The organism is Amycolatopsis sp. cmx-4-83, from assembly GCF_046548815.1.
GTDB lineage: Bacteria > Actinomycetota > Actinomycetes > Mycobacteriales > Pseudonocardiaceae > Amycolatopsis > Amycolatopsis pretoriensis_A.
This window is the reverse complement of record NZ_JAEBEF010000014.1, coordinates 1-230,686: the sequence shown is the minus strand read 5'-3', so window position 1 is coordinate 230,686 and position 230,686 is coordinate 1. Positions and strand designations below refer to the sequence as shown.

The following is a 230,686-nucleotide window of genomic DNA, read 5'->3' as shown; positions in this document are numbered from 1 at the left end:
GGCGGCCTTGTCGAGCACCGACATCGCGATGCCCTCGAACAGCCCGGTCAGGTTCGGCGGCGTGCCGAGCCGGGCCAGCGAAGGCGGCATCGCGGGCGCGGTGAGCTGCCCGGCGTAGGTGCTCATCGCGTCGGTGTCGCCGTTGATCTGCTGTGCTGCAGCCATTTCCCCTCCTCAGTGACCGGCGCGGGATCGCGGTGCGCCGTCGGTCTTGTCCACTTGCCACAGCTCTTCGTCGAGCAGCTGGACGGTGTCGTTCCCGGTGTCCCAGCGCCGTCTCGACGCGGGTGGTGGAGCCGCTTTCGCGCCACGCCGCCCGGCCCGCCCGAGCAGCGGAACGCCCGGAGTGGCAGCGGGTTTGCGGGACCGCCCGGTGGCCGGGTGTTCGGCGTCCCCGGGCTTGATCTCGCTCGGCGGCTTCCCGCCACCGCCGCGCTGCTGCATCGGCGGTGTCATCCCGGGACTGCTCGCGGCGGCCGCCGCACTGGTCGCGGCCGCGGTGCCCAACGCGGGGATCGCCGCCGCCGTCGTCGTCGAGCCGGGATCCACCACCGGCGCCGGCATCGGCGCGGGCGCGGGGAAGCCGGCCGCGCCGAAGCCACCACCGCCCGGAACGCCGCCGCCCCCGGCGAGGCTCGGCAGCCCGGAGTCGCCCGGACCGCCGTCACCGAGCGCGCTGAGCCGGTCCGCGACCTCGGCGGGGGTCGGCGAGCCGATCTCCGCCGGACTCGGCGAGTCCCCGGCGCCGCCCGCGAGCTGCTGAAGTCCCTGGAGCGCTTGGCTGGCCGCGTCCAGCGCGTTCGGCGCCTCTTCGAGCGCGGCCTTGACCGGGTCTTCGGCGGTCGGTGTGTCCGGAGTGGACGGTGGCGCGGCCGCCGGCGCCGGGCTCGGGGACGTCGGGGACGCCGGAGACGCGGTTCCGGGCGCGGCCGCCGCCGACCGGGGGGTCGCGGACGGCCCGGGCGGATCTTGGGCCGCGCTCCGCGGGCCTCGCCAGCCCAGGCCCGTGGCTTTGGTCAGTGCGGCGGTCGCGGCCTCGTACCGGGGCTTCAGGCCGTCGATCTCCTTCATGACCTCGCGGTAGACGTCGTCGAAGTCTTCGGACTGCTCCTTGATCGACTTCCGGGCGAAGTCGTTGCGCAGCTGTTCGACCTTGACGTGCGCTTCGCAGATCCCGCGCGACAGGTCGGTGAGGCACCGGATCACCGTCGAGGGCAAGTCACCTCCGGTGGGCGGCAGTCCCGCGGTCAGCACCAGGTTGGCGAGCCCGCTCGGATCGACCCAGCTGCGCATGATCGAGGTGTCCCGGTCGGCCCGCGCCCGGAACTCCCGGCCCGCCGAGTCCGGCCAGCGGTCGGCAGCGGCGAGGGCCGACGCCTGGGCGTACAAGAGGTCGGCGTGCCGCGAAATCCACTCGCGGCCCTTGGTCCACATGAGCACGGCGGAGTCGAGCCTGCCGACGTGCCGGAGGCGCTCGGCGGTGATTTCCCGGTACCGCGCCTCGATGGCGGACGTGTCGACGCACTGTTCGATCGGACCTCCCACGGGAACCCCTCACCGCCCCGGCTCGGGTGCCGGGTCGAGGGCCGTGAACTCGGCGCGGGCCTGTTCGTCGGCGTCCACGTACGCCCTCGCCGTCCGGTGCACGAACGAGCTGTAGATCTTGAACCCCTGCTCCACCTGGGCGATGAACTCCTGGAGGGCGTGCATGCTCTGGTCGTCCGCGCCCGTGAGGTTGTCGCACCAGGGGCTCCCGAGGCCTCCCTCGCACGGGAGCGCCGGCTCGCGATGGCTGACCTCCACGGGGACCGGGTCCCGTTCGAGGCTGCCCAGCAGCACCCGGGAGAACTCCCGCATGGCGTCGGTGTCGCCGTCGATGTCACCACTCATGGTCCACTCCTGTTCTCACGTCGTCGGGGGGTGCCAGGCGAGCTGGACGAGGCCCTTGCCGCCGCGGCGGTCGACCAGCCAGCCGCGCCCGGGCGGGAGGACCTGGGCACGCATGTTGCCCAGCAACGGGCCTTCGTCGCGGTCGCCGGACATCATCAGACCGGGGGTGCCGACTTCGCGGAGCCTGCCGAGGAACGGCTCGAACAGCCCGCGCCCGGCCCCGCCGGTCCGGCGCGCCAGCACCACGTGCAGGCCGATGTCGCCGGCCTGCGCGACCAGGGGCAGCAACGGCATCAGCGGGTGCGCCTTGTGCGTGGCCACCATGTCGTAGTCGTCGACCAGCACGAAGATTTCCGGGCCCTGCCACCAGCTCCGGGCCCGCAGCTGCTCGGGTGTGACGTCGGCGCCGGGCAGCCGCTTGGTCAGCGCCTCGGCCGTTTCGGTGAGCAGGCCGCCGCTGTGCTCGTCGTTGACGCCGAAGCCGAGCAGGTACTCGTCGGCGATCTCGCCGAGCAGGCCGCGGCGGTGGTCGACGACGATGATCCGGGCCTCGCCGGGCCGGTACGCGCCCTGGATCCGCTTGGCCAGCGCGCGCAGGAACGACGTCTTGCCGCTCTGGGTGTCGGCCAGCAGGAAGAAGTGCGGGTCGGCGGCGAAGTCCAGGCGCATCGGGGAGAGGTCGCGCTCGTGGATGCCGACCGCGAGCCCGGCGTCCGCCCCGGTCAGCTCGTCCGCGGCGGGCAGTTCGTCGTAGGCGAGGACCGCGGGCAGCAGCCGGACCGACGGGGCCGGCTCGCCCGGCCACGACGTCCGGACCGCGTCGACGAGGGCCCCGGTGCCGTCGGCCAGGTCGGCGGCCGAGGACACGCCGTCGACGCGGGGCAGCGCCAGCAGCATCTGGTGCCCGGTCGGGGAAATCCCGCTGCCGGGCGCGTCGGCGGGCACGCTCATCGCGGCCCGCCGGTCGATGATCGAGTCGATCGGGTCGCCGATCTTCAGCTCCAGCCGGCTGGCGAACAGGTCCCGCATGTTCATCCGCAGGTCGAACGCGCGGGCACAGCCGGCCACGACGTGGACGCCGTAGGACAGGCCGCGGGCGGTGATGTCGCCGACCGCCTCTTCGAGCTCGGCGAAGTCGGTGCGCAGAGACTGCCAGCCGTCGATCACCAGGAAGACGTCGCCGTGCGGGAGCTCGGGGAACCGGCCTTCCGCGCGGAGCCTGCGGTAGGTGGCGATGCCGTCGATCCGGTGCTCGGCGAAGAGGCGTTCCCGCCGGGCCAGCAGGTCCGCGACCTCGGCGACCGTGCGCCGCACGGCCCCGGTGTCCAGCCGGCCCGACACGCCCGAGACGTGCGGCAGCCCGGCGATCGACGCGAGCGTGCCGCCGCCGAAGTCCAGGCAGTAGAACTGCGCTTCGCGCGGGGTGTGGGTGAGCGCGAGGCTCGTGATCAGCGTGCGCAGCGCCGTGCTCTTGCCCGCCTGCGGGGCCCCGAGCACCAGCACGTGCCCGGCGGCGCCGGAGAGGTCGAGGACCAGCGGGTCGCGCCGCTGCTCGAACGGCCGGTCCACGATCCCCAGCACCGGCCGCAACGCGCCGGGCGCGCCGGTGGTGAGCCCGCGCCGGGGGTCGACGGCGAGCGCGGGGAGCAGCCGGTCCAGCGTCGGCGAGTCCGACAGCGGGGGCAGCCACACCTGGTGCGCGGGCGTGCCCTGGCCGGTCAGCCGGTCGACCAGGATGTCCAGCAGGGTCTCGCCGGTCAGGGGCTCGTCCACGGGTTCGGGCTCGGCCTCGCCGGTGTCGAGCTCGTCGGCGACGTAAGTGGTCGTGTACTCCCGCAGCGTCAGCTGGTCCGCCGGCGTCACCGGCCGCACGCCTCCGGTGGCGGCCCGCTGGTGGACGCCGGAGACGTAGGCGGAGCGGAACCGGTCGAGCTGGTCGGTGCCGACCTTCAGGAACCCGTGCCCGGGCGCGCGCGGCAGCCGGAACGCCTCCGGGTGGCCGAGCACCGCGCGGCTTTCCATCTCGGAGAACGTGCGCAGCCCGACCCGGTAGGACAGGTGGCTTTCCAGCCCGCGCAGCCGGCCCTCGTCGAGCCGCTGCGAGGCGAGCAGCAGGTGCACGCCGAGCGAGCGCCCGACGCGTCCGATTTGGACGAACATGTCGATGAAGTCGGGCTTGGCGGAGAGCAGCTCGGAGAACTCGTCGCAGATCACCAGCAGCGTCGGCACTTCGGGCAGCGGGGCACCGGCGACGCGGGCCTTCTCGTAGTCCCGCAGGGAAGCGAAGTTCCCCGCCGCGCGCAGCAGCTCCTGGCGGCGGATGAGCTCGCCGTTGATCGCGTCGGTCATCCGGTCGACCAGGTGCAGCTCGTCGGCCAGGTTCGTGATCACGGCACTGGTGTGCGGCAGCGCGTCCAGCCGGGCGAAGGTGGCGCCGCCCTTGAAGTCGACCAGCGCGAAGTTCAGCGAGTTCGGCGGGTGGGTGACCGCGAGCGCCAGCACGAGGGTGCGCAGCAGCTCGGACTTGCCGGACCCGGTGGCGCCGATCAGCAGGCCGTGCGGGCCCATGCCGTCCTGGGCGGACTCCTTGAGGTCGAGCTCGATCGGCGTCCCGTCGGCCTGGATGCCGAACTGGACGCGCAGCCGGTCACGGTTCGGCCGGGGCACCCAGGTGTCGGCCGGGTCGAACGCGTACGGGTCGCCGAGCCCCAGCAGTTCGGCCAGGCCCAGCTCCGCCGACATCGGCGCGTCCCCGCCCCGGCCCACGGTCAGCCGCAGCGGGGCGAGCTGCCGGGCGAGCCCTTCGGCCGCGAGCGGCCCCAGCGCGTCGGCGGTGCCGAGCGGGGCCTCGCCGTCGATCGTCTCGCTGACGAGGTCGCCGCCGTCGTCCACCGCCAGTACGACGGTGGTCCGGTCCAGCGCCCGCGGCGGCATGGTCGTCAGGTCCACCACGGTGACGCCTTCGACGCCGCCGCCGGTCATCAGGTGGTCGGAGCCGGCGACCGAACCGCCGTCCAGGACGACCACCAGGTGCGGGCCGGGCACCCGGCCGTCCGACTCCGGGTCGAAGCGGGGCCGCTTGGCCAGCTCCTCCTCGAGCACCGACTCCAGCGCGGGGATCGTGGGCGCCACCAGGCGAAGCGGGCCGAGGGCGTCGGTGCGCTCGGCGTGCAGCGCGTGCGGCAGCCACTTGACCCAGTCCCAGTCGGCGCGGCGGTCGTCGGCCAGGCAGACGGCGATCCGCAGGTCGTCCGGCGACTGCAGGGTGGCCAGCTGGGCCAGCAGCGCACGCAGCAGCCCGAGCGCGGCCTCGCGGTCGCCGCGCAGGTGGATGCGGCTGAACCCGGTGACCGCGATCGCGAGCGGCAGCCGGTCGACCGTGCTGTAGGTGGTGATGAACCGGCGCAACGCGAGCGCGGACAGCGGTTCGAGCTCCTCGAGCGGCTTGGTGTCCGGCGCGACCAGCGTGGTGGCCGGCCCCTGCGGGCCGCGGCCGATCCGGGCGACGCCGAAGTCCTGGTCGTCCTTGCGCCGTTCCCACAGCCGGTAGCTCGCGGCCAGCGACCACAGCGCCGCCGGGTCCGGGTGCAGGTACTCCATCGCTTCGCGCTGGCGACTCACCGAACGGCGCAGCCGCAGCCGGTGCTGGGCCAGGTGCCTCAGGTACTTGCGGCGCGCGTGCCCCATTTCCCGCCGGCTCGGGCCGCCGCCCTGCAGCAGCCCCATCGCGACCATGCCGAGCATGCCGACGCCCATCAGCCCGTAGACGGCGTAGCGGACGGACCCGCCGGCCGAACCGGAGAACATCAGCATCATCGCGCCGGTCGTGCCCACCATGGGCAGGACCATGAGCAGCTGCGCCCACTGCCGCGCGGGCGGCGCCGGGATTTCCGGCGGCGCCTGGAGGATGAGTTCGCCGGAGGGCAGCTCCGGCGCGGGCCGCCGGGCCGGCCGCTTGACCACGATTGTCGCCACTCCATGAGCGTCCCTTCCCAGCGGCGTCCGGTGGGGGCGATGACCGGAACAAGACGCGCGCCCGTGGCTGCGCCGTTCCCGCCATAACCTGGCCGGGACAGGAAAGCGTTGTGTCGCAATCCAATCGGAGGGAACCCGCGATGTACGGTTCGTCAGGGGGAATCGACGGCGACGTCGACGCCATGCTGCGGCAGGCGAAGACGTCGTCGGAAACCGCCACCAATCTGCAGAACAGTTCTCGGCACGTGACGAGCGCCGGGGCCGACCTGCGCTCGGCGAGCAGCGGCCGGTGGGCCGACGGGTTCGCCGACGCCGACCAGAGCCGCCAGACGGTCGTCGACCACCACCTCGCCCCGAAGTACGTGGCGGCCTCCGACGCGATGCACCGCGGCGCCGGCGGCTACCAGGACGCCGACGAGGCGGCCAACCAGGAGGCCAACCGCGTGAGCTACCAGGCCGGCGGCTTCGGCATCTCGGCCCAGATCTGACGGAGGGGAAACGGCAATGAACCGGATCACCGGCAACAGCGAGTCGATCCAGGGCACGGCGCAGACCGTGGGCCAGGGCGCGCACCAGAGCCGCGAACACACCGACGACCACCACCACGGCGCGGGGTTCCTCTACGAGAACGAACTCACCGACGGGTTCGGCTCGAGCTACTACGAGGTCGTGGGCAACGTCCAGGCGAAGGCCAACGAAGCCTGGGAACAGCAGAACGCGCAGAGCCAGGGCCTCATCCGGGCCGACGACCACCTGATGAGCGCGGTGCGCGCCGCCGAGCAGGCGATCCGCGGCATCTGAGCACGGGAACGCGAGCGGCCCCGGGAGCGATCGGCTCCCGGGGCCGCTTTCGGCGTGCCGCACCCCCCTCTTCGACCACCCGCTGGACCACGCGCGCGGCGCGTCGGCCAGCTGCGGCCTGCTCGACTCGGCCCGCCTGGCGAGCGGCTGCTGCTCGACCTCCGCTTCCCGGCGATGGGCACGTTGCCCGGGGCCGCTTTCGGCGTGCCGCACCCCCCTCTTCGACCACCCGCTGGACCACGCGCGCGGCTCGCCGGCCAGCTGCGGCCTGCTCGACTCGGCCCGCCCGGCGAGCGGCTGCTGCTCGACCTCCGCTTCCCGGCGATGGGCACGTTGCCCGGCCCGCTTTCGGCGTGCCCGGTCCTTCAGACGAGGAAGACCTGTTCCGGCGGTTCGGCGGACGCGGGTTCGGCGGGTACCGGTGCGGCCCAACCCGCTCGCCAGCGCCGTCGCCGTCCGCGGGGAAGGATCGCCGCGAGCAGCCCGGCCAGCACGAGGGCACCGGCGACGGCGATCGCCAGCCCCTTCGCGGTGGCGGCCGTGTCCTGCTCCCGCGCCGCCTGGTCGAGCCGCGCCCGATCGGGTGGCTGGGGCACGAAAGCGGGCAGCAGCGCGGGTTTCGCCGGGTCCAGCCCGTCGGTCACGGCGCGGTACGGGTCGACCAGCCCGGCGCCGAAGGCGTGGCTGCCGCGGCCACCGCGGGCCGGGCTCGCGGTCGCCACCAGCCGCTGCGCCACCTCGGCCGCACTGAGCTGTGGCCACGCCGAGCGCACCAGCGCCGCGGTCCCGGAGACGAACGGCGCGGCGAAACTCGTGCCGTCCACGTAGGCGTGCCCGCCCGCGCGGGTCGTGGTCAGCACCTTGGCGCCGGGCGCGACGATGTCTACGTACGGGCCGATCTGCGAGCCGGACAGCCGGGCACCGTCGATGTCGACGGCCCCGACCCCGAGCACCCCGGCGTAGGCGGCCGGGTAGGACGGCAGCTCGCCGCTCGGGTCCTTCTGCGCGTTGCCCGCCGCGGCCACGACCAGCACGTCCCGCGCCACGGCGTAGGCGACCGCGTCGCGGATCACCGGGAAGTCGTCGTGGCCGGCCAGCGACAGGTTGAGCACCTTCGCGCCCTGGTCCGCGGCGTAGCGGATGCCGTTCGCGACCACCTGCGGGTCGATCCGCAGCGACTCGCCCTGGTCGCCGACGTCCCGGTCGCTGATCCGCACCGGCAGGATCGCCGCGTCCGGCGCCACGCCGTGGAACCCGATGCCGGGCACCGGGTCCGCGCCGATGATGCCGGCCACCCCGGTGCCGTGGGAGACGCAGTCGAACGCGCCCGGCAGCGCGCCGGCGAGGTAGAAGTCGCGTCCTGGCAGCACTTTTCCCGGCCGGCTCAGCTGCGGGTGATCGGCGTCGACGCCCGAGTCGACGACGGCGACGAGCACGCCCGCGCCGCGGCTGTGCGGCCAGGCCCGTTCCGGGGAAAGCGCTTGCTGGGCCCACGGCTGCGCCGGCACGGCGGGGTGCGCGGGTTCCGTGTCGTGGCAGGCACCGGCCGGTGGCGCCGCGTGCGCGGGCGGTGCGACGAACAGGGGCAGCGCGACCGCGGCCAGCACAGCGGCGAGGTGACTTCGTCGGTTCACGTGCGCCATCGTCCGCCGGGAGCTTCGGCGCCGGGCCGTCGTGGCGACAACCGGACACCCGTTCAGCGGCCACCGAAGTGGTGCAGGACCTCGGCGAACTGCTCGAACGGCGGGGCCGGGTCGCCGTCGAACCGGTACCAGGCGGCGGTGTGCTCGCCGGAACCGAGGAGCTTCACGCGCGCGGCCGGTGCGCGGTGGGCGTGGGCGACCCCGCGGCCGGCCACCAGCTCGGGTCCGAAGAGGACACCGTAGGGCAGGGCGGTCGCCACGCCGGGGGAGCGCAGCCCTTCCCGCCGTCCGGGGTGCGCGCCGACGACCACCATCCGGGCCGTCCGGGCGGATTCCGCGGCCAGCGCCTCGATCGCGGCTCTCGCCACCGTGCCGGCTGCCGGGCCGCTCAGCTCGACGTCTTCGACGACCAAACCGTCCACTTGCGACACCCGGAGCCGCCCGGTGGTGCCGTGCCCGACGACGACCACGGACACCGGCCGGGGAAAGTGCTTTCGGACGTGCTCGGTGAGGTCGCCGGTGGACCACGGCTCGGTGACCGGCTCGGCCACGCCCCAGCCGAGGGGCGGGCCGCCGGAGAGCACCCGCATCGCGGTCTCGGTGCTCGCACCGATCCGGGGCGGCCGGCAAGTGAGGATGCGTACCTCCAGGTCACCGGACCCGGGGACGGGCGCCTCCGCGACGACGTCGCCGTCCCGGACGAACCGGACTCCGTTCCAGGCCAAAGGGAATCCCCGGAAGCCGTCGCGGTCACCCGCCATCCAGTCGCCGCGGGCGTCCCGGAGCAGCAGTTCCAGCGGGAAGGTGAGGCGGCTGTGGGCCGGGGTGCGCAGCTGCAGCGCCCGCCCGTCGCGCGTGGCCGTCTTGGCCGCGTCGATCAGCGACGCCGTGGCGGGCACGACGTCGCGGTGCTGCTCGACGACGAGGGCCTCCGCGGTGGTCACCGGCTCGACCACGGGCGGCCCCCGGTCGCGACGGCCAGTGCTTCGGCGAAGGTCCGGGCGACGGCTTCGGCCTCGACGTCGTCGTCCGGCGCGCGGCCTTCCACCCACCACACCGGGGAGGGCACGTCGAGGCCGAGCAGCCGGTCCACCTCGCCCGGCACCCGGACCAGGCGGGCGCTCTCGACCGTCAGCAGGCGCCGGCCGCCGGGGTGCCGGACGCCGATCAGCTGCCGGTCCGCGTCGAAGTCCACAAAGGATCCCTCGCCCGCGGTCAGCAACGCCGCGACGACGGCTTCGGGACCGGGTTCCCGCCGGCACAGCGCGATGACGTCGAAGGTCATGCCCGTCATCGTCGGGTGCGCCGGGGCGTGGAACACCGCCGTGGCAAGAACAAGTCACGCGGCCATCCGGCGTCGTCGGCGGCGTGAGACTGGGCCGGAGACGTCCCCCGGAGGTGGCCGTGGATTCCCCGTTCCCGTTCGACCTGCGCGCCGATCACGCGCGCCTGGCCGGCGACATCAGGTCGACGCAGCAGCGCATGGCCGAGATCCGGGCCACGGCCGAGTCCGACGACGGGCTGATCGGCGTGACCGTCGGCGGTGCGGGCGAGCTCCTCGAACTCACGCTGGACCCGCGCATCTACCGCACCACGGACGCGGCGGCGCTGGCGCGGGACATCGCCGGCACCGTCCATCGGGCCGTCGAACGCGCCGAGGAGGAGGGCCTCGCGATCGTCGCGAGCCTGCTGCCCCCGGACGCCACCTCCGCGACGACCGACCTGCGGTTCGACCCGCTGCTGCACGAGCTCGACCGCCGGAGCGCGCGATGACGGGCATCGACCACGACCATGACGGCCGCATCGACATGGACCCCGGTGAGACGACCGCCCGGCTGGCCCGGCTGCGCGGCGCGGGCACGGCGCTGGACGCGGCGTGGCCGGGGTGCCGCGACCGGATCGAGAACCCCGGCCGGCTGGGCGGCGGCCCGCTCGGTCAGGCGTTCACGACCGTCTACAACGGACCGAAGCAGACGATTTCCGATGCGATGGCCCAGCTGACCGGCGCGTACCAGACCCTCGCCGGCAACGGGGACCAGGCGGTACAGGTCTACGAAGCCGCGGACCGCGCGGCCGCCGCCGAATTCCTCTGGTGACCCGCGCCCGGCGATGACGGACCTCCTCGAACCGGACGGCGAGCTGTGGCGCTGGGCCGTCGCGCACGGCGGCCTGGCGAAGGACTTGCTGTGGCCGCCGGACAGCGAAACCGACGCCCACAACCTCGCCCAGGCGTGGACGGACGCGGCGAAGGCGCTGCGCGACGCCGTCCAGGACTCCGACCAGGCCGCGGCCGACGTGCGGCAGGTCTGGACCGACGCGGCCGGGTTCGAGCTGTACTACTCCGTCCATTCGCTGAACCACGGCGGCGGTGGCGGCGAGTCGGGCATCGCCGACCTCGCCACCGCGATGGACGCACTGGCAGCGCTGAGCCAGGACTTCTCGAACAAGGTCAGCAGCGCGAAGTTCCTGATCAGGGCGTACATCGCGCTGAACGAAGACCTGTTCGCGCGGTGCACCAGCACGGCGGCGCGGCTGGTGTTCGCGATCAACGTGGCCGGCCAGGTGGCGAAGATCCAGAAGGACCTGGCCGACAAGTTCGGCAAACCCCCGGAACCGAAGAAACCGAAGAAGCCCCACGGCTTCTGGGGAAACGTCGGCGAGTTCTTCGTCGGCATCGGCGAGGGCGCCAAGGAGATGGTCCTGGGCTTCGGCGCCCTGGCCGGCTACGCGGACGGCCACTGGTCGTGGTCGACCGCCGGCCAGGCCTGGGGTGGCTTGGGCAAGTTCGCCTTGGCCGCGGCGACGTATGCCGTTCCCGGACTGTCCTCTTTGGACCAGACGTACGGCCTCCCGGGCTTCGAGCGCGGCGAGATGGGCCGCACCATGGTCGACGCGGGCAAGTCCCTGGTCGCGTGGGACGACTGGAGCGACGACCCGGCTCGCGCCGGCGGCAAGGCGACGTTCAACATCGTGAGTTCGGTGCTGGGCACCAAGGGCGCGGGCGCGGCGATGCGGGGCGCGGGCGCAGCGGCGGCGGGCAGCCGGGTGGGCGCGGTCGCGGCGGCGGGGCGCGTGCTGGAGACGACGGGCTCGGCGATCACGAAGATCCCGACGGCGACGGAGGTAGCGGGGAAGGTCGTCCGCAAGATCCCGGGGGTGGAGGGGGCGCTCTCGCGGGTGGGGCTGGGACGTCCCGCGCCCGATGTCGGCGAACCGGCCGTGCGGCGAGAGGGCGGGACGACGGAGCGGCCGCCGGAGGATCCACCGGGTGGGGGACCGCCGCCCGAGAACGTACCGAGCAGGCCACAGAACCGGACGCCGGCCGAGCACCCGCCGGAGCGGCCTGCGGAACGGGAGCGTGCGCCGGAGGAGGACGCACCTTCGGAGCGGCCTGCTGACCACACGCTTTCGGAGCGGCCGGTCGAGCACGGGCCGTCGGAGCGCGCCATTGAGGGTGCGTCGGCGGGGCGGCCTGTCGAGCACGGGCCCTCGGAGCGGGCCACTGAGGGTGCGTCGGCGGAGCGGCCGATCGAGCACGGGCCTTCGGAGCGGGCGGTGGAGCGGCCCGCCGAACACGTGTCTCCCGAGCGGCCGGCGGAGGGGGCGCCACCGGAGCGGGCGGCCGAGCAGGCGTCGTCCGGGGGCAGGGCAGAGCCCGCCGCACAGCCGGGGTCCGTCGGGGAGGCGCTGGGCCGGGAAGCGGCACGACACGAGCCGACGCCGTGGCGCGACGCGAAGGCCGAGCTGGACCCGCGTACCCAACAGGCCCACGTGACGGGTTCGCTGGCCCCGGAGCGGGAAGCACACGCAACCGCCGGAGTGGACCGCGACCACTTCCTGGAACAGGAACGCTGGGCGGGCGCCAGTTCCCCCGAGCCGAAGACGCCGACGCAGAAGGTGGCGTTCGCCTTCCTCCGGGGGATCGGTGTCCTGCACACGGGCATCGACATGATCGCGGGCCACGACTTGCTCCCGACCAGCAAGCTGACCCCGTTGCACCCACCCAAGGACCACAAGCCGAAGACGCACGAGGAGAAGCCACCCGAGCCGGCACCGGAACCGAAGCCCGACGACCCGGGCCTGCCACCGAAGCCGGGCGAAAACGCCATCGCGCACGTCGACCCCGAGACGCTGAAGGTCGACCGCATCGACCCACCAGCCGAGGCAAAACCCACCCCGGAACCCACCCCGGCCGGCGCGCCACACCCACCCGCCGACATCGACAGCGCAATCAACCCGACCGCCGGCCGCACCCCGCACCCGGACACCGGCCACGGCCCCCACCACGAGCCACCGGATCCGGACGCGAGTCACGGTCCGCACCACGACGGCCCACCAGACCCGGACGCCGGCCACGGCCCCCACCCCGACGACCCACCAACCCCCGACGAGGTCAACGCCCGCCACGCGGAGAGCACGCCGTCGGGCAGCTCCTACCACGCCGGCGACCCCGACCTGGGCGACCTGCCCCACCGCGTCCCACCCGACCCGCACGGCCGCCACACCGTCGACGTCCACATCACCCCGGACGGCCGCGCCCGCATCGGCGACCACCACTACACCCCCAGGGAATTCGCGGAAGTCCTCCGCCGCAACGCCGACTACGACGGCGGCCCGATCCGCCTGATCGGCTGCGACGCGGGTTCCAACGCCTTCGCCCACGGCCTCGCGCGCGAACTCGACACCGAAGTACTGGCCCCGACGAAACCCGCCTGGACCGACTCCCACGGCCGCGTCTTCTCCTCCGACTTCGAGATCGGCCCGGACGGCCGGATGCGCCCCCGCATCCCACCCGACGGCGAATGGAACACCCACCACCCCGACGGCACCACCCGCCCCGCAAGCGACGGCTTCGCCCCGGACACCCACCACGACGTCGACGCGGACAGCGCGCGCCACCGCGGCGACGGTGACGACCTCAACCCGCAGCACCAGGTCGACGGGCGCTGGGAGGAGCCCGAGAACTTCACGCCGCCAGGTGAGGACGTCCGCCTCGGATGGGACGAGAACTTCTTCGAGCGCACCACGGAACTGAAGCCGAACACGCGCTACAACGTCCTCGACCCCGACGGCACCGTCCGCACCCGCGTGTACACCGACCACAGCGGCAATGTGTCCCATGTGGACGCACACGCCCCGAACACACTGCACGGCCGGAACCCGGAAGTCGCTCACCCGGTGCCGGACGCCGACTACCGGGTTCAGGTCGGGCGCCGGTACGACATCTACCCGACCGGTCCCGACGGGGCCGTCCGGACGGTGACGCACAACGACGTCAAGACCGTGCACGGGACCCGGGACGTCACGCGGGTGGACCACGTCGAAACCCCGCCGGAACCGGCCCGCCACACCGATGTCGGTGCGCGCGACCCGCGGGCTCCGCGGGCGGACCAGCCGTTCGGCCGGCAGGGGAACCTCGAGCCGAACACCCGCTACCACGTCACGGATACCGAAGGGAACCCGCGCGGCAGCTTCCAGACCGACGGTGCCGGCCAGGTCAGGTGGGTCGACACCCACGACGGCACGCCCGGCCGGCCCAACCCGGACCTCGAGCACCGGGTGCCGAACGGCAACTACCGGGTCGACCGCGGGCCGAACCACCAGGAGTTCCGCGTCGGGACGGACGGCAGGCCCGAGTCCGCGGCCACCTGGCGGCAGCCGCCCGCCTCGGGGGAGGCCGTCGTGCACACCGGGAACCTCCGGCAGAACGACGCTTTCAACCGGCAGAACCACGTCGACGCGGAGGGCAACTCGACACTGGCCGGCGAGCGCGAGCACCGGGTGACCGACGACCACGGCCAGTTCCGCGGCTCCTTCCACACCGACGCCGACGGCAAGATCACCCACGTCGACACGACGACCGGGCAGCGGGCGCGGACCAACCCGGAGATCACCCACGCCCCGGAAGGCGCGAAGGTCACCCAGGACGGGTTCTACGGCACGGGCAAGGCCAAGACGGTCCAGGACACGTGGCCCCAGCCCGATCGGGAAGTCGTTTTCTCCCACCAAAAGAAGGGTGGTGGGTTCCTCGAGGGGACCCCGGACGGCTGGAGCGAGCGGCAGGTGAAGGCCGTCACCGAGCCGATCACCCAGGGCACGCCGCTGGCCGGCCGCACGGACCTGCCGCCCGCTACCCGGATCCACCTCGTCGACCAGAAGGGGTACCCGTACTCGACCGTCCAGACCGGACCGGACGGCGCGGTCACCCACGTCCACACCTTCCAGCCGACCAACGCCGACCTGAACTACCCACCGCCCAGCGCCACCGTGCGAGTCGACCACGGCCTCGAGGTGCGCAACCCCGACGGCAGCACCCGGATCACCGAAGGCGACGTGCACCGCACCGACTCGCGCGGCAACACGGTGGCGACCTCGGGGCCGCCCGACGCCGCCGGAGCCAGCCAGATCCGGCGCGACACCACGGCGCAATCGGAAATGGGCGCTCTGGGCGGCAAGGCGCCCGACAACCGGAACATCGACGACGGCGGTCACCACGGCAGCACTTCGGCCGGCAAGGGTGGCGAGTCGATCAACATGTCCACCGAGGGGCGCATCGACAACAGCAACGCGGGCGCGAAGGACGTCGAAGCCACCTACGACGTCGACGACAGCTGGTACCAGATGGAACGCGACCGGGACGAGCACCTCGACCGGGTGGCGCACGAAGACGTCATGCCGGCGCGGGACCCGGGCGTCGACGACCCCCACACCCGCCACTACCGTTCCTACGGCGTGGACGAGCAAGGCCGAATCACCGTCAATGTCAGGAGTTTCCCCGGTGACCACAACACCCCACTCTGGCCCCGTGACTTCCGGCGGTGAGAGCCACGAGGACCTCGTCCAGCAACTCGGGATCGCGCTGCTGGACCTGGTACCCGAGACGGGCTGGCGGCGCATCGACCTCGTCAGCTCGATGACCGTGCCGGTGCAGGACCTCGGCCTGACCGTGATCATGACCGACGGGTCGCGCCCGGAGATCCGGCCGCCGCGCGAGCTGAACGTCGTCCTCGCGAAGCTGCGCACGCTGACCTACCGGCCCGGCCGCGGTGCGTGGTTCTCCGCGCGGGTCTCGCTGAACCCGCCGGCTGCGATCTTCTACAACTACAACTACGACCACGAGCCCCGGCTGACCCCGCCGATGTCGGCCGCGGACTACGCGGAGGACCTCAAGATGTTCCCGCGTGAGCCGGAGCACATTCCGGGCTGGCTGCGGGAAAAGCTCGCGTCGGCGCACGGTGAGGAGCGGAACTGATGCCCATGCCCCGGATGCCGCTGACCACGGCGCAGGCCCACGAACTGCTCACGGACTTCACCACGTGGATGATCCACTCGGTGCCCGCCGACTGGGACCAGCTCTTCCTCACCTTCCGGTCGGTCGGCGGGTACGTCGAGCTGCGCGCGTCGATCATCACCGTGCTCGGTGGCGGTCTCGAGTGGACGCCACCGCCGGGGGCCGCCGAGTTCTTCGCCGGGCTCAGGGACGACATGGCGCGGCCGGGCGAGGGTGCCTGGACGTCGCTGCGCTACCACCTGGTGCACCCTGGCCGCTACGAAGCGGAGTACGACTGGGACGGCGAGCCGGACTGGGACCACGTCCCGCCTCGCGAGCACTTCGCCGAAGAGGCCGAAAGGTACCCGCGCGAGAACGTTCCGGGCTGGCTCCAGCACCGGCTGGCCGGCTAGACCGCGATCACCGGGAAGCGCAGCTCGAAGATCGCTCCACCCTCATCGGCGTTGTAAACCGACAACGTCCCCCCGTGCGCCTCAGCCACCCACCGGACGATCGACAACCCCAGGCCCGACGAGCCGCCCGTGCTCGCGAACCGGTCGAACGCGTCCTCGGTCACCGTCGTGTCGATCCCCGGACCGTGGTCCGCGACCGTCACCGTGCCGCCCGCGACCATCACGTGGACGATCGCCGGGGCGCCCGGCTGGCGGCCGTACCTCAATGCGTTGTTGAGCAGGTTTCCCACCGCTCGCTGGACCAGGGCCGGGTCGGCGTTGACCTTCGTCGGGGCCGTCGTCACCGTGACCTGGGCGCCGTCGGGCTCCGTGTCCTCGACCACGCCCGCCACGAGCTGGTCGAGCCACACCGGCTGGATGCTCAGCTGCTCGACGCCGGCCGCGAGGCGGGCGCGGACCAGGAGGTCGTCGATGATGCCGCCCATCCGCGCCGCCAGGCGGACCGTGCGGGGGAGCAGGTCCGTGCGCTGGGCCGGGTCGAGCATCGCCGTCTCGGCCAGTGCGCGCAGCGCCGCCACCGGGGTGCGCAGGTCGTGCGCGGTTTCGGCGAGGAGGACCTCCTGTTGCTGCAACGCCGACGCCGCCGGGCGGATCGAGCGGCCGGACAGCACGTGGCCCGCGAAGCCGAGCGCCGTGACCAGCAGCGCGCAGCCGCCGACCACCAGCAGGACGAACCGGGTGTGCTCGGCCGAGGCCGCCGCCGTGTCCTCGACCGCGACCACCGCCGCGAAGGGCTTGCCCGTGCGGCTCAGCAGCGGCTCCGCCCGGACCTGGACCAGCTCGCCGCCGGTGCCGCGCTGGTAGCCCGTCACGACGGTGCCGCCGCGGACCGCCTCGGTGGCCAGCCCGTCGAGCACGCCGGCGTCGACCGGCACGCACGTGCGCCGGGACAGGTGCGCCTGGAACCCGGCCGCGCCGCCCGGCAGGATCGCGAACTGCGGGCACTGCTCGTTCAGCACGTCGGTGTTGACCAGCGAGAGGTCGATCGCGGCGTCGTAGCCGACGAGCCTGCTGACCGACGACGTGACGCGCAGGAGTTCGGCGTCGATCCGCTCGGTGCCTTTGTCGGCGTCCTCGCTGATCATGAACCACGCGAACGCGACCAGCCCGATGGCGTTGACCGCGGTGAACAACGCCGTCAACGCCCAGCGCAGCCGGCGCAAGCGGTCGGCCGACGAGCGGTTCACCGGTCGCCCAATCGATAGCCGAGGCCGCGCACGGCGTGGATCAGCTCCGGTTCCCGCAGCTTGCGGCGCAGCCGCCGGACCGTAACGTCGACCACGTTCGACATCGGGTCGGTCGTGCTGTCCCAGCAGTGCTCCAGCAGCTCGGCCCGCTCCACCGGGTCCCCGCCGCGCACCATCAGGTACTCCAGCACCGCGTACTCCTTGTTCGACAACGTCAGCAGCACGCCCGCCCGGCGCACTTCGCGGCGCGCGCAGTCCATCACCAGGTCGTCGTGCCGCAGCACCGACGGCCGGTCCAGCGAGGCGCGACGGCAGAGGTTCAGCACGCGCTCGGTCAGCTCCGCCACAGCGAACGGCTTGACGAGGTAGTCGTCACCGCCGTGCTCGAAGCCTGCGACCCGGTCGGCGAGGGCGTCGCGCGCGGTCAGGAACAGGACCGGCGTGCGCCAGCCTTCGACGCGCCTCGCGTGGACGTACCCGATCGCGTCGCCGTCGGGCAGCATCCGGTCGAACACGACGCAGCCGTGCCGGCCCGCGCGCAGGGCCTGGTCGGCGCCCGCCAGATCGCCCGCGACCTCGACGTCGAGGCCCGCCGCGCCGAGCCGCGCGGCCACCGCGACCCGCAGGTTTTCGTCGTCTTCGACGACCAGGACGGTTGTCATCGAAACCTCAGGTGCCCGGGGGAGAGTGGCCACATGCTCGAGCACGTTAACGCGTCGGCGAGCGGAGACCAGCGGATCCGCGGGATCTGGCATGAACCGGCCGCGGCGAAACGAGGGGATGGCGCGATGAACCAGGGGAGCGGGCTCAGTCTCGTCGAGGGGACCGGACCGGACGCGCTGCCGGACACGGCGGTCAGCGAGGTCCTGATCATGAGTGCCGACACTAGTGCGGCGTCCGTCGGCGAGTTCCGCCGGATCGCCCACGCGAACCTGCGCGCGGGGGTGCCCTGCCGGGCGCTGTTCCCCGACTCGGCACGGCTTTCGGGCACCGCGCGGGCGCTCGCGCTCGCCGGCGCGCAGGTGCGCACCGACACGGAAGTGCCGATGGACGCGCTGGTGCTGGACCGCAAGTCCGTCGTGCTGCCCGCTGAGCGGCCGGGCCCCGCGATAGCCGCGTTTCGCTTGCCGGGGATGGTCACCGCGACGGCCGGGCTGTTCGAGCGGGCCTGGCGGACCGCGGTGCCGCTCGGGCCGTCGGACCTGCCCGAGCCGGGCGACGACGAAATGCTGACCGCGCGCGAGCAGGACCTGCTGGTGCTGCTCTGCTCCGGCAGCACCGACGAGTCGGCCGCGGTCCAGCTGGGCATCTCGGTCCGCACGGTCGGGCGGATGGTCGCCGACATCATGAACCGCCTCGGCGCGCGCAGCCGCTTCCAGGCCGGCGCCAAGGCCGTCGACCGCGGCTGGCTGCTGGCCGAGGCGGGCTGATGACCGGCCGCACCCTGGCGGTCGCGGCGCGGCCCGGCGCGTACGCGACGATCGGCGACGCGCTGGCCGACGCCGGCGACGACGCCGTGATCACCGTCGCCGCGGGCACCTACCACGAGGTCTTCGAACTGGCCGGCCGGCGCGTGACGATCGAAGCCGCGGCCGGCGCGGCGGTGGTCGTCGACGGCGGTGGCGCCGACCAGCCGGTCTTCGCCGTCCACGGCGGATTCCTTGCGCTGCGCGGGATCGAGGTCCGCGCCGGGGACGCGGGCGCGATCTCCGCCGACGACGTCGCGCTCACCGTCCGGCAGTGCGTCTTCGCCGGCGGCCGCGGCCCGGCCATCCGGATCCGGGGGACCGCGGGGTTCGAGGTGACCGGGTGCGCCGTCGCGGGCGGGGAGCAGGGGATCGTCGTCGAAGGCGGGTCCGGCACGCTCGCCGACACCACGGTTCAGGACGTAACCGGCGATGGTGTCATCGTCGCGATGGGGGCCGACCCGGTGATCCGCAACTGCGCGGTGACCGGGTGCGGGCTGCGTGGGCTGTACGTGTACCAGTACGCGCGGCCGGTCGTCGAACGCTGCGAGATCACCCGCACCGGCCAGGAGGGCATCGCGGTGGCGCACCACGGCGCACCCGAGCTGGCCGGCTGCACGGTCCGCGACACGCGGTGCGCCGGGATCGCGTTCGCCACCGGCTGCGGGGGCCGCGTGGCCGGCTGCCGGGTGGAGAACACCGCCGAACCGGGCATCGTGGTGGCACCGGGGGCGACGACCACCGTGGTCGCGGCAAGCGACCCGGCGGCGCCCGGCGGCCTCGGCAGCCAGGAGCTGGACGACCTGCTGGCCGAGCTGGACGCGATGGTCGGCCTGCCGGGCGTGAAGGCCGAAGTGCGGGCGCTCGTCGACGAGCTGCAGGTCAACGAGTGGCGCCGCCGGGCCGGGCTGCCGGTCGGCGCGACCGGCCACCACCTGGTGTTCGCCGGCGCGCCCGGTACCGGCAAGACGACGGTCGCGCGGATCTACGGGAAGCTGTTGAAGGCACTGGGTGTGCTGCCGCGCGGCCAGTTCCGCGAGGTGTCGCGCCGGGACCTCGTCGGCCAGTACATCGGGCACACCGCGGAGAAGACCGCGGTCGTGGTCGAGGAGTCGCTCGGTGGCGTGCTGTTCATCGACGAGGCCTACATGCTGTCGCGGGCGGCGTCGGCGGGCGGCGACTTCGGCCAGGAAGCCATCGACATGCTCGTCAAGCTGATGGAGGACCGCCGCGACGACGTGGCGGTGATCGTCGCCGGCTACACCGCCGAAATGGCGGAGTTCATGTCGGCCAACCCCGGGCTCGCGTCCCGCTTCGGCAAGACGATCGAGTTCGCCGACTACACCCCCGGCGAGCTGCTGGGCATCGTCGGCCGGATGGTGTCGGCGGGGGACTACGCGCTGGACCCGGCCGCGCGCCCGGTGCTGACGGAGTTCTTCACGCGCGCCGCCGCCGAGCCGAACTTCGGCAACGCGCGGGACGCACGGCGGCTGTTCGAAGGCATGCGCAAGGCGCAGTCGCAGCGGTTGCGGCAGCTGGGCCGGATCCCGGACGTGGGCGAACTGCGCGAGCTGCTCGCCGACGACGTCGTGGCAGCCGCCGCACGCTGCTGAGTCGTTGGTTAACAATCCGACGGCAGCCACGGCGGAAACGGTGCTGGTGAGCAGGCCCGCCGCGGGCCGTATCCGCCTGCTTTCGGCCGGATTGTTAACGTGCTGGGGTGCGGGTGCTGGTGACCGAGGACGACGAAAATCTGCGGGTGGCGCTCGACGCCGCCCTCCGCGCCGCCGGGTTCGCGGTCGACACCGTGGCCGACCTGCCGGCCGCCGACGAGGCGCTGTTCGTGAACCCGTACGACTGCGCGGTGTTCGACCGGATGCTGCCCTCGGGCGACGCGCTGCGGTACGTGAGCGGGCGGCGCCGCGAGGACTGGCCGATGCCGGTGCTGTTCCTGACCGCCCGCGACAGCGTGGCCGACCGGATCGACGGCCTGCGCTTCGGCGACGACTACCTCGTCAAGCCGTTCGCGATGCCGGAACTGGTGGCGCGGGTGCGCCGGCTGTGCCGCCGCGACCTGACCACGCGGCCGGACGTGCTGCGCTGCGCGGACGTCGAGCTGGACAACGGCAAGCACCAGGTGACCCGCGCCGGCGTGCTGCTCACGGTGACCCGCAAGGAATACCTCGTTCTCGAACGGCTGATGACCGCCGCCGGCCGCCCGGTTTCGCGCACCGCGTTGCTGGCGTACGCCTGGGACGAGGCGGCCGACCCGGGGTCGAACGTGCTGGAGGTGGTGATCGGCCGCCTGCGGCGCAAGCTGCGCGACCCGGTGCTGATCCACACCGTGCGCGGCGTCGGTTATCGCATGACCGGGTGAACGAGTGCGCGGTTTCATCGGAATTTCATGATCGCTTGGCAGCATTCCCCGCGTCGAGGTCAACCGGGCCGCGACAGTTCAAGGGGGTTGCTGTGAAAAAGATTTCGATCCTGCTGACGGGCATTCTCGCGTCGGCCGGGCTGGGCCTGCTTTCCCCACCCGCGGCGCAGGCCGCGTCGTGCGACGGCACTTACACGATCGTGGTCGGCGGAACGGGGGACAACGATTCCAACGCCCCCTATTGGCAGGGCAACATCAGCCAGCGCGTCGGGTACCCGGCCCAGCCGATCGGCTACAACGCCCGCCAGGGCGTCAACGAGCTGAACCGGCTGATCCGCGACCAGCGCAACGCGTGCGGGGGCCAGCACGTCAAGGCGGTCGGGTTCTCGCTCGGCGCCGCGGTGGTGCACACGTGGGTGACCGAAAACTGGCAGACCTTCGACAACGTGAACGCCGTGCTCATCGCGGACCCGAAGCGGGCGCCGGGACCGGGCAACGCCGGGGCGGCGGGCCACCCGCTGATCGCGCCCATCGCCGGTTTCCCGCTCGCCGGGGTGGACGACTTCTTCGGGAACATCCCCACGTTGACGTTGTGCACCGATGACGTCATCTGCGACATCGACGCGGCTTCGGGCCTGCCCGGTTACCTCTGGGAAGGCAAGCACGGCAACTACAACTTCAACGTCGACGTCTATTCCGACGACGCCGGCGGCCAGTGGTACAACGGCGTTTACTACCCCTGATCGCGAGACGGGCCCTAGGGTGAGGCTGTGAAGATGCGCGATCGGCTGGAAGCGAGCCTCGCCCAGTCCCGGATCGCGTTGCCGTGGTGGGTGGCGGTCTGCACCAACGCTTTCACGGCGTTGCTGGCCGGCACCGCCATCGCGCAGCGGGCGGGGGTGCTGCCGCCGCTCGTGCTCGTCGTGGTCGCGCTGCTCGTCGTGGCGACCAGCCTGGTCTGGCTGGCCACCGGCCGCATCCTCCCGGTGTGGACCAAGTGCGTCACGGTGGCCGGCGCGGTGACGATCCTGCTGACCGAACCCCGCCTGCCGGACTTCGCCCCGATCGTGCTCGTGGTGCTCGCAGCCGAGGTGGCCTCGATCGCGCGGCCCGCGGTCGCGTTCCTGTTCCTGGGCCTCGACCTCGCGGTGCTCGTCCTGGCCGCGGCCGGGCCCGGCCTGACCGGGGCCGCGGTCTACCTGGCCGCGGTGCTGCTCGGGCACTCCGGCGGGTTCATGCTCCGCTGGTACGTCCGCGCGCTGGCCGCCGAGCGCGCCGGCCGGGACGCCGAACGCGAGCACACGATCCTCACCGAACGCCAGCGCATCGCGCGCGAGGTGCACGACGTCGTGGCGCACTCGCTCAGCATCACGCTGCTGCACCTGACCGGTGCCCGCCGCGCGCTGCAGCAAGACCGGGACGTCGACGAAGCGATCGAAGGGCTCACCGAGGCCGAGCGGGTGGGCCGGGCAGCGATGTCCGACATCCGCCGCACGGTCCGGCTGCTCTCGCACGCGCCGGCCGAACGGCACACACTGCCGGGCGCCGGTGACATCGCCGGGCTGGTCGCCCACACCCGCGGGGCCGGCCTGGACATCCACTTCGAGCAGGAAGGCGACGCCGCCGACGTGACCGACCTGGCCGGGCTCACGCTCTACCGCATCACCCAGGAATCGCTCGCGAACATCGCCAAGCACGCGCCGCGCAGCACCGCCCGGATCCGGCTGCACGTCGGCCGGAACGAGGTCCGCCTGAGCGTCCGCAACACCCTGCCCGACCGGCCGGCCGAGTTCTCGACCGACGGCTCCGGGCTGACCGGGATGGCGGCGCGGGCCGAGCAGATCGGCGCCCGCCTGCGCGCCGGGCCCGACGGCGGCGACTGGCTCGTCGACCTCGCCGTCCCCCCGACGGCGACCGGAGCGGCGTCGTGATCCGGGTCCTCCTGGTCGACGACCAGGAGCTGGTCCGGTCCGGGCTGCGCCGGATCCTGCGCCAGCGCGACGGCTTCACCATCGCCGGCGAGTGCGGCGACGGTGCCGAGGTGCCCGCGGCGCTCGCCGCGGCCGAAGCCGACGTCGTCGTGATGGACCTGCGGATGAAGCACGTCGACGGGATCGAAGCGACCCGGCGGCTGCGCGAGACCGGCCCGCGGCCGCCGGTGCTGGCCCTGACGACGTTCGACGACGACGAACTGCTCGCGGGCGTGCTGCGTGCGGGCGCGGTCGGGTACGTCCTGAAGGACTCGCCCGCCGAGGACCTGATCCGGGCGGTCCGCGCGGTGGCCGCGGGTGACGCGTGGCTCGACGTCGCCGTCACCGCCCGCGTGCTGACCACTTTCCGGCACTCGGCCGGGCAGCCGGAGCCGCGGCCGGGCGCGCTGACCCCGGAGCAGCTCGAGGTGCTGCGCGCGGTCGGCCGCGGCGGCACCGACGCCGAGATCGCCACCTCGCTCGGCATCCCGGAAGCGGTGGTGAAGACCCGGTTCGCCCGCCTGCTGAAGGAACTCGGCCTGCGCGACCGGGCCGCGGCCGTCGTGTACGCGTTCGACCACGGCATCGTGACGGCCGCCCGGACCCCCGCCGTCGTCCCGGCACCGGCGCCGCGGCCTTCGGTGGCGCAGCTGCGGTTCTCGGTGCTGGGCCCGCTGCGGGCGTGGCGCGGCACGGCCGCCCTCGACCTCGGCCCGGTCCGGCAGCAGGCGCTGCTGGCCGCCCTGCTGCTGCGCCCGGACGTCGTGGTCACCGACACCGGCCTCCTCGACGACGTCTGGGGCCTCGAACCCCCGGGCACCGGCACCGGCGTGCTCCCGACGTACGTGCTGCGCCTGCGCGCGTGTCTGCGCGCGGCGAAGGAGACGAGCAAGGAGTCGGTGATCCGCCGCGGCCGCGCGGGGTACTTGTTCGCGAGCAACGGCGTCTGGACCGACCTCACGCGACTGCGCGAACTCGACCGCGAAGCGAAGGCGGCGGCGGACACCGGAGACCTGACCACGGCGGCCGAGCGGTGCGCCGACGCCATCGGCCTCTTCCAGGGCGAGCCCCTGGCGGGTTTGCCGGGCCCCTTCGCCGAAGGCGAGCGGCTGCGCCTGCGCGAGTACCGCCTTTCGCTGGCCCAGCGCAAGGCGGACTCCCAGCTGCGGCTGGGCCGCTACACGTCGGCCGCGGAGGAGCTGTCCACGGAGCTCGCGGCGCACCCGCACCGCGAGCCGATCGCGGCTCTGCTGATGCGCGCGCTTTATGCCCGCGGACTGCGGACGGACGCGCTCGCGGTGTACCAGCGGATCCACGACCGGCTGCGGCATGATTTCGCGGTGGAGCCGGGCGCGGAGCTGAACCGGACCCGGACGGCGGTGCTGGAGGGCGACGATCGGTCTCTCGGGTTCGCATGAGCGTCGTCGGAGCTTTCAGCCGGCGGGTGCCGAGCCCGATCGCGGCTTTGTTGATGGGCACGCTTTCCGACCGCCCGGCGCGGAGCTGAACCGACCCGGACCGCCTGAGCACCGCCGGAACGCTCAACCCGCCGGTGCCGAAACCCGCAGGCGGCCGTCGTGCACTTCGGTGATCCGGTCCGCCGCCGTGAGGTGGGCGCGGTCGTGGGTGACCAGGACGGTCGCGGTGGCTCGCTGGTGGGTGAGGCGGGTGACCAGATCGATGACGGCGGCGCCGCGGTCGTGGTCGAGGGCGCTGGTGGGCTCGTCGATCAACAGGACGGTCGGCTCGTTCATCAGGGCCCGGGCGATGTTCACGCGCTGGCGCTGACCGCCCGAGAGCTGGTGCGGCCGGCGTGCCGCCTGGGCGGCGAGGCCGACGGCGTCGAGCAGGTCCAGTGCGCGGGTGCGGGCCTTGGCCGCCGAACGCCCGTCGATGCGGGCCATCACCTGGAGCTGTTCGGCGGCGGTCAGGGCGGGCAGCAGGTTGGGCTGCTGGAAGACGATGCCGATCTTGTGGCGGCGCAGGTCCGTGCACTCGCCGCGGCTCAGTCCGGCGGTCGTGGTGCCGTCGACGGTGACCGTGCCCGAGTCGGGCGTGATGAGCGTGGCCGCGACGGCCAGCAGGCTCGACTTGCCGGAGCCGGACGGCCCGACCACCGCGATCAGGCTGCCGCGCGGGACGGCCAGGCTGACGTCGTCGAGTGCGGTCAGGCGGGTGTCGCCGTCGGGGTAGGTGAGGGTGACTCCGGTCAGGGTGAGGCTCATCGGGCACTTCCCAGGGCGGTCAGCGGGTCGACGGCGGTGACCCGGCGGATGGCGAGCGCGGCACCCAGCCCGCCGAGCAGGACCAGCACGGCGGCCGGGACGAGCACGGTGGCGGGGGTCAGGACGAAGGGGATCGCGGAACCGGCCAGCGCGGCACCGGCGGCGACGGCGAGACCGGTGCCGGCGAGGGTGCCGCCGGCGAGCAGGACGGCGGCTTGGCCGAGTGCGTCCGTGAGCAGCCCGGCCGTGGTGGCGCCCAGGGCTTTGAGGATGGCGACGTCGCCGCTGCGCTGGATGGTCCAGACGGTGAAGAAGGCACCGATGACCAAGGCGGAGATGACGAACAGGAAGCCGCGCATCAGTTGCAGGGAACCGTTTTCGGACCGGTAGGAGCCGATCGCCGACAGCGAGTCGTCCCGGGGGACCGTCCGGGTGCCGGCGGCGTGGTCGGTGGCCGCGAGGTCGGCGCCGGACGTGGTGGTCAGGGCGATCACCGTGGCGTCGCCGCCGGTCGGCGGGGCGATCGCCCGCCAGACGTCGAGGGTGGTCCAGACGACGGGGGTGTGGCTGAACGAGGCGTCGCCGGCCACCGCGGCCACGGTCAGCTGCCGTCCGGCCAGCGTGATCCGGGCACCGGGCCGGCTGTCCAGGTCGGCGGCGGCCGCGACGGACAGGACCACGGTGTGCCCGGTGAGCGCGCCGCCGTCCGGGGCGAGCCCGGATCCGGGCCGGACGCCGAAGGCGGAGACCCCGCTGCTCCGGGCACCGGCGGTGGCCTTGGTGGTGGTGATGCCCAGCGGTTCGGCGCCGGTGATCCCCGATGCGGCGGCCCACTGACGCCACTGCGCCTCGGTGACGGTGGAGTCGGCGTACGACGGGTCCTGGCCGCCGCCGAAGGCGATCCGGTCGGCGGGCAGGCCGGTGATGGCGGAGACGTTCTGCCTGCCGAGCCCGGCGGTCAGTCCGGACAGCAGGCCGACCAGCAGGGTGATCAGCACGATGACGGTGCCCATCAGGGCGAAGCGCCCCTTGGCGAACTTCAGGTCTCTCCAGGCGACGAACACGGCGTCGGTCTGTCCTTTCGGGAGGGGAGCGGGTACGTCCCCACAGTCGTCGCCGGTGCCCCGGTGGGGCATCCGGCCGGGGACGGCACTTCCCGGGCCGGACGGTGGCGCGCCGGTTCCCCCTTTCGATAGAGGTGGTTCCCGCCGCGGCTCCGTAACCTGGACGCACTGTGAACGCCGCCGCTCCTGCCTTGACGCCGACCACCCGGGTGCTGACCTGGTGCCTGCACCTGCTGCTCGTCGCCCTGCTGGTCCTGGCGGCCGCGCGGGCCGTGGCCGGGGGTCAGCCGCGGGCCGGGGCGGTCGTCGCGGTGGCGGTGGCCTGCGCCGTGGTGTACGCGGCCGGGCCGCTCCTCCCGCCCGTCCGCACGTCCCGGCGGGCCGCCGCGGCGTGGCTGGGCGCGGTCGGCGCCGGGTGGCTGGCCCTGGTGGTGCTGACCGCCGACGGCGTGTGGGTCGCCTTCCCGCTGTACTTCCTCCAGCTCCACCTGCTGTCCCGCCGGGCGGGCCTGCTCGCGGTGCTCGCCACGGCCCTGACCGCGATCATCGCTTTCGCCGCGCACCAGGGCACCTTCGGCCCGGCCGCCGCGATCGGCCCGGCGCTCGGCGCGGCGGTCGCGGTCGCCGTGGTGTGGGGGTACCAGGCGCTCTACCAGGAGAGCGAACGCCGCCGTCGCCTGATCGAGGAGCTCACCGCGGCCCGGGCCGACCTGGCCGAGGCCCAGCACACCGCCGGGGTGCTGGCCGAGCGGGAACGCCTGGCCCGCGAGATCCACGACACCCTCGCCCAGGGGCTGTCCAGCATCCAGCTGCTGCTGCGCGCCGCCGGGCGGTCCCTGCCCGGAGAACCGCAGGGGAACGCGGCCCGTTACGTGGAGCAGGCCCGGCAGGCCGCCGCGGACAACCTCGCCGAAGCACGCCGCTTCGTCGCCGCCCTCACCCCGCCGGCGCTGGACGGCACCACGCTCGCCGGCGCGCTGGAACGCCTGTGCGCCACCACCAGCGCCCGCCACCGGATCACCGCGCGCTTCCACCGCACCGGCGACCCGGCACCGCTGCCGGCGGCGCACGAGGTCGCGTTGCTGCGCATCGCCCAGGCGGCGCTCGCCAACACGGTCCGCCACGCCGGCGCCACCACCGCCGAGGTCACCTTGAGCTACCTCGGCGACGAGATCGCCCTCGACGTCGTCGACAACGGCACCGGCTTCGAACCCGGCGAGCTCCCGGCCCCCGACCCCGGCGAGGGCGGCTTCGGGCTGGTGGCCATGCGCGCCCGCACCCACGCACTGGGCGGCTCGTTCACCATCGAGTCGGCCCCTGGCCAGGGCACGGCGCTGGCGGCCCGCCTGCCGCTGCCCCGGCCCGCCGAGGCCCAACCGGAGGTGCACCGATGACCGGCAGCCTGATCGGGTCGGCGACCGAGCCCGGGGCGCGGTTCGCCGAGATGCAGCGGGAGGCCTGCCGATGACGGAGATGCCGATTCGGGTGTTGCTGGCCGGCGACCTCCTGGTGCGGGTGGGGTGGGTGGCCGAGCCCGGTTTCGAGGCCGCGGTGGTTCGGTTCGCTGAGATGGAGCGGGAGGGCCGCCGATGACCGAGATGCCGATTCGGGTGTTGCTGGCCGGCGACCTCCTGGTGGTACGGGCGGGGCGGGCGGCCCAGCCCGGTCTCGAGGCCGCCGTTGCCCGGGCCGCCGAGATCCAGCCGGAGGCCCGCCCATGACCGAGACCCCGATCCGCCTGTTGCTGGCCGACGATCACCCCGTCGTCCGGGCCGGGTTGCGGGCCGTGCTCGAGACCGAGCCCGGTCTCGTCGTGGTCGCCGAGGCCGCCACCGCCGAAGCCGCGGTGGCGCGGGCCGCCGGTGGGGACGTCGATGTCGTGCTGATGGATCTGCAGTTCGGTGCCGGGATGACCGGAGCCGAAGCCACCGCGGCGATCACCGCGCGGGCCGGGGCGCCCCGCGTCCTGATCGTCACCACCTACGACACCGACGCCGACACGCTGCCCGCCATCCAGGCCGGTGCCACCGGGTACCTGCTCAAGGACGCGCTGCCCGAGGACCTGGCCGCCGCGGTGCGCACCGCGGCGGCCGGGCGCACCACCCTGGCGCCCACCGTCGCCGACCGGCTGGTGGACCGGATGCGCCGGCCCGGTGCCGCGGTGACCCGGCGGGAGATCGAGGTGCTCGCCCTGGTCGCCGACGGCCTGTCCAACCGGGCCGTCGCCGAGCGCCTCCACCTCACCGAAGGCACGGTGAAATCGCACTTGGCCCGCTGCTACACCAAACTCGGCGTCGACTCGCGCACCGCCGCCGTCGCGGCCGCGACGGACCTCGGCCTCATCCGCCGTTGACCTTGCGCGCCATCCACTGCCACAGGTGGGTTCCGCGCGTGCTCGGGTCGTTGCGGGCCGCGTAGATCCACGACCAGTGCCCCGGGAACTGGTGCCCGTTCCGGATCACGTGGTCGTACAGCGTCAGTTCGGCACGCGGGATGAGGTCGTGCGCGTGGACGGAGTTGGCCGACGGGTCCACCGTGTCGTCGTCGCGGGAGGCGATCAGCCAGGTGGGCGTGGTGATCGCGGTCAGCTCGGGGTCGGGGATCAGCGGTGGGTCGCCCGCTTTTCGCCCGGCGACGACGCCGCAGACCGGCACCGACGAAGCGAACGTGCCGGGGTAGACCGTGGTCATCTTCAGGCTCATGTAGCCGCCGTTGCTGCAGCCGGCGACGTGCACGCGGGCGGGGTCGACGGGGTGCGCGCGGACGACGTCCCGGACGATCTCGCGGATGAGCGGGGCGAAGCGGGGGCCGTCGTCCATCCAGGCCGCGGTGCATTGCGGTGCCACGACGTAAGCGCTTTCAAAGATCGCCTGCGCTTCCCGGGTCGCGAAGCCGAGGGCACCGCGGTTGGCGCGCAGCGTGGTCTCGTTGTCGTAGTAGCCGTCGGGCAGGGAAGCGCCTTCCCCGCCGCCGTGGAGCCAGACGACCAGCGGTCTCCGGCCGTGCCGCTCCGAGGGCGAATACAGCCGGTACTTCATCCCCGAACCCGAGACGTGGTGGGTGAAGGCGTCGACTTCGGGATTGACCAGCCGGCCCTGGGTGAAGCCGCCGAAGGTGACCGGACGGCCGTGCCGCCGGACGGAGGCGTTCTGCGTGATGGTGTAGACCAGGTCGAGCCGGACGTTGCGGCCCTTGCCGTTGATGTAGCCGAGGGTGCCACCGCCCGTCTGGCCTTCGCCGTGGCTCAGTTCGAGCACGATGTTCCCCCGGTGGTCGAGCCGCGCGGCCGTGACGGGCCGGTCGAGGTCGTAGCCGATGTCCTGGCCGCCGGTGTCGATGGGGCTGGTGGCCTTGACGTGCACGCCGAACGTCGTGGTGGTGAGGCTCGCCGGATCGAGCGGGCCGAGCCGGGCGGTGCCGAGGGTGAGCGAGGTGACCTGCTCGCCGCCGTCGAGGGTTTCGGCGTCGAGGGTGAACCCGACGCGGCCGGTCGAAGAGGCTCGGGCGACGCCGGGGAGCGCGAGCCCGGCGGTGATCCCGGTGCCGGTGAGCAGAACGGTGCGCCGGCTGAACGCTTTGACCATGCGGAACTCCTTTGTCCGATGCAAGCGCTTCCATCGTCACGCAGATCCGGGGTGATCGCCACCACTTGAAACCCATACCCCGTAGGGGTACCTTCGGGTTCATGGAGAGCACCTACACCGTGACCGGCATGACCTGTGCGCACTGCGTGGCTTCCGTCAGCGAGGAGGTCGGCGCGGTCGAGGGCGTCAGCACCGTCGCCGTCGACCTGCCCACCGGAACCGTCACCGTCACCAGCGAGCGGACGCCCGAAGCCGAGCGGATCCGCGCCGCTGTCGAGGAAGCCGGCTACACCTTCGCCGGCTGAGCCGGGCGAACGGATCGAGGGGAGTTGCCATGAACACCGCAGCACGGCTCGCCGCGTTCGGGGGAGCGCTCGCGCTGCTCGCCGCCGGGGGGTTCGCCGTCGGGACCGCGGCCGGGCCGGTCGCCGCCGCGCCGGGGGAAGGCATCGGACACGCGGGCATGGCCGGGGAAAGCGCCGGTCACGCCGAGCTGGCCGCGGCGGGTGAGCTGCCGGGCGGGCTCGCCGCGAGCCAGGACGGCTACACCTTCACCCTTGCCGGCCCGACGCCCGAACCCGGCCGGTTCTCGTTCACGATCACCGGCCCGGACGGTCGGCCCGTCACCGCGTTCGACGTCGAGCACGAGAAGAAGCTGCACTTGATCGTGGTCCGCCGCGACACTTCGGGCTACCGGCACGTCCACCCCGAACTGGCCCCGGACGGCACGTGGAGCGTCCCGTTGACGTTGCCCGCCGCGGGTTCCTACCGCGCGTTCGCCGACTTCGCGCCCACCGGCGGCAAGCCGATGACCCTCGGCGCCGACTTTTCGGTCGCGGGGGACTACCAGCCGGTGCCCTTCGCGCCCAGCCGCGTCGCGAACGTCGACGGCTACCGCGTGGAGCTCACCGGGGACCTGGTCGCGGGGAAGACGTCGCCCCTGACGCTGACCGTCGGCCGCGACGGCGTCCCGGTCACCGATCTGCAGCCGTACCTCGGTGCTTACGGGCACCTGGTCGCGTTGCGCGAAGGCGATCTCGCCTACCTGCACGTCCACCCCGAGGGCAACCCCGGTGCCGGGCCCGAGGTGAAGTTCGCCGCCGAGGTACCCAGCGCGGGGACCTACCGGCTGTTCCTCGACTTCCGCCACGGCGGTGTCGTGCGGACCGCCGAATTCACCCTCACGACCGGCCACTGACGGAGGCGACCATGACCGAGATCGAACTCGCGATCGGCGGCATGACCTGCGCGTCCTGCGCCAACCGCGTCGAGCGCAAGCTCAACAAGCTCGACGGCGTAACCGCCTCGGTCAACTACGCGACGGAGAAGGCCCGCGTGCGGGCGCCCGGGGGCGTCGATCCGGCCACCCTCGTGGCCACGGTCGAAGCCGCCGGCTACCGCGCGACCCTGCCGCGACCGGAGCCGGCCGAGCAGCCGGCAGGAGACGCGAACGATCCGCTGCGGCAGCGGCTGATCACCAGTGCCGTGCTCGCGGTGCCGGTGATCCTCCTGGCCATGGTGCCTGCGCTGCAGTTCACGTACTGGCAGTGGATTTCGCTGACGCTGGCCGCGCCGGTCGTCACCTGGGGCGCGTGGCCGTTCCACCGGGCGGCGTGGACGAACCTGCGCCACGGCGCCGCGACCATGGACACGCTGGTGTCGATGGGCGTGCTGGCCGCGTTCGCCTGGTCGCTGTGGGCCTTGCTGTTCGGCACGGCCGGGACACCGGGGATGACCCACCCGTTCGAGCTGACGATCGCACCGTCCGACGGCGCCGGCGCGATCTACCTCGAGGTCGCCGCGGGCGTCACCACGTTCATCCTGGCCGGCCGGTACTTCGAGGCGCGGTCCAAGCGCCGCGCGGGCGCCGCGCTCCGGGCGCTGCTGGAACTCGGCGCGAAGGAGGTCGCGGTGCTGCGGGGCGGCGCCGAAGTCCGGATCCCGACGGCCGAGCTGGCGGCGGGGGACCGGTTCGTCGTGCGGCCGGGCGAGAAGATCGCGACCGACGGCGTCGTCGAGACCGGCAAGTCCGCCGTCGACGCCTCGATGCTCACCGGCGAATCGGTGCCCGTCGAGGTCGGCGAGGGTGACGCCGTCACCGGCGCGACGGTGAACGCCGGCGGCCGGCTGGTCGTGCTGGCCACCCGCGTCGGCGCGGACACGCAGCTCGCGCGGATGGCCAAGCTGGTCGAGGACGCCCAGAGCGGCAAGGCCGGCGTCCAGCGGCTGGCCGACCGGATCTCCGGGGTGTTCGTCCCGATCGTGATCGGGCTGGCCGTGGCCACGCTCGGCTTCTGGCTCGGCAGCGGCGCCGGGACCGCGGCGGCGTTCACCGCGGCGGTCGCGGTGCTGATCATCGCCTGCCCGTGCGCGCTCGGCCTGGCCACGCCGACGGCGCTGCTCGTCGGCACCGGCCGCGGCGCCCAGCTCGGTGTGCTGATCAAGGGCCCGGAGGTGCTGGAGTCGACCCGCCGCGTCGACACGGTCGTGCTGGACAAGACCGGCACGGTGACCGCGGGCCGCATGACGCTCACCGGCGTGCACGCGGCCGGGGGCGTCGACGAGGGCGAGCTGCTGCGGCTGGCCGGTGCGCTGGAGGACGCGTCGGAGCACCCGATCGCGGCGGCCATCGCCCGCGGTGCCCGTGAGCGCGGCGAGCTGCCCGCCGTCGAGGACTTCACGAACGTGGAAGGCCTTGGCGTGCAGGGGATCGTCGACGGGCACGCGGTCCTCGTCGGCCGCCCGGCGCTGCTCGAAGACTGGAGCCGGCCGTTGCCGGCGGACCTCACGGCGGCGAAGGCGGCGGCCGAGGCGCGCGGGCACACCGCGGTCGCGGTGGCCTGGGACGGCGCGGCCCGCGGCGTCCTGGTGGTCGCCGACTCTGTCAAGCCGACATCGGCCGAAGCGATCGCCCGGCTGCGGGCGCTCGGGCTGACCCCCGTATTGCTGACCGGGGACAACGCCGCGGTCGCGCGCACGGTGGCCGCGGAGGTCGGGATCGACGAGGTGATCGCCGAGGTGCTGCCGGCGGACAAGCTGGACGTCGTCAAGCGGCTGCAGGACGAGGGCAAGGTCGTGGCCATGGTCGGCGACGGCGTGAACGACGCGCCGGCGCTGGCGCAGGCCGATCTCGGGCTCGCCATGGGAACGGGCACGGACGTCGCGATCGAGGCGAGCGACATCACCCTGGTCCGCGGCGACCTGCGCGCGGTCGCCGACGCGATCCGGCTGTCCCGCCGGACGCTGCGGACGATCAAGGGCAACCTGTTCTGGGCGTTCGCCTACAACCTGGCGGCGCTGCCGCTGGCCGCGGCGGGGCTGCTGAACCCGATGATCGCGGGCGCGGCGATGGCGTTCAGCTCGGTGTTCGTGGTCGGCAACAGCCTGCGGCTACGCGGTTTCACCGGCTTGGGCGCCGCGAAGCCGTGATCGCGTCCGGCAGCCGGGCGGCCAGGTGGGTGACCAGCTCGGCCGTCCGGCGCGGGACGTGGGCGTCGTCGGCCAGCAGGGCGTAGATGTCCGCGGGCGGTGTGGGTACGCCGGGCAGCACCCGCACCAGGGCGCCGCTGTCCAGGTGGGGCCGGACCTGCCATTCCGAGCGCATCACGATCCCGCGGCCTTGAAGCGCCCAGTCCGTGACGATGTCGCCGTCGTTGCTCGCCAGGCTCCCGCGCACCCGCACCTGCCGGGGCTGGGCGGCACCGCCGAAGCGCCACACGGCGAAGTCGCCCTCGTTCTCGCGCAGCACGATGCAGTCGTGCGAGGCGAGGTCCTCGATCCGTTCGGGGGTCCCGCGATGGTCCACATAGGACGGTGCGGCGCACGGCACCCGGCGGTTGCGCGCCAGCCGGCGCATCCGCAGCGTCGAGTCCGGCGGCGTCCCGACGTGCACGGCGAGGTCGAACTCGCGCCGGTGCGGCCGCAGCGGCAGCGCCGAGGTGTGGAGCCGGACGCGCACCCGCGGGTGCCGCGCGGTGAACTCGCCGATGAGCGGCGCGACGTGCGCGCGGCCCAGCCCGAGGGTCGCCTGGACGACGATCGGGCCGCGCAGGTCGCCGGCGCGGTGGCCGACCAGGTCGTCGAGCTCGCGCACCTGGTCGAGGATCGCCTCGACGCGGGCCGCGTACAGCTCGCCCTCGGCGGTCAGCGCGAGCCGCCGGGCGCCGCGGTGCACCAGCCGGACGTCGAGCCGTTCTTCCAGCGCCTTCAGGCGCTTGCTGACCACCGGCAGCGAGACGTCCAGCTCGCGCGCGGCGGCGGTGAGCGTCTCGCTGACGGCGACCACGTGGAAGAAACCGAGGTCGTCGAGCCTTTCCATGGGGGAAAGGATAGGTTGCCGCGAGCGATCTTGCCGGGGTGCCGGGCGGCCGTCCACAGTGGCGGGACCCCTACTTCGAGGAGCGGCTCGTGCACCACCGCATCGCGGTCATCCCCGGCGACGGCATCGGGCGGGAGGTCGTCCCGGAAGGTTTGCGCTGCCTGCGTGCCGCGGCCGACGTCCACGGCTTCGGGCTCGAGACGACCGAGTTCGATTTCGCCTCCGCGGACTATTGGCTGGAGCACGGCGAAATGCTGCCGCCGGACTGGCAGGAGATCCTTTCCGGCTTCGACGCGATCTTCTTCGGCGCGGTCGGGTGGCCGTCGGTCGTGCCCGACCACGTGTCGCTGTGGGGCAGCCTGCTGAAGTTCCGGCGCGGGTTCGACCAGTACGTCAACCTGCGGCCGGTCCGGCTGCTGCGCGGGGTGCGGGGCCCGCTGCGCGGCCACGGGCCGGGGGACATCGACTTCCTCGTCGTCCGGGAGAACACCGAGGGGGAGTACTCCAGCATCGGCGGCCGGATCTTCGAGGGCACCGACCGCGAGACGGTGCTGCAGGAGACGGTGATGACCCGGACGGGCGTGGACCGCGTGCTGCGCTACGCCTTCGACCTCGCCGCCGCCCGGCCGCGCAAGCACCTGACGTGGGCGACCAAGAGCAACGGGATCTCGATCTCGATGCCGTACTGGGACGAGCGCGCGGCGGCGATGGCCGCGCGGTACCCGGAGGTCACCGCGGACAAGGACCACATCGACATCCTCGCGGCCAAGTTCGTGCTGAACCCGCGGGCCTACGACGTGGTCGTGGCGAGCAACCTCTTCGGCGACATCCTGTCCGACCTCGGCCCGGCGTGCACCGGCACGATCGGGATCGCCCCGAGCGCCAACATCAACCCCGACCGCACACGGCCGAGCCTGTTCGAGCCGGTCCACGGCTCGGCCCCGGACATCGCGGGGCAGGGCACAGCGAACCCGGTGGCCCAGATCTGGAGCGGCGCGATGATGCTGGACCACCTCGGCGAGCCGCAGGCCGCCGCACACGTCGTCGCGGCGATCGAAGGGGTGCTGGAGGAGCGGCCGGAGGTGCTCACTCCCGACCTGGGTGGTTCGGGAACGACGGAGGGTTTGGGTGCGGCGATCGCGGAGCGGATCGGTCCCGGGTCGCGGCGGGCGTCCTCCGATACCGGTGCCTCCGGCTGAACCACCGGCGCGTAGTGCGCGGACCAGTGCTGGAGGAGCGGCCTGAGGTGCTCAGTCCGGACCTGGGTGGTTCGGGAACGATCGCGGGCCTGGGTGCGGCCATCGCCGAGCGGATCGGTCTCGGGTCGGCGCGGGCGTCTTCCGATACCGGTGCCTCCCCTGAATTGCCGGTCCGCAGTGCGCGGACCGGCGTGGGAGCTGGAGGTGCTCACTCCCGACCTGGGTGGCGAGTGAACGACCGAGGTCCGGAGTGAGCGATCGCGGAGCGGCTCGTCACCGCGTCATGAGCTCGCGAGCAGGTCCCCGAGGCCGCCCCTGGCGTCTTCCAGTACCAGCGCCTCCGCCTGAACCGAATCGCCCGCCCGCAGCGCGCGGACCAGTGCGCGGTGGGTCTCGTAGCGGTCGAGACCGAACGTCTCGTCCACGCTGACGCGCTCGAGCACCCGCGAGCGCCGCTCCGGGTAGGAGAACACCCGGGTCTGGTCGAGGAGGCGGACGAGCACCGGGTTGCCCGCGCACGACTCGACCAGGCCGTTGAAGCGCTGCAGGGCGTCGAAGAGCCGGCCCACGTGCTTCTCGACGTCCTGGCCGGATTCGTGGCGCTGCTTGATGAGGATGAGCAGGTCGTCGGCCTCGTCGAGGACCGCGTCGAGGCCGTCCAGCTGCTCCGGCGTCGCGTGGCGGGCGGCGAAGCGGGCCACCATGCCGCGCAGGCCGACCTCGACCTCGGCGAGGTCCTGGACGGCGACGCCGCCGAACACCGCCACCTTCACCGTGCGCGGGCCGGCGCGTTCGATCAGGCCGTCCTGCTCGAGGCGCCGGATGGCCTCGCGCACCGGCGTCGGGCTGACCGACAGCCGCTCGGCGAAGCCGCGCTCGGTGACCTTCTGGCCCGGGCGCAGCTCGCCGGTGGTGATCGCGTCGCGCAGCGCCCGGTACACGCGGTCGGCGAGCGTGTCGGTCTGCAGTGCCTCACCCATCATGCGCCCAGCCTACTGACCATGGCAAAACTTGTTTGCAACTATTGACCATCTTGCTATAGCAAAAGTACGGTGGCGGCCATGCCCAAGGGAAGGTGCCGACGATGACGTTGACCACCCCGCGCGTCCGGCCGGGACGCATCACGTTCTTCGTGGCTCTGGCGGTCTTCGCGCAGGAGTCGACGTGGAACCTCTACGACTCCCAGGTCCCGCCCCTGCTGCGCGAGCACGTCGGCAGCGCCGCGCTGATCGGCGCCCTGATGGGCATGGACAACCTGCTCGGCATCTTCATCCAGCCGTGGATGGGCAACCGCTCGGACGGCACCCGGACGGCGTGGGGCCGCCGCATCCCGTACCTCGTCGCCGGCATGCCGGTCGCGGCCGTGCTGTTCGTGCTCATCCCGCACGCCGCGGTCTCGCTGCCGCTGCTCGTCCTGGTGATGTTCGGCTACGCCCTCGTCGCGAACTCGTTCAAGCCGATCGCCGAGTCGCTGCTCCCGGACTTCATCGCCCCCGAACGCCGCGGCCGGGCCAACGCGGCGGTCAAGATCGCCTCCAGCATCACCGTGATCGTCGCCGCGCTGATCAGCCTCTTCCTCATCGACGACTTCCCGAAGCTGTCCTTCGCGATCCCGGCGGTCCTGATGCTGGTGTCGATCGGCGTGCTCGCCTGGCGGGTGCGCGACAGCGACTCCCCGGCCTACCGGGCCGCGCTCGAAGAAGACCGCGCCGGCCACGCGGAAAACTCCCCGCGGGTGCGGATGCGGGACGTCCTGCTCGACATCCTGCGGGACACCGACCGCAGCCGGCTGCTGGTCATCCTGGCCGTCTTCGCGTTCGGCGGCGCGTGGTTCGCGTCGCGCTCCCTCGTCACCAACTACGGCATCGAGACGCTCGGCGTGTCCCGCGGTGACGCCGGCGGCCTCACCCTGCCCAGCGGCCTGGCGTTCCTCGCGGCCGCCTACCCGGTGGCGCTGTTCGCCGAACGCTTCGGGCGGCTGCGGGTGATCCTGATCGGGATGGTCGTGTTCGCCGCGGCCATGGTGCTCGGCACCGTCGTGCGGACACCCACCGGCACGATCGTCGCGATGTGCGTGGCGGCCGCGGGCGCGGCGGCGTTCATGGTCAACGCGGCGGTCGTCCTGTGGAACCTCGCGCCCTCGGCCCGCGTGCTCGGGACCTACACCGGGCTCTACACCGTCGGCTGGTCGAGCGGCGGGTTCCTCGGGCCGGCGCTGGTCGGCGGCATGGTCGACGTGACCGGCTGGCCGTTCCTGCTGCTCGACATCGCGCTCGTCACGGCGATCGCGGTGCTCCTTATCGCCCGCGTCGCCGTGCTGCAGCGGCGCCGCACCGACGGGCGCGTCCTGTGAACCGGGTCCTGGTCACCACCGACTACCTGCGCCCCGGCGACGAGGTCGACGAATACCTGCGCGGCGCCGGGCTGGAAACCGTGCACGCTCCGATGAACGGCAAGCGCGATCCCGAGCAGCTGGTCGAGGCGCTCGACGGGATCGACGCGGCGCTGGTCGCCAACGAGCCGCTCTCAGCCGGCGTGCTGGCCCGCGCGCCGAAGCTGCGCGTCATCGTCCGGACCGGCGTCGGCTACGACTCCATCGACGTCGAAGCCGCCGCCCGCCGGGGGATCAGCGTCAGCACCCTGCCCGGCGTCAACGCGAACGCCGTCGCCGAATACACCATGGGGCTGCTGCTCGCCGGTGCGCGGCGGCTCGTGCAGTCGGCGTCCGGGGTGGCGGCGGGGAAGTGGCCGCGCGAGGACGGGCGCGAACTGCGCGGGTCGACGCTCGGGCTCATCGGGTACGGCGCTTCCGCACGGGCGGTCGTGCCGCTGGCGCGCGCGTTCGGGATGACCGTCGTCTGCACGTCCGGCCTGCGCGGCCCGGACGTCCGGTTCACCGGGCTGCCCGAGCTGCTGTCCACTTCGGACTACGTCTCGGTGCACACGTCGCTGACCGACCGGACGCGGGGACTGCTGGACGCCTCGGCGTTCAAGCTGATGAAGCCGACGGCTGTGCTCGTCAACACCGCCCGCGGCGCGATCGTCGACGAGGCGGCGCTGGTTTCGGCCGTGGTGTCCGGCGAGATCGCCGGCGCGGTGCTCGACGTCGTGTGCGAAGAGCCGTTGCCGCTCGACAGCCCGTTGCGCGGGGTGGCCGGGATCGTCGTCTGTTCGCACCTGGCCGGGCAGACCGCCGAAGCACGCCGGGCCGCCGGTTTGCGCGGTGCCGAAGAACTGGTCGCGGCCCTGGACGGCCGGGCCCGGTACGTGGTGAACGGAGAGGGATGAGGGACATGCACAAGGTGCGCGTACTGGCGCCGAGCGGGATGCTCGGTGCGGGCTGGGACCACGCCACGGTCGAACGCGGCATCGCCCTGGGGGCCGACGTCATCAGCATCGACGGCGGGTCGACGGACTCCGGCCCGTACTACCTGGGTGCCGCGACGGCCAAGACGACCGCCAAGGCCGTGGCGCGCGACCTGCGCAGCCTGTTCACGGCCGCCGCGGGCGCCGGGATCCCGGTGATCGTCGGGTCGTGCGGGACGAGCGGGACCGACGCCGGCGTCGACTGGGTCGCCGGGATCGCCGCCGAGGTGCTCGCGGAGGAGGACCTGGACCTGAAGGTCGCGAAGATCTACAGCGAGCAGGACGCGGCCGAGCTGAAGGAGCACCTGGACGCGGGCCGCGTGCACCCGTTGCCCCCGTTGGGGGAACTGGCCGCCGAGACCCTGGAAAGCTGCACGCACATCGTCGGCGCGATGGGGCACGAGCCGATCGCCGAGGCGCTGCGCGCGGGCGCGCAGGTCGTCTTGGCGGGCCGGGCGAGCGACACGGCGGTGGCGGCGGCGTTCCCGCTCATGAAGGGCATGCCGGCCGGCCCGACGTGGCACGCGGCCAAGATCGTCGAGTGCGGCGGCCAGTGCACGGACAACCCGCGCGCGGGCGGCGTCCTGGCGACCATCGACGCCGGCGGCTTCACGATCGAGCCGCTCGACCCGGGCGCGGCGTGCACGCCGATCCTGGTGGCGGCGCACATGCTGTACGAGACGGCGAACCCGTTCGAGATGCGCGAACCCGACGGCACGCTCGACGTCCGCGAGGCGGTGTACACCGCCGTCGACGACCGGACCGTCCGCGTCACCGGGTCGCGGTTCCACGTCGCGGACCAGCACACGATCAAGCTGGAGGGCGCGCGGATCACCGGGTACGAGACGATATTGTTTTCGGCGATCCGCGATCCCCTGGTGCTGGCCGACATCGACGAGTGGGCCGCCCTGATGCGTGCGCTGATCACGCAGCGGGTGGGTCAGACGCTGGGCCTCGCCGCCGACGAATACGCGTTCGACCTGCGGCTGTACGGCCACAACGCGGTGCTGGGCTCGTTGGAGCCGGAGGCCGGTCCGCCCCGCGAGGTGGGGGTGATGCTGCTGGTCAACGCGCCGGACCAGGCCACGGCGACCGCGGTGGCGAAGGTGGCCAACCCGCTGATGCTGCACCTGCCGACGCCGTCGATGGACTACCTGCCGAGCTTCGCGTTCCCCTCGTCCCCGGCGGAGGTCGAACGCGGGGCGGCGTACGAATTCGTGCTCAACCACGTCGTCGACTGCGCGCCATCGGACCTGTTCCGGATCGAGTTCGAGGGGAAGACCCATGCCTGAAACCACTCTGGCGGACCTGGCCCACGAGGTCCGCTCCAAGAACGCGGGCCCGTTCTGGGTGACGATGGAGTTGTTCATGCGCGACGCCGACGGCTATCGCGTGGCGGCGGACGAGGAATTCCTGAACGAGCGGGTGGTGGCTTCGCTCTACCACGTCGACGAGGCAACGGTGCAGATCTTCCGCATTCCGTCGTTGAACGTCGTGAAGATTTCGTTCCCCCGGCCGGTGAGCCAGGGTTCGCTGCGGGACCGGGACATGCACGCGGGCCAGCACCACGTACCACTGGCGGGAATGGTCGTGCGTCACGCGTCGGATCCCCACCGCGCTTCAGTTCGATGAGGTCGAACGCCTCGAGCCCGGTCGGCCGCGGCCCCGGCGCCGCAGAAAGCGCTTGATCCACCGGCTTTCCGCGGTGGTTCGTGCTCTCGGGTCGAGGATCTGTGGAGGGCCGGGCGCGCCGGGACGCGGTCGCCGCCCGGGGACCGCGGCTGAACGGGGTACCCGCTCAGCGGTTGCGCCCGAACCAGCGCCGGGAGCCCGGCCGCGCCTGGGCGGACAGCCACCCGGCGATGTCGGCGACCACCGCCGGGTCGACGTGCTGCGGTACCTCGTACCCCGCGGGCGTCGACGGCCCCTCGCCGCGGAAGAACAGGTGGTCGTCGGCGTCGTGGACGCGGATCGTGACGTCCGGCCGGTGTGCCAGGCCCGCCCGCCAGCGGGCCAGGTCGCCGGCCGCCGTCACCTGGTAGTCGCGGCCGCCCTGCAGGATGAGCATCGGCTTGGCGAGTTCGGCCGCGGTCGCCACCGGGTCGTAGGTGCGGAGGTCCAGCCAGTACGACGCCGGCCAGCCGAAGAGCAGGTCCGCCGCCGGGGTCGAAAGCGTCAAACCGGGGCTTTCGACGAGCGCGGCCTGCCGGATGACCGCCTCGACGGCCGCCGTCATGGCCGGGCCGGGGTCCAGCTCGGCCAGGTAGCGGACGACCCGGACCGCGGCCCGGGGCAGCGGCAGCGTGTCCCCGGCGAGGCTTATCAGGCCGGCGATCGACGCGTCGGCGGCCGCGACCCGCGGGGCCGCCTTGCCGCCGCCGCTGTGGCCGAGGACGAAAACCCGCTCGGCGGCCACCGTCCGCTGCTCCCGCAGCAGGCGGACGGCGGCGAGCGCGTGCGGCACGTACTCCTCGGCCATCGTGAACCCGGGTTCGGCGCCGACGTGGGGGTGCGTGCCGGTCACCTTGTCGAACCGGGCCACCGCGACGCCCCGGCTCGCCAGCCCCCACGCCAGGTCCTTGAACGGCTTGTTCGGACCGGTCGTCAGGTCGCGGTCGAACGGTCCCGAGCTGAGCAGCACCAGCCCCGGCCACGGGCCGCGCCCGGCCGGGACGGTCAGCGTGCCGGGCACCGCCGGCGGGCCGGAACCGACGGTGACTTCCCGCTCGGTGAACCGTTTCGGGGTGGCGTAGTCCGGTGGCTCCCAGGCGGCGCCGGCGGGCGGCGCCAGCCGCAGGCCGTGCAGCAGGCCGGCGTCGTCGACCGACATGACCACCGTGAGCCCGCCGCGCTCGCAGGTCACCGGGACGCGTACCCGGACCAGCCCCGCTTCGCTCGGCTCGCTCACCGCGCCCCCGACCGCCGAGACCGGCCCGATCTTGGCGATTTCGCCCTCCCAGCCGACGCGCAGCGTCTCGGCCGAGGCCACCGCCCGCAGCCTCGGCGCGAACAACGCCTCGACGTCGGCGAACCGCCGTTCGGTGGTCAGCCCGACCACTGCCGCGGCGACCGCCGCCGGTCCCTCGTCCACGTTCTCCCCCCACCATTCTCGCTTTTTGCGAACGGTAGCACCGTGTGAGATCGTTCGGTAGTGGACACCTTGGAACTGCTGGCGCACCCGGTCCGGCTGCGGATCGTGCACGCCATGCGCGGCGGCCGGACGCACACCACCGCCCAGCTCTGCGCGGTGCTGCCGGACGTCTCGAAGGCCATGGTCTACCGGCACGTCGAGCTGCTCGCCACGGGCGGGATCCTGCGCGTGGCCGACGAACGGCGCGTGCGCGGCGCGGTCGAGCGCCACTACGAGCTGCGCCCGGAACGCGCGTCGATCGATCCCGAGACGGCCGCGGCACTGTCCACCGAGGACCACCGGCGCGGGTTCGCCGTCGCGGTCGCCGCCCTCGTCGCCGAGTTCAACGCCTACCTCGACCGCGAGAACACCGACCCCGCCACGGATCCGGTCGGTTACCGGCAGCACGCGGTCTGGCTCAGCCGCGACGAACTGATCGCGATGAACGACGAACTGCGCGCCGCCATCCTGCCCCGGCTGGCCCACCCGCCCGCCCCCGGCCGCACCCGGTACCTGCTCAGCCCCATCCTCTTCCCCAGCGAGGAGCCCGCTGCCGACTGACGTGCCGCTGTACTATCCCGGCACTGATCCGAACGGCAGGGGGAACGATGAGCGGTATCAGGGTTTTGGTGTCCGGCGCCAGCATCGCGGGGCCCGCGCTGGCCCACTGGCTGCGCCGCCGCGGGGCCGAGGTGACCGTGGTGGAGCGGGCGCCCGGGCTGCGTCCCGGCGGGCAGGCGGTCGACGCGCGCGGCGTGACCAAGGAAGTAATCCGGCTGATGGGGCTGGACGAGGCGGTGCGCGCGGCCCGCACGCAGACCGCCGGCGCGCACACCGTGGACGCGGACGGGAACGTGCTGGAGACCTTCAGCGCGGAGGACGACGGCGGCGACGGCTACATCACCGAGATCGAGATCCTGCGCGGTGACCTGTCCCAGGTCCTCTACGACGACACGCGCGACGGCGTCGAGTACGTCTTCGGTGACCGGATCGCCGAGCTCACCCAGGACGGCAGCGGCGTCGACGTGACGTTCGCGAGCGGTGACTCGCGGCGCTTTGACCTGGTGATCGGGGCCGACGGGCTGCACTCGTCGGTGCGGGGAATGGTCTTCGGGCCGCGCGAGCGGTTCGTCCGCCACCTCGGGCACGTGCTGGCGTTCTACAGCGTGCCCAACGAATTCGGGCTGGACCGCTGGCTGCTGGACTACCAGGAGCCCGGCCGGTCGGCCTGCCTGCGGCCGATCGGGGACGCCACCCGCGCGATGGCCATGTTCTCCTTCACCGCGGCCGACTTCGACGTCGACTACCGAGACATCGAGGCCCAGAAGCGGTTGCTGCGCGAGCGGATGGCGGACTTCGCCTGGCTGACCCCGCGCATCCTCGCGCACGTCGACGACACCCCGGACTTCTACCTGGACCAGGTCGCCCAGGTGGTGATGGACCGCTGGTCGAGCGGGCGGGTCGGGCTGCTCGGGGACGCGGCGTTCAGCTCGTCGCCGCTGTCCGGGCAGGGCACCGGGCTGGCCCTGATCGGCGCCTACCTGCTGGCCGGGGAGCTGGCCGCCGCCGGCTGGGACCCGGCGGCCGGGTTCGCCCGGTACGAGGAGCTGATGCGGCCGTTCGTCGAGGCCAACCAGGAGATCGGCCGGTTGCACGCGAAGATGCGCGGCATCCCCGACCCGGACGCCGAGCCGGCCGCGGAGCCGGACACCGAGTGGCTCACCGACCTGGTCCAGCGCGCGGTCAACGGCGTCGAGCTGCCCGATTACGCGGGGGTGCCGGACTCCGGGCCGTCGGTCACCTCGGTGTCGCGGTAGGGCTCCGCCGCGGTCGTCCGATGTGGACTGTCAGCGGTCCACATCGGACTTCCGCGGCGGGCCGAGTTCCTCGACGAGCACGGCGTCGACCTTCGCGGCGGCCCGGCGCAAGGCGAGCACGGCCCAGACGACCACCGCGACCGCGATGATCGCGATGGCGGTCGTCCAGGCGTAGCCCTCGTCGGCGGGCACCACCGCGATCGTGGCCGCGGCCAGGAACGGCCAGCGGCCCGCCGGGGTCGTGCGGAGGTGCCATCGGGGGGAGGCGGAATCGTGGGCGGTCAGGAAGACGGGGCCATGAGCGCTCACCAGGCGTCGACCTTTCCTTCGGGGGTGTGGCAACGCACGGATAGTCGACCGGGAGAGCCTTCGGGTTACTGACTGCGACCGCATTGGCCGCGAACGGGTGGAAAATACACTCGAACGAGTGATCCTCGGTTCCAAATTAGCGGAGGCAGCCTCCGTAACCCGAAGAGGTTACTTCCCGCGCTCGGCCGGCCCGGCCGCTCTACGGTGATTTCAAGATCGACCAGGGGAGCCACCGTGCGTCTTCGTTCCATCACCGCAGTCGTCCTGCTGGCCTGCGCCTCCGCCGTCATGCCGGCCGTGACGGGCGTGGGTGCGCAGGCCCTCGCGCTGTACCCGTGCCCCGAGGTACGGGACCCGCCCGACTACACGTTCTCCAACCCGTCGCGGTCGTGGCTGCCGACGAACCTGCGCAGCGACTACCTCCGCGGCCCGGGCACGATCACCTACAACAAGACTGCGACGTCGACGGTGAACGCGTCGATCACGGGCACGACCAGCGCGGAAGCGGGCGTGATCTTCGCGAAGGCCAGCGTCTCCCTCGCGGTGAGCGTCGGCGCGAGCTACGCGAAGTCCGACTCGTGGTCGTACGCCGCGACGGTGCCCGCCGGGAAGCTCCTGCGGCTGCAGCAGTACAAGGAGGCGCGGACGTTCACCGTGCGCAAGTACCACATCGTCCCGCCGTGCACGACGAAGTACCTGTGGACGAAGAAGGTCTCGGCGCCGGTCAAGAACGCGAGCTACCTCTGGCAGCTCGTCGGCTGAGCCGGCCCGCCGTCGTCGGCTGACGGCGCCTGCCCGGCGAGGTGGCCTCGCCGGGCAGGCCGGTCAGTGCGCGGCAGCCGGGCCGAGCTGCAGGACCACGGCCGTCCACGTCATGCCGACGCCGATGCCCAGCAGCAGCACGTGGTCGCCCGGGCCGGCTTCGCCCGTGCGGAGCAGGTGGTCGAGCGCCACGATCTGGTCGCTGGCGCCCAGGTGGCCGACCCGCAGTCCCAGCTCGGTCATCGTGCGGTGCTCCGGGATGCCGAGCGGGCGCAGGATCTGCGTGTGCACCAGGCGGCGGCCGTAGTGCGGGGCACAGATCCGGGCGATGTCGGGCAGGTCGACACCCGCGTCGGACAGTGCGGTCTTCACGACGTTCGTGACGCCGTCGGCGTTGCGGCTGTCGACGTGCGCCGGACCGCCGTGGCGGCCGAGCCACTGGCGCTTGCGGGCGCGGATGTCGAGCGACTGGTGCGCGGTGATGCTGGCCGGGCGGAACGGTTCGTTGCCGCGCTGCAGGCCTTCCAGCGACGGATCGGTGTAGGAGGCGATCGCGCGGATCCGCGCCAGGCCGGGCCGCCGCGACAGCACGACCGCGCTGCCCGCGTCGCCGTAGACGATGCCCGTGTCGGTGGACCAGTGCGGGAAGCCGGGTGCGCCGAACCGGTCGCCCGCGGTGATGAGCGCGGCGTCGTGGTCCGGGCGGCCGCGCAGCACGCTCGCCGCGACGTCCAGGCCGGCCACCAGGCTGTTGCTCATCGCGCCGAGCTCGAGCGTCAGGCCGGGACCGGCACCGACACCGAGCTGGTCGCGCACGTAGGACGCGGCGTGCCAGAAGTCGATGCCGGAGTGGTAGATCCCGGCGTGCAGGCACAACGTCGGGAACACCGGCCCGCCGCCGGTGCTTTCCGCCTGGCGCAAGGCCTCCCGCCCCGCGCGCACCGCGAGTTCGGGGCCGGGCAGCCCGGCGACGGCGGTGGAGAGCTGGCCGGTCCGGCCGGCGTCGGCGACGGTGAACTCACCGGCCGCCAGCGGGGCGGCGACGGGGGTCAGCGCCCCGACGTCGGTGCCGATCCCGTTGAGGTGCAGGTCATCCACGCGCATCCGTGGCCACCTCCGGCAGTACGGCTTCGATCTCCGACAGGGTGTCGTCGAGGTGGAGCGGGGGAGCGGACACGCAGCCGGCGACGGCGAGCTCGGCGGCGACGGCTGCGGCGCTTCCTCCGGCGAACCGGTGGAAACCCGCGAAGCAGGCCGGTCCGGTGCCCGGAACGGCGATGGCCAGGTGCGCCCAGCCGGTTTCGCGGTCCCAGCGCACGATCAGCCGGGTGGGCCCGGTGACGGTGTGGGTCTCGCGCAGCACCTGTGTCAACGTCGTGGCGGTCAAGCAACTTCCTTTCGGCACGGCGAACAGCACGCACCGAGGGGCGCGCGCTGGCGAAGGATGGACGGGGACGCGTCGTCGGGCCCCTGGGAACACCGGGAAACCTACCGCGATGATCATGCGCGGTCTGCCACCCCCCGATACACAGAGTGATCGAGCGAACTGCTACTGGAGCGGATTTTCCCCAAACAGCCAGGAATCCCGTGGGGACGATCATGAGATTCCTTCGGGTGTTGATTACACTCGGTAGTGTTCGAGTGGTCGGCCGACGAAGTCGATGCGCAGCCCGGTGCAGAGGGCGAACATCCTCGACCGCCGGCTGACCGAACTCGGCGTCGGCCGGCGCGGAAGGCGTGTGGACGCAGGACTTCGGCACCCCACACGGGCGCAGCCGTCCCAGCGCTGTCCCACCGCGCCGGCGTTGTCGCTGGTCCGGTGGGGTGGGACTGTCCCGGCGTCCCGAGCCGGGCGCGGAACCGCCACCGGCGGGCCGGGTGCTGCCAGCCTGCTCGCCATGCAAAGACTCGCTCTGGCCGTCGCGGTGGTGCTGGTGCTGCCCGCCGCGGCCGCCACCACCGCCGCGGCCGCACCCGTCGCGGTGTGCGGGCACACCAGCGCCCAGCCCACCCTCAAGCAAGGGGCGACCGGTACCGAGGTCGCCGAAGCCCAGTGCCAGCTGAACCTCGCCACCAAGGCGAGCCGGTACACGCCCATCGGCGCGGACGGCTCCTTCGGCCCGGCGACCGACGCCCGGGTGCGCGTGTTCCAGGCGTGCGCCGCGCTGAGCGTGGACGGCCAGCTCGGGCCCAACACGTGGGCCGCGCTGAACACCTGGTCCGCGCACCCCCGCAAGTGCGCCACCCAGGGCACTTCGAGCACCGCGCAGAGCGTCGTGTGCGGTCACTCCACCGCCCGGCCGACCCTGCAGAGCGGCTCCACCGGCGTGGCGGTCAAGGAGCTCCAGTGCCGGCTGAACCTCGCCATGGAGCCGGGCCACTACCCGCCGCTGACGATCGACGGCAACTTCGGGGACGGCACCCGCAACCGGGTGATCCAGTTCCAGCACTGCGTCAACGCCAGTGCCGACGGCGTCGCCGGGCCCACCACCTGGGCGAAGGTCGCCGACTGGTCGAGCCGCAACGCCTACTGCGTGCCGCCGAAGCCCGCCGGGCACCCGATCGACGGCGTCGACACGGCGAAGTACCAGCACCCCGGCGGCGCGCCGATCAACTGGGGCGCGGTGAAGGCGTCCGGCGTGGAGTTCGCGACGGTCAAGGCGACCCGCGGCCTCAACGTCACCGACGAGTACCTGGCCACGGACCTGCCCGCGGCCCGCAACGCCGGCCTGGCCGCGGGGCCGTACCACTTCTACACGGGCACCGCGGCCAATACCGGTGGGGCGCAGGCGGACCGGTTCATCGCCGCGGTGAAGGCCACCGGGTACACCGGCAAGCGCGCCGGTGACCTGCCGCCGGTGTTCGACCTGGAGTGGAAGGACGACGGCTCGGGCGGCTGCCCGCCGTACGTGACCGTCGCCGACGCCAAGGCGTGGCTGGACAAGGTGCAGGCGGCGTTCGGCCGGACCCCGATCATCTACACCCAGAAGTCGTTCCTGGACGCGTGCCTCGGCGGCACCACGGCGTTGTCGGGCTACCCGATGCAGCTCGCCGACTACCGCCAGTCCGTCACGCAGCCGGCGCTGCCCGCCGGGTCGAAGACGTGGCTGATGTGGCAGTACACCGACGCGGCCATCCCCGACGGCATCCCCGCGCCGGCGACCGGCGACGTCTTCAACGGCACCCAGGCCGACCTCGACCAGCTCGCCAACCGCTGAACCCCGCCCGAAATCCCCGCTAGGAAAGGACGAGAATGAGTCTCCCCATGAGCCGCCGCACGGCGCTGCGCGGCGCGGCGGTCATCGGCACCGCCGCCGTGGTCAGCCCGCTGCTGCTGGCGGGCACGGCCCAGGCGTACCCGTGGTCCCGCACCCTGGTGCAGGGCACCACGGGCGCCGACGTCACCGAGCTCCAGATCCGCGTCGCGGGCTGGGCGGCCGACTCGCCCAGCCACAGCCGCGTCTCGATCGACGGCGAGTTCGGCCCCGGCACGGCAGCGGCGGTCCGCCGCTTCCAGGCGGCGTACGGCCTGGGCGCGGACGGCCAGGCCGGCCCGGCCACGCAGGCGGCGCTCAACGCGCTGGAGCAGAGCGACGGGTCGACGGTGCACTTCAACTTCAGCGAGTTCACCGACCGGATCAGCGGAACGTTCAACGGCGGCAAGGTCAGCGCGGCCACCGCCAAGGAGAACGCCCGCCGCTGCATGTACAAACTGGAGGCGGTGCGCAAGAAGCTGGGGAACAAGCCGATCACGGTGAACTCCGGGTTCCGCAGCATCGCGCACAACGCGGACATCGGCGGCGCGACCGACAGCATGCACCTGTACGGCACGGCGGCCGACCTGAACGTGCCGGGCGTGGCGAACAAGACGGTGTACCAGAAGGCGGAGACCAGCGGGTTTTCCGGGCTTGAGACGTACAACACCGACCACCAGCACGTGGACAGCCGAGCCGACCTCGGCCGCGCGTGGTGGTGGGAGAACGGCACGGTCTGACCGGCCGGCCGGGGGTTCCGGCGGCAGCGAGCGCCGGCCGCGGGCTGGGCTTTGGGGGAGCGGGTCTCGGCGTGGGGCTTGTGCCGCCGGAAGCCGGTTCTGGCCGGTGCCGCGGGCCTGAGCTAGCCGGAAGCCGGTTCTGACCGGTGCCGCGGGCCTGAGCTAGCCGGAAGCCGGCGCCGTCGGGGCCGCGGGGCCGTGCTTTCGCAAGCGATTCCCGGTGCGGGCTTGTGTTCACCGGAAGGCAGTTCCGGTCCATGCCTCGCGGCCTGAGCGAGCCGGAAGCCAGAGCCGCCGGGGCCGCGCGGCGACCTGCGGCGTCGGGAAAAGCGGGCGGCGGAGCCCGCGCGTTCCGGCGCGTGCCGCGGTGGCTTGTGATCGCCGGAAGGTGTGGGCCCGGTCCGTGCCACGGGGCCCGCGCCCTCCGGAATCAAGTCCCGGCGCGGGGCTTGTGCTCGCCGGAAGCCGGCCCGGTCCGTGCCGCGGAGTCCGTGCCCTCCGGGTCCGTTCGCGGGCCGCCCCTCGGGGAGGGCTCGGGCTCCGCCCCGCTCGCTCAGTGCGGCGGGGTGTTCTGGAGCGCCGCCGAGCAGGCGGGCCAGTCGTGGAAGTCGTGGTGGGCGGCCCACAGGCGGTGGGCCGCGTCGATGTTCCACGCCGGGTCGAACGCCTGGCGTGGGGTGCCGCCCAGTTCGAGGAGGCGGGCGTCGGAGATCTGGAAGACGCCCCAGTTGCGGCTGCCGTTCGTGTTCGGCAGCACCCACAGCGGGTCGAGGAACGAGGCGCAGCGGGCGATCGCCACCGCCGTGTCCGGCGCCTCGGTGAACACGGCACGGACCCGCTGCTCCACCATCGCCGCCGACCAGCCCGCCATGCTGGTCCGGTGGTCGTACAGCGCGTTCTTGGTGGCTTCGTCGACGACGCCGCGTGCGGGCAGGCCGGCCAGTACCTGGAACGCCGTGACCCGGCGCAGTGTCTCCGGGCCGAACGAGCCGTCCACCGAAAGCCGGGCCTGGGCCGCGGTCAGCAGGTTCTGCACCTCGGTGACGCACTCGTCGTGCTGACCCATGCTCACCGGCGGCTGGCAGCCGGGGGAGAACAGCACCCGGTCGGCGTACCGGCCCGGTGCGGGCCCGCCCGCCGTCCCGCCGACGGCGGCCCAGGCCAGGCCGCCCGCCAGCAGGGCCGCGATCGCGATGGCCACCGCGACGTACCCGCGTCTGCGCGGCGGCCGGAACGATGACCGCGCCGGCAGCGACCCGGCTTGCCCGGCCGGCACCACGCCTGCCCCCGCGGCCGCTGCCTCGCCGGCCTGCGCGGCCGGCACCACATCTGCCTGCTCGGCTGGCGCCCCGGCGACCTGCTCCGACGGCGCCTCCTCGACCCGTCCCGCGTCGGCCAGCGCCCACAGCTGGTGCAGCTCGCGCAGCTCCTCCGTGGACGCGCCGCAGACCTTGGCGAACGAGTGGACCACCCGGTAATCGGCGGGCACGCTCTTGCCCGAGCAGTACCGGTGCAAACTGGAACCGCTGACCCCGGCGCGCCGGCCGAGGCGTTCGTAGCCCTGCCCGCTGCGGTCCTTCAACATGCGCAGGTAGGCGGCGAACTTGTCCATGTGCGGAGTCACGGTGACAGAACCACCTCGCTCGGGCCGCGGATGACCGACGGAAGTTAACACCGTCCCACCGGTTGCCGGGCGAAAACCGACGGATTGGTCCACACGGCCGGTTACGCGCCGCCCAAGTGGTGGCACACCAACGGTTCCGCGTCAGATCTTGCGGTAGCGGCTCTCGAACAGGGCGAACACCCCGAAGACCGCGATGCCGGCGGCCAGCGCCAGCAGCATCGCCTGCCCGTAGGGCTGGACCGCCAACGTCTTCAGCGCCGGGTCCAGGCCGCCGGCTTTGGCGGGGTCGTACTCGACGGCGGCGATGACGAACATCGCGCCGACCGTGCCGTACGCCAGTGCCATCGCGCACCAGCCGACCTGGCCGAGGCGGACCGTCGAACGCTTCACGGCCGGGGATGCCCCGCCGAAATCGAGGTCGTGGACGAACTTCTTGCGGATGCCGCGGTAGGCCAGGAACGCGGCGACCGCGAGCACCGCGCCGCCCGCCGTGATCACCGCCGCGGCTCCCCAGGGCTCGGCCAGGGCCGTGGCCACGATCGAGCCCGCTTTGCCCGAGCCGCCGGTCGCGATCTTGCCCGCGCTGTAGGCGACCAAGGCGTACAGCACGACCTCGACGCCGCTGGTCACGCGCCGCACCCGGCGTCGGCGTGCGGGTGCGTTGCGGTGGCCCGTGATCGCCTCGGTGAGCTGCCACAGCGCCAGCAGCCCGGTGCCGCCGGCGATCAGCCAGAGCAGCCACGCGCCGCCGCCCGCCGCCACGATCTGCAGCGCGCCGGCCTTGTCGGCCTTTTCGTTGTCGCCGAGCGCCACCTGCGCCGCCAGCCACGCCACGACCAGGTGCACGATGGCGTAGCAGACGAGGCCGATTCGGGCGAACAGGCTGAATCCTCGGATGTCGGGCACCCGCGCATCCTGGTCCATCACGGCTCGCTTGACCAGTGTTCCGCCGGACAGATGCCGCGAAGCACGTGAGACGTCAGTCCAGCGCGGCCGCCTTCCGCAGCAGCACCGAGCGTTCGCGCTGGTTGCTGCACAGCCGGGCGGCCAGCTCCAGCTCGGCGCGGGCCTCGGGGCGCCGCCCGAGCCGGGCCAGCAGCTCGCCGCGGACGGTCGGGACCAGATGCGATCCGGGCAACCGGTCCGTGGCGACCAGTTCGTCGACGATGGCCAGTGCGGGCTCCGGCCCGGTGGCCATGGCCACCGCGACGGCCCGGTTGAGCTCGACCACCGGCGAGGGAGCGACCCGGCCGAGTGCCTCGTACAGCACCACGATCCGCTCCCAGTCCGTCTCGTCGACCGAGGGCGCCGTCGCGTGGGTCGCGGCGATCGCGGCCTGCAGGCCGTACGGGCCGAGGCCGTGGGGCGCCGCCTTGGCCAGCGCGGCCAGCCCGCGGTGGATCCCCGCGTGGTCCCACGTGCGCCGGTCCTGGTCCTCGAGCAGGACCGGCTCGCCGTCCGGGCCGGTCCGGGCCGGGAAGCGCGCGGCCGTCAGCTCGCACAACGCGAGCAGGCCGTGCACCTCGGGCTCGGCCGGCAGCAACGCGGCGAGCGTGCGGGCCAGCCGGATCGCCTCGTACGCGACGTCGGGGCGCACCAGCCGGTCTCCCGACGTGGCCGTCGACCCCTCGGTGAAGATCACGTAGAGGACGCTGAGCACGCCGCCCAGCCGCGCTTTGCGCTCGTCGGCCGGCGGCACCTCGAACGGCACCCCGGCCGCGGCGATCGTCTTCTTGCCCCGGGTGATGCGGGCCTGCACGGTCGGCACCGGCACGAGGAACGCGCGGGCGATCTCCTCGCTGGTCAGGCCGCCGACCACACGCAGGGTCAGCGCCACCCGGGCTTCGGGGGACAGCACCGGGTGGCAGCTGGTGAACACCAGCGCGAGGACGTCGTCGTCGATCCGGTCCGGGTCGGCGTCTTCGACGGCGGGTTCGTCGTCGGCCGCCAGCAGGGCGTAGCGGTCCTGGAGGGCGGCGCGGCGGCGGATCGTGTCGATGGCCCGCCGCCGGGCCGTGGCCCGCAGCCAGCCGGCCGGGTTGGCCGGCGGGCTGAGCGGCCACGACACCAGCGCCTCGGCCACCGCTTCCTGCGCGGCGTCTTCGGCGAGCCCGAAGTCGCCGGTGAACCGGGTCAGCGCGGCGACGATCCGCGCCGACTCGATCCGCCAGACGGCTTCGACGGCGGCGGCGTCCATCAGGACTCGCCGCCGGTCTCGGGGGTCTCGTCGCTGCCGGCCACGCGGCGGACCTCGATCTTGGACCCGCGGGCCGCCGGTACCCGCGTGGCCCACTCGACCGCCTCCTGCTTCGTGGCGACTTCGAGCAGGAAGTAGCCGCCGAACAGTTCCTTCGTCTCGCCGTACGGCCCGTCGGTGACCACCGGGGTCTCGCCGCCGAAATCGACCACGACACCGTTGCCCGGCAGGTCGAGACCTTCGGCCGCGAGCAGGACACCGGCCTTGAGCAGCTCCTCGATGAACTTCCGGCTCGCGGCCATCATCTCGTCGATGTCGGCCATCATGGCCGCGTTCGACTCGTCGGTGCCCCGCATGATCAGCATGTACTTCGGCATCGTGCGCTCCTCGTCCGGCGCGGGCCGCCGCTCGGCCCTCGCCCCCCTTTGTCGAACGGGCGGCGCGCGGATCAACACGACCCCGGAAAAACTTTTTGCCCGGCCGAGGATGGCACACCGGGCGTCATCTGCCGGCTTGCGGTCCGATCATCGAGTTCACGTCGATCGGGGACGGGATGGCGCCGAGCTGCAGCAACAGGTCCGGCACCCGCTGCAGCCGCCGCGAGTCCAGCACCGAGCCGTAACCCGGCAGGGTGAGCAGCTTGGCCGTGTCCTCGTCGATCTTGGCGAACCGCACCAGCAGCGGCTCGACCTTGCCGCGGTCGATCAGGGTCTCGTGGGTGGCCTTCTGCAGCGCGCGCTGGAACGCGGCCAGCGACTTCGGGTTCTCCCGCACCCACTTGCGCGTCGCGCCGTAGCCGGTCAGCGGGAAGTCCTGGGTCGCGCCGGTGTTGATGTCGATCACGGGGATCGCGCCGACCGTCTTGGCAGCCTGCGTGATGTAGGGCTCCGGCAGGTAAGCGGCGTCGGCCTGGCCCTGCTGGAGCGCGGCGGCGATGTTCGGCAGGGCGACCAGCGTCCATTTCACCTTGCCGAAATCGACGTTGTGGTCCTGCATCACCGACCGGGTGAGCAGATCGGACGCGGTGTTCTTGGCCGTGATCGCGATCTTCTTGCCCGCCAGGTCGAAGATTGTCTTCACCGGGGAATTCGGGACCGTGACGATCGCATTGGACTTGGGGTTGACCGACGTCGCGTCGGCGACCAGCTGCATGTCGGCGGAGCCGGAGCTGCGCGCGATGAAGAACGGCGGGTAGGTGGAGAACGCTATGTCGGCTTCGCCGGAGATCGCTTTCGACAGCGACGCCTGACCGCTGGAGGCGATCACGGACTCGACCGTGAGGCCCTCGGCCTGGAAGTAGCCGCCCTCCTGGGCCAGCCAGAACGGCCCGAGGTCCGTGGTGGGCAGGATGGAGACCTTCAGCGTGTGCTTTTCCAGGCCGCCGCCGCTCGAGGCGGAGTTCGAGACCTCCGCACCGAGTGCGCCGCAGCCGCCGGCGGCGGCCATGACGGCCGCGACGGCGAGCGCGACGTGACGAGTGCGAACCCGGCTTCTGCTCCTGGCTATTCCGAACAAGGCCTTGCTCCTCGACAGGAGATCATGGGTGAGGTACCGAGTCCAAGGGGTGTGTGTGAATCATTCCCCGGAGTCAGGCAGGTCACTGTAGGCACCCGTTCGGCACTTGACAACGCGGCCGTACATCGAAAACGGGAATTCACCACAATGGCCGCACGAATGCTTGACCGAAGATCTTGTTTATGGCCGCGAAGTGTCGTTGTCGGCTACGAATTGTTTCGCCGGAAAGGGGGTGGGCCCGCTGATTCCGGAGAGGTGCGCCCCGCGTTCGGTGATTCGGGACGGTCCGGTTCGGCCGTCCGGCATTTGCCGGGTGAACACGTTCCGTGAACACCTCGGCAGGCGCTCGGCGGTGTCCGGTGGGCCGGCGACCCCGCGGCGGGCGGCCGGGGAGCGGGTGCGGAAAACGTGGTCCGATGCCGTCCGGCGAGGCGGAAAACAACGAATGGCCGCCGCCCGGCAACGTCGAGTTCAAACGCTCGCCGGGTGCCGCGGGTACGGATCTTTGGGGGCACCGCGGCCTCGTCGAAATCTTCGAACTGCCGGGCGGGCGGACGCGGGACGACCGGCGGCGCGTCGCGGTCCCTCGGTCGAAGTCCTTGTCGGTGACCGGATCCGTCGGCGGTAACGCCGTTTTCCCGCGTTCCGTCCGGGTGGCCGTCTCGGCGATCTCCGTCGCCGCGCACGGCGGGACAAGCCATTCTTCCGCGCAGCGGAATCACGCTCGGATCACGAAACGGGATTATTATCGAAATGGATGTTTGCCCGGAAGGGAAGCCTTGGTTAACGGCCGGGCGATCCGGGTTCGCCCCACCATACCTCTTGTTGGGCAACAAGTTTTCCTCTTATTATCTCCGTGTGCGACCGCTCACCGACGGTACCGAGCTGCTGGTCGGTCGGGACAGTGAGCTGTCCTGGCTGGTCGCCTGGATCCGTGACGTGGGCACCGGCCGCGGCCACGCCGTGCTGGTGGACGGCGAGCCCGGCATCGGCAAGTCCGCGTTGGTGCGCACGGCTTGCGCGACCGCGACCGACGCGGGCTGCCAGGTGTACTGGGGCGCGGGCGACGAGCTCGGGCAGGCACTGCCGCTGCTGCCGCTGCTGGACGCGTTGCGGATCACCCCGGCCGCGCGGGATCCCCGCCGGGTCGCCATTTCCAAGCTGCTGCGGGGCGGCGCCGTCGCGGGCAAGGGCGCCGACCTCGCCGCCCGTGCCGCCGAGCAGCTGATCGCGCTGGTGGACGAGCTGTGCCAGGACGGCCCGGCAGTGCTGGTCGTCGACGAGCTGCAGTGGGCCGACCGCACGACGGTGGCGGTGTGGAGCAGGCTGGCCCGGTCGGTCCGGCAGCTCCCGCTGCTCCTGGTCGGCGTGCTGCGCCCGATCCCGCGCCGCGACGACCTGCGCTCGCTCTTCCGGATCGTCGGGCCGGGCGAGCGGTTGCGGCTGGGCCGGTTGCCGGAACCGGCGGTGCTGGAACTGGTGGCCGAGCTGGCCGGCGGCAAACCGGGCGAAGACCTGGCGCGGCTGGCCGCCGGCGCCGCCGGGAACCCGTTGTACCTTACCGAACTCCTCGACGCGCTGACCAGGAGCTCGTGCCTGGAGGTCGACACCGCGGGCATCGCGGAGCTGACCGGCGCGGCGACACCGGACTCGCTGCCGGAGGCGATCGCGGACCGGCTGGGCTTCCTCCCGGAGCCCGCGCGGGGCGTGCTGCGCGCGGCGGCGCTGCTCGGCGTCGGCTTCTCGGTCGCGGACCTGGTGACGGTGACGAACACCCCGCTCGCCGACCTGCTGCCCGCCCTCGACGACGCCCGTGCCGCCGGAGTGCTGGTGGCCGCGGGAGACGACCTGGAGTTCCGGCACCCGCTGATCCGCACGGCGTTGTACGACGACATGCCGACGGCAGTCCGGGTCGCCTGGCACCAGGGTGCCGCGTGGGCGCTGGCGGAGGCGAACGCGCCGGTCGAGCGGGTCGCGCGGCAGCTGCTGCCGATGGTGTCCACAACGGACAGCCGGGTGCCGGTGCCCGCGTGGGCCGTGCGGTGGCTGCTCGACGTCGCCACGCCGCTGATCGGCCAGGCGCCGGTGGTCGCCGTCGCGCTGCTGCGCCGCGCGGTGCGGGACGCGCCGCTCGACGACGCCGTGACCGGCGCGCTGGCCTGCCGGCTGGCCGACGCGTACTTCGGGGTCGGCAACGTCGCGCAGGCCGAGCGGATCGCCGGCCGCGCACTGGATCGCGTGCGCGACCCCGACGTGCGCGTCGACCTGTACACCACGGTCGTCCAGTGCCGCGCGATGACCGGCCGGTCCGCCGAGTTCCTCGTCGAGCTGAACGAAGCCCTGACCCAGCCCGGCTTGCTGGCCCGGCACCGCGCCCGCTTGCTGGTGCTCATCGCGCGCACGCACCGCTACATCGGCGAGGTCGACACCGCGGGCCGGGTCGCGACCGAGGCACTGTCCGAGCTCGGCCCGGTCGAAGACCGCTGGGCGACCGGGTGGGCGCTGCACGTGCTGAGCCTGGTCGCGATGGTGCGCGGCGAATGGACCGAGGCGCTGCCGCTGTTCGAGCGCGCGATGGCCATCGTGCGGGGCGATCCGGCGCTGATCGACCTGACCCTGCAGCTGCGCATCAACCAGTCGGTCACCTTCGGCGCGCTCGACCGCTACACCGAGGCGCACGCCGCCGCCGCGCAGGCGCGGGAACTGGCTGACCGCACCGGCAGCGTCGTGCGGCTGAGCGAGGCCCAGAGCGCGCTCGGGCAGCTGCTGCTCGGGGCCGGCCGGTGGGACGACGCGCTCGCCGAGGTCGACGTCGTCCCGGACGATCGCAAGGACCCGAGCGTGGTGTGCTGCGACCACGGCGTCGCGGCGATCATCCACTTCCACCGCGGCGAGGCGGCCGCCGCCCGCCAGCACCTCGACGTCGCCGCGGCGTACTGGGAACGCATCGGCGACCGGGTGGTGGAATCCCTGGTGCGGGCCCGCAGTCTCGCCTTCGAGTACGCCGGCGCGCCGGAGCGGGCGCTCGCCGTGCTGACGGCCGTGCTGGCCGGCGTGGACGCGGGGGAGGACCTGCTGGGCGACGCCGCCCGGCTGGCCACGACGATCGGCGACGTCCGGACCGCGACGGAGATCGAGGCCAAGGTGAGCGCGCTCGCCGCCGGATCCGCCGTGCCGCACCTCGGCGCGCTCGCGTTGTACTGCCGCGGGTTGCTCGACGGAGACGCGACGACGTTGCTGCGCGCGGCCGACGGCTACCGCGACGCGGGCCGGCCGCTGTCCCGGGCGAAGGCGCTGGAGGCCGCCGCCATCGCGTTCGCCAGGGCCCGCGAGGAAGACCGCGGTTCGGCGCGGGCCGCGTTCACCCACGCGGTCGACCTGTACGCGGAGCTGGACGCGCAGTGGGACGTGGCCCGCCTGCGCGCCCTGTTCCGGGCGTTCGGCATCCGCCGCGGCCCGACGGTGAAGCACCGCCAGACCACCCACGGCTGGGACAGCCTCACCCCGACCGAGGGGAGAATCGCCGCGCTGGTGGTCGAAGGCCTGTCGAACCCGCAGATCGCGGCCCGGTTGTACCTGTCCCCGCGGACGGTGGGCACGCACGTGTCGCACATCCTGAACAAGCTGGGGGTGCATTCGCGCATCGACATCGCGAGGGAAGCGGCCCGGCACCAGTCCGCCTCGGGCTGAGGCGAATCCGGTCAACCCCCGACCTCCGGCGCGCCGCCCTGGTGGCAGGCGCGCCGGAGGTGCCGGAAGTGGCTTCGCGAACGTCCGAACCACCCTCCTCGATCGTTCAGACCCCGACCTCCGGCGCGTCCCCCTGACGGCGCGCGAAGAGCGGACGCGGAACCAGCGAAGCCAAAGTCCGCCGCGTGACGGCGGCGTGCCCGCTCGCGACCTGGCCGGCCAGCACGGCCAGCACCAGCAGCAGCGGGGTCCGCCACGTGCCGGTGAAGGTGTGCAGCCAGCCGCAGGCCAGGACGCCGAAGCCGGCGATGACGTACCCCACGCCCTGGACCACCGCGGACAGCGAGAGCGAACGGTCCTTGCTGCGCAACGAGATGGTCGTCAGCGCGAACGCGAGCGACCCCATGCCCGCGCCGGTCGCGGCGGCCCACAGCCAGGGTGCGGCCGCGGGGGCGAGGAGCAGCCCGGTCACCCCGATGACGTTGGGCGTGGCCAGTGCGACGACGAGCAGCGTCTGGTTGCGCCACCGGCGGGTCCAGCCCGGGACCAGCAGCATCATGGGCAGCCCCATGGCCATCGACAGCGCCAGGCAGCCGCCCGCGGTCGTCGCCGGGACCCCGGCGTCGCGCAGGATGCCGGGTAGCCAGCCCATGACCAGGAACGTCACCGTCGAAATCAGTCCGAAGTGGATGGTGAGGGCGAACGCGGGCATCGTCCCGGAGGCCGGTTGCGGTGCCGCGAACTCGCCGGGGACGCGCTGCCACACGTACAGGGCCACCAGCGCCACGCCCGCCCACAGGCCGAGGGCGACCTGCCACGACGACGAGAGCACCACCGCGGGCGTGACCAGCGCGCCGGCCGTGCTGCCGAGCCCGAGCCCGAAGGTGAAGGCGGCGGAACCCCGGGCCAGCAGGGGCAGGATGGTCCCGAGGACGGCGATCGACAGGCAGGTCAGCGCCGTCCCGATCAGCAGCTGCGCCGAGCCCCCGAGTACCCGCCCGCCGAGCGAAAGCACCAGCGCGCCGAGCGCCGCGGCGACCGTCCGGTACGTCCCGACCCGGTTGGCCAGCCACGGCGTCGCCCAGCCGCCGAGACCGATGGCCCACAACGGCAACGCGACGAGCACCGCGGCGACGATGTTCCCGGCGGCCGAGATGTCCGGCAGGGCCGCACCCAGGCTCGTCACGGCCGGCCGCAGGTTGATGGCCAGCAGGAAGATCACCACGGTGGAGACGGTGGTAGTGGTAGCACGCAACATCGCTCCTCCTCGGGTCTCGAGGTCGGAGCGTCGGGGCCCCGTAAAGCAATGCTTCGCGGTACCGGTGGATCAGACATCCGTCACCTGACGGATGTACGAGTTTTCCTGTCCCTCAACGGTTTCGGTGTGCGAATGGCCGTGCATCGGCACGGCCGGACGGCTCACCCGTCGGCTCTTGCACCGACGCCGTCAGCCCGTCGTGGCCGCCTTCGGCCACCGGGCGGACCGCTCACCCGGCCGGGCGAGCGCGGCGGCGTCCCAGTCACGGGCGTCGAGGCGTCGTGGCTGCTCACCGGGCCGCCGGAGCGGGTGGTGACCCCGGTGGGGGTGCGTGGCGCGGTGGCACGGCGGGCACGCGGGGACGAACGTGCCCGGGCTTCCCGGCAGCGGAACCGAGTGCCCGGGTTCGGCGGTGCCGGTGCAGATGTGGTGCTCGTGGCCGGCCGGGGCGCACAGGCAGCAGCACTCGCTCATGGCCGCTCGTAGGTGTAGAAGCCGCGACCGGTCTTGCGGCCGAGCAGGCCCGCGTCGACCATCCGGGCGAGCAGCGGCGGGGGTGCGTAGAGCGGTTCCTTGAACTCCTCGTAGAGGGATTCGGCGACGGCCTTGGTGGTGTCGAGGCCGATCAGGTCGGCCAGCGCCAGCGGTCCCTGCGGGTGCGCGGCCCCGCGGACGAGGCCTTCGTCGATGGCCTCGCGGGTCGCGAAGCCGGACTCGAACATGCGGATCGCGGCGAGGATGAACGGGATCAGCAGCGCGTTGACCACGAACCCCGCGCGGTCCTGGCAGAGGATCGCCTGCTTGCCGAGCACGTCCTGGGCGAAGGTCCGGGCCCGCTCGACCGTGGCTTCGGCGGTGAGCAGGCTGGGCACGAGCTCGACCAGCGCGAGCACCGGCACGGGGTTGAAGAAGTGCACGCCCACGACCTGGGCGGGCCGCTCGGTGGCGGTGCCCAGCTTCATGATCGGGATGGAGGAGGTGTTGGACGCCAGGACCGCGTCCGGCGCGGTCACGATCTTGTCGAGCCGGCCGAACAGCTCCGTCTTGACGGCTTCGTCTTCGACGATCGCTTCCACGACGAAGGTGCGATCGGCGAGGTCGTCCAGGGATTCGGTGACCCGGATCCGCTGCAGCACCGCGGCGGCGTCGGGGATCTTGCCCTTCTTCTCCGCCCGCGCGAGCGACGTTTCGAGCCGGTGCCGCCCGGCCGCCGCCGCGTCCGGACTCGGTTCGACGACCACGACGTCGAGACCGGCCCGGGCGCACACCTCGGCGATCCCGGCACCCATCTGCCCGCACCCGACCACGCCCGCGCGTTCCATCGCCGCCACCTCTCTGGGACTCGGTACCATGTGAACGGTACTGAGTACCGACGAGTAGCTGAAGGCCCTCGGCTATGACGACCGCCACGCCCTAGGCTGGGCCGCGAGCGGGAGGAGAAGCCGATGCCGGCGAAGGAACGCCTGGTCGAGGCGGCGTTCGCGCTGTTCGCCGAGCGCGGCTACGACCACACGACGATCGACGACATCACCGAGCGCGCCGGCGTCGGCCGCACGACGTTCTTCCGCACCTTCCGGGCGAAGGAAGACGTCATCTTCCCCGACCACGAGGTGCTGCTCCAGGCCATCGAGGCCCGCTTGGCCGGTTCGACCGGGCCGACCGCGCTGCTCGCGGTCACCGAAGGCACCCGGCTGGTCCTGCGGCACTACCTCGCCGAGGGGGAGCTGGCGCGCACGCGCTACCGGCTGACGCGCAGCGTGCCGGCGCTGCGGGACCGCGAAATCTCGGGACTGCAGCAGTACCAGCGGCTCTTCCGGGGGTTCCTGCACCGCTGGATGGGTGGCGGCGAGGACACGGCGTTGCGCGCGGAGCTGATGGCCGGCGCGGTGGTGACCACGCACAACCACGTGCTGCGCCGGTGGCTGCGCGGGCAGTCGGACGACGCGGAAGCGGAGTTCGACGCGGCGATGGCGGAGACCGTCGACCTGTTCACCCGGCCGGAGGACGACGGCGAAGCGTCCATTGTGGTCTTCCGGACGACGAAGGACCTGGCCGCCGTGCTGCCCGAGCTCGACCGGGTGCTGGGCCCACGCCGCTCCTGAGTCAGGCCTCGTCGTACCGCGGGACGACGGCGAACACCTCGAGGTCGCTGGGCGCGCCCTTCGCGCGGAACCGGCGCCGGCGGCGGACGGTGAACCGCTCGGTGTCGAGGCGCGCCAGCACGTCCCCGGTGATGAGGACCTCGCCGCCGGCGGCCGCGTCGGCGATCCGGGCCGCGATGTTGACGTCGACCCCGAAGTAGTCGCGGCCGACCTTGCGCGGCCGTCCGGTGTGCAGGCCGGCCCGCAGCTGCGGGCGGTAGCCGCCGAGGTCGATGGCGCTGACCGCGCCGCACGTCTCGTACGCCGCCTCGACCGCGGCCGCCGGCTCGCCGAAGACGGCCATCAAGCCGTCGCCGAGGCCCTTGACGACCCGGCCGCGGTGGCGCGAGATCGTCGCCTCGCTCGCGGTCGAAACGGCGCGCAGCAGCTCGAGCGCCCGCGCGTCGCCGACGTCGAGGGCCCAGCTGGAGAAGCCGACCAGATCGGTGAACACGATCGTCGCCTCGCCGGTCTCGCCGTGCCGTCCCTGGGCGACGGCCTGCCAGAGCTGGACGGCCGCGAGCCCGAGTTCGCGCACCGCACTGGGTTGCTCGGCCTTCGCCTCGGCGAGCAGCCGGGCGACCCGGTCGGAGGGGTGACCCGCCGTCGTCGACAGCGCGTCACCGAGTTCGCGGTCGCCGGGGACCAGGCGGCGCACCGCGCGGGCGGACCGGATCAGGCCCGGGCGCCGGTCCGCCTCCCGCAGCAGGTCGGCGAAGCGGGACACCTTCCGGGGCCGGTCCGGCCGGTCGCCGTCGCTGTCGATCACCCGCCGAATGCTACCGGGGGCGGCGGCTCAGAGCGTGCCGGTGAGGGACTGCAGGCCGAGGCTCGTCGCGGCGACGGCGATCCAGAGCAGCCCGCCGAGCAGCAGCGGCCGGGCGCCCGCCCGCCGCATGTCCGCCAGGCGCAGGGAAAGCCCGATCCCGGCCAGCGCCGTCGTGATGAGGAACGTGCCCAGCGCCGAGAGGGCGGGGTGCCACGAGCCGGGGATGACGCCGAGGCTGTTCAGCGCGGCCGCGGCGAGGAAACCGAGCAGGAACAGGGGCACGATCCGGCGCCAGGGCAACGCGGCGACGGTGTCGCCCGGGCCGGCCTGCCGGGCTTCGCGGCGCGCCTTGAGGACGGCCAGCACGATGACGATCGGGATCAGGGTGAGCGTGCGGGTGAGCTTGACGACCAGGCCGTAGGAACCGGCGTCGTCGCCGTAGGCGAAGGAGGCCGCGACGACCGAAGACGTGTCGTTGATCGCGGTGCCCGCCCAGAGGCCGAAGGCGTGCGGGCTCAGGCCGAGCAGGTGCCCGAGCGGCGGGAACAGCAGGACGGCGGCGATGTTGAAGGTGAAGATCGTGCCGAGGGCGTAGGCGACGTCGGCCTGCTTCGGCTTGAGGACGGCGGTGGTCGCGGCGATCGCGGACGCGCCGCAGATCCCGGTGCCGACGCCGATCAGCGTCTGCGTGTCGCCGCGGACGCCGAGCCACCGGCCGAGCAGCCACGCGCCGCCGAGGGCGACCGCCAGCGTGCCGAGCATGACCGGCAGCGAGCCGCCGCCGACCGCCAGCACCTGCCGCAGCGACAAGCCGGTGCCCAGCACCACGATCGAAGCCTGCAGCACGGTCTTGGACGCGACTCCGTAGCCCGGCGTCCAGCGCTCGCCGCGCAGCCGCGGCACGACGGCGGCGGCGAGCGCACCGAGCAGGATGCCGAAGACCGGACCGCCGACGACCGGGACCAGCGTGCCCAGCGCCGTCGCGACCGCGGCGACCGCGACGGCCACCAGCAGGCCGGGTGCCACGCCCGGCCGGGGGCGGACGGGCGCCGGCGGTGCGGCGGGGGCGTTCCGGATCGTGGTCACCGTTTTCCTCCGTGCTGAAATGTCCGTACATTCAACTTAGATGATGTACGGACATTTGGCCACGGGTAGGGTCGGCCGCGACCAGCCGGGAGGAAGTCATGCCACCGCGGACGCTCAGCCGCTCCGGCTCCGAGCCGCTCTGGCGCCAGCTCCAGCGCGAGCTGCTGACCAGGCTGGATGCCGGCGAATTCACCGATCAGTTCCCGGGCGAGCTGGCGCTCGTCGAGGAGTACGAAGTGAGCCGCAGCACGGTGCGGCAGGCGCTGCGGCAGCTGCGCGCGGACGGGGTCATCGTCGCCGAGCGGGGCCGCCAGCCCCGGGTGGCGCCGCCGGCCGAGATCGCCCAGCCGCTGGGGGCGCTCTACAGCCTGTTCGCCTCGGTGGAGGCGGCCGGGCTTTCGCAGCACAGCGTCGTGCGGACCTTCGACGTCCGGGCGGACGCGCTCGTGGCCGAGCGGCTGGAGCTCGAAGCCTCGACGCCGCTGGTGTACCTCGAGCGGCTGCGCCTGGCCGGGGACGAGCCGCTGGCCCTCGACCGCGTCTGGCTGCCGGCCGCGCTCGCGAAACCGTTGCTGCCCGCGGATTTCACGCACACCGGCCTGTACGCCGAACTCGCGCGGCGCACCGGGGTGCGGCTCGACCACGGCCGTGAAGAGGTGCGCGCGGTGATCCCGACCGCGGCCGAGCGCGCCCAGCTCGCGTGCGCGCACGACGTGGCGGCGTTCGCGATCAACCGGCTCAGCCACGCCCGCGGCCGCCCGGTGGAGTGGCGCCACACGCTGGTGCGCGGCGACCGCTATGCGCTGACCGCGGAGTTCTCGGCCGCGGGCTACCGGCTGGTGTAGTCGAGTCCTGCGCGTTCCCACACGTCGGCGCAGTTCGTGCCTTCCGCGGAGAGCTGCCGCTTGACGACCTTGAACGTCGACGTCCGCGGCAGTTCCCGGACCGTGCGCACGTAGTCGGGTACCTGCTTGGGCCCGAGATCGGGCTGGCCGGCGAGGAAGCGCCCGAACCCGGCGGGGTCGAGCGGCGTGCCGTCGGTGACGATGGCGGCCATCACCCGGTCGCCGGTCACCGGATCGGGCACCGCGTAGACGGCGGCGTCGGTGATCGCGGGGTGCCGCAGGAGGATCCGCTCGATCGGTGCGGTGCCGAGGTTCTCGCCGTCGACGCGGAGCCAGTCCCCGAGCCGCCCGGCGAAGTAGCAGAACCCGCCGGCGTCGGCGTAGGCGAGGTCACCGGTGTGGAACATGCCGTCGCGCAGCCGTTCCGCGTCGGCCCCGGGATCGCGGTAGTACCCGGCGAACCAGCCCGCACCGGTGGTGTTGACCAGCTCCCCGACGGCCTCGCCGGCGTTGACCAGCCGGCCTCGGCCGTCGAACTCGGCCGGCGGACACGGGCGGCCGGTGTCCGGGTGCAGGATGGCGACGTCACCGGCCGGCCTGCCGAGCGAACCGGCGGGGGTGTCCTCGGTGCGGGCGAACCCCACACCGCCTTCGGTGGACCCGAACGCGTCGACGACCTTGCAGCCGAACCGTTTCTCGAACGCGGCGAGGTCGGCGCTCGCCCCTTCGTTCCCGTAGACGAGGCGCAGGGGGTTGTCCGCGTCGTCCGGGCGCGGGGGAGTGGCGACCACATAGGACAGTGGTTTGCCGACGTAGTTGGCGTAGGTGGCGCCGAACTTCCGGACGTCGGGGAGGAATCCGGAGGCGGAGAACCGGCGGCGCAGGGCGATCCGGGCGCCTGCCGCGAGGCCGACCGCCCAGCCCGCCATGATCGCGTTGGAGTGGAACATGGGCATCGTGACGTAGACGGTGTCCGATGTGGACAGCCGGAAGCGGTCGGCGAGCATGGCGCCGGGGAACGCGATCTTGCCGTGCGTGCAGCGGACGGCTTTCGGGTCACCGCTGGTGCCGGAGGTGAAGATCAGCATGAGCAGGTCGTCGGCGGTGGCGGCGACGGGCTCGGCCGGGGTGTTCGCCGTGGGCAGCCCCGATTCCAGGTCCAGCACGCGGATGTCGCCGAGGTCCAGTCCGTCGAGGAGGGTCCGGTACTTCGGTTCGGCGAGCACGAACTGGCAGTCGGCGAGCTTGACGTCCCGGGCGAGTGCGTCTCCCCGGCGGGTGGGGTTGAGGCCGACGAGCACCGCCCCGGCGAAGGCGCAGGCGCCGAGGAGGATCGAGAACGCGGGCACGTTGTCGGCGAGAATCCCCACGTGGGGCGGCTTCTCCCGGTCCAGTGCCGTCCGGAGGTCACTCGCGCGGCGTGCGGAGGCTTGGACGTGCTCGGCCCAGGACCAGGTCCGGTCTTCGAAGAGCAGGCCCGGGCGTTCGTCGCCGGCGCGGGCCAGGAGAAGCTCGGTCACCGTCGGGACGCTCATCCACGGACCTCCCGGCGCCGGTGCAAAACTGGAACAGGTTCTATTTCTAGCATGGAGCCTGCCGGGGGTCCAGCGCGTTCACCGGCCGAGGCGGTGGGCGCTTTCCTCCGCCCGGCGCAGCGCCGTCAGCAAGGCGGCTCGGTCCGTCTGGTCGATGTCCTCCGTCAAGGCGTCCGTCGCGGCCTCGCCGCCGAGGCTGAGCTTGACCACCAGGCGGCGGTGGATCGCCGCCATCGTCGCCGCGTCGAAGTCGGGGCGGACGAAGGCCAGGAGGAGGCGGACCTCGTCTTCGCAGCGGTGGTAGCTGTCGAGCACGTGGTCGTTGCCCGCCGCCGTGACGATCGCGCGGTGGATCGCGCCGTGGACCTCCGTCAGCTTGCGCCACGACGGCCGTGGGGTCCGCTCGGCCAGTGCTTCGAGCCGCTCCACCTCGGTGACGACGGGGGCCAGGTCCGCGCCCCGGTCCAGGGCCATGCGCAGCGCGCCGAGCTCGAGGACCTTGCGGTAGTCGAAGATCTCGTCGATGCGCGCCCGGCTCAGCGGCGCGACGACCGCCCCGCGGTGGCGTTCGTGGCGCAGCAGGCCGCGGTCGGCCAGCAGCCGCAGCGCCGAGCGGACGGTGTGGCGGCCCACGTCGAAGCGGGCCGCCAGGTCTTCCTCGCGGAAACGGGTGCCGACGGGGTGCGCGCCGTCCAGCAGTTCACCGCGCACCACCGCGGCGATCCGCTCGGGTGCGGCGACCACGGCCAACCTCCTTGTCGCCGCCGGTGCTGGTGCTCCCCGGCGGCGCCGAGGGCTGTGACGACTTCTTCCCCGGCCTGCCCGAGGGGCTGGTGGCCGATCCCGGCGCCCGCGTGATCCTGCACGACCGGCCGGGCACCGGGACGTCCACTGTGGACGGCTCACTGGCCGGAGCCGCGGCGTACCTCGGCTCGCTCGTCGAACGGCTCGGCCTCGGTCCGGTCGTGGTGGTCGGCCAGAGCCTCGGTGGCGCAGTCGGCGTCCTGCTCGCCCGCGAGCGCCCCGAGCTGGTCGCGGGCCTGGTCCTGCTCGACCCGACCCCGATCAACGACGCCAAGGTCTGCGCGGGCCTGGAACGCACGATGAGGGTCTTCGGTCGGCTGTCGGCGGTGCCGGGGTTGCGTCAGGTGCTCGCCAAAGCCCTCCGCACGACGGCCCTGCGCACCGGCCGCGACCTGCGCCCGGACTGCCAGGCCGCCCTCGAGCGCACGGCGGACCTCGACATCCCGACGCTGGCCCGCGCGGTCCGCGGCGTCACCAACCTGGCCCGCGACCTGCGCGAGTCCGACCTCCCGCGCCTCCCGTCGGTGGTGGTGACGGCGGAGGCGCAAACCGGACCACGCGGTCCACCGCGCCCACGAACGCCTGGCGACGGCGTTCGGCGCGCAGCTGGTGAGCTGGCCGGGCGCGAGGCACAGCGTCCACCTCGACCACCCGGACGAAGTCTTGGCGACGGTCCGCGAAGTCGTCGCCGGTTGAACCCCGCCGTCAGACGCAGGGCATCACCGTCGACACGCTGATCGCCGGGCTCCAGCCGGCGCTGTCGTACTGGATCTTGAGCCACTCGCGGGTCCTGGATCCGCACGGGGTCTGGTAGGTGAGACGGGCGAAGATCGTCCGCTGCTCGCCCGCCGCCAGGGTGATGCTGCCGCTGTCGTCGTAGATGGGCTCTGTGCCGTCGAAGTAGAGGGAGGTCTCCAGCTCCCAGTGGACCGTGCGAGCGCTGGTGGCCCGGTTCACCAGGCCGAGGTAGCCGCGGTCCAGGCAGCTGTCGTGGTCGCAGTTGTACCGGACGCAAACCTGGTACGCGATCTTGCCCCACCCCTCGGTGCCGGAGCACACTGGTGAGACGGCGGCCGACGCCGGTGCGACGCCACTGACCGGGGCAGCGGAAGCCGGCGTGGCCACGGACAGCGCCACGGTGAGCGCGAGCCCTGCGGCCGCCACGATTCTGCGGAACGACATCGGTGTGCTCCTCTTGCCGAGCCCCGGCTGGTCCGGGGTGTCGGTGTCGCACACGCCTTCCGCCGCCCCGCGGTTTAGTACGGCCGGGCGGGGACGTTCAGCCGGACGCTGTACAGCCCGAAATCACCGCTTTCCCCGCCGCGCTAAGGGGCTCCCGGCGTGATGTACAACGTCTTCCCGTCCGGCCCGCCGAACGCCGCGTTCGTGGCGTTGCGCCCCGCCGAGATCGTCCCCGGCTCCGCGCCCGATGGTGACAGGACGTGGACGATCCCGTCGCCACAGGTCACCTGGTACACGCTATCCGCGCAGTCGATCGTGCCGCCGTCCGTTCCGCCCGGTGACGCGAAATCGCTGCGCGCACCCGTGCTCCCATCGGCGTTCACCGGGTAGCGGTAGATCTTTCGGTCGCGTCTTCGTCAGCAGGAGGGCCTGGCTCGCCTTGTCCCACATCGGACCCTCGAGGAAGGTGAAGCCGCCGCGGATCTTGGTGGCGCTCAAGTGGTTCGCGGGCAGCGGGGAGCCGAACGGGCCTGGTGGGCAAGGACCGTCGGCAGCGGGCAGGGTCCACGTCTGGGCCGGGCCGGTGCACGACCACAGCTGCACGCGGGGTGCTGCCGGGGCCTCGAGGCACTGGCCGCCGATGCCGGTGATCCGGCCGGGGACGGCGGCCTCGGCCGGGGTGGCGACGAGCACCCCGGCCAGGCGAAGAACCGCCACCGCGAGGCGGCGTCCGAAGTGGACGGTCATGCCGGGACCGCCCGGCGCCGGTTCGGGCCGCGTAGCCGCGGTTACCGGTTCCTGCTGCCGGTCACCGGGAAAGGGCTGAACCACGGCGGTGCCGGTAGAGGAGCCACACGAAGTACGGCGCGCCGATGATCGCGGTCATCAATCCGGCCGGGAGCTGGCCGGGAGCGATGACCGTGCGGCCTACGGTGTCCGCCACGCAGACCAGGATCGCCCCCAGCAGCGCCGCGGCCGGCAGCAGCCGGGAATGCCGGCTGCCCACGATCGCGCGCGCCGCGTGCGGGGCGATCAGCCCGACGAACGTGAGCACCCCGATCCCGGCGACGGCCGCGCCGGTCAGCAGCACGGCGCACGTGAGCAGCAGCAAGCGTGACCGGGCGACCGGCACGCCCAGCACCCGCGGTGTCTCGTCGTCCAGCGCCAGCAGATCGAGCTCGCGCCGCATGCGGACCAGCACGGGCGCCGCGAGCACCAGCACCAGCGCCATCGGCACGAGGTGGGTCAGGGTCCGGCCGTAGGTCGAGCCGCCCAGCCAGGTCAGCGCCTTGGTCTCGTTCCACGGGTCGGACAGCGTGATCAGCAGCGTCACCACTGCCTGCGTCGCCGCGTGCACGCCGAAGCCGATCAGCACCAGGCGTTCGCTCGTGAAACCGCCCCGGGCCGCCACCGCGAAGACCACGGCCATCGCGAGGGCGGCACCCAGGCCCGCGGCACCGGTCAGGGTCCAGAACCCGACCCCGGACACGAGCGTGATCACGGTGACCGCGCCGAGGCCCGCGCCGCCGACGACCCCGATCATCCCCGGTTCGGCCAGCGGGTTGCGGGCGACGGCCTGGGTGAGCGCGCCGCCCAGCGCCAGCGCCGCGCCCGCGAGGAGCGCGGCGACCACACGCGGTACGCGGGTGTCCAGCACGCCGGTGACGAGCGGGCCCGCCTGGCCGCTCAGCCAGTTGACGACGTCGCCCAGCAGCAGTTTCGCGTCCCCGAGCAGGACCGCGCCCACGGCGACGCCGACCGTCGCGAGCGCCAGCACGACCAGCACCACCCGGTACCGGATCGCGCTGACGCCGCTTCGCGCGCCGGCCGCCGGGGGCTCGGCGGTCGCCGAGGTGATCCGGGCGGTGCGGGCCAGCACGATGAGGAAGATCGCGCCGAGGATCGTCGTCACGACGCCGGTCGGCACTTCCAGGGCGCGCTGCGGGCTGATGATCGCGCGCAGCAGCACGTCGGCACCGAGCAGGAGCACCGCGCCCAGCGCCGCGGAGAACGGGATCAGCGCCGCGTGCCGGTGCAGGCCCGGCACGACCGGCGCGAGCAGCCGGGCCAGCGCGGGTGCGGCCAGGCCGACGAAACCGATGGGACCGGCCAGGGTCACCGCCGCCGCGGCCAGCAGCACGGCCAGCCCGATCGCGGCGAAGCGGACCCGTCCGACGTGGACACCCAGCGTCCGGGCGTGGTCGTCGCCGACGTGGACCAGGTCGAGCCGCCGGGCCAGGCCGAGCAGCGCGGCCAGCGCCAGGCCGACGAGCGGGCCGAGCGTGCGCACCCCGGCGAGCCCGTTCTGCTCCAGCGAGCCCTCGCCCCAGGCGAACAGGCCGCGGGTTTCCTGGGCGTACAGCAACAGGAGGACCTGGGTCACCGAGATCAGCGCCAGCGCGATCGCGGTGCCCGCGAGCACCAGCCGCACGATCCCGGTCCCGCCGGTGCCGGACAGCGCGAGCACGAACACCGCCGCGGCCAGCCCGCCCGCGAACGCGACGCCGGCCGCACCCAGCAGGGGCAGCGAGACGCCGAACGCCGCGACGGCGACGACCGAGAGGTGCGCCCCGGCGTTGACGGCCAGGGTGTCCGGCGACGCCAAGATGTTGCGCGACACCGACTGCAGCACCGTGCCGGCCACGCCGAGCGCGGCGCCGACCAGCAGCGCCGAGAGCAGCCGCGGCAGCCGCGACTCGACGACGACCGCCGTGGTGTCGCCGGACGCGCCGCCGAACACCAGCCGCAGCACGTCGAGCGCGTCGACGCTCGCGGTGCCCTGCGTCAGGTGCACCGCCGAACCGAGCAGGAGCAGGGCGGCGAGCCCGGTGCCGAGCAGCGCCGCCCGCCCGCGGCGGCGGACCGCGGGCGGGCCGGGCTTGGTCAGGGTGAGCACCGCTAGTTCTTCAGCGCGCCGACGGCCGCGTCGACGAACTGCTCCATGGACTTCGGGCCGCCGAACATCCAGAGGGAGTCCGGGAAACGGCGCACCTTGCCGCTCTTGACGAACGGGAGGTTCTTCCAGATCGCGTTGTTCGCCAGCTCCTGCTGGTACGGGTCGCCGTCGGCGTTGTTGGCGATGTACCAGAACCGGACGTCGGGCAGCTGGGTCAGGCCCTCGACGTCGGCCTGCGCGAGGCCGTAGGCGGGATCGCCCGCCACCGGCCACGCGGTTTCGAGGCCGAGCTTGCCGAACACCGCGGACACCAGCGCGCCCTTGGTGTAGGGCCGGATGCTGACCGAGCCGGACGTGACGTAGGCGTCGGAGAACGCGACCTTCTGGCCGAGCGCGCCCAGCTTCTCGACCTCGGCGCGGCCGGTCGTGAGCTTCTGCTCGAACTCGGACTTCAGCTGCGCGGCCTTGGTTTCGGTGCCGGTGGCCTTCGCGATCACGTCCAAGCCGGCGTACATCCCGGCGATCGGGTCCTGGGCGTTGCCGCCCTTGATGACGATCACGGGCACCTTCGCCTCGACCTGCTCCAGCGCGCCCTCGGTCACGCTGTCGGTGACGATCACGGGGTCCAGCCCCAGCGAGCCGAGCGTGTCGAGGCTCGGTTCGCCGCGGGTGCCGATGTCCTTCGGGGTGCCGTCGAGCTTCCCGGCGCTCACCCACTGGCCGTAGCCCTTGATGTCGGACACGCCGACCGGCATGACCCCGAGCGAGACGAGGTGTTCGACGCCGTTCCACTCGGTCGCCGCGACGCGTTTGGCCGGGTGGGGCAGCTTGACCTCCTTGCCGCGCGAGTCGACGACCGTGACGGGGCCGGCTTCGCTCGTGGCGGCCGCGTTGCTCGTGGGCTCCTCGGTGGTGCCGCAGGCGGCCACGAAGAACGTGGCGGCCGCGGTCAGGCCGAGGATCATCCGGGTGATGCGCATGGTTCTCCTGTTTCGATGGGTCAGACCGACGCGGTCCGCGCAGCGGTGTCGTTGAAGCGGCCCACGGCGCGGGCGTGGATCCGCCCGTCGGCGGGGTCGAGCGCGACGTCCACGCGGATGCCGTAGGCACGGCTGAGGTGCGCCGGGGTCAGCACGTCGGCGGGGGAGCCTTCGGCGGTGACCCGGCCGCCCTCGAGCAGCAGCACCCGGTCGGCGACCGCCGCGGCCTGGTCGAGGTCGTGCAGCACCACGCCGACCCCGACCCCCTGCCGGTCGGCGAGGTCGCGGACGACGTCGAGGATTTCGACCTGGTAGCGCAGGTCGAGGAAGGTCGTGGGTTCGTCGAGCAGCAGCAGCGCGGTGTCCTGGGCCAGGCAGCTCGCGAGCCACACCCGCTGCGCCTGCCCGCCGGAGAGGGCCTGCACCGGCCGCTCGGCGAGGCCGGCCAGCCCGGTCAGCTCCAGCGCCCGCTCGACGGCGGCGGGTCCCTCGGGGTCGCGCCCGCCCCAGCGCGACCGGTGCGGGTGCCTGCCGAACTCGACGAGCTCCCGCACGCACACGCCACCCGGCGCGGTCCGCTGCTGCGACAGCAGGGTGATCCGCTTGGCGATGTCCTTTCCGGACAGTGCACGCAGGTCCGCGCCATCGGCGAAGGTGACGGACCCGGCGACCGGCGGGTGCAGCCGCGCCAGCGCGCGCAGCAGCGTCGACTTCCCGCTGCCGTTCGGGCCGATCAGCGCGGTGACGGTACCGGCGCGCAGGGAGAGGGAGGCGGCACGGACGACGACGTCGCTGCCGTAGGCGACATCGATCTCGCGGGCGTCGACACCGGTGTCGGCGGGGTGGGGGACGTGGGGCACGCGAGAACAATAAGGTCAGGCTTACCTAACTGCAAAGGTGTCGATCGGCACATAACGGGCGGTGATCGGGGAGATACGGGTCCCGGTCCGGGAGCCGGGCTGCCCGGCCTCGCATCGCAGGCGGTGATCGGTGGAACACCCGGGCCGGTCCGGGAGTTGAGCTGGGCATGGATCAACTCGTGGATCGCACGATCGCCGCTCTCCGGGCCGAGCACGACGTGCTGGCCGAACTCACTCGTACCCTCACCGACGGGCAGCTGGCCGGTACCAGCGGTGCCGCGGAATGGACCGTCGCGCAGGCGCTTTCGCACCTCGGCAGTGGGGCGGAGATCGGCCTCGCGCCGATTCGCCGGGCCGCCGGGGAGAGCGTCGACGCCGAAGACAACCAGACGATCTGGGCCCGCTGGGACTCGTCCACGCCGCGCGCGCAGGCCGAGGGTTTCCTGGAGCACAACGGGCGCTGGGTCGAAACGGTCGAGGCGCTCACGCCCGAGCAGCGTTCGTCGCTGACCGTCGACCTCGGGTTCCTGCCGGAGCCGGTGCCGCTGGTGACCGCGCTCGGGATGCGGCTCAGCGAGGTGGCCAACCACTCCTGGGACGTGCGCGTGGGCGTGGACCCGGACGCGCGGGTGGAAGCCGGCTCGGCCGAGGTGCTCCTCGACCTCCTCGCCGGGCCCGTCGGCTTCATGCTGAGCTTCCTCGCGAAGCCGGCCGAGCTGGCGAACCCGGTCTCCGTCGGCGTGCCGGGCGGCGGTCTCGTGATCGATGACGCCGTCACCGTCGTACCGCACCTCGAGGCGCCGTCCGCGACGTTCGACGGGCCGGCGGAAGCCTTCGTCCGGCTGCTGAGCGGCCGGCTCAAGGCGCCGTACGACCAGGGTGTCACCGTCGAAGGCGCCGTCACGCTCGACGACCTGCGCCGCGTGTTTCCCGGCTTCTGACGGGGTGACCCGGGGGACGCCAGGCCGGGGAGCCTGGCGTCCCGCCGGCTCACTTCAGGTGCCGGGCGAAGAAGCGGCTCCCGTCGTCGCCCTCGAAGGCCGGGACGCCGGTGTGGCCGCCCGTGTTGGCGTGCAACGTCTTCTCCTTGGCGCCGAAGGCGTCGAAGAGGTCGAGCGCCAGCTGCCGGTCGTTGCCTTCGTCGTCCCACTGCAGCAGGACCAGCAACGGGGTGGTGAGCTGCCGGGCCTCCTCGATCATGCGGCGCGGCACGAAACTCCCGGCGAACAGGACGGCGGCCGCGATGCGCGGCTCGACCAGCGCCAGCCGGACGGCGATGGCGAGCACGCCGCCGGCGAACCCGACCGGGCCGTCGATCCCGGGCTGTGCGAGGAGGGCGTCGAGCGTGGCCCGCCATTCCGGCACGGCCTGGTCGACCAGCGGGAAGATGAGCCGCTCGACGATCTCGTCGCCGACCGGCTCGCCGGCCGCCAGCGCCTGACGCAGCTCGACGCGGGCTTCGTCGACGGCGGGGAGCCGGGGCCGGTCGCCGCTGCCGGGCAGCTCGATGGTGGCCGCGGCGTACCCGTCGGCGACGGAGTGCCGGGCCCGGGCCGTCAGCCGCGGGTACATCTTCCCCAGGCCGCCGGGGTGGCCGAGCAGGATCAGCGGAACCGGTCCGGCCGGGGACTCGGGCGTCCACAGGATGCCGGGGACGTCGCCGAGGGTGAATCCGCGCTCGAGGACGCCGTCCCCGAGGTGTTTTTCCGAGGTGAAGTGCATGGTCGTGCCTTCCGGGAGAGCTGCTGAACGGCGCTCCCGGGCGACCTATCGCCCGACCGTGACCCCGGAGGAGAGCACCCACGTCGTCTGGTTCACGGGTACCACCTCCTCGGTCTCTCGCACGGTCCCCGGGAAGGTAGCAGCGCCCATCGCGCGCCGCCACCGGTTTACGAACGCGCCGTCGACCACGGTTCGCCGGTCAGGGGTGGCGGCGCAGCCCGTCGAACGCCACCGCGACGACCGCGTCCGCGATCGCCGGTGCCGACGTGCCGCCGCGCGGGCGGTACCACTCCGCGATCGAGTTGACCATGCCGAACAGCAGCCGCGCCGAGACGTCCGGGTCGATGTCGGGGCGCAGGTCACCGTCCGCGGCCGCCCGGGTCACCAGGTCCGCGACGATCCCGTCGAACTCCTTGCGGCGGGCCAGCGCCGCGCGTTCCACCTTGGTGTTGCCGCGGATGCGCAGGAGCAGCGTCACGAACGGGAGCTGGTCGATCAGGACGCCGACGCTCGCGCGCACGAGGTGTTCGAGCTGGTCGACGGCACGGCCCTCGAACCCGGCCAGCGCGGCCGCTTCGGCGAAGAGGCCGTCGAGGGCGCGGTTCACCGCCAGGCGCAGCAGCTCGTCCTTGCTCGGCACGTGGTGGTAGATCGCCGACTTCGAAATGCCGAGCTTGCGGGAGAGGTCTTCCATGCTGGTGCCGTCGAAGCCGCGTTCGGTGAACGCCGAAACCGCCACGCGCAGCAGGGATTCCAGGTCGTACCCGGGCCTGCCGCGCCGGGCGGTCCGGTTCGTCGCGGTGTCGGCCATGCCGCCATTCTCGCAAGGGCCACCGCCGGACCGGACGTCCGGACGGCGATCGCGGAGTACTCGCACGAGACGCCTGGCGAGCGGTTCGCGCCGCCGCGGCTGCTGCGGGACGAGGTGGCCGCGGGCGAGCCGGGCCGCAAGACGGGACAGGACTTCCACAGCCGGCAGCAGCCGCGGCGCCTCGTCGTGGACCGGCCGCCGTCGCCGTCTCGTAAAGTACGGGGAGAGCGAGGGGGTGGCGGTGGCCGGATCGGGGGGTGCGCGGCTGCGGTCGGCCGTGCTCGCCGCCGCGTGGGCCGGCATTCCCGGGGTCGAAGTCCTGTCGGCCGCCGACGGCGGACCGCTGACGCGCACGGTCAAGAAGATCATCGATCCGCTGGTCGTGCGCACCGCCGCGCGGCCGCGGCTGGGGCGGCCGCTGCTCGAACCGGCCGAGGCGGCGGAGCTGACCGCGCTGGTGGCCGCCGACGCCCCGCGGTTGCGGGCGACCGCCGCGTGGTTCACGCACCTCAAGCGGCAGCGGCGGGCGCTGCGCATCACCGCCGGCGACGTCCAGGACGTCTGCTTCCCCCTGGCCTACGAACTGGCGACCGGGTCCGGCGCACCCGGCCCGGACGCGCCGGAGACCGCCGCGGCCGCCCTGCGCGAGCTGCACGGCGACGGCGAGGAAGCCGGCGTCGCGCGGCTGGCCGCGTACCTGGCCGATCCCCGGGTGGCGGCCGACCTCACGACCCGGCTTCAGCGGCACTGGCAGGACGGGACCGATCCCGTTCTCGCGCCCGAAGCCGCCGTGGCGCTGCTCGACGCCTTCGCGGACGACCTCGGCGACGACGCCTGGCGCGCGCTCGAAGGCTCCGCCGCCGGGCACGCCCTGGGACTCGCCTTGCGGCGTCCCGGCGGCGTCGAAGCGGTTCCCGGATCGCCGGAACTCGGGCTGCAGCGCGGCGACCGCACCGCCGTGCCCCCGCTGCGGCGCCGCGACGAAACCGGGCCCGAGCTGCTCGAACGCAGTGTCGAACGCCGGGTGCGCGCCACCTTGCGGCGGCTTCCCGCGGACGAACGCGGTGGCGTGGACACCCTCGTCGACGACGAACTCGCCCGCGCCGCCGCCGGGTTCGGGCTCGGCCTGCCCGCGCTGGCCACCTGCTTCGCGCTCGGCGTCGTCCTCGCGCCCGCGCTGCGGCCGCTCGACGGTGGTGCGCCCGGTGCGTCCGCGTTCGCCCGGCAGCTCACCGCCCAGGTCGCGCGCGAGGGGTACGTGCTGCACGCCCGCCGGGCGCTGGCCGGCACCACGCCGCTCACCCCGCGGCCGGACCCCGAGCTCGTGCGCGACCTGCGGGAGTTCGCCAAGCAGTTCCTCGGCCGGCTGTGGATCCGGCTGCATGGCTTCGACGTCCGCGGCGAGCTCCCGGCCGACGCCGGCGACGTCCGGGACCTCGTCACCGGCGTCGTCCGCTCCACCTCGCTGGACCTGCGGACGAAGGTGCGCCGCGCGCTCGTGGCCCGGCTGCCGGACCTGGAGGTCGTGTCGTGACGCACCCGGTGCACACCCCCGTCGTCGCGGCGGACGGCGGCCTCATCCGGTTCGCGCTGGCCGGCCTGCTCGCCGGGGCGCCCGCGACGATGCGCGTCGAGCTGAGCGACGCCGCCGCCGCGGAACCGTGGCTGACGCGGCTCGTCGGCGAAGAGCACGCGCTCGCGGCCCTCACCGCCGGGCACGTCGAGGTGCCGGCGCGGCCGGAACCGGCCGCGCTCGCGCTGCTCCTGTGGGCCCGCCGGTGGTGGCCCGCGAGCCCGGTCCTCGGCGTGCCGTCCCTGGACCCCGCGCTGCTGGACCTGGAAGCCGCGGTCGCGACGACGGCCGTGGCCGAGGGCGTGCTCGACGGCTTCGAGGCCACGCCGGGGGAGCTGTTCGACGCCGCCGCGGAAGGACTCGCGGCAACCGCGGTCCCCGGCGAAGTCCGGGACCTGTGCCGTCGGCTGTCCGCCTGGTTCGACGACCGGGACGACGTCGTGCGCGCCGAAGCCGCGGCCGAACTGGCGGCCGCCGTCTCGCCGGGACAGCGGGCGTACGCCTTGGCCGCGGGTTCCGCGGGAAGCCTGTCCGCGGAAGGGATCGTGGCCGAAGGCCGGACGAGCGTCGACTGGGCCCGGGTGCCGCCGGGGATCCTCGATGCCGCGGAGGACACCGTGACCTGGCGGATCGTCGCCGCGCCGACCGCCACCCGGCTGGAAGTCGAGGTCGCCGGAGCCTTCGCCGACGCGGCCCTCACGGCGTTCGCCACCCGCGAGGGCGAGGTCGTCGCGGAAGTCCCCTTGCGGCTGGGTGCCGGGTACTTCGCCGGTGCGGCGGACCTGACCGGAGATGTCCACATCGGACTCGTCGTCGGCGTGACGGCCGAGAACATCATCGGGACGACGCGGGAGGACCGGGCCGACGTGGTCGCGCTCGTCCGGGCCCGCGAGGGGTTGCCGCCGGAAGCCCGGACGCTGGCCGAGCGGGCCGTGTCCGCCGCCGACAGCGAGGAGTTCTGACGTGCTCGTCGGCCTGCCGCCACCGTTCAACCCGCCGGACCGGCCGCTGCCCGCCGAACTGGCGGGGGCCAGTGCGCACGGCTACAACTGCCGGTGCGTGGCGCGGCACTTCGGCCTCGATCCGGCGCCGTACGGCGAATTTCCGGCGTGCTCGCTCACCGAAGCCGAGTACCGGCAGCTGCTCGTCAGCGCCCCCGAGGCCCAGCAGCGGGCGAAGGGGCTCGCCGCGGCGCGGGACTTCGCGGGCGCGCACCAGGAATACGCCCGGCTGCGGCAGTTCGCGCAGCGGCTCGACCGGACCGACCTCGAACTGGCCGCCTTGAGCGATCTGGCCGCCCTCCGGTACGCCGCGGGTGACCTGCGCACCGCGCGGCAGTGCGCCGAGGCCGTGCTGGCCGACTTCCCGGTGAGCGCCGCCGCGGCCGTCCACTTCGGACAGTACGCCGAGCTGCGGATGATCGAAGGGTCCCGTGAGGTCGCCGACCGCGTGCTGATCTCACTGTCCACAGAGGAGGGTGACGTCGACCGCGCCCGCGAATTGATCGCGGGCCAGCGGCACCGGGCGGCGCTGCGCAAGGCGGCCGGGCCGGGGCAGTACCCGCCCGAGCTGCTCGACCCGCACGGTACCGACGAGCTGGAGCTGCGCATCCTCGACGTGCGCGTCCAGGTGGCGGCGGGTGACCCGGCCGGCGCGCTGGCCGCGCTCGAAGAAATCCTCGCCGCGCTCGAAACCCTCCCCGGTGGAGCCCGCGACCAGGTCGCGTCGCTGCAGGTGATGGCGCGCGCCGAACGCGCCCGCCTCCGCCAAGCCGGCGGCGAGAACGCGGACGCGCGGGCCGACCTGGTCCGGCTCGACGCCCGGCACGAAGGCGCGAAGTTCGCCATCGACCTCGCCGCGGACCGCGCGCTGGGCGGCGACTTCCCGGGCGCGGTCGCGGCGATCGTCGCCGCCCGCGACGCACTCGCGGCCACCGGCGCGACCGGTGACGTGGCGGAGGCGAGCCACGCGCTGGGCACGCTCCTGCTGCTCGCGGGCGATCCCCGGCAGGCTCGCGACCAGTTCGAGCACGCCGGGCAGCTCTGGAGGGCCAACGGCGACACGCCGGGCCTGCGCCGGCTCGACGTCGCGCTGGCCCGGTGCGCGGCGGCCGAGGGGGACTGGGCGACGGCGGAGGAGCACGTGACGCGCGCGCGGGCGTCCGGGGAGTGGCTGCAGCGCCTGCACACCGACTTCGTGGCGGCGACGATCGGCTTCGCCCGCGGTGAGGACCTGCCTGCGGTGCTGGATCTGCTGCTCCCGGTGGCGCTGGCGGCGGCGGACTACCGCTTCGAGTTCGCGTCGCCGCGGGCGCGCACGGCGTGGGCCCGCGACGTCGCGGGCCCGGCGACCGAACTGCTGATGACACTGCTGGCCCGGCTGAAGGAGCCGAGGCTGGCCGCGGAGCTGATCGAGCGCACCTGCGCGGTCGGCGCGTACACCGGCACCGGGGCACCCGCGCTCGACCTGACCGGCACGCTGCCCGTCCCCGAACCGGCCCCGCCCGCCGCCGGGCTTCCGCTGGCCGCGCTGGGTTCGGTCACGGCGTCGCTGCCGCTGCGGCTCGCCCCGCCGCCCGCGCTGCGCTGGTCGCCGGACTCGCCGATGGAGCTGGACCGCTGGCTCGACGTCGCCGCCGAGCGGTACGGCTCGCCCCGCCCGGCCGCCGGGCCCGTCACGACGTGGCCCGCCGCGGAGCCCGGGCGCGAGACGTTCCTCCTGCGCTACGCCGACGCGGGCCACACCCACCTCAGCTGGCGGACCACCGGGGACCTCGGCACCGTCCACGTCCACCCGATCGGCGCCGCACTGGTCGCGACGGCCCGCGAGGTCCTGGCCGCCGCCTCGCCGACGCCGCGCGCGGGGGAGAGCGTCGCCGACGCCGTCCGGCGCTCCCTGGGTGCGGACGCCTTCGGTGGCTTCGCGGGCGAACAGCGCCTGGCCCGGGTGCTCGCGCTCAACCTGCTGCCCGCCGACCTCGTCGCGCGGCTGCGGGCGGCTGCCGCCGGTGGCCGCCGACCGCTCCTGCGCGTGCAGCCCTCGCCCAGCCTCGCCGCGGTGCCGTGGGGCCTGCTCGCCCTGCCCGACCGCCGTCCGGACCACGTGCTGGAGCCGGGCGAGGAAGGCACGTGCTTCGACGGCGACGAGCGCGTCCTCGACATCGCCGACGTCTCCCTGCTCGCGCCCCCCGGGATCCCGCGCCGCCCGCCGCGCGCCGCCGAGGGGCCGCCGGTGTACGTGCTCGACCCGCGGATCCCCGGCCAGAGCGCGTTCGGGGAGCTGGGTTCGGTGCTCGGAAAGCAGGAGCCGGCGTCGCCGCTGATCCGCCACCTGGACGCGCGGCTCGCTGCCGGTCCGGTCCGGCCGGCGGCCGAGCGCGGGCTCGACCTGGTCCGCCGCACCGACACCGACCGGCGGCTGCTCGCCCGGCTGCTGGCCGAGCCGTGTTCGCGGCTGGTGTTCGCCGGGCACGTCAGCCTGGTCCGCGACGAGCACGGCGCGCAGACGGCGCTGCACCTGTCCTGCCCGGCCGAACTGCCCGGCACGGCGGACCCGATCGGGGCGCACCGGCCGTTCACCGCCGCCGACCTCGCCCTGTCCGGAGTGGCCGCGATGCCGGCACGGGTAGCGCTGATCGGCTGCGCCAGCGCAAGCGACTTCGGCCTGCCCGAGCCGTTCGGCGTGCTGCTCGCGGCGGTCGCGGCCGGAGCAAGCCTGGTGGCGGCGACGGTGTGGGCGCTCCCGACGTCGGCGGCTGTCCCCGGCGCGGACCCGATGACCGAGCTGGTGATCGCGGTCGACACCGCGCTGGGTGGCGATGATCCGGTGGCCGAGCTGTGCGCGTGGCAGCGCTCCCGGCTCGCGCGGTGGCGTGAGCGGCCGGAGGCGGCTTGTTCGCCGGTCTTTTGGGCGGGGTTGACCTGTCTCGACGCTTCCGATGACGGGCAGGCCTGGTGATCGTGGTCGGTAGGGGGTGGCCCGGTCGCCGAGCTGCGCAGCTGGCTTGCGTGGTGGTGTTGAGCGGCCTGGACATCGCCGGCGACCGGAGTCCTGGTGAGCGTGCTGGGTGGCGTCGACCCGGTCGCCGAGCTGCGCACCCGGGTCGCGCGGTGGCGTGAGCAGCCGGAGTCGGCGTGTTCGCCGGTCTTTTGGGCGGTGCTGATCTGCCTCGACGCTTCCGATGGCGGGCGGACCAGGTGAGCGCGCTGGGTGGCGCCGACCCGGTTGCCGGGCTGGCGCGGTGGCGTGAGCAGCCGCAGCCAGCCCGCTCACCCGTCCTCCGAGCGGCGCTGACCTGCCCAAACACCTCCGACGACGGGCAAACCTGGGTTCGGTAGCACCACGGCCCGCCGAAGCTGTGCACATCGCACAGAGAGGCAGGAGCCCATGTTCAAGAAGATCCGCCAGAAGGTCGACGAGGCCACCCAGCAGGGCGCGGCCCGCGGTGCGCAAGCTTTCCAGCAGCACGCGGAGCAGTTCCGGCGGGCGGCCGCGGCCCAGGGGCACGACATCACTCCGCAGCTGCCGACGCCGCAGCTCGCCGCGCAGGCTTTCCGGTCGATGACCGCCGATCCCGCGATGGCCGCGTTCCTGGCGCTGCCCGCCGAAGAGCAGCTGCGACAGCAGCAGGAACTGCAGGCCTACGGCACCGAGCTGCGGCGGCTGTACGACACCGGTGAGCCGGCCACGCTCGTCGTCCGGGCGCTGGAGCCCACCGACCGGACGGTCGCCGGGCAGGCCCGGTACACCGCGACGCTGGAGGTCACCCGCGCCGACGGCAGCACCTACCGGACCGTCGCTCCGCTGATCACGCCGCTGGCGACGATCCAGCAGTACGCGCCCGGCACCCGGCACGAGGCCCGCGTCGACCCGGCCGACCCGGCGAAGGTCGCCGTGTTCGGCCCGATCGACTAGGGGGACGCGGTGTTCGCCTTCGGACTGCCGGGGGACCCGCGGCCGGGCCGGCGCGGGCGGCGGCTGTGGCTGCTCGGGGTGCCCACGACGCTCGCCTGGGCGGCCGCGGGCTGGTCCGGCTCGCTCGGGCTGCTGGACGGCTTCCGGCTGATGTCGCTGAACCGCGTCGACGCGTGGGGGGCCGACGCGGGCCCGACGGCTTCGCTGGTGCTGTTCTTCAGCCTCGCGATCACGGTCGCGTCCTCGCTCGGCTTCGCGATGCTGTGGGCGGCGGGCCCGTCCCTGGACCGGCTGGCCACCGGCTTCCGGGCGGGCTCGCTCACCACGGCGCTCGGCGTGGCGCTGGGTAGCGGGCTGGCCATCCCGTCGTGGACGCCGCCGGAGTCGGTGGGGCGGCGGCTGCCGTTCCTCGACGGCGACGCCGAGCCGTGGTCCGATGTGGACTGGGTCGTCTACTACGAGCCCTACCTGGTGCCGGCGGTGGCCGCGCTGGTGGCGCTGGTGCTGATCGCGGTGCAGCTGCGGACGTCCCTCACCGAGGCGGAGGCCGACGACCGGGCCGAAGCCCTGCGCCGCACCGGCCGGGAGGTGACCGGCCACGTCACGCACGTCGAGTTCACCAACGTCTGGGTGCTGGGGAACCCGCGGTTCGTCGTCCACGTCCGGTTCCCGGCGGAGACGGGGGAGTGCACGGTGGTGACGACGATGATCACGCCGTTCCTCCAGGCCCCGACCCGTGGTTCCCGGGTGCGGGTCCGGTACGACCCCCAGAACCCGGAAGCCGTGCTGGTGGAACCGGATCCGGCCGAATCACCCTTCTGAGGAGCTTTCGTGTCCCTTGCCGCCCTGCTGCGCGGCTTCCTCGGCGGCGGTGTCGCCGGGGGCGCGCTGAGTGCCTTCGTCACCGGCATCATCCTCGAAGACGTCCCGCTCATCCTGACCGGCGTGGGCCTGCCCGTCGCCTACGGTGCGCTGCTGTTCGTGGCCGGCGTGCCACGCCGTGCCCGTGAGGCGGCCGTCGTTCCCCGCGTCGCGCTCGCGAAGATCGAAAGCCGGCGCGCCGGGGGTACGGAAACGGGCTACGTGCCGGTCACCCTCGTGCTCACCGTCGCTCCCGACGGGCAGCCGTCGTTCCGCGTCGAGATCGTCCACCACGTAAACCTGGCTGACCTGCCCGACGTCCGGGCGGGGGACGTCCACGTGGTCCAGTACCCGCCGGACCGGCCGTGGCTGGCGAAGGTCGTGCCGGTCCCGGGGGCGCAGTGGCGGAGCCGGGCGGCGGACGCGGTCGTCGAGTCCGCGCCCGAGTCCGCCGTGGTCGCGCCGCCGCCGGAGGGGTGCGCGGTCACCGTGGCCGCCTTGCTGGGCCTGCTGCTCGGCGCCGCGATCGTCGTGGGGCCCCACCGGGTGGAGCTGTTCAGCAGCCACGAGGAGGAGCCGGGTTCGTCGTCCACCACGGTGGTGACGTCGTCCTCCTCGTCGGTGTCCATGACGATCGTCGTGGACTCGCCGGAAGGATTGCGCGGTGCCCTCGAGTCTTCGGGACTGCCGGCGGAGCTGATCCCCGACCTGGAACGGCAGGCGGCGAAGGCCCTCGACGCCGGAGGGCAGCGGAGGTGGCAGTTCACGGTCGGCGACGTCACCGTCCAGGTCATCCTGCCGCGCTGAGGCTCAGCTGACGGCGGACCGCCGGCTCGTCGATGCCGCGCAGAGCGCCAGCCGCTCGCGGGCGAGCGCCAGCGTCGGGTAGACCGGCAGCAGGTGCTCGAGGCGCAGCGCCGCGATCGGCCGCACGACGGCGTGCTGGTCGCTGGCGATCACGCACGGGATGCCGGCGGCGTGCGCTTCGCCGGTGGTCAGCAGCAGGATCCGCAGGGCTTCGGCCGAGCAGAAGCCGACCCGGGTGAGGTCCACGAGCAGCGCTTTCGGGCGCTTGCGCAGCTCCGCGGTGAGGCGGGCGAACAGGCGCTCGGCGATGTGCTGGTCGAGGTCGCCGACGGCGGCCAGCACAGTGGCTTCGCCGGTCGCGGTGATCGTGACGGTCGTGGTGCGCCGGTGGAACCGGGCTACCGGGTCGTCAGTGCGCATGGTTGCTGCCACCTCCGGTGTGGACGGCGGCTCCACGGAGCCAGGCCGACGCCAAGTGCGTCACGGCTGCTGGGTTGAACCGCGGATACCTGTGCTCTTACCCAGAACTCGCGCGGCTGAAGCACCGCGTTCTCACCCGGCCGGGTACTGCTCCTTTTCGAGCAGCCGGGCCAGGTGGACGGCGTTGCGCACCAGCGTGGCGTTGGTCGACGCGACGGCCTCGGGAGTCTCGTCGAGGTCGTTGTAGTCGCCGCCTTGCATGGCTTCGCCGTTCCAGTAGGTGCCGCCCTGCGCCGGGATCGAGAACCCGGTGTCGTTGAGCGCCTGGAACAGGTCAGCGATGATCTTGTGCGCGCCGTCCTCGTTGCCGACCGCGGCGGCCACGGCGACCTTGCCGAACATCGCCGGGCGGCCGTCCTCGTCCGTTTCGGACAATTCGGCGTCGAGCCGTTCCAGCACGCGCTGCGCGACGCTGGACATGTGCCCGACCCACGTCGGCGTGGCCACGAGCAGGATGTCGGCCTCGTGGATCTTGGCGCGGATCGACGGCCACGCGTCGCCGTGGCCCATGTCGGCTTCCACGCCGGGCCGGACGTCGTGGTCGACGACGCGCACGGTCTCGCCGGTCACGCCCTGCCGCGCGAAGAGCTCGAGCAGCTGCGAAGTGATCAGGTCGCTGCTCGACTTCGCCGGCGAAGGCTTGAGGGTGCAGACGAGGGCCAGGACGCGCATCGGTACCTCCGTGATCGGCGTGGGCGCCGGGGTTTCCCCGCTCACCGGGTGGTAAACCGCGGTCGATCTTGCTCGGCGGGCCACCGACGGCGTCACCGACGACGCCGGCTGATCAGTGGGGCCTTCGCCGAGGAGACCGGAGCGGTCCGGGATGCCGGCGGCGACGCGCAGCCGCGCGAACTCGATCGCCAGTGCCTCCGGCGGGAAGTGGGCGTTGAGGCCGCTGGGGTTGGGCACGATCCACACGCGGGCGCCGCCGATCGTCGTGGGTTGCGGGCCGAGCTGGGCGGCCGGGGCGCCGAACGCCGCCCGGTAACCCGTCACGCCCAGCACCGCCGGCCACTCCGGTCCGATCTCGCGGATCCGCTCGGCCAGGTCGCGGCCGCCGTCGGCGAGTTCGGCGCGGGACAGCTGGGCGGCGCGGGCCGTCGGGCGGCGGACGATGCTGGTGATGCCCAGGCCCCAGCCGAGCAGGAGGCGCTCTTCCTCCGCGCGCAGGCGGCGGGGCGTGAACCCCGATCGGTGCAGGGCGGGCCAGAACCGGTTGCCCGGGGTGTGGAAGCTGTGCCCGGCCGCCGCCGAGGTGAGGCCGGGGTTGATGCCGGCGAACACCACCCGCAGTCCCCCGGCCAGCACGTCCGGCAACACCGCGTCCGCACCACTTCCCGGTTCCCGCACGCCTCCGACGTTACCGCCGGGCGGACCCGCCGGTGAGCACGTCCCGGCGCCGGTCGTGCGCACCTCGGATCAGCCCGGCATGTCGTGCGTCGAGCAGTGGATCCCGCCGCCGCCGGCGGCGATGGCGTCGATCGGGACCAGGACCACCTCGCGGCCCGGGAAGTGCTCCGCCAGGATGCCGCGGGCGCGGTCGTCAGCGGCGGAGTCGTCGAACTTCGGGAGGAACACCGCGCCGTTGGCCACGGAGAAGTTCGCGTACGACGACACGAACGCGTCGCCGCGGCCGGTGATCCGGTCCGGGTCGGGCTGGGGGAGGTCGACGACCTCGAGGCGCCGCCCGGCGGCGTCGGTGGCCTCGGTGAGCACTCCGCGGGCCTGGTCGCCGGCGCGGGACCAGACGTCCGGGGCCCGCCCGGGAAAGCCTTGTCCAGCACCACGACCCCCGGCGCGACGTAGCGGACGAGGCAGTCGACGTGCGCGTCGGTGATGTCCTCGCCGCGCACGCCCGCGAGCCAGATCACCGTGCTGACCCCGAGGGTGCTTTTGAGCTCGGCTTCCACCCGTTGCCGGTCCTTGCCGGGGTTGCGGTTGTCGTTGACCAGCGAGCTTTCCGTGACCAGCAACGTGCCCCCGCCGTCGGTCTCCAGCGCGCCGCCCTCCGCGACCAGCGGGGCCACGACGCGGGGGAGCCGGTACTCCGCCAGCACCGCGCGCGCGACGCCGGCGTCGTTCGGGTGCTGCTGCTTGCCGCCCCAGCCGTTGAAGCCGAAGTCGATGCCGGCCGGCTTTCCGCCCTTCTGGACGAAAACCGGTGCCGTGTCGCGGGCCCACAGGTCGTCGGTCGGGATGGGGACGACCTCGACGTCGGTGCCCACGGCGGCCTGCGCCTGGTCCCGGTCCGCGGGTTTCGCGAGCAGGACGACGTTCTCGAACCCGGCCACGGCACGGGCCAGCCGCGCGATGTCCGCCTGGACGTCGGGCAGGTCGGCGCCCCAGATCCCCGCCGACGACGGCCAGGACATGAGCGTGCGGGCGTGGTGCTCCCATTCGGCACCGAAGGTCCGCGCGGCCGGGGCAGGGCTCACGGCCGGCGAACCCGGCGAGCCCGGCGGGGTCCGCGTGGTGCACGCATGACCCCAGCCTGACACTGACTGAAAATTCAGTCAAATCGAAACCGGTGGATCATCGGTGACGTCCGTGACAAGGGGGTCAGGAGCCGAGTTCGGCCGTGATCGCGCCGAGCAGCAGGTCGCGTGCCCTGACCAGGGGGAGCGTCCCGGACAGCCACCGCTCCGACAGGCCTTCGACCAGCGCGGTCAGCCGCTCGGCGACGTCGTCCGCCGGGGCGGCCGGGGCCGCGGCCGCGACCAGCTCGGCGATCTCGGCCACCCACGTCCCGGTGGCGCCGGTCAGCCGGTCGCGCAGCTCGGGTTCGAACACCGCGCTGGCGCGCAGCTCGCCCCACGCGAGGCTGTTCTCCCGGACCTCGTCGACGTCCTGCAGCTCCAGCAGCAGGCTCTGCTCCAGCAGGACCCGCGCGTCCCCGGTGTCCGGCAGCGCCCGGGTCGTGTACCGCTCGGCGCGGTCGTTGACGTGGTCGAGCGTGGCGCTCAGCAGCCCGGCGCGGTCCTTGAAGTGGTAGTAGATGAGGCCCGTCGACGCCCCGGCTTCGGCCGCGACCTCTTCGACCCGCAGGCCGCGGACCCCGCTCCGCGCGATCACGGCGACCGCCGCCCGCAGGATGAGGTCGCGTTTGCCCGCCACGCCGCCGCCTTCCGTTGACTGAAGCTCCAGTCGACACCGTAGCGGGGTCCTCCGGGCCGGGAAGACCCCGCCGCGGGGTCAGCCGGCCGCCGGGAGCGGGGACAGGGCCGGGATCCGGGTGGGCAGGGTCCGCCAGATCTCCGGGGTGTAGAAGTGCCCACCGGGGAGTTCGACGTGCCGGTAGCCGTTCCCGGCCAGCGCCCGCCACTGCTCGGCCGCGTCCGGGACGATCACGTCGTCGTCGGCGCCGGTCAGCACCTCCAGCGGGACGCTCGCCGTCGCGCCTTCGGGGGCCCGGAACGTGTCGCGGACCCGGATGTCGGCCCGCATGAGCTCCAGGGCCATCTCGCTCAGCTCCGGGTCGTCGAGCACGTAGCCGGGCAGCAGGCCGTTGGTGCGCATCCACGCCACCAGCTGCTCGTCGGTGTCCTGCTGGGCCGGGAACATGTCCCGCGGGGTGAGCCCGCGGCTCGGCGCGTTCGCCGACGACACGATCAGCGTCTCCGGCAGCGGGCCGCCCCGCAGCCGCAGGCGGTGCGCCACCTCGAACGCCATCCAGCCGCCCATGCTGTGCCCGAACAACAGGTACGGGCGCGGGCGCGCGGCCGCGGTCACGGCGTCGGTCGCGTCTTCGGCGAGCGCGTCCCAGTCCGGGGCGAAGTCGTCGAGGAAACGGCCGTCGCGCCCCGGGTAGCAGATCGTCACCAGTTCGACGTCCGGCGGCAGCACGTCGGCCCACGGCAGGTACGGGCCGGAGCCGCCGCCGCAGAACCCGAGGCACACCAGCGTCTTCGCCGCGCCCGGGTTGGGTTTGGCGCGCACCACGGTGTTGCGGAGGTTGTCCATCGCCGTGCTCCTTTCAGCTCGTGGCGAGCGCCGAGACGTGCTTGGCGAGGTCGGCCAGCCGGGGGTGCCGGTAAACGTCCTTCGTGGACACCGGAACGCCGAAGTTCTTCTTCAGCCGGGCGACCACGCGCAGGGCGACCAGCGAATGCCCGCCGAGGGCGAAGAAGTCGTCGTCGGCGCCGACGCCGTCGCGGCCCAGCACCTCCGCCCAGACGTCCGCGATCAGTTCCTCCACGGGTCCGCTCGGGGCCGGGCCGCCGTCGGCCTCCGGCTCGGGCAGCGCGGCGGTGTCGAGCTTGCCGTTCGGCGTGCGCGGGAGTGTCTCGAGCCGGACGAACGCGGCCGGGACCATGTGCTCCGGCAGCTTCCCGGCCGCCGTCGCACGCGGGTCGTCGCCGCCGACGTGGTAGGCGATCAGCCGGTCGTCGCGCAGCACGACCGCCGCGGCGGTGACGCCGGGGGCCTCGCGCAGCACCGCCTCGATCTCGCCGAGCTCGATCCGGTAGCCGCGCAGCTTCACCTGGCGGTCGAGCCGGCCGGTGAACTCCAAGGTGCCGCCGTCGGTCCAGCGGACCTCGTCGCCGGTCCGGTACAACCGCGTGCCCGGCGGGCCGAAGGGGTCGGGCAGGAATCGCTCGGCGGTCAGGCCCGGCCGCCCGAGGTACCCGGCCGAGAGCCGCGGCCCGGACAGGTACAGCTCACCCGAGGGCGCCGGCCGCAGGGCGGCGTCGAGGACGTGGGCCCGGATCCCGGCCAGCGGCACGCCGATGTGCGGGGCCGGGCCGGTGATCCACGCCGCCGTGGCGTCCACAGTGGACTCGGTCGGGCCGTAGAGGTTCAGCGCCTCCAGCGGGCTTGCGGCCAGTTCCCGCCACATCGGCTCCGGGATCGGCTCCCCGCCGACGAACAGCCGCAGCGGGCGGTCGAGCAGGTGCTCCCGCAACGCCGTCCAGTGCGACGGCGTCAGGTCGAGATCGGTGACGCCGCAGTCGTCCAGCCACGCGGCGAGCGCGGCCGGGTCGGTGCGGTGGGCGTCGTCGAGGACCACGACGGTGTCGCCGCGGCAGACGCGTGCCCACTGCTGCACGGAGGCGTCGAAGGACACGCTGGCGTTCCAGGCGGCGACCCGGGGCCCGGCCGCGTACATGCCCGCCTGCTCCAGCGCGGCGACGAGCGCGGCCACCGCGCCGTGGTGCGCCGGGACGCCCTTGGGGCGCCCGGTCGAGCCGGAGGTGTAGATCACGTAGGCGGGATCGAAGTCCGACACGGCGGTGTCGGCCGCGGCCGGTCCCTCCGCACCGGGTGCGACGACGACCGCGTCCGCCGGGAGCCAGCCCGGCGTCGTCGCCGAGACCAGGGCCCGGATCGCCGCGTCACCGGCCATGAAAGCCAGCCGGTCGGCCGGGTACGCCGGGTCGAGGGGGACGTAGGCGGCGCCGGTCCGCCAGACGGCGAGCAGGGCGACCACGAGGTCGGTGCCCCGGCCGAGAGCGACCCCGACGCGGTCGCCGCGCCCGACGCCGTGGGCGCGCAGGGCGCCGGCCAGTGCGGCGCTCCGGCGGTCGAGTTCGGCGAAGGTCAGCGCGGAATCGGTGTCCCGCACGGCGATCCGCTCGGGCGCGCGGCGGACCGCGTCGCGGAAGCGGGGGAGCAGGCCGGCCATCAGCGTGCCCCGGCCGGCGGGACGGTCGGCGCGCAGTCGGCGACGTCGACGGGCTCGCCCATCGCTACGACGATCTTGCGGTCGCCGCGGAACGGGTCGCGCCCGTGGGTGTTCAGGATGTTGTCGACGAGCAGCAGGTCGCCCGGCTGCCACTGCTTGCGCACGGTCGCGGCGTCGTAGGCGGCGTCCAGTGCGGCCATCTCCTCGCGGGTCAGCGGGCTGCCGTCGCCGATGGCGGTGTTGAACGGGAGGTCGTCGCGGCCGAACTCGTCGATCAGCGTCTCGCGCAGTTCCTCGTCGAGCGACCACTCGTTCCAGAAGGCCAGGTGGTTGAACCAGACCTCCTCGCCGGTGACCGGGTGGCTGATGACGCCGGGCCGCACCTGACTGGTCCGCAGGTGCCCGTCGGCCTGCCAGCGGGCCGCGATGAGGTTCTCGGCGCAGTAGCGTTCGACGTCCTCGCGGGTGGTCGCGGCGAACGCGGTCCGCCAGTCGGTCGAGATGTGCTCGGAGTAGCTGCGGTCGAGCAGCCAGCCGTGCGCGCGGACCTTCGCCACGAGCTCCGCCGGCAGCGCGCGCAGCACCTTGCGGACGTCGGCGACCGGCGTCGCCCCGCCCTCGGCCGGCGCGATCAGGCAGGAGAACATCAGCAGCCCGGGGAAGGTGAGCGTGTAGCTGTTCTCGTTGTGCATCCGGATCCGCTGGGCGGCCGGCAGGTCGGTCGAGGAGAAGACGCCGTTGCCGAAGTCGCTGCGCGGGGTCGCCTTCTCGCGGTACGGCGTGCGGGCCGGCATCAGCGTGTCGCGGACGCGCCCGAAGTCCTCGACGCTCGCGATCGGCAGGCCGCGCAGGTGCACCGCGCCGTGGCGGTGCAACGCCGCCCGCAGTGACGGCGCCGCTTCGGCGAGCCACGCCACGGCGGCGTCGAGATCGGTCAGCTCGCGCACTTCGGCGCTCGCCGGCTCGCCGGGCTCGACCACCCAGTCGAGCGGCAGGAACTCTTTGACGCCCAGTGAACCCATCGTTTGTCCTTTCGCCGCACCCGCCGCGGGCGTCCACAGTGGAGCCACCCGGGTTCGCTCGTGAGCCGACGCTAGGCCGCGTCCCGGCCGCGCGGCGGCAGCCGGTGCGGCAGTGCGGCGGCAGTTTCGGTGCCCGCCGGGTTGCCGCCGCCCTCCTGCCGCCGCAACTGCCGGTCGGGCTCCGGTGCCCCGCTTAGGTTCGGGAACGTGACTTCGGAACTTCGCCCGGTCGCGGTGGTCAGCAGCACGGCCTCCGACGCGCACACCTGGAACCTCGTCTACCTGCAGCTGCTGCTCGAAGAGCTCGGCTTCGCGGTGACGAACCTCGGCGCGTGCGTGCCGGACGAGCTGGTGGTGCGCGAGTGCCGACGGCTGGACCCGGACGTGGTGGTGCTCAGCACGGTCAACGGCCACGGGCACACCGACGGCCTCCGCCTGGCCCCGCGCCTGCGGGCCGCGCTGGCCGGCGCGGCCCTGGTCATCGGCGGCAAGCTCGGCGTCGACGGCACCCGGGGCGTGGCAGCGGAAGCCGAGCTGCGCGCGGCGGGCTTCGACCGCGTCTTCGGCGACGGCGACATCGCCGCCTTCCGGCGCTACCTGGCCGCGCTGCCGGTGCGGGTGGCGTCGTGAGCGTGCCGTTCGGGGCGTTCGTCGCGCGGGAGCACGCGGCCGGCCGGCTGGTCGTCCAGCCGCGGATGGGTTTCCCGGCGCCCGACGTCATGCGGGACGGCCTGCGCCGCACCCGCGACGCGGCGGCCACCACGGTCGGCACGCTGACCCTCGACAGCTACACCCGCGTCGGGGACCTCGTCACGGCGGCCCGTGCGCTCGCCGACGGCGCGCCGCTCAACGGCTTCCCGCTCGTCACGCACGGCCCGGAGGTGACCCGCGAGGTGCTGGCCGGTGTGCTCGGCCCGGACTTCCCGGTCCAGGTACGGCACGGTTCGGCCGCTCCGCGCGACATCGTCGCCACGCTCGTCGCCGCCGGCCTGGACGCGACCGAGGGCGGGCCGGTCTCGTACTGCCTGCCCTACAGCCGCACCCCGCTGCGGACGGCGGTGCGGCACTGGGCCGACGCCTGCGCCCGGCTGGCGGCGGCGAGCGGCACGGCCCACCTGGAGACGTTCGGCGGCTGCATGCTCGGCCAGCTCTGCCCACCGGGCCTGCTGGTCGCGATCAGCGTCCTCGAAGCGATCTTCTTCGCCCAGCACGGACTCCGCAGCGTCTCGCTCAGCTACGCGCAGCAGACCGACCCGGCGCAGGACGAGGAAGCCGTCCGGGCCCTGCGCCTGCTGGCCGCCCGGTACCTGCCCGGCGTCGAGTGGCACGTCGTGGTCTACGCCTACATGGGCGTCTACCCGCGGACGCCGGCCGGCGCGGCCCGGCTGCTGACGTCCGCCGCGCGGCTCGCGGTGCGGTCCGGCGCGGCCCGGCTGATCGTCAAGACGGCCGCGGAAGCCCACCGGATCCCGACCGTCGCGGAGAACGTCGACGCGCTCGAGCTCGCCGCGCGCGTCGCCGCCGGGACGCCGGCCGGGACCGGCACCGAGGACACCGGCATCCACGCCGAGGCCACCGCGCTCGTCGAAGCCGTGCTGGACCTGGACGACGACCTGGCCGGCGCGCTGCCGACCGCGTTCGCCCGCGGCCTGCTCGACGTCCCGTACTGCCTGCACCCGGACAACGCCGGCCGGGCCCGCAGCTACCTCGACGCCGGCGGCCGCCTGCAGTGGGCGGACACCGGCGGGCTGCCGATCGGCCCGCCGTCGCGCGCCGCCCGGCCGCACCGGACCGGCTCGGCCGGGTTGCTGGCCGCGCTGTCACACGTGGAACGGAAGTTCGACACGCCCCCGCCCGGCCGGGCCGGGGCCTGACCCGACAGGAGCGCCATGACCGACACCCCCGACGGGCAGCTGCCACCGCCGCTGCCCGTGCACCTCGCCTCGCCCGTCACCCAGGCCGCGCTGCGCGTCCAGCACCAGGTGCTGAACGCCGTGCGGGAGTTCCTCGGCGGGGAGGGGTTCACCGAGCTGCTGCCGCCGGTGATCGGCCCGGTCACCGACCCCGGTGTCCGCGGCTCGAAGCAGCTCGACGTCGACTACTACGGCCACCGCTACAAGCTGATGACCAGCGGGATCCTGTACAAACAGGCGTCGCTGCTCGGCTTCGAGAAGATCTTCTACATCGCGCCGAACGTCCGCGCGGAACCGGTCGAGACGTGCTCGACGCGGCGGCACCTCGCCGAGTTCCACCAGATCGACGTCGAGGTCGCGGGCGCGAGCCGGGCGCAGGCCCAGGACGTCGCCGAACGGCTGCTCACGCACGTCGTGAAGCACGTGCTCGCGACGGTCCCCGGCGAGCTGACCGGGCTGGGCCGGGACCCTGCGGAGCTGACCGGCGTGCTGTCCGGGGCGTTCGGCCGCACCACGCACGCCGCCGCCGTCGCCCGGCTGCACGAGCTGGGCCACCCGCAGAGCCCGGACGCGGAGCTCGACTGGGCCGGCGAGGAACTGCTGTCCCGGGCCACCGACCGGCCGTTCTTCGTCGACGACTACCCCAAGGGCTCGCGCGGCTTCTACGACCGCGAAGCCACCACCGAACCCGGTGTCCTGCGCAACTTCGACCTCCTCGCGCCCGGCGGCTTCGGCGAACTGGCCAGCGGCAGCGAACGCGAGTCCGACTACGCGCGGATCGTCACGCGGATGCGCGAGACCGGCGAGAACCCGGCCAAGTACGGCTGGTACCTCGACATGGTCCGCGACGGCATCCCCGCGAGCGCGGGCTTCGGGCTGGGCCTGGAGCGGCTCGTCCGGTTCCTCACCGGCCTCGACGCGGTGTGGCGGGTCAACGCCTACCCGAAGGTTCCCGGGCTGGTGGCGCCGTGAAGGCCCCCGGCTTTCCCGAGGCGGCGGTCCGGGACCGGGCCGCGCGGGGCGCCGCCGCGGTGTTCCCGGCCGAATCCGCCTACGGCAGCGAGGTGTTCGGTGCGGCCGGACCGGAGGGCGACGAGCTGGACCGCGCGCGGCTGGTGCCACCGGTGTTCGTGCCTCTGCGGCTGGGAAAGCTGATCGAGCTGGGCCGCGAACCGCTGTTCTCCGACGTCGAGCTGGCGACCGGGATCGGCGGGTTCGCCTCGCCGCTGCCGGTGTACCTCTCGGCGTTCGGCTCGACGCAGCTCGGCGGCGGTGACCTCGCGATGGCGGCGTCGCGCCAAGCCGGGCGGCTGGGCATCCCGATGGTGCTCGGCGAGAACGTCGTGCCGGTCAACGGGTACGCGAACGCCCTGCTCACGCGCGTGCGGGCGTACGCCGGGGAGGTGCCCGACGGGCTCGGCGGGGTCGTGGTGCAGCAGAGCACCGAGGACGCCGACGCCGAGGTCTGGAACCTCGTCTACAGCGACCCCGCGGCGTCGGCGCTGCTCGAGGGCGGCCGGCTCGGGTTCGAGCTGAAGGTGGGGCAGGGCGCCAAGCCCGGTCTCGGCGGGATGACCTTGCTGGACGCGGCCGCCGCGGCGCGGGTCGACGGGCAGTACGCGCTCACCGGATTCGGCCCGCGGAAGTTGCGTTCGAGCAGTCCCGGGACGTTCACCGCCGAGATCCTGCGGCAGCAGGTCCGCTTGATGCGCAACAACTTCCCGCGCGCCCGTGTCTGGGTGAAGCTGCCGCCGGGCCGGGACGTCGCCGAAGCCGCCCGGGTCGCGTGGGCGGCCGGCGCGGACGCGGTCACCGTCGACGGCGCCGAAGGCGGCACGGGCTGGGCGCCCACGGCGTTCCTCGGCCACGTCGGGCTGCCGCTGGCCGAGTGCCTGCGCCGGATCGGGCCCCCCGCGGGCTGCCTGCTGGCGGGCGGGCGCATGTGGGAAGGCACCCGGGTGGTCAAGGCACTGGCCCACGGCGTCCGCGCGGCGGCGCTGGGCCGGGCGGCACTGGTCGCCGTCGACGAAGACCGCGCCGAGGGGCTGGTGCGGCTGGTCGAGGCGCTGGCGCTGGAGGCGCGGCTGCTGATCAGCGCACTGGGCAAGTACCGCCCGGACGCGCTGACCGCCGACGACGTCTGGCCTGCCGCTCCTGCCGCCGCGGAACTGCCGCTCGACCTGCCGGTCGCGGCGGTTCCCACCGCTTAGTTTTTCCCTCAGTGGCGCGGTCCCCGCGCCCAGCAGGTTCCGTGTCCGTCCTTTGTGGTCAGTTCGGGGTGAGCCCAGCATGTCGGTGCAGGACGAGAAACCGGCCGTGACGATCGATTCCACCCGCCCGGCCTTGCGGTGCGGGGCCCGGACGCGCACCTACGGCGAGCTCGAGGAGCTGGTCACGGCGACGGCCGAGCGCCTGACGGCGGCGGGCGCCCGGCCGGGTGACGTGGTCGCGGTGCGCAGCGAAGACCGGTTCGACCAGGTCACCGGCTTGCTCGCGGTCTGGCGGGCGGGCGGGGTGCACCTGCCCCTCGACCCGGCGGCGCCGGCCGGACGCACCGAGCGCTTGCTGGCGGGAGCCGGCGCAAGACTGCTCCTGGACGGCGGGGCAGTGCGGCCCGGCGGCCGTGAGTCCGCGGCACCGGTTGGCGGCGTGGTGCGGGTCGTGCGGCCTGGCGGCCGTGAGTCCGCGGCACCGGTCGGCGGCGTGGTCCGGCCCGGTGGCAGCCGTCCCGAGCCGGCGGGCGGCGAGGCCCTCGCCTACCTCATCCACACCTCGGGCACCACGGGCGAGCCGAAGGCCGTCGCCGTCGGGCACCGCGCCCTGGCCGCGCACGTCGAAGCCATCTCCGCCCGCTTCGACCTCCGCGCCGACGACGTCGTCCTCCACTTCGCGCGGTCCACTGTGGACGTCGCCGTCGAGCAGATCACCAGTGCGCTGAGCGTCGGCGCCTGCCTGGTCGTCCCCGAAGCGAAGCTCCGCTCCGTCGAGGAGTTCTGGCAGCTGCTCGAAGCCGAGCACGTCACCGTCGCGAACGTCGCCGCCGGGTACTTCCACGACCTCGTCGCGTCGGTGCGGGCCGGCCGGGCCGTGCCGCCCACGCTGCGGACCATGGTCTCCGGCAGCGACCGGCTGTCCCCGGCCGCGGCCGCCACCTGGCTCGACCGGACCGGCGTCCGCCTGCTCAACGCCTACGGCCCCACCGAGACCGTCATCACCGCCACCGTGCACGAGGTCCGGCCCGGTCACCCGGTCACCGTCGGCACGCCGGTCGGCGACCGCGTGGCGCACCTGCTCGACGAGCACCTCCGGCCGGTCGACGAAGGCGAGCTCTACCTGGGCGGCTCCCTCCTCGCCGCCGGTTACCTCGGCGACGGCGGGCGCACCGCGGCGCGGTTCGTCGCCGACCCGTTCTCGGCCGAGCCCGGCGCCCGGATGTACCGCACCGGCGACCGCGCCCGCCGCACCGCCGGTGGCGAGCTGGAGTTCCTCGGCCGCGCCGACGACCAGGTGAAGATCCGCGGCTTCCGCGTCGAGCCCGGCGAGGTGGAGAACGCGCTGGCGGCGCACCCCGCCGTCACCGCCTGCGCGGTCGTGCCGCACGAAGCCGCGAGCGGCACCCAGCTCGCCGCGTACGTCGTCGCCGAGCACCCGCTCGAATACCCGGAGTTACGCGAGTTCCTCGCCCAGTCGTTGCCGGAGCACCTGATCCCGGCGAGCGTGACGCCCCTGCCGCAGCTGCCACTCACCGCCGCCGGCAAGGTCGACCGCGCCGCACTGCCGGAGCCGGCCCGTGCCGAAGCCGGCTACCGCGCCCCGCGCACCCCGGCCGAGCAGCTGCTCGCCGCGATCTGGGCGGACGTCCTCGGCGTCGGGCGCGTCGGCCTCGACGACAACTTCTTCCACCTCGGCGGCGACTCGCTGACCGCCGTGCGGGTGGCCGGTCGCGTGCTCGAAGTGTTCGGGCCCGTGTCGCCGTACCGGATCTTCGACGCGCCGACCCTGGAGCGCTTCGCCGCCGAGATGCACGACGGCGACGAGCGCCCCGGCCCGGTCCGCGCCCCGGCGTCCGACGCGCCGCTGTCCCGGTTCCAGCGCGGGCTGTGGCTGCTGGACGCCTGGCAGCCGGGCACGCCGACCTACAACGTGCCGTGGGTGTTCGACTTCGACGGCCCCCTCGACGCCGGCGTCCTGCGCGCCGCGCTGCAGCGGGTCGTGGATCGCCACGAGGCGCTGCGCACGACGTTCGAGGTCGTCGGGAGCCTGCCGCGCCAGGTGATCCACCCGCGCCTCGACGTCCCCTTCGAGATCACCGAGGCGGCCGACCCGGCCGAGCTGATCGCGGCCGACGCGCGGACGCCGTTCGACCTCGCGGCCGGGCCGCTGCTGCGCGCCCGGCTGGTCCGGACGTCGGCGACGACCGCGACCCTCGTCCTCGTCTTCCACCACATCGTCTGGGATGAAGGCTCGCTCGCCGTGCTCGACCGCGAGCTGCGCGAGTGCTACACCGCTCTGCTCGAGGGCCGCGAACCGCGGCTGCCGGAACTGGCCGTCCAGTACGCCGACTACGCGAACTGGTTGCGGGACAACGGGATCGCCGAAGAGCAGCTCGCCTTCTGGGCCGGGCACCTGCGCGGCCTGCCGGACCGCCCGGCCCTCGCGCCCGACCACCCGCGGCCCGCCGAACCGGCGCACCGCTGCGGCTACCACCGCTTCGCGTTCGACGCCGGCCTCGCCACGGCGGTCCGACAGTTCGCACAGGAGGCCGACGCGACCCCGTTCATGGTGCTGCTGGCCGGCCTCGTACTCGCGGTGCACCGGACCGGCGGCGCCGCCGACCTCGTCGTCGGCACCCCGGTCAGCGTCCGCGAACGGCCGGAGCTCGACGCACTGATCGGCTACTTCATCACGCTCCTCCCGCTGCGGTTCCGCGTCGAGGCCGAGGCGACCCGGCGGGACGTGCTCGACCACGTCCGCGGCGTCGCCCTCGACGGCTACCGCCACCAGGACGTGCCGCTGGAGGAGATCACCGGCCGGGTGCTGGGGGAGCGCTCCGGCGACCGGAACCCGTTGTTCCAGCTGGTCTTCGAGATGCACACCGCCGACCCGGACCCGCTGCCCTACGGCGAAGCGAAGCTCTCGCGGCGGCTGCACGTCAACGAGCTGTCCCGGTTCGACCTGTCGTGGTCGGTCGAGGACGACGGCACCGGCTTCGGCGGCCGGATCGAGTACGACACCGACCTGTTCGACGCCGCGACCCTGACCGCGCTCGGCGAAGCCTGGCTGACGGCGGTGACCGAGCTGGTCACCGAGCCGGACGAGTTCGTGCGGCCCGAAGAGACCGAGACCGCCGTCCTCCCCGTGCACGAGCTGTTCGAGCGGCAGGCCGCACTGAGCCCGGACGCCGTCGCCCTCGTTTCCGGCGACGACGAACTGAGCTACGCGGAGCTGAACGCGCGTGCCAACCGCGTCGCCCGGCGCCTGCGCGCCCACGGGGTGACCGAAGGCGCGGTCGCCGCCGTGCTGATCGAGCGGGACACCGACCTGGTCGTGGCCCTGCTCGGCGTCCTCAAAGCGGGCGCGGGCTACACGCTGCTGGACCCGGAGCTGCCGGAAGCCCGCCGGGCGGACGCGATCGCGGCCTCGGGAGCCCGGTTGGTCGTGGACCGCGCGTTCGTCGCGGCCGCCGACGGCCCCGAGGACGACCTCGGCATCGCCGTCAGCGTCGACGCGGTCGCGTGCGTGATGTTCACGTCCGGCTCCACCGGCCGGCCGAAGGGCGTGGCGGCCTCGCACCGCGCCCTCGCCGGGACCTACCTGGACCAGGACTACGCGCTCTTCGCGCCCGGCGAGGTGTGGCTGCAGTGCTCGCCGGTGTCCTGGGACGCCTTCGGCCTGGAGGTCTACGGCCCGCTGCTGTTCGGCGGCACCTGCGTGCTGCACCCCGGCCAGCGGCCGGACCCGGAGACGATGACCGCGCTCGTCGCCCGGCACGGCGTCACGCAGCTGCAGCTGTCGGCCACGCTGTTCAACTTCCTCGTCAACGAGTTCCCGGCGATCTTCGCCGGCCTGCGGGTGGTGTTCACCGGCGGCGAGCGCGCCTCGGTCGCGCACGTGGCCCGGCTGCGCGAGCGGTACCCGCACGTGCGGATCGTCAACGGCTACGGCCCGGTCGAGAGCATGGGCTTCACCACGTGTCACGTCGTCGGCGCCGCGGACGTGACCGCGGCCGCGATCCCGATCGGCGTCCCGGTCGCGCACAAGGACGTCCGGGTGCTCGACGAGCACTTCCGGCCGTCGGCCCAAGGTGAGCTCTACGCGACTGGGGCCGGGCTGGCCCTCGGGTACGTCGGGCAGCCGGGCCTGACCGCGGACCGGTTCCTGCCCGACCCGCTCGGGCCGCCGGGCTCGCGGATGTACCGCACCGGCGACATCGGCGGCCGCACCACCGGCGGCCTGCTCACCATCACCGGGCGCGCCGACGACCAGGTGAAGATCCGCGGCTTCCGGGTCGAGCCCGGCGAGGTCACCGCGGCGCTGGCGCGCCACCCCGGCGTCAAGGACTGCGCGGTCGTGGCGCACGGTGGCGGGCTCGCGGCGTACATCGTGGCGCGGGACGCCGCGCCCGGCTACCAGGACGTCTGCGACCACCTCGCCACGCTGGTGCCGGACTACATGATCCCGGCGAGCGTCACCGTGCTCGACGCGCTTCCCTCGACCCCGAACGGAAAGCTCGACCGGGCCGCGCTGCCCGACCCGGACGGCGTCGTCGAGGCGGTGCCGGCGGAGCCCGCCGTCACCGAGGCCGAACGGCTGGTCTCGGCGGTGTGGGCCGAGGTCCTCGGGGTCGACGCGGTGGGTGTCGACGACAGCTTCTTCCGGCTCGGCGGCAACTCCCTCGCCGCGGTCCGCGTGGCGCTGCGGCTGTCCACCGAGACCGGCACCCGGGTCGCGCCGCGGCTGGTGTTCGCCTCCCGGACTGTCCGCGCGCTGGCCCGCCGGCTGGAGGTGCGGGCATGACCGGCCGCACCGCCCCGGTGTCCGGGCTCCAGCGCGGGCTGTGGTTCCTCGACCGCTGGAACCCCGGCTCCGCCGCCTACACCGTGCCGTGGGTGTTCACCTTCGACGCACCCGTCGACCCGGCCGTCCTGGAAAGCGCCCTCGACGGGATCGTCCGGCGGCACGAGGTCCTGCGCACGACGTTCTCGGCCGGTCCGGACGGTCCACAGCAGACGGTCCACGACGACGTCCGGATCCCGGTGCACCGCGGTGAACCCGACCTGACCGCCGGGTTCGACCTCGAAACCGGTCCCTTGCTGCGGGCGACCCTGGCGGACCCGGTGACGCTGGTCCTCGTCGTGCACCACATCGTCTGGGACGGCTGGTCGTCCGGGGTGTTCGAGCGGGAGCTGGCGGAGCTCTACACCGCGGCCGTCGAAGGCCGGGCTCCCGTGCTGCCCGAGCTGACCACCCAGTACGCCGACTACGCCGCCGAACCCGAGCCGTACGACGAACCGCTGGCGTACTGGCGCGAGCAGCTGGCCGGCGCGCCCGAGCGCCTCGCGGTGCCGGCCGACCGGGAAGCGCCCGCCCGGCAGGACTTCGGCGGCGACACCCGCGAGTTCGCGCTCCCGGCCGGGCTGGCCGCCCGGATCGGTGAGCTCGCCGCCGAGCTGGACGCGACTCCGTTCGTCGTTCAGCTGGCCGCGTTCGCCGCGCTCCTCAACCGCTACACCGGCGCGGCCGACCTGGTCGTCGGCACCCCGGTGACCACCCGCGACCGGCCGGAGCTGGCCGACCTGATCGGCTACTTCGTCAACATCCTGCCGCTGCGGCTGCGCGTCGACCGCGCCGCGGGCTTCCGCGACCTCGTGGAGCACGTGCGCGACACCGCGTTCGACGCCTACGCCTGCCTGGACGTGCCGTTCGACGTCGTGGTCGACGCGCTGGCCCTCGAGCGCTCGGCCCGGCACGCGCCGCTGGTGCAGGTCGTGTTCGGGGCGCACGCGGAGGAGTCCGAGCCGCTGCGGTTCGGGCCGGTCACCGCGACCCGGCGGGTGCACCACAACGGCACGAGCAAGTTCGACCTCACCTGGTCGACGTTCGACGACGGCGAGCTGCGCGGCGAGGTCGAATACCGCACCAGCCTGTTCGACGCGGCGACGATCGACCGGATGACCGGGCACTGGCGCACCCTGCTGGCCGCCGTGCTGTACGAACCGGACAGTCCACTGTGGAAGGTCGAGCTGGCGCCTTCGCTGCCCGCTGCCGTCACCGCCGGCGAGTCCCGGTGCCTGCACGAGTCCTTCGAGGACACCGTGGACCGGTTCCCGGACCGGCCCGCGGTGACCTTCGGCGGCGTGAGCGTGACCTACGCCGAGCTGGACCGGCGGGCCAACCGGCTCGCGCACGCCCTGATCGCGGCCGGCGTCCGCCCCGGCGACCGGGTCGGCCTGCTGCTGGAGCGCACCGACGCGATCGTCGTCGCGATCCTGGCCGTCCTGAAGGCGGGCGCGGCCTACGTGCCGGTCGACCCGGCCGCGCCGGACGACCGCGCGGCGTTCGTCTTCGGCGACACCGGCGTGCGGCTGGTCGTCACCGACCAGGACACCGAGGGGCCGGTGTTCGACGTCGGGCAGGACGTTTCGGCCTACCCCGCGGACCGGCCGCGGGTGCCGGTCCGCCCCGGCGACCTGGCCTACGTGATCTTCACCTCCGGCTCGACCGGCCGGCCCAAGGGTGTCGCCGTGGCCCACGAGCACGCCGGGCGGCTGATGGCGTCCGGGCGCGCGCACTTCGCGTTCACCGAGACCGACGTCTGGACGCTGTTCCACAGCTACGCCTTCGACTGGACGGTCTGGGAGCTGTGGGGACCGCTGCACCACGGCGGCCGCCTGGTCGTCGTGCCCTACCTGACCAGCCGGTCCCCGGAGGCGTTCGCCGAGCTGCTCGCGGCGGAGGGTGTGACCCAGCTGTGCCAGACGCCGTCGGCGTTGCGGCAGCTCGAAGCCACCCTCCGCACCGGGCCCGCGTTGCCCGCCCTGCGGCAGGTCATGCTCGGCGGCGAGGCGCTGGACCCCGCGGTGGTGCGCCGCTGGTTCGCGCTCGGGCTGTCCGCGCCGCTGTGCAACCTGTACGGCATCACCGAAACCACCGTGCACGTCACCACCCACGACGTCACCGGACCGGACGGGTTCGCGCGCAGCCTGATCGGCGCGCCGCTGCCGCACCTGAGCGCCCACGTGCTCGACGAGTGGCTGCGGCCGTGCCCGGTCGGCGTGCCGGGCGAGCTGTACATCGGCGGCGGCGCGCTCGCCCACGGCTACTGGGGCCGGGCCGGGCTCACCGCGCAGCGGTTCCTGCCCGACCCGTTCTCGCCTTCGCCGGGCGCGCGGCTCTACCGCACCGGGGACGTCGCCCGTCGGCTTTCCGGCGGTGGTCTCGAGTACGTCGGCCGGTGCGACAGCCAGGTCAAGGTCCGCGGCTTCCGCATCGAGCTCGGCGAGATCGAGCACGCGCTGGGGACGCACCCTTCGGTCGGCGCCTGCGCGGTCACCGTGCACGACGACCGGCTGGCCGCCTACGTCACCGTGCCGCTGGACTACGCCGAGGTGCGGTCGTTCCTGGCGAAGTCGCTGCCGGAGCACATGATCCCGGCGACGGTGACCGTGCTCGACCGGCTGCCCGTCACGGTCAACGGCAAGCTCGACCGGGCGGCGCTGCCGGCGCCGTCCGCGCCCCGGCCGACGCGGGAGTACGCCGCGCCGAGCACACCGGGGGAGCGGCTGCTCGCCGAGCTGTACGCCGACGTCCTCGGCGTGGACGACGCCGGGGCGCACGACAACTTCTTCCACCTCGGCGGCGACTCCATCCGCGCGGTGCACCTGGCGGGCAAGCTGCGGGACCGCGGCTGGACGCTCACGCTGCCCGACCTTTTCGCCGCGCCCACCCCGGCGGCCCTCGCGCCGCTGCTGAAGCCGTGTGCCGCGGTGGCTCCGGCCGCGCGGCCGTTCGCCGGACTGTCCGAAAAGGACCTGGCGAAGCTGCCCGCGGACGTCGTCGACGCCTACCCGATGGCGGCGATGCAGCTCGGGATGATCTACCACATGGAGCTGTCGGGGGACGCCGGCGGCTACCACAACGTCAACAGCTACCGCGTCGCCGGCCGACTCGACGAGGACGCCCTGCGCGGGGCGGTCGCCGACGTCATCAAGCGGCACCCGGTGCTGCGGACGACGTTCGACGTGATCGGCTACCGCGAGCCGATGCAGCTGGTGCACGCTTCGGCGCCTGCGCCGGTCTCCACTGCGGACCTTCGCGGCCTTTCTCCTGCGGCGCAGAGATCCGCGGTGGGGGAGGTGTTCGACGCGTTCTGCGCGATGCGCTTCGACCTGCGTTCCGCACCGCTGTTCCGGGTGTCCGCCCAGCGGCTGGCCGACGACGTCTTCCAGCTGACCATCGCCGAGCACCACTCCATTTTGGACGGCTGGAGCTTCACCTCGCTGCTCACGGAAATCCTGGAGCGGCACGCCGCGCCGGACTCGCCGCTGGCGCCACCGCCCGCATCGACGTTCCGCGACTTCGTCGCCGCCGAACAGGCCGCCGCGGCTTCTGCCGAGAGCGAGCAGTTCTGGCGCTCTCGCCTGGCGGGCGCGGACGGTGCTCTCTGGTCGGCCGACTCCGGGTCCGCGGCGGCGACGGCGGAGATCCCGCGCACGGTCGAGCGGGTCCTGCCGGACGCCCCGGCCCAGCTCGCGGCGCTCGCGTCGGCGGCCGGCGTCCCGATCAAGGCGGCCGCGCTGGCCGCGCACGTCCGGGCGCTGTCGCGGATCACCGGCCGCGACCGGGTCACGACGGGCCTGTCGGTGAACGGCCGGCTGGAGGAACGCAGCGGCACCGAGGCGTACGGGCTGTTCCTGAACACGGTCCCGCTGGTCGTGGACGCTTTGCAGGCCGACCTCGTGCGCGCGGTGCACGAAGCCGAGGTCGAGCTGCTGCCGCACCGCCGGGTCCCGTTCGCCCGGCTGGCCCGGCTCATGGACTCGCCGCGGCTCGAAGCGTGTTTCGCGTTCCTGCGGTTCCACGCACTCGGCCGGCTGGCGGGCTCGGCGACGAGCATCGTCGACGACCGGATCGGCTGCGAACCGGACATGCGGTACGAGCCGACCAACTTCGCGCTGGGTGTGGCACTGGTGCAGGACCCGGCTTCGGACCGGATCCTGCTGGCCGTGGACCACCTGCGGTCCTTGGTGCCGGACTCCCTCGCGGACGCGTACGTGACCGCGTACGCCGAAGAACTCGCCGCGCTGGTCGCGGAAAACCGTCAGCTGATCTGAGAGAGGAATCCACTGTGGACGCGTTCAAGGACTTCACGGTCGTCGTCAACGACGAGGAGCAGTATTCGATCTGGCCGGCTTCGCTGGACGTTCCGGCGGGCTGGCAGCCGGCGGGCAAGAGCGGCAGCCGCGAGGAGTGCGTGGCGTGGGTCGACGAGACGTGGACCGACATCCGCCCGAAGAGCCTGCGCGTCGCGCTCGGGGTTTGACGTGCTGGCGACGATCGCGGCGATGTGGGCCGAGGAGCTGGGCGTCCCCGAGGTGCGCCCCGAGGACGGTTTTTTCGAGCTGGGCGGCCATTCGCTGACCGCGTTGCGGGTGGTGTACCGGGTCCGCGACGAGTTCTCGGTCGACCTGTCCCTGCGCGACCTGATGGCGGCGGCGACGTTGACGGACTTCGTGTCCACGGTGGCCGCGGCCCGCGAGACCCCGGCCCGCCCGAAGGTGGCGCTGGTGGGCCGCCGGGGCACGCGATGACCCTCGCGGCCCCGCGCCCGGCCCTCGCGGGCGACTGGTGCTACCGGCCGTATCCGTTGACGGGCGGGGTGCCGCAGCTGGTGTGCTTCCCGCACGCGGGCGGCGACGTGACGGCGTTCAGCGGCCTGGCGGCGGAGCTGGTCCCGGACCTGGAGGTCTGGGCCATCCGCCTCCCGGCCCGCGGCGGCCGCTTCACGGACCGGATGCCGTCCGGTTTCCGTGAGCTGGTGACCGCGGTCGTGGCGGGGCTCGTCCCGCACCTGCGGCCGGGATCGGTGTTCTACGGCCAGAGCTTCGGGGCGCTGCTGGCTTACGAGGTCGCCCGTGCGTTGCCCGCGGAACGATGTCCCCGGCTGGTGGTCCCGGCGTGCGCGCCCCCACCGTCGGCGTGGCCGGGTTCGATCCCGCCGACCGACGAGGGTGCCGCGGAACTCCTCGCGCGATGCGGGCTGGCCGGGGCATTGCCGGACGACGAGACGATCCGCGAACTGGCGGTGGCGACGATCCGGGCGGACCTGACGGTCTGCCGCACCTACCGCCCTCCCGGCGTTCCGGCGACGTTCGCGATCCACGCGGTGGCCGGCGCCGGGGACGAAGCCCTGCCGCCGGGGACGCTCGCGGGGTGGTCGGCCGCGACGACGGGCCGCTTCACGACCTCGGTCGAGCCGGGTGGGCACCTGCTGGCGACGCCGCTGACCCGCGGCCCGGCGGACTTGCTGCGCAAGCTCCACGCGGCCGCACCCGCCTGACCCGGCCGCCCAGCCGGCACTGCGGACTTGCTGCGCAAGCTCCACACGGCCGCACCGCTTGACCCGCGGCCCGGCGGACTTGCTGCGCAAGCTCCACCCGGCCGCACCCGCATGACCCGACCACCCAGCCGGCACTGCGGACTTGCTGCGCAAGCTCCACACGGCCGCACCGCTTGACCCGGCCGCCCAGCCGGCACTCCGGCAGCCGGCACTCCGGCAGCCGAGCCGGCTACGGCGGCAGCCGCCCCGGCCGGCACCCGGCCGCCCCGGGGCGCCCGGCCGGCACCCGGCCGCTCCGGCTCGCAGATCCCGTCCACCAACGAGCCACCACCCCAGCCACATCGCCGAAGCCGCTCATCCCGCCCGAGGAGGCGCCCGTGTCCACCGTTACCGTCGATCTCACCGACCCAGGGCTCTGGGCCCGGCCCGACGTCGGCGAAATCGTCGCCGACCTGCGCAGCCGGGCTCCTGTCCACCGCACCGAAACCGCGCTCGACGGGCCCGTCTGGTCCGTGCTCGGCTACCACCTCGGCTCCCGCGTCCTCACCGACGCCGCCACGTTCAGCTCCACCGGCGGCTCGCTCCTCGGCACCGGTGGCACCCCCGCCGGCGCCGGCAAGATGATGGCCCTCTCCGACGGTCCCCGGCACCGCGAACTCCGCGCCCCCGTCCTCCCGTACTTCTCACCCAAGGGCGTGCGCACCACCGCCGACCGCATCACCGAACTCGCCGCGGAAGTCGTCGAATCCGCCGTAGAGCAGGAAACCGTCGACCTCGTGGACGTCCTGGCCACCGTCCCGCTCGTCGTCATGTGCGACCTGTTCGGCATCCCGGGCGACGACCGCGACCTCGTCGTCGCCGTCTGCGACGAAGCCTTCCTCGCCCAGACACCGGACGCGCGCCGGGCCGGCCACCAGAAACTGCTGCCCTACCTCTTCGAGAAAGTCGTGCAGCGGCGCAAGAACCCTGGTGACGACCTCATCAGCACCCTCGCCACCCACCGGATCAAGAACCGGCTGCTGCCCATCGAAGACGTCGTCTTCAACCTCGACAACATCGTCGTCGGCGGGGTGCAGACCGTGCGGCACACCGCCGCCATGAGCATCTGGGCGTTGATGAGCCACCCCGACGCCTGGCACCAGCTGAAGGACGCCGACCTAGACCTCGCCACCGACGAGCTGCTCCGCTACACCTCCGTCGGCCTGCACGTCCTGCGCACCGCCACGACCCAGGTCGAACTGGGCGGGCACGTCATCGACGCCGGGGACAAGGTCGCCGTCTGGACGTGGTCGGCCGATCACGACACCGCCGTCTTCGACCGGCCGCACGAACTCGTGCTCGACCGGTCGCCGAACCGGCACCTGGCCCTCGGGGTCGGGGCGCACTACTGCGTCGGCGCGCCGCTGGCGAAGGCCGAACTCAAGGCCATCTACGCCGCGCTGCTCGACCAGGTCGCCGGGCTCGAGCTCGACGGCGAGCCGGTGCACAACCGGTCGATCATCAACTTCGGCTTCGACCACCTCCCGGTGCGCCTGCGGGCCCGCTGAGCGCGAACGGATACCAGCCATGACACAAGCTCCGGTGCACGAAGCCCGGCCCACCGCGCCCTGGGGCCGGGTGGGGCTGCTGCTCACCGGTCAGGGCGTCTCCCTGATCGGCGACCAGGTGTTCTTCATCGCCGCCGTCTGGGCCGCCGCCCAGCTCGGCGGGACGGCCGCCGTCACCTGGGTGACGTTGGCCGAATCGGTTCCCCGGGCCCTCGCGATGATCTTCGGCGGGGTGATCTGCGACGCCTTCGGGCCCCGCTCGGTCCTGCTGCGGACGACGTCGGTGCGGATCGCCGTGCTGGCCGTCTCGGTCGTCGTCGCGCTGTCCGCGCAGTCGGTGACGCTGCTGGTCGTCGTGGCCGCGCTGGAAGGCGCGATGCTGGGCCTCGGCTCGCCGTCGTTCGGCACGCTCATGCCGCGCATGGTCCCGAAGGAACGGCTGAGCACGGCGAACTCGGTCCGCACCATGGTGGCGCGGTTCGCCCCGATCCTCGGGTCGCCGTTCGGGGCCTGGCTGGTCGCGACCGGGCACCTCGGGGTCGCGCTCGCGGTCGTCTGCGGCGGCTGCGTGGTCTCCCTCGCCTGCCTCGCCCCGGCGACGAAGGCGATCGACGCGCCGCGGACGGTGTCGAACGTCCCGCTGTGGAAGCGCTCGGGCGACGGCCTCAAGCTCCTGCGCGCCGACCGCCGGCTGCGGCTGCTGTTCCTTTCCGGGCTGTGCCTGGACTTCGCGTTCGCCTGGCCGATGAACCCCGGCCTCCCCGAAGTGGTCATCGAACGCGGCTGGGCGGTCTCCGCCGTCGGTCTGCTCATCGCCTGCTGGGCCGCCGGCGCGCTCGTGTCCGCCGGGCTCGGCGCGCTGCTCGGCGAGCGGGTGCCGATCTCCGTGCGGCTCGTCGGCAGCGGGATCGGCATCGGCGTCCTGCTCTTGGGCATGGTCCTGGTGACGTCGCTGCCCGCGATGGCCGCGATGGCCGTCGCGCTGGGCGTGTGCTCCGGGCAGAACGGCCCGGCCGCCGTGACGCTCTACCAGCAGGCCGCGCCCAGCGACCGGCTCGGCGTCGCCATGTCCATGGTCTCGCTGTCCGGCATCGGCTGCGCGCCGCTGGCCTACGCGGTCTCCGGCGCCATAGCCAGTTTCACCACCCCCGTCGTCGCCTGGATCTGCAGCGCCCTGCTCGCCTTCGGCGGGCCGGTGGCCGCGGCCCGGGCCCTGCGCCTGCCCGAGTGAAGGGATCCCTCCCGTGCGTCCGTTGTCGTTCGGCCAGCAGCGCCTGTGGTTCCTCGACCAGCTGGAAGGTCCCGGCGCGACCTACAACGTCCCCTTCCCGCTGCGGCTGCGCGGCCCGCTCGACCGCCGCGCGCTGCGGCACGCCGTCGCCGACGTCCTCGGCCGGCACGAGGTGCTGCGGACGGTCGTCCCGGTCGACGGCGGCGTCCCCGGCCAGCGGGTGCTCCCGCTCGAGGAGGCGACCCGCCGGCTGGTCTTCGACGTCCGGCCGGGTGCCGGCCTCGCCGCGGCCATCGCCCGGCCGTTCGACCTCGCCGAGGACCTGCCCCTGCGGGTCACGCTATTCGAACTCGGCCCGGACGACCACATCCTGCTCCTCGTGCTGCACCACATCGCCTGCGACGGGTGGTCGCTCGGCCCGCTGGGCCGCGACCTCGCGGCCGCCTACACCGCCCGGCTCGACGGCCAAGCGCCGGACTGGGCGCCGCTTCCGGTGCAGTACCTGGACTTCAGCGAGTGGCAGCGGGAGGTGCTCGGCACCGAGGACGACCCGGACAGCGTGCTGAGCGCCCAGCTCGCGTACTGGACCGAGCGGCTCGCGGACCTGCCGGCGCGGATGGCCCTTCCCGCGCACCGCACCGGCGGCACGACCGGCGCCGCGGGCCTCGTCGAGGTCGAGGTGCCCCAGGAGCTGCACAACCGGCTCGTCGCGGTCACGCGGGCCGCGCGCTGCACGCCGTTCATGGGCCTGCAGGCGGCACTCGCGGCGCTGCTGCACCGCTGGGGCGCGGGCGACGACGTCGTCCTCGGCACCCCGGTGTCCGGCCGGAGCGAGGCGGCGCTGGCCGACCTCGTCGGGTTCTTCGTCAACACCCTCGTCCTGCGCACCGACCTGAGCGGCGACCCGAGCTTCACCGAACTGCTGGCGCGGGTCCGCGACACCGGCCTCGACGCCTACGCCCACCAGGACGTCCCCTTCGACCGGCTGGTCGAGCGCCTCGGCGCCGGCCGGTCCGCCGCCGCGCACCCGCTGTTCCAGGTGATGGTCGTCCTCCAGCACGACGACGGAACGGACCTCACCCTGCCCGGCCTCGACGTCCGGCCGGTGCCACTGGACCTCGCGACGGCCAAGCTGGACCTCAGCGTCGTCTTCGCCGAGCACGCGAACGGCGTCACGTGCCAGTTCGAGTACGCCGTCGACCTGTTCGAGAAGTCCACGGTGGACGAGATGGCCGCGATGCTGGTGCGGCTGCTCGAACTGGCGCTCGCGGACCCGGATCGTCCACTCGGGACACTCGAACTGGCGCAGGTCACGGCCGTCGCCGTCGAAGCCGAGCCCGAGGACGAGCCGGTCGTGTTCCGGGCGGCCCGCACCGCGCGCGAAGAGATCCTCTGTGGACTTTTCGCCGACGTGCTCGGGCTCGACACCGTCGGCCTCGACGACGGCTTCTTCGCACTCGGCGGCCATTCCCTGCTCGCCACCCAGCTGATCAGCCGCGTCCGCACCGCGCTGCACGCCGAACTCGGCGTCCGCGCGCTGTTCCGGGCCCCGACCGTCGCCGGGATCCTGGCCACCCTCGACGCCCAGGCGCCCGGTCCCGTCCGCCCGGCCCTCACCCGGCGGCCGCGCCCGGACCGCGTCCCGCTGTCTTCGGCCCAGCGGCGGCTGTGGTTCCTCGCCGGGATCGACGGCCAGGACCGCGCCTACAACATCCCGCTGACCCTCGGCCTCGCCGGCCCGGTGGACGTCCCGGCCCTGGCGGCCGCCTGCCGGGACGTCGTCGCCCGGCACGAGACCCTGCGCACGGTGTTCCCGGTCGAGCACGGCGAGCCGGGGCAGCACGTCCTCCCGGTGCCCGCCGACGTGCTGGAAGTCGCCGAGTTCACGCCGGAGGTGGTCGAGGCGGCCGGGAGCGCGCCGTTCGACCTGGCCCGCGAGATCCCGCTGCGCGCCCGCCTGTTCCGGGACGGCGACGAGGCCGTTCTCGTGCTCTGCCTGCACCACATCGCCGCGGACGGCTGGTCGACCGGGCCGCTGCTGGCCGACCTCGCCACCGCCTACCGGGCCCGGCTCGACGGCGAGGCGCCGGCGTGGCCGCCGCTGCCCGTCCAGTACGCGGACTACGCGCTCTGGCAAGCCGAGCTGCTCGGCGACGAAGGCGATCCGGAGAGCCTGGCGGCTCGCCAGCTGACCTACTGGACCGAGGCGCTGGCCGGCCTGCCCGACGAACTCGCGCTGCCCGCCGACCGCCCCCGGCCCGCGGTGCCGACCCACCGCAAGGACGTCGTCTCGGCCGAGGTCGACGCCGCCACCCGCACCGCGCTGGTGGCACTGGCCCGCGACAACCAGGCGACGCTGTTCATGGTCGTCCAGGCGGCGTTCGCGTTGCTGCTGACCCGGCTCGGCGCGGGGGAGGACGTGCCGATCGGCACCCCGGTCGCCGGTCGCGCCGACGAAGCGCTCGACGACCTCGTCGGGTTCTTCGTCAACACGCTCGTCCTGCGCACCGACACCTCGGGCGCACCGGCGTTCCGCGAGCTGCTCACCCGGGTCCGCGACGCCGACCTCGGCGCCTTCGCCCACCAGGACCTGCCGTTCGAGCGGATCGTGGAGGAGCTGAACCCGCCCCGCGTGCTGGCCCGGCACCCGCTGTTCCAGGTGCTGCTGTCCTTCCTCGACGCGGACACCGCCGGGGGCGGCTGGACGCTGCCCGGGCTGACCGTGACCGCCGGTGACACCGTGTCGGGCACCGCCAAGTTCGACCTGAGCCTCACGGTCGAGGACCGCGGCACCGGGCTCGGCTGCAGCCTCGAATACGCCACCGACCGGTTCGACCGGGCCACCGCGCAGGACGTCGCCGACCGCCTGGTCCGGCTCTTCGCGATCGTGGCCGCCGACCCCGAATCCCGGGTGGACAGTGCCGAGCTGCTGTCCGAAGTGGACCACCGAAGACTGGTGGGCTGGAACGACACCGCGGCCCCGGTCCCGGCGGCGACGCTGCCGGAGCTGTTCGCCCGGCAAGTCGCGCTGACCCCGGACGCGACCGCGGTCGTCTTCGAGGGCGAGTCGCTGACGTACGCGGAGTTCGACGTCCGGGTGGACCGGCTCGCCCGGGTCCTGCGTGAGCGGGGTGTGCGGCCGGGCGACGTCGTCGCGGTGCAGCTGCCGCGCTCGATCGACCTGGTCACCGCCGTGTACGCGGTGCACCGCGCCGGCGCGGCCTACCTGCCGGTGGACCCCGGCTACCCGGCCGACCGGGTGGCGTTCATGCTCGCCGACGCCCGGCCCGCCCTCGTCCTCACGCCCGGATCGGACCTCGGGGAGCCCGTTTCCGATGCCCCACTGCCCGCGGTCACCCCGGACCACCCGGCCTACGTGATCTACACGTCCGGGTCGACCGGGCGCCCCAAGGGCGTGCTCATGTCGCACGCCGGGATCGTCAACCACCTGGCGTGGATGCAGGCCGAGCACCCGCTTGCCGCCGGCGACCGGGTGCTGCAGAAGACACCGTCCAGCTTCGACGTCTCGGTGCTCGAGTTCTTCCGCCCGCTGATCGCCGGGGCGGCCCTGGTCGTCGCGAAACCGGACGGCCACCGCGATCCCGCCTACCTGCTGGACACCATCCGGCGCGCGCGGATCACCGTGCTGTACGTGGTGCCCGGCATCCTCGACGGGATCCTGAGTCTGTCCGAAGGGGACGCGCCGGCGCTGCGGCAGGTGTTCTGCGGCGGGGAAGTGCTGACCGCCGCGCTGGCCGAGCGCTGCGCGAAGACGTTGAGCGCCGAGCTGATCAACCTCTACGGCCCGACCGAGGTCGCGGTCGACGCCACCGCCCACGTCGTCACCGGCACCCCGATTCCCATCGGCGCGCCGGTGTGGAACACCCGCGCGCACGTGCTGGACGCGCGGCTGAGCCCGGTGCCGCCGGGCGTGCCGGGCGAGCTGTACCTCGCCGGGGCCCAGCTCGCGGACGGTTACCTGCACCGCGGCGGCCTGACCGCCGACCGGTTCCTCGCCGACCCGTTCGGCGGGCCCGGCGCGCGGATGTACCGCACCGGCGACCTCGTCCGCTGGACCGACGGCGGCGAGCTGGACTACCTCGGCCGGACCGACGAGCAGGTCAAGCTGCGCGGCCTGCGCGTCGAGCCGGGGGAGATCGCGGCCGTCGCCGCGGAGCACCCGGGCGTGCGGGAGGCCGCCGTCGTCCTGCGTGAGGAGCGGCTCGTGGCCTACGTCGTGGGCGACGTGGGCCCGGCCGAGCTGGCGGAACACGTCGGCGCGTTCGTGCCGCGGCACCTCGTGCCCTCGGCGTTCGTCGTGCTCCCCGCCCTGCCGCGGACCCCGAACGGCAAGCTGGACCGTGGCGCGCTCCCGGCGCCGGACTACACCGCCGGGGTCTCGCGAGCGCCCCGGGACGCCCGCGAGGAGATCCTGTGCGGGCTGTTCGCCGACGTCCTCGGGGCCGAACGGGTCGGGATCGACGACGGGTTCTTCGACCTCGGCGGCCACTCCCTGCTCGCCACCAAGCTGGTCAGCCGGATCCGGGCCGCGTTCGACGCCGAGATCGGCATCGGCGACCTCTTCGACGCCCCGACCGTCGCCGAGCTGGCCCCGCGGCTCTCCGGCGCCGGTGCGGCCCGCCCGGCGCTGCGGCCGGTGCCGCGGCCCGAGCCGATGCCGCTTTCCCCGGCCCAGCAACGGCTCTGGTTCATCCTGCAGTTCGGCGACGACACCGGCGCGTACGACATGCCGCTGGCCTTGCGGCTGCGCGGCGAGCTGGACCGGGACGCGCTGAGCGCCGCCCTCGCCGACGTCGCCGAGCGGCACGAGGTCCTGCGCACGATCTTCCCGGCCGTCGACGGCGAGCCCCGCCAGGTGATCCTGGACGGCTGGCGACCCGAGCTGACGGAGCCCGGGACACGGCCGTTCGACCTGTCCTGTGAGCCGCCGTTCCGCGCCTCGCTGGTCGCCGACGCCCCGGACGAGCACCTGCTCCTGCTGACGCTGCACCACATCGCGGCCGACGGCTGGTCGCTGGGCCCGCTGGTCGCCGACCTCGCCGAGGCGTACACCGCCCGCCGCGCGGGCCGGGCGCCGGAGTGGGCGCCGCTACCGGTGCAGTACGCCGATTACACGCTCTGGCAACGGGATCTGCTCGGCGACGCGGCCGATCCGGAGTCGCTGCTGGCCGCCCAGCTGGCCTACTGGCGCACCCAGCTCGCCGGGATCCCCGACGAACTGCCGCTGCCGCTCGACCGGCCCCGCCCCGCGGTGGCGTCGCACCGGGGCGACTCGGTGCCCGTCGAGATCGATGCCGGGCTCGACACCCGGCTCCGCGCGCTGGCCGGGTCCGCGCAGGTGACCCTGTTCATGGTGCTGCAGGCCGCGCTCGCCGCGGTGCTGACCCGCTCGGGCGCGGGGGAGGACGTCCCGATCGGCACGGCGATCGCCGGGCGCACCGACGAGGCCCTCGACGGGCTCATCGGCTTCTTCGTCAACACCCTCGTCCTGCGGACCGACACCAGCGGCGCGCCGAGCTTCCGCGAACTGCTCGCCCGCGTCCGCGAAACCGACCTCGCCGCCTACGCCCGCCAGGACGTCCCGTTCGAACGGCTGGTGCACGAGCTCAACCCGGCCCGTTCCCTCGCGCGGCACCCGCTGTTCCAGGTGTTCCTGGTGCTGCAGAACACCGGCGACGCCGGTCTGGCGCTGCCGGGCCTCGACGTCACGCCGGAGGTCCTGGACTCCGACGCGGTGAAGTTCGACCTCGGCCTGAACCTGGCCGAGCACGACGGCGGGATCAGCGGGTCGCTGTCCTACGCCGCCGACCTGTTCGACCGCGCCACCGCCGAGGCGCTGGCCGGCCGGCTGGTCCGCCTCCTCGACGCGGTCGCGGCCGACCCGGACACCCCGCTGGACCGGATCGGCCTGCTGTCCGAAATGGACCTTCGCTCGCTCGCCGGGTGGACGGCGACCGGGGAGCCGATCTCGGCGGAGACGTTGCCCGCGTTGTTCTCCCGCCAGGTGGCCCGCACGCCGGACGCGACGGCGGTGGTGTTCGAAGGCGAGTCGCTGAGCTACGCCGAGCTGGACGGCCGCGTCGAGCGGCTGGCGCGTGCCTTGAGCGCGCACGGGGTCCGGCCCGGCGACGTCGTCGCGGTGCAGCTGCCGCGTTCGTTCGACCTGGTGGTGGCGGTGCACGCCGTCCACCGCGCCGGCGCGGCCTACCTGCCGGTCGATCCCGGCTACCCGGCCGAGCGCATCGCCTTCCTCCTCGACGACGCCCGGCCGTCGCTGGTCCTCACCGCGGAGACGCGGCTGAGTGGCGACGGGCCGCTGCCCGAGATCACCGCGGCCCACCCCGCCTACGTGATCTACACGTCCGGGTCGACCGGGCGCCCCAAGGGCGTGCTGATGCCGCACGCCGGGATCGTCAACCACCTGGCGTGGATGCAGGCCGGCTACGCGCTCGGCGCGGACGACCGGGTGCTGCAGAAGACGCCGACCGGGTTCGACGTCTCGGTGTGGGAGCTGTTCTGGCCGCTGCTGACCGGGGCGGCCCTGGTGCTCGCGCGGCCCGGGGGGCACCGCGATCCCGCCTACCTGCGCGAACTCATCCGCACCGAGGGCATCACCGTGGCGCACTTCGTCCCGGCGATGCTCGAAGCCTTCCTCGCCGAACCCGGTGCCGTGCCGTCGCTGCGGCAGGTGTTCTGCGGCGGCGAGGCGCTCACCCCGGCGCTGGCCGAGCGGTGCACGGCGGCCCTGGACGCCCGGCTCTCCAACTTCTACGGCCCGACCGAGTTCGCCGTCGAGGCGAGCCACCACCCGTTCACCCCCGGCGAGCCCACTGTCCCCATCGGACGTCCGGTGTGGAACACCCGCGCGTACGTCCTCGATGGACGGTTAGCCCCCGTGCCGCCCGGTGTGCCCGGCGAACTCTGGCTCGCCGGGATCCAGCTGGCCGACGGCTACCTGCACCGGCCCGGCCTCACCGCCGAGCGGTTCGTGCCCGACCCCGGCGCGCCGGGCGAGCGGATGTACCGCACCGGCGACCTCGTGCGCTGGACCCACGCCGGTGAGCTGGAGTACCTCGGCCGCACCGACGACCAGGTCAAGCTGCGCGGACAGCGCCTGGAACTCGGCGAAGTCTCCGGAGCCGCCACCCGGCACCCGGGCGTCACGCAAGCCGTCGCCGTCGTGCGCGAGGACTTCCCGGGTGACCGGCGGCTCGTCCTGTACTGCACCGGCACCGCCGGACCGGCCGACGTGCGGGGTCACCTCGCCGCTGTGCTGCCCGAGTACATGGTGCCGGCCGCGGTCGTCGTCCTGCCGGAACTTCCGCTGACCCCCAACGGGAAGGTCGACCGCCGGGCCCTGCCCGCACCGGTCACCGAGCCCGGCTCGCTGCGGGCGCCGCGGAACCCGGCCGAAGAGATCCTTTGTGGACTGTACGCCGAGCTGCTCGGCGTCGGCCGGGTCGGGATCGACGACGGGTTCTTCGACCTCGGCGGCCACTCGCTGCTGGCGACGCGGTTGATCAGCCGGGCCCGCTCCGCGCTCGGCGTCGAACTGGGGATCCGGGACCTGTTCCAGGCCCCGACCGTCGCCGGGCTCGCCGCCCGGATCGACCACGGCCGGGCCGTCCGGCCCGCGCTGCGTCCGCGGCCGCTCCCGGACCGGATCCCGCTTTCCCACGCCCAGCAACGGCTCTGGTTCCTCAACCAGCTGCACGGCCGCGACGCCGGGTACGCCGTGGTCTGCGCGCTGCGGCTCACCGGCCACCTCGACCGGGCCGCGCTGACCGCCGCGCTGGCCGACGTCACCGGCCGCCACGAAGCCCTGCGCACGATCTTTCCGGAGCTGGACGGCAGCCCGTGCCAGCAGGTCCTGGCCGCCGACGGTGCCCTCGACGTCCGGCCGGTCGACGAGTCCGGGCTGGCCGAGGCCCTCGACGCGGCCTCGGCGGCGACGTTCGACCTCACCACCGACCGGCCGTTCCGGCCCGGGCTGCTCGTGCTCGGCGCGGACGAGCACGTCCTGGTGCTGGTGCAGCACCACATCGTCAGCGACGGCTGGTCGATGGGCCCGCTCGTCCGCGACCTCTCCGCGGCCTACACCGCCCGGTGCGCCGGAGCCAGTCCGAAGTGGACCCCGTTGCCGGTCCAGTACCGCGACTACGCCCTGTGGCAGCACGAAGTCCTGGGCGACCCGGACGACGACGGCTCGATCCTGGGCGCCGAACTGGCGTACTGGCGCGAGCGGCTGGCCGGGCTCCCGGAGGAACTGGCGCTGCCGGCCGACCGGCCGCGGCCCGCGGTGGCCGGGCACGGCGGCGCGTCGGTCCCGGTCGAGATCGACGCCGCCCTGCACGCCGGGCTCCGCGACCTGGCCCGCGAGGGCGGGGTCACGCTCTTCATGGTGCTGCAGGCCGCGTTCGCCGTCCTGCTGAACCGGCTGGGCGCCGGGGACGACCTCCCGATCGGCACCCCGGTCGCCGGCCGCACCGACGAAGCCCTCGACGACCTCGTCGGGTTCTTCGTGAACACGCTGGTCCTGCGCGTCGACACCGCGGGCGCGCCGACGTTCCGGGAGCTGCTCGCCCGCGTCCGCGAGACCGACCTGGGCGCCTTCGCCCACCAGGACGTGCCGTTCGAGCGGCTGGTGCACGAGCTCAACCCGGCGCGGTCGCTGGCCCGGCACCCGCTGTTCCAGGTGCTGTTCGTGCTGCAGAACGCCGACGACGCCGAGCTCGAGCTGCCCGGCCTGCGGGTGAGCGGCGAGCCGGTCGCCGTCCGGACCGCGGCCTTCGACCTGGCGCTGTCGCTGCACGAACTCGACCCGGGCCGCGCGAGCGGGATCGGCGGCGGGCTCGCTTACCGCACCGACCTGTTCGACCGCGAGACCGTCACCGGTTTCGTGACGCGGCTGCTCCGGGTCCTCGCCGCGGCGATCGCGGCGCCGGACACCCCGATCGACCGGCTCGACGTGCTGGCCCCGGACGAGCGGCGCCGGTTGCTGACCGCGCCGGACCCGGTGGACTTCGGCCCGTGGCGCCCGGTTCCGGCGCAGATCGCCGACCGCACCGACGGTGTCGCCGTCGTCAGCGACGCCGGGGAACTCGGTTACGCGGAGCTGAACCGGCGGGCCAACCGGCTGGCGCACCACCTCGGGATCACCCGCGGCACCCTGGTCGGCGTCTGCCTGCCGCGCGGGCCGGAACTGCTCGTCGCCCAGCTCGCCGTGCTGCGGGCCGGCGGTGCGTACGTGCCGCTCGACCCGGGTTACCCGGCGGACCGGCTGGCGTTCATGCTCGCCGACGCCGCCGCCCCGGTCGTCATCACCACGACGGACCTCGTCCCGCGGGTCGAGGGGACCGCGCGGGTGCTGTGCCTCGACGCCGAAGCCGCCGCGATCGCCGCGCGGCCGGCGGAAGCGCCCTCGGTCACGCTGAGCCCGCGTGACGCCGCCTACGTCATCTACACGTCGGGGTCGACCGGGCGGCCGAAGGGCGTGGTGCTCGACCACACCGGGCTCGCCCACCTCTGCGCCTGGTACCACCGCGAATTCGGCGTCACGGCCGCGGACCGGGGCGGGCACGTCGCCGCGCTCGGGTTCGACGCCGCCGTGTTCGAGACGTGGCCGCTGCTCACCGCGGGCGCGTCGGTGCACCTGCCCGCCCAGCGCGTGCTGGACGACACCGGCGCGCTCGCCGACTGGCTCGCCGGGATCACGGTGGCGTTCCTGCCGACGCCCCGGCTGGAGCTGATGCTCGACGAACCCGGGTTTCCCAGCCCGGACCTGCGGGTCGTCGTCGCCGGCGGGGACCGGCTGCGCCGCCGTCCGCCCGCCGGGGCCGAGTTCCGGCTGGTCAACGGCTACGGGCCGACCGAGTGCAGCGTGATGGCCACCGGCGGGGACGTCACGCCGGACGGCGACGGGCCGCCCGACATCGGCGGGCCGGTGCCGAACACCCGGGTGTACGTCCTCGACCGGCGGCTGAACCCGGTGCCCGCCGGGGTGCCGGGGGAGCTGTACCTCGCCGGGAGCGGGCTGGCCCGCGGCTACCTCGGGCGGCCGGGCCTGACCGCCGCCGCCTTCGTCGCGGACCCGTTCGGCGAGCCGGGGGAGCGGATGTACCGCACCGGTGACGTCGTGCGGTGGCGGCGCGACGGCAGGCTCGACTTCCTCGGCCGGGCCGACCACCAGGTGAAGGTCCGCGGGGTGCGGATCGAGCTGGGCGAGATCGACGCCGTGCTCGGCCGCTGCCCCGGCGTCCGGCAGGCGGTGACCGTGCTGCGCGAGGACCGGCTCGTCGCCTACCTCGCGGCGGCCCCCGGCGTCTCGGCGAAGGCGCACTGCGAGGCGTTCCTGCCCGGGCACATGGTGCCGTCGGCGTTCGTGGTGCTCGACGACCTCCCGCTCACCCCGAACGGGAAGCTGGACCGCACCGCGCTCCCCGCCCCGGTCACCGCCCCGGTCACCGCCGTGGTGGCGGGCCGGGCCCCGCGGACCGCTCTCGAACGCGCGTTGTGCGGCCTGTTCGGCGAGGTCCTCGACGTGCCCGACGTGTCGATCGACGACGGCTTCTTCGACCTCGGCGGGCACTCGCTCATCGCCGCGCGGCTGATCAGCCTGATCCGCCGGGAACTCGGCGCCGAACTGGGCATCCGGGTGCTGTTCGAGACCCCGACCGTGGCCGGGCTGGCTCGCGCGCTGGGCACGGGCACCGCGACCGGTACCGACCGCGACGAACTGGCGGTCCTGCTGCCGTTGCGTTCGGCGGGTTCCGGCGCGCCGCTGTTCTGCGTCCACCCGGCCGCCGGTCTCGGCTGGGTGTACTCGGGGCTGCTGGCGCACGTCGACCGGCCCGTCTACGCCCTGCAGTCGCGGGGCCTCACCGAGCCCGACCGGCGGCCGGCGACGGTCGACGAGCTCGTCAAGGACTACCTGGAGCAGCTTCGCCAAGTGCGGCCGCGCGGGCCGTACCACCTGCTGGGCTGGTCGTTCGGCGCGCAGGTCGCGCACGCGATGGCCGCGCAGCTGCAGGAGCAGGGCGAGGAGGTCGGGCTGCTGGCGATGCTGGACGGCTACCCGCCGTCGGGCCCCGAGTCGGCCCCGCCCGACCCGCTGGCCGCGCTGCTGGCCTCGCTCGGGCACGACGTCCCCGACGCTGTGGACCTGGCCTCGTTCCGGTCGATCCTGCTTTCGGAGGGCAGTCCCTTGGCCGCCCTCGCGCCGTCGGTGGTGGACGCGCTGCCCGCGGTGTTCGCCCACAACAGCGCGCTCGCCCGCGCGCACCGGCCGGACGGGTTCGCCGGCGACGTCCTGTTCTTCCGCGCCACGGAAGGGAAGCACGTCGATTCGCCGAGGCCGTCTTCGTGGGAGCCGTACGTCGAGGGCCGGCTGGAGGTGCACGAAGTCGCGGTCCGGCACGGCGAGCTGACCACCCCGGCGGCGGTGTCCGCGGTCGGTCCGGTGGTGGCGCGCCGGCTCGAAGGTCGCGAATGACTCATTCGGGACCGCCGAGGTCGCGAATGGGTCATTCGCGACCTCGGCGGGGAGCCGCAGCGCTCAGACCGCGATCCGCTCGCCGAGGCCGAGAGCGTTGACCAGGTCGAGGGTGCGGAATCGGGTGCGGTCCTGGCCCGCCGGGCGGACCAGGCCGTGCAGGACCAGGCGGCGGACGAACCGGGCGCCGGCCGCCGCCGGGATGCCGGTGAGGCCGGCCACGTCGCCGATCGACCAGCCCGCGTCGAGCCCGGTCAGGCGCGCCAGCAGGGAGACTTCGGCGTCGTCCAGGCCGCGGACCGCCGAGTCGAGGGTGTCGCGCAGCCCCGGGCGGTGGTCCGCGGTGAGCGCGAACGGGTCGGTGCGCACGTGCTCCAGGACGTCGGCCGGCTCGTAGACCAGGAACCAGCAGGCGGCGGCCTCGAGCGCGGCCGGGATGCCGTCGAGGCGGCGGCAGAGCGCGGCGACGTCGGCCGCCGTGGTCCGGTCGACGGTGAACCCGGGCCGGACCTGGCGCACCTCGCGGACCAGCAGCCGGACCGACGGCACGGCCGCGAGCGCGCCGGGGTCGTCGACGCCGGCGTCGGGCACGGCGAGCGGCGACAGCGGGAAGACGCGCTCGCCGGGCAGGCCGAACGGCGCCGGTGCGGTGGCGAGGACCCGCAGCCCGCGGCACTCGCGCAGCAGGACGGCCAGGTCGTCGAGCCGGACGCGGTCGGCCGGGTGCCCGTCGAGGACCAGCAGCGCCGGGCGGTCGCCGACGAGGACGGCGAGTTCCCCGAGGCCGGTGGTTCTCAGCAGGTCTTGGTGGCTCGTCGCGGACGACCACAGCACGAGCACGCCGCCCGATTCGTGCGCCCCGACGGCCACCTCCTGGGCGAGCCGGCTCTTGCCGACGCCGCCGAGCCCGGTGATGGTCACCAGCCGGTGACTGCCCGCGGCCAGCAGCTCGTGGACGGCCGCGACCTCTTCGTCGCGGCCGAGCAGCGCGTCCAGCGGCGCCGGTGGTGGCGCCGGGTCGGCGCACCGGAGCCGGAAGTCGCCGTCCGCCGGGTGGGCACCGGCCGCCTCGAAGGCCGCGCGTTCGCGGCCGCGCAGGCCCAGTCCGTCGGCGATCAGCCGCACGGTGTCCCGGCGCGGCCGGTGCGCCCGGCCCGACTCGAGGTCGCGGATGGCGCGAATGCTCACCGTGGACAGGTCCGCCAATTGCCGCTGGGTGGCGCCGCGTTTTGCGCGGTGCGCCTTCAGCAGTTCACCGAAATTCCGCTGCACGAATAGTCCGTTCTCGTCAGCGCCGTTCCCGATCGCGGGGCCCGGCTTGGTCCGGATGCGGTTTCCACCACGGACCGAGCATCGTGAGCGCGGCTATCCCGGCGGTATCACGCAGCCGCACGGTGGGGGATAACCCGCGTGATAGCGCGCCGATATCGGGATTTCCTAACGTCGGAGGCACAAATCCAGCGCCCACTCCGGACGAAAAGAGACCAACGGTGCGTATTCTCCCGGCCCTGACCGCGATCGCCGCGGCGCTCCTCCTCCCGCTCCTCGGCACCACGACGGCCCAGGCGGACCCGGCGGACACCCCGTGGTCGACGACGGCGGACACCCCGTGGAGCGCGAGCCCGGTCGACACCCCGTGGGCGGCCCCGCTGGACACGCCGTGGAACGGGACGTCGGCCGACACCCCGTGGTGAACCGGCCCGGCGCTCGGCCCGGCCGCGCCGGCAGCGCCCGGCTCCGCTCAGCCGGGCAGTGCCTCCAACGCCGCGAGGTCGGCGCGGACGCCTTCATCGGGATCCCCGCCCGTGATGCGGTTCTGCAGGTCCAGCGCCTCCCGCAACAACTTCCCGGCCTCATCGCGGCGGCCGAGGTGGGCGTGGGCCAGGCCGAGCCGGTGCAGGATGCGGGCTTCGCCGGCCAAATCACGAGCCGCCCGGGCCCGCGTCAGCAGACCCGTCAGCAACTCCACCGCTTCCTCGTGCCGCCCCTGGCGCATCAGCAGCCCGCCGAGCCGGTAGCGCAGCTGCACCTCGACGCGGGGTGTTCCCGTCCGGTCGCAGATCCGCAGCGCCTCCGCCAGGTAGGCCCCGGCGCGCTCCTCGTGGCCCGCGTCGAGTTCCGTCTGCGCCAGCCTGCCGAGCACGTACGCCTCGCCGACCGGGTCGCCGGCCAGCCGGAACTCGATGAGCGCGCACTCGAACCGGGCCTGGGCCTGTGACTCCGCGCCGCGGGCCTCGTCCAGCAGGGCCAGGTTGCGGTGCGCCATCGCCTTGCCGTGGGCGTCGCCCAGGTCTTCGAACGTCGCCAGCGCGAGGGCGAGCGGCTCGGCCGCGGCGTCCGGGCGCGCGCGACTGAGGTGCAGCGAACCCAGCGAGCACAGCAGCGCCGCCTCGCCCCGGCGGTTGGCCGACGCGCGGACGGCCGTCAGCGCCAGCCGGTGCGTGCGCTCCCAGTCGTCGAAGTAGCAGCGGTTTTCGAACAGCGCGACCAGCGTGACCGCCAGGTCCCACGCCCACTCGTCCAGCCCCGCCTCGGCGGCCAGCGCGACGATCGAGCACAGGTTGTCCTGCTCGTCCTCGAACCACACCAGCGGATCGGTGAGGATCCGGTCGACGGCGCCGGCCGGCGGGCTCAGCCGGGGCGCCGAGCCGTGCAGCACGGTGAAGTCGCCGCCGTAGATGCGGTGGTGCGCTTCGCGGGCCAGGCCCAGCCAGCCGCTCGCGACCCGGGCGAGCGCCGCGTGCCGGCCGGCCGCCTGCTCGTGCTCGTCGAGCTGCTCGCGGGCGAACAGCCGGATCAGGTCGTGGAAGCGGTAGCGCGGGCTGCCGTCCCGCTCGACGGCCGAGATCTCCAGCATCTGCGCGTCGACGAGCCGTTCGAGCAGGTCGGCGGCCCGCATCGGGTCGGTCTCCAGCAGGGTCGCCGCCACCCAGACCGGGAAGCTGAGCCGGTCCAGGCAGCTCAGCAGCCGCAGCAGGCGCCGGGCGTCGTCGGCCAGGCCGTCGTAGGTCAGGGCGAGGCTGGCCCGCACCATCAGCTCGCCGTGCGCGAGCTCGTCGAGCCGGCGCCGTTCGTCCGAAAGGCGCTCCAGCATCCACGCGAGCGACCAGCTCGGGCGCGCGGCGAGCCGGGCCGCGACGATCCGCAGCGCGAGCGGCAAACCGCCGACGAGCCGGACCAGCGCGGTGGCCGCGGCCGGCTCGGCGGCCACCCGCTCCGCCCCGATCATCGTGGCGAGCAGCCCGGTCGCCTGCTCCGGGTCGAGCACGTCGACGTCCAGTACGCCCGCCCCGGCCAGCCCGGTCAGCCGGACGCGGCTGGTCACCAGCACGACGCAGCTGGACCGGCCCGGCAGCAGCTCGCGGACCTGGCGCTCCGACTCGGCGTCGTCCAGCACCACCAGCATCCGCTTGCCCGCCAGCCGCTGCCGGTACAGCTCCGCGCGTTCGTCGACCGACGCGGGCACCGCCGGGCCGGGGACGCCGAGGGCGCGCAGGAACCGGCCGAGCACGTCGAGCGGCTCGGCCGGGTGCGCGCGGGTCCCGCCGAGGTCGCAGTAGAGCTGGCCGTCAGGCCAGTGGTCGTCGGCGATCCGGTGGGCCACGTGCACCGCGAGCACGGTCTTGCCGACGCCGGGCTTGCCCGCCAGCACCACCACCGGCGTCGCGCGCCGGCCCGGGTCGCCCAGCAGCAGCCGTTCGGTGTGCTCGACGAGCGCGTCGCGGGCGCTGAAGTCGGCGATGTCGGCCGGCAGCTGGAACGGCACGACCGGCGGCTGCGCCGGCGCCGCGGGTGGTTCGGGAACCGGGCTTCGCCGGAGCGCGACGTCGTCGAGGAGGATCGCGGACTCCAGCCGGCGCAGCTCGTCGCCCGGTTCGAGCCCGAGCTGCTCGACGAGCAGTTCCCGGCCCGCGCGGTAGGTTTCCAGCGCCTCGGCCTGCCGCCCGGACCGGAAGAGCGCGAGCATCAGCTGGCCGCGCAGGCGTTCCCGCAGCGGGTTCTCGCTCACCCGGCTCGCCAGCTCACCGATCAGCTGGTGGTGCCGGCCGAGCCGCAGCCCGAGGTCGAAATGGGCTTCGACGGCGCTGAGCCGCTGTTCGTCGAGGTGGTTGGCCTTCGCCTCCAGCAGCCGGCTCCCGGTGCCACTCAGCGCGGGGCCGCGCCAGAGGGCGAGCGCGGTGTCGAGCGTGCGGGACGCGTCTTCGAGCGCACCCGTGCGCGTGAGCCCGGCGGCCTCGGCGACGAGGTCGGTGAACGTCCGGGCGTCGAGCTGCCCGTCGGCGACCTGCAGTTCGTAACCCGGGCCGCGCGTCACGAGCGTGTCGGGACCGACCGCGGCCGCCAGCGCGCGCCGCAGCCGGGAGACGCAGATCTGGACCTGCGTCCGCGCCGTCGCCGGGGGACTGGCGTACCAGATCGCTTCGATCAGCTGGTCCAGGCTCACCACCCGGTTCGCCTCGACCAGCAGCGCGGCGAGGACGATCTGCTGCCGCCCGGGCGGGATGCGCAGTTCGCCGCCGGTGGTGTCCCGGATCTCGAGGGGGCCGAGGATGCGGTAGACGGGCTGCTCGCCGGACGGCCCGCTCGTCGAACTCACGCTGTTCCTCAATGCCGATCCGTGGCCGGGCACCGCGCTGCCCCGCGCTCACCCGGCCGTTCGTGGATTCCCCCTGGAACCGAAGTCTGTCTTCTGGGTGCGGATAAGCCCATAGTCCGAAAGCGTGAAGCTGTCGACGAAGGCGGTATTTGTACTTCCGCCGTTCGGCCCAGCCGCGGCAATGTGCCCTGCCGCCACGACCTCACCGTGCGTCACCGTCACGGTGTGCAGGGTGTACCGCCGGACCGGACCGGTCGCGCGGAATTGTTCAATGGCGCCCCGCCCGCGGATCGGCGCCATTCCCGGGTAATGCAGAACGGCGTCGGCCGTGAAAAGCGAACCGTATCCGTCGATGTCCCCGATATCGAGGTAGTGGTAACTGAGCCGCACGTGGTCGATTCCGACGGCGACGGTGTGTTCCCCTGCCTCCGCAGGCGCCATTTCGGCGTCCCTCCGCTGGGTCGTCCCGGGCCGGGGCCCCGGGGTCGGCCGCCGCCAGGACCGGCGGGTCCGCCCAGCTTGACCGGGCCCGCTTCCGAACCGCTATCAGCGGGCTATCGTCGCGACAGGAGACCGTGGAAGCGTGCCCGACGCGGATTCCGGGCCGGCCGCGCTCGGCGAGGCCGGCTACCCGAGGTGACGATCTCCGCCGCCGGGTCCAGCCCGGCCCCGGCAGGTCAGGTCTCTGGCCGGGACGACACCGAAGCCGGGCCGTCGCCGAGTGCGGTGTTGCTCGCGGCCGGGGTGCCACCGCGGCCGGGGACGCAGGTGGTGGCGGTCAGCTGAGCTCAGGCGGCCTTCAACGCGAGCAGGCTCTCCGCGGTGTCGGCGATGGTGTCTTCGATCGGCCGCGGTGACCAGCCCAGCACCCGCTGCGCCTTCGCCGAAGTGGCGTCGTAGTTCCGGCCGAGCTGCGGGCCCAGGATGCGCAGGCCGGGATTGATCCGGGCGAGGGCCCGCGCGGTCCACACCGGCAGTTCGCGCGTGGGCACCTTCGCCGCCCGGTCGCCGAGGCGCTCGCGCAGTACCGCCGCGATCTCGCGCACCCAGAGGCTGTTCCCGGAGATCGCGAGGAACCGCTCGCCCGCCGCGGCCGGGTCGGTCATCGCCCGCAGGTGCAGGTCCGCGACGTCGCGCACGTCCACATAACCCATGGCGAACTTGGGCAGCGCGGGCAGGTCCCCGGCCAGCATCCGCTGCACCAGCCCCAGCGACGGCGAGTAGTCCGAGCCGAGCACCGGCCCGAACACGCCCACCGGGTTCACGACGGCGAGTTCGATGCCGCCGTGCTCGTCGACGAACCGCCAGGCCGCCTTTTCCGCGAGCGTCTTGGACTTCTGGTACGCCGGGATCCCGGCGTCCACATCGGACCAGTCCGCTTCGGTGAACACCCGTGACTTCTCCGGGTGCCCCATCCCGACCGCGCCGAACGCCGAGGTCAGCACCACCCGCTTCACCCCGGCCCCGCGCGCGGCCCGCAGCACGCGCAGCACGCCGTCCCGCGCGGGCACGACCATCTCGTCGTCCTTGGGCACACTGGTGAGGGTCGGCGAAGCGACGTGGAGCACGTAGTCGCAGCCCTCGACCGCTTCGCGCCAGCCGGCGTCCTGCTCGAGGTCGGCCCGCAACACGGTCAGCTTCGCGTCCGAGGGCGCCCCACCCGCCGTGAGCATCGCCCGTACCGCGGGCTCCTTCTTCAGGTCCCGCACGGTGGTGCGGACCGTGTGGCCGTCGGCCAGCAGCGCGAGCACGCACCAGCTGCCGATGTACCCGGAGCCGCCGGTGACCAGTACTTCGGCCATGAGAAACCTCGCAAGTCGGTAGGAGTGCCTGGCGGGACGAGCGGCGCTCGCCTATGGTTCCGGAGAGGTCTCCACCTAAGGTGGTGGAGACCTCTCCGGATGGCAAGGACGGCACATGGTTCGCTCGGACGCCCGGGAAAACCGGGCACGCATCCTGCAGGTCGCCCGCGAGGCGTTCACCGAAGGGGGCGACGTCTCGATGAACCGGGTCGCGCAGCTCGCGGGCGTGGGGCCCGGCACCCTGTACCGGAACTTCCCGACCCGGGAGGCGCTCGTGCTCGCCATCTACCAGGACGAGGTCGACCGGCTGCTCGCGTCCGTCGAGACGCTGCTCGCGGAGCTGCCGCCGCTGGAGGCCCTGCGGAGCTGGACGGTCGAGCTGGTGGCCGCGATGCGCAAGAAGCACGGCCTCGGTGACGCGCTCAGCCCCGGCGGCCACCAGGCGATCACGGAGCAGACCTACGGCCCGGTCATCGCCGCGATCACGCGGCTGCTCGACGCGGGCAAGACCGGCGGAACCATCCGCGCCGACGCCGACCCCCGCGACTTCCTGCAGCTCACGGGTGCCCTCTGGCGGGCGGCGTCGGGACCGGAGGACCGGTCGGGGTCGATGCTGGCGTTGATCCTCGACGGCTTGAGTGCCCGCCGCTGAAGGGGCGTGGGGTACCGCTGGGCATGGCTGACTCCTGGTGAGCCGGCCCCTGTGCGGGTGGCGGTGCCACGCAGGAGGATCGGGGTGGAACCGGTTCCGAGGATCGCTCCGCGGGGCCGAACTGTCAAGCCTTGACAGGCCGGTGCCGGTGGTATGAACCTTTCTACCGATCGTCCCCGCCGGCCCCCGTGGGCATCCGCCCGGCGCTCAGGGGCGAGCCGGACGACGCCGTCCCCTGACCGGCGGCGGGTCCGCCCACTTCCCCGGCCAGGGAGGAACCATGCCCACGAACGCCCCGCCGCGGCTGCGTCGCCGCGGACCCAGCACCCGACTGGCGACCTTGGCGGCGGCCCTCGCGGTCGCCGTGCTGGGGCTCGCCGCCCCCGCCGCGAACGCGGCCGACCCCCTGATCTCCCAAGGCAAAGCCGTCACCGCGTCCTCGGTCGAGAACGCCGGGACCCCCGCGACCGCCGCCGTGGACGGGAACACCGCCACCCGGTGGTCGTCGCAGTTCAGCGATCCACAGTGGATCCGGATCGACCTCGGCGGCGCCGCGACGGTGAGCCAGGTCGTGCTGCGCTGGGAGGCCGCCTACGCCACGGCGTACCAGATCCAGGTGTCCGACAACGGATCCACCTGGTCCACTGTGTACCAGACGACGACCGCCACCGGCGGCACCCAGACGCTGAACGTCACCGGCTCCGGGCGGTACGTGCGCCTGAACACCACCGCGCGGGCGACACCGTACGGCGTCTCGCTCTGGGAGTTCCAGGTCTACGGCACCGGCGGCGGCACCGTCCCGACGCAGCCCGGCACCCCGCCGGACTCGTTCTGGGGTGACACGAGCACCATTCCCGCCGCCCGCAACGTGCTCACCGTCAAGGTGCTCAACCGCACCAACGGCAAGTACCCGGACAGCCAGGTGTTCTGGAACTTCGGCGGCCAGACCCACTCGATCGCCGAGCAGCCCTACATCGACATGCCCGCCAACTCCGCCGGGCGGATGTACTTCTACCTCGGCACCCCGAACGGCCAGTACGCCGACTTCATCGAGTTCACCGTCGGGCCGGACGTCTTCAACGGCAACACCACCCGCGTCGACGCGTTCGCGCTGAAGCTGGCCATGCGGCTGCACGCCCACGACGGCTACGACGTCCAGGTGGGCGACGACTACCCGACCTTCCAGGAGGACCGGTCGGCCACCTTCGCGAAGTTCCAAGCCGAGGTGCCGGCGGAGTTCAAGGGCCTGGCGACGGTGAACGCGCCGTACCGGATCCCCGCGCCGGGCAGCGCGCCGGACTTCCGCGCCGGCGGCAAGTACGCGAACTACTTCACCGCCTACGCGCAGTCGGTGGGCGTCAACGAGCCCACGTCGAACATCACCGGGTGCGCCGGCTCGCTGGCCGGCAACCCCGACATGTGCGCGGCGCTCAACCGGCACACCGCGCACCTCCCGCAGTCGCAGTGGCAGGACCCGGCGCGGTACTACCAGGCGGCGCCGGCGAACTACTACGCGAAGTTCTGGCACGACCACGGCATCAACGGTCTCGCGTACGGCTTCCCGTACGACGACGTGGCGGCGCAGTCCTCGTTCGTGTCCCACGGTGACCCGCAGTGGCTGGTGGTCGCCGTCGGCTGGTGATCCCGGGTGACGACGGCGTGGCGGCCCCGGTCGCCACGCCGTCGTCCGCTGTCCGGGCTCAGCTCGTGGTCGCGGCGGCGCGGCGGGCGCGGTAGGCGCGCATCTTGTGGCGGGCGCCGCAGACCGACGTCTCGCACCAGCGGCTCACCGCGTTGGGGGAGCGGTCGTAGTAGGCCCACAGGCAGTCTTCGGCACCGCAGATCTTCAAGCGCGCCAACGAGCCGTCGAGGCGCGCGGTGACCAGCGTGGCCAGCACCCGGGTGATCGCCGTGTCCAGCGCCGTGGCGCCGTCGCCGACGAACTCCGCGCCGGGCGGGCCGGCCTGCAGGAGCGGGCGGGTGCCGGTGCGGGCCAGTTCGCCGTTGAGCACGGCCGCCGCGGCTGGTGCGCCCTCGCCGCCGTGCAGCAGTTGCCGCAGCGCCTCGCGAACCCGGCTCATCCGGGTCAGGTCCGCCTCCGATGGCCGGGCCGGGCAGGGCAGTCCCTGCGCTTCCGACCACGCCAGCAGGCCGGTCGGCGCGGTGAAGTCGTCGCGGTTTTCCAGCAGCTCGCGGGTGTTCACCAGGCTCTGGAGCACGGTGAGCGGGGGTGGTGCCGCCGGTCTCGGGGTCATGACCAGCAGGTTACCAGTAACTCCCACTGCTGGTTACCACGAACGGCGCAACCCTGGTGTTTCAGGTGTTTACCGAGAAATTTGCCGGGTAGTGCCACTCGGCCGGGTTACCAACACTCGGGTTGGTTGGTAACGTTGATCGTGTCGAGCCCGAGGAGGTGAACATCGTGACCGAAACCACCGCTGAACGCCGTTCACCGGCCCGGGTCGTGCGCCCGGTGCTGCCGGTGGCCGCGGCCGACCTGGCGGACGGCATGGCCTTCGGTGCCCTCGCGGCCTCGGTCGGGATGGGTGTGCTGGCCCCGGTGGCCATGTCGCTGCTGGTGTTCTCCGGCAGTGCCCAGTACGGCGCCGTCGCTGTCATCGGGCAGCACGGCTCGGTCTGGGCCGTGGTCGGCGCCGCGGCCGCGCTCAACGCGCGGTACCTGTTGATGGGCACCACGATCGCCCCGGCGCTGACCGGGTCGGCGTGGTCGCGGGCGGGAACGGCGCTGCTGATCACCGACGGGTCCTGGGCGATCGCCCACCGCGGTGACGGGCGCTACGACCTGCGGACCCTGCGCGTGGCCGGAGCGCTGTGCCTGTGCGGCTGGACGGCGGGGACGGCGCTGGGCGCCCTGCTCGGCGACGCCATCGGCGACCCGGGCCGGCTCGGCCTGGACGCCGCCTACCCGGTGTTCTTCCTCGGCCTGCTGCGCGCGCACCTGAAAACCGCGCGCGCGTGGATCCTGGCGGTCCTCGGCGTCGTGGCGGCGGGTGCGCTGGTTTCGTGGGCGCCCCCGGGTGTCCCGGTGCTGGTCGCCGGCGCCGCGGGTGCCGTGGCCGGCGCGGCTTTGGGGGTGCGGCGATGACGTACCAATGGGTGATCGTGCTGGCTCTCGGCGCCACCGCGCTCACGTTGCGGGTGGTCGTGCCGCTCGCGGCGGGCGGGCGGGAACTGCCTCCCTGGCTGCGCAACGCGCTGACGTGCGCGACCCCGGCCCTCATCGCCGGGCTCGTGGTCACCTTGCTGTGGCCGACCTCGGGGGACGTGTCTTCGACGCGGACGCTCACCGCGCTGGCGGGCGTCGGCGCCGGGGTCGCGTTGCTGGCCGGCAAGCGGTCCATCCTGACCGCGATGATCGGCGCCGCCGTCGTGAGTGCCGTGCTGCGTCTGGTGTTCGGCTGATTCGAAGTCGGGGCAAGCGGCTCGGCCGTGAATCGCAGGAAAGCTCGCAGGTTCGAAAAGTGTGCTCATCCCGCGGAGAGGATGAAGGGGATGACGGGGCGATGCTGGTCTTTTGGAGTGAAGGACGTTGCCGTACCGGCCACGGCGGGTGAAAGCGCCGAGCGCCGCCGCCCGCCCGATGGGAGCAGTTTCCCGGTCCGGGCCGGGTGGTATCCGCAAATCGGAAAACAAAAGGTCTTCCACCGGCGGGAAAACGCCGCGGATGCCGATCGGGGGAACGTCGTCGTGAAGGGTGCCGTGCCGGTGGTTTGCCACCGGCCGCTGGGAGGTTTCGTGTCCGGGTCCGGGTTGCTCCACCGCCGCGAGGACGCGGCCGATCGGAGAACTGCTCAACGCGACCACGGCGTGCGTGCGGCGGTGCCGCGAAAATCCACCCCGTTCAGCGAAAGGAACACTCGCCCTGGTACGGGGTTCGAACCCCGTACCGCTCGCGCGGACCGGTGGTGAACCGAGCTGTGGACACCGCATCGTTGACGACCTTCCTGAGCGTCGCCGAGAAGTCCAGCTTCACCAAGGCGGCCGGTGACCTGAGCGTCGCCCAGCCGACGGTCACCGCCCGGATCAAGAAACTGGAACGCGACCTCGCCTGCGACCTGTTCCACCGCACCGGCGCGCTCGTCCGGCTCACCACGGCGGGCCAGCGCTTCCGGCGCTACGCCCACAAGATCGTGAAGCTGAGCCGGCTGGCGGAGGAGACCGTGCTGGAAGGCACCGCGGTCGGCGACGTGCTGACCGTCGGCGCCGACAGCGGCCTCACGTCCTACCGGCTGGTGCCGATCGTCGAGTACCTGTACCGGCGGCACCCCGAGCTGGCGCTGGAGATCCGGCCGCTCGAAGAAGACCCGTGGAGCCGGATCGGCGATTCCGATGTGGACTGTGCCTTTTTCATCGACGTCTGCGAATCGTCGTCGAAGGCCGACTCGACGTTGCTGTGCCCGGAGCCGCTCGTGGTGGTCGCCGGCCAGGACGGCCCGGTCGGCTCGGAGCCGGTCCCGACGGCGCGCCTGGCGCGGCTACCCCTGCTGTGCGCCCATCGGGGAAGCGGTTACCAGCGGCTGTTCGAGCGCACACTGGGCGACGCCGCCGACACCCGGGTGCGTGCCCTGACGTTCGGCTCGATCGACGCGGTGAAGCACGCGCTGACGGCGGGCCTGGGTATTTCCCTGCTGCCTCGCCTCAGCGTGGCGAAGGAGCTGGCGGAGGGCCGTCTGGTGGAGGTGCCGTGGACGGCGCCGTTCCAGGTCTTCACCCAGGTCGCCTGGCACCGTGAAATCCGCACGGACCCGAGGTTTTCGGTGTTGCTGGACGCGGCCGCCCGCGCGACGGCGGAGCAGGTCGCGGACGCGGGCATGCGCCCGGCTCGCCGTTCTGCTCTCTGAACCGAGTTCGCCCGGCAAGAAGCCCGGCCCGCCGATCCGGCGGACCGGGCTTTTCGGGCTTCGAGCGTCTGGGATCGCCAAGGGGCCTGCCGCCGACGATTGCGGTGCGGGGTTGCGGCACGCAGACCTCGCGGGCCGGTGCCGATCCGGCTGGGGACGCGGCCGACCGAGGGCCGGCTTGCCGGAAGCGGGCGAGGGCGCCGGAAGCAGCCGAGCGCCGGGCCCGCCGGAAGCAGGCCGAGCGCCGGGCCTTCCGGGAAGCCGGTGCCGGGCGTTCCTGATCGCTCATCCTCGAGAGGGTTTCGCCGCCGCCCGTGAGGCACTGTGGGCCAGCAGCGCACAGCAAAAAGCCCGGCCCGCCGATCCGGCGGGCCGGGCTCTCCGGCTCCTCAAGCCCCCAACGGGTACTGCTCCCTCCCGTAAAGCACCGTCGGGGCCGCGTTCGTGTCCCGCAGCCAGACCACCTTGCCCACCACCACCGTGTGGTCCAGCAGCGTCGCGGTGTCTCCCACCTCGCAGACCAGGGCCATCCCCGCCGCCGAGAGCACCGGGATGCTGTGCTCCGGTTGCCACGGGACGCCGTCGAAGCGCTCGGCCGGGCTGCCCGTCGCGAATTTGCGGGTCAGCGCCCGCTGGGACCAGGACAGCGTGTTGACGGCGAACGATCCCGTGTCGAGGATCGCCGCGAGGGTGCGGCTGTGGGTGCCCAATGACACCAGGACGCTCGGGGTGTCCGCCGAAAGGGACATCACCGCGTTGGCCGTGCAGCCGACGGGGGTGTCCTCGGTGACCGTCGTCAGGACCGTGACGCCGGTCGGCAGTTTCGCGATCGCGCGGCAGAACCCTTCCGTCGGCACCAGGTCCGGCACGGTGGCGAGCGGGGACTGGGTGGCTTGTGCGGTTCCCATGGTCTTCCCTTCCGGTGCGCCGGCGGTCATCCGCGCTGCCCGATCGCGTGCGCGGTGAGTGCCGAACGGTCGATCTTGCCGTTGACGTTGAGCGGCAGCGCGTCCAGCACGGTGAGCCGCCGGGGCACCATGTACCCGGGCAGCCGGGCGGCCGCCGCGGTGAGCAGCCGGTCGGGGTCGAGGCCCGAACCCGTGCACACCGCTTCGAGCTCGGTCGTGCCGCCGCTGCCGGGCAGGGCCAGCACGATCGCGTCGCGAACCGCCTCCTGGTCCCGCAGCACGGCCTCGATCTCGCCGAGCTCGACGCGGTAGCCCTGCACCTTCACCTGCTGGTCCGACCGTCCCAAGTGGACGAGGGCACCGTCCTGCCAGGACACCCGGTCGCCGGTGCGGTACCAGGCGGTGTCGTCGAGCTCGTCGTCCGCGCCGTGCAGCCGCGCGGTCTCCTCGCCCGGGCCGAAGTGGTAGAACCGGCCTTCGTTGGCGGCCGGGTCGAGGTAGCCGGGGAAGCGCTGGGGGCCGCGCGCGCAGAGTTCGCCTTCCACGGCGGGACGGCCCTGGTCGTCGAGCACGACGTGGCTGACGCTGGGGTGGGGTCGCCCGATCGGCACGGTCCCGTTGGGCGTCACCGGCCAGTCCGCCGGGTCGGCAGGCAGCCGGAACTCCGCGCAGCTGATCGTCAGTTCCGTGGGCCCGTACAGGTTTTCCACGACGCCGCCGGGCGCGGCGCGCTGCCACGCCTCGGCCTGGTGCGTGGTCAGCGGCTCGCCGCAGAAGAGGCTCCAGCGCAGCGACGGCATGCTGTCCGGCCGCAGGCTGCGCAGCCGCTGGGCGTAGGACACCATCGACGGCACGGCGAACCAGTGCGTGAGCCGCTTCTCCGCGACGAACCGCACCGGCGCCAGCAGGTCCTCGCGGCTGGGGACGACGAGCGTCGCACCGCCGCTCCACGCCGTGAACATGTCGAACACCGACAGGTCGAAGGTCAGGTCGAACGTCTGCGAGACGCGGCTGCCCGGCGCCATCCCGTACCGCGGCACGACGTGGCCGAGGTAGGAGCAGACGTTGCGGTGCCGGATCGGGACGCCCTTGGGCTTCCCGGTCGAGCCCGAGGTGAACAGGATGTAGGCCAGGTCACCGGTGCGCGGCTCCGGCGGGGTGCGCGCGGCGCCGTCGCCGGGTTCGGCCATCACCAGTTCCGGCACGCCGAGGCCGGCCGTCTCCTCGGTGAGGACCAGGTCCAGGCCGGCGGCCTCGGCGATCATCCGGTTGCGCTCTTGGGGAAAGGCCGGGTTGAGCGGGACGGCGGTGCTGCCGAGCCGGTGCGCGGCCAGGTAACCGGCGTACGTCAGCACGCTGCGCTCGGCCAGGATGCCGATCCGCGCGGGCACGGACCCCACCGCGGTGACGGCTTCGGCGGCGATGTGCCCGGCGAGCTCTCGCAGTCCGGCGTAGGTCAGGGTGCGCGCTCCGACTTCGAGCGCGGGTTCGGCGGCGTGCTTTTCGGCCGACTCGGCGAACCACTGGTACAGGGTCTCCATGGTGCTCATGCCTCCGATACGGGCTCGGTGGTCGTCTTTTCCTGGACGCGCAGCAGGTCGTCGAAGGTCCGCCGCAGCAGGCCGGCGCGCGGCCGCCCCCGGACGGCGGATTCCGCGGCGAACCGGACGACCTTCGGCAGCTCGCCCCAGCTGACCGCCGCCGCGGCCGCGGCCTCCGCGCAGATGTCGCCGTTCGCGGCGAGCACTTCGAGGTGGTAGGTGTAGTGCCGGCTCGCCGCCCAGAGGTCGTCGCCGTAGCGGGCGGCGGCGGTCTCGTCCCCGGTCAGCACGTCGCTGACGCGCTCGAGCGTCTCGGGCAGGCCGTGCGTCCAGGGGGCCGGGTCGTCGGCGGGGGTCTCGCCGGTGGTGCGGGCCAGCCAGCGGAACCGGTCGGCGTGCACCGGTTCGGCGGCGGTGCCGAGCGCGTAGCGGTCGCGGTTGGCGATCTCCGCCGGCCACGGCGCGTGCGGGGCCAGCGCGCGCTCCAGCGTGGCGTCGTCCAGCCAGCCGAGGAACGGTTCCTGTTCGCCCAGCGGGGTCAGCGCGCGGAAGTGGTCGGCCACCAGCCACCGCCCGTCACGCCGGGCGAGCAGCAGCAGCCAGTGCGGCGAGTGCGCGATCTCGTACGCCGGCGACCAGGGCAGGTGGAAGGTGTCGGCGACGGTCAGCACCCGCCCCGACTGGGCGATCTCGGCGTGGAACCCGGCCGCGGCCCCCTCCCAGCCGGTCGCGCCGAAGTAGCCGAGCGGCGCGCCGTCGTCGACGCGGGTGTGCTGGGAGAACACCAGGTCCCCGGGCCCGCTGTCGCTGCGGACCGCCAGCCGGACGGCGTGCGCCAGCCGGGTCTTGACGCCGGGGTCGTCGACTTCGAGGTAGGCCACCAGGTTGGTGGTGTAGCAGCTGAGTTCCGGGACTACGTCCGGGGCATTGATGAGGTGCACGTCGACCTCCCTTGTCGTGGTGGGTCACCGGTGGGGTGCGGGGTGGAAGGCGCAGCTCAGCGGCACCGGCGACCGGGTGCGCAAGCTCAGCCAGGTGAAGCCGCCCCAGCGCCCGGACAGCGCGCCGGGCGGGACGTCGATCGACCAGGGCCGCCCGCTCATGCCGGTGCCGGCCGCCTTGACGCACGCCTCCTGCACGGTCCACACCCAGGCGAACTCCTTCGCGCGCAGCAGCCGGGGCAGCCCGGCGACGGCGGCGGCGTGCGAGCCCAGGCACCGGCGGACGGCCGAGTCGCTCAGCCGGTCCGGCGGCAGCTGGACGTCGACGCCGACGTCCCCGTGCGCGCAGACGGCCGCCGCGATCCGCTCCCCGTCGTGGGAGACGGTGATGCCGGGCAGCGCGAGGTCCGGGGCGCCGTGCAGCCGGGGCTTCCCGGCCGGGTCGGCGTGGACGGGCAGCGCGGCCAGGTCGGGCCGCACCCGCCGGAGCAGGCGCCGGAGGAGGTGCCGCCCGGCGAGGAATTCGGGGCGGTGCCAGGCCGGCCGGGTGGCGGCTTCGGCGAGGTCGTCCGGGTGGACGGGTCCGTCGCCGAGGTCGGTGCGGTCGGCCGAGGCGACCCAGACGCCGGGAGCGACCGGGGTGCCGTCGGCGGTCACTTCGGGGTGACCGTGGGGGTCGACCCGCGGCTCGCCGAGGCCGGCGACGGTGACGGCCTGGCGTCGGGCGGCGGCGTATTCACGGGAGAGCGCCGCTCCAAGGCCCGCACTTTCACGTGAAAGTGCCGGTTCGAGGGCCGCACTTTCACGTGAAAGTGCGGGGGTGGGGGTGCTTTCGCGGCAAGGTGCGGGGGCGTGCCTGGCACCGTCATGGGAAAGGCCGAAGTGGTCCCGCGCCGGCCCGCCGTCCGCTCGGGTGTTCATGTCTGCAGCTCCGTGAGCAGGGACTCGGCGTCGTCGGCGATCGCGCCGAGCATCAGCTCGGTCACCCCGCCGCCGATGCCGAACACCGCCGCTTCCGCGCGGACCAGCTGGAGGCCGTCGTCGGCGAAGCCGTCGGCGCCGCGCCAGCGGGCGCAGCTGGACAGGACCTCGTCGGCCGTCAGGCCGATCGACGCCTTCAGCAGGGCCGCGCTCGTCGTGTCGTGGTCCGTCACCACCCGCTCGCCCAGCGCCTCGTGCAGCGCGCGCAACGAGCGCACCCGCACCAGGCAGGCCGCGAACTCCTGGCGGATCGAGTCGTGGTCCCACAGCGCGCGGCCGTCGATCTCCCGCCGCGTCAACGACTCCCGCGTCTCCGCCAGCACCCGGCTGGTGAGCGCGGCGGCCCACTGAGCGCCGGCGAGGCGCTCGGTGCCCATGTGCCGGGCGAACAGCGCCAAACCGCGGCCCTGCCGGCCGAGCACCGCCGACGCGGGCAGCCGGACGTCGCAGAACTCGACGTGGCCGATGCCCGCGCCCGCCAGGAGCGTCGTCGTCGCCGGGGTGACGCGCACGCCCGCCGCGTCCGCCGGGACCAGGACCCAGGTGAACGCCGTGAAGTGCCGCCCGGGCCGGTGCCGGGCCAGCACCAGGAAGTACGCCGCCCGGGTCGCCGTGGTCACCCACCGCTTCCCGCCGTCCAGCCGGACCGTGTCGCCGTCGATCTCGGCTTCGGTGCCGAGCCCGGTGAGGTCGGAGCCGGCCGCCGCGGTGTCCGTGGCGGCCAGCGCGACCTCGCAGTCGCCGTCGGCGACGCGGTCGAACTCCGGCCCGGTGCCGGCGGCCAGGATCGGCAGGGCGCTCGCCGACTGGACCAGCACGCTCAACGTGATCCCGTTGTCGCCGCGAGCGTCGACCTCGCGCAGGGTGGCCGCGAGCCGCGCGGGGTCGGCGACCAGGCCGGTCGGCGTGCGCTGCCGGTACTGGTCGCGCAGCACGCCGGCCGAACCGAGCCGCTGCCACACCCGGGCGCCGCCGGCCGCCGCATCCACAGTGGACAGCACGCCGCCGTCCAGGAGGGCTGTGTCAGGCAAAGCGCACCTCCTGGTCGAGGAGGGTGAGCCGGCCGTCGGCGAGGTGCAGCCGGTCGTTGCTGTAGTTCAGCACCGCCGAACGCAGGTCCCGCAGCGACTGCTCCAGCCGCGTGGGGGAGTCCCGCAGGTAGCCGTGGCGCATCCCGACCGCGTCGACCAGCTCGTCGACCGCGCGGTAGCACTCCTCGGCCGCGGTGATCTTCACGGCGTTGATCAGCAGCTGCACCTTCGGCACGCTCAGGTCCGCGGTGGTCTCGACCACCTGGCGAGCGTGCCCGATCAGCGCGTGCACGGTGTCCAGCCGCTGGCGCGACCGCGACAGTCGCGTCAGCAGCAGCTCCGAGTTCAGGTCCGTCTTGCCGCGGCTGCCGCGCACCGACGCGATCACCCGCGACAGCGCCCCGGCCGCCGTGCCCAGCCAGCAGGACGCCCAGCCGAGGTGGGCCAGCGGTCCGAACACGGTGGTGACGATGGTGTGGAAGTCGCCGTGCCGCCCGACGACCTGGTGGGCGGGCAGCCGGCCGCGCAGCTTCATGGCCCCGCTGTCGCTGGCCCGCATGCCCAGCGGGTTCCAGCCACCGGCGGGCTCGATCTCCACCTGCTCGCGGGACGCGTAGACCAGCGACACCTGGTTGTCGGCTTCGGAGTCCGGCGACCGCATCGTGATGAGGAACCCGTCGGCCTGCTTGCCCCCGGTGACGATCGGGGCGAAGCGGTCGACGAGCAGCTCGCCGTTCTGCCACGCGGCGGCGGACTCGGCGGTCAGCAGGTGCCCGCCCTTGCCCGCCTCGGTGGTCACCGAGCCGAGGTAGAGCCGGCCCGCGGCGATCTCCGGCACGAGCTCCGCGCGCAGCTTGCCTTCGGCGTGCGCGAGCACGGCGGCGACCTGCTGGCAGTGCATCGCGAAGATCATCGCCAGCGACATGTCCACGCGGCCCAGCTCGGTGCTGGCCTCGAGCACGTCGGCCAGCGATCCACCGAGCCCGCCGTCTTCGGCGGGCACCAGCAGCCCGAGCAGTCCGGTCGCGCGCAGCTCGTCGAGCGCCTCCACCGGGAACGTCGCTTCGTCGTCGGTCCGGCGGACGTGCTCCTCGGCGACCTTGGTCACGCGCCCGACGAGTTCGGCGAGCGGGGCGGTGGTCATGACGAGACCCCCTCGCGCTCGAGCTGGGCCTGCACGGCGGTCCACAGCGTGCCGCCGGTGGCGAAGGTCGCGTCGGTGATGTCCTCGTCCGGCAGGGAGACGCCGAAGACGTCCTCGATCTCGAACAGCACGTTGATCGACTGCATCGAGTCGAGCCCGCGCTCGCGCAGGGAGTCGTCCGGGCCGAGCTCGCGGCCGTTGAGGAACTTCAGGTACGGGGTCAGCAGTTCGGCCATGCGGGGGTCCATGTTCACTCCTCATCTCGGGGGTCAGTGGTCCTGACCAGGCCCACGCGGGAGGTCCGCGCGGGGGCGCCGGGGCGGTCGCCGTCGACGACGACCTCCGCCGGCAGGGGGTGGCCCAGGAAGGCGACGAGGCTGGCGTACAGCCCGTAGGCGCCGACGTTCGGCACCGCGACCAGGTCGCCAGGGCTCAGTTCGGGCAGTTTCGCGGTGCGCGCCCAGGTGTCCAGCGGCGTGCACAGCGGACCGGCGACGAGCGCCTCCAGGACGTCCGGGCCGCCCGGGCCGAGCAGGCGGGGTGCGAGCGGGGGCAGCCGCCGCATCCCCGACATGCCGCCGAGGTGGTTGATGCCCGACTCCAGCACGACGATGTCCTTGCCGTGCGAGCGCTTGACGTCCAGCACCGCCGTGACGAGGGTGCCCGCTGTGCCGACGAGATAACGCCCGGATTCGAACACGATTTCCGGGCCCTCTTCGCGCCAGCCCGGCAACTCCTCGGCGAACAGCGTCTCAAGGCCTTCACGCAGCCCGGGCAGGTCGACGGCGGTGCCGTCCTTCGCGAACGGGGCACCGAAACCGCCGCCCAGGTCGAGGGTCCGGAAGCGGACCCCGTGCGGGGCCAGGGCTTCCCGCAGCCGCGCGGCGGTGGCCAGCGCCCGGCGGAACTGCCCGAGCAGGTCGTCCACTTCGGTCAGGTTGGTGCCCATGTACAGGTGCAACCCCACCGCCTCGGCGTGCTCGCCGCCGGCGAAGCGGGCGGGTTCGGCGACGATCCAGCCGGTGTCGGCGCCGAACTGCGAGGGCACGCCGGTCATCGCGAGGCCCTGCCCCGGTACCGGCTGGTCGTCGTTGACGCGCAGCAGGTAGCGGGCGCGGACCCCGGTCTCGCCGGCGAGCCGGTCGAGCTGGGTGATGGCGTGCGGGGAGTCCACGGAGAACTCCCGCACGCCGGCCCGCAGCGCGGCCGTGATCTCGGCGTCCCGCTTGGCGGGTCCGGTGTAGAGCACCTGCGCGCCCGGCCAGCCGGCGTCGAGCGCGGCCCGCAGCTCGCCCGTGGAGCAGACCTCCGGTCGGGCACCGGCTTCGCGCAACGTGCTCAGCACGTCCGGGTGCGGGTTGGCCTTGAGCGAGTACAGCAGCCCGGTGCCCCCGGGCAGGGCGCCGTCGAGCCGCCGGTGGTTGCGGCGGACCTCGGCGAGGTCGTAGACGTAGGCGGGGGTGGGCAGCCCGGCGAGTCCGCCGGGCAGCTCCGGGAGCCCCGCGGGTCGCTCAGCGAGCAGCTCCACCGGACACCTCCTCGGCCATCGACGCCAGCGCCTTGCGGTCGACCTTCCCGTTGCCGGTCAACGGAAGCGTCTCCACGCGCAGGCAGCTCGCCGGGATCTTGAACTCCTCGATCCGGGTGCGCATCCCGTCGAGCACGCCCTCGGCGGCCAGCTCGCCGGTGACGAACAGCCAGGCCGGCCGGGTGTCCTTCGGGACCAGCACCGCGGCTTCGCGGACACCGGGCACCCCGCGCGCGGCGGACTCGACTTCCGTGGCGCTGACGCGGAACCCGCGCTCCTTGTAGATGTCGTCGCGGCGGCCGTCGAAGTAGAGGTAGCCCTGCTCGTCGAGGCGGCCGTAGTCGCCGGTGCGCAGCTCCGGGAACAGCCCGTCCACGCGCGGGAACTTCTGCGCGGTGAGCTCGGGACGGCGCCAGTACCCGGCCATCACGTTCGGGCCGCGCACCACGATCTCGCCGACCTCCCCGGCGGGCAGCCGCTCGCCGGCGTCGTCGATGACGAAGACCTCCGTGCCGGGCAGGGCGCGGCCGCTGGAACCGGGCCGGTCCAGGTCGCCGTCCACCGGCATGATGGTGGCGCGCTTGCACTCGGTCAGCCCGAACATCAGCTGCACGCGCAGGCCGGGGATGGCCGCACGCAGGGATTCCAGCGTGCCGGTGGGCATCGCCGCGCCGGTGTTGGTGAGCAGCCGCAGGTCGGGTGCGGGCTTCGGGCGGCGCCGCAGCAACGCGCTGAGCGCCTCGGCGACGGCCGGGACGGCGGGCAGCACGGTGGCGCCCGAGCGCACCAGGTTGCCGACCAGCGACGGTCCCACCTCGGTGGGCGCGCCCAGCACCAGGTTCGACCCCGCCGTGACGGACAGGAACACCTGGTACAGGCCGTAGTCGAAGGACAGCGGCAGCGGGCTGTAGACGACGTCGTCGGTGCGGTACTCGAGCACCGACGCGATCGCGCCGGTGGCGAACAGCAGCTGCTGGTGCGTGCTGACCACGGCCTTGGGCAGGGACGTCGTGCCCGAGGTGTAGATCAGGCACACCGGGTCGACCGGCAGCGGGGGAGCGGGTAGGTCGACGGTCCGGCCCGGACCGGCGGCCAGCTCCGCCACCGAAGCCGTCGGGACGCCGGCGGTTTCGGCCGACTTCCGCACGTCCTCGTCGTCGGTCACCACGAGCACCGGCTCGGAGTCGGCGAGCACGTGGTCGAGGCTGCTGCCGCGAACCTGTTCGTGCAGCAGCGAAAACGCGACCCCGGCCCGGGCGGCGCCGAAGACCACGGCGGGCAGCAGCGTGCTCGCCGGGGCGTTGATCAGCAGCCGGTCGCCGCGGCGGGCGCCCCGGACGGCGAGCGAAGCGGCGACCCGCTGGGCGGCGCCGGCGAGCTCCTCGTAGGTCGCCGAGGTGCCGCGGCAGGTCAGCGCGGTCCGGTTCGGCCACAGCCGGGCGGCGTGGTCGAGCAGTTCGTGGAGCACTCGCGGTGCGTAGGTCATCGGGTTCCTCCTGCGGCCAGGACAGCCCGGCACAGGCCGTCGACGTGGGTGAGTTTTTCCGGGACCAGGTCCTCGGCGGCGAATTCGACGCCGAGGTCGCTTTCGATCCGCTCGACGATCTCCATCATGCGGAACGAGCTGAAGCCGGGGATCTCGCCGAGCGTGCGGGCGTCGGCCGGGGGCGGGGTGCCCAGCACGGTCCCGATCACCGCGGTGACGGAGTCGCGCACCCCGGTCGGCACCTCGTCGCTGTCCACTGTGGACACCACCACCGGCTCGGTGGGCTCGGTGAACGCGACGTGGTCGGTCGCGAGGCACTCGAGGAGCCGGTCGTACACCGCGCGCGGTTCCGCCCGGCCCGCGGAGACCCGGCGGCTCGCCAGGTAGACCTGCTTCGCGAGCGCGTTCCACTCGCCGAGGTGCGCCCGGACGGTGTCGGTGTCCAGTCCCATGGCCGCGGCGTGCAGGTGGCGGCTGCGGCTCAGCAGCCACGTTTGCAGCGTCAGCCCCCGCACCGCCCGCACCCGGTCCGGGTGGTCGGCGTAGGCCGCGACGTACGTGCCGGCGTCGGCCAGTTCGACCAGCGGCGTGCGGTCGGCGGGACGGTCCCCGGCGGCGATGTCGAACGTCAGCGCACCTTCGGGAAGCGCTTCCGCGAGCTCCTCGCGGCTGAGCGTCCACCGGCCCGGCCGGGCCGCGCCCCACTGGGTGTCGTTGTGGTAGCCGTCCACGACGGCGACGCCGTCGCCGTCCGGCTCGACCAGGAAGCTGTGCTGCAGGTGCTCCTTGCGGTGGTAGGGGACCCACGGCAGGTGGTAGGCGTCCGCCACCGCGTAGCAGCCGGGGCCCGGTTCGAGTTCGTCGGCGGACGCGATCCGCGCACGGCGGGTGACGCGCAAGCCCAGCAGCGCGGCGGACTCGGCCACCTGCGAGTCGACCTGCGGCTCGACGGTGGGGAGCGCGTCCGCGCCCGGGCGCGGCCAGAAGCGCAGGACGCGGCCCATCGCGAGGTGGCTGCCCGGACCGTGCAGGCGGTCGGCGAGTTCGGCCAGGTTGACCTGGACGCAGTCGAAGAGGCGGTGGTCCAGCTGCTCAGCCATGGTGACCACTCCCCGCGACCGCGAGTCCCTGGACCGGCTTCAGCCGATCCATCGCCGACACGAGCGCCTGCTCCGCGGGCGGCTCGGCGGTGAGCTCGCCGTCGAGCAGCTGCTGGTAGGCCGACAGGTCGAGGTAGCCGTGCCCGCTCACGCAGGCGACCACGCCGCGGTCCGACCCGCCGTCGGTGGCCAGGCGCGCGGCGACGGCCAGCGCGTGCCCGGATTCCGGTGCGGGGAGCACCATTTCCGACCGCGTGAAGGCCCGGCCGGCCTCCAGCGCCTCGACCTGGCCGACGGCCTGCGCGGTGACCTGGTCCCGGTGCCGCATGGCGGAAATGACCTTCGCGGCGCCGTGGAAGCGCAGGCCGGCCGAGTGCGAGTCGGGGATCGGGTAGCTGGAGCCGATCGTGTACATCGCCTCCATCGGGCTGACCCCGGTGGCGTCGGTCTTGTCGTAGGCGTAGACGCCTCGGGTGAGCTTCGGGGTGGTGCTGGACTCCGCGGCCACCAGCTGCGGGCACTCCGCCCCGGTCGTCGCGGCGTCGGCGAAGAAGGGCAGCGCGATCCCGCCGAAGTTCGAGCCGGCGCCGACGCAGCCGACCACACTGTCCACAGTGGCCTCCAGCTCGGCGAGCTGCTCGATGGTCTCCAGCCCGATCACGGACTGGTGCAGGATGCTGTAGGTCTCGCCGCTGCCGATGCAGAACGCGGCCCCTTCGGTGCGCCCGGCGTACTCGACGGCTTCCCCGATGGCCAGCGCGAGGCTGTTCACCCCGCCGCCGACACGGGCGGCGACGTCGGTCAGGTCGCTCGGGCTGGCGTGCACGGTGGCGCCGAGAGCCCGCATCAGCGTGCCCCGGTAGGGCTTCTTCTGCAGGCTCGTGCCGACCATGAACACCCGGCAGCGCAACCCGAACATCGTGCAGGCGGCGGCGAGAGCGGTGCCCCACTGCCCGGCCCCGGTGCCGGTGACCAGTTCCTTCACGCCGGCCTTGGCGTAGTAGTGGGCCTGCGCGAGCGCGGTGTTCAGCTTGTGGCTGCCGGAGATGTTGCCGCCCTCGTACTTGACGTAGATCGGCACCCGCGCGCCGATGGCGTCCTCGAACCGGCGGGCCCGCCACAGCGGGGTGGGCCGGAAGCTGCGGTAGGCGTCGAGCACCTCGGCGGGGATGTCCCAGAACTCGCGGTTCTGGGTGGACTGGCGGACCAGCGCGAACGGCAGGTTCACCGACACGCCGGCGTCCGAGCCGCCCGCGGGCGACTCCGGGCTCTGGTCCGGGGGCAGCGGCTCGTCCAGGTGCGGCAGCACGCTGCGCCAGCTGGTGGGCAGGGAAGTGCGGCTCATCGCAGTGCCTCCGTTCCGGTGGCGCCTTCGGCGACGACGTCGACGAGGTCGTCGACGGTCTTGAACGTGCGGCCGACGAACAGGTCGTCGGGCAGGGTCACGTCGAGCGCGTCTTCGAGGTGCACGAGCATGCCGACGAACCCCAGCGAGTTGAGGTGCAGCAGGTCGCCGTTGAGCGGTTCGTCGTCGTGGATCTCCTCCGGTGCCAGCGAAAGCCGGGATTCGGCGATCACCACGCGTTTGACCGAGTCGGAGACCGTAGTGCGATCGGGTCCGGTCGTCATCGTTGCCCTCCAAGGGGTTTCGGGGATCGGTTTCGTGCTCCGGTCAGGAATTCGTCGAGGTGGGCGAGTACGTCGGGTAGCGCTTTCCCGTCGAACACGTCGAAGTGGCCGCAGTCCAGTTCGCGGACCCGCAGCCGCGGGGACAACCGGGTCCAGTTCTCGACCTGGGTGTCGCGGTGCGGGCTCGCGCAGGCCATCAGCAGCGCCGGGCCGGGGTGGGTGCTGGTCACCCGGTGCCGTCCCGACGCGGTGACGTGCGCGTGGGCGGTGGCTTCGGCCCAGCGCTGGTCGCGGGGCGCGACCTTGGCGTGCACCGACCGCATGATCCGCTCGACGACGTCGGCGCGGTGCACCGAGCCGAACTCGTCGCGGCGGGTGAAGCTGTCGATCATCACGACGGCGGGAGCGGGCCCGGTCCGGGCCAGGCGCGCGCCCAGTTCCCAGGCGAGGACGCCGCCCATCGACCAGCCGATGAGCAGTTCCGGGCGGCGGGGCAGGGTGTCCAGCAGCGGCAGGTACCGCTCGACCATGGTCTCGATGTTGTCGTCGGGCCGCTCACCGGCGAACAACCCGCCGGCCCGGATCCCGCTCACGCCGTTGCGGCGGGCCAGCCGCACGGCCAGCGGGGTGTAGGGGCTCAGGCCACCGCCGCCGGGGTGCACGAGCACCGCCTGCGACGCTTGCGGCCGCCGGCTGAGCGGGAGCAGCAACGGCGGCGGCGCCGTCGTCAGGGTCGGCATCAGCTCGCCTCGCGCAGCCGGCCGTTGGCCTCGATCACCCAGCAGTAGTTCACCAGCGCGGCCAGCGTGATCGGCCCGCGGGCGTGCAGCCTGCTGGTGCTGATCGCGATTTCCGAGCCCAGTTCCAGCGTGGGTCCGTCGTTGAGGCGCAGGGAACCGTTGACGACGATCGTGGCCGCGTCGACCCGGTTCGTGAACTCGCCGGTGACCGCCGGGTCGGTCGCCGCGATCGCCTCGCTGTGGCCGGAACCGTGCTGCTGGATGAACTCCACGGCCTCGCCGGGGGAGTCCACCGCCACCACGCCGATCGTGCTGTCGAGGAACTCGCGGCCCAGGTCGTGCTCTCCCAGCGCCTCCACCCGCCAGTCGCCGGTGGTCTCCGGCCGCGCCAGGCCTTCGCCGACCCGGATGGTCAGCGGGCGGCCGTCGTGGCGGGCTCCTTCCAGCAACGCCTTCACGAATTCGTCGGCCACCGGGCGGTCGACCAGCGCGACCTCCAGCGAGGTGCAGCCGGCCGGCGCGGGGAGCTTGCTGTCCAGCGCGATCTCGACCGCCTGGGCCAGGTCGGCGCTCGAGTGCACGTAGAGGTGGTTGACGCCGCCGCCGCTGGCCAGCACCGGGATGGTGCTCGCGCGGTGGCAGTAGTCGATGAGGGACGGGCTGCCGCGCGGGATGAGCACGTCGATCGCGTCCGGGCGGCGCAGCAGGTCGCGCAGCACCGAGCGGCTGGGGTCGTCCAGCACGGAGACCAGGCCCGCCGGCAGTCCCGCGTCCGCCAGCGCGGCGGAGACGGCGGCGCCGAGCTCGGCGTTGGTCCGCGCGATCTCCTTGCCACCACGCAGGATCACCGCGTTCCCGGCGGCCACGTTCAGCAGCGCGCCCTCGACGGTGACGGTCGGGCGGGCGTCGAAGATCATCAGCACCACGCCCAGCGGCCGCGGCACGCGGTGCCGCACGCCCCAGTCGCCGATCGGGGTGCCCGGCGGGCGGCTGGTCAGCTCGTCCAGTTCGCCGGTGACCGTCGAAGTCAAGGCGACCAGTGCGGCGAGGTGGTCCTCGGTCAGCCGGAGCCGGTCGACGAGCACGTCGGGCAGGCCTTGCTCCCGCGCTCGTCCGACGTCGGTGTCGTTCGCTTCGCGGATCCGCGGCCACGCGGCGGTGAGCCGGTGGGCCAGCCCGGTGCAGAACCGCCCGTACGCTTCGGTGCCCAGCGGCGGTGCCGCGGTCGTCGCCGCACGTGCGGCGTCGATGATCTTGTCGACCATTGTTCTCCGATCTCGATTTCCCCCGTCGGATACCTCACGCTCTCAGTGGGAAATGATCCGGGCAAATGTGATCATGGACCGGTTGATGGGGTCATCAAGACTTTTGATAACCCCATTCGCGGCCCCTTCGTCCGCGGCTTTAAACGTTGACTACGCGGAAATTTGCTTGGAGTGTCTTGAGGCATGGAACATCGACGACTCGGCCGCAGCGGCCTCTCCGTGAGCAGGATTTCCTACGGCAATTGGATCACCCACGGTTCGCAAGTGGCGGAGGATCAAGCCCGGAAATGCGTGGAAGCCGCGCTGGACGCCGGCATCACCACGTTCGACACCGCCGACATGTACGCCAACACCCGCGCCGAAGAGGTGCTGGGCCGCGCCCTGTCCGGCCTCCGCCGGGAGAGCCTGGAGATCTGCACCAAGGTCTACTGGCCGACCGGCCCCGGCGGCCCCAACGACCAGGGCCTGGGCCGCAAGCACATCATGGAGTCCGCGGACGGTTCCCTGCGCCGCCTCGGGACCGACTACCTCGACCTCTACCAGGCCCACCAGTTCGACCCCACGGTCGAACTGGAGGAGACCATGCTGGCCTTCGCCGATCTGGTGCGCCAGGGCAAGATCCTCTACGTCGGCGTCTCGGAGTGGACCGCCGAGCAGATCACCCGCGCCGCCGCGCTGGCCCGCGAGCTGCGGATCCCGCTGATCGGCAGCCAGAACCAGTATTCGATGCTGTGGCGGGTCATCGAGAGCCAGGTCATCCCGGCCTGCGAGCGGGAGGGCATGGGCCAGCTCGTCTGGTCCCCGATGGCGCAGGGCGTGCTGACCGGGAAGTACCTGCCGGGCAAGCAGCCGCCGGCCGGTTCCCGCGCCACGGACGGCGAAGGAAGCAGCTACATGGTCCGCTGGCTGCAGGACGACGTGCTGCGCCGCGTGCAGGAACTGCGCCCGGTCGCCGAGCAGCTCGGCCTGACCATGGCGCAGCTGGCCCTCGCGTGGGTGCTGCAGAACCCCAACGTCGCCACCGCCATCACCGGCGCCTCGCGCCCCGAGCAGCTCACGGACAACCTCAAGGCCGTGGACGTCGTGCTCGACGACGCCGTGATGCAGAAGATCGACGAGCTGCTCGACGGCGTCAGCCGCTTCGACCCGACGTTCATCGGCGTGCCGCTGACGGCCCTCGTCTGACCCAGGGAGGACCCGTGCCGGACACCGAGTGGGCCTACGACGGGAAGCGGTACCGGATGCACCGCTTCCCCGCGGAAGTGCGGGCCCGGATGAAACTTCTCAACCGCAGCGACAACTGGCACGCCGGGCTCGCCTGGCTCGAGGACGTCGTGTGGATCGCGGCCTGCGTGTGGCTGTGCGTCGCGGTTTCGTGGTGGTGCTACCCGCTCGCGGTGCTGGTCATCGGCGCCCGGCAGCGGGGGCTGTCCACGATCCTGCACGATTGCGCCCACGGCGTCGGGGCCGCCGACCACCGGGTGCGGATGCTGCTCGGCACCGTGCTCACCGCGTACCCGATCTTCCAGCAGCACTACGCCTACAAGGTTTCGCACGTGTTCACCCACCACCCGCGGCTCGGCGACCCGGACCGCGACCCGGACCTGCGGTTCTTCATCGAGCAGGGCGCCTACCGGGCCGCCTCGCCGCGGACCTACGTGCGCCGGGTGGTGCTGATGCCGCTGTTCGGCACGCAGACCTGGGCCTACCTGCGCTACCTCGTCCGCAACCGGTACCGCGTGCTGCGCGAGGGCCGCGGCCCGGAGGCGCCGCAAGCGGTCCGCGGTCCCAAGCGGGCGTTCGACCGCGCCGGGTTCTGGCTGTTCTGGGCCGCCGTCGCCGACGTGTGCTGGTCGCAGGGGTGGACGATCGAACTGCTGCTGTTCTGGTTCGTGCCGTACCTGACCAGCTTCCAGATCCTGGGCTGGTACATCGAACTCTCCGAGCACACGCCGCTCGTCCGCGACGCGCGGGTGGACCTGCACATGACGCGCAACCGCAAGAGCCGCGGCTGGGAGAAGTTCCTCACCGGCATCCACAACGACAACTACCACCTGGAACACCACCTCGATCCGCGCACGCCGTTCTGGAACCTCGGCAAGGCGAGGCGGGTGCGGCTGGCCGATCCGGACTACGCCGCGGTCGACGCCGTGCTGGGCGGGCTGTTCACCCGCGGTCCGCAGGGCCAGCCCAGCGCCGTCAGCGCGATCGTCACGTCCATGTCCGAACCGAGGGAGCTGTCCCATGCCGGTCACTGAACGCCCCGCCAGCACGCCTAAGCAGTTCCGGCGGGCCGAGTCCGCCGTGATGCACGCGGGCGCCGAGCTGCGCGCCGGCCCGACCGCGCCGGTGATCACGCCCATCTTCCAGACCGCGGCCTACGAGCTGCCCGACACCGGTGCGGCCGCGGGCATCTTCGAGCTGAGCGAGGACGGGCACGCCTACACCCGCCTCAACAACCCCACCTGCGACGTGCTGGAAGCGCGGATCGCCGCGGTCGACGGCGCCCCGGCCGCGCTGGCCGTCTCCACCGGGCAGGCCGCGACCACGGTGGCCCTGCTGAACCTCTGCCAGGCCGGGGACAACATCGTCAGCTCCGACGAGCTCTACGGCGGAACGTGGAACCTGCTGGCCAACACCTTCAGGCGGTTCGGCGTCGAGACCCGGTTCGTCAGCCCGGAAGACCCGAAGAACTTCGCCGCCGCCACCGACGAGCGCACCCGCGCCTACTTCGGCGAGACGCTGCCCAACCCGAAGCTGCGCATCTTCCCGATCGAAGACGTCGCCGGGCTCGCCGAACAGGCGGAAGTGCCGCTGGTGCTGGACAACACGCTGCTGCCGATGGTCTGCAACCCGCTGGACTTCGGCGCGAACATCCTCGTCTATTCGGCGACGAAGTACATCGGCGGCCACGGCAGCGCCCTGGGCGGGCTCATCGTGGACGGCGGCACCTTCGACTGGACCCGCCACGCCGCGCGGCACCCGCTGCTGACCGAGCCCGACCCGGCGCACGGCGGCGCGGTGTGGACCGAGACCGGCGCCGGGCTCGACAGCGCGCTGGGCCGCAGCCCGTACCTGCTCAAAGCGCGGGAAACGCTGCTGCGCGACCTCGGGGCGTGCCTGAGCCCGTTCAACGCCTTCCTGCTGATCCAGGGCATCGAAACGCTTCCGCTGCGGATGCGCGCGCACGGTGAGAACGCGGCCGCGGTGGCGAAGTTCCTCGACGCGCACCCGGCGGTGGCCTCGGTCAGCCACCCGACCCTGGCCGGCGGCGAGCAGGAGGAACTGCTGCGGCGCTACCTCGGCGGCAACGGCGGCCCGCTGGTGCAGTTCGAGCTCACCGGCGGGCAGGCGGCCGGCCGCCGGTTCATCGAAGCGCTCCGCCTCTTCGCGCACGTGACCAACATCGGCGACGTCCGGTCGATGGCCACGCACCCGGCGTCCACCACCCACGCCCAGCTGCCCGAAGCCGACCAGCTGGCGGCGGGCGTCACCCCCGGCTCGATCCGGCTTTCGCTGGGCCTGGAGCACCCGGACGACCTGCTCGAAGACCTCACCCGCGCGCTGGCGGGGGCCCGGTGAGCGCCCGGCCGCTGGTCGCGCTCGCCGCGTCGGCCGAACCGATCGGCGTGGTGCCGCACCTCGCGGTGCGCGAGGTCTACGTCCGGGCGCTGGAACGGGTTTCCGGCTGCTCGGTGGCCGTCGTCGGTGGTCCGGCCCCGGACCTGGCGGAGCTGCTCGGCCGGTTCGACGGCGTCGTCTTCGGCGGGCACGAGACCGACGTCCAGGCCGCCCGCTACGGCGGTCCGCCCCAGGACGGGCCCGTCGATCCGGCCCGCGACGAACTCGCGCTGCGGGTGCTGCCGGCCGCGCTGCGGGCGGGGGTGCCGGTGCTGGGGATCTGCCGCGGGCTGCAGGAGCTGAACGTGGCACTGGGCGGCACGTTGCGCGACCTGCCCGGCGACGAGCACCGCGAGGACCTTTCCCAGCCCCGCGACCGGCAGTACCTGCCCGCGCACGACGTCGACCTCACCGAAGGCGGCGTGCTGCGGCAGCTGCTCGGCTATGCGCGCGTGCCGGTCAACTCGCTGCACCACCAGGCGATCGACCGGGTCGCGCCGGACCTGCGGGTGGAGGCGGTGGCCGCGGACGGCGTGGTCGAGGCCGCCTCGGCGGGCGACGGGTTCTGCCTCGCGGTGCAGTGGCACCCGGAGTGGTACGCCGAGACGGACCCGGTCTCCACCGCGATCTTCCACGGGTTCGGCGTGGCGGCCCGGCTCGCCGCCGGGCAGCGTGCTCAGTGCGTTCCCTTGCCCCGTCCCATGTCCAGCATCGGCATGAACAGCTGAGCGAGCGGCCCGATCGCGCAGGCGTACAGCAGGGTCCCGATGCCCACGGTGGCGCCGAGCGCGAACCCGATCACCAGCACCGCGATCTCGATGCCCCAGCGCACCGCCCAGATCGGGTGCCCGCGCCGGGCGAGCCCGGTCATCAGCCCGTCCCGCGGGCCCGGGCCCGCCTGCGCGCCGATGTAGCAGCCGGTGGCGAACCCGTTGAGCACGATGCCGGCGATCAGCACGACCCAGCGTAGCCACAGCTGGCCGAACGGCGGCAGCACCGCCAGCGCGAGGTCCGTCGAGGTGCCGACGAGCAGGACGTTGCACAGCGTGCCCAGCCCCGGCTTCTGCTTCAGCGGGATCCACAGCAGCAGCACGGCGGCGCCGATCAGGTTGGTCCAGACGCCGATGCTGAGCCCGGCCGTGCGGGTCAGCCCCTGCGCGAGCGCGTCCCACGGCTCGACCCCGAGCCCGGCGGCGACCACCATCGCGTCGCTGAAGCCGTAGAGCACCAGCCCGGAGAGCAGCTGGGACACCCGCCGGACCGGCCGCCCGGGTGGCACCAGCGGTGACTGCACCAGTTCGGCCACCCGCACGCGTGCTCCCCCCGTTCGCCGGCACTTCGCCCTGCCAGGGTAACGGCGGCGGGGCCCGCCGGCCGGGCGGCGGGCGCTCGACCGTCCACACCGGACACCCGGCCCGCGGCGCACCGCGGGCCGGGTTGTGCCAGGGTGGAGGGGACCACCTCCGAAAGGGAACCGATGCACCGGCTCACCGTGCTCTACCCGCCGCCCGCCGACGAAGCCCACTTCCGGGAGTACTACGCCGGCACCCACCTGCCGCTGGCCGCGAAGCTGCCCGGCCTCCTGCACTCGGAGTACTCCTTCGACGTGGCCTCCCTGGCGGGGGAGCGGAAGTACTTCGCCGTGTTCCACGCCGACTTCGAGTCAGCGGAGACGATGGCGACCGCGCTGGGTTCCGAAGCGGGCAAGGCCGTGGCCGCCGATGTCCCCCACTACGCCACCGGCGGCGTGGAGATGATCCACTACCCGCTCAGCGGCGGCCGCTGATCGTGCTCGCGCCGGCGTAGCGCGCCTCCGAACCGAGCTCCTCCTCGATGCGGATGAGCTGGTTGTACTTGGCGGTGCGGTCGGCGCGCGACAGCGAGCCGGTCTTGATCTGGCCGCAATTGGTGGCGACGGCGAGGTCGGCGATCGTGGTGTCCTCGGTTTCGCCGGAGCGGTGGGACATGACCACGGAGTAGCCCGCCTTGTGCGCGGTTTCCACCGTGGTCAGCGTCTCGGTGAGGGTGCCGATCTGGTTGACCTTGACCAGGATCGAGTTCCCGATGCCGCGCTCGATGCCGTCGTTCAGCAGGTTCACGTTGGTGCAGAAGACGTCGTCGCCGACGAGCTGCACGCGGTCGCCGATGGTGTCGGTGAGCTGCTTCCAGCCGTCGTAGTCGTCTTGGGCGAGGCCGTCTTCGATCGAGACGATGGGGTAGCGGGCGGTCAGGTCGGCGAGGTAGGCGACGTGCTCCTCGACGCTGCGCTTGCGGCCCTCGCCGGTGTAGTCGTAGACCTCGCCGGTGTAGAACTCCGACGCGGCCGGGTCGAGCAGCAGGGCGATGTCCTCGCCGGGGGTGTAGCCGGACTGTTCGATCGCGCGCAGCACGAACTCGAGCGCCTCGTCGGCGGAGCTGAGGTTGGGCGCGAACCCGCCTTCGTCGCCGACGTTGGTGCTGTGCCCGGCGTCGTGCAGTGACTTGCGCAGCGTGTGGAACACCTCGGAGCCCATCCGCACGGCCTCGGCGAACGTCGGCGCGCCGATCGGGCCGATCATGAACTCCTGGAAGTCGATCGGGTTGTCCGCGTGCGCGCCGCCGTTGATGATGTTCATCATCGGCATCGGCAGCAGGTGGGCGAACACGCCGCCGGCGTACCGGTAGAGCGGCAGGGAACTGGCGGCCGCGGCCGCCTTGACCACGGCGAGCGAAACACCCAGCGTGGCGTTCGCGCCGAGGCGTGCCTTGTTCGCGGTGCCGTCCAGCGCGATCAGCGCCCGGTCGACCTCGGCCTGCGCTTCGGCGTCCAGGCCCACGACCGCTTCGGCGATCTCGGTGTTGACGGCGTCGACGGCCTTGCGCACGCCTTTGCCGTGGAAGCGCGCCTTGTCCCCGTCACGCAGCTCGACCGCTTCCCGGGTCCCGGTGGAGGCGCCCGAGGGTACCGCGGCCCGCCCGAGCGACCCGTCCGCCAGCTCGACGTCGACCTCGACGGTCGGGTTGCCGCGGCTGTCCAGAACTTCGCGGCCCTTGACCCGGACGATGGCAGTCATTGCGCTCCTCGGTGAGTTCGCCTAACGGGGGCGGCGCCACGGTGAGCCGCGAGACAGGGGCGAGGCTAGCAGAAATCTCTGAATCGATCCCGAACTTTCCGCGGCGACCGGTCGGCCGATTCGGCAGCCCCCGGCGTTCGGATTAGAGTCGGGTCTGCCAGCAATGCTCAGCAGAGGAGTTCGCATGCAAGGAGTAGACCCCGCGGTGCCGCCCAGTGGCCCGGGCTGCGCGGACTGCGACGCCGCGGACCCGCAGGGCTGGTGGTTCCACCTCCGCCGGTGCGCGGAATGCGGCCGCATCGGCTGCTGCGACTCCTCACCGGGCCAGCACGCGAGCGCCCACGCGGCGGCCTCGGGCCACCGGATCGTCCGTAGCTTCGAGCCGGGCGAGGAGTGGTTCTGGGACTACGAGGAAGAGACGATGTACGAGTCCGGCCCCACGCTGGCGGCCCCGGAACACCACCCCTTGACCCAGTCGGCCCCGGGCCCGGCCGAGCGGCTGCCGGAGGACTGGCCCCAGCACCTGCACCGCTGAGGGGGATGGCCCGCGGAGTGCGCCGCGGGCTCGACGGGCGGGTCTCGGCCGGGCTGCCGCGCGGCCGAACCCGGAACCGCTCGAGACCCGGCGCCCCGCGGCTCAGGCGCCCTGGTGGTCCGCCATGTACCGCGCGTACCAGGCCGGCCATTGCTCGTCGTACTCCCCGGTCTCCTTCTCGTGCTCGCCGTGCGCCGCGGCGGCTTCGCGCAGGGCGCGCTCGAGGTCCTCGGCGGAGCCGTACGCCACGCCGTCGACCCGGCCCGGGAAGCGGTCGGTGATCTCCTGCAGCAGCCACGTGTTGCCGTCGGGGTCGCTGAACGAGGCGAACGACGAGTACGTGCCGCGGTCGGGGTGGATGCCCGGGGCGAAGGCGCCGGAGGCGTCGCGGTGGAAGACCTCGCTGACCGCGACCCCGTGCCCGGCGAGCTCGGCGCGGGCGGCTTCGACGTCGGTGACCACCAGGTAGGTGTTGCGCACGCCGCCGGGGGTGGCATCGGTGATGCCGGTGCCGAAGTGCACCGACGTGCTCGATCCCGGCGGGGTCAGCTGAACGATCCGGGAAGCGCCGAAGTCGATGTCGGCGTCTTCGCGCCAGCCGAGGCTCTGGTAGAACTGCTTGGTCCGGTCGACGTCGGTGACGGGCAGGACCACGACTTCAAGCTTCATGTCCATGAGCGGAACTCCTTCGGGGGTGACGGCCGGTTCGCCGCGGCTCCCCAGTGTCGTCCCGCGCGGGTCCGTTCGCCCCCGGTACCTCAGCCCCCGCGGGGGTTGTCGGCGTAGTTCACCGTGATGTTCTTGAAGCCGAGCGACTGCAGCAGGCCCGTCAGCATCGCCTTCGTGTTCCGCTCCGCGTCGGCGATCAGCGTGCTCTTCGCGGCCGCGGCCTGGATCTGCTTCTGGGCGAGCTCGTAGAGCGCCTGCTGCGAGTTCGGGTTGCCGCTGAGGAACTCGTTGACGCGGGTGAACAGGCCCTGCTGCTGCGCGTAGACGTGCGACTCGTGCACGTCCAGCGTCGCCGGCTCCAGCTGGGCGTGCGCCAGGGTGACCGTGGCGGACAGGCGGTCGTCGGAGACCTGGACCGCGTCGCCCTTCAGCCCGGAGAAGTCCACGTAGGCGTTGTCCGTGCCGACGCCGATGAACATCGTGTCGCTGCCCACGAGGAAACTGGGCAGCACCGAGCTGGTCGTGATGTCGACGACCACCTGGAACGACCCGCTGGCGGCTTCGTAGCGCGAGAGCTCGACGATCGACTGCAGCAGCACCGGACCGGAGTGCTCTTCGGTCTGCGTCGCGAACGGATTGCGCAATTGGGGTAACAGGTGAACGGCCGATCCGACGAGCGCCGCGACGGCGAGAACCACGATAGCGACGGCGATTCCGACGAGCCGCTTGCCCCATGCACCCATGCCGGAGGATTACCCAAGCGAGCGCTTGACGAACCGGTTCCGGGGGTACGTTGTGGTCGTGCGCAAGTTGTGGCTGTGGGTTCTGGCGATCGCCCTCGTCATCGTGCTCCTCGGCTTGATCTTCGGGGGCTACCGGAAGGGCACGAAGCTCGGTGAGCCCGCCGGACCGGTGGTGGTGCAGGTACGTTGAGGCGATGACCGAGGGGGTCTCGAACGAGGTCGGCACCGCGTACGGGCCCGTTGTGCAGGCGCGGGACATCCACGGTGACGTCCACGTCCACCCGTTCCCGCCGGCGTCGCCCTTGGTCGAGCGGCCTATCTCCGGGTGGTCCGCGCGGGAGCTCGGCGTGCACGAAGCCATCACGCTGGATCCCGCGGCCTCCGCCGAACCGCCGTGTTACGTCGTCCGGCCGCACGATGACGAGATTCGCGGGCTGCTGCGGGATGCGGCCGGGTCGAGTTCGATGGTCGTGCTCGTCGGAGGTTCGGCGGCCGGGAAGACGCGCGCCGCCTACGAAGCCGTGCGGGCCGTGGCGCAGCTGGGGGAGTGGCCCGTCGTGCGGCCGAGCGGGCCGCGGCAGCTGGTGGAACTGCTGGCTCGCGGTCTTCCGCCGCGGCGGGTGGTGTGGCTGCCCGATCTGCAGCGGCGGTTCTTCGACCTGCCGCACGGGCCCGCGGTCGCGGAAGGGCTCGCTGACGTCCTGGGCGGGCCGGGGCCGGTGCTGGTGGTCGGCGACGTCTGGACCGCGCACTGGGCTGCTTTGTCCACTGTGGACTCACCGGCGGTGCGGGCGTTGCTCGATCTGCCGCAGGTGCGGATGGTGCGGATCGCCGACAGCTTCGCCGGCGCGCAAGCGGAACTGACCCGGTGCGCCGGTCTCGACCCGCGGCTGGCGCTGGCCGTGCGCACCGCCGGGGCGGCGGTCACCCAGGTGCTTTCCGGCGGACCGCAGCTGCTCCGCCACTACGTCGACGGCCTGCACGGCCCGCGGACGCACGCGGTCGTCACCGTGGCGATGGACGCGCGGCGGCTGGGTCACGAGAGCGCGATCAGCGCCGACGTCCTGCGCGTGGCCGCGGCGGACTACCTCGACGAGCGGGATCGCGTCGTCACCGGCGACTGGTTCGCCGACGCGCTGGCGGGCGCGACCCGGCAGCACCACGGCATCGCCGCCCTGACCCCGACGCGGAGCGCCCCGGGGCTGGGACCGCCGGACGGCTACGTCCTGCACGACTTCCTGGACCACCACGCCCGCGACGCCCGGGAGGGTGAGCGGCCGCCGGCCGGTCTGTGGAACGCGCTGGCCGAGCACGTCACCGCGGCCGACGACCGCTCGCGGCTGGCCACCGCGGCCCTGCAGCGGGGGTTGTACCGGCTGGCCGCGCGGTACGCCGTGCCCGCGGCCGAGGCCGGGGACGTGCCCGCGATGCGCCTGCTCGCCTTCCTCCTGGAGTTGCGCGGTGCCACGGCGGAGGCGCACGCGTGGACGCAGCGCACCGGCGATCTGGACCGCCCCCCGCTGCCTCTCGACCTGCTGCTGAACAGCGGCGGCGAACCTGCGGTCGAGCCGGATCCGCACGACGCCGTGTGGCAGCTGTTCCGGCTGCGCGAGGACGAGGGCCGCGACGACGAAGCCCTCGCCCTGCTGCGGCGGCTCGCCGAGACCCAGCCGCTCGCGGTGTCCATGCTGTCGGTCCGGCTGCGTCGCCGCGGCCTCGACCACGAAGCCGAAACGCTCCTTCGCGCCCACGCGGAGGCCGGCGATCCCGCGGCGATGTGGTACCTCGGGGAAATGCTCCGGGAAAGAAAAGAGATCGACGAGGCGGCCGGCTGGTTCCGGCGCAGTGCCGAACTCAGCCTGCTCGCGGTGCCGTTGCTGGCGGACGCACTGGCTGACCTGGGCCGGCTCGAAGAGGCCGAGGAGCCGTTGCTGATCCAGACGAGCAAGGGTCACCGGCTGGCGGCCAAGCACCTGGCAGCCTTGTCGGAGCGCCTCGGCCGCCCCGCGGAGGCCGAGGCGCGCTTGCGCGTGAAACTCGAAGAGGGCGGGGGCCAGGGGATGGTCCGGCCGGCCGAGCCGCACTGGATGAAACTGCTGACCGACCTCCTGGACCGGGCCGGCCGCACGGACGAGGCGGAGCAGCTGCGCCGGTACGGGATCGAACCCGGCGGCACCACAGCGGCCCCGTGGGAACTTCCGGTGCGTCCCTAGCCCGCGGCCGGCTCGTGCTCCGGGCAGTCGGTGCGCAGGGCGGTCCGGGGGAGCGGGGTCCGCAGCAGGTGGCAGTGGTGGGGTACCGCGGGGTCGGGGTGCTCGTCCCGGCCGAAGAACCGGCACGTCGTGCACGTCCGCATCGCGGCCAGCACGCCGGAGCGCTGCAGGCCGCCGATGACGTCGAGCACCGTCTGCAGGGTGGCGGCGCGCTCCGCCACCGGGACGCCGGCCAGCGCCGTCGTCAGCGGATCGTCCCAAGTGGACAGTTCGCGGGCGATCGCGTCGCCCGCCTCGGTCAGTGACAGCACCCGGCGGCGGCCGTCGCTGGTGGGGGCGCGGCTGACCAGCCCTTTGCGCTCCAGCGCGGCGATCGCGTCGACCATGGTCGGGGTGGTGACGTCGGACTCCTTGGCCAGCGCCGCCACCTCGCGCCGGCCTTGCGGCTGCCGGGCCAGCGCGAGGACCGCCTGCTGCTGCAGCGGCGACAACCCGTGCCCGCGCGCGGTCCGCTGGGCCAGCGAACGCAGGCCGTTGCCCAGCCGTTCGAGGGCGTCGGCCAGCCTGCGGTCGAGGTCGGCGGTGCCGTCGAGACCCGTCATGCGGTTCCCCTTCGGGTAGGAGTCCTAGCGGTATCGTACCCGCGGCCCGGCCGGCACCTGCCGTGCAGGTCAGCCGTTTCCGGCGGCGCCGAGGGGGTCGCTCCGAGTGCGTTTGGTGAACGGCGGGAGGCGCGAAAACGGCCGGTGACCCTCCGAATTCCTCGCCCAATTTCGTTACGGTCCAATCGGGTGATCTGCTCCCTGTCCTGTTTCCCAGGCCGTGGGAACACTGCGAATTATGTGAAATAAAGACGGTAGCGGGGTGCACGATACGGTGCACGTGCGTCCGGCCGTGCTGGTTGACTCACCGGTAATTGACGCCGGGAAGATCGAGAATCGCGTTTCCGCAGTTGACGGGCCTGCGCGACCACCCCGATCCCGGGCCGCAAAAGTACCGCGAGATCCGTTGTTTGACCCCTTGTGGGGCCGGGTAACAGGCTTCAGCGGCCCCGGAACGGCTGACTGAACCAGCTGGCGGGGTGGTACGGCGATTCGCCGCTGCCCGCCGTTGTTCGACGTGTCCGCAAGTGCCGGAAACCGTCGGGTAAATGGCTGCTCAACTCGTGGAATGCCGTCGTTGTGGTTGCTACGTTGGGTAGCTCCGAACCGGCCCGATCGCAGGTTGGGATCCCACGATTGGCGGTACTGACGATCACCGGCAAACAGGCAGCGTATTAATTCCAGCGGTTCCGCGAGATGCGCTGGCGGGGATTGCGCGGGACGGCTGTGGTCTTGGTCATTCATTGTGGGCGAGCTTTTCTTGTGATATCGGAGGGTCGGGTCATGCAATCCGTGCGAGACGGTCGAAACGCCTCGGACAGACGACGGGTGACGGCGCAACAGCTGCACGCGGTGCTGGGGCGCGCCGCTCGACGGCACCGGGTGCCGGGGGCGCAGCTCGCGGTGCTGCGGGACGGCGAGCGGGTGGTGGTCCAGACCGGTGTCGAGGACCAGGACCGGGGCACGCCGATGACCGAAGACTCCGCGGTGCCGACCGGCTCGGTCACCAAGGTGGCCACGGCCACGGTGGTGATGGCCCTCGTGGCGGACGACGACCTCGAGCTGGATCAGCCCGTCGCCGACGTCCTCGGCGTGGCCGGCCTGTCCGGCGCGCTCACCCCGCGCCGGCTGCTCAGCCACACCAGCGGGCTCCCGTCCGACCCCGCCGACCCCACCGCGGGCTGCCTGAGAGAGGTGCGCGAGGCGGTCCCCGTCTGCCCGCCGGGCAGCGCCTTCTCCTACTCGAACCTCGGATACGCGCTGGTCGGGGCCGTGATCGAAGCCGTGACCGGGATGACCTGGCGGGAGGCCGTCGAGGCGATCGTGCTGCGGCCGTCGAAGATCGAGCCGGTCTACGCCGGGAGCGCGCGCGGCGTCTCCGGCCACGGGCGGGCCGCCGGTCCGGCCGGGGCGCGGCCGGTCGAGCAGGTGCTGCCGCCGATGCTGGAGCCCGCCGGGGCGCTGGCGCTCAGCGCGCGTGACCTGGTCGAACTCGGCCGGATCCACCTGGGCAAGCCGGGGCTGCTCGACGTCGTGACCGCGGCCGACATGCACCGGCTCGTCCCGGAGGCCGACCCGTTCGGGCTCGCCGACGGCTGGGGCCTGGGCATCGCCCACTTCGGCACGGGCGACGACGTCTGGCTGGGCCACGACGGCACCGCCGACGGCACGTCCTGCCACCTGCGCATCGACCAGGCGGGCGCGTGCGTGGTCGCCTTCACCGCGAACGGCGCGGCCGGCACGGACATGTGGCACGAGGTCGCCGGCGACCTGCGTGAGCTGGGCTTCGACCTGCCCGAACAGCGCTTCGGCAAGCCCGGCGCGCGACCCGTCCCGGTCCCGGACGGCGACTTCGGCACCTACCGCAACGGTGCCATCGACTACACCGTCCGCGCCGACGGCGCGGGTGCCGCGCTCGTCGTCGACGGCGAGGTCTATCCCGGCCTCGTCCTGCACGACGACGGCAGCTTCACCGTCCGCGACCCCGCGACCGGCCGCGCCACCCCGTGCGGCCGCTTCCGCGGCGCGCCCGGCGCTTCGACCGCGGTCGAAATCGGTGGCCGCCTCGCGCGGCGCTGCTGACCGGAACTCCCCCTCCCCGGGCCCGCCGTGCCGGCGGGCTCCTCAGCCTGCGCCCGGAAGGTACGACCGACGATGACCGTGCAAGACACCCCGGCGAGAACCGGGGTCCTGACCGAGCTGTTCGCCGCCCGGGTCCGCGAAACTCCCGGCGCCGTCGCGGTGGACGGTGCCGATCGGCTCACCTACGCCGAGCTGGCCGAGCGCGCCGAGCGGCTCGCCGCCCACCTGCTCCGGCTGGGACTGTCCCCGGAGGACCGGGTCGGGTTGCTGCTGCGGCGCTCGGCCGAGCTCGTCGTCGCCGAGCTGGCGGTTGTCCTGGCCGGTGGCGCCTACGTGCCGCTCGACCTGCGGGCCCCCGACGACCGGCTCCGGCTGGTGCTCGCCACGGCCGGGGTTTCGGTGCTGGTGACCGACGAACCCGAGCGCGCCGCCCGCGTCCACGGTGGACCCGTGGTCGTCGCCGGGCAGGAACTCCCGGAGCGGGACCGCGAACTGCCCGATGTGGACGGTGACCGGCTGGCCTACCTCATGCACACCTCGGGCTCGACCGGCGCGCCGAAGGGCGTGGCGGTCCGGCACCGGGACGTGGCGGCGCTCGCCGCGGACCGCCGGTTCGCCGGCGACGCGCACCGCCGGGTGCTGCTGCACTCGCCGGCCGCGTTCGACGCGACGACGTACGAGCTGTGGGTACCGCTGCTGAGCGGCGGCACGGTGGTCGTCGCCCCGCCCGGCGAACTGGACGTGGAGACCCTGCGCGGCCTCATCGAGCGGCACGCCGTCACGGCGCTCTGGCTGACGGCCGGGCTCTTCCGGGTCGTGGCGCAGGAAGCGCCGGACTGCTTCCGCGGCGTGCGGGAGGTCTGGACCGGCGGGGACGTCGTCCCGGCCGCGGCCGTGCGGCGGGTGCTGGGCGCCTGCCCCGGCCTCACCGTCATCGACGGGTACGGTCCCACCGAAACCACGACTTTCGCCACCAGCCACCGGATGCCGTCGGCGGACGGGGTGCCCGACGCGGTCCCGATCGGCCGCCCGCTCGACGACGTCGGCGTGCGGGTGCTGGACGCCGCGCTGAACCCGGTCCCGCCCGGCGAACCCGGTGAGCTGCACCTGGCCGGGGCCGGGCTGGCCCGCGGGTACTGGGCGCGGCCCGGTGCGACCGCGGACCGGTTCGTGGCCGACCCGGCCGGGGCGCCCGGCGAGCGGATGTACCGCACCGGCGACCTGGTGCGCCACAACGCCGAGGGCGAGCTCGAGTTCCTCGGCCGCGCCGACGACCAGGTCAAGGTCCGCGGCTTCCGCGTCGAACTCGGCGAGATCGAGACCGTGCTCGCCGCCGCGCCCGGTGTCGCCGAGGCCGTCGTCGTGGCCCGGGAGGACCGGCCCGGCGCCAAGCGGCTGGTCGGCTACGTCGTCGCGGCTCCCGGCGCCGTGCTCGGCGACCTGGGGGACGTCGTCGCCGCGGCCCTGCCGGACTACATGGTGCCGTCGGTCTTTGTCGTCCTCGACGCGCTTCCGTTGAGCGGCAACGGGAAGGTCGACCGCCGGGCGCTGCCCGCGCCGCCCGCGGACCCGGGCGAGCGCGGCGCCGAACCGCGGACCGAGGCCGAACGCGAGGTGGCCCGCGTGCTGGCCGGCGTGCTGGGCGTACCCGGCCTCGGCGCCGACGACGACTTCTTCGCCATCGGTGGCGACTCGATCCTCGCCGTGCAGGCGTTGTCGCGGTTGCGCCGCACGTTCGGCGTAAGGCTTTCAGCCCGGGCGGTGTTCGACGCGCCGAGCGTCGCCGGGCTGGCCCGGCTGATCGAAGACGCGCCGCGCGCCGACGAGGCGGCGATCCCGGTCACCCCGCCCGCCGAGGTGCTCCCGCTGTCCCCGGCCCAGCGGCGCCTGTGGTTCCTCGACGAGCTCGTCGGCAGCAGCGCCGAGTACAACACCGCCGTCGGGCTCACGCTGTCCGGCCCGCTCGACGTCGACGCCCTGCGCGGGGCACTCGCCGCGTTGTGCGCCCGCCACGAGTCGCTGCGCACGACATTCGACGCGGTCGACGGCGAAGGCGTCCAGCGGATCGCCCCGGTCGGCGAGATCCCGTTGCGCCTGGCCGGAACCCCGGCGGACGACGACGTCCTCGCGGCCGAGCTGGGCACCCCGTTCGACCTGCGCACCGGGCCGCTGACCCGGGCCGTGCTCTACCCGCAGGGACCGGGCGAGCACCTGCTCGTGCTGTGCCAGCACCACATCGTGACCGACGGCCGGTCGATCGGCATCCTGACCGGCGAACTGCTCGACCTGTACGCCGGAGCCACCCTACCGCCGCTCCCGCTGGGCTACGGCGACTACACGCGCTGGCAACAGCAGTCCGAAGTGGACAGCCAGGCCACGTACTGGCGCGAACGGCTCGACGGCCTCGAGCCGCTCGGTGTGCCGACCGACCGCCCACGCCCCGCGCAGCGCGACACCGCGGGCGCCGTCCACCACCACGACCTGCCCGCCGGTCTCGTGCACCGCCTCACCGAAGCCGGCCGTCCGCTCGGGGCGACGCCGTTCATGACGCTGACCGCGGCCGTGCAGCTGCTCCTGGCGGCCTACGGCGGGCAGCGCGACATCGCCGTCGGCACCGCCGTGGCCGGGCGAGACCGGCCCGAACTCGAAGCGCTGACCGGGTTCTTCGTCAACACCCTCGTGCTGCGGTCCGCTGTGGACGGTGACCGGCCGTTCACGGACTTCCTCGCCGCGTTCCGGGAGACCGTGCTGGAGGCGTTCGCGCACGGCGACGTCCCCTTCGACCGCGTGGTCGAGGAGGTCCAGCCCGACCGCGACCCGTCCCGGACGCCGCTGGTGCAGGCCGTGGTCGTGCTGCAGACGCCGCTGGTCCGACCGCGCGAGGTGGCCGGGCTGCGGGTGCGCGAGCACGACCTGCCGCGCCCGTCCGCCCGGTTCGACCTGGTGATCGAGTTCTGGCCGCGCGAGGACGGCCTGCGGGTCACCGTGGAGTACGCCACCGCGCTCTTCGACGCGGCCACGATCGCCCGGCTGACCGCGAGCCTCGAAGTGCTCCTCGAAGGCATCGCCGCCGACCCCGCCCGCGCGATCGGCGCGCTCCCGCTGCTCACCGCGGACGACCGCCGGTTCCTGCTCCCGGCCGCGGTGGACGACCCGCCGGGGGACACCGTCACGGACGTCTTCGACCGCGTCGCGGCGAGCCGGCCCGAGGCACCCGCCGTGCGCTGCGGCGACATCCGCTGGGACTACGGCGAACTGCGTGCCCGGGCCGACCGGCTCGCCGGGCGCCTGGCCGGGCTCGGCGTCCGCCCCGAGGACCGCGTCGGCGTGCTGATGGACCGCTCGGCCGACCTCGTCGTCGCCCTGCTGGCGATCCTCAAGGCCGGCGGCGCCTACCTCCCGCTGGACCTGCGCGCCCCGGAAGACCGGCTGCGGCTGCTGCTCGACGGGACCGATCTCCTGCTCACCGACGAGCGGTGGCACGGCACCGCGACGACCGTCCACGACGGACAGACGCTGACCGTGTCCGATGTGGACGAGCCGGCGACCGCTCCCGACGTCGCGATCGATCCCGAGAACCTGGCCTACGTCGAGTACACCTCCGGGTCGACCGGCCTGCCCAAGGGGGTCGCGGTCCGGCACGCCGACGTCGTGGCGCTGGCCGCCGACCCGCGGTTCGCCGGTGGCGCCCACGAGCGCGTGCTGGTGCACTCGCCGCTGGCGTTCGACGCGTCCACCTACGAACTCTGGGTGCCGCTGCTGACCGGCGGCACCGTCGTCGTCGCCCCGCCGGGTGACCTCGACGCCGACGTCGTCCGGACGCTCACCGCGGCCCACGGCGTCACCGCGATGTGGCTCACGGCGGGGCTGTTCCGCCTGTTCGCCGAGGACGCCCCGGACTGCTTCATCGGGCTGCGGGAGGTCTGGACCGGCGGGGACGTCGTCCCGCCCGACGCCGTGCGCCGCGTCCTGGCCGCCTGCCCCGGCCTGGCCGTCGTCGACGGGTACGGCCCGACCGAGACCACGACGTTCGCGACGTCCTTCCGGATGACCGGCGCGGTGCCCGAAACCGTGCCGATCGGTACTCCGCTGGACGGCATGCGCGGGTACCTGCTGGACGAGCACCTGCGCCCGGTGCCGCGCGGCGCGCTCGGCGAGCTCTGCATCGCCGGGCCCGGCCTCGCCCGCGGGTACGCCGGCCGGCCCGGCGCGACCGCCGACCGGTTCGTCGCCTGCCCGTTCGGGATCCCCGGCGAGCGGATGTACCGCACCGGCGACCGCGCCCGGTGGCGCGCCGACGGGACCCTCGAATTCGCCGGCCGCGCCGACGACCAGGTCAAGATCCGCGGCTTCCGGGTCGAACCGGCCGAGGTGGAACGCGCGCTGGCCGCCGAACCCGCGGTGGCGCAGGCCGTCGTCGCGGTGCGGGTCACCGGCGGCCGCAAGCGGCTGGTCGGTTACGTCGTGCCGGCCGGGGAGACCACAGTGGACACCGAGGCGCTGCGCGGCGCGCTGGGACGCACGCTGCCGGACTACCTGGTGCCCTCGGCCATCGTCGTGCTGACCGCATTGCCCTTGAGCGCCAACGGCAAGGTCGACCGGCGCGCGCTGCCGGAACCGGCGTTCGAGGCCGGTGGCCGCGCGCCCCGCACCGAGCGGGAGGCCGTGCTCGCCGGGATCTGGGCGGAGGTGCTCGGCGTCGACCGCGTCGGCGTCGACGACAACTTCTTCGCACTCGGCGGCGACTCGATCCTCAGCATCCAGGTCAGTGCCCGCGCCCGGCGGGCCGGGCTCGCGGTGACCACCGCCGACCTGTTCCGGCACCAGACGATCGCGGCACTGGCCGCGGTGGTCACCGAGGCCGGGGCGGCCCCGGTGCGCGGGCCGGTGTCCGGCGCCGTCGTCCCGACCCCGATCCAGCGCTGGTTCTTCGAGACCGCGCGGGTGCCGGAGCGGTTCGACCAGGCGATCGCGGTCGAGCTGACCGAGGACGTCGACGTGGCGGCGCTCACCGCGGCGATGGCCGCGCTGGCGGAGCACCACGACGCCCTGCGGACCCGGTTCACCCGGGACGGCGGCACGTGGCGGCTGCACAACGACGCCGCCGGCGAGGGGCGTTCGCTGCTGCGCTGGTCGCTGTCGGGCCGTGTGCTGCACCTGGCCGCCCACCACCTCGTCGTCGACGGGGTCTCGTGGCGGATCCTCCTGGAGGACCTCGAAACCGCTTACCGCGGCGAGGACCTCGGGCCGCGCACCACCTCGGTCCAGGAGTGGGCCGCCCGGCTGGCCGCGCACGCCGACGCCGGGGGCTTCGACGACGAACTGGACCACTGGCGGGCCTTGCCCGCCGTCACCCCGCTGCCGGTCGACGGCACCGGGCCCAACAGCGTCGCCCAGGAGCGCGCGGTCACCGTCCGGCTGTCGGCCGAGGAGACGCGGGCCTTGCTGCGGCAGGTCCCGGACGTCTACCGCACACAGGTCAACGACGTCCTGCTGGCCGCGCTGGGCCGGGTCCTGCGGGACTGGACCGGCGAGGTGCCGGTGATCGACCTCGAAGGCCACGGCCGCGAAGAGCTGTTCGACGGCGTCGATCTTTCGCGGACGGTCGGCTGGTTCACCAGCATGTTCCCGGTCGCCCTCGACGTCCCCGAGGACTGGGGCGAGGCGCTGAAGTCGGTGAAGGAGCAGCTGCGCGCGGTTCCCCGGCGGGGGATCGGCTACGGCGCGCTGCGGTACCTCACCGCCACCGCCCCGGCCGTCGACCCGCAGGTGAGCTTCAACTACCTCGGCCGGTTCGACCTCCCCGACGACTTCTACGCGGGTCCGCCCGGCGACGTGTCTCTGGACGCCGACCTCGCCGACCGCCGCCCGCACCTGCTCGACGTGGTCGGCCAGGCCGACGGCGACACCCTCGGGTTCACCTGGCACTACGCGGAAAACGTGCACGACGAGGCCACCGTCGCGCGGCTCGCCGAGAGCTTCCTCGACGCCTTGCGCGCGATCATCCGGCACTGCGCCGAGCCGGGCGCGGGCGGCCGCACGCCGTCGGACTTCCCGCTCGCCGGGCTCGACCAGGCCGGGGTGGACGCGCTGGGCGACGGCGTCGAGGACGCCTACCCGCTGACCCCGATGCAGGCCGGGATGGTCTTCCACGGCCTGGCCCGCCGCGGCGACCGCAACTACTTCGAACAGATCTCCTTCACCCTCGACGACGTGTCCGACCCACGGCGGCTCGGCGAGGCCTGGCAGCGGGTCGTCGACCGGACGCCGGTGCTGCGCAGCCGGATCGTCTGGGAGGGCGTACCGCAGCCGCTGCAGATCGTCCAGCGGAGCGCGGAAGTCCCGGTGTCCTACCCGGACTGGTCCACAGTGGACGCCGACGCGGAGCTGCGGCGGCTGCTGGCCGGCGACCTCGCCGACGGGCTCGACCTGACGCGGGCGCCGCTCATGCGGCTGGTCATCGCGAAGGACTCGGCCACCTCGGTGCGGGTCGTGTGGACCTTCCACCACGTGCTGCTCGACGGCTGGAGCGTCTTCGGCGTCCTGTCCGACGTCCTCGCCGTGCTGCGCGGTGCGGAGCCGCCCGCGCGGCGGCCGTTCCGCGACTACGCCGCCTGGCTCGCCGCGCAGGACGACGAGCGCGCCGAAGCGCACTGGCGCGCCGAACTCGCCGGCGTGGCGCCGACGCCCCTGCCGGGCGGCCGGACCGCCACCCGCGCGCACACGGCCAGCTCCACCGGCCGTGTCCCGGTCGAGCTCGACGACGAGGCTTCGGCCGCGGTCCAGGCGTTCGCGCGGCGGCACCACCTGACGGTCAACACCGTCGTGCAGGGTGCCTGGGCGGCGCTGCTGGCCCGCTACAGCGGCGAGGCCGAGGTGTGCTTCGGCGCCACGGTGTCCGGCCGCCCGGCCGAACTGCCCGGCGCGGACGACATCCCCGGCCTGTTCATCAACACGCTGCCGGTGCGGGTGCGCCTCGACCGCGACCGCGGGGTCGCGGACTGGCTGCGCGAGCTGCAGGCGAACCAGGCCGAGGCGCGCCGGTTCGGCCACCTCGGGCTGACCCGGCTGCAGGCCCTCGGCGAAAGCTCCGGGCAGAGCCTCTTCGACAGCATCGTCGTCTTCGAGAACTACCCCGCCGCCGAGGTACCCGGGCTGCGGGACGTGCGGGCGGCCGAGCGCACCAACTACCCGCTCGGCGTCGTCGCCTACCCGGGCCGCCGGCTGTCGCTGGTGCTGAACCACGACCCGGACCTGATCGGCCCCGCGCTCGCCGGGCGGCTGGCGCACCACCTCGCCGCGCTGGTCCGCGGGTTCGCCGCCGCCCCGTACGAGCCGGTGACCCGGATCCCGATGCTGTCGGCCGCCGAGACCCGGGAGCTGCTGAAAGACCGCAACGCGACGGCGTGCCCGATCCCGGAAGACACGCTGCCCGAGCTGTTCGCCGCCGCCGTCCGGCGGGACCCCGGCGCGGTCGCGCTGGTCACCGACGACGAGTCCGTCACCTACGCCGAGCTGGACGCGCGGTCGAACCGCCTGGCCCACCGGCTGCTCGAGCTCGGCGTCCGGCCGGAAGACCGGGTCGCGGTGCTGATGGACCGCTCGCCCGCCCTCGTCGCCGCGGAGCTGGCGATCGTGAAGGCCGGCGGCGCCTACCTCCCGCTGGACCTGCGGGCCCCGGCCGAGCGGATGCGGCTGCTGCTGCGCGAGGCCGGTGCGGACGTCCTGGTGGCCGACGAGAAGTGGCTGGCCACGGCCGAAGACGTCCACAGTGGAGTGATCGTCACCGGCTCCGGCGACGCCCCGGCGACCCCGCCGGCCGTCCCGACCCACCGCGACCAGCTCGCGTACGTCATCTACACCTCGGGCTCGACCGGGACGCCGAAGGGCGTGGCCGCGCGCCACCGCGACGTCGCCGCGCTGGCGGCCGACCGGCGCTTCGCCGCGCACGACCGCGTGCTGCTGCACTCCCAGCAGGCGTTCGACGCCGCCACCTACGAGCTGTGGGTGCCGCTGCTCAACGGCGGCACTGTCGTGCTCGCCCCGCCCGGCGACCTCGACGTGCACACGCTCGGCCGGGTGCTCACGACCCACGGCGTGACCGGCGCGTTCCTCACCACCGGCCTGTTCCGGCTGGTCGCCCAGGAGGCGCCGGAGGTCTTCGCCGGCGTCCGCGAGGTGTGGACCGGCGGGGACGCCGTGCCCGCGGTCGCCCTGCGCCGCGTCCAGGCGGCCTGCCCGGACACGCTCGTCGCCGACGTCTACGGGCCCACCGAGACCACGACGTTCGCGACCGTGCACCCGCTGCCCGGCGAGGTCCCGGACGTCGTGCCGATCGGCGCGCCGCTGGACAACACGCGCGTCTACGTCCTCGACGGCGAGCTCCGGCTCGTCCCGCCGGGTGCGCCCGGCGAGCTGCACATCGCCGGCGCCGGGCTGGCCCGTGGCTACCTCGGGCGCCCCGGCCTGAGCGCCGAGCGGTTCGTCGCGGACCCGTTCGGGCCGCCGGGGGAGCGGATGTACCGGACCGGCGACCTCGTGCGCTGGGACGACGAGGGCGCGCTCGAGTTCGTCGGCCGCGTCGACGAGCAGGTCAAGGTGCGCGGCTTCCGCGTCGAGCCGAGCGAGATCGAAGCCGCGCTGGGCGAGCACCCGGCCGTCGTGCAGGCCGCGGTGCTGGCCCGCGCGGACGGCGGCGTCAAGCGGCTGGTCGCCTACGTCGTCGGCGAGACCGAGGGCCTGGGCGAGTTCCTCGGCCGGACGCTGCCGGACTACATGGTCCCCGCCGCGTTCGTCCGCCTCGACCGCTTCCCGGTGAACGTCAACGGCAAGCTCGACCGCCAGGCCCTGCCCGCGCCGGACTTCGGCGGCCACGACCACGTCGCGCCGCGCACCGACCGGGAACGGGAGCTGACCGCGATCTGGGCCGAGGTGCTCGGCGTCGAACGCGTCGGGGTCACCGACGACTTCTTCGAGCTGGGCGGCGACTCGATCCTGAGCATCCAGGTGGTGTCCCGCGCCCGGCGCGCCGGGCTGGAACTGCTGCCCGGCGACCTGTTCACCCACCGCACCCCGGCCGCGCTCGCGGTGGCCGCCCGCGCCGCGGAGGAGGTCGCCGACCGCGGCCCGGTCAGCGGCCCGGTCCCGCTCACCCCGATCCAGCGCTGGTTCTTCGCGACCCAGACCGCCGAGCCGGCGCACTTCCACCAGTTCGTCCGCCTCGGCCCGGACCAGGTCGACGTCGCCGCGGCCCGCCAGGCCGTCGAGGCGCTGCTGGAGCACCACGACGCCCTGCGGATGCGGTTCACCGGCGAGCAGCAGGAGAACGGCCCGGTCGGCGCCGAGACCCCGTTGGTGCGCCTCGACGTTTCCGCGAGCGAAGTCCGCCTCGCCGTGCACCACCTCGTCGTCGACGGCGTTTCGTGGCGCGTGCTCGCCGAGGACTTCGACCGCGGCTACGCCCAGGCGCTGACCGGCGAGCCGATCGACCTCGGGCCGCGCACGACGTCGTTCCGTGAGTGGGCCACCCGGCTCACCGAGCACGCGGCGGCCGGCGGGTTCGACGACGAACTCGGCCACTGGCGCGGCCTGACCGGGGAGACCTCGGTCCCGGTCGACGGCGCCGGGCCGAACACCGTCGCCTCGATGCGCTCGGTCACCGTCCGGCTCTCCGCCGCGGAGACCGGAGCACTGCTGCGCGAGGTGCCCGCGGCCTACCGCACGCAGGTCAACGACGTCCTGCTGACCGCGCTCGGCCGGGTGCTGCGCGACTGGACCGGCGGGGTACCCGTCGTCGACCTGGAAGGCCACGGCCGCGAGGACGTCTTCGACGGCGTCGACCTGTCGCGGACGGTCGGCTGGTTCACCAGCGTCTTCCCCGTCGCGCTGGACGTCCCCGACGACTGGGGCACCGCGCTCAAGTCGGTGAAGGAGCAGCTTCGCGCGGTGCCGCGCCGCGGCGTCGGCTACGGCGCCCTGCGGTACCTGAGCGGGACGGTCCCGGCGATCGACCCGCAGGTCAGCTTCAACTACCTCGGTCAGTTCGGCTCCGGCCGGCTGGAGTCCGACGAGAGCCCGCGCTCGGCACGGGCGCACCTGCTCGACGTCGTCGGCCGCGTCGAAAACGGCGAGCTGGAACTGACCTGGTACTACGCCGAAGGCGTGCACCGGGAGTCCACTGTGGAGCGGCTCGCGGCCGGGATGGCCTCGGCGCTGGGCGAAATCGTCCGGCACTGCGCGCAGCCGGACGCGGGCGGCCGGACGCCGTCCGACTTCCCCTTGCTGCGGCTCGATCAGTCCACTGTGGATGAACTGGTCGGGGACGGGCGCGCGGTCGAGGACCTCTACCCGCTCACCCCGATGCAGGGCGGCATGGTCTTCCACGCCCTCGCCCAGCGCGAGGAGCGCGTCTACTTCCAGCAGGTCGCGTTCGTCCTCGAAGGCGTCACCGATCCCGGCGCGCTCGCCCGGGCGTGGCAGCGGGTCGTCGACCGGACGCCGGTACTGCGCACGCGGATCGTCTGGGAAGGCGTCCCGGAGCCGGTGCAGGTCGTGCAGCGGCAGGTCACCGTCCCCGTCACCCACCTCGACCGGCGGGGTGCCGAGCAGGACCAGGCCTGGCAGGACGTCGTCGCCGCCGACCGCGCCGAAGGCCTGGAGCTCACCGCGAGCCCGCTGCAGCGGCTGACCCTCGTGCGGCTCTCCGACACCGAAGTCCGCGTCCTGTGGACGTTCCACCACGTGCTGCTCGACGGCTGGAGCGTCTTCGGCGTGCTGTCGGACGTCTTCGCCGCCTACGCCGGTGGCGAGCTGCCCGAGCGGCCGCCGTTCCGCGACTACGTCGGCTGGCTCGCCCGCCAGGACGACGCCGAGGCGGAACGGTACTGGCGCGGTGAACTCGGCGACCTCGCCGCGCCCGCCCGGCTGCCGTTCGACCGGGCGCCGGCCCACGCCCACGCGACCCGCTCGTCGCAGTGGCTGCGCGTGCCGGTGGAAAGCTCGGCCCGGCTGCAGGACGCCGCCCGCCGCGCGGGCCTGACGATGAACACCGTCCTGCAGGGCGCGTGGGCGCTGCTGCTGTCCCGGCTGAGCGGCGAACGCGACGTCTGCTTCGGCACCACCGTGTCCGGCCGCCCGGTCGACCTGGCCGGCGCCGACGAGATCACCGGCATCTTCATCAACACCCTGCCGGTGCGGGTCACCGCGGACCGCGCGCCGGTCGCGGACTGGCTCGCCGCGCTGCAGGCCCGGCAGGTCGAGGCCCGCCGGTTCGGGCACCTGCCGCTGACGAAGCTGCAGGCGTGGAGCGGGACCACGGGGAGCCTCTTCGACAGCCTCGTCGTCTTCGAGAACTACCCGGTCGACGCGGCCGCGGGCGCGGCACAGGGGCTGCGGCTGCGCGACGTCGACGCCGCCGAGGCGACCAACTACCCGCTGAGCGTCGTCGCCTCGCCGGGGGAGCGGATCACCCTCGACGTCGGCTACGACCCGGACCTCTTCGACACCGCGACGGCCGAGCGGATCGCCCGGCAGCTCACCGGCGTCCTCGACGCCTTCGCCGAGGACCTGCGCCGCCCGCTCGACGGCATCGACCTGCTGACCGCGGCGGATCGCCACCAGGTGCTCGTCGCCTGGAACGACACCGCCCACCCGGTGCCGGACGGCACGCTGGCCGAGCTGTTCGCCGCGCAGGTGGCCCGGACCCCGGACGCCGTCGCGCTCGCCGGCGACGACGTCGAGATCAGCTACGCGGAGCTGGCCGAGCGCGCCGGTCGGCTGGCCCGGCGCCTGGCGTCCCTCGGCGCCGGGCCCGAGACGGTCGTCGGCGTGCTGCTGGACCGCTCGCCGGACCTGGTCGTCGCCGAACTCGCCACCGTCCTGGCCGGGGCGGCGTACCTGCCGCTCGACACCCGGGCGCCGGCCCCGCGGCTGAAGACGCTGCTGACCGGCGTGCCGATCCTCGTCACCGACGAGAACCGCTCGGCGGCCGCCACCGAAGTCCACAGTGGACACCTGGTGGTGCCCGGCGGTCCGCGCGCGGAAGCCTCGCCGCGGCAGGCCGTTCCGGAGAACCTCGCCTACGTCATGTACACCTCGGGCTCGACGGGCAGGCCGAAGGGCGTGGCCGTGCGCCAGCGGGACGTCGTGGCGCTGGCCTTCGACCGGCGGTTCGCCGCGCACGAGCGGGTGCTGCTGCACGCGTCCCCGGCGTTCGACGCCTCGACGTACGAACTCTGGGTGCCGCTGCTGTCCGGCGGCACGGTCGTCGTCGCCCCGCCGGGCGACCTCGACGTCGAGACCTACCGGCGGATCATCGCCGAGCACCGCGTGCACGGCGCGTTCTTCACCGCGGGCCTGTTCCGGCTGCTGGCCCAGGAAGCCCCGGACACCTTCCGCGGGATGCGCGAAGTCTGGGCCGGGGGCGACGCCGTCCCCGCCGCCACGGTCCGCCGGGTGCGGGAAGCCTGCCCGGAGACCGCCGTCGTCGACGGCTACGGCCCGACCGAGACGACGACGTTCGCGACGTCGCACCCGATGCCGGGCGCGGTGCCCGAAGCCGTCCCGATCGGGAAGCCGTTGGACAACATGCGGGCCTACGTCCTCGACGCGGACCTGCGGCCGGTGCCGCCGGGCGCGCCCGGCGAGCTGCACCTGGCCGGCGCGGGCCTGGCTCGCGGGTACTTCGGCGATCCCGGCCTGACCGCCGACCGGTTCCGGCCCGACCCGTTCGGACCGCCGGGGGAGCGGATGTACCGGACCGGCGACCTCGTCCGCTGGAACGCCCGCGGCGAACTGGAGTACACCGGCCGCGCCGACGAGCAGGTCAAGGTCCGCGGGTTCCGGATCGAACCCGGCGAGATCGAGGCCGCGCTGGCCGCCCACCCGGGCGTCGGCCAGGCCGCCGTGCTGGCCCGGGAGGACCACGGGATCAAGCGGCTCGTCGCGTACTACACCGGGGAAGCGGACGACCTCGCCGCGTTCCTCGGCCGGACGCTGCCCGACTACATGGTGCCCGCCGCGTTCGTCCGGCTCGAGCGCTTCCCGTTGACCGTCAACGGGAAGCTCGACCGGCGGGCCCTGCCCGCACCGGAGTTCGGCGCGGCCGGCGCGCGCACCGCCCTCACCACCGAAGCCGAGCGGACGCTGGCCGCGATCTGGGCCGACGTCCTCGGCACCGGCGACCTCGGCGCCGACGCGAACTTCTTCGCACTCGGCGGCGACTCGATCCTCAGCATCCAGGTCGTGTCGCGGGCCCGCCGGGCCGGGCTGACCCTGCTGCCGCACGACGTCTTCCGGCACCCGACGCTGGCCGCGCTGGCCGCGCACTCCGGCGGTGAAGCCGGGCCGCGCGCCGAGCAGGGCCCGGTCACCGGCACGGCCCCGCTCACCCCGATCCAGCGCTGGTACTTCGCCACCCAGCCGGCCCGGTTCGACCAGCGCGTGGTACTGGAGTTCGCCGAAGACGTCGACGTGCCCGCGTTGCGCCGGGCCCTCGACGCGGTCTGGGCCCACCACGACGCCCTCCGCCTGCGGTTCGAGCAGACCCCACGCGGACGCGTCCAGCACGGCGAACCGGTCTGGCCGGCGCGCTTGCTCACCGACGACGTCGATTTCGACGCCGGGCACGGGCCGCTGCTGGCCGCGGTGCTCGACGGGCGGCGGGTGCTGCTGGCCGTGCACCACCTCGTCGTCGACGGCGTGTCGTGGCGGATCCTCCTGGAGGACCTCGAAACCGCCTACCGCGGCGGCGAACTCGGGCCGAAGACGACGTCGTACCTCGACTGGGCCCGGCGGCTGGCCGGGCACGCCGCGGCCGGCGGGTTCGACGACGAGCTGGACCACTGGCAGGCGCTCCCGCCGGTGCCGCCGCTGCCCATCGACGGCGACGGGCCGGCCACGATCGACGGGACCGCCGAGATGACCGTCCGGCTCACCGGCGACGAGACGCGCGCGCTGCTGCGGGACGTTCCCGACGTCTACCACACGCAGGTCAACGACGTCCTGCTGGCCGCGCTGGGCCGCGTGCTGCACGACTGGACCGGCCACGCGCCGGTGATCGACCTCGAAGGCCACGGCCGCGAAGAACTGTTCGACGACGTCGATCTTTCGCGGACGGTCGGCTGGTTCACCACGATGTTCCCGATCGCCCTCGACGTCCCCGAAGACTGGGGCGAGGCGCTCAAGGCGGTGAAGGAGCAGCTGCGCGCGGTGCCGCGGCGGGGGATCGGCTACGGCGCTCTGCGGTACCTGACCGGCACCGCCCCGGACATCGATCCCCTGGTGAGCTTCAACTACCTCGGCCGCTTCGACGACACCACGGAAGGCTCGTTCCGGACCGGCGCGCTCGACGCCGACGTCGATCCCGACGCGCCCCGGACCCACGCGCTCGACGTGGTCGGCCGGGTCACCGGCGGGACGCTGGAGCTGACCTGGTCGCACGCCACCGGCCTGCACCACCGCGAGACGGTCGAGGCGCTGGCCGACCGGATGCTGGCCGCGTTGCGGGAGATCATCGCCCACTGCGCCGAGCCGGCCGCCGGCGGCCGCACGCCGTCGGACTTCCCGCTCGCCGCGCTCGACCAGGCAGGAGTGGACGAGCTGGCCGGCGACGGCCGGGCGGTCGAGGACGTCTACCCGCTCACCCCGATGCAGGGCGGGATGGTCTTCCACGGCCTTTCCCAGACCGAGCAAGGCATGTACGTCGAGCAGGCGACGTTCGTGCTCGATGGCGTCACCGACCCGGACCGGCTCGCCGAGGCGTGGCAGCGGGTCGTCGACCGCACCCCGGTCCTGCGCACGGCCTTCGTCTGGGCCGGCGTCGAGGAGCCGCTGCAGATCGTGCGGAACGGGGTGCGGCTGCCGGTCCGCCGGCTCGACTGGACCGGCCTCGACGCGGCCGCGGAACTGCCGCGGCTGCTCGCCGAGGACCGCGCGCGGGGGCTCGACCTCGCCGTCGCGCCACTGATGCGGGTCACGCTCGCCCGGGTGTCGGCGACGGAAGTCCAGGTGCTGTGGACGTTCCACCACGTGCTGCTCGACGGCTGGAGCGTCTTCCAGGTGCTTTCGGACGTCTGCACCGCCTACGCCGGGCAGCCGCTGCCGACCCGGCCGCCGTTCCGGGACTACCTGGCCTGGCTGGCCGGGCACGACCAGGCGGAAGCCGAACGCTTCTGGCGCGCGGCGCTCGCCGGGGTCGAAGGCCCCACGCCGATCCCGGGCGACCGGGCGTCGGGGAGTGTTCCCTGCTCCTCCGAGTGGCTGCCGGTGCACCTGGCCGAAGCCGAGACCGCGCGGCTCGACGCGTTCGTCAAACGGCACGGCCTCACCCACAACGTCGTGCTGCAGGGCGCGTGGGCACTGCTGCTGGCGGCCTACAGCGGGCACGACGACGTCGTGTTCGGCGCGACCGCGTCCGGCCGCCCGGCCGAGATCGCGGGAGTGGACAAGATCACCGGCATCTTCATCAACACGCTGCCGGTCCGGGTCGCCGTCGACCGCGGTGCCGCGGTGGCCGGGTGGCTGGCCGCCCTGCAGGCCGCGCAGGCCGAGGCCCGCCGCCACGGCCACCTCCCGCTGGCCAAGGTCCAGGCCTGGACCGGGCTGCCGGGCGGGGTGAACCTGTGCGAAAGCCTGGTGGTGTTCGAGAACTACCCGATCACCGCCGCCGAAGCCGGACACGGGCTGACCGTGCGCGACCTGTCGGCGCGGGAGACGACCAACTTCCCGCTCACCGTCGTCGCTTCGCCGGGCCGCGAGCTGGCGGTCGACTTCGGGTACGACCCGGCGCTGTTCGACGCCGCCACGGCCACCCGGCTCGCCGGGCACCTGCTGACGCTGCTGCGGGAGCTGACCGCCGACGGCGACCGCCCGGTCGGCGCGGTCCGGATGCTCTCCCCGGCCGAGGACCGGCTGCTGCGCGAGTGGACGACGACCGGCGCGGAGCCGCCGTCCCGCTCGCTGCCGGAGCTGTTTGCCGAGCAGGTCCGCACCCGGCCGGACGCGGTCGCGGCCGTCCTCGACGGCTTCGCGATCAGCTACGCCGAGCTGAACCGGCGCGCGAACCGGCTGGCCAACCGGCTGGTCGGGCTCGGGCTGCGGCCGGAGGAGCCGGTCGGCCTCGCCGTCGGGCGGGCCGGCGCGGTGGTCGCCGAGCTCGCGGTGGTCAAGGCGGGCGGGGCCTACCTCCCGCTCGACACGCGCGCGCCCCTGGACCGGCAGCGGCTGCTGCTGGACGGCGTCCGGTTCGTCGTCGCGGAGGACGAGTACCCGCACGCGAACACGATCCTGCTGTCGTCGGTGGACGACGAGCCGGACACCGACCCGGTGGTCGCCGTCGACCCGGAGCAGATCGCGTACGTCATGTACACCTCCGGCTCGACCGGTACGCCGAAGGGTGTCGCGGTGCGCCACCGCGACGTCGCCGCGCTGGCCGCGGACGAGCGGTTCCGCGGCGGCGCGCACGAGCGGGTCCTGCTGCACTCGCCGCTGGCGTTCGACGCGACGACGTACGAGCTGTGGGTGCCGCTGCTGACCGGCGGCACGGTCGTCGCCGCGCCCGGTGACGGCGTCGACGAAGTGGCGTTGCGGGCGCTGATCCGCGAGCACCGGCTGACCGCGATGTGGCTGACCGCGGGCCTGTTCCGCGTGCTGGCGCAGGAAACCCCGGACTGCTTCGCGGGGCTGCGCGAGATCTGGACGGGCGGCGACGTCGTGCCCGCCGCCGCGGTGCGCCGGGTCCTGGCCGCGTGCCCGGGGCTGCGGGTCGTCGACGGCTACGGCCCGACCGAGACGACGACGTTCGCCACCGCGCACCCGATGGCCGACGTGGTCCCGGACCGGATCCCGATCGGCAGCCCGCTCGGCGGGATGCGCGCGTACGTGCTGGACCGCTCGCTGTGCCCGGTGCCGCCGGGCGTCCCGGGGGAGCTGTACCTCGCGGGCGCGGGCCTGGCCCGCGGCTACCGCGGCCGGCCCGGGCTGACCGCCGACCGGTTCGTCGCCGACCCGGCCGGTCCGCCCGGGGAACGCATGTACCGCACGGGGGACGTCGTCCGCTGGACGGCGGTGGGCACGCTGGAGTTCCTCGGCCGCGCCGACGACCAGGTCAAGCTGCGCGGCTTCCGCGTCGAACCCGGCGAGGTCGAGGCGGTGCTGGCCCGGCACCCGGCGGTGACGCAGGCGGCGGTCGTCGTCCGCGAGGACCAGCCGGGCGTCAAGCAGCTCGTGGCGTACGTGGTTTCGGACGCCGAAGCTTCGGTGTTGCGCGAGTTCCTGACCGGCGTGCTGCCGGACTACCTGGTGCCCTCGGCGTTCGTCGCACTGGACCGCATCCCGGTGAGCGCCAACGGCAAGCTCGACCGGCGGGCACTGCCGGCACCGGCGGCCGCCGCGACCGGGCACGTCGAGCCGGCGACCGACACCGAACGCGCCCTCGCGGCGATCTGGGCCGAGGTTCTCGGCACGGCCCGCGTCGGCGCCGAAGACAGCTTCTTCGCCCTCGGCGGCGATTCGCTGAAGAGCCTGCACATCGCGGCCAAGGCGAGCGCACTGTTCGCGGTCCGGGTAACCCCGGCCGACGTGCTCACCGCACGCACGGTCACCGGGCTCGCCGGCACCGTCGAGGAACTCATCCTGGGCGAGCTCGAAAGCCTCGCCTCCGACCAGGAAGCGTGAGGACGTCCCCATGACCCGCGAGTACCCGCAGCCGCTCGTGAGTGAGAAACAGTGTTCTAACCCTGTTTCTCACTCACGAGCCTGCACCGCCGGTCGCCGGCAGCCGTTCCCCGAACTCATTCTGGGCGAGCTCGAAAGCCTCGCCTCCGACCAGGAAGCGTGAGACCCCCCATGACTTCGTCCAGACAGGACCGCATCGCGGCACTTCCCGCCCACCTGCGGGAGAAGCTGCGGGCGCGGATGGCGGGCACGGCCGGCGCGACTCCGGAGATCCCGGCCGCCGACCGTTCCCGTCCCTTGCCGCTGTCGTCCGCCCAGCGCCGGCTGTGGTTCCTCAGCCGGCTGCGCCCGGACGACCCGGAGTACAACAGCGCCTTCGCCCTGCGCCTGACCGGGGCGCTCGACGTCGCTGCCCTGGCGACGGCGCTGACCGCGCTGGTCGCCCGGCACGAACCGCTGCGCACGACGTTCGCGGAGGTCGACGGCGAGCCCGTGCAGCGGATCGAGCCGCCGTACGAGGTCGTGCTGCCCGTCGTCGACGTCGACACCGGTGACCTGGACGCCGTGCTGCGGGCCGAGTACGCGAAGCCGTTCGACCTCGGGCGCGGGCCGCTGCTGCGCGCCCTGCTGGCGAAGCTCGGGACGGACGAACACGTCCTGCTGGTGAGCGTGCACCACATCACCACCGACGGTGCGTCGATGGGCGTGCTCACCTCGGACCTCGGCGTGCTCTACCGCGGCGGGGACCTGCCCGCGCAGGCGGTGCAGTACGCGGACTTCGCGGCTTGGCAGCACGAACGCCCGACACGGGCGGCCGGGCTGGCGCACTGGAAGCGGCAGCTCGACGGCGTCGTCCCGCTGGAGCTGCCCACCGACCACCCGCGGCCGGCCGCCAAGGGCACGGCGGGTGCGGTGACCGAGTTCGCCGTGCCGGACGACGTTTCCGCGCGGCTCGCCGAGCTGGCGCGGACGTCGGAGACCACGCTGTTCACCGTGCTGCTGGCCGCGAGCCAGGCGCTGTTCGCCCGGTGGTCCGGGCAGGACGACATCGCGCTCGGGACGGTCGTGCAGGGGCGCGACCGCCCGGAGCTGGAGCGGGTCGTCGGGTTCTTCGTCAACACCGTCGTGCTGCGCTCCACTGTGGACACCGAACGGCCCTTCGCCGCGCACCTGGGGGTGGCACGGCAGACTGTGCTGGACGCGTTCGCCCACGACGACGTGCCCTTCGACGAACTGGTCGGCACCACCCGCGACCCGGGCCGCAACCCGCTGTTCGACGTGATGGTGCTGCTGCACACCGCGATCGGCGGCGGGATCTCCCTGCCGGGACTGGCGGTCGAGGCGGTCGGCGTCGGGCGCGACTCGTCGAACTTCGACCTCACGGTGGAGTTCGAGGAGTCCGGCGGCCGGCTGGCCGGGCTGGTGGAGTACAGCACCGAGCTGTTCGACGCGCCCACGATCGACCGGCTCGTCACGCACCTCGAGCGGCTGCTGTCGGCGATCGCGGCGGACCCCGGCCGGCCGATCGCGGAGCTGCCGCTGATGACCGGGGCGGAGGAGCGGCGGCTGCTGGAGTGGGGGACCCGCACCGGCGACGTCCCCGCCGGCACCGTCGTCGACTCGCTCGACCACCACGCCCGCACCCGCCCCGACGCGACCGCGCTCGTCTGCGGCGCGACCCGGCTCACCTTCGCCGAACTGGCCGCCCGCACCGACGCCTTGGCCGCGGACCTCGCCGCCCGGGGCGCCGGGCCGGACCGGGTCGTCGCCGTGCTGCTGCCGCGGTCCGCCGACGCCATCGTCGCGCTGTTCGCCGTGCTCAAGGCCGGTGCCGTGCACCTCTCGATCGACCCCGGCCTGCCGCCGGAACGGATCCGGGTGCTGCTGGCCGACACCGACCCGGTCGTCGTCCTCGAAGACGTCACCGCCCCGGCAGGCACGTGCTCCCGGAGACCGCGCCCGGCCGACGCCGCCTACGTCATCCACACCTCCGGCTCGAGCGGGACCCCCAAGGGCGTCGTCGTCGAACACGCGGCGCTGATGAACCTGCTCGCCGACCACCGCACCGTCTTCGGCGGCGAACCCCTGCGCGTCGCCCTCACCGCGACGCTGTCCTTCGACACCTCCTGGGAAGGCCCGCTCCTGCTCGCCGACGGGCACGAGCTGCACCTGATCGACGACGAGACCCGCCTCGACCCGGCCGCGCTGACCCGGTACGTGCGCGCCGAGCGCGTCGACTTCCTCGACGTCACCCCCTCCTACCTGCGCCAGCTGCTCCCGGCCGGCCTGCTCACCGGCGAGCACCGGCCGCGGTTCCTCATGGTCGGTGGCGAAGCCCTCGCCGACGACCTCTGGCGCGAACTCGCCGCCGCGGACACCCGCGCGCACAACTACTACGGGCCCACCGAGTCCACTGTGGACGCCGCCCGCACGCTGATCGACGGCGAGCGGCCGGTGATCGGGCGGCCGCTCGGCAACGTCCGGGCGTACGTCCTCGACGAGCACCTCCGGCTCGTCCCGCCCGGCGTCCCCGGCGAACTCTGCCTCGCCGGTGCCCAGCTCGCGCGCGGCTACCTCGGCCGCCCGGGGCTGACCGCGGACCGGTTCACCGCCGACCCCTTCGGCGCGCCCGGGACCAGGCTCTACCGCACCGGCGACCGCGCGCGGTGGACCGCCGACGGGCAGCTGGAGCACCTCGGGCGCCTCGACGACCAGGTCAAGGTCCGCGGCTTCCGCATCGAACCCGGCGAAGTCGAAGCGGCGCTCCGGGCGCAACCCGGCGTAGCCGACGCCGCCGTGGACGCGCGCGGCGGGCGGCTCGTGGCCTACGTCGTCGGCACCACCGACGGCCTGCGCACCGCTCTGGGCCGGACCCTGCCCGCCCACCTCGTCCCGGCGGCCTTCGTCCCGCTCGACCGGCTGCCGCTCACCCGGCACGGCAAGCTGGACCGCCGCGCCCTGCCCGACCCCGAACTCGCCGCCGCCACCGAATACGTCGCCCCGCGCACCGAGCGGGAGCAGCTCGTCGCCGACGTCTGGGCGGAGGTCCTGGGCGTCGAGCGCGTCGGCGTCGACGACGACTTCTTCGACCTGGGCGGGGATTCCCTGCGCGGTATCCGCGTGGTCGCCCGGTTGCGGGACGCGCTCGGCACCGACGTCCCGGCCCGGCTGGTCTTCACCGCGCCGACCCCGGCCCGGCTGGCCGCCGAACTGCCCCACGCGGCGATCCCCGCCGAGCGGATCCCGCTCCTGCCGCGCGACGGCGGCCGCCTCGAAGCGCCGCTTTCCTTCGCGCAGCAACGGCTCTGGTTCCTCGACGAGTTCGAGCCGGGCAGCACCGAGTACGTCTCGCCGACCGCACTGAGGCTGCGCGGCGAACTGGACACCGCCGCGCTCGACCGGGCGTTCACCGCGCTGGTGGCCCGGCACGAATCCCTGCGCACGACGTTCGCCACGGTCGACGGCCACGGCGTCCAGATCGTCCACCCGCCGCACGCCGTGCGGGTGCCCGTGACCGACGGGGACCTGGACTCCGCGCTGGCCGGCGCGGCCGGGCCGGTGGACCTGCACACCGGGCCGCTGCTGCGGGTCGCGCTCACCCGGCTCGCCCCCGACGACCACGTGCTGACCCTGGTGCTGCACCACATCGTCACCGACGGCTGGTCCGCCGGCGTGCTGCTGGCCGAACTCGCCGCGCTCTACCGCGACGAGGAACTGCCGCCGTTGCCGATCCAGTACGCCGACTACGCGGTCTGGCAGCGCCGTCGCCTCGACGGCTCCGAGCTCGAAGGGCAGCTCAGCTACTGGCGCCACCGCCTCGACGGCGTCCCGGTGCTGGACCTGCCCACCGACCGGCCGCGCCCGGCGGTCCGCACGAAGAACGGTTCCCTGCACGAGTTCAGCATCCCGGCCGGGACCACCGCGCGCCTGCAGGAGCTGTCCCGCCGCCACGGCGGCACCCTCTTCATGACGCTGCTCGCCGCCTGCCAGCTCCTGTTCGCCCGCTGGTCCGGGCAGCGCGACATCGCGGTCGGCACCGTCGTCTCCGGCCGCGAGCGCACCGAACTCGAAGGCCTGGTCGGGTTCTTCGTCAACACCCTCGTCCTGCGGTCCACTGTGGACCTGAAGGCCGGCTTCGGCGAGTTCCTCGGCGGCGTCCGCGACACCGTGCTCGACGCGTTCGCCCACCAGGACGTCCCGTTCGACCGCGTCGTCGACGACCTGCAACCCGACCGCGACACCAGCCGCACCCCGCTGTGCCAGGCGATGGTCGTGCTGCACAACACCCCCGACGCGCGGCCGGCCATGCCCGGGCTCGACGTCGAGGAGCTGGCGCCGCCGGTCGTCACCGCGGGCTTCGACCTGATGGTCCACTTCCAGGAGACGGCCGGCCGGCTCGACGGCGTCGTCAACTACAACACCGACCTCTTCGACGCGGCCACGATCGAGCGGCTGACCGGCTGGTTGCACACCCTCCTCGACGGCATCGCCGCGACCCCGGACCGCCCGCTCGCCCGGCTGCCCTGGACCACCGCCGCCGACCGCGAGCTCGTCCTGACGCGGTGGAACCCGGCCGCGGTCGCCGCCGCGGAACCGACGTTGCCGGAGCTGTTCGCCGCGCAGGCCGCCCGCACGCCGGACGCCGTCGCGGTGACCAGCGGGCGCACCGAGCTGACGTACCGCGAGCTGGACCGGCGCGCGAACCGCCTCGCCCACCGGCTGATCGCCGAGGGGGCCGGGCCGGAGCGGCTGGTCGCGCTGCGGTTGCTGCGCTCGGCCGACCTCGTGGTGGCGGTGCTCGCCGTGCTCAAGGCCGGTGCCGGCTACCTGCCGATCGACCCCGCCTACCCGGCGGCGCGGATCGAGGCGATGCTGGCCGACGCGAACCCGGTGTGCGTCGTCGACAGCGTCGCCGCCGACGGGCGGCCCGACACCGATCCCGGGGTGCGCGTCGACCCCGGCAACACCGCCTACGTCATCTACACCTCGGGCTCGACCGGCGTGCCCAAGGGCGTGCTCGTCCCGCACGCCAACGTCACGCGCCTGTTCTCCTCGACCGCGCACTGGTTCGGGTTCGGCGAGCGGGACGTCTGGACGCTGTTCCACTCCTACGCCTTCGACTTCTCGGTGTGGGAGCTGTGGGGCGCGCTGCTGCACGGCGGCCGGCTCGTCGTCGTGCCCGCCGACACCGTCCGCTCGCCCGAGGACTTCCTCGCGCTGCTGGCCGAGCAGCGGGTGACCGTGCTCAACCAGACGCCCTCGGCGTTCTACCGGCTGGGCACGCTGCCGTCCCCGCCGCTGAGCCTGCGGTACGTGGTCTTCGGCGGCGAAGCGCTGGACGCGTCCCGGCTCGCCGACTGGCGGCGGCGGCACCCCGGCGGCCCGCGGCTGGTGAACATGTACGGCATCACCGAAACCACCGTGCACGTCACCCACCGGGTGCTCGACGAGCACGGTCCGGCCACCGCCGGCGTGCCGATCCCGGACCTGCGCGCGTACGTCCTCGACGCCGATCTCGGGCCGGTCCCGCCCGGCGTCACCGGCGAGCTGTACGTCGCCGGCGCGGGCCTGGCCCGCGGCTACCTGAACCGGGCGGGCCTGACGGCGTCCCGGTTCCTCGCCGACCCGTTCGGCGCGCCCGGCACGCGGATGTACCGCACCGGCGACCTGCTGCGCTGGACCGGCGGCGGCGAGCTGGACTACCGCGGCCGCGCCGACCAGCAGGTGAAGATCCGCGGCTTCCGCATCGAACTCGGCGAGGTCGAGGCGGCGCTGAGCGCGCACCCCGACGTCACCGGGGCGGCCGTGCTCGCCCACGGCACCGGCGACGCGCGCCGGCTCGTCGCCTACCTCACCGGCGCCGTCCCCGGCACGACGGCGTTGCGGGAGTTCCTCGCGCGGTCGTTGCCCGCGCACATGGTCCCGGCGGTGTTCGTGCCGCTGGAGAAGCTGCCGCTCAACGCCAACGGCAAGCTCGACCAGCGCGCGCTGCCCGAGCCGGGTGCGCGCACCGAAACCCGGTACGTGGCCCCGCGCACGGACGTCGAGACGACGCTCACCGGCGTGTGGTCGGCGGTGCTCGGCGTCGACCGGGTCGGCGTCGAGGACAACTTCTTCGGCCTGGGCGGTGACTCGATCCTCAGCATCCAGGTCGTCGCCCGGGCCCGGCAGGCCGGGCTGACGGTGTCGTCGAAAGACCTCTTCCGGCACCAGACCATCGCCGAGCTGGCCCGCGTCGTCACCGCGGGTGCCCCGGTGGCACCCGCACCGGAGGAACCGCGCGGCCCCGCGCCGCTCGGCCCCATCCAGTCGTGGCTGTTCGAGCACCTGGCCGAACCGTGGCGGCTCACCATGTCCGTCCACCTCGTACTGTCCTCCGTGGACGTTCCCGCGCTGGTTTCCGCGCTGCGCCGCGTCGCCGAGCGGCACGACGCCCTGCGGATGCGGTTCTCCCGCGGTGACGGCGGCTGGACGCAGGAGCCCGCCGGAACCGAAGACGCCGACGTGCTGCGGCACGTCGATCTGTCCGAAGTGGACGACGTGCCCGCTGCCCTGCACGCCGAAGCGCTGCGTGCGCAGACGTCGCTCGACATCGTCGCCGGGCCGGTGTGGCGCGCGGTGCTGTTCACCTTCGCCGACCGCCCGCCGCAGCTGTTCCTGACCGCGCACCACCTGGTCATGGACGGCGTCTCGTGGCGCATCCTGCTCGCGGACCTCGACCGCGCCTACCACGGCGAAGCACTGGAACCGGTCGGTACGTCCTTCACGCACTGGGCCCGCACCCTGGCCGCGCACGCGAAACTGGGACACCTCGACAACCAGGTCGAGTACTGGGAAACTGCTCTGCGCGAGGCGCCGCCGGAACTCCCGGTCGACCGGTCCGGCCGCGCCACCACCCGATCGGGGCGCGCGGTCTCGGTGTCACTTGGCCGGACCGAGACCGCGGCGCTCCTCCAGGACGTGCCCTCGGCGTACCGGACCGAGGTCAACGACGTCCTGCTGAGCGCGCTCGGCCGCGTACTCGCCCGCTGGACCGGCCGCGAGCGCGTCCTGGTCGCGATGGAGGGCCACGGCCGCGAGGAAATCTCGGCACCGCACGAACTGTCCCGCACGATCGGCTGGTTCACCGCCCAGTACCCGCTGGCCCTCACCGTGCCCGGCAGTGACTGGGGCGAGGTCCTCAAGACCGTCAAGGAACAGCTGCGCGCGGTCCCCGACAAGGGCGCCGGCTACGAAGCCCTGCGCTACCTGGGCGACGCCGGCTTCCGCGACCACCCCGCACCGCGGATCTCGTTCAACTACCACGGCCGCTGGGACGTCGGGAGCGACGACGACGGCTGGTACCGCGGCCGGGGCGAGAGCCTCGGGCACGACGTCGACCCGGACGCCACCCGGCCCTACCTGCTCGACGTCATCGGCGTCGTCGAGGGCGGCGAGCTGCACCTGACCTGGGAGTACTCGACCGAAGTCCACGACGAGAGCACGGTCCGCGCGCTCGCCGACGAGACCTTGGACGCCCTGCGCGGCATCATCGGCCACTGCGCCGAGGCGGGCGGGCGCACGCCGTCGGACTTCCCGCTGGCCCGGCTCGACCAGGCCGGTGTCGACCGCTTGGCGGGCGACGGCCGCGACGTCGAGGACATCTACCCGCTCACCCCGCTGCAGGCCGGCATGCTGTTCCACAGCCTGGTCGACCAGGGCTCGAACGCCTACTTCGACCAGTTCCGGCTGCGGCTGGCGGGCGTCGGCGACCCGGCCGCGCTCGCCGAGGCGTGGCAGCGGGTCGTCGACCGCACGCCGATCCTGCGCACCAGCACCGTGTGGGACGGCGTCGAGGAACCGCTCCAGCGCGTCCACCGCGACGTGCGCGTGCCGGTCACGCACCACGACTGGCGCGGCCGCACCCCGGCCGAGCTGGAGACCGGGCTGGCGGACCTGCTGGCCGCCGACCTGGCCGCGGGCATGGACCTGACCGCGCCGCCGCTGATGCGCCTGGCCATCGCCCGGCTCACCGACGACGAGGTCCAGCTGCTGTGGACCTCGCACCACGTCCTGCTCGACGGCTGGAGCACCGCGCAGGTGTTCGGCGAGGTCGTCGAGCAGTACGCGGCGATCGCCGACGGCCGGGCCGCGCGGCTGGTGCCCCGCCGTCCGTTCCGCGACTACCTCGGCTGGCTCGCCGAGCAGGACCGCCGTGAGGCCGAAGACCACTGGCGTGAAGCACTCGCCGGGTTCACCACGCCGACGCCGCTGCCGTACGACCGGCGCCCGCTCGAAGCTCACCGCGCCGAGTCCGCGGACGCGGTGCTCGTCGAGCTCACCCCGGAGGAGTCGGCCGGCGTGCACGCCGCGGCGAAGGCCGCCGCGCTGACCGTGAACACCGTCGTGCAAGGCGCGTGGGCGGTCCTGCTGGCCCGCTACGCCGGGGAATCCGACGTCCTGTTCGGCACCACCGTGTCCGGCCGCCCGGAGAACCTGCCGGGTGTCGAGGCGATGATCGGCATGTTCATCAACACCGTGCCGACCCGCGTGGAAGTCCGAAGTGGACAGCCGGTGGCCGGGTGGCTGCGCGAGCTGCAGGCGGCGCAGGCCGAGGCCCGCCGCCACGACTTCCTGGCGCTGTCCCAGGTGCAGGCGTTCACCGGGGTCCCGGCGGGCACCGCGCTGTTCGACAGCGTCGTGGTGTTCGAGAACTACCCGATCGAGGACAGCGGGCAGGACGGCGTCCGCGTGGTCGACGTCGATTCCCTCGACACCACGAGCTTCCCGCTGAACCTGACCGCGTACCTGCACGACCGGCTGGGCCTGGAACTGTCCTACGACCCCCGGTTGTTCGACGAGGCCACCGCGCGGCGGCTGGCCGGGCAGCTCGCCGGGCTCGTCCGCGCCTTCGCCGCCGACCCGGAAGGCCGGCTCGGCGCGCTGTCGTCGCTGACCGCCGCCGAGCGGCACGACCTGCTGACGTGGGGCCGTGGTGAGCCGCGGGAGGTTCCCGAGGGCACGATCCTCGACGTCTTCGAGGCGACCGCCGCCCGCGTCCCGCACGAGACCGCGCTCGTCTTCCGCGACACCGTCCTGGACTTCGCCGAGGTCGACGCGCGAGCCACCCGCCTGGCGCGGGAGCTGGTCGCCCGGGGAGCGGGGCCGGAGCGGGTGGTCGCGGTCGCACTGCCGCGCTCGGCCGACGCCGTCATCGCCGTGCTGGCGATCTTCAAGGCGGGCGCGGTGTACCTGCCGATCGACCCGGACCTGCCCGAAGAACGCGTGCGGTTCCTGCTCGAAGACGCGCGCCCGGCGGTCGTCCTCGGCCGCCCCGTTGACCCTGCAGTCCCGGCACTCCCGCCGGCACCGGGGCGGGCGAGCGCCGACACGGCCGCGTACGTCATCTACACCTCCGGCTCGACCGGCACGCCCAAGGGCGTCGTGGTCGAGCACCGCGCACTGGTGAACCTCCTGGCCGCCCACCGCGGTGGCTTCTTCGGCCGGTCGCGGCAGCGGTTCGCGCTCACCGCGTCCCTGTCCTTCGACACCTCGTGGGAAGGGCTGCTGGCGCTGGCCGACGGGCACGAGCTGCACGTGCTCGACGACGACACCCGGCTCGACCCGGCGGCCGCCGTCCGCTACCTGCACGGGCACCGGATCGACCTGCTCGACCTCACCCCGGCCTACCTGCGCCAGCTCGTGGACGCCGGGCTGCTGACCGGGGACCACCGGCCGGGCACGGTGATGGTCGGCGGCGAGGCGACCGGCGAGGCGCTCTGGCGGGAGCTGGCCGCGTCCGGCGTGACCTGCCTCAACTACTACGGCCCGACCGAAGTGACCGTCGACGCCGTGCACGAGCCGGTGACCGGGGACCGGCCGCTGATCGGGCGGCCGCTGCCGAACCTGGCCGCGTACGTGCTCGACGCCGACGGCGAACCGGTGCCCGCGGGGGTGCCGGGGGAGCTGTTCCTCGCCGGGCCCCAGCTCGCCCGCGGCTACCTCGGCCGCCCGGGGCTGACCGCGGACCGGTTCGTGGCCGATCCCTTCGGCCCGCCCGGGGGCCGGATGTACCGCACCGGCGACCGCGTCCGCTGGACCGGCGACGGCCGGCTCGACTACCTCGGCCGCGTCGACGACCAGGTCAAGATCCGCGGCTTCCGCGTCGAACCCGGCGAGGTCGAAGCGGTCCTGCGCCGGCACCCGGCGGTCGCCGACACCACCGTGGCCGCCCGCGACGGCCGGCTCGTCGCCTACGTCGTCGGCGAGACCGGCGGCCTGCGCGACTGGCTGCGCGACCGGCTGCCCGGCCACCTCGTGCCGACGGCGTACGTGTCACTGGACGCGTTGCCGCTGACCCGCAACGGCAAGGTCGACCGCCGCGCGCTGCCCGCGCCCGGCCTCGACGCGACGAGGGAGTTCGTGGCCCCGCGGACGGAAACCGAACGGCGGCTGGCCGCGATCTGGGCCGGCGTGCTCGGCCTCGACCGGGTGGGCGTCACCGACAGCTTCTTCGAGCTGGGCGGCGACTCCCTGCTCAGCATGAAGATCACCTCGCGGGTGCGCGCCGAACTCGGCGTCGAGGTCTCGCCGCGCGTGCTGTTCACCGCGCCGACGCTGGGCGGGTTCGCCGCCGCGCTGCCGGCCGGGCCGTCCGCGGTCGAGCCGATCCCGGTCGTCGCCCGCGACGGCGCCCTGCCGCTTTCCTTCGCCCAGCAGCGGTTGTGGTTCCTCGACGAGTTCGAACCCGGCGGCACCGAGTACCTGTCGCCCACGGCGTTGCTGCTGCGCGGCGACCTCGACGTCGAGGCGCTGCGGCGGGCGCTGGACACGCTGGTCGCGCGGCACGAGTCGCTGCGCACGACGTTCGGCGCGGTCGACGGCCGCGGCGTCCAGTACGTGGGGGAGCCGTACGCGGTCGACCTGCCCGTCGAGGAGTTCGACGAGGACGCGCTCGCGCGGGAAGCCCTGCGGCCGTTCGACCTGCGCACCGGCCCGGTGCTGCGGGCACGGCTGTTCCGGCGGTCGCCCGGCGAGCACGTGCTCCTGCTGGCGATGCACCACATCGTCACCGACGGCTGGTCGGCCGGGGTGCTGGCCACCGAGCTCGACACCTGCTACGCGGCCCACCTCCGCGGCGACGAGCCGGACCTGCCGCCGTTGCCGGTGCAGTACGCGGACTTCGCGGCCTGGCACCGCGACCGGCCCGAGCCGGCCGAGCAGCTGGGCTTCTGGCGGGACCGGCTGGCCGGGCTCGCCCCGCTGGAGCTGCCCACCGACCGGCCGCGCCCGGCCGTGCGCACCACGGAAGGGGAGTGGCTCGGCTTCGACGTCCCGGCCGGCGTCGCCGCGAAACTGCGTGAGCTGGCGAGTGCCCAGGGCGGCACGCTGTTCATGACGCTCGTGGCCGCCTGCCAGGTGCTGCTGGCCCAGTGGGCCGGGCAGGACGACGTCGCCGTCGGCACGGTCACGGCCGGGCGGGACCGCGCCGAACTGGAGCGGCTCGTCGGGTTCTTCGTCGGGACGCTGACCCTGCGCTCCACAGTGGACACCCGCCGCACCTTCCGGGAGTTCGTGGCCGGGGTGCGCGAGACCGTGCTGGACGCGTTCGCACACCAGGACGTGCCGTTCGAGCAGGTGGTGGACGCGGTGCAGCCGGTCCGCGACCCGAGCCGGACCCCGCTGTTCCAGGCGATGGTCGTGCTGCAGAACACCGGTGACCGGCCCGGCGGCGGCACGCTCGTCGCGGGCGAGGTCGCGCTGCCGGCGGTGTCGGCGCCGTTCGACCTGCTCGTGCAGTTCGAGGACGACGGCGGTGCGCTGACCGGCGCGGTCAACTACAACACCGGCCTGTTCGAAGCGGCGACCATCGACCGGCTGGTGGCCCGCCTGCGGACGCTGCTGACCGCGCTCGTCGCCGAACCGGACCGCCCGATGGCGACGCTCGCGCCGCTGCCCGCGGCCGAAGCGGACCGGTTGCGCGCCTGGAACGACACCGCGCGGGCGGTCCCGCCGGCGTCGCTGGCGGAGCTGGTCGAGGCGCAGGCGGACCGCACGCCGGACGCGGCCGCGCTGGTGTCGGAAGACGAGGCGGTGACCTTCGCGGAGCTGAACGCGCGGGCGAACCGGCTGGCCCGGCTGCTCGCCGAGCGCGGCGCGGGCCCGGAGCGGGTCGTCGCCGTGCGGCTGCCGCGGTCGGTCGCGCTGGTCGTGACCGAACTCGCCGTGGCGAAGACGGGGGCCGCGTTCCTGCCGGTCGATCCCGGCTACCCGGCCGAGCGGATCCGGTTCATGCTCGAGGACGCCCGCCCGGTCTTCGTGGTCGACGCCGGGCTCGACGTGCCGGGCTACCCGGACACGAACCTCGGCCGGCCGGCCGACCCCGATTCACCGGCGTACGTGATCTACACGTCCGGCTCGACCGGGCGGCCCAAGGGCGTCGTCGTCACCCACCGCGGGCTGGCGTCGTTCTCCGCCGCCGAGATCGAGCACTGCGACGTGCGCGCCGGGGACCGGGTGCTCGCGTTCAGCTCGCCGAGCTTCGACGCGTCGATCCTGGAGCTGTGCCTCTCGCTGCCCGCCGGGGCGGCGCTGGTCGTGCCGCCGGAGGGCCCGTTGCTCGGCGACCAGCTGGCGGATGTCCTGCGGCAGCGGGGGATCACGCACGCGCTGATCCCGCCGGTCGCGCTGGCGACCGTGCCCGACGTGGCCCTGCCGGACTTCCGCACGCTGCTCGTCGGCGGCGACGCGTGCCCGGCCGAGCTGGTGGCGCGGTGGGCGCCGGGCCGCCGGATGATCAACGCGTACGGCCCGACCGAGGCCACCGTCGTCACCTCGTGGAGCGGGCCGCTCGAACCGGGCGGCACCCCGCCGATCGGGCGGCCGATCGCGAACACCGCGGTGCACGTCCTGGACGCGGCGCTGCGGCCGGTGCCGATCGGGACGCCCGGCGAGCTGTACGTCAGCGGGGCCGGCCTGGCGCGGGGCTACCTGGACCGGCCGGGCCTGACCGCGGACCGGTTCGTCGCGAACCCCTTCGGCGAGCCGGGGTCCCGGATGTACCGGACCGGCGACGTCGTCCGCTGGACGGCCGCCGGGGAGCTGTGGTTCGCCGGGCGCGTCGACGAGCAGGTCAAGATCCGCGGGTTCAGGGTGGAGCTCGGCGAGATCGAGGCGGCGCTGCGGCGGCATCCGGACGTGCGGGAAGCCGTCGTGGTCGCCCGGGAGTTCGACGGGCACAAGCGGCTCGTCGCCTACGTCGTCGGCGAGGTGGCCGAGTTGCGCACGCACCTGGGCGATTCGCTGCCGGACTACCTGGTGCCGTCGGTGTTCGTGCCGCTCGACGCCGTGCCGGTGACGGCGAACGGGAAGGTCGACCGCGCGGCGCTGCCGGAGCCGGACCTCACGGCGGTGCCGACCGCGGAGTTCGTGGCCCCGCGCACGGACGTCGAGTCGACGCTCGCGGGGGTGTGGTCGGCGGTGCTCGGCCTGCCCCGGGTCGGCGTCACGGACAACTTCTTCGAGCTCGGCGGGGATTCGATCCTCGCCATCCAGGTCGTGCACCGGACGCGGCAGGCCGGGCTGGCGATGCGGTCGAAGGACCTGTTCACCCACCAGACGGTCGCCGAGCTGGCCACGGTCGTGCACGCGGCCGAGGACGCGGTCGAGGAGCGGGTGGCCGTCGTCGGCGACGTCCCGCTGACGCCGATCCAGCAGTGGTTCTTCGCCTCGGAGCCGGCGAACCCGGCGCACTTCAACCAGTCCGTGCTCGTGGAGCTGGCCGGCCCGGTGGACGAGGAAGCGTTGCGGCAGGCGCTCGACGAGGTGATCGCGCACCACGACGCTCTGCGGTTGCGCTTCGAGCGGACCGCCGACGGCTGGACGCAGCACAACGCGCCGGTGGAGGCGGGAGCCGCGCTGCGCGTGGTCCCCGCGGCGGACCTCGAGCGGGCCGCCGACGAGGCGCAGGCGAGCTTCGACCTCGCGCACCCGCCCCAGCTGCGCGCGCTGCTGTCCGACGACGACGATCCGCGGCTGTTCCTGGCCGCGCACCACCTCGTCGTCGACGCGGTGTCGTGGGGCATCCTGCTGGAGGACCTGGAGCGGGCGTACCGGCAGATCCAGGCGGGGGAGAAGGCCGACCTCGGCCCGAAGACGACGTCGTTCCGCGACTGGGCGCACCGGCTGCGGGAGTTCACCGAGGCCGGTGGCCTCGACGGCGAACGCGAGCACTGGGCACGTGACCTGCCGGGCTGCGCGATCCCCCGAGACCGGACCGCGTCTCCACCGGGCGCACCGGATCTGGTGACGGTCGGCATCGACGAGCGGGCGACGGATGCGTTGCTGCACTTGGCGCCCGGTGCGTACCGGACGCGCATCAACGACGTCCTGCTCGCGGCGCTGGCCCGCGCGCTCACCCGCTGGACGGGCGAGCCGGCCGTGTCGGTCGACCTGGAGGGGCACGGGCGCGAGGAAATCCTCGAGGGCGCGGACCTGTCGCGGACCGTCGGCTGGTTCACGACGCTGTTCCCGGTGGCGCTGACGGTGGACCCGGCGGCGGGGTGGCGTGACCTCGTGAAGGCGGTCCGGCGGCAGCTGCGGGCGGTGCCGGGCAACGGGTTCGGGTTCGGGGCGTTGCGGTGCTATCGCGACCCTTCGCTCGGCGCGCGGACCCCGGAGGTGGCGTTCAACTACCTGGGGCAGGGCGACCACGCGGGGGAGGGGGACGGGTTGTACCTGCGCGCCCACCCGCCGATCGGCCGCGAGCAGGACCCGGCGAACCGGCCACCGCACGTGCTGGAGGTGGTCGGCGGCGTGCGGGACGGGCGGCTGGAGTTCTCGTGGTTCTACCGCCCGGACCTGCACGAGCGGGCGACGGTGACGGCGGTGGCGACCGACTTCGCCGCCGCACTGCGAGCCATCGCGGCCGACTGCCGAGGAGACCGCCCGTGACCCGCGGCGACCACTTGCCGGGCCAGGCTGCGGACGGCACCGACCCGGCCGCGCCAACCGGCGGCGCTGCTCGCGGCCACAGCAGCGACGGCAGCGGTTCCGGTGTCGCACCTGACCGCGCCGCTGGCGATCGCGGCCGCCCGCCGACCCAGCCTCGCCTCGGGGACAGCGGCCGCACCGCGGGCGCCGGTGGTGGCGCGACCGCCGGCGCCCGAGGTGCGGGCGATCGTGGCCGGTCGTCGGTCCCCGTCCGGCTCGGGGGGAACCGGGACTACCGGCTGCTCTGGACCGGGCAGGTCGTCTCCGAAGCCGGGTTCAGCACCACCATGATCGCGTTCCCCCTGCTCGTGCTGGCGCTGACCGGCTCCGCCGCGCAATCAGGTCTCGTCGTCGGTGCGGTCGCGATCGCGCAGCTCGTCGCGGGCCTGCCCGCCGGGGCGCTGGTCGATCGGTGGCCGCGCAAGCTGGTCATGCTCGCGTGTGAAGCGGTGCAAGCCGTTGCGGCCGCGGGGCTCGTGCTCGCTCTCTGGTGGGGCGGGGCCGGCGTGGGGCTGCTGGTCGTCGTCGCCGTTGTGATGGGCGTGTGCCGTGCGCTGTTCGAACCGGCGGAAGAGGCGAGCCTGCCGCGGCTGGTGGCCGACGAACAGGTGCCGGCCGCGGTCGCGATGAACGCGGCGCGGACCAGTGCCGGGCAGCTGTCGGGCACCGCGCTCGGCGGGTTCCTGTTCGCCGTGGGGCGGCTGGTGCCGTTCGCCTTCGACGTGGTCGCGCACGTGTTCGCGTTCGTGTCGCTGGTGTTCGTGCGGCTGCCGGGCCGTCCCGCGCCGGCCGAGCGGGCGCCCGCGCACCTGGGGCGGGAGATCCTCGAAGGGCTGCGGTGGGTGTGGCAGCAGCCGCGGCTGCGCGTCACGGTCTTCTGCGTGGTGAGCCTGAACCTGTTCTTCTCCGCCTACTACCTGGTGATCATCGTGCTGGCGAACGAGCGCGGCGTGCCGTCCGGCGAAATCGGCGTGATGGCGGCGATGCTCGGCGCGGGCGGGATCCTCGGCGCGCTGGCGGCGCCGTACCTGCACCGCAAGCTCAGCCCGTACGTGCTGATCGCCGGGGTGTTCTGGGCGCTGACGGTGCTGACCCCGCTCGCGGTGTTCGTCCACAGTGGATACGTGATGGGCGCGCTGTTCGCCGTGATCGCGTTCCTGCCGCCGGCGGCCAACACGACGATCAGCACCTACCAGCTCCTGTTCACCCCCGACCACCTCCGCGGCCGCCTCGGCGGGGTCCTCGGCGTGACGGGCGGCCTAGCGGCGGCGCTCGGCCCGGCACTGGGCGGCTGGCTGGTGGAGGCCCTCCCCGGCCCGGCGGCGGTCCTGACCTGCGCGGCCGCCATCGCGGTGGTCACCCTCCTGACGACGTTCAGCGGCACCCTCCGCGGTTTCCCCGCGGTGGCGCAGCTGCGCGAGCTCGAAGAAACCCCCAACCCGTAACAGAAAGGAACCCCGATGGACGACAACACCACCTTCCAGGTCCTGGTCAACGACGAAGAGCAGTACTCGCTCTGGCCGGCGGACAAGGAGGTACCGGCGGGCTGGCGCCCGGACGGCACGACGGGCACCCGCCAGGAGTGCATGGACCACGTGGACGAGGTCTGGACGGACATGCGCCCCCGCAGCCTCCGCGACCGCATGGCGGCGCAGTAGCCGGACAGCTTGGCGGCGGCTGGCTGACAGCGCCGCGAAGGTGCGGCGGCGCAGTAGCCCGACAGCTCCGGCCGGGGCGGTTCCCGAGGTGGGGACCGCCCCGGCCGGTTTGCCGCGCCGCCGCCCGCGCCGGTACTTCGGCGGCGAGCCGACCGGGGCGAACCCGGCGCCGTCGATGAGCCCCTTGCCGCTGGGCGCGACCCGGCGCGGTCGCGGACTTCCGCCTGTTCGGCCGGGCATCGGGAACCGGCGGTGAATCGTTGTCGACCGATTCCCGGCCGGGCGGGGTTAAACTGTCCGGCTATCGACCCGTCGCCGGAGGGGGAAAGCCATGCCCGCCGTTTTCATTTCGCACTCGTCGGCGAACAAGACGTTCGTCAAGCGCCTGGCGATGGACCTGGCCCAGCGCGGTTTCGAGGTGTGGTACGACGAATGGCGACTGGACGTCGGCGCCCGGCTGACCGAGACGATCCGCGCGAGCCTGGGTGCGTCGTCGTTCGTGCTGGTGGCCATGTCGGCCGAGATGCTGGCGTCGGACTGGGTGAAGCGGGAGATCGACCAGGCCCTCGAAATCGAGCGCACCGAAAAGCGGGACATCATCCTGCCGGTACGGTTGGACGATTCCGAACTCCCCGCCAGTCTCGCCAACCGGTTGTACGCGGATTTCTCCCAGGGCGGTTATTTGCCTTCACTGCAGACGTTGTGCACCCAATTGCACCGGCAGCTCGACGGGCTCCCGGCCGGCCTCGAGCCGCACCGGGAAATCATCCCGCTGTTCGTCACCCGCGAGGTCGACCTCGACGTCGTCCAGCTCGAAGAGCGCGTCGCCCAGCTGGTGGCCCGCCACGGGACCGGGTACCCGGTCGACGCGACCCAGTTCCGGCTGCCCGACGAGCCGGAGTACCGGATGCTGCGGCGCCGGATGCTCGACCGGCTGGAGAACCTGAAGGAGGACCCGTACTACACGGCGGACTTCGCGATCGACTTCCGCCACCGCTACGCGGCCGTGCTGCGGGACGAAGAAGCGTTGCTGCGCAACCTGGCCACACTGGTGAGCCGGCGCGGCATCGCCGGTGGCCGCTTCGCGTTCGCGACCGAATCGTACCGCTGGTACTGGAAGCTGATGCGCACCCGGATCTTGTCGGCGCTCTGCACGATGCAGAACCCCGACCTGCCGAAGTCCGACCAGGTCGGCTACGACGCGACCCGGATGGACAGCCGCACGGAGGCCGTCTACGGCGTCGCCCGGACGGCGGGGGTCCACGTCATCGACCCGGTCACGCACGACTACTACTCGGTCGACATCGACGCGGCCTCCGGCCTGGTCCGCGATTGGGAGAGCACGTACTACGCGGGCCCGGAACGGCTGATGGCGTCGGGGGAGATCGACATGCTGGCGAAGTGGGTCATCCCGCAGGCGCTGGTGCACGAGGGCAAGTTCGAGCACTGGGACGCGGCCGACAGGCTGCTGATCGGCCTCCGCTGAGCCCTACGCCGTCGCGGTGGCGGCCGCCCTGACGGGTGGCGGGTCGGGTTCCGCGGGTCGCCGGGTGGCGGGCCGCGGGAGGGGCTGCGGCGCGGATTGGCGCAGCCCTGGCGATCGAGAGGTCCGGCGCGCCGATCGCTGGGGCGGCGGTCGTGGTGCGGCGCCCGCGTCGGGCAACGGGTCCCTACGCCGCCGCGGTGGCGGCCGCCCGGACCACCAGGTCCCGCAGGTACCGGTGCTCGGGGTCGTCGTCGTGGATGGGGTGCCACCACAGCGCCTCGACCAGCTCGCCCGCGTCGAACGGGCACGGCAGCACGCGGATCCCCGACGACGGCGGGATCCGCCCGGCCAGGCGGCGCTGCAGCAGCGCTATCCGATCCGAACCCGCCACGAGACCGGGAATGGTCAAGAACGTCTCCGTGACGATCTGCACCCGCGGCTCGATCCCGAGCGTGCGCAGGCGGCGCGCGGCCGGTGTCGACGCCGTCGGGCCGTGGTAGGTCACCACCCACGGGAGCGTCTCGAGCTGCTCGATCGTCAGCCGGTCGCCGACGTCGGCGTTGGTGGTCGCGACCAGGCAGACCCACTCGTCGCGGTAGAGGTCCTGGTGGGGGAGCTCGGCGAGCAGGAAGCCGTGGGGGAGGACCAGCAGGTCGGCGTTCACCAGCACCTGGGGCGCGTCGTCGACCGTCTCCGGGATGTTCGGCACGAACCGCAGCCGGGCGCCCGGGGCCTCCTCGGCGAGCAGGCGAGCGATCGTGTCGCCCAGGACGGCGATCGTGTAGTCGCTGATCAGGAGCTTGAACTCGCGGGTGGACGAGCCCGGGTCGAAGTCGGGGGCCGCCGCGAAGACGCGTTCGACGCCCGGGAGTGCCGTCTGGACGCGCTCCTTCAGGCGGATGGCCAGCGGCGTCAGCCGGTACTGGTTGCCCGTCCTGGCCAGCAGCTCGTCGCCGAAGTGGCGGCGCAGCCGCGCGAGCTGCGCCGAGACCGCCGGCTGGCTCAGGCCCAGCCGCTCGGCCGCGCGCGACACGCTGCGCTCGCGCAGCAGCGCGTCCAGGGTGACGAGGAGGTTGAGATCCACTCCGCCACTATCCACCACGCTGATACTCCGTATCAACGATTTCGTCTTCCTGAATACCCCGTGGCTGCCCGACAGTGAACGGGTGGATCGCACCGACCCCGAAAGCGCCATCGCCGCCGCTGCCGCCCGCTGCTCCAACCGCGGCCGGTGGGGCGACGACGACGTGCTCGGCACCCTGAACTTCCTCGACGACGCCAAACGCCGTGCGGGCGCCGCGCTCGTCCGCCGGGGCGCGAGCTTCTCGCTCGCCCAGACCTTCGACGCCGACGGCCCGCAACGGGGCTGGCGCCGCCGGACCAACCCCGTGCACACGATGCTGGACACCGGCGTCGACGCCGAGCGCGGCACCCAGGGCTTCCCGCACGGCCTCGGCGGCGCCGACGACGTCGTCTTCATGCCGCTGCAGGCCTCGACCCAGTGGGACGGCCTCGGCCACATCTTCGACCACGGCCTCGCCTACAACGGCCGCCGGGCCGGGGACGTCGTGACCAGCGAAGGCGACCGCGTCACCGGCATCGAGACCACCGCCGGGCGGATCGCCGGCCGCGGGGTGCTGCTCGACGTCGGCCGCGCGCTCGGGGACGGTGAACTGCCGGACGGCTTCGCGATCACCGCCGAGCACCTCGACGCGACGATCACCGCGCAGGGCGAGACCGCGCGCGTCGGCCGGGGCGACCTGCTGCTGGTGCGGACCGGCCGGCTGGCCCGCGCCCGCCGCGAAGGCTGGGGCGACTACGCCGGCGGCGACTCGCCCGGGTTGTCGTTCACCACCGCGGACTGGCTGCACCGCACGGAGATCGCCGGGATCGCGACCGACACCTGGGGGTTCGAGGTGCGGCCCAACGAGTTCGACGTCGCCTTCCAGCCGCTGCACCAGGTCGTCATCCCGCACGTCGGGCTGTTCCTCGGCGAGATGTGGGACCTCGACGCGCTGGCGGCCGACTGCGCCGCCGACGGCGTCTTCGAGTTCTGGCTGACCGCCGCACCTCTGCCGGTGACCGGGGCCGTCGGCGCCCCGGTCGCGCCGATCGCCGTCAAGTAGGAGGCCGCCATGCCCGCCGTGAACACCGTCCTCGTGGTCGGCGCCGGCCTCGCCGGGACCGGCACCGCGATCCTGCTCGCCTCCCGCGGCGTCGCCGTCGACCTCGTCGAGACCCGGCCCGCGATCGGCGCCGGGGGATCGGGCATCACGTTGCAGGGCAACGCCTTGCGCGTGCTGCGCGACCTCGGCGTGTGGCCCGCCGTGCGGGCCGGGGGCTACTGCTTCGACAGCCTGGGCCTGCGCGCGCCGGACGGCAGCCTGCTGGCCGAGTTCCCCGACGCCCGCACCGGCGGCCCGGACCTGCCCGCGACGCTGGGGATGCCGCGGCCCGCGCTCGCCCGCGTCCTCGGGGACCGAGCCCGCGAGGCGGGTGCGAAGATCCGCTTCGGGCTGTCGCCGACCGAGCTCACCGAGGACGGCGACGTCACCTTCTCGGACGGCTCGACCGGCCGCTACGACCTGGTCGTCGGCGCCGACGGGATCCGCTCCGCGACGCGCGGGCTGCTCGGCATCGACGCCCGGACCCGCGCGACCGGGATGGGGATCTGGCGCGCGTTCGGCCCGCGGCCGGCGTCGGTGACGCGGACGGACCTCTGCTACGGCGGCCCGTGCTACATCGCCGGCTACTGCCCGACCGGCGAGGATTCGCTGTACGCCTACGTCGTCGAAAAGGCCCGGAACCGGAGTTTCCTGACCCCGGAGCAGCGGCTCGCGACCCTGCGGGACCTCGCGGCGGGCTACCACGGCCCGTGGGACGAGATCCGCGAGACGCTCGTCGACCCGGCCCGCGTGAACTACACGTGGTTCGAGACCCACGTCGTCCCGCCGCCGTGGCACCGCGGCCGCGTCGTGCTCATCGGCGACGCCGCGCACGCCTGCCCGCCGACGCTGGCCCAAGGCGGCGCGCAGGCCCTCGAAGACGCCGCGGTGCTCGCCGAGCTCGTGCTCGCCGCCGACGCGCTCGACGACGACCTGCTGGCCGCGTTCACCGCCCGCCGGTACGGCCGCGCGCGGGCCGTCGTCGACGCCTCGAACCAGCTCGGCCAGTGGCTGCTCGACGGCGTCCGCGGGGACGTTCCCGGCCTGATGCGCGAGATCGCCACCCTCGTCACCCCACCCGCCTGAGAGGAACCCATGATCACCCACCTGCGGCACGTCGACCTCGCCGTGCCCGACCTGGCCCGGCAGCGGGACTTCTTCACCGGCGCCTGGGGGCTGTCCGCCGAGCACACCGACTCGGGGATCGCCTTCCTCGCCGCCGAAGGCTCGCCGGAGCAGTACGTCGTCCGGCTCCGCGAGGCGGCCGACAAGCGCATCGACCTCGTCGCATTCGGGGTGGCCTCGGTGTCCGATGTGGACACGCTGGCGGAGCGTCTCGCCGTCGCCGGCGTCACCTTGGTCTCCGAGCCGGGCGGCATGACCACGCCCGGCGGCGGCTACGGGTTCCGGTTCTTCGACAACGAGGGCCGCACGATCGAGGTCAGCGCCGACGTCGCCGTGCGCCGGCACCGCAAGATCGAAGCGGGCGAGCACATCCCGGTCCGGCTGTCCCACGTCGTCCTCAACTCCGCGAACCCCGAGGAGACCCGCGCCTTCTACGAGAAGCACCTCGGGTTCCGGCTTTCGGACATCCTCATGCACCCGCGGATGGGTGAAATGATGTGGTTCCTGCGCATCAACTCCTGGCACCACAGCCTCGCCATCGCGCGCGGCCCGCACCCGTCGCTGCACCACGCGTCCTTCGAGCTGCGCGGGCTCGACGAGTACATGCGCGGCACCGGGAAGCTGCTGCGCGCGGGCGTCGAGAAGATCTGGGGCCCGGGCCGGCACCTGGCCGGCAACAACACCTTCTCCTACTTCCTCGACCCGCACGGCAACACCGTCGAGTACACGACCGAGCTGGAGCTGGTCGACGAGGACGCCTGGCACCCGCACCTCTACGACTTCAGCGACCCCGCGGTGAGCGACCAGTGGGGCACGGCGAACGCGATGGACGAGTTCGTCGCCCGCAAGTCGTTCAACGACCCGGACCGGGGCCTGTTCCTCGCGCCGCCGGTCTGAGCCGTGCGCTTCGCCACCTACCGCCACGACGGCGGCACGCACGCCGGAGTCGTCGCCGGCGACGGACTCCACCCGCTGCCCGAAGGCACCACCGTCCTCGGGCTCGTCCGAACAGGACTGCCCACCGCGCTGGCACTGGGGGAGCACGCGTTGGGCGCGCCCGCGGTGCCGATCGAGCGGGTCCGGCTGCTGCCGCCGCTGGACCCGCCGACCGTGCGCGACTTCGTCACCTTCGAAGCGCACGTCGAAGGGATCGCCGGCGGCGTCGTCCCGGAGTGGTACGAGGCCCCGACGTTCTACTTCACCAACCCGTACGCGCTCGTCGGCGCCCACGACGACGTGCCGGTGCCACCGGGCTCGCGGGCGTTCGACTTCGAGCTGGAAGTCGCCGCGGTGGTCGGCCGCGACGGCTCGTCGCTGACCCCGGCCGAGGCGCGCGACGCGATCTTCGGTTACACGATCCTCAACGACTGGTCCGCGCGGGACCTGCAGCGCCGCGAGATGAAGGTCAACCTGGGGCCCGCCAAGGGAAAGGACTCCGCGACGACGCTGGGGCCGTGGCTGGTCACCGCCGACGAGCTGGCGCCGTTCCGCGACGACGAAGGCTTCCTGTCGCTGGAGATGCGGGTGTCGGTCAACGGCACCGAAGTCGGCCGCGACTCGCTGGCCCACATGGGCTGGCCGTTCGAAGACCTCGTTTCCTACGCCTCGCGCGGCACGTGGGTCCGTGCCGGCGACGTGCTCGGCTCCGGCACCTGCGGCAACGGCGGCTGCCTCGCCGAACTGTGGGGTCGTGGCCGGGAGGTCCCGCCGCTCGCACCCGGCGACGTCGTCGAGATGACCGTCGACGGGCTGGGCACGATCCGCAACACCGTCGTCGCCGGCCCCGACCTGCCACCCGTCGCGCCCGCGCGGCGGCGAACCTCCTGAAAGGACAGTCCGTGTTCGAGTACTTCCCCGGCAACTACGTCTGGAACCTGGGCGTCGTCGCGACGCTCAACAGCGGCGGCCTCATCGACGAGGTCGACCGGGCCTGCCGTCCCATCAAGGAAGCCGCGCAGCGCGGGGAAGACGCCGGGACGGCCGACTTCCTGCGGGCCTGGACCGAGCTGACCGACGAGCTCGCGGACCGGGCCGGGGAAGCCGAGCGAGCCGGGCACGTCCGGACCGCCAAGCAGCTCTACGCCCGCGCCACCAACTACCTCTGCCAGGCCGAGCGGATGCAGAGCGCGTCGGCGCCGGGCCGGCTCGACACCTACCGGCGCGTGCTCGCGCTGCAGGAGAAGGCGTTCGAGACGGTCACGCGCGTCGAAGTCCCGTACGAGGGCACCACGCTGCCCGCGTACTTCAGCCGCGCGGGCACCGGCCGGGCGCCGGTGGTGATCATGTGGAACGGGCTGGACTCCACCAAGGAGCACATGTACGCCTCGCGCCACTGGGCGGAGCTGGCGGCGCGCGGGATCTCGTGCCTGATGGTCGACTGCCCGGGTTCCGGGGAGGCGCTGCGCCTGCAGGGGCTCACCGCCCGCGTCGACACCGAAGCCTGGGCGGCGGCGTGCGTCGACTACCTCGAAACCCGCGACGACGTCGACCCGGCCCGCGTCGGCCTGGTCGGCTGGTCACTCGGCGGCTATTACGCGCCCCGGGCGGCGGCGTTCGAGAAGCGGCTCGCCCTGGTCGTGGCCTGGGGCGCGAACCACGACTGGGGTGCCGTGCAGCGCCGCCGGCTGCAGCGCGAAGGCGAGCGCCCGGTGCCGCACTACTGGGAACACGTGCTGTGGGTGTGGGGGCACGACGACCTCGGGCGGTTCATCGACTTCGCCGACGCGGTCACCCTCGACGGCGTCGTCGAGAAGATCACCGTGCCCTTCCTGATCTGCCACGGTGAGAACGACCGCCAGATCCCGCTCGAGTACGCCCACCGCTCCTACGACCAGGCGACGGCGAGCCCGGACCGGCGGCTGCGGATCTTCACCGCGGCCGAAGGCGGCGCCGAGCACATCGGGCTCGACCACCTTTCCCACCCCAGCACCTACATCGCCGACTGGGTCGCCGACGTCTTCCGCTGAGCGTCAGGACCGGTCGGCCAGCAGGGCGCGCGCGGTCCGGCCACCCGAGGCGAGCGCGCCCTGCAGCGAGCTCGTGTCGCGGTGGTCGCCGCACACGTAGATCCCGTCACCCCAGCGGACCTCGCGGCGGATCGGGTGCGGCGCGGGCATGGCCGGGAGCGCGTGCGGGATCTCGTACCGGCCGACCACCGGCCAGCGGGTCGCGTCGGTGCGGTACATCCGGCCGAGCGCCCGCCGGACCTCGGGCTCGGCGACGGGCGTCAGCGTCGACGCGCTCACCAGGGCGCCGCCCGGTGGCGCGTAGGACGGGCACACTTCGCTGAGCACGGCGGTGTTCACGACGGGGCCGCCGCGGGCGTCGACCATGATGACCGGCTCGTGCGACGGGCGCCGGTCCGGCGCGAAGTACCACGTCGTCACGCCGTTCCAAAGCGGTTCGGCGACGCCGTCGACCAGCCGCGACGCGGTCGTGCCGTCGGTCGCGACGACGATCGCGCGGGCGGTCCAGACGTCGCCGCCCGCGGTGCGCACCTCGCCGGGCCCGATCCGGTCGACCGGCGTGCCGGTGCGCACCGAGCCGGCGGGCAGGCGGGCGGCCAGCTGCCGGGGGAGTGCGCCCATGCCTTCGGCGGGCAACGACGGCGCGGAGCGCAGGAAACTCCGCCAGACCAGCCGGAAGAACCGGCTCGACGTGCTGAGCTCGGCTTCGAGGAAGACGCCGGACAGGAAGGGGCGCAGGACGGTGGCCACGGCCCGGTCGGACAGCCCGGCCTGGCCCAGCTCGTCGGCGGTCGTCCCGTCGTCGCCGCGCACGATCGAGCGGGCGGACCCGGCGGCGACGCGGGCGGAGAGCGCACCGAGGGCGGCGAGGTCCTTCGCGGAGAGGTACCGGCGGGCGGCGACGTCCCGCAGCGCCTTCGGGGCGTCGAGCGGGTGGCCGAGCAGCGAGACCCGGTCGTCGTCGGCGACGCGGACCGCGCGCCAGAACCGGCCGAGGCGCAGGGCGTCGACGTCGACGAGCCGCCGGATCGCCGGGTAGGCGGGGTTGAGGACCTGGAAGCCGCGGTCGAGCCGGAAGCCGTCGACGACGTCGGTGCGCACGCGCCCCCCGACGTCGTCCCCCGCCTCCAGCACGGCGCACTCGACACCGGCCTCGTGCAACCGCCGGGCGGCGGCGAGCCCGGCAAGCCCCGCGCCGATGACGACGACGTCCGTTTCGTGGGTGGTCATGGATCGATACTGCATCGGATCGGCCCGCGGCGCATCGGACGTGAGTAGTGTTCATCGCGCGATTCCGCGATGGCGGCCTTAGGCTTCGGTGACCGCGCATCGGCCGTGCATCGAGAGGTGAACCGACGTGACGACCCTGCCCCGTTCTCGCCCCGCCCCGGTGGCGGTCCTGGCCGGCTTCCTCGCCGCGGTGGCGGCGGTGGCCGTCGTGGGCGGCCTCGCGGCAACGAGATCGAGGGAGGTCTACGGCGCGCTGGTCCAGCCGCCGTGGGCTCCGCCGTCTTGGCTGTTCGGTCCGGTGTGGACGGTCCTGTACATCCTGATCGCGATCTCGGGCTGGCTGTTCTGGCGAGCGTCGGGAACCCGCCGGGAGTTCGCCTGGTACGCGGCGGGGTTGGTCTTGAACGCGGCGTGGACACCGTTGTTCTTCGCGGCGGGCGCTTACACGGTGGCGCTGGTGGAGATCGTGGTCCTCGATGTGGTGGTCGCGGGAACGCTGGTGGTGTTCCGCCGCCGCTCCCCGCTGGCGGCGGGTTTGCAGCTGCCGTACCTGGCGTGGACGCTGTTCGCGACGGCTCTGAACGCGGCGATCGTCTTCCTCAACCCATGAGGGTGGCTTGAGTGCACCGAGCAGCACCAGTCACGATCGAGGGCGCCTGGATCCCATGATCCAGGCGCCTCGTCGGGTACCGGAAGGGGCTCCGGTGGATTCTCGGAGCCCCTCACCTACTTACGTCCCGAAGACGCGTGTTGGTGTTTCTCTGCCGAGGACAAGATGGGCTCCGATCAAGTTGTTCGTGCGTTCCTCCAGGTTAGCAGCCCGAACCAGCTGCTGAATTCGCGAAAACCGACGGGAAGCCCGGGCGGCGCGGCGCCCACCGCGCGTTCATCGCCGCCTCCCGCGACCCGGCCGTCCCCTCGGCGGGCCGCGGGTGAATTCCCGGCGCGCATCCGCAGGCACCGCGACGCCGGCGCGACGTTCCGCGCCCACAGCTGAGCGCCCATCGCGCGTTCATCGCCGCCTCCCGCGACCGGCCGGCCCCCCAGCCGGCCGGCCTCAGTCGTCAAGCCTGCCTCAGCGCGTCCCCAGCGCCGCCCGGACCGCTCGTTCCACCAGGATCGGCACGAACGCGTGGATGCGCGCCCCGGCGAAGCGGGCTCGTTCGTGGTCGACCAGGTCGTGCAGGCGGGGGCGGGCGATGTTCGCGTAGTCGTGGCCCAAGCGGTCCTCCAGCTGGGCGAAGTGGGTGTCGAGCGCTGCGGAAGCCATCGTGTCGAGCGTGCTCATCGTTCACCTTCCGGTTGCCGTCGTACCGGGAACATGCCCCGTGAGACGGCCGGAAGGTGAATCGGAGGTGAACACCGGACTTCGGTCAGCGGCGGGGCAGCACCACGACCGCGTCGCCGACCGGGCGCTCGCCCGTCGCGTCCGAGGGTGAGCTGACGAGCTTGCCGTCGATCGCCATCGCCGTCGAGCCGCCGCCGTCGAGGTTGATCGCGTCCACCGCGCCCAGGCGCTTCAGCAGCTCGGCGCCCTCCACCAGCGACAACCCCTCGCTGTAGCCCGGCTGGCGGCCGTCGGCGGTGACGATCAGCAGGCGGCCGCGGCGGTCGAGGCCGACCATCGTGCGCGGGTTGCGCTTGACGCCCCAGCCGTAGACGAACGACGGGTCGCCGGGGTGCACGATGCCGTCCGCCGCCGCGTTCACCGACACCCGGCCGTTGCGGACCAGCCACGGGCCGCCGTTGACCACGCCCGCCGGGTGGACCGGGTGGCCGTCCGCGAAGATCCGCGTGTCGACGCGCAGCCGGGTGCCCGGCCGCGCGTGCGCGGTCAGCCACGTCGCCGCCGCGCCGGTGCCCTGGACCGTGTGGCCGGCCGCCGGCACGTCGCCGCCCGGGGGCCGCAGCGCGGTGACGACGTCGCGGGCGTCGAGCACGGCTTCGACGCCGTCACCCGCCGGGGTGGGGGTGCCGAGCTGCGGGGTGAACAGCACCAGCTCGTCCGGGTGGGTGCAGGTCGTGTCGTGCAGCGGCCGGTCGGTCGGGACGTCGCCGGGCTCGCCGCAGTTGCGGATCACGCCCGGCTTGCGGTTGACGCCGTTCACGGGGTGGCCGCCGACGGTGACCGCGGTGCGCGGGACGCCGATCGACGGGCGTTCGCCCAGCAGCAGGGCGGGCCGTCCGGTGGTGGCCTCGCTCTGCAGCAGCCCCTGGTAGACGCCGGCGCCGGCGGGCTCGCCGGGGATGCCGTCGCGCGGGTCGATGACGAAGAACCCGCCGTTGGCCCCGACCAGCGCCCCGGCGGCGGCGGACAGCGCCGACGTCGTGCGCCGCCCCGCCACGGACTCCCCGTGCGAGGCGGCGACCCGCCCGGTGAACCGCTTCGGGTCGACGACGGCGACGCGCACGCGCTGCGGGCCGCCGGCTTCGGGGCCGTCCTGCCCGGTCCACTCGACGCCGCCGCCGAAGCCGTTCGCGCTCATCGCGCTCGCGGTGGCGGCCGCCTGCGCCCGGTCGGTGAAGGAGCCGACGCGCACCCGCCAGCCGAGCGGGCCCCGGGGCGTGTCGGCGAACGCGGGCCAGTCGACCCGCTCGGCACGCGCGTCGAAACCCTTGGCCCGCAGCGACGTCACGAGCGCGTCGGCGTGCTCGCGGGTGCCGAGCGCGGACGGTGGCGCGTCGGGGTCGGGGCTCGACCCGCCGGGCACCTGCGCGGTGATCGTCCAGGTGTTGTGGCCGGTGCCTTCGCCGGTGAAGGTGGTGTAGACCGTCACGCCCGGCGCGAGCTCGCGGCCGCCGGTCGCGGCGGTGGCGGGGGTGCTCAGCGCGGCGGTGAGCGCGGCGGACAGGAACAGCGCGGCGGGCAGCTTCGTCTTCACGCGGGGCAACGTACCGGGCGCAGCCGGCTTCTTCCCCGGTTCCGGCCGAATTCCCGGTGTACGCCGGGCGGCGCCGGGCCTACCGCTCGCCGGCCAGGAACTCGGCCGCCCACCGCAGCGCCGTCGTGCAGGCCTCGGCCTCGCTGCCGCGGAAGTGCTCGACGACGTCGCCGCCGGACCACAGCATCAGCGCCACCGTGCCGGGGCGGATCGGGGTGAGGCCGAGGAGCCGCCGGTCGCCGTTGCGGTCGAGAGCGCGTTCGGCGGTGAGCCACTGCCCGGTCGTGCCGGTGCGGGTCACCACCCAGTCCGGGTCCGCGGCCAGGTCGGTCACGGACCGCGGTGCTTCGGCGTACATGGGAACTAGCCTGACACAACTTCGGCGACGAGGTGTTCATCCGGTGAACGGAAGCTGAACACGTGGCGCGGTTCGGCCGGGGGACCGAGGTGATCGTTTACGGTGTGCCGACCTGGGGGCCGCGACCGCAGGGAGCCGTCATGCCCACCCGCACCACCGTGGCCGACTGGACGATCACCGCGTCCGGCGACACCGCGACGTTCACCCACGCCGTGTCGGCGCCGCTCGTGTCGGACGGCCGCGGGTTCGCGGTCGCGGAGACCGACCTCGCCGCGTTGGACAAGGTGCTGGGCGAAGTGATGAAGCTGCCGGTCTACTGGCTGGCCCGCGGCCGCCGGGACGCCGAGGCGGGCGAAGCGGCCGTGTGGTCGGAGCCGCGCTACGACGCCGAGGACGAGTCCGTCCACTTCGCGGGTCCGTGCCGGGTGGCCGAGCCCGGCTTCGCCGTCGACCTGGTCCACCTGCGCGGGCTGCGGATCCGGATCGCGTCCTTCCGGGCCGCGGGCGCATGGCGTCCGCAGCACCGCACGAACGGATAATCGCCCTTCCTCCGGCGCTGCTTTACTGGCGGCAATGCCCGCGTCGGTGGTCGAAGGACGGAGTCGGACCGTGGAGCTGGTCTACGAATCCCTGTACATCGGCGGCAAGTGGGTCGCGCCTTCTTCGGCCCGGACCATCGAGGTCGTTTCGGCCAGCACGGAGCAGGTCATCGGCCGGGTGCCGGAAGCGGCCGAGGCCGACATCGACGCGGCGGTGGCGGCGGCCCGGACCGCGTTCGACGACCCGGTCGGCTGGAGCTCCTGGGAGCCGGCCGAGCGCGCGGCGGTGATGGAGCGGCTGGCGGTCGCGCTCGACGCGCGGGCCGGGGAGACGGCGCGGCGGGTGAGCAACCAGAACGGCCTGCCGATCTCGATCGCCAACGCCGTCGAGGGCGGGTTCCCGCAGCTGATCCTGCGCTACTACGCGGGCCTGATCCGGACCGCGGTGCTCGACGAGGCCCGCGACGGGCTGCTGGGCGGCAAGGTCCGCGTGCGGCGGACGCCGGTCGGGGTGGTCGGCGCGATCGTGCCGTGGAACCTGCCGATGACGCTGGCCGCGTTCAAGCTCGGCCCGGCGCTCGCGGCGGGGTGCACGCTGGTCCTGAAGCCGAGCCCGGGCACGGTGCTGGACGCGCAGCTGTTCGCCGAGGCGGTCGACGAGGCGGGCTTCCCGCCGGGGGTGATCAACGTCGTGCAGAGCGGCCGCGAGGGCGGCGCCCACCTGGTGTCGCACCCGGGCGTCGACAAGGTCGCGTTCACCGGCTCGACGGTGGCCGGCCGGCAGATCGCCGAGACGTGCGGCAGGCTGCTGCGCCCGGTGACGCTCGAGCTGGGCGGCAAGTCCGCGGCGATCGTGCTGGACGACGCCGACCTGAGCGCGAACCCGCAGGACCTGTTCCTGTCGACGATGGTCAACAACGGCCAGACCTGCCACCTCACCACCCGCATCCTGGCGCCGGCGAGCCGCTACGACGAGATCGTCGAGACGTTCACCGGCTTCGCGGCCGGCCTCGCGGTGGGCGACGCCCTCGACCCGGCCACCCAGATCGGCCCGCTGGCCTCGGCGGCCCAGCGCGAGCGCGTCGAGGGCTACATCGCGAAGGGCCTGGCCGAAGGCGCCCGCCTGACCACCGGCGGCGGCCGCCCGGCCGGGCAGTCCCGCGGCTGGTTCGTCGAGCCGACGGTGTTCGCCGACGTGGACAACCACTCGACGATCGCCCGCGAGGAGATCTTCGGCCCGGTCCTGTCGATCATCAAGTACGAGACCGACGAAGAGGCGATCACCCTCGCGAACGACTCCCCGTACGGCCTCGGCGGCACGGTCTGGACCACGGACCCGGCCCGCGGCCAGGCGGTCGCGAGCCGGATCCGCACGGGAACGATCGGCGTGAACACCTACACGGTCGACCCGGCGGCTCCTTTCGGCGGGGTGAAGGATTCGGGGCTGGGCCGGGAGCTGGGCCCGGAGGGGCTGACCGCTTACCAGGCGCTGCAGTCGATGCACCTGCAAGCCTGAGCTACCCGAGTGCGGCGAGCGCCTTCAAGAAAGCGGCCTCGGAGACGACCGGGACACCGCATTCGCGAGCTCGCTTCGCCTTGCCCGAAAGTGAGTCCGGGTCGGCCGCGGCGAGCACCCGCGTCTGCTTGCTGACCGAGGTGGTGACGCGGATCCCGGCCGCGGCGGCCTCGGCCGCGATCTCCGCACGCCCCCGGCTCATGTCCCCGGTGAGCACCACCTTGTCACCCGGCCGCAGCGTGAGGCCGCCGACCTTCCGCTCGCCCGCCGGCGTCCGCACGGAGTCGCGTTCCTCGTCGAGGATCGTTTCGACGATCGCCGGTTCGAGGGCCAGCAGCGTGGCGACGGTGAGCAGGTCGTGCCGCTCCTCGTCGGTGACCACCTGGTCGGCCCAGGCTTCGCGCGCCAGATCACGCAGGTAGCTCAGGTGCAGGGCCACGACTTCGTCCTTGTGCAGGCCGAGGTCGTGGGCGATTTCGACAAGCGCGTCGCCTTCGGTGGCCGAGATCTGCCGGTCGAGCAAGGCGTCGTCGAGCATCGCGAGGTACGCGTCGACCGCCGGTTCGCCGTCTCGTGGCATCCGTTCGACGAGGCGGGCGAGGAAGTGCGGCTCGACGTGCCCGACCGCCGTGCGCTGAACGGTCCGGACCGCGCCCGGCTCGAGCCGGGGCCACGCCCAGTTCGCCGCGCGCAGCTGGGCTTCGGTCGTGGCGACCGCCTTCGGTGCGTGCCGCAGGAAGAACCCCAGCAGCTCACCGGCCGCCCGGGCGTCGTCGAGCGCGGTGTGCCAGGAGCGCTCGGACAGCCTCGCGGCCGCGCAGCAGTCGATCAAAGACCGTCCGGAATTCAGCCGCGCCCGGCCTGCCGCGCGCATGGTGCAGAGGCCGGCGTCGGTCTCGAACGGCGTGTCGATGCCCAGGCGGCCGAATTCCGCGCGCAGGTGCATCGCGTCGAAAGCCCAGTTGTGCGCGACCACCACGCGGCCGCTCAGGCGCTGGACGAGTTCCCCGGCGAGGTGCTCGAACCGCGGTGCCCGGCGCGCGTCGGCGGCCCGGATGCCGTGGATGGCCTGGGGACCCAGATCGCGATCGGGGTTGACGAGTGTCACCCATTCGTCGGTGATGCGCCCGGCCGGGTCCAGGTGGACGACTGCGATCTCCGCGATGCGGTGGCGCCAGCCGGTGAGGATGCCGGTGGTCTCGGTGTCGATGACGGCATAGCCGCGTGCGGGGTTCACAGCGGCAGCCGGTTCGAGCCGGCGGACTGGACGGCAGCCAGCCATCGCGGCGGCAGCGGCTCGGCGTCACCGTGCTCGGCCTGCACGTACCGGCGCCGGCCCTTCACCTGCTCGGTTTCCGCCCAGACGGCCACCAGCCACCGCAAGGTGCGCGCGATCGTCAGGACTTCGGAGACCACGGGTGTCCCGGGCGCGGGCGAAATGCGGGCGACCCGTTGCAGCGACGTGAAGTCGTCGATCTCGGCGTCGAGGGGCAGGTCGTGCGTCCACTCGAGCGGGGTGATCGTCTTGCTTTCCTTCCTCGCGTCTTCGACCGTGCGGTCGTACTGCCGTCGTCGCTGCGCGGCTTCCCGGAAGGCGTCCACCGGGGAGAACAGCTGCAGCTGCCACCAGCCGTCGTCGATGCCGCAGTCCGCCGCGGCGGTCAGCCGCTTGAGCCATTCCTGCACGTCCTCCGGGTGGACGGCGGCGATCGCGCGCCGCTCGAGGAGGCTCAGGAGACGCCGTGCCGCGTCCGGTGCGGTGAACGCTTCGGCCACGGGAACGATCCAAGCCCCGGTGGGATCGCCCGCCGGACTCACGTGCCAGGTCGCCAGCGACTCGGCCTCGTGGTCACCGGTGCCCACACAGAGCACTGCGCTCCCCGGCGCCCGCAGTGCCTCGAGCTTCTCGAATGGTTCCGCCATGGTCAGGTCTGTCACCGACCGCCTCCTTCGTCGACCGACATCAAGTCGTCGACGCGGGCGGGTTGTTACACATGATCGTGGATCACCGCCGTGGAGGCGGGGACGGCGGCGTAGCCGCTGACCGCGTCCGGGGAAATCACCTCCGACGTCGTCCGGTCGGTCAGCAGCAGGTGACCAGGCCCGCCCGTCAGGTCCTCAAAGTGGATCATCAGGGAGTCCTTGATCTCCGGAGTTCCTCGACCACGTTGTCGAACTCGGCCGTGCCCAGGCGGACGCCGCCGCGGTTAAGGGTCGGGGTCGTTCTAGAAGGCGATCGGCATCGACGGCGTCGGGCGGCGGACCATCAGCTCGCCGCGGCGGTGTGGGACCCACGGGTTACCCGCCGCGAACGCCTAAGCGAACAGTGACACCTCCGCTTCGGCCGCGAGCCGCCACTACGCGCCGAGGTCCGGGTACTACGGGTTGCCGTCGGTCAGGAGCACGGCCAGGTGGAACGCGTGCGCCTTCAGATGTGCCAGCAGAATGCCGCCGTGACCGTGGCCACGAGAGCAAAGCGTCCACTGTGTACTGTCCATGCGAGACGTCGACGACGTGACGCGGCGAAGGCGGCCCGGCCCGGATTACCGCCACATCGTAGCTTTGTCGATCTCTTTGGCGCCGTAGGTGCAGCGCGAACCGGGCGCGGGCCCGGGCGACCCGGTCCGCCAGCTCGCCGAACGCCAGCGATTCCGGCGGCCGTGTCCGGGAGCGCGCGAGCACGGCGAGCGAGCCGGAGTTTCCGTCCAGCGCGTGCTCGGCGTAGTTTAGCCCGCCCGGGGACCACCTTCGCCCAGAACCCTTCGGGGTCGGTCACCGACCCCGGCGCCAGAACTCATCGTACGAGCCGAATCCGCGGCCGAAGGTGTCCAGCTCGCTCAAGCGCCGTCGTGGGCGTCGGTCATCAGCTCCGCCAGGTCTTCCGGTGCGAGGAACGACGGCGGGGGCGGTGGGCCCCACGCGTACAGGCTCTTCTCCCCGGCGACGACGCGGGGTTCCCAGAGCTGGTCCTCGAGGATGCAGTCGATGTCGGAGTAGTACTCGGAGAAGTTCCCGGCCGGGTCGCGCAGGTACCAGAAGAAGTTCGAGCCGATGTAGTGCCGGCCCAGGCCCCACGTGTGGCGTTCCGGGTGGCCCTGGAGCATCGCGGTGGCGCCGCGGCCGACCTCGTCGACGTCGTCGACCTCCCACGACGTGTGGTGCAGGAAGCTCACCGGCGCCTGCTGCACCAGCACGTTGTGGTGATCCGTGGAGCAGCGCATGAACGCGGCCAGCCCCGGGGCTTCGTCGCTGACCTTGAAGCCCAGGCCCTCGGTGAAGAACCGCTGGGTCGCCGCCTGGTCGGTCGAGCCGAACACGACGTGGCCGAGCTTGCGCGGCCGCACCGGCGGCTCGCGGTCGATCCCGGGCGCGCGGACGTTCGCGCGCCGCACCGAGCCGGGCTGGTTGTAGGCCACGGGTTCCGGCGGTTCCTGACGCAGGCGGGGCGCGACCGAAACGACGACGTCGAGCCCGGTGACCGGGTCCTTCGTGTGCAGTTCGTCGCCCTCGACGCGGCTTTCGACGTCGAGGCGCGCCAGCGACGCGGTGATGCGGCCCAGGTCGTCGGGGTCGTCGGCGCCGATACCGAGGGTCAGCAGCCGGCGCTGCCGGGTCCGGCGCAGCTCCAGCTGCTCGCCGCCGTCGGCGGTGGCGAAGCCGGAATCGGTCGGCGTCAGGCCGAATTCCGTGTAGTACTTGGCGGTTTCGTCGACGTCCGGGACGCCGATGGTGATCTTGGTGAGGCGGTGCAGGCTCATGCCGGTTCCTCCGGGTCTCAGACGAGCGGGGTGATCTGGTCGTCGCGGCCGAGCAGGGCCTTGCCGTAGACCTCGTAGTTGACCGCGGGCAGCACGATCGCGTGCCGGGCGGCGACCGCCGAGTCGCGCCAGATCCGCTGCAGCGGGTTGACGTCGGCGAAGCTGCCCGCGCCGTGTGCGGAGAGCAGGACGTCGATCGCGCGGGTGATGTTCTCGACCGCCCAGCCGGTGTCGGCGCGGGTCCGGGCGCGGGCTTCGACGCCGGGGTAGGTGCCCGCCGCCGACGCCGCGTCGATGTCGTCGGCCGCCCGGTAGGCGTGCAGGTGCGCGGTGTCGATCCGCAGCGCTGCTTCGGCGAGCTGCAGCTGGAAGGCCACGGAGTCGGCCTGGGTCGCGTACGTCGTGTACGAGATCGCTTTGCGGGGCGCCTTTTCGCGCACCAGCTCCAGCGCCTTGCGGCCGAGACCGAGCTGCGGGCCGGCCAGCACGAGCGTGAGCACGGGGACGAGCGCGGCGCGGAACACGTCCTCCTCGGGCGCGTCGACCGCGTACTGCCCGCCGATGGCGGGTGGCACCGACATCACGCGGTGTTCGGGCACGAAGACGTCGTCGGCGATCAGGCAGTTGGACCCCGACGAGCGCATCCCGGCGACGAACCACGTGTCCTCGAAACCGAGCTCGGTGCGGGGGAGCAGGGCCATGCCCTGGTCGACGACCTCGCCGCGCTCGTCGGTCAGCGGGATGCCGAGCGCGGCCCAGTCGGCGTGCCAGGAGCCGGAGTTGTAGTACCAGCGGCCGGTGACGCGCCGTCCACCGTCCACTTTGGTCGTTTCGGCGGTCGGGGCGAGCACGCCGGACACCTTCGCGCCGGGGTTCGCGCCCCAGATGTCGTCCTGCGCCTGCCGGCTGAACAGGCCGGCGAGCCACGCGCAGACGTTGCTCAGCGCGACGACCCAGGCGGTGCCGCCGTCGGCTTCGGCGACCGCGGCGGAAACGTCGAGCATCGCGCGGACCGGGAGCCCGTACCCGCCGTAGCGGCGGGGCTGGGCGATCTTGAACGCGCCGACGTCGGTCAGCGCGGCGATGCTCTCTTCGACGACGCGCCGGTCGGCCTCCCCCTGGGCGGCGTTCTTCTCCAGCAGCGGCCGGATGTCGGCGATGCGGGCGAGGAGCTGGTCGAGGGTGGGCGCGGGCTGTTCGGTCGCGAGGGTCATGACGGCGGTGTCCTTCCGAGGCGGGTCAGCGGGCGCAGGCGGCGATCTGGTCGGTGATGAGCGGGCGCGGCCGCTCGGCGTAGCGGGAGTGGGTGCCGAACGTGCGGTGGGCGTACACGAGCGGCGGCAGCTCGGCCCGGCCGAGCGCGGTGACCAGGCCGAACAGCAGGAGGTGGTCGCCGGCCTCGACGACCCGCTCCAGGTCGCAGGCCACCCAGCCGGCGGCGTCGCGCAGCCGGGGCAGGCGGTCGTCGGTGAACCAGGCGGTCTCGCCGCCGAAGCGGTCGGCGCCGCGGGTGGCGAACCGGACGGCGAGGTCGTCCTGGCCCTGGCCGAGCAGGTTCACGCCGAACCGGCCCGCGTCGAGGATCTCGGCCAGCAGCGCCGATCGCCGGTCGAACGCGACGCTCACCAGCGGCGGGTCGAGGGAGAGCGAGGTGAACGAGCTGACGGTGGCGCCCCGCGGGCCGTCCGCGGCGGTCGTGGTGACGACCGTGACCGGCGCGCAGACCGCGGCCATCACCGCGCGGAACCGGTTCGCGTCCACGGTGGTCATGCCGGCTCGGTGAACCGGTGGCGCATCGAGCCGATGCCTTCGACCGTGGTGACGAGTTCGTCGCCGGCGGCCAGGAACCGCTGCGGGCTGCGGGCCACGCCGACGCCGGCCGGGGTGCCGGTGAAGATCACGTCGCCCGGCCGCAGCGGCAGGGTGGCCGAGAGCCGCGCGACCAGCTCGGGCACCGAGAAGACGAGGTCGCTGGTGCGGCCCTTCTGCACGGACTCGCCGTTGACCGCACAGCTGAGCTCGAGGTTGTCGCGGTCGGCGAACTCGTCCGGGGTGACCAGCCACGGCCCGGTCGGCCCGAAGCCGGGCGCGGACTTGCCGAGGCTGAACTGCGGGGCCGGGCCGGCCAGCTGCACCGTCCGGTCGGAGAGGTCCTGGCCGGCGGTCAGCCCGGCGACGTGCTCCCAGCCGCGCTCGGCGGGCACGTTGCGCGCCTCGCGGCCGATGACGGCGACGAGCTCGACCTCCCAGTCCACAGTGGACCCGGTGAGCGCGATCCCGCCGTGCGGTCCGGTGAGGCAGCTGGGGAACTTCGTGAACACGGCGGGGGCGTCCGGCAGGCCGAGGCCGGACTCGGCCGCGTGGTCGCGGTAGTTCAGCCCGACGCCGAAGACCTGCGACGGCGTCGGCGACGGCGCCCGCAGCGCGGCCTCGTCGAACGCTTCGGCTCCGGTGGCCGGGCGACCGGCCGCCCATTCGGTGAACTCGTCCCAGCGGGCGTAGACGGCGTGGGGGTCGGCGGAGAAGCGCTGCGCACTGGCGCGCTCGACGTCGACGGCCCCGTCCCCCGTGAGGAGGACGAGCCGGCCGGCGAGGTTGGCGATCCGCATTGAAGGCCTTTCGATCGAGGGGCCGATGCCACCTCATACTCTGCTCGCAATATCCGACTGTCAAGGTAAGAATCGATTCTTGTGTGGAGAGTGTGTTACCGTCTCGGCATGGCGAAGAGAGCGGGTGGCGAAAGCCTGGCCGTGTCGGTGTACTCCCGGCTGCGATCGGCGGTCCTCAACGGCGAACTGGCCCCGGGAGAGCGGCTGAAGCCGGCCGACCTGAGCACCGAGTTCGGGGTCAGCCTCAGTGTCGTGCGCGAAGCGCTGGGCCTGCTGGCGGCCAAGGACCTCGTGCAGGTCGACCGCAACCGCGGGTTCCGCGTGACGCCGCTGTCGATGCAGGCGCTCGCCGACCTCACCGAGGCGCGGGCGATCAACGAAGGCTCGGCGCTGCGGCTTTCGGTGCAGCGCGGCGGCGTCACCTGGGAGTCCGAGGTACTGGCCGCGCACCACCGGCTCGCCGGGCAGCCGATGCTCCTGACCGGGCCGCCCGTGCGGCGCAACGAGGAGTGGGCCCGCGCGCACCTGGAGTTCCACCACACGCTGATCAAGGCGTGCGGCAACGCGGTGCTGCTCGACATCTGCACCCGGCTCTCCGACGCGGCCGAGCTCTACCGCGCCTGGTCCGGCCCCGGCGGCGAAGAACGGCACCGCGACGTCGCGGGCGAGCACCAGGGCCTCGTGGACGCGGCCTTGGCGCACGACCCCGACCTGGCGGTCGAGCGGTTCGAAGCGCACATCAACCGGACGCGGGAGATCGTGATGGAGTCCAGCTTCGGCGTCGAGCCCGCCTCGTGAGCCCGGCCGGGATCCACGACCCGCTCCCCGCCTGGCTACCCGGGAAGGACTCATGACCAAGACCGCTTTGACCGGCGTGCGCGTCTTCGACGGCACCGGCCTGACCGAACCCACGACGGTCGTGCTCGACGGCGCGGTGCTCGGCGGCGACGCGGCCGGTGCCGAAGTCGTCGGCTGCGCCGGCGCCACGCTGCTGCCCGGCCTCTTCGACGCCCACGTCCACCTGCTCACCCCGGACGACCTGAGCGCGCTCGCCGCGCACGGGATCACCACCGCGCTCGACATGGCGTGCTGGCCCCGCGAGCGCGTCGAGTCCTTCCGCGGCCGGGTGCCCGACATCCGCAGCGCGGGCGTGCCCGCGATCGGACCGGGCGGCAACCACGCGAAGATGCCCGGCATGCCCGCGGAGGCGATCCTCACCGCACCCGGGCAGGCGGCGGTGTTCGTCGCGCGCCGCGTCGCCGAGGGAGCCGACTACATCAAGGTCGTCATCGAGGGCGACCTGCTCGGCCAGGCGACCATCGACGCCGTCGTCGCCGAAGGCAAGGCGCACGGCAAGCTCACCGTCGCCCACGCCTCGTCGGTCGACGCCTACCGCCGCGCCGTGCGGGCCGGGGCGGACGTCGTCACGCACGTCCCGCGCGACGGCGTCCTCGACGCCGAGACCGCGGCCCGGATGGCGGCGCAGGGCCAGGTCGCCGTGCCCACGCTGACGATGATGGCGGCGCTGACGACCAAGCTCGGCGCCGAGGGGTACGAGGCCAGTCGCGGCTCGGTCGCGGCGTTGCACGCGGCCGGCGTGCCGACCCTCGCGGGCACGGACGCGTTTTCCGCGCCGATGCTGCCCTTCCCGGTCGTGCAGGGTGCGAGCCTGCACGACGAGCTGGTGCTGCTGGCCGGCGCCGGGCTGTCCGAAGTGGACGTCCTGCGTGCGGCCACCGAGCTGCCGGCCCGGCACTTCGGGTTCGCTGACCGCGGCGCCGTGCGGGAAGGGCTGCGGGCGGATCTGGTGCTCGTCGACGGCGACCCGACCCGGGACATCACGGCGACGGCGAAGGTCCGCCGCGTCTGGGCGGCCGGCGAGGTGGTCGCGTGAGCGGCCTGGTCGACGTCCACGCGCACTTCCTCACCCCGGGGTACGTCGAAGCCGCGATCGCGGCCGGGCACGGCTCGCCGGACGGCATGCCCGGCTGGCCCACCTGGGACGCCGCGCGGCACCTCGAACTGATGGACCGCTGGGGCATCGGGGTTTCCCTGCTGTCGATCTCGTCGCCGGGCGTCCACTTCGGCGACGACGCCGCGGCGCGGACGCTCGCGCGGCACGTCAACGACACCGGCGCGGAGGTCCGTCGAGCCCACCCGGACCGGTTCGGGCACTTCGCGTCCCTGCCCCTGCCCGATGTGGACGGTGCGCTGGCCGAACTCGCTCACGCCGTCGACGAACTGGGCTGCGACGGTGTCACGATCGAGACCAACGCGGCCGGCCGCTACCTCGGCGACCCGGCGTTCGCTCCCTTGTGGACGGAGCTGGACCGCCGCGGGACGCCGGTGTTCGTGCACCCCACGTCACCGCCGCACGCGGCGGAGATCGCGCTCGGCAGGCCGCGGCCGATGCTGGAGTTCCTCTACGACACCGGCCGTGCGGTGAGCGACCTGGTCTTCGCGGGCGTGGCGGCGCGCTACCCGGGGATCCGGTGGATCTTCACCCACGGCGGCGGGGTGCTGCCGCTGCTGGCCGAGCGTCTGGAGCTGTTCCGCACGGCGTTCGCGGGGGAGTCCGGCGGGCGGCCGGTGCCCGAGCAGATCGGCGAGCTGTGGTTCGACATCGCGGGAACCCCGTTCCCGCACCAGGTCCCGGCGTTCGAGCGCGCGTTCGGCACCGACCGGCTGCTGTACGGCAGCGACTTCTGCTGGACCCCACCAGCGGCGGTGGACGCCCAGCTGGCGAGCATCGACGCGGCCCCGCAGCCGCCGGGGACGACGTGGCGGGAGCTGACGAGCCGCAACTGCTCGAAGCTGTTCCCGCGGCTCTGACGCGGGAGGTTCCGGGGAGGACGCCGGGCCGGCTCGGAGCCCACCTGGCCCGGCGTGGCCGACGCGATGGTGCCGATGGTCCGGTGAAGGCTGCTCGAGGCGCTACTGTCGCGCCATGGATTCGGGTAGTTCGCGCGCCGAGGGCGCCGTTGATCCGTGGGATGAGCCGGATCCCGCGCTGGCCGTCGCGCTGCGGGAGCTCGGCTGGTACCGGCGCAACGCCGACCGGAACCGGCTGGCGAACCGCGTCACCGAGGTCGCCTTGCTGCTCGGCTCCGCGGCCACCACCGTCGCCGCCGCGCTCGGGGCCGTCGCCTGGGTGACCGCCGTGCTGGCCGCCACCACCCTGGTCGTCACCGGGTTGCGGCGGTCCTTCGACTGGCACGAGAACTGGGTCGAGTTCATCGGCCGCTGGTCGGAGCTGCGGCGCGTCGTCCACCAGTACCGCCTGCTCCCCGAAGACCGCCGCGGCGAGGCGGACCGGCGGGCGCTGCTCGCCGCCGTCGACGAGATCGTCACCTCCGAGACCCAGCGGTGGGCCTCCCGGCGGCGCAAGCTCCAGGAAAACCCCGGCCAGGGCCCGTCGGCCTGACGCCGGTGCCCGGTTCGCGGACACCGGCGCCCGGGGTCAGCGGGTGCGGACCGCCGTCGTGCCGAGCAGCTCGTTGTCCTCGGGACGGGCGTCGCCGGGGTAGGGGGCGTCGATGCTCGCGACGACCTTGAACGCCGCCTTGCCCGCCGCGACGTCCGCCGCCGTGTACGTGTACGCGAAGGGGAAGACCGTCTTGCGGCCCGCCGCCGGCACCCACTGCTCCGACTGCCCGACCTGCTGGTAGTAGGTGCCCTGGTCGTTCAGCCGGTACAGCGTGACCGTGACGGTCTCGTCGTAGCGGGCGTTCGCCACCGACACCTTGATCTGCTTGGTGTCGTCGACCCGTGCCTTGGCCGGCACGACGAAGTCCGACAGCGCGACGTCGTGCGTTTCGACCTTCAGCGTGCCGGCGCCGGTTCCGGTGCGGCCGTCGGCGGTCGACCCGGTCACCTCGACCCGGTAGGTGCCGTCGGCCGCGTAGCGGTGGGTGATGGGCGCGCCGGTGATGGGGGCCGAGCCGCCGTCACCGAAGCGCACCTCGCCGCTGACGAACGGCCGGTTCAGGCTGTCGCCGGTGGACGGGGTCATGGTGACGTCGGAGTACACCGTCGGGGTGTCGGGGTAGGTGTTGACCCACGGCGAAAGGGGCGGCGCCACATCGAGTTCGATGTTGTACAGCGACGCGGCGTCGACATCGTCGGCGACGCGGATCCGGTACGTCTCCCCGGCGACGCCGGAGAACACGGCCGGGCGGCGGTCGCCGGAGGCCACGCAGTCCACTTCGGACAGCGCGTCCGCGGCCGTGCCGCGGTACACCGTGATGCCCGGGCCCCAGTCGTACATCGCCCGCACGCTCACCGGCCGGGTGCGGTCCGGGGTGAACCGGAACCACACGGACCGCTCGGCGGCCGGGTCGCAGCTCGGCTTGACCTCGCCGGGCTCGGCCGAAGCCACCGTCAGGTCGCCGGCGTACTGCCCGGGCACCGTGACCGCCGGGCCGGTCGCGAAGTCGTCGTTCGGCGCCGGCGGCACCGCGGCGAACCCGACGGTCAGGTCGCCCTGGTTGTACTGCTGGGCGAGCAGGACGTGGTAGGTCGTCCCGGCGGTGGCGTGGAACGTCGCCGAGCCGGGGTTGCTCCACGCCGCGCAGGCGCCCGGCACCTGCGTCAGCGCCCCGCGGTCACCGGTGTAGACCGCGACGAACGGCCGCGAGGAGGTGCTCGACGACGGCGTCACCCGGACGATCGCGTCCGCGGCGGCGGTGTAGTCGTACCAGACGTTCCAGGTGGTGTAGGCCCCGCACGGCGTCGGGTCGCCGGGCGCGGTCGTCGCCTCGCGGGCGTCCTGGGACGCCTGGAACGGCAGCGCGGTGACGGGCGTGGCGGACCCGAAGTCGTCGTTGGACGGCGCCGCCGCGTGGGCGACGCCGGGAGCCAGCAGCGCGGCCGTGGCGGCCACGAGGCCCGCGAGCAGCGGGCGGATGGACGGTTTCATGGTGTTCCCCCTGGTCAGACGGCAGCGATGCGCGTGGCGGGCGGCTTGACGGTGGTGGCGATGGAGACCGCCGTGTTGTCCGCCGGGAAGGCGTCTTCCGCCGGGTACTGCAGCCGGACGTCGGCGCGGAACGCGACCTTGCCGGACAGCGCGTCGCCGGGGCCGAAGGTGTAGGAGAAGGGGAACCGGACCTTGCCGGTGGCCCGCGCGGGCACCTGGAGCGTGAGCCGGCCGACGTCGGTCCAGGAGTCCCCGGACAGCTTGGACAGCGCGACGGTGACCGTCTCGGCGTACCGCGTGTTGGTCACGTCCACGGAGATCGGCTTGCTTTCCCCCTGCCGCGCCGAGGTGGGCACGACGAACTTGGCGATCCCGACGTCGTGCGTGAGCACCGTGATCGGGACGTCGACCGTCTTGGTGCGCCCGTCGGGCGACTTCGCGTGGAGCGCGGCCGGGTAGACACCGTCGGCCGCGTAGCGGTGGTACACGGTGTCCTCGCCGACCGGGGCCGACTTGCCGTCGCCGAAGTCCCACGTCCCGCCGAGCGGCCGGTCGATCGCCTGGTACGAAGACGCGGAGAAGCCGACGTTGTCGAACACGGTCGCGGACGTCGGCGACACGTACACGTACGGGTCCAGCGGCGGCGCTGTGGCCAGTTCCAGCTCGACCGGCCCGTAGCCGCGGTGCGGCCCGGTCACGCGGACGGCGTAGCGGGTGCCGGCCGCCGCCCCGAACGCGACCGGGTTGCCCGAGCTCCGCTTGCACGCGACCTGCGTCAGCTCCGCCAGCGAGTTCCCGGCGTACACGGTGACGGCGGCGGCCCCGTCGACCCGCGCGGTGAGCGAGCGCGCCGCGTCCGCCGCCGGCAGGGAGTACCAGACCGAGGGCTGGGCCTCGTCGTCCACGCAGGTCGACGCCGGCTCCCCGGCCTCGGTCGAGGCGAGCGAGAGGTCCGGCTGCCGCGTGAACGGCAGGGCGGTCACCGGCTCGGCGTCGGCGAAGGCGTCGTTGGCCGCCGGCGCGATCGTGTCGAGCGCGAACGACAGCGCGCCGCCCGGGGTCTCGATACCGGAGACCTGGAAGGAGTAGGTCGTCCCCGCGGTGGCCCGGAAGGTGATGGTGGCGTCCGTCCCGTAGTCGCAGCCGTCGGCCACGGGCTGCAGGTGCCCGCGCGCCCCGGTGCTCGCGGACAGGACGGTGCGGTGGTCGCTGCCCGTCGTCGTGGCGCGCAGCAGGCCGTCCTGGGTCGCGGTGTACCGGAACCAGACCGTCCCGCTCGCCGCGTCCCCCTCGCACCAGACCGGGTCGTCGGCCGCCTCGGTGGCCCCGCCGGTGTCCTCCTGCGCGGTGAACGGCAGCGCGGCGACGGCGGCCGGGCTGTCGAAGTCGTCGTTGGCCGGCGCCGCCGCGGCGTGCGCGACCCCCGGCACCGCGGTGGCCAGCGCCGCGGCCAGCACAGCGACCACGGCCGTCCGCCCTCTCGAGCCGCTCGAGCGTGAAGAAAACAGCACGATTCGTTCCCCCTCGTGAACTTCCCCGCCCCCATGACGAAGATCCCTGCCGGACGTATCGGCGCTGCGCCGCCCGATGTGACCGGGTCGGGGCGGAATTAGACCGGATGCCGCAACGGCCGGGCACCGGCTGACAAAACCGGACACCCGGTGAGGGGGCCGGTCACGGCGAATCGGGCTCTCGGCGGCCGCCTGTTGCTACGCTGGCGGGGCGACAGGGCTTCTTCCCGTCAACTTCCGGGCACCGGCTCGGGAGCCCCGGGGAAACCCGGGGTAGCTGGTCCGCGCGAGCGGGCCACAACCACGGAGAAGCCCATGGCGCATCGGAAGTTCCACCGGGAGAAGAAGACGACGAAGCTGCGCGTCGCGGCAGCCATCAGTCCGTTCGTCATCGCCCTGACACTGGTCGAGCAGGTCGTGAACCTCATCAACCAGCTGAAGGATCTCTGGTGACGGGCCCGGACCAACCCCCCTCGTCGGGGCCCGGAAGTACTTCGATGTGCCCCCACTCCGGCGTCCGGCCCCGGGTGGCCACGGGCACACTTTCGGGTGCGGTCGGGCAACCGCCGTCCCCCTTGCGCGCGTGGCCGAAAGGCCGTCGACGGCTTCGTGCTTTGATGGACGTTCAAGAAAGATTCACGGGGAGGTAGGGCGCCATCAGCAACCCGTTGGTCGCGGAGACCAAGGACTCGACCAAGGCGTACTCGGGCATCTCGCTGCTGGAGTCGGCGAACGACCTGAAATCCGCGATCGAATCAGGCGACTGGGCCTCGGTCGCGATGGGTGCCGTGGGCACCGCTCTGGACGCGTTGTCGATGGCGATGGACCCCTTCGGTGCCGTCCTCGCCGCCGGGGTCGGGTGGCTGATGGAGCACGTCGGGCCGCTGAAGGAGGCGCTCAACGGGCTGACCGGCAACGCCGACGAGATCGCCGCCCAATCCGAAACCTGGAAGAACGTCGCGACCGAGCTGGGCAGCATCGGCGAGGACCTGACCGGGATGGTGAAGGCCGACACCGCGTCCTGGACCGGCAACGCCGCTGACACCTACCGGCAGCGTGCCCAGGACACCGTCACTTTGCTGGAGACTGCGCAGAAGGGCTGCGAAGGCGCCTCCAGCGGCGTGAAGACCGCCGGTGAGGTGGTCGCGGCGGTGCGGGCGCTGGTGCGGGACATCATCGCGGAGCTGATCGGGCATTTGATCAGCTGGGCGTTGCAGGTGGTGTTCACCTTGGGTATCGGTCTGACGTGGGTGGTGCCGCAGGTGATCGGTGCGGTGGCGAAGACGGCGTCGAAGATCGCGGATCTGGTGAAGCGGCTGGTCACGGCGCTCAAAGCCTTAGTGCCGTTGTTGAAGCGGGCGGGGGATTTGTTCGCGGATGCGGCGAAGGCGTTGAAGAACATCAAGCCGGGTAAGGCGGGGCCGCCGCCGAAGCACGCGGACATCAACGGCAACCCGAAGGGCATCGACGGGCCCCACGGCAAAGGCGGTGACGGGCCGAACGGCAAGCCCGACGACGGGACTCACACCTCGGGTGCCAAGGGGCCCGACACCCCGCCCAAGACCGACCCGCCACCCGCGTCGAAGGGCCCCGACGAGCCGCCGCCGAAGAGCCCGGAACCGCCGCCGCCCGCGACCCGGGGTGGGCCCGACGGGAACTCCACCACGCCTTCGGGCGCGCCGAAGGGCAAGCCCAAGGACGGGCCGGACCCGGCCAAGAACAAGGAGCCCGACGAGAAGGTCTGCGAGTTCGACCCGATCGACGTCGCGACCGGCGACGTGCTGTTCACCGAGGTCGACCTCGTGGTGCCCGGCGCGCTCGGCGAGCTCGTCACCCGCAACCACGTGTCCTCCTACCGGGACGGCCGCTGGTTCGGCCCGTCCTGGACGGCGCTGCCCGACGAGCGGCTGACCCTCGACGCCGGCCTGGTGCGCTACCACTCGGCCGACGCGATGGTGCTCACCTTCCCGCTGCCCGCGCCCGGCGCCGGCACGACTTCCCAGCACGGCCCCCTGCGCCTGCTGCACGCCGACGGCGACGACTACGTCGTCACCGATCCCGGCCGCGGGCAGGCCCGGCGGTTCACCCCCGCCGGTGACGGCGAGCTGCTGCTGCGCGAAGTCCGGACCGAGGACGGCGAGTTCCTCGAACTCGACCGTGACCCCGCCGGCGCGCCGCTGCTGCTCACGCACTCCGCGGGCGCCCGGATCGCGTTCGACACCGCCGGCGGCCGCGTGCGGGCCATCCGGGCCGTCTCGCCCGGCGGGGACGTGCCCGTCGCGAACTACGACTACGACCGGTACGGGCACCTCGCGCAGCGCACCAACTCCACGCCCCGGCCCGCGCGCTACGACCACGACGCCGAGGGCAGGCTCACCGGCTGGACCGACCACAACGGCGCCTGGTACCGCTACGTCTACGACGAGGCGGGCCGCTGCGTCCGGACCGTCGGCGACCAGGGCTACCTCGACGGGTCCCTCGCCTACGCCGAAGGCCGCACCACGACCACCGACTCGCTGGGGCACCGGAAGGTGTTCGAGTTCGACGAGGCGGGCAACGTGGTCGCCGAGACCGACAAGCTCGGCGGCGTCACGCGCAGCGAATGGGGTCCGCACAACCTGCTGCTGGCCCGCACCGACCCGCTCGGGCGGCGCACGGAGTTCGAGCACGACGCCGCCGGGATCCTGCGCGCGGTGCTGCGCCCGGACGGCACCCGCGTGCTGCTGACCGAACGCACCGAAGACGCGCTCGAAATCGAGGTCGAGGCCGCCGGGGGAGTGTTCCGCCGCCGCTACCCGGCCACGGCGCTGCCCGACCCCTACACCGACCCGCTCGGCGTGGCCGAAGACCAGGACGCCGAGCAGCCGTCGACCGCCGAGCGGCCGCGCGACCCCGCCGCCCCGGCCGAGCCCGACCTGTTCGGCCGCCCGCGCGCGGTGCGCGAGGCCGGTGGCCGCACGGCGCTGACCTGGACGGTCGAGGGCGACCTGCGGGCCGTCGTGGCCGCCGACGGCGCCCGGCAGCTGTGGACCTACGACGGCGAGGGCGGGGAGACGTCGCACACCGACGCGCTCGGCCGCGTCACCGTCACCGAGCGCGGGCCGTTCGGGCTGGTCACCGCCACGGCCGACCCCACGGGCGCGCGCACCACCCGCCGCTACGACACCGAGCTGCGCCTGCTCGCCGTGGTCGACCCCGCCGGGCGGACCTGGGAGTACACCTACGACGCCGAGGGCAGGCTGCGCACGCAGTCCGACTTCGACGGCCGGGTTACCCGGTGCGCCTACGACGCCGCCGGGCAGCTGGTCCGCCTGGAGAACGCCGCCGGCGAGGTCGTCGAGTACCGCTACGACCCGCTCGGCAACCTGACCGAGCGCACCTCCGCCGCGGGCACCGAGACCTACCGCTACGACCCGGTCGGCCGGCTCGTGCACGCCGCCGGCCCGGGCACCGCGGTCGAGCTGGCCCACGACGCCGAGGGGCGGGTCGTCCGGCAGACCACCGGCGGCCGCACCACGACCTTCGGCTACGACGGCGAAACGGTGACCCGGCGGCGCACCCCGTCCGGAGTGGACGTCCGGTGGCACCGGACCGGTGACGCCGACCTGCTGGACGTCGCGGGCACCAGCCTGGCGCTGCAGCGCGACGACGCGGGGCGCACGGTCGCCGTCGCCGTCGGGGCGAACCCGTTGGTGCAGCAGGAGTTCGACGCCGCGGGCCGGCTCGCGGCGCAGCGGACGCCCGCCGGGACCCGGCGCTACCACCGGCGTCCGGACGGCAGCGTCCTGGCGCGCGAAGACCCGGAAGGCGCGGTGCGGCACGAGTTCGACGCGACCGGCCGGATCACCGCGGTGCTGCGGCCCGGCACGGCCGAGCGCTACGCCTACGACGTCCTCGGCCACCTCGTGTCGTCGCCCCCGGGGACCGGTCCCGAAGCCGGCCCGCGCCGCTACACCGGTGGCGTGCTGGAGACGGCCGGCGCGGTGCGCTACGCCCACGACGCGCAGGGCCGGCTGGTCCGGCGGAGCGTCGGCGACCTGACCTGGACGTTCACCTGGGACGCCCAGGACCACCTGACGGCGGTGCGCACCCCGGACGGCGCCGACTGGCGCTACCACTACGACGCGCTGGACCGCCGGATCGCGAAGCAGCGGCTGGACGCGGCGGGCGCGGTCGCCGAGCAGGTCGAGTTCACCTGGGACGGCAACGCGCTGGTCGAAGCCCGGCACACGCTGGGCGGCGCGCCGGTCGAGACGTGGACGTGGGTGCACCACCCCGACGACGGCCGTCCGGTGGCGCAGGCGGTCACCACCCCGGACGGCCGCACGCGGCTGGCCGCGCTGGTCACCGACGACGTGGGCACGCCGGTGGACCTGGTGGGCGTGGACGGCGTGGTCCGGGCGGTGCGGACGAGCCTGTGGGGCTTGTCCGGCGCGGGCGCGGCCGAGACCCCGCTGCGGTTCCCCGGCCAGTACCTCGACCGCGAAACCGGGCTGCACTACAACGTTTTCCGGTACTACGACCCGGCGAACGCCCGTTACATCTCGCCCGACCCGCTCGGCCTCGCGCCGGCGCCGAACCCGCTGACCTACGTCGGCGACCCGCTCGTGGCGGCCGACCCGCTCGGCCTCACCGCGGGCGGCTTCGGCTCGGACCCGAACGACCAGCGCCGGTTCTCCGGCCGGTCGAACGCGGGCAAGTGCTCGAAGGCGGCCACCCAGGCGGCGGCGCCGTACCCGAAGACCAAGCCGAACAAGGGCAGCAGCTCCGGCGGGACGTCGTCGAACCAGCCGGGCCCGGCCGCCAAGCCGTGGGGCAGCAAGGACCCGGTCAGCGGCCGCACGACCTCGCAGGGCGGCGGCACGTCGTCCGGGAAGCAGACCCTCGACGGGTCGCCGCGCCCCGGCGGCTCGAAGCCGCAGCCGGGCGAGCTCACCGACGTCAAGGACCTGGAGACCACCAAGCATTCGAGCTACAGCCCGGAGCTGCAGAACGAGCTGAACAACGTCAACGGCTACAAGCCGGACGGCAAGAACCGCTGGATCCGCGGCCACCTGCAGAACGACAACCTCGGTGGCCCGGGCCTGTCGGACAACATGACGCCGCTGACGTCGACGGCGAACAAGAACATGTCCGGCAAGTTCGAGGGCCCGTTGAAGAACGCCAACACGCGCCTCGACCAGCTGAAGGCCAAGCCGCCGACGGACGCCGAGCTGGGCCGCGCCGGCTTCAGCCCGAGCCAGTACAACAAGGTCCGGGACGACATCCAGAACCTCAAGGTGGAGTACTCGGTCGAGGCCAGCCCGAACGTGAAGTTCCCGAACTCGCCCAACGGGTTCGAGAGGTCGATCCGCGACCACCTGGTGCTGAACGCGGAGTACAAGGGCCTCACCCCGGAGCTGCAGCAGTACATCGGCTTCGCGAAGGAGCCGAAGTTCCTCCCGCAGTTCCCGCCGGTCGGCACCAAGATGGACACCCTCACGGGCGCCTTCAGCTGACCGGCGGGCCCGCCGGGGCACCGGGCTCGTCGAGCCCGTCGAGTGCGGCGGCCCGGGCCCAGCGGCGCCGCGGTCCAGTGCGCCGCCGGATGGGGTCGTGGTCGCGGGCGTTTTCAGCTGCTCGGCGGGCCCTGCGGGGCACCGGGCTCGTCGAGCCCGGCGAGCTCGGTGGCGATGCGGCCGGTGATCGGGAGTTGGGCCGCCCGGGCCGGTGGCAGGGCGCCGGTCCAGTGCTCCACCGCCGCCCGTAGGCCGCTGTCGGATGGGGTCGTGGTCGGGGGCGCTTTCAGCTGCTCGGCGGGCCCGCCGGGGCGCCGGGCTCGTCGAGCTCGGCGAGCCCGGCGAGCTCGGTGGCGATGCGGCCGGTGATCGGGAGTTCGGCCGCCCGGGCCGGTGGCAGGGCGGCGGTCCAGTGCTCCAGCGCCGCCCGCAGGCCGCCGTCGGATGGGGTCGTGGTCGCGGGCGCTTTCAGCTGCTCGGCGGGCCCGCCGGGACACCGGGCTCGTCGAGCCCGGCGAGCTCGGTGGCGATGCGGCCGGCGATCGGGAGTCCGGCCGCCCGGGCCAGTGGCAGCGCCGCGGTCCAGTGTTCCGTCGCCGTGCGCAGGTCGCCGTCGGATCGGGCCACCCTGGCCAGGCCGTCGTGGGCCAGCACGTCGGCGTGGCTGTTGCGGTCCCGGCCGGTCAGGCGCAGCGCTTCGGCGAAGCAATCGCGCGCCTCCGCCCGCGCGCCCGCCGAGGCGTGGATCCGTCCGAGCGTCGTCAGCGCCGCGCTCTCGACGTCCTTGTGGCCGATGTCCCTGGCGAGGGTCAGCGCGGTCCGGCCGTGCCCGAGCGCGTCCTCGTACCGGGCCCGGGCACGGAAGCACTCGGCCAGGAACACCAGGCTGCGGGCTTCGACTTCGGTGGCGCCGATTTCCCGCGCCCGGGCCCGGGCCCGCTCCAGCAGCGGCAGGCTGACCTCGGTTTCCCCGCGCTCGGTGAGCGCGTAGCCGAGGTTGAGCAGGGCCGTGGCCTCGAGGTACGGGTTGTCGAGGCCGGGCAGGGCCAGCACGGCCCGGCTGCAGGCGATCGCCGAATCGTGGTCCTCGACCCCGGCGTGGGCGACGGCGAGGTTGAGCAGGGGCGCCGCCCGGTCGCGAGCCGTCCCCGCGGCGGCGACCAGTTCCGTGGCGCGGAGCAGGGTGGGGATCGCCGCGCGGAAGTGGCCGAGGCGGATGTGCACGATCCCGATGTTGGTGTGCACGCGGCCCGCGCCGAGTTCGTCGCCGCGTTCCTCTTCGATGGCGAGCGCGACACGCAGGGTGCGCAGCGCCTCGTCCAGCCGCTGGACCACGATGAGCGCCAGCCCCTTGCTCCGGTGCAGCACCGCCTCGGTCCCGCGGTCCCTGGCCACTTCGAGCCCGCGTTCGTAGACGTCGAGCGCGTCGTCGAGGTAGCCGCGCCGGACGAGCAGGGGCCCGAAGGTGGCCGCAACGTCCGACGCGATGTCCGGGACCTCGTGCCGGGCCGCCACCCGCAGCGCGGCGATCAGGTTGCGGTGCTCCGCCGCCACCACGGCCCGCGCCTCGTCGGCGGACGCGAAGACCGGGCCCCCGGGCTCGCCGGTCGACCGGCCCGGGTCGAGGACCCGCTCGGCGGCCCGGCCGAGGGCGAGGTAGTGCGTGAGCAGCCGCCGGATCGCGGTGTGCCGCTCCGCGGCGGTGCACTCCCGGAGTGCCGTCGTGTGCGCGTACTGGCGGAGCAGGTCGTGGAAGTGGTAACGCGTGGCGGCGTGCTGGGCGAGCAGGTTCGCGTCGACGAGTTCTTCGAGCAGGGGAGCGGCTTCGGACGGCGGTATCCCGAGGACCGCCGCCGCGGCCGGCGCGTCGAAGTCCCCGCCCGGCAGCAGCCCGAGCAGCCGGAAAGCGGCCTGTTCGGCCGCGTCGAGGTGCTGGTAGGACACGGCGAACGCGGCGGCGACGCTGCGGTCGCCCGCGGCCAGCTCGCCGAGCCGGCGGTCCTCGTTGCGCAGCAGCTCCGCGAGGAAGCCCAGGGTCCAGGACGGCCGCGCTCGCAGCCGCGACGCCGCGATCCGGATGGCCAGCGGCAGCCGGCCGCAGAGGTCCGCGATCTCCCGCACGAGGTCCGGGTCGAACGGCGGGCGGCCCGGCTCGGCGATCCGGCGGAACAATTCGGCGGCTTCGGCGTCGCTGAGCAGGTCGAGGGAAAGCGTGGTCGCGCCTTCCAGCATGGCGAGCCGCCGCCGGCTCGTCACGAGGACCTGGACGCCCGGGGTGCCCGGCAGCAGGGGCCGGACCTGGGCGGCGTCGGCGGCGTTGTCGAGCACCACCAGCATCCGGCGGCTGGCCACCGCGGCCCGCCACAGCTCGGCGCGGCGGTCGAGCCCGTCCGGGACGCGTTCCGGCGGCACCCCGGCGCCGCGGAGCAGGACGTCCAGCGCGGCGGTGGCCGGCACCGGTGCCTGCCCCGGCGTGTGCCCGTGGAGGTCGAGGAAGAGCTGCCCGTCCGGGTGCCGCTCGGACAGCAGGTGCCCGACCCGGATCGCCAGCGTGGTCTTCCCGATGCCGGGCATCCCGTCGAGCGCGGTGATGACGACCGCGCTGCCGTCGGCGTCGCGGGTCAGGCCGACGAGCCGGTCGATTTCCGCCGTCCGCCCGGTGAAGTCGGCGACGACCCGCGGCAGGTACCGGCGTTCGCCGGCCGGCCGGACGACGGGCTCGGGGGTACCGCCGAGGATGCGCTCGTGAAGCGCTTTCAGCTCCCGTCCGGGATCGACGCCCAGCTCGTCCGCCAGGCGGGCGCTCGTCCGCGCGTACACCTGGAGGGCCTCCGCCGTCCGGCCTTCGCCGTGCAGGACGGCCATCTGCTTCGCGACGAGCGTCTCGCGGTCGGGGTGGCGGGCGACGAGACCGGCCACCTCCGCGGCGAGGCCGCCGGTGTCACCCAGCTCGAGGCGCAGCTGGATCAGCAGTTCGCGGGCCGCCAGGCAGCGTTCCTCGAGGGCGAAGGCGGCGTCGGCGAACACCCGGCCCTCGAGGCTCGGCAGCGCGTCACCCCGCCACAGCCCCAGTGCCGCCTCGAGCAGCTGCTTCGCCGCTCGCGGGTCGGCCGCGGCCCGCTCCCGCGCCTGCGTGACGAGCCGGTCGAAGCGCAGGAAGTCGACGTCACCCTCCGCGACGACCAGGCGGTAGCTCCCGCCGTCCGTGGCGATGGCCGTGCGGGCGTCGCCCAGCGCGCCCCGCAGCTTGGCGACGGTGTTGTACACCTGGCTGCGGGCCGTCGACGGCGGTGCTTCGTCCCAGAGGGCGTCGATCACCTGACCGGGGTGGAGCGAGCGGTTGGCGTTGAGCGCGAGCAGGGCGAGCAGCCGCTGCTGGCGCCGGCCACCGGCGTTCAGCCGCCGGTCGCCCGACCACACCTCCAGCGGTCCGAGGATGCCCACGCGCAGCGTCCCGAGCCGTACCCCCTGAACTCCCACGCCGGCCAGTATCGCCCGGCGGCCGACCGGGAGTACAGCGACCGGGCCGCTTCACCCCGGAGGTGTCAGCAGCCCGTCCTCGAGCCGACGCACCCCGACGTCGGACTGGCCGGCGCGGCCGGCGAGGCCTGCGCCGTGACCGGCGTTGCGAACACGACGACGGCGGCCAGCGCGAGCACCCACGCCGCTGCTTTCTTCACCATGACGATCCTCCCCTTGTCGTGCCGACAGCGTCCCGAAGGTCGCTATCCGATCGCTATCCGCGCCGGCTCCCGGGATGCGGAACGGATAGCTCGGCTCTTTAACGTCCCGTTCGTGCGAACACACGGCATCGCCGGACGAGTGTGCCTCGGGGCGTTGGCCGCGGCAGTGCTCCTCGGCCACGCCCCGGTCCCGGTGGCCGAAGCCGCCACCCCGACGGCGGTCCGGCTGCTGCGGAAGGTCGAGATCCGGACGCGCGTCCACTGCGCCCCCGCCGGTGACCGCGGGGTGTTCGGGTGTCACGCCCTCCGCGAACCGGCCGGCACGACCGTCGTCTTCCCGGGCGGGCCGCCGGTCACGGCCGCCGCGTGGTGATGGAGAGGTCGAACTCCTGGACCACGTACCCGGCGTACCGGTCGGCGGGCCGCTTCGCCGCGGGCATCGCCCTGAGCTGCTCCTCCGTGTAGCCGGTCAGGTCCGCCTTCTCGACCTGGGCCTTGACGTGGAAGTAGCGCAGCTTGCCTTCGTCGAGCTGCGCCTGCATCAGGCGCGCGTGACCGGCTTCGGGTTCGCCGCGCTCGATCATCTTGGCGATGATGTTCCGGACGTACTCGGGATGGCCCTGTTCGTAGCCGCCGTTGGCGTTGTAGCCGGCCGAGGGGCCCTTCGCCTCGACGATCACGTAGTTGCCGTCGGGGTCCACGTGCACCTGGTCGAAGTGGTTCGCACCCCGGTCGGGCACGTCGACGCGGCGCAGCGGCCGGTCGGCGAAGTCCGGCTGCCCGAGCCCGTCGCCGACGGCGTGGTCGGCGGCGAGGTCGCCCAGCCGGTTGTTCCAGTGGTTGCTCTGCACGTCGTTGAACCCGGCCTGGTCGACCCGGTCGAGCGCGGTGTCGAAGCGGCTGTCCGGCAGGGGAGTGCCGCGGACCGCGTGGTTGGCTTCGTCCAAATAGGACCAGATGTGCGGCCGCCCGGCGGCGAGGATGTCGGCGTCCTCCAGCAGCTGCGCCGGCGCGGTGTCACGTCCGCCGGCCCGCCGGTGGGCGTCGATGGTCTCGGACTTGACGTTGGTCGGGCGGTCGTGGATTTCGTAATCCCCGTCGGCGTTCCGGCGGAGCACGGGGAGTTCAGCCCCGTCGTGCTGGACGTCGGTGTTCTTCCGCGCCAGGACGGTGTCGTTCCCCTCGGCCTGCCGCCAGTACTTGCGGAGCAGCTTTTCGGCTTCTTCGTCGTGCTTGTTGAGCCGGTCGACGAGCTCTTGCTGGACCTTCTTCTTGTGCGCCTCGGCGGCATCGTCACCCCGGGCCCGCGCGTCGTCGGCGTCGAGGCCGTCCTTGTCGTGCGCCCCGGGCGCGAACCCGTCGTCGCCGGCCCGGTGGGTGGTGCCGTCGGGGTGGTGGGTGTTCCATTCCCCGTCGGGTGGGATGCGGGGGCGCATGCGTCCGTCGGGGCCGATTTCGTAGTCGGAGGAGAAGACGCGTCCGTGGGAGTCGGTCCAGGCGGGTTTGGTGGGGGCGGTGACGTCGGTGTCGAGTTCGCGGGAGAGGCGGTGGGCGAAGTCGTTGGAGGAGGCGTCGCAGCCGATGAGCCGGATGGGGCGGCCGTCGTAGTCGGGGTTGCGGCGGAGGATGTCGGCGAATT

General features: G+C 73.6%; 175 protein-coding genes and 4 pseudogenes (1 of these 179 cut by a window edge). 90 read left to right on the top strand and 89 right to left on the bottom strand.

Features of this window, described 5'->3' with window-relative positions; translation table 11 throughout:
* The 4 genes in view from ACLJQM_RS38415 to eccCa are tightly spaced (at most 15 nt apart) and all read right to left on the bottom strand, a layout consistent with a single transcriptional unit that may run on beyond the window.
* Positions 1-165: the start of a hypothetical protein gene (locus tag ACLJQM_RS38415; RefSeq protein ID WP_247022652.1), read on the bottom strand. 213 nt of this gene lie to the left of the window's left edge; only the first 165 of its 378 coding nucleotides appear in the window; it begins with the start codon at positions 163-165; its stop codon lies off the left edge, out of view.
* A gap of 9 nt (positions 166-174) precedes the next feature.
* On the bottom strand, positions 175-1,545 hold the full coding sequence (locus ACLJQM_RS38410; protein WP_410635249.1) for a hypothetical protein: 1,371 nt from the start codon (positions 1,543-1,545) through the stop codon (positions 175-177).
* A 9-nt stretch (positions 1,546-1,554) separates the two neighbouring features.
* Positions 1,555-1,890 (bottom strand): hypothetical protein, encoded by a 336-nt coding sequence (locus ACLJQM_RS38405; protein WP_410635247.1) that lies wholly within the window; start codon positions 1,888-1,890, stop codon positions 1,555-1,557.
* A 15-nt stretch (positions 1,891-1,905) separates the two neighbouring features.
* Positions 1,906-5,865, bottom strand: a complete 3,960-nt coding sequence (gene eccCa, locus ACLJQM_RS38400) for a type VII secretion protein EccCa (RefSeq protein ID WP_410635246.1) — start codon at positions 5,863-5,865, stop codon at positions 1,906-1,908.
* A 140-nt stretch (positions 5,866-6,005) separates the two neighbouring features.
* Between eccCa and ACLJQM_RS38395 the strand changes: the two genes are divergently transcribed.
* Together ACLJQM_RS38395 and ACLJQM_RS38390 are read left to right on the top strand one after the other, a co-directional pair.
* Positions 6,006-6,353, top strand: a complete 348-nt coding sequence (locus ACLJQM_RS38395; RefSeq protein WP_247022660.1) for a hypothetical protein — start codon at positions 6,006-6,008, stop codon at positions 6,351-6,353.
* A 16-nt stretch (positions 6,354-6,369) separates the two neighbouring features.
* Complete coding sequence (locus ACLJQM_RS38390) at positions 6,370-6,666, top strand: hypothetical protein (RefSeq protein ID WP_360776704.1); 297 nt, start codon at positions 6,370-6,372, stop codon at positions 6,664-6,666.
* A 365-nt stretch (positions 6,667-7,031) separates the two neighbouring features.
* On the opposite strand, the gene mycP is transcribed toward ACLJQM_RS38390, so the two are convergent.
* The 3 genes from mycP to ACLJQM_RS38375 are packed head-to-tail and all read right to left on the bottom strand — an operon-like array spanning position 7,032 to position 9,594.
* Positions 7,032-8,309 carry a type VII secretion-associated serine protease mycosin gene (gene mycP, locus ACLJQM_RS38385; RefSeq protein WP_410635244.1) on the bottom strand — a complete coding sequence of 426 codons (1,278 nt, stop codon included), beginning with the start codon at positions 8,307-8,309 and terminating at the stop codon, positions 7,032-7,034.
* 53 nt (positions 8,310-8,362) lie between these two features.
* Complete coding sequence (locus tag ACLJQM_RS38380; RefSeq protein ID WP_410635242.1) at positions 8,363-9,253, bottom strand: DUF6177 family protein; 891 nt, start codon at positions 9,251-9,253, stop codon at positions 8,363-8,365.
* On the bottom strand, positions 9,250-9,594 hold the full coding sequence (locus ACLJQM_RS38375) for a hypothetical protein (RefSeq protein WP_410635241.1): 345 nt from the start codon (positions 9,592-9,594) through the stop codon (positions 9,250-9,252). The genes ACLJQM_RS38380 and ACLJQM_RS38375 overlap by 4 nt, the downstream gene beginning before the upstream one ends.
* A 119-nt stretch (positions 9,595-9,713) precedes the next feature.
* On the opposite strand from ACLJQM_RS38375, the gene ACLJQM_RS38370 reads away from it, so the two are divergent.
* The 5 genes from ACLJQM_RS38370 to ACLJQM_RS38350 are packed head-to-tail and all read left to right on the top strand — an operon-like array spanning position 9,714 to position 15,992.
* Positions 9,714-10,082, top strand: a complete 369-nt coding sequence (locus ACLJQM_RS38370; RefSeq protein ID WP_410635240.1) for a YbaB/EbfC family nucleoid-associated protein — start codon at positions 9,714-9,716, stop codon at positions 10,080-10,082.
* Entirely contained in the window at positions 10,079-10,405 is a 327-nt protein-coding gene (locus ACLJQM_RS38365) for a hypothetical protein (protein ID WP_410635239.1), read from the top strand. The genes ACLJQM_RS38370 and ACLJQM_RS38365 overlap by 4 nt, the downstream gene beginning before the upstream one ends.
* Before the next feature lie 13 nt (positions 10,406-10,418).
* Positions 10,419-15,131, top strand: a complete 4,713-nt coding sequence (locus tag ACLJQM_RS38360; protein WP_410635237.1) for a hypothetical protein — start codon at positions 10,419-10,421, stop codon at positions 15,129-15,131.
* Positions 15,115-15,561 (top strand): hypothetical protein, encoded by a 447-nt coding sequence (locus ACLJQM_RS38355; protein WP_410635236.1) that lies wholly within the window; start codon positions 15,115-15,117, stop codon positions 15,559-15,561. The genes ACLJQM_RS38360 and ACLJQM_RS38355 overlap by 17 nt, the downstream gene beginning before the upstream one ends.
* Positions 15,561-15,992 (top strand): hypothetical protein, encoded by a 432-nt coding sequence (locus ACLJQM_RS38350; RefSeq protein ID WP_247022675.1) that lies wholly within the window; start codon positions 15,561-15,563, stop codon positions 15,990-15,992. Before ACLJQM_RS38355 ends, ACLJQM_RS38350 begins: the two co-directional genes overlap by 1 nt.
* Here the strand turns inward: ACLJQM_RS38350 and ACLJQM_RS38345 are convergent.
* Both ACLJQM_RS38345 and ACLJQM_RS38340 read right to left on the bottom strand, forming a co-directional pair.
* Entirely contained in the window at positions 15,989-17,239 is a 1,251-nt protein-coding gene (locus tag ACLJQM_RS38345) for a sensor histidine kinase (protein WP_410635234.1), read from the bottom strand. The genes ACLJQM_RS38350 and ACLJQM_RS38345 overlap by 4 nt on opposite strands.
* Positions 17,236-17,901, bottom strand: a complete 666-nt coding sequence (locus ACLJQM_RS38340; protein WP_360776721.1) for a response regulator transcription factor — start codon at positions 17,899-17,901, stop codon at positions 17,236-17,238. The genes ACLJQM_RS38345 and ACLJQM_RS38340 overlap by 4 nt, the downstream gene beginning before the upstream one ends.
* A gap of 33 nt (positions 17,902-17,934) precedes the next feature.
* On the opposite strand from ACLJQM_RS38340, the gene ACLJQM_RS38335 reads away from it, so the two are divergent.
* From ACLJQM_RS38335 to ACLJQM_RS38310, 6 genes are all read left to right on the top strand, one after another.
* Positions 17,935-18,669, top strand: a complete 735-nt coding sequence (locus ACLJQM_RS38335) for a LuxR C-terminal-related transcriptional regulator (RefSeq protein ID WP_410635233.1) — start codon at positions 17,935-17,937, stop codon at positions 18,667-18,669.
* Positions 18,669-20,318 (top strand): right-handed parallel beta-helix repeat-containing protein, encoded by a 1,650-nt coding sequence (locus tag ACLJQM_RS38330; RefSeq protein ID WP_410635232.1) that lies wholly within the window; start codon positions 18,669-18,671, stop codon positions 20,316-20,318. Before ACLJQM_RS38335 ends, ACLJQM_RS38330 begins: the two co-directional genes overlap by 1 nt.
* A 107-nt stretch (positions 20,319-20,425) precedes the next feature.
* Positions 20,426-21,082 (top strand): response regulator transcription factor, encoded by a 657-nt coding sequence (locus tag ACLJQM_RS38325; RefSeq protein ID WP_247022680.1) that lies wholly within the window; start codon positions 20,426-20,428, stop codon positions 21,080-21,082.
* Positions 21,083-21,174: 92 nt separating this feature from the next.
* A complete protein-coding gene (locus tag ACLJQM_RS38320; protein ID WP_410635230.1) occupies positions 21,175-21,825 on the top strand; it encodes a cutinase family protein in 651 nt (216 codons plus the stop codon).
* Between the two features lie 33 nt (positions 21,826-21,858).
* The gene (locus tag ACLJQM_RS38315; RefSeq protein ID WP_410635275.1) at positions 21,859-23,013 is read left to right on the top strand and encodes a sensor histidine kinase; all 1,155 of its coding nucleotides are present in this window, start codon (positions 21,859-21,861) and stop codon (positions 23,011-23,013) included.
* Complete coding sequence (locus ACLJQM_RS38310; RefSeq protein ID WP_410635229.1) at positions 23,010-24,470, top strand: BTAD domain-containing putative transcriptional regulator; 1,461 nt, start codon at positions 23,010-23,012, stop codon at positions 24,468-24,470. Before ACLJQM_RS38315 ends, ACLJQM_RS38310 begins: the two co-directional genes overlap by 4 nt.
* 123 nt (positions 24,471-24,593) lie before the next feature.
* Here the strand turns inward: ACLJQM_RS38310 and ACLJQM_RS38305 are convergent, their stop codons facing one another.
* Together ACLJQM_RS38305 and ACLJQM_RS38300 are read right to left on the bottom strand one after the other, a co-directional pair.
* Positions 24,594-25,277 (bottom strand): ABC transporter ATP-binding protein, encoded by a 684-nt coding sequence (locus ACLJQM_RS38305; RefSeq protein ID WP_410635227.1) that lies wholly within the window; start codon positions 25,275-25,277, stop codon positions 24,594-24,596.
* Positions 25,274-26,341 (bottom strand): ABC transporter permease, encoded by a 1,068-nt coding sequence (locus tag ACLJQM_RS38300; RefSeq protein WP_410635225.1) that lies wholly within the window; start codon positions 26,339-26,341, stop codon positions 25,274-25,276. The genes ACLJQM_RS38305 and ACLJQM_RS38300 overlap by 4 nt, the downstream gene beginning before the upstream one ends.
* A gap of 191 nt (positions 26,342-26,532) precedes the next feature.
* On the opposite strand from ACLJQM_RS38300, the gene ACLJQM_RS38295 reads away from it, so the two are divergent.
* The 4 genes from ACLJQM_RS38295 (at position 26,533) to ACLJQM_RS38280 (ending at position 28,694) form a co-directional block, all read left to right on the top strand.
* Complete coding sequence (locus ACLJQM_RS38295) at positions 26,533-27,735, top strand: sensor histidine kinase (RefSeq protein WP_410635224.1); 1,203 nt, start codon at positions 26,533-26,535, stop codon at positions 27,733-27,735.
* Between the two features lie 70 nt (positions 27,736-27,805).
* Positions 27,806-27,934: a hypothetical protein gene (locus tag ACLJQM_RS38290; protein WP_410635222.1), complete on the top strand. Its 129-nt coding sequence runs from the start codon at positions 27,806-27,808 to the stop codon at positions 27,932-27,934.
* A complete protein-coding gene (locus tag ACLJQM_RS38285; protein WP_410635220.1) occupies positions 27,931-28,062 on the top strand; it encodes a hypothetical protein in 132 nt (43 codons plus the stop codon). Before ACLJQM_RS38290 ends, ACLJQM_RS38285 begins: the two co-directional genes overlap by 4 nt.
* Positions 28,059-28,694, top strand: coding sequence for a response regulator (locus tag ACLJQM_RS38280; RefSeq protein WP_247022687.1), 636 nt, complete (start codon positions 28,059-28,061; stop codon positions 28,692-28,694). Before ACLJQM_RS38285 ends, ACLJQM_RS38280 begins: the two co-directional genes overlap by 4 nt.
* Here ACLJQM_RS38280 and ACLJQM_RS38275 read toward each other — a convergent pair.
* Positions 28,681-29,925: a PHB depolymerase family esterase gene (locus tag ACLJQM_RS38275; protein ID WP_410635219.1), complete on the bottom strand. Its 1,245-nt coding sequence runs from the start codon at positions 29,923-29,925 to the stop codon at positions 28,681-28,683. The genes ACLJQM_RS38280 and ACLJQM_RS38275 overlap by 14 nt on opposite strands.
* A gap of 101 nt (positions 29,926-30,026) precedes the next feature.
* On the opposite strand from ACLJQM_RS38275, the gene ACLJQM_RS38270 reads away from it, so the two are divergent.
* Genes ACLJQM_RS38270 through ACLJQM_RS38260 form a run of 3 tightly spaced genes read left to right on the top strand, consistent with a single transcriptional unit; the run spans position 30,027 to position 33,354 of the window.
* Complete coding sequence (locus ACLJQM_RS38270; protein ID WP_410635218.1) at positions 30,027-30,230, top strand: heavy-metal-associated domain-containing protein; 204 nt, start codon at positions 30,027-30,029, stop codon at positions 30,228-30,230.
* Positions 30,231-30,259: 29 nt separating this feature from the next.
* Positions 30,260-31,123, top strand: coding sequence for a hypothetical protein (locus tag ACLJQM_RS38265; protein ID WP_410635217.1), 864 nt, complete (start codon positions 30,260-30,262; stop codon positions 31,121-31,123).
* An 11-nt stretch (positions 31,124-31,134) separates the two neighbouring features.
* A complete protein-coding gene (locus tag ACLJQM_RS38260; RefSeq protein WP_410635216.1) occupies positions 31,135-33,354 on the top strand; it encodes a heavy metal translocating P-type ATPase in 2,220 nt (739 codons plus the stop codon).
* Here ACLJQM_RS38260 and ACLJQM_RS38255 read toward each other — a convergent pair.
* A complete protein-coding gene (locus tag ACLJQM_RS38255) occupies positions 33,326-34,243 on the bottom strand; it encodes a LysR family transcriptional regulator (RefSeq protein WP_410635214.1) in 918 nt (305 codons plus the stop codon). The genes ACLJQM_RS38260 and ACLJQM_RS38255 overlap by 29 nt on opposite strands.
* A gap of 89 nt (positions 34,244-34,332) precedes the next feature.
* Here ACLJQM_RS38255 and ACLJQM_RS38250 point away from each other — a divergent pair, with 89 nt between their 5' ends.
* The gene (locus ACLJQM_RS38250; RefSeq protein WP_410635213.1) at positions 34,333-35,442 is read left to right on the top strand and encodes a tartrate dehydrogenase; all 1,110 of its coding nucleotides are present in this window, start codon (positions 34,333-34,335) and stop codon (positions 35,440-35,442) included.
* Positions 35,443-35,723: 281 nt separating this feature from the next.
* Here the strand turns inward: ACLJQM_RS38250 and ACLJQM_RS38245 are convergent, their stop codons facing one another.
* On the bottom strand, positions 35,724-36,425 hold the full coding sequence (locus tag ACLJQM_RS38245; protein ID WP_410635211.1) for a GntR family transcriptional regulator: 702 nt from the start codon (positions 36,423-36,425) through the stop codon (positions 35,724-35,726).
* A gap of 101 nt (positions 36,426-36,526) precedes the next feature.
* Here ACLJQM_RS38245 and ACLJQM_RS38240 point away from each other — a divergent pair, with 101 nt between their 5' ends.
* The 4 genes from ACLJQM_RS38240 to ACLJQM_RS38225 are packed head-to-tail and all read left to right on the top strand — an operon-like array spanning position 36,527 to position 40,440.
* Complete coding sequence (locus ACLJQM_RS38240) at positions 36,527-37,795, top strand: MFS transporter (RefSeq protein WP_410635209.1); 1,269 nt, start codon at positions 36,527-36,529, stop codon at positions 37,793-37,795.
* Positions 37,792-38,730, top strand: coding sequence for a phosphoglycerate dehydrogenase (locus ACLJQM_RS38235; RefSeq protein ID WP_410635208.1), 939 nt, complete (start codon positions 37,792-37,794; stop codon positions 38,728-38,730). Before ACLJQM_RS38240 ends, ACLJQM_RS38235 begins: the two co-directional genes overlap by 4 nt.
* A gap of 5 nt (positions 38,731-38,735) precedes the next feature.
* A complete protein-coding gene (locus ACLJQM_RS38230; RefSeq protein WP_410635274.1) occupies positions 38,736-40,100 on the top strand; it encodes an acyclic terpene utilization AtuA family protein in 1,365 nt (454 codons plus the stop codon).
* The gene (locus ACLJQM_RS38225; protein ID WP_410635206.1) at positions 40,093-40,440 is read left to right on the top strand and encodes a DUF4387 domain-containing protein; all 348 of its coding nucleotides are present in this window, start codon (positions 40,093-40,095) and stop codon (positions 40,438-40,440) included. The genes ACLJQM_RS38230 and ACLJQM_RS38225 overlap by 8 nt, the downstream gene beginning before the upstream one ends.
* Positions 40,441-40,606: 166 nt before the next feature.
* Here ACLJQM_RS38225 and ACLJQM_RS38220 read toward each other — a convergent pair whose 3' ends face one another.
* On the bottom strand, positions 40,607-41,899 hold the full coding sequence (locus ACLJQM_RS38220) for an alpha/beta hydrolase family protein (RefSeq protein WP_410635205.1): 1,293 nt from the start codon (positions 41,897-41,899) through the stop codon (positions 40,607-40,609).
* Positions 41,900-41,959: 60 nt separating this feature from the next.
* Between ACLJQM_RS38220 and ACLJQM_RS38215 the strand changes: the two genes are divergently transcribed.
* Together ACLJQM_RS38215 and ACLJQM_RS38210 are read left to right on the top strand one after the other, a co-directional pair.
* Positions 41,960-42,499 (top strand): helix-turn-helix domain-containing protein, encoded by a 540-nt coding sequence (locus ACLJQM_RS38215; protein WP_247022699.1) that lies wholly within the window; start codon positions 41,960-41,962, stop codon positions 42,497-42,499.
* A 47-nt stretch (positions 42,500-42,546) separates the two neighbouring features.
* On the top strand, positions 42,547-43,755 hold the full coding sequence (locus tag ACLJQM_RS38210; RefSeq protein ID WP_410635203.1) for an FAD-dependent monooxygenase: 1,209 nt from the start codon (positions 42,547-42,549) through the stop codon (positions 43,753-43,755).
* Between the two features lie 30 nt (positions 43,756-43,785).
* On the opposite strand, the gene ACLJQM_RS38205 is transcribed toward ACLJQM_RS38210, so the two are convergent.
* Positions 43,786-44,064 (bottom strand): hypothetical protein, encoded by a 279-nt coding sequence (locus tag ACLJQM_RS38205; RefSeq protein WP_410635201.1) that lies wholly within the window; start codon positions 44,062-44,064, stop codon positions 43,786-43,788.
* A gap of 234 nt (positions 44,065-44,298) precedes the next feature.
* Between ACLJQM_RS38205 and ACLJQM_RS38200 the strand changes: the two genes are divergently transcribed.
* Positions 44,299-44,826 (top strand): hypothetical protein, encoded by a 528-nt coding sequence (locus ACLJQM_RS38200; RefSeq protein ID WP_410635200.1) that lies wholly within the window; start codon positions 44,299-44,301, stop codon positions 44,824-44,826.
* Positions 44,827-44,889: 63 nt separating this feature from the next.
* On the opposite strand, the gene ACLJQM_RS38195 is transcribed toward ACLJQM_RS38200, so the two are convergent.
* Entirely contained in the window at positions 44,890-45,930 is a 1,041-nt protein-coding gene (locus ACLJQM_RS38195) for a ketoacyl-ACP synthase III family protein (RefSeq protein ID WP_360776774.1), read from the bottom strand.
* A complete protein-coding gene (locus tag ACLJQM_RS38190) occupies positions 45,917-46,213 on the bottom strand; it encodes a hypothetical protein (RefSeq protein ID WP_360776775.1) in 297 nt (98 codons plus the stop codon). Before ACLJQM_RS38190 ends, ACLJQM_RS38195 begins: the two co-directional genes overlap by 14 nt.
* A gap of 511 nt (positions 46,214-46,724) precedes the next feature.
* Here ACLJQM_RS38190 and ACLJQM_RS38185 point away from each other — a divergent pair.
* Together ACLJQM_RS38185 and ACLJQM_RS38180 are read left to right on the top strand one after the other, a co-directional pair.
* The gene (locus tag ACLJQM_RS38185) at positions 46,725-48,044 is read left to right on the top strand and encodes a GH25 family lysozyme (RefSeq protein WP_410635199.1); all 1,320 of its coding nucleotides are present in this window, start codon (positions 46,725-46,727) and stop codon (positions 48,042-48,044) included.
* A 47-nt stretch (positions 48,045-48,091) separates the two neighbouring features.
* On the top strand, positions 48,092-48,820 hold the full coding sequence (locus ACLJQM_RS38180) for a D-Ala-D-Ala carboxypeptidase family metallohydrolase (RefSeq protein WP_410635197.1): 729 nt from the start codon (positions 48,092-48,094) through the stop codon (positions 48,818-48,820).
* Between the two features lie 553 nt (positions 48,821-49,373).
* On the opposite strand, the gene ACLJQM_RS38175 is transcribed toward ACLJQM_RS38180, so the two are convergent.
* The 5 genes from ACLJQM_RS38175 to ACLJQM_RS38155 all read right to left on the bottom strand — a co-directional run bounded on the left by ACLJQM_RS38175 (position 49,374) and on the right by ACLJQM_RS38155 (position 54,156).
* The gene (locus ACLJQM_RS38175) at positions 49,374-50,444 is read right to left on the bottom strand and encodes a helix-turn-helix domain-containing protein (RefSeq protein ID WP_410635196.1); all 1,071 of its coding nucleotides are present in this window, start codon (positions 50,442-50,444) and stop codon (positions 49,374-49,376) included.
* A 141-nt stretch (positions 50,445-50,585) separates the two neighbouring features.
* A complete protein-coding gene (locus ACLJQM_RS38170; protein WP_410635194.1) occupies positions 50,586-51,350 on the bottom strand; it encodes a DUF1206 domain-containing protein in 765 nt (254 codons plus the stop codon).
* Between the two features lie 73 nt (positions 51,351-51,423).
* Complete coding sequence (locus ACLJQM_RS38165; protein WP_410635192.1) at positions 51,424-52,641, bottom strand: RNA polymerase sigma factor; 1,218 nt, start codon at positions 52,639-52,641, stop codon at positions 51,424-51,426.
* Entirely contained in the window at positions 52,641-53,018 is a 378-nt protein-coding gene (locus ACLJQM_RS38160) for a YciI family protein (protein ID WP_247022711.1), read from the bottom strand. The genes ACLJQM_RS38165 and ACLJQM_RS38160 overlap by 1 nt, the downstream gene beginning before the upstream one ends.
* 124 nt (positions 53,019-53,142) lie before the next feature.
* A complete protein-coding gene (locus tag ACLJQM_RS38155) occupies positions 53,143-54,156 on the bottom strand; it encodes an ABC transporter substrate-binding protein (protein WP_410635190.1) in 1,014 nt (337 codons plus the stop codon).
* 858 nt (positions 54,157-55,014) lie between these two features.
* Between ACLJQM_RS38155 and ACLJQM_RS38150 the strand changes: the two genes are divergently transcribed.
* Positions 55,015-57,846 carry a helix-turn-helix transcriptional regulator gene (locus ACLJQM_RS38150; protein ID WP_410635189.1) on the top strand — a complete coding sequence of 944 codons (2,832 nt, stop codon included), beginning with the start codon at positions 55,015-55,017 and terminating at the stop codon, positions 57,844-57,846.
* A 106-nt stretch (positions 57,847-57,952) separates the two neighbouring features.
* Here ACLJQM_RS38150 and ACLJQM_RS38145 read toward each other — a convergent pair whose 3' ends face one another.
* From ACLJQM_RS38145 to ACLJQM_RS38135, 3 genes are all read right to left on the bottom strand, one after another.
* Entirely contained in the window at positions 57,953-59,104 is a 1,152-nt protein-coding gene (locus tag ACLJQM_RS38145) for an MFS transporter (protein ID WP_247022714.1), read from the bottom strand.
* A gap of 189 nt (positions 59,105-59,293) precedes the next feature.
* Positions 59,294-59,578: a hypothetical protein gene (locus ACLJQM_RS38140; protein WP_247022715.1), complete on the bottom strand. Its 285-nt coding sequence runs from the start codon at positions 59,576-59,578 to the stop codon at positions 59,294-59,296.
* Positions 59,575-60,435 (bottom strand): 3-hydroxybutyryl-CoA dehydrogenase, encoded by an 861-nt coding sequence (locus ACLJQM_RS38135; protein ID WP_410635187.1) that lies wholly within the window; start codon positions 60,433-60,435, stop codon positions 59,575-59,577. Before ACLJQM_RS38135 ends, ACLJQM_RS38140 begins: the two co-directional genes overlap by 4 nt.
* Before the next feature lie 114 nt (positions 60,436-60,549).
* Here ACLJQM_RS38135 and ACLJQM_RS38130 point away from each other — a divergent pair, with 114 nt between their 5' ends.
* Positions 60,550-61,206 carry a TetR/AcrR family transcriptional regulator gene (locus ACLJQM_RS38130; RefSeq protein WP_410635186.1) on the top strand — a complete coding sequence of 219 codons (657 nt, stop codon included), beginning with the start codon at positions 60,550-60,552 and terminating at the stop codon, positions 61,204-61,206.
* A gap of 1 nt (position 61,207) precedes the next feature.
* On the opposite strand, the gene ACLJQM_RS38125 is transcribed toward ACLJQM_RS38130, so the two are convergent.
* Positions 61,208-62,014: an adenylate/guanylate cyclase domain-containing protein gene (locus ACLJQM_RS38125; RefSeq protein ID WP_360776797.1), complete on the bottom strand. Its 807-nt coding sequence runs from the start codon at positions 62,012-62,014 to the stop codon at positions 61,208-61,210.
* A gap of 27 nt (positions 62,015-62,041) precedes the next feature.
* The gene (locus ACLJQM_RS38120; RefSeq protein WP_247022718.1) at positions 62,042-63,100 is read right to left on the bottom strand and encodes a YeiH family protein; all 1,059 of its coding nucleotides are present in this window, start codon (positions 63,098-63,100) and stop codon (positions 62,042-62,044) included.
* Between the two features lie 98 nt (positions 63,101-63,198).
* Between ACLJQM_RS38120 and ACLJQM_RS38115 the strand changes: the two genes are divergently transcribed.
* A complete protein-coding gene (locus tag ACLJQM_RS38115; RefSeq protein WP_410635184.1) occupies positions 63,199-63,945 on the top strand; it encodes a GntR family transcriptional regulator in 747 nt (248 codons plus the stop codon).
* Here ACLJQM_RS38115 and ACLJQM_RS38110 read toward each other — a convergent pair.
* Together ACLJQM_RS38110 and ACLJQM_RS38105 are read right to left on the bottom strand one after the other, a co-directional pair.
* Positions 63,930-65,480 (bottom strand): long-chain-fatty-acid--CoA ligase, encoded by a 1,551-nt coding sequence (locus ACLJQM_RS38110; protein ID WP_410635183.1) that lies wholly within the window; start codon positions 65,478-65,480, stop codon positions 63,930-63,932. The two genes, ACLJQM_RS38115 and ACLJQM_RS38110, sit on opposite strands and share 16 nt — an antisense overlap.
* A gap of 78 nt (positions 65,481-65,558) precedes the next feature.
* On the bottom strand, positions 65,559-66,224 hold the full coding sequence (locus ACLJQM_RS38105; RefSeq protein WP_410635182.1) for a GntR family transcriptional regulator: 666 nt from the start codon (positions 66,222-66,224) through the stop codon (positions 65,559-65,561).
* 23 nt (positions 66,225-66,247) lie between these two features.
* On the opposite strand from ACLJQM_RS38105, the gene ACLJQM_RS38100 reads away from it, so the two are divergent.
* Entirely contained in the window at positions 66,248-67,021 is a 774-nt protein-coding gene (locus ACLJQM_RS38100; protein ID WP_410635181.1) for an alpha/beta fold hydrolase, read from the top strand.
* Here the strand turns inward: ACLJQM_RS38100 and ACLJQM_RS38095 are convergent.
* The 6 genes from ACLJQM_RS38095 to ACLJQM_RS38070 all read right to left on the bottom strand — a co-directional run bounded on the left by ACLJQM_RS38095 (position 66,990) and on the right by ACLJQM_RS38070 (position 72,202).
* Positions 66,990-67,466: a hypothetical protein gene (locus ACLJQM_RS38095; protein WP_410635179.1), complete on the bottom strand. Its 477-nt coding sequence runs from the start codon at positions 67,464-67,466 to the stop codon at positions 66,990-66,992. The two genes, ACLJQM_RS38100 and ACLJQM_RS38095, sit on opposite strands and share 32 nt — an antisense overlap.
* Before the next feature lie 143 nt (positions 67,467-67,609).
* Positions 67,610-67,849: an SMP-30/gluconolactonase/LRE family protein gene (locus tag ACLJQM_RS38090; protein ID WP_410635177.1), complete on the bottom strand. Its 240-nt coding sequence runs from the start codon at positions 67,847-67,849 to the stop codon at positions 67,610-67,612.
* Positions 67,764-68,213 (bottom strand): RICIN domain-containing protein, encoded by a 450-nt coding sequence (locus ACLJQM_RS38085; protein ID WP_410635278.1) that lies wholly within the window; start codon positions 68,211-68,213, stop codon positions 67,764-67,766. Before ACLJQM_RS38085 ends, ACLJQM_RS38090 begins: the two co-directional genes overlap by 86 nt.
* Before the next feature lie 61 nt (positions 68,214-68,274).
* Positions 68,275-70,362 carry an iron ABC transporter permease gene (locus tag ACLJQM_RS38080; RefSeq protein ID WP_410635176.1) on the bottom strand — a complete coding sequence of 696 codons (2,088 nt, stop codon included), beginning with the start codon at positions 70,360-70,362 and terminating at the stop codon, positions 68,275-68,277.
* Positions 70,363-70,364: 2 nt separating this feature from the next.
* Positions 70,365-71,342, bottom strand: a complete 978-nt coding sequence (locus tag ACLJQM_RS38075; protein WP_410635175.1) for an ABC transporter substrate-binding protein — start codon at positions 71,340-71,342, stop codon at positions 70,365-70,367.
* 20 nt (positions 71,343-71,362) lie between these two features.
* Complete coding sequence (locus tag ACLJQM_RS38070; RefSeq protein ID WP_410635174.1) at positions 71,363-72,202, bottom strand: ABC transporter ATP-binding protein; 840 nt, start codon at positions 72,200-72,202, stop codon at positions 71,363-71,365.
* A gap of 179 nt (positions 72,203-72,381) precedes the next feature.
* On the opposite strand from ACLJQM_RS38070, the gene ACLJQM_RS38065 reads away from it, so the two are divergent.
* A complete protein-coding gene (locus ACLJQM_RS38065) occupies positions 72,382-73,143 on the top strand; it encodes a maleylpyruvate isomerase family mycothiol-dependent enzyme (protein WP_410635173.1) in 762 nt (253 codons plus the stop codon).
* A gap of 49 nt (positions 73,144-73,192) precedes the next feature.
* Here ACLJQM_RS38065 and ACLJQM_RS38060 read toward each other — a convergent pair whose 3' ends face one another.
* Entirely contained in the window at positions 73,193-73,924 is a 732-nt protein-coding gene (locus tag ACLJQM_RS38060) for a dienelactone hydrolase family protein (RefSeq protein WP_410635172.1), read from the bottom strand.
* Positions 73,925-74,123: 199 nt separating this feature from the next.
* Positions 74,124-74,735, bottom strand: a complete 612-nt coding sequence (locus ACLJQM_RS38055; RefSeq protein ID WP_410635170.1) for a TetR/AcrR family transcriptional regulator — start codon at positions 74,733-74,735, stop codon at positions 74,124-74,126.
* Positions 74,736-74,762: 27 nt separating this feature from the next.
* Here ACLJQM_RS38055 and ACLJQM_RS38050 point away from each other — a divergent pair.
* The 8 genes and pseudogenes from ACLJQM_RS38050 to ACLJQM_RS38015 all read left to right on the top strand — a co-directional run.
* Positions 74,763-74,894 (top strand): annotated as a pseudogene (locus ACLJQM_RS38050) (3-hydroxyacyl-CoA dehydrogenase family protein); the annotation flags it as partial.
* Between the two features lie 82 nt (positions 74,895-74,976).
* Positions 74,977-76,269, top strand: coding sequence for a hypothetical protein (locus ACLJQM_RS38045; protein WP_360776822.1), 1,293 nt, complete (start codon positions 74,977-74,979; stop codon positions 76,267-76,269).
* Entirely contained in the window at positions 76,266-77,270 is a 1,005-nt protein-coding gene (locus ACLJQM_RS38040; protein WP_410635273.1) for a hypothetical protein, read from the top strand. The genes ACLJQM_RS38045 and ACLJQM_RS38040 overlap by 4 nt, the downstream gene beginning before the upstream one ends.
* 1 nt (position 77,271) lies before the next feature.
* On the top strand, positions 77,272-80,265 hold the full coding sequence (locus ACLJQM_RS38035) for a hypothetical protein (protein ID WP_410635168.1): 2,994 nt from the start codon (positions 77,272-77,274) through the stop codon (positions 80,263-80,265).
* 96 nt (positions 80,266-80,361) lie between these two features.
* The gene (locus tag ACLJQM_RS38030) at positions 80,362-80,508 is read left to right on the top strand and encodes a hypothetical protein (RefSeq protein WP_410635166.1); all 147 of its coding nucleotides are present in this window, start codon (positions 80,362-80,364) and stop codon (positions 80,506-80,508) included.
* Between the two features lie 186 nt (positions 80,509-80,694).
* Positions 80,695-81,222, top strand: a complete 528-nt coding sequence (locus ACLJQM_RS38025) for a hypothetical protein (protein ID WP_247022733.1) — start codon at positions 80,695-80,697, stop codon at positions 81,220-81,222.
* Between the two features lie 9 nt (positions 81,223-81,231).
* Positions 81,232-82,044 carry a DUF3592 domain-containing protein gene (locus ACLJQM_RS38020; RefSeq protein WP_247022734.1) on the top strand — a complete coding sequence of 271 codons (813 nt, stop codon included), beginning with the start codon at positions 81,232-81,234 and terminating at the stop codon, positions 82,042-82,044.
* Positions 82,045-82,053: 9 nt separating this feature from the next.
* Entirely contained in the window at positions 82,054-82,890 is an 837-nt protein-coding gene (locus ACLJQM_RS38015) for a hypothetical protein (protein WP_410635164.1), read from the top strand.
* 3 nt (positions 82,891-82,893) lie between these two features.
* On the opposite strand, the gene ACLJQM_RS38010 is transcribed toward ACLJQM_RS38015, so the two are convergent.
* The 9 genes and pseudogenes from ACLJQM_RS38010 to ACLJQM_RS37970 form a co-directional block, all read right to left on the bottom strand.
* Positions 82,894-83,310 carry an STAS domain-containing protein gene (locus ACLJQM_RS38010; protein ID WP_410635162.1) on the bottom strand — a complete coding sequence of 139 codons (417 nt, stop codon included), beginning with the start codon at positions 83,308-83,310 and terminating at the stop codon, positions 82,894-82,896.
* A 132-nt stretch (positions 83,311-83,442) separates the two neighbouring features.
* Positions 83,443-84,042: a flavodoxin family protein gene (locus ACLJQM_RS38005; RefSeq protein WP_360776832.1), complete on the bottom strand. Its 600-nt coding sequence runs from the start codon at positions 84,040-84,042 to the stop codon at positions 83,443-83,445.
* Between the two features lie 153 nt (positions 84,043-84,195).
* A pseudogene (gene mug, locus ACLJQM_RS38000) lies at positions 84,196-84,720 on the bottom strand (G/U mismatch-specific DNA glycosylase); the annotation flags it as partial.
* Between the two features lie 69 nt (positions 84,721-84,789).
* Positions 84,790-85,086 (bottom strand): agmatine deiminase family protein, encoded by a 297-nt coding sequence (locus ACLJQM_RS37995; RefSeq protein WP_410635160.1) that lies wholly within the window; start codon positions 85,084-85,086, stop codon positions 84,790-84,792.
* A gap of 116 nt (positions 85,087-85,202) precedes the next feature.
* Positions 85,203-85,742, bottom strand: a pseudogene (locus ACLJQM_RS37990) (agmatine deiminase family protein); the annotation flags it as partial.
* Positions 85,743-85,929: 187 nt separating this feature from the next.
* Positions 85,930-86,484, bottom strand: a complete 555-nt coding sequence (locus ACLJQM_RS37985) for a TetR/AcrR family transcriptional regulator (protein ID WP_410635158.1) — start codon at positions 86,482-86,484, stop codon at positions 85,930-85,932.
* 78 nt (positions 86,485-86,562) lie between these two features.
* Entirely contained in the window at positions 86,563-87,330 is a 768-nt protein-coding gene (locus tag ACLJQM_RS37980) for a thioesterase II family protein (protein WP_247022741.1), read from the bottom strand.
* Positions 87,331-87,343: 13 nt separating this feature from the next.
* Positions 87,344-88,993 carry a non-ribosomal peptide synthetase gene (locus ACLJQM_RS37975; protein WP_410635156.1) on the bottom strand — a complete coding sequence of 550 codons (1,650 nt, stop codon included), beginning with the start codon at positions 88,991-88,993 and terminating at the stop codon, positions 87,344-87,346.
* Positions 88,993-90,015 carry a TauD/TfdA family dioxygenase gene (locus ACLJQM_RS37970; protein ID WP_360776842.1) on the bottom strand — a complete coding sequence of 341 codons (1,023 nt, stop codon included), beginning with the start codon at positions 90,013-90,015 and terminating at the stop codon, positions 88,993-88,995. The genes ACLJQM_RS37975 and ACLJQM_RS37970 overlap by 1 nt, the downstream gene beginning before the upstream one ends.
* Before the next feature lie 207 nt (positions 90,016-90,222).
* Here ACLJQM_RS37970 and ACLJQM_RS37965 point away from each other — a divergent pair, with 207 nt between their 5' ends.
* The 12 genes from ACLJQM_RS37965 to ACLJQM_RS37910 all read left to right on the top strand — a co-directional run bounded on the left by ACLJQM_RS37965 (position 90,223) and on the right by ACLJQM_RS37910 (position 118,777).
* Complete coding sequence (locus ACLJQM_RS37965; protein ID WP_247022744.1) at positions 90,223-90,645, top strand: cobalamin B12-binding domain-containing protein; 423 nt, start codon at positions 90,223-90,225, stop codon at positions 90,643-90,645.
* Positions 90,642-91,889 (top strand): methylaspartate mutase, encoded by a 1,248-nt coding sequence (locus ACLJQM_RS37960; protein ID WP_410635154.1) that lies wholly within the window; start codon positions 90,642-90,644, stop codon positions 91,887-91,889. Before ACLJQM_RS37965 ends, ACLJQM_RS37960 begins: the two co-directional genes overlap by 4 nt.
* Before the next feature lie 15 nt (positions 91,890-91,904).
* Positions 91,905-92,900 (top strand): asparagine synthetase A, encoded by a 996-nt coding sequence (locus ACLJQM_RS37955; RefSeq protein ID WP_410635153.1) that lies wholly within the window; start codon positions 91,905-91,907, stop codon positions 92,898-92,900.
* The gene (locus tag ACLJQM_RS37950; RefSeq protein WP_410635152.1) at positions 92,897-94,138 is read left to right on the top strand and encodes a glutamate synthase-related protein; all 1,242 of its coding nucleotides are present in this window, start codon (positions 92,897-92,899) and stop codon (positions 94,136-94,138) included. Before ACLJQM_RS37955 ends, ACLJQM_RS37950 begins: the two co-directional genes overlap by 4 nt.
* Before the next feature lie 106 nt (positions 94,139-94,244).
* Positions 94,245-98,945 (top strand): amino acid adenylation domain-containing protein, encoded by a 4,701-nt coding sequence (locus ACLJQM_RS37945; protein WP_410635150.1) that lies wholly within the window; start codon positions 94,245-94,247, stop codon positions 98,943-98,945.
* Positions 98,942-103,261, top strand: a complete 4,320-nt coding sequence (locus ACLJQM_RS37940; RefSeq protein WP_410635149.1) for an amino acid adenylation domain-containing protein — start codon at positions 98,942-98,944, stop codon at positions 103,259-103,261. Before ACLJQM_RS37945 ends, ACLJQM_RS37940 begins: the two co-directional genes overlap by 4 nt.
* A gap of 14 nt (positions 103,262-103,275) precedes the next feature.
* A complete protein-coding gene (locus tag ACLJQM_RS37935) occupies positions 103,276-103,470 on the top strand; it encodes an MbtH family protein (protein WP_247022748.1) in 195 nt (64 codons plus the stop codon).
* 1 nt (position 103,471) lies between these two features.
* Positions 103,472-103,738 carry a phosphopantetheine-binding protein gene (locus ACLJQM_RS37930; protein ID WP_247022749.1) on the top strand — a complete coding sequence of 89 codons (267 nt, stop codon included), beginning with the start codon at positions 103,472-103,474 and terminating at the stop codon, positions 103,736-103,738.
* Complete coding sequence (locus ACLJQM_RS37925) at positions 103,735-104,487, top strand: thioesterase II family protein (RefSeq protein WP_410635148.1); 753 nt, start codon at positions 103,735-103,737, stop codon at positions 104,485-104,487. Before ACLJQM_RS37930 ends, ACLJQM_RS37925 begins: the two co-directional genes overlap by 4 nt.
* Positions 104,488-104,864: 377 nt before the next feature.
* Complete coding sequence (locus tag ACLJQM_RS37920; protein WP_410635147.1) at positions 104,865-106,034, top strand: cytochrome P450; 1,170 nt, start codon at positions 104,865-104,867, stop codon at positions 106,032-106,034.
* Positions 106,035-106,053: 19 nt separating this feature from the next.
* On the top strand, positions 106,054-107,265 hold the full coding sequence (locus ACLJQM_RS37915) for an MFS transporter (protein WP_410635145.1): 1,212 nt from the start codon (positions 106,054-106,056) through the stop codon (positions 107,263-107,265).
* Between the two features lie 13 nt (positions 107,266-107,278).
* On the top strand, positions 107,279-118,777 hold the full coding sequence (locus tag ACLJQM_RS37910) for an amino acid adenylation domain-containing protein (protein WP_410635144.1): 11,499 nt from the start codon (positions 107,279-107,281) through the stop codon (positions 118,775-118,777).
* 63 nt (positions 118,778-118,840) lie between these two features.
* Here ACLJQM_RS37910 and ACLJQM_RS37905 read toward each other — a convergent pair whose 3' ends face one another.
* Positions 118,841-120,049 carry a helix-turn-helix domain-containing protein gene (locus tag ACLJQM_RS37905; protein WP_410635142.1) on the bottom strand — a complete coding sequence of 403 codons (1,209 nt, stop codon included), beginning with the start codon at positions 120,047-120,049 and terminating at the stop codon, positions 118,841-118,843.
* Between the two features lie 218 nt (positions 120,050-120,267).
* Between ACLJQM_RS37905 and ACLJQM_RS37900 the strand changes: the two genes are divergently transcribed.
* Positions 120,268-120,471: a hypothetical protein gene (locus ACLJQM_RS37900; RefSeq protein ID WP_247022755.1), complete on the top strand. Its 204-nt coding sequence runs from the start codon at positions 120,268-120,270 to the stop codon at positions 120,469-120,471.
* A 47-nt stretch (positions 120,472-120,518) separates the two neighbouring features.
* Here the strand turns inward: ACLJQM_RS37900 and ACLJQM_RS37895 are convergent, their stop codons facing one another.
* The 3 genes from ACLJQM_RS37895 to ACLJQM_RS37885 all read right to left on the bottom strand — a co-directional run bounded on the left by ACLJQM_RS37895 (position 120,519) and on the right by ACLJQM_RS37885 (position 125,176).
* Positions 120,519-123,374, bottom strand: coding sequence for a BTAD domain-containing putative transcriptional regulator (locus tag ACLJQM_RS37895; RefSeq protein ID WP_410635140.1), 2,856 nt, complete (start codon positions 123,372-123,374; stop codon positions 120,519-120,521).
* Between the two features lie 48 nt (positions 123,375-123,422).
* Positions 123,423-123,815, bottom strand: coding sequence for a nuclear transport factor 2 family protein (locus tag ACLJQM_RS37890; protein ID WP_410635138.1), 393 nt, complete (start codon positions 123,813-123,815; stop codon positions 123,423-123,425).
* Positions 123,816-124,162: 347 nt separating this feature from the next.
* A complete protein-coding gene (locus tag ACLJQM_RS37885; protein ID WP_410635137.1) occupies positions 124,163-125,176 on the bottom strand; it encodes an SDR family oxidoreductase in 1,014 nt (337 codons plus the stop codon).
* A 115-nt stretch (positions 125,177-125,291) separates the two neighbouring features.
* On the opposite strand from ACLJQM_RS37885, the gene ACLJQM_RS37880 reads away from it, so the two are divergent.
* Entirely contained in the window at positions 125,292-125,828 is a 537-nt protein-coding gene (locus ACLJQM_RS37880) for a TetR/AcrR family transcriptional regulator (protein WP_247022759.1), read from the top strand.
* 280 nt (positions 125,829-126,108) lie between these two features.
* Positions 126,109-127,470: a beta-1,3-glucanase family protein gene (locus ACLJQM_RS37875; protein WP_410635136.1), complete on the top strand. Its 1,362-nt coding sequence runs from the start codon at positions 126,109-126,111 to the stop codon at positions 127,468-127,470.
* Positions 127,471-127,528: 58 nt separating this feature from the next.
* Here the strand turns inward: ACLJQM_RS37875 and ACLJQM_RS37870 are convergent, their stop codons facing one another.
* Positions 127,529-128,083, bottom strand: coding sequence for a CGNR zinc finger domain-containing protein (locus tag ACLJQM_RS37870; protein ID WP_410635134.1), 555 nt, complete (start codon positions 128,081-128,083; stop codon positions 127,529-127,531).
* 167 nt (positions 128,084-128,250) lie between these two features.
* On the opposite strand from ACLJQM_RS37870, the gene ACLJQM_RS37865 reads away from it, so the two are divergent.
* The 3 genes from ACLJQM_RS37865 to ACLJQM_RS37855 all read left to right on the top strand — a co-directional run bounded on the left by ACLJQM_RS37865 (position 128,251) and on the right by ACLJQM_RS37855 (position 130,690).
* Positions 128,251-128,934: an AzlC family ABC transporter permease gene (locus ACLJQM_RS37865; protein WP_360776876.1), complete on the top strand. Its 684-nt coding sequence runs from the start codon at positions 128,251-128,253 to the stop codon at positions 128,932-128,934.
* Complete coding sequence (locus tag ACLJQM_RS37860; RefSeq protein WP_247022762.1) at positions 128,931-129,251, top strand: AzlD domain-containing protein; 321 nt, start codon at positions 128,931-128,933, stop codon at positions 129,249-129,251. Before ACLJQM_RS37865 ends, ACLJQM_RS37860 begins: the two co-directional genes overlap by 4 nt.
* Before the next feature lie 530 nt (positions 129,252-129,781).
* A complete protein-coding gene (locus ACLJQM_RS37855; protein WP_360776878.1) occupies positions 129,782-130,690 on the top strand; it encodes a LysR family transcriptional regulator in 909 nt (302 codons plus the stop codon).
* A gap of 389 nt (positions 130,691-131,079) precedes the next feature.
* Here the strand turns inward: ACLJQM_RS37855 and ACLJQM_RS37850 are convergent, their stop codons facing one another.
* The 14 genes from ACLJQM_RS37850 to ACLJQM_RS37785 are packed head-to-tail and all read right to left on the bottom strand — an operon-like array spanning position 131,080 to position 144,984.
* Positions 131,080-131,598, bottom strand: coding sequence for a flavin reductase family protein (locus tag ACLJQM_RS37850; protein WP_410635132.1), 519 nt, complete (start codon positions 131,596-131,598; stop codon positions 131,080-131,082).
* Positions 131,599-131,624: 26 nt separating this feature from the next.
* On the bottom strand, positions 131,625-133,148 hold the full coding sequence (locus ACLJQM_RS37845; protein WP_410635131.1) for an amino acid adenylation domain-containing protein: 1,524 nt from the start codon (positions 133,146-133,148) through the stop codon (positions 131,625-131,627).
* Positions 133,145-134,080 carry a hypothetical protein gene (locus ACLJQM_RS37840; RefSeq protein WP_410635129.1) on the bottom strand — a complete coding sequence of 312 codons (936 nt, stop codon included), beginning with the start codon at positions 134,078-134,080 and terminating at the stop codon, positions 133,145-133,147. Before ACLJQM_RS37840 ends, ACLJQM_RS37845 begins: the two co-directional genes overlap by 4 nt.
* A 24-nt stretch (positions 134,081-134,104) precedes the next feature.
* A complete protein-coding gene (locus tag ACLJQM_RS37835) occupies positions 134,105-135,001 on the bottom strand; it encodes a 4'-phosphopantetheinyl transferase family protein (RefSeq protein ID WP_410635128.1) in 897 nt (298 codons plus the stop codon).
* Positions 134,998-136,092, bottom strand: coding sequence for an acyl-CoA dehydrogenase family protein (locus tag ACLJQM_RS37830; protein WP_410635127.1), 1,095 nt, complete (start codon positions 136,090-136,092; stop codon positions 134,998-135,000). The genes ACLJQM_RS37835 and ACLJQM_RS37830 overlap by 4 nt, the downstream gene beginning before the upstream one ends.
* Positions 136,085-137,236: an acyl-CoA dehydrogenase family protein gene (locus ACLJQM_RS37825; protein WP_360776890.1), complete on the bottom strand. Its 1,152-nt coding sequence runs from the start codon at positions 137,234-137,236 to the stop codon at positions 136,085-136,087. The genes ACLJQM_RS37830 and ACLJQM_RS37825 overlap by 8 nt, the downstream gene beginning before the upstream one ends.
* Complete coding sequence (locus ACLJQM_RS37820) at positions 137,233-137,484, bottom strand: phosphopantetheine-binding protein (RefSeq protein ID WP_247022770.1); 252 nt, start codon at positions 137,482-137,484, stop codon at positions 137,233-137,235. The genes ACLJQM_RS37825 and ACLJQM_RS37820 overlap by 4 nt, the downstream gene beginning before the upstream one ends.
* A 2-nt stretch (positions 137,485-137,486) precedes the next feature.
* The gene (locus ACLJQM_RS37815) at positions 137,487-138,764 is read right to left on the bottom strand and encodes a type III PLP-dependent enzyme (protein ID WP_410635125.1); all 1,278 of its coding nucleotides are present in this window, start codon (positions 138,762-138,764) and stop codon (positions 137,487-137,489) included.
* Positions 138,748-140,250, bottom strand: coding sequence for a class I adenylate-forming enzyme family protein (locus ACLJQM_RS37810; protein ID WP_410635123.1), 1,503 nt, complete (start codon positions 140,248-140,250; stop codon positions 138,748-138,750). Before ACLJQM_RS37810 ends, ACLJQM_RS37815 begins: the two co-directional genes overlap by 17 nt.
* On the bottom strand, positions 140,247-141,350 hold the full coding sequence (locus ACLJQM_RS37805; RefSeq protein ID WP_410635121.1) for an acyl carrier protein: 1,104 nt from the start codon (positions 141,348-141,350) through the stop codon (positions 140,247-140,249). Before ACLJQM_RS37805 ends, ACLJQM_RS37810 begins: the two co-directional genes overlap by 4 nt.
* The gene (locus tag ACLJQM_RS37800) at positions 141,343-142,695 is read right to left on the bottom strand and encodes a TrpB-like pyridoxal phosphate-dependent enzyme (RefSeq protein WP_410635120.1); all 1,353 of its coding nucleotides are present in this window, start codon (positions 142,693-142,695) and stop codon (positions 141,343-141,345) included. Before ACLJQM_RS37800 ends, ACLJQM_RS37805 begins: the two co-directional genes overlap by 8 nt.
* Entirely contained in the window at positions 142,692-142,979 is a 288-nt protein-coding gene (locus ACLJQM_RS37795; RefSeq protein ID WP_360776900.1) for an acyl carrier protein, read from the bottom strand. The genes ACLJQM_RS37800 and ACLJQM_RS37795 overlap by 4 nt, the downstream gene beginning before the upstream one ends.
* Entirely contained in the window at positions 142,976-143,719 is a 744-nt protein-coding gene (locus ACLJQM_RS37790) for an alpha/beta fold hydrolase (protein WP_410635119.1), read from the bottom strand. Before ACLJQM_RS37790 ends, ACLJQM_RS37795 begins: the two co-directional genes overlap by 4 nt.
* On the bottom strand, positions 143,719-144,984 hold the full coding sequence (locus tag ACLJQM_RS37785; protein ID WP_410635117.1) for a glutamate-5-semialdehyde dehydrogenase: 1,266 nt from the start codon (positions 144,982-144,984) through the stop codon (positions 143,719-143,721). Before ACLJQM_RS37785 ends, ACLJQM_RS37790 begins: the two co-directional genes overlap by 1 nt.
* A gap of 183 nt (positions 144,985-145,167) precedes the next feature.
* Here ACLJQM_RS37785 and ACLJQM_RS37780 point away from each other — a divergent pair, with 183 nt between their 5' ends.
* From ACLJQM_RS37780 to ACLJQM_RS37765, 4 genes are read left to right on the top strand one after another with little or no spacing between them, the layout of a single operon-like run.
* Positions 145,168-146,169 (top strand): aldo/keto reductase family protein, encoded by a 1,002-nt coding sequence (locus ACLJQM_RS37780; RefSeq protein WP_410635116.1) that lies wholly within the window; start codon positions 145,168-145,170, stop codon positions 146,167-146,169.
* A 14-nt stretch (positions 146,170-146,183) separates the two neighbouring features.
* The gene (locus tag ACLJQM_RS37775) at positions 146,184-147,242 is read left to right on the top strand and encodes a fatty acid desaturase (protein ID WP_410635115.1); all 1,059 of its coding nucleotides are present in this window, start codon (positions 146,184-146,186) and stop codon (positions 147,240-147,242) included.
* Positions 147,229-148,566, top strand: a complete 1,338-nt coding sequence (locus ACLJQM_RS37770) for an O-acetylhomoserine aminocarboxypropyltransferase/cysteine synthase family protein (protein ID WP_247022780.1) — start codon at positions 147,229-147,231, stop codon at positions 148,564-148,566. The genes ACLJQM_RS37775 and ACLJQM_RS37770 overlap by 14 nt, the downstream gene beginning before the upstream one ends.
* Positions 148,563-149,333: a gamma-glutamyl-gamma-aminobutyrate hydrolase family protein gene (locus ACLJQM_RS37765; protein ID WP_410635112.1), complete on the top strand. Its 771-nt coding sequence runs from the start codon at positions 148,563-148,565 to the stop codon at positions 149,331-149,333. Before ACLJQM_RS37770 ends, ACLJQM_RS37765 begins: the two co-directional genes overlap by 4 nt.
* On the opposite strand, the gene ACLJQM_RS37760 is transcribed toward ACLJQM_RS37765, so the two are convergent.
* Positions 149,282-149,917, bottom strand: a complete 636-nt coding sequence (locus ACLJQM_RS37760) for a YczE/YyaS/YitT family protein (protein ID WP_410635110.1) — start codon at positions 149,915-149,917, stop codon at positions 149,282-149,284. The two genes, ACLJQM_RS37765 and ACLJQM_RS37760, sit on opposite strands and share 52 nt — an antisense overlap.
* A gap of 165 nt (positions 149,918-150,082) precedes the next feature.
* Between ACLJQM_RS37760 and ACLJQM_RS37755 the strand changes: the two genes are divergently transcribed.
* Complete coding sequence (locus ACLJQM_RS37755) at positions 150,083-150,391, top strand: EthD family reductase (protein WP_247022783.1); 309 nt, start codon at positions 150,083-150,085, stop codon at positions 150,389-150,391.
* Here ACLJQM_RS37755 and eno read toward each other — a convergent pair.
* Complete coding sequence (gene eno, locus ACLJQM_RS37750) at positions 150,375-151,658, bottom strand: phosphopyruvate hydratase (protein ID WP_247022784.1); 1,284 nt, start codon at positions 151,656-151,658, stop codon at positions 150,375-150,377. The two genes, ACLJQM_RS37755 and eno, sit on opposite strands and share 17 nt — an antisense overlap.
* Before the next feature lie 184 nt (positions 151,659-151,842).
* Between eno and ACLJQM_RS37745 the strand changes: the two genes are divergently transcribed.
* Positions 151,843-152,193, top strand: coding sequence for a UBP-type zinc finger domain-containing protein (locus tag ACLJQM_RS37745; protein ID WP_247022785.1), 351 nt, complete (start codon positions 151,843-151,845; stop codon positions 152,191-152,193).
* Between the two features lie 102 nt (positions 152,194-152,295).
* Here the strand turns inward: ACLJQM_RS37745 and ACLJQM_RS37740 are convergent, their stop codons facing one another.
* Entirely contained in the window at positions 152,296-152,868 is a 573-nt protein-coding gene (locus tag ACLJQM_RS37740; protein WP_410635108.1) for a VOC family protein, read from the bottom strand.
* Between the two features lie 83 nt (positions 152,869-152,951).
* The gene (locus ACLJQM_RS37735) at positions 152,952-153,506 is read right to left on the bottom strand and encodes a DUF4230 domain-containing protein (RefSeq protein WP_410635106.1); all 555 of its coding nucleotides are present in this window, start codon (positions 153,504-153,506) and stop codon (positions 152,952-152,954) included.
* A 157-nt stretch (positions 153,507-153,663) separates the two neighbouring features.
* On the opposite strand from ACLJQM_RS37735, the gene ACLJQM_RS37730 reads away from it, so the two are divergent.
* Together ACLJQM_RS37730 and ACLJQM_RS37725 are read left to right on the top strand one after the other, a co-directional pair.
* The gene (locus ACLJQM_RS37730; protein WP_281506280.1) at positions 153,664-153,795 is read left to right on the top strand and encodes a hypothetical protein; all 132 of its coding nucleotides are present in this window, start codon (positions 153,664-153,666) and stop codon (positions 153,793-153,795) included.
* Positions 153,796-153,799: 4 nt separating this feature from the next.
* On the top strand, positions 153,800-155,818 hold the full coding sequence (locus tag ACLJQM_RS37725; RefSeq protein ID WP_410635105.1) for a hypothetical protein: 2,019 nt from the start codon (positions 153,800-153,802) through the stop codon (positions 155,816-155,818).
* Here the strand turns inward: ACLJQM_RS37725 and ACLJQM_RS37720 are convergent.
* On the bottom strand, positions 155,815-156,420 hold the full coding sequence (locus ACLJQM_RS37720; protein ID WP_410635103.1) for a MarR family winged helix-turn-helix transcriptional regulator: 606 nt from the start codon (positions 156,418-156,420) through the stop codon (positions 155,815-155,817). The two genes, ACLJQM_RS37725 and ACLJQM_RS37720, sit on opposite strands and share 4 nt — an antisense overlap.
* Positions 156,421-157,248: 828 nt before the next feature.
* On the opposite strand from ACLJQM_RS37720, the gene ACLJQM_RS37715 reads away from it, so the two are divergent.
* From ACLJQM_RS37715 to ACLJQM_RS37690, 6 genes are all read left to right on the top strand, one after another.
* Entirely contained in the window at positions 157,249-158,502 is a 1,254-nt protein-coding gene (locus ACLJQM_RS37715; protein WP_410635102.1) for a serine hydrolase domain-containing protein, read from the top strand.
* A 72-nt stretch (positions 158,503-158,574) separates the two neighbouring features.
* Positions 158,575-176,175 (top strand): non-ribosomal peptide synthase/polyketide synthase, encoded by a 17,601-nt coding sequence (locus ACLJQM_RS37710; protein WP_410635101.1) that lies wholly within the window; start codon positions 158,575-158,577, stop codon positions 176,173-176,175.
* A gap of 171 nt (positions 176,176-176,346) precedes the next feature.
* Positions 176,347-191,106 (top strand): non-ribosomal peptide synthase/polyketide synthase, encoded by a 14,760-nt coding sequence (locus ACLJQM_RS37705; RefSeq protein ID WP_410635100.1) that lies wholly within the window; start codon positions 176,347-176,349, stop codon positions 191,104-191,106.
* Entirely contained in the window at positions 191,103-192,590 is a 1,488-nt protein-coding gene (locus ACLJQM_RS37700) for an MFS transporter (RefSeq protein ID WP_360776941.1), read from the top strand. Before ACLJQM_RS37705 ends, ACLJQM_RS37700 begins: the two co-directional genes overlap by 4 nt.
* Before the next feature lie 15 nt (positions 192,591-192,605).
* On the top strand, positions 192,606-192,803 hold the full coding sequence (locus ACLJQM_RS37695; protein ID WP_247022792.1) for an MbtH family protein: 198 nt from the start codon (positions 192,606-192,608) through the stop codon (positions 192,801-192,803).
* 331 nt (positions 192,804-193,134) lie between these two features.
* Positions 193,135-194,289 (top strand): toll/interleukin-1 receptor domain-containing protein, encoded by a 1,155-nt coding sequence (locus ACLJQM_RS37690; protein WP_360776942.1) that lies wholly within the window; start codon positions 193,135-193,137, stop codon positions 194,287-194,289.
* A 184-nt stretch (positions 194,290-194,473) separates the two neighbouring features.
* Here the strand turns inward: ACLJQM_RS37690 and ACLJQM_RS37685 are convergent, their stop codons facing one another.
* On the bottom strand, positions 194,474-195,373 hold the full coding sequence (locus tag ACLJQM_RS37685; protein ID WP_410635098.1) for a LysR family transcriptional regulator: 900 nt from the start codon (positions 195,371-195,373) through the stop codon (positions 194,474-194,476).
* Between the two features lie 82 nt (positions 195,374-195,455).
* Here ACLJQM_RS37685 and ACLJQM_RS37680 point away from each other — a divergent pair, with 82 nt between their 5' ends.
* Genes ACLJQM_RS37680 through ACLJQM_RS37660 form a run of 5 tightly spaced genes read left to right on the top strand, consistent with a single transcriptional unit; the run spans position 195,456 to position 200,545 of the window.
* A complete protein-coding gene (locus ACLJQM_RS37680; protein WP_360776945.1) occupies positions 195,456-196,415 on the top strand; it encodes a cyclase family protein in 960 nt (319 codons plus the stop codon).
* Between the two features lie 9 nt (positions 196,416-196,424).
* Entirely contained in the window at positions 196,425-197,540 is a 1,116-nt protein-coding gene (locus ACLJQM_RS37675; protein WP_410635097.1) for an FAD-dependent oxidoreductase, read from the top strand.
* Between the two features lie 9 nt (positions 197,541-197,549).
* Positions 197,550-198,476 (top strand): VOC family protein, encoded by a 927-nt coding sequence (locus ACLJQM_RS37670; RefSeq protein ID WP_410635096.1) that lies wholly within the window; start codon positions 197,550-197,552, stop codon positions 198,474-198,476.
* Between the two features lie 3 nt (positions 198,477-198,479).
* Positions 198,480-199,406 carry a fumarylacetoacetate hydrolase family protein gene (locus tag ACLJQM_RS37665; RefSeq protein WP_410635094.1) on the top strand — a complete coding sequence of 309 codons (927 nt, stop codon included), beginning with the start codon at positions 198,480-198,482 and terminating at the stop codon, positions 199,404-199,406.
* An 11-nt stretch (positions 199,407-199,417) separates the two neighbouring features.
* On the top strand, positions 199,418-200,545 hold the full coding sequence (locus tag ACLJQM_RS37660) for an alpha/beta hydrolase family protein (RefSeq protein ID WP_360776952.1): 1,128 nt from the start codon (positions 199,418-199,420) through the stop codon (positions 200,543-200,545).
* Between the two features lie 3 nt (positions 200,546-200,548).
* On the opposite strand, the gene ACLJQM_RS37655 is transcribed toward ACLJQM_RS37660, so the two are convergent.
* On the bottom strand, positions 200,549-201,775 hold the full coding sequence (locus ACLJQM_RS37655; RefSeq protein ID WP_410635092.1) for an NAD(P)/FAD-dependent oxidoreductase: 1,227 nt from the start codon (positions 201,773-201,775) through the stop codon (positions 200,549-200,551).
* Positions 201,776-201,902: 127 nt separating this feature from the next.
* Between ACLJQM_RS37655 and ACLJQM_RS37650 the strand changes: the two genes are divergently transcribed.
* Complete coding sequence (locus tag ACLJQM_RS37650) at positions 201,903-202,385, top strand: TspO/MBR family protein (protein ID WP_247022802.1); 483 nt, start codon at positions 201,903-201,905, stop codon at positions 202,383-202,385.
* Positions 202,386-202,850: 465 nt separating this feature from the next.
* Here the strand turns inward: ACLJQM_RS37650 and ACLJQM_RS37645 are convergent, their stop codons facing one another.
* The 3 genes from ACLJQM_RS37645 to ACLJQM_RS37635 all read right to left on the bottom strand — a co-directional run bounded on the left by ACLJQM_RS37645 (position 202,851) and on the right by ACLJQM_RS37635 (position 205,015).
* Positions 202,851-203,063, bottom strand: coding sequence for a three-helix bundle dimerization domain-containing protein (locus ACLJQM_RS37645; RefSeq protein ID WP_247022803.1), 213 nt, complete (start codon positions 203,061-203,063; stop codon positions 202,851-202,853).
* A gap of 85 nt (positions 203,064-203,148) precedes the next feature.
* A complete protein-coding gene (locus ACLJQM_RS37640; protein WP_410635090.1) occupies positions 203,149-204,657 on the bottom strand; it encodes a phosphodiester glycosidase family protein in 1,509 nt (502 codons plus the stop codon).
* Between the two features lie 79 nt (positions 204,658-204,736).
* Positions 204,737-205,015, bottom strand: coding sequence for a hypothetical protein (locus ACLJQM_RS37635; protein WP_360776959.1), 279 nt, complete (start codon positions 205,013-205,015; stop codon positions 204,737-204,739).
* 140 nt (positions 205,016-205,155) lie between these two features.
* Here ACLJQM_RS37635 and ACLJQM_RS37630 point away from each other — a divergent pair, with 140 nt between their 5' ends.
* Together ACLJQM_RS37630 and ACLJQM_RS37625 are read left to right on the top strand one after the other, a co-directional pair.
* Positions 205,156-205,554, top strand: a complete 399-nt coding sequence (locus ACLJQM_RS37630; protein ID WP_247022806.1) for a hypothetical protein — start codon at positions 205,156-205,158, stop codon at positions 205,552-205,554.
* 70 nt (positions 205,555-205,624) lie between these two features.
* Positions 205,625-207,070, top strand: coding sequence for an aldehyde dehydrogenase (locus tag ACLJQM_RS37625; RefSeq protein ID WP_410635089.1), 1,446 nt, complete (start codon positions 205,625-205,627; stop codon positions 207,068-207,070).
* 1 nt (position 207,071) lies between these two features.
* Here the strand turns inward: ACLJQM_RS37625 and ACLJQM_RS37620 are convergent, their stop codons facing one another.
* From ACLJQM_RS37620 to ACLJQM_RS37590, 7 genes are all read right to left on the bottom strand, one after another.
* Positions 207,072-208,307 carry an exonuclease domain-containing protein gene (locus ACLJQM_RS37620; protein ID WP_410635087.1) on the bottom strand — a complete coding sequence of 412 codons (1,236 nt, stop codon included), beginning with the start codon at positions 208,305-208,307 and terminating at the stop codon, positions 207,072-207,074.
* Positions 208,304-209,008, bottom strand: coding sequence for a DUF6218 family protein (locus ACLJQM_RS37615; protein ID WP_410635085.1), 705 nt, complete (start codon positions 209,006-209,008; stop codon positions 208,304-208,306). The genes ACLJQM_RS37620 and ACLJQM_RS37615 overlap by 4 nt, the downstream gene beginning before the upstream one ends.
* 50 nt (positions 209,009-209,058) lie before the next feature.
* Positions 209,059-209,202 (bottom strand): hypothetical protein, encoded by a 144-nt coding sequence (locus ACLJQM_RS37610; RefSeq protein ID WP_410635084.1) that lies wholly within the window; start codon positions 209,200-209,202, stop codon positions 209,059-209,061.
* Positions 209,203-209,907: 705 nt separating this feature from the next.
* Entirely contained in the window at positions 209,908-210,828 is a 921-nt protein-coding gene (locus tag ACLJQM_RS37605; RefSeq protein ID WP_410635082.1) for a VOC family protein, read from the bottom strand.
* A gap of 17 nt (positions 210,829-210,845) precedes the next feature.
* Entirely contained in the window at positions 210,846-212,042 is a 1,197-nt protein-coding gene (locus tag ACLJQM_RS37600; protein ID WP_410635081.1) for an acyl-CoA dehydrogenase family protein, read from the bottom strand.
* 25 nt (positions 212,043-212,067) lie between these two features.
* Positions 212,068-212,598 (bottom strand): flavin reductase family protein, encoded by a 531-nt coding sequence (locus tag ACLJQM_RS37595; protein WP_410635079.1) that lies wholly within the window; start codon positions 212,596-212,598, stop codon positions 212,068-212,070.
* Positions 212,595-213,437 (bottom strand): fumarylacetoacetate hydrolase family protein, encoded by an 843-nt coding sequence (locus ACLJQM_RS37590; protein ID WP_410635078.1) that lies wholly within the window; start codon positions 213,435-213,437, stop codon positions 212,595-212,597. Before ACLJQM_RS37590 ends, ACLJQM_RS37595 begins: the two co-directional genes overlap by 4 nt.
* 108 nt (positions 213,438-213,545) lie before the next feature.
* Between ACLJQM_RS37590 and ACLJQM_RS37585 the strand changes: the two genes are divergently transcribed.
* From ACLJQM_RS37585 to ACLJQM_RS37570, 4 genes are all read left to right on the top strand, one after another.
* A complete protein-coding gene (locus tag ACLJQM_RS37585) occupies positions 213,546-214,235 on the top strand; it encodes a GntR family transcriptional regulator (protein ID WP_410635077.1) in 690 nt (229 codons plus the stop codon).
* Between the two features lie 52 nt (positions 214,236-214,287).
* Positions 214,288-215,331, top strand: coding sequence for an amidohydrolase family protein (locus ACLJQM_RS37580; protein ID WP_410635076.1), 1,044 nt, complete (start codon positions 214,288-214,290; stop codon positions 215,329-215,331).
* Positions 215,328-216,269, top strand: a complete 942-nt coding sequence (locus tag ACLJQM_RS37575) for an amidohydrolase family protein (protein WP_410635074.1) — start codon at positions 215,328-215,330, stop codon at positions 216,267-216,269. The genes ACLJQM_RS37580 and ACLJQM_RS37575 overlap by 4 nt, the downstream gene beginning before the upstream one ends.
* Positions 216,270-216,384: 115 nt before the next feature.
* On the top strand, positions 216,385-216,861 hold the full coding sequence (locus ACLJQM_RS37570) for a DUF4231 domain-containing protein (protein WP_360776977.1): 477 nt from the start codon (positions 216,385-216,387) through the stop codon (positions 216,859-216,861).
* Between the two features lie 36 nt (positions 216,862-216,897).
* Here the strand turns inward: ACLJQM_RS37570 and ACLJQM_RS37565 are convergent, their stop codons facing one another.
* Both ACLJQM_RS37565 and ACLJQM_RS37560 read right to left on the bottom strand, forming a co-directional pair.
* A complete protein-coding gene (locus tag ACLJQM_RS37565) occupies positions 216,898-218,355 on the bottom strand; it encodes a hypothetical protein (protein WP_410635073.1) in 1,458 nt (485 codons plus the stop codon).
* 14 nt (positions 218,356-218,369) lie between these two features.
* Positions 218,370-219,821, bottom strand: a complete 1,452-nt coding sequence (locus tag ACLJQM_RS37560) for a PKD domain-containing protein (protein WP_410635072.1) — start codon at positions 219,819-219,821, stop codon at positions 218,370-218,372.
* Positions 219,822-220,181: 360 nt separating this feature from the next.
* Here ACLJQM_RS37560 and ACLJQM_RS37555 point away from each other — a divergent pair, with 360 nt between their 5' ends.
* The gene (locus ACLJQM_RS37555; protein WP_360776981.1) at positions 220,182-220,319 is read left to right on the top strand and encodes a hypothetical protein; all 138 of its coding nucleotides are present in this window, start codon (positions 220,182-220,184) and stop codon (positions 220,317-220,319) included.
* Between the two features lie 215 nt (positions 220,320-220,534).
* Positions 220,535-225,364, top strand: coding sequence for an RHS repeat-associated core domain-containing protein (locus tag ACLJQM_RS37550; protein WP_410635070.1), 4,830 nt, complete (start codon positions 220,535-220,537; stop codon positions 225,362-225,364).
* Between the two features lie 113 nt (positions 225,365-225,477).
* Here ACLJQM_RS37550 and ACLJQM_RS37545 read toward each other — a convergent pair whose 3' ends face one another.
* From ACLJQM_RS37545 to ACLJQM_RS37535, 3 genes are all read right to left on the bottom strand, one after another.
* Complete coding sequence (locus ACLJQM_RS37545) at positions 225,478-225,603, bottom strand: hypothetical protein (protein WP_410635069.1); 126 nt, start codon at positions 225,601-225,603, stop codon at positions 225,478-225,480.
* Between the two features lie 229 nt (positions 225,604-225,832).
* Positions 225,833-228,844 (bottom strand): ATP-binding protein, encoded by a 3,012-nt coding sequence (locus tag ACLJQM_RS37540; RefSeq protein WP_410635068.1) that lies wholly within the window; start codon positions 228,842-228,844, stop codon positions 225,833-225,835.
* Between the two features lie 65 nt (positions 228,845-228,909).
* Positions 228,910-229,047, bottom strand: coding sequence for a hypothetical protein (locus tag ACLJQM_RS37535; RefSeq protein WP_360784633.1), 138 nt, complete (start codon positions 229,045-229,047; stop codon positions 228,910-228,912).
* Between the two features lie 112 nt (positions 229,048-229,159).
* Between ACLJQM_RS37535 and ACLJQM_RS37530 the strand changes: the two genes are divergently transcribed.
* Complete coding sequence (locus tag ACLJQM_RS37530; protein WP_360784636.1) at positions 229,160-229,420, top strand: hypothetical protein; 261 nt, start codon at positions 229,160-229,162, stop codon at positions 229,418-229,420.
* Here ACLJQM_RS37530 and ACLJQM_RS37525 read toward each other — a convergent pair.
* A pseudogene (locus ACLJQM_RS37525) lies at positions 229,401-230,686 on the bottom strand (hypothetical protein); the annotation flags it as partial. The gene ACLJQM_RS37530 and the pseudogene ACLJQM_RS37525 overlap by 20 nt on opposite strands.

Coding starts and splice junctions, on each gene's coding strand:
- ACLJQM_RS37885 (WP_410635137.1), bottom strand. CDS start 125,176: ATGGCCGAAGTACTGGTCACCGGCGGCTCCGGGTACATCGGCAGCTGG.
- ACLJQM_RS38240 (WP_410635209.1), top strand. CDS start 36,527: ATGACGTTGACCACCCCGCGCGTCCGGCCGGGACGCATCACGTTCTTC.
- ACLJQM_RS37740 (WP_410635108.1), bottom strand. CDS start 152,868: ATGGACATGAAGCTTGAAGTCGTGGTCCTGCCCGTCACCGACGTCGAC.
- ACLJQM_RS37835 (WP_410635128.1), bottom strand. CDS start 135,001: ATGAACACCCGAGCGGACGGCGGGCCGGCGCGGGACCACTTCGGCCTT.
- ACLJQM_RS37675 (WP_410635097.1), top strand. CDS start 196,425: ATGCCCGCCGTGAACACCGTCCTCGTGGTCGGCGCCGGCCTCGCCGGG.
- ACLJQM_RS38165 (WP_410635192.1), bottom strand. CDS start 52,641: ATGGACGCCGCCGCCGTCGAAGCCGTCTGGCGGATCGAGTCGGCGCGG.
- ACLJQM_RS38115 (WP_410635184.1), top strand. CDS start 63,199: ATGCCACCGCGGACGCTCAGCCGCTCCGGCTCCGAGCCGCTCTGGCGC.
- ACLJQM_RS37670 (WP_410635096.1), top strand. CDS start 197,550: ATGATCACCCACCTGCGGCACGTCGACCTCGCCGTGCCCGACCTGGCC.
- ACLJQM_RS37770 (WP_247022780.1), top strand. CDS start 147,229: ATGCCGGTCACTGAACGCCCCGCCAGCACGCCTAAGCAGTTCCGGCGG.
- ACLJQM_RS37880 (WP_247022759.1), top strand. CDS start 125,292: ATGGTTCGCTCGGACGCCCGGGAAAACCGGGCACGCATCCTGCAGGTC.
- ACLJQM_RS38060 (WP_410635172.1), bottom strand. CDS start 73,924: ATGCACTTCACCTCGGAAAAACACCTCGGGGACGGCGTCCTCGAGCGC.
- ACLJQM_RS38180 (WP_410635197.1), top strand. CDS start 48,092: ATGAGCCGCCGCACGGCGCTGCGCGGCGCGGCGGTCATCGGCACCGCC.
- ACLJQM_RS38390 (WP_360776704.1), top strand. CDS start 6,370: ATGAACCGGATCACCGGCAACAGCGAGTCGATCCAGGGCACGGCGCAG.
- ACLJQM_RS37720 (WP_410635103.1), bottom strand. CDS start 156,420: ATGACGGGTCTCGACGGCACCGCCGACCTCGACCGCAGGCTGGCCGAC.
- ACLJQM_RS37535 (WP_360784633.1), bottom strand. CDS start 229,047: ATGGTGAAGAAAGCAGCGGCGTGGGTGCTCGCGCTGGCCGCCGTCGTC.
- ACLJQM_RS38330 (WP_410635232.1), top strand. CDS start 18,669: ATGACCGGCCGCACCCTGGCGGTCGCGGCGCGGCCCGGCGCGTACGCG.
- ACLJQM_RS37635 (WP_360776959.1), bottom strand. CDS start 205,015: ATGTACGCCGAAGCACCGCGGTCCGTGACCGACCTGGCCGCGGACCCG.
- ACLJQM_RS37565 (WP_410635073.1), bottom strand. CDS start 218,355: ATGAAACCGTCCATCCGCCCGCTGCTCGCGGGCCTCGTGGCCGCCACG.
- ACLJQM_RS37795 (WP_360776900.1), bottom strand. CDS start 142,979: ATGACGACCGGACCCGATCGCACTACGGTCTCCGACTCGGTCAAACGC.
- ACLJQM_RS37725 (WP_410635105.1), top strand. CDS start 153,800: ATGACCGAGGGGGTCTCGAACGAGGTCGGCACCGCGTACGGGCCCGTT.
- ACLJQM_RS37710 (WP_410635101.1), top strand. CDS start 158,575: ATGACCGTGCAAGACACCCCGGCGAGAACCGGGGTCCTGACCGAGCTG.
- ACLJQM_RS38185 (WP_410635199.1), top strand. CDS start 46,725: ATGCAAAGACTCGCTCTGGCCGTCGCGGTGGTGCTGGTGCTGCCCGCC.
- ACLJQM_RS38315 (WP_410635275.1), top strand. CDS start 21,859: ATGCGCGATCGGCTGGAAGCGAGCCTCGCCCAGTCCCGGATCGCGTTG.
- ACLJQM_RS37695 (WP_247022792.1), top strand. CDS start 192,606: ATGGACGACAACACCACCTTCCAGGTCCTGGTCAACGACGAAGAGCAG.
- ACLJQM_RS38025 (WP_247022733.1), top strand. CDS start 80,695: ATGTTCAAGAAGATCCGCCAGAAGGTCGACGAGGCCACCCAGCAGGGC.
- ACLJQM_RS38305 (WP_410635227.1), bottom strand. CDS start 25,277: ATGAGCCTCACCCTGACCGGAGTCACCCTCACCTACCCCGACGGCGAC.
- ACLJQM_RS38265 (WP_410635217.1), top strand. CDS start 30,260: ATGAACACCGCAGCACGGCTCGCCGCGTTCGGGGGAGCGCTCGCGCTG.
- eno (WP_247022784.1), bottom strand. CDS start 151,658: ATGACTGCCATCGTCCGGGTCAAGGGCCGCGAAGTTCTGGACAGCCGC.
- ACLJQM_RS37870 (WP_410635134.1), bottom strand. CDS start 128,083: ATGACCCCGAGACCGGCGGCACCACCCCCGCTCACCGTGCTCCAGAGC.
- ACLJQM_RS37860 (WP_247022762.1), top strand. CDS start 128,931: ATGACGTACCAATGGGTGATCGTGCTGGCTCTCGGCGCCACCGCGCTC.
- ACLJQM_RS37845 (WP_410635131.1), bottom strand. CDS start 133,148: ATGAGCACCATGGAGACCCTGTACCAGTGGTTCGCCGAGTCGGCCGAA.
- ACLJQM_RS37785 (WP_410635117.1), bottom strand. CDS start 144,984: ATGGTCGACAAGATCATCGACGCCGCACGTGCGGCGACGACCGCGGCA.
- ACLJQM_RS38225 (WP_410635206.1), top strand. CDS start 40,093: ATGCCTGAAACCACTCTGGCGGACCTGGCCCACGAGGTCCGCTCCAAG.
- ACLJQM_RS37790 (WP_410635119.1), bottom strand. CDS start 143,719: ATGCCGACCCTGACGACGGCGCCGCCGCCGTTGCTGCTCCCGCTCAGC.
- ACLJQM_RS37955 (WP_410635153.1), top strand. CDS start 91,905: ATGACCGACACCCCCGACGGGCAGCTGCCACCGCCGCTGCCCGTGCAC.
- ACLJQM_RS37820 (WP_247022770.1), bottom strand. CDS start 137,484: ATGGACCCCCGCATGGCCGAACTGCTGACCCCGTACCTGAAGTTCCTC.
- ACLJQM_RS37600 (WP_410635081.1), bottom strand. CDS start 212,042: ATGACCCTCGCGACCGAACAGCCCGCGCCCACCCTCGACCAGCTCCTC.
- ACLJQM_RS38270 (WP_410635218.1), top strand. CDS start 30,027: ATGGAGAGCACCTACACCGTGACCGGCATGACCTGTGCGCACTGCGTG.
- ACLJQM_RS38255 (WP_410635214.1), bottom strand. CDS start 34,243: ATGGAAAGGCTCGACGACCTCGGTTTCTTCCACGTGGTCGCCGTCAGC.
- ACLJQM_RS38195 (WP_360776774.1), bottom strand. CDS start 45,930: ATGCGCGTGGATGACCTGCACCTCAACGGGATCGGCACCGACGTCGGG.
- ACLJQM_RS38055 (WP_410635170.1), bottom strand. CDS start 74,735: ATGGCCGACACCGCGACGAACCGGACCGCCCGGCGCGGCAGGCCCGGG.
- ACLJQM_RS38085 (WP_410635278.1), bottom strand. CDS start 68,213: ATGACCGTCCACTTCGGACGCCGCCTCGCGGTGGCGGTTCTTCGCCTG.
- ACLJQM_RS37690 (WP_360776942.1), top strand. CDS start 193,135: ATGCCCGCCGTTTTCATTTCGCACTCGTCGGCGAACAAGACGTTCGTC.
- ACLJQM_RS37705 (WP_410635100.1), top strand. CDS start 176,347: ATGACTTCGTCCAGACAGGACCGCATCGCGGCACTTCCCGCCCACCTG.
- ACLJQM_RS37555 (WP_360776981.1), top strand. CDS start 220,182: ATGGCGCATCGGAAGTTCCACCGGGAGAAGAAGACGACGAAGCTGCGC.
- ACLJQM_RS38405 (WP_410635247.1), bottom strand. CDS start 1,890: ATGAGTGGTGACATCGACGGCGACACCGACGCCATGCGGGAGTTCTCC.
- ACLJQM_RS38140 (WP_247022715.1), bottom strand. CDS start 59,578: ATGAGCGAGTGCTGCTGCCTGTGCGCCCCGGCCGGCCACGAGCACCAC.
- ACLJQM_RS37655 (WP_410635092.1), bottom strand. CDS start 201,775: ATGACCACCCACGAAACGGACGTCGTCGTCATCGGCGCGGGGCTTGCC.
- ACLJQM_RS38245 (WP_410635211.1), bottom strand. CDS start 36,425: ATGATGGGTGAGGCACTGCAGACCGACACGCTCGCCGACCGCGTGTAC.
- ACLJQM_RS37970 (WP_360776842.1), bottom strand. CDS start 90,015: ATGGGTTCACTGGGCGTCAAAGAGTTCCTGCCGCTCGACTGGGTGGTC.
- ACLJQM_RS37825 (WP_360776890.1), bottom strand. CDS start 137,236: ATGACCACCGCCCCGCTCGCCGAACTCGTCGGGCGCGTGACCAAGGTC.
- ACLJQM_RS38145 (WP_247022714.1), bottom strand. CDS start 59,104: ATGTTGCGTGCTACCACTACCACCGTCTCCACCGTGGTGATCTTCCTG.
- ACLJQM_RS37940 (WP_410635149.1), top strand. CDS start 98,942: ATGACCGGCCGCACCGCCCCGGTGTCCGGGCTCCAGCGCGGGCTGTGG.
- ACLJQM_RS37890 (WP_410635138.1), bottom strand. CDS start 123,815: ATGGCGCCTGCGGAGGCAGGGGAACACACCGTCGCCGTCGGAATCGAC.
- ACLJQM_RS38110 (WP_410635183.1), bottom strand. CDS start 65,480: ATGAGCGTCCCGACGGTGACCGAGCTTCTCCTGGCCCGCGCCGGCGAC.
- ACLJQM_RS38160 (WP_247022711.1), bottom strand. CDS start 53,018: ATGCCGAAGTACATGCTGATCATGCGGGGCACCGACGAGTCGAACGCG.
- ACLJQM_RS37745 (WP_247022785.1), top strand. CDS start 151,843: ATGCAAGGAGTAGACCCCGCGGTGCCGCCCAGTGGCCCGGGCTGCGCG.
- ACLJQM_RS38365 (WP_410635239.1), top strand. CDS start 10,079: ATGACGGGCATCGACCACGACCATGACGGCCGCATCGACATGGACCCC.
- ACLJQM_RS38360 (WP_410635237.1), top strand. CDS start 10,419: ATGACGGACCTCCTCGAACCGGACGGCGAGCTGTGGCGCTGGGCCGTC.
- ACLJQM_RS37755 (WP_247022783.1), top strand. CDS start 150,083: ATGCACCGGCTCACCGTGCTCTACCCGCCGCCCGCCGACGAAGCCCAC.
- ACLJQM_RS38290 (WP_410635222.1), top strand. CDS start 27,806: ATGACGGAGATGCCGATTCGGGTGTTGCTGGCCGGCGACCTCCTGGTG.
- ACLJQM_RS38285 (WP_410635220.1), top strand. CDS start 27,931: ATGACCGAGATGCCGATTCGGGTGTTGCTGGCCGGCGACCTCCTGGTG.
- ACLJQM_RS37570 (WP_360776977.1), top strand. CDS start 216,385: ATGGATTCGGGTAGTTCGCGCGCCGAGGGCGCCGTTGATCCGTGGGAT.
- ACLJQM_RS37780 (WP_410635116.1), top strand. CDS start 145,168: ATGGAACATCGACGACTCGGCCGCAGCGGCCTCTCCGTGAGCAGGATT.
- ACLJQM_RS37800 (WP_410635120.1), bottom strand. CDS start 142,695: ATGAGCCGCACTTCCCTGCCCACCAGCTGGCGCAGCGTGCTGCCGCAC.
- ACLJQM_RS38130 (WP_410635186.1), top strand. CDS start 60,550: ATGCCGGCGAAGGAACGCCTGGTCGAGGCGGCGTTCGCGCTGTTCGCC.
- ACLJQM_RS38075 (WP_410635175.1), bottom strand. CDS start 71,342: ATGCGCATCACCCGGATGATCCTCGGCCTGACCGCGGCCGCCACGTTC.
- ACLJQM_RS37630 (WP_247022806.1), top strand. CDS start 205,156: ATGCCCACCCGCACCACCGTGGCCGACTGGACGATCACCGCGTCCGGC.
- ACLJQM_RS37590 (WP_410635078.1), bottom strand. CDS start 213,437: ATGCGGATCGCCAACCTCGCCGGCCGGCTCGTCCTCCTCACGGGGGAC.
- ACLJQM_RS38010 (WP_410635162.1), bottom strand. CDS start 83,310: ATGCGCACTGACGACCCGGTAGCCCGGTTCCACCGGCGCACCACGACC.
- ACLJQM_RS38005 (WP_360776832.1), bottom strand. CDS start 84,042: ATGCGCGTCCTGGCCCTCGTCTGCACCCTCAAGCCTTCGCCGGCGAAG.
- ACLJQM_RS38335 (WP_410635233.1), top strand. CDS start 17,935: ATGCTCGAGCACGTTAACGCGTCGGCGAGCGGAGACCAGCGGATCCGC.
- ACLJQM_RS38210 (WP_410635203.1), top strand. CDS start 42,547: ATGAGCGGTATCAGGGTTTTGGTGTCCGGCGCCAGCATCGCGGGGCCC.
- ACLJQM_RS38095 (WP_410635179.1), bottom strand. CDS start 67,466: ATGTCGTTCCGCAGAATCGTGGCGGCCGCAGGGCTCGCGCTCACCGTG.
- ACLJQM_RS37810 (WP_410635123.1), bottom strand. CDS start 140,250: ATGACCTACGCACCGCGAGTGCTCCACGAACTGCTCGACCACGCCGCC.
- ACLJQM_RS38275 (WP_410635219.1), bottom strand. CDS start 29,925: ATGGTCAAAGCGTTCAGCCGGCGCACCGTTCTGCTCACCGGCACCGGG.
- ACLJQM_RS38340 (WP_360776721.1), bottom strand. CDS start 17,901: ATGACAACCGTCCTGGTCGTCGAAGACGACGAAAACCTGCGGGTCGCG.
- ACLJQM_RS37975 (WP_410635156.1), bottom strand. CDS start 88,993: ATGGCCGGCCTGCTCCCCCGCTTCCGCGACGCGGTCCGCCGCGCGCCC.
- ACLJQM_RS37610 (WP_410635084.1), bottom strand. CDS start 209,202: ATGATCCACTTTGAGGACCTGACGGGCGGGCCTGGTCACCTGCTGCTG.
- ACLJQM_RS37915 (WP_410635145.1), top strand. CDS start 106,054: ATGACACAAGCTCCGGTGCACGAAGCCCGGCCCACCGCGCCCTGGGGC.
- ACLJQM_RS38280 (WP_247022687.1), top strand. CDS start 28,059: ATGACCGAGACCCCGATCCGCCTGTTGCTGGCCGACGATCACCCCGTC.
- ACLJQM_RS37925 (WP_410635148.1), top strand. CDS start 103,735: ATGACCCTCGCGGCCCCGCGCCCGGCCCTCGCGGGCGACTGGTGCTAC.
- ACLJQM_RS37805 (WP_410635121.1), bottom strand. CDS start 141,350: ATGGCTGAGCAGCTGGACCACCGCCTCTTCGACTGCGTCCAGGTCAAC.
- ACLJQM_RS38375 (WP_410635241.1), bottom strand. CDS start 9,594: ATGACCTTCGACGTCATCGCGCTGTGCCGGCGGGAACCCGGTCCCGAA.
- ACLJQM_RS38260 (WP_410635216.1), top strand. CDS start 31,135: ATGACCGAGATCGAACTCGCGATCGGCGGCATGACCTGCGCGTCCTGC.
- ACLJQM_RS37595 (WP_410635079.1), bottom strand. CDS start 212,598: ATGACCACCGTGGACGCGAACCGGTTCCGCGCGGTGATGGCCGCGGTC.
- ACLJQM_RS37580 (WP_410635076.1), top strand. CDS start 214,288: ATGACCAAGACCGCTTTGACCGGCGTGCGCGTCTTCGACGGCACCGGC.
- ACLJQM_RS37605 (WP_410635082.1), bottom strand. CDS start 210,828: ATGAGCCTGCACCGCCTCACCAAGATCACCATCGGCGTCCCGGACGTC.
- ACLJQM_RS37585 (WP_410635077.1), top strand. CDS start 213,546: ATGGCGAAGAGAGCGGGTGGCGAAAGCCTGGCCGTGTCGGTGTACTCC.
- ACLJQM_RS38395 (WP_247022660.1), top strand. CDS start 6,006: ATGTACGGTTCGTCAGGGGGAATCGACGGCGACGTCGACGCCATGCTG.
- ACLJQM_RS38350 (WP_247022675.1), top strand. CDS start 15,561: ATGCCCATGCCCCGGATGCCGCTGACCACGGCGCAGGCCCACGAACTG.
- ACLJQM_RS38230 (WP_410635274.1), top strand. CDS start 38,736: ATGCACAAGGTGCGCGTACTGGCGCCGAGCGGGATGCTCGGTGCGGGC.
- ACLJQM_RS37645 (WP_247022803.1), bottom strand. CDS start 203,063: ATGAGCACGCTCGACACGATGGCTTCCGCAGCGCTCGACACCCACTTC.
- ACLJQM_RS37850 (WP_410635132.1), bottom strand. CDS start 131,598: ATGGGAACCGCACAAGCCACCCAGTCCCCGCTCGCCACCGTGCCGGAC.
- mycP (WP_410635244.1), bottom strand. CDS start 8,309: ATGGCGCACGTGAACCGACGAAGTCACCTCGCCGCTGTGCTGGCCGCG.
- ACLJQM_RS37980 (WP_247022741.1), bottom strand. CDS start 87,330: ATGGACAACCTCCGCAACACCGTGGTGCGCGCCAAACCCAACCCGGGC.
- ACLJQM_RS37875 (WP_410635136.1), top strand. CDS start 126,109: ATGCCCACGAACGCCCCGCCGCGGCTGCGTCGCCGCGGACCCAGCACC.